Consider the following 228,409-nt stretch of genomic DNA (forward strand, 5'->3'; position numbering starts at 1 on the left):
CGTCGTGGGGCCGGATCTTGAAGTACTTGCGCACCGAGTGCCGGCAGTACGTTCCGCCGATCTCCTTCTTGAGTTCCTCGGGAAGCCTGTCGTATGCCCGACCCATGTCGATGAAATACGTGCCGCGGTTCTTCTCGGGAATGACCTGAGGGTAGATCAGGGTGATTCCGAAGGGGTCCGGCATGAACTGGTAGTCGGCGTGCCAGAACTTGCCGGTCTTCGGTACGCCTATCTGCTTGCCGTTCTCCGGCACGTTGGAGGAAACGAATATCTCGTTGACCTCCGGGTGGTGGTACATCGGCTCGTAGTAGGTCTCCGGACGGCCCAGCCGCTTGCCGAGTTCGAGGAACTCCTGGGGAGAGAGGTCCTGGCCCTTCAGAACGGCGATCTTCTTCGTGTAGACGGTGCTTTTGAGCACGTCGATGTCGGCGGCCGAAGCGGTGGCGTGGTCGAAGCCCTCGACCGTCGCGCCGATCACGGTGCCGGGCTGTTCATTGATCCGCATGGCTGCTGCCTTTCGTGGAGTGGGGGGAGAGCGGAGGAGGTCAGACGGCCGCTTGACGGGCGTCGACGAGTCCGGCGAGGTCGCCGAGGGTGAGGTCGGGCCGGAGTTCGTCGTCGCCGACGGCCACACCGAGGTCGCGCTCGATGCGGATGCTGATCTCGACCATCGTCAGCGAGTCGACGTCCAGTTCGGCGAAGGTCGCCTCGGGGCTGATCCGGCCGGCCGGGGTGTCGTGCAGCCTCGCGAGGATCTCGACCAGCTGGTCGTAGGTGGTGCTCATGACGTCGTCCGTTCTCCTTGGTCCTACGGATGGGCCGGCACGGGGAGCGTGGGCCAGGTCAGGAGGCAGGAGCCCCAGGTGAGGCCGCCTCCGAAGGCAGTGAGAAGAAGCCGGTCGCCGGGCCAGAGCGCCTGGCGGGCAGCCGCGTCGGCGAGAGCGAGCGGGATGGACGCGGCGCCCGTGTTGCCGACGGACTCGACCTGGGTCACGCACCGCTCGCGAGGGAGACCGAGGTCGTCGGCCACCGAGTGCAGGATCCGCAGATTGGCCTGGTGGGGTACGAAGTGGTCGACGTCGTCGATCTTCCAGCCGGCCCGGGCCAACGTGGCGCGCGCCGACTCGGCCATGCGCGTCACGGCGTGCCGGTAGACCTCCTTGCCCCGCATGGCGAAGTGCCGGTCCTGGCGGCTGGGTTCGCCCGGTCGGCAGCGCTGTCGGGAGCCGCCGGCCGCGACCATGATCAGGTCCTCGTGGGCGCCGTCGCTGCCGAGGTCGAAGTGGCCTACCGCGCCGGGCTCCTGGGGGTGCCCGGCGCGCAGGACGACGGCTCCCGCGCCGTCGCCGAAGAGGATCGCGTTGGCCCGGTCGAGGGGATCCACGATCGTGGAGTAGGTGTCCGCCCCGATGAGCAGGACCCGTTCGGCCACGCCGGCCGCGATGAGCCCGGCGGCCGAGGCGAGGCCGTAGACGAACCCGGTGCACACGGCACTGATGTCGAAGGCGGCCGCCCCTGTCAGACCGAGCCGTGCGGCGACCGCGGGCGCGGTGGCCGGACAGCTGTGGTCCGGGGTCGTCGTGGCGACGACGACGGCGTCGACCCTGTCCGACGCGGCGGCGGCGAGTGCCCGGCGGCCGGCTTCGACAGCCAGGTCGGACGTCGACTGTCCGGGGGCGACGACGTGCCGTCGGTGGATCCCGGTCCGGATGCGGATCCATGCGGAGTCGGTGTCGAGCCGTCGCGCGAGGTGCTCGTTGGTCACCACTCGGGACGGCACCCATCCGGCCAGCCCGCACAGGACGGCGGCCGGCGGAGGGGCATAAGAACCGGCGGCGGTAGGGGACATGGGGGTTTCTCCTGGCATGACGGAGGACGGGCCGCAAGGCCCGGACACGGAAGTGGGAGGCGAAGGGGGTGTCTAAGGACTGGTACTGGGGGCCTTGCGAAGGGCGAGGAGTGCGAGCGCGCCGCAGCCGATGCCGCCCGCTATCGCGAACACGGCGGTACGGATGCCGTCGAGGAGCCCTGGCCCGGAGGCGTTCTGCCCGACGCCACCGGCGACCGCGACCAGTACGGCGAGGCCGACCGCGCCGCCCACCTGCAGGGTTGTCGACGCCAGTCCCGAGGCGACGCCCTGGTCACCGGGGGCCACTCCGGCGGACGCGGCGATCCACATCCCCGTCCACGCGGCTCCCTGGCCGAGGCCCAGCAGCACGATTCCCGGCAGGAGGCTGGGATACGAGCCGTCCGAGGTGAGGGCCAGGCCGAGTGCCGCGGCTCCGGCGGCGCCCAGCGTCATGCCGCCCACCAGCATGCGGCGCATACCGAAGGCGGACACGGCCCGTTCGCCGGCCTGCGTACCGACGGCCACCACCACGGCGGGCACGAGAAACGCGATCCCGGTCTCGACCGCGCGGTACCCGTGGACCGTCTGGAAGTAGAGCGTCAGGAAGTACGGCACCGAGCTGAACGTCGCGCTGAACAGGGCGGTCACCCCCATCGCCACGAGCAGGCCGCGGTGGGCGAACAGCCGTGCCGGTACGAGCGGATCACGGGACCGCCTCTCCACGCCGGCGAAGAGCGTCAGCAGGCAGACCGACAGCACCGCGCTCGCGAGGGCCGCGGGCGTGTCCCAGCCCTCCGCGGGGGCCCGCACCAGCAGCGACACCAGGAGCGTGATCCCACCCGTGGCGGTCAGCGCACCCGCCACGTCGAAGTGCCGTGAGCGGTCCCACGGACCGTCCGCGGGGAAGAGCGACCTCCCGGCCACCGCGAGGGCGCCCGCCACGGGCACGTTGACGAAGAACACCGACGGCCAGCCGAACGCCTCCACCAGGACCCCGCCGAGAAGGGACCCGAAGCAGAGGCCGCCGGCTCCCGCGGCACCCCACACCGCCAGGGCCCGGTTCCGGTCGGGCCCTTCGTCGTACAGGGTGGTGATCAGGGACAGCGTCGCCGGGAACAGCAGAGAGCCGCCGATGCCCTGGACCGCCCTGACGGCGACCAGGACGCCCGGCGTCTGAGCCAGGCCGCCCACGAGGGACGATCCCGCGTACAGCAGCGCCGCGACGACGAACATCCGGCGTCGGCCGAGCAGGTCGGCGGCCCGGCCGCCCAGCAGCAGGAAGCCTCCGGTGGCCACGACGTAGGCGCTCACCACCCACTGCAGATCGTGGTCGGAGAAACCCAGCCCGGCGCCGATGTCGGGCAGGGCGACGTACACGATGTTGTAGTCGAGCGAGATGACGAGCTGCCCCGACGCCAGAACGAGCAGAGGGAGTCCGATTGACTTTCGGAGCGGAGCCTTTGCCGACTCTGTCGTGGACATCATCGATCACCCCCCTCGGGATCACGGTATTCGGAATTCCCACGGAATGAATTTCCGGCGGACCGACGGTTTTCCGTCACCGTAGCAGTCCGATTCGGACTTGGGAATGGAACACTTCTCGACACTCATTGCGCATTGATGGAACATCAGGGCAGCATGTGGAACCGGCAGTCGGAAACTGCCGGGTCGACGAGAACAGGGAATTCTCCAAAAGAATTCTTTACCCCCGTGTCAGTCCTCCCCCATGAGCCGACGGATCTCGGTGATGAGGGCGACCAGCGCTCGGCGCTCCGGAACGGTGGTCTCCGGATGCCAGAGGTCGATGAGCAGGCAGGTCCGCGGGCGGTTGCCCTCGTTGCGTGCCTCATGCTCGAAGGAGTAGTCGAAGAGCAGGCACTTGCCCTCTTCCCAGGAACGCCTCTCCCCGGCGACCGTGATGCTGCACCTGTCGGGGATGTCCACCGCGAGATGCAGGTTGATGCTGAAGTTCCACAGGTCGCAGTGGGGTTCGATGACTGCGCCCGGCAACAGAGTGGAGAAATGGCATTCCAGGAGAGGGCATATCTTGCCCGTGTCGACGGCTACGTCTTTCAGCACCCGATAAGCGGTGGGAGTCGTGGCGGCCGAATCTTCGACGAGACTTCCGTTGCGGAAGAGGTGGAGGGCCTGCCAGCTCTCCTGGCGCGCCAGATAGTGCTCGTAGTCCGAGAACACCTCCCGCCGCGCCGCCCATGCGGCGTTCAGCTCCTTCTTGATCGCCTGATGACTGGCCTCCAGTTCATGGACGACGGGGGCCAGTTCGGGGTAGGCGTACGGGTCGTGCCAGGGAGTAGGAGAGAGCCCCGGCATGATCCACTTGGCTGCTTTCCGCAGCGGATGCCGTTCGCTGCCGCCCGGCTCCAGCATCTGCTCGACCCGGGTGATCGATTCCGTACCGAACTCGGCTCTGATCGCGGCGAAGGCGTTCTCTATCCCTGGTGTCATGCGGTTCTCCGGAGTTCGGCGGCCGGGGCCGCAGGGCGGCGGTCGACGTCCGGAGCACCGTTCCCCGGCGCTCTGACTCCACGATCGCCTCCGCGTACGTGGCGGCAGCGCTGCCCAACTCGTCCGCGTTCCACGTGTGCCGCACCACCTTCGCCCGAAGTTCCGCGCTTCGACCTGCCGACCTCGCACGGTGGTCAGCGGGCGTTGAGCTGCGCTGTCGAACTAGTAGTCGGTCGCGAGTGGGCTGGAGTTCCCGCGTCCTCCGGGCCAATTTCCCCTGCCGTGGCGACACTTGGCGATACCTGGAGACACCTGGAGAGACTTGGGCCGATAGTCGCGCCGGGAGTCCGTGGAGTTCCCGCGATCGCGCGGTGTTGTGATCACCCGGGGCCGCGAAGGCGCCCACGGACCTCCGCGGTGCCGCGGCCTCCGCGGCGCGCCGGCCGTGGTCCCGAGACCGCCGAATCCACCAGCAGGTGGAGCAGCCCACTCAGTACCAGCCCCGCGGCACAGCCCACCAGGGCTCCGGGGACGCCCTCCACAACGAAACCCAGCCAGGCGTATCCGCCCGCCAGCACGGCCAGGGTGGCAACGCCCAGGGGCCAGGCCCCGCCGATCCTCGTCCAGCGGTGTTCGGGCCGGATGGTCTCTTGTTCCCACGGCCAACCCCGCGGTGCCCCCTCCCTCGGCTCTCGCGCGAGACCCCGCACGTGATCACCCCACCCCCCGCCGCGGTCCGCACCATTCCGCAACCACGTTCGATCCGGGCTCCGGAGGGGTCCTTCCCCACCGACACAGGGCGGAACCGGTCAGCTCGGCAGGAGCCGGGAACCAGCGGGGAGCGCGCCCCGACCTCTGGCGTATGGAGCCGAGAAGCCTGATGCGGGTGATGCGCCCGACGCGCAACACGCCGTTCGCCGACGTCTTACGGGCCGTCGCGCCGCCGTTGGGCGCCTCCTGCGGTGCGCTGGCCCTTCTGCTGGCGTACACCGCGACCGGCGCGGCAGGCGATCCGCCGCCCAGAATCACGGTCGTCGACGCGCACATCATCGCGGTACCGGCGGGCTCCGTCTCCACCGCCGCGTACTTCGAGATCCGCAACACCGGCCCGGCCAAGGACACCCTGCTGTTCGCGGACTCACCGAAACTGGGCGTCAGCGTCCTGCGCCGCACGGTGCGCCGGACCGGGACGGGGCGTACCGATCCCGTGTGGGCCGTCGACGTCCCGGCGGGCGGCACCGTACGGATGGCGCCCGGAGGACTCGGAGTCGTGATCCTGGATCCCCCCGTGCTGAAAGCAGGGCAGAAGGTGCCCTACCTCTTGTGGTTCCGTCGGAACGGGAAGGTCACCGTCCGGACCACCGTGACCGAGGGCGTGAGGTGAGCCTCGGCGGTCAGAACCGGCCGGATGCCGGGAAGGGTGGCGGTGTCCCCCGCTCGCGGTGGACACCGCCACCCTTTTCGTCACGCGGCGACGGCGGCAGGAACGCGCGGCTCCTCGGCCTCGACAAGGAGTTCGACGAGGGTCGCCCGGGCTCGGGCCACCCGCGAGCGGATCGTCCCGATGGGACAACCGCTGGCCTCGGCGGCCTCCTCGTAAGGGAGTCCCGTCAGCTGGGTGAGGACGAACGCCTCACGGCGCTCGGGGGGCAGCGCGTCCAGCAGGTCGAGCAGCGCCACACCGTCTTCGAAGCCGGGCAGACCGCTCGGCTGGGCCCGCTCGGCACACATCGTCCAGTCGTCCGTGTCGGCCAACCGGGGCCGCGTGGCGGCGTACCGCCAGCTGTCGACCACCGTGCGACGCGCGATGGACAGCAGCCACGTACGCGCCGACGAGCGCCCCTCGAACCGGTGCAGGCTGCCGAGCGCTCGCAGGAACGTGTCCTGCGTCAGATCGTCGGCGAGCTGACGGTCGCAGGAGAGGTACGTGATGTAGCGGACGACGTCGGGGTGCAGGGCCCGCACGAATCGGTCGACGGCGTCGGGGTCACCGGCGCGGGCGGCGAGGGCCCAGGCGGTGGCCGGATCGTCGGACGATGCCGTCGCGCCGGGCTGATCCGCCGTCTTGTGCCCCGCGTCGCGCTTCCCGCGCGACGCGGGGACGCCAGGAGTGATCACCTGATGTCCTTCTCGGTTGTCCGGGATCCGTCACCGCGGCACGGCGGCACGCGCGACCACGCGCTGGTACGCCGCCGGGCGTGAGTTCGCCACTGCGGAAAACGTCCCGGGACGGGAGGTGGGGATGGGGCCGTACGACGTGAACGGCCCGTGCCCGAAGCCCTGGCACCGACGACGCGGCGCCCATGGGGACGGCTTCGGGAAACCAGCTGTCTCAGGCGACAGCGATCCCGGCCGGAGGCCCCCGAGAAATGATCGTGTGCGCGAGCGGCAGCCGCGGCACCCGCTCCGAACGTTCGCGCGTCGGCCGCAGGCGCGGCCGGCGCGGCGGGGCGGGCAGCGCGAGCGACAGCCGCAGCGGAGCCGCCAGCCATCCCGCGAGGGCCCGCAGCACGCGGAACGCGGCCCTCTCGCCGTAGGCCAGCCACAGCCCACTCAGCACGGCGGCCAGGGCGTGGGCGGCAAGCATGCCGAACGACGACGTGCCGCCCATGCCGTGAGCCAACTGACCGAGGTGCCCCGCGTGCTCCGAACGCCCCATGGGCATGGACCCCATGGAGCCCGGAGACCCCATGTCCATCGCGTCCATGGGCGTGGAGCCCATGGACATGCCGCTCATGTCGTGCGCCACGGAGCCCGTGCCGGCGCCCGATGCCGCCGACTGGGCCAGCGAGAAGGCCGAGTGGAGCGCCCCTTGCGCGACGACCGCGGCGGACACCACCAGCGCGAGTCCGCGCTCGCGGCCCGCCAGACACCAGCCGACGCCGGTCGTGGCGGCGAACCCGGCGACCATCGTCCACCAGGGCACGGTGGAGCCCGACATCAGTACGTGACCCAGGGCGGCGAGCAGCACGCAGACGGCGGCGAACACCGCGGCCCGCATCGTGCGCGCACCCCACCCAGCAGTCATGACGGCCTCATCCTCGCATCCGGGCTTCGCTCGTCGCGGGTGGGTACGCACAGCACCCGGGCCCGCCACTCACCCTGAAGAGAGTGATACAGGACACAGCGCCCCGCCGGAACTCGACGGGCGGTCGGGCCGACCTCTAGGTGTGAGGGATCATGTGCCGTCCTGACCCGGACGGACCACCACGGCCAGGGTCTTCACGGCCCCGCTGCGTTCGAAACGCAAGGTGAACAAGACGAGGTCGCCGGCCTGCCAGCCCGCTTCGGCCGGGACCGTCACGTCGAGGCCGTACGGGGACATGGCAAGGCTGCCACCGGCCGGTACGGCGACCGACGCCACCGTCTGCGCGGAGGCCGACCGGGCGCCGGTCATGCGATGGCGGCTGAGGGTGCCGGCACCGTCGACCGCGCGCGACGTCACCTTCAGCAGCCGGTCCGCCGAGCCGCCGCTGTTGGTGATCCGGAAGAAGGCCGCCGTGTCCCGGGTGTCGCCGTAGGGCAGGTACACCTGTCCCCCGGTGACCGTGATCCGGGCCGGGCTGCCCGCGTTGCCGTACGCGGTCCACGTGCTCAGACCGCCGAGGGCCAGGCCGCACACGGCGACGGGCGCGAGCGCGGCGAGCAGGGTGTCGGTGAGCCGGCGGCGTGTCGGACGCCCAACCTGTTGTCCGGTCATCGGGTACGCCTCCCGGCGGGCGAGGGCTGCCGGCCGCGCAACCGCAGGCTGTTGCCGACCACCAGCACCGAGCTGGCGGACATGGCCGCCGCGGCGAGCATGGGGTTGAGCAGGCCGACCAGGGCGAGCGGCACGGTCACGACGTTGTAGCCGAAGGCCCAGACGAGGTTGACGCGGATGGTGCCCAGGGTGCGCCGGGCCAGCACGACGGCGTCCGCGAGGGCTTCGATGTCGCCGCGTACGAGGGTCACGTCGGCGGCCCCGATGGCCACGTCGGTACCGGTGCCCATGGCGATCCCGAGGTCGGCGCCGGCCAGCGCGGCGGCGTCGTTCACGCCGTCGCCGATCACCGCGACCCGGTGGCCCTGCTCCTGCAACTCGCGTACCAGCTCGGCCTTGTCCTCGGGCGTGCGGTGGGCGTGCACCTCGTCGATGCCCAGGGCCGCGGCAACGGCCCGGGCGGGCGCCTCGCGGTCACCGGTGACGAGCACGGGCCGCACGCCGAGCCGCCGCAGCCGGTCGACGGCCCGGTAGCTTCCGGGGCGCACGACGTCCCCGACCTCGATCAGCGCCTCGGCCACCCCGTCCACGCGGACCAGTACGGGCGTGTGCGCGGCTGCCTCCGCCGCCGACAGGGCAGCCGCGAGCGCGGCGGGCAACTCGTCGTCGGGGGCGAGGACTTCGATCAGCCGCCCCTCGACCCGGCCGCGCACTCCCCGCCCCGGCAGGGCGATGAACTCGCTCACGTCCGGCAGCCGCCGCTCGCGCAGCTCCCGCCGGGCGTAGGCGGAGACGGCCCGGCCGAGCGGGTGTTCCGAGCCCTGTTCGACTCCCCCAGCCAGCCGCAGTAGCGCGTCGCGGCCGAGCCCGCCTGGTACGGCGGTGACCCGGGCGACGCTCATGTGGCCGGTGGTGAGCGTGCCGGTCTTGTCGAGGACGACGGCGTCGAGGTGCTGAAGCCCCTCCAGCGCCTGTGGGCCGGTGACGAGGACGCCCAGCTGGGCACCCCGTCCGGTCGCGGCCATCAGCGCGGTCGGAGTCGCGAGGCCCAGCGCACAGGGGCAGGCCACGACCAGGACGGCCACGCTTGCGGTGATCGCCGCCTGTGGATCGGCCCCTGCACCCAGCCAGAACCCGAGCGCGGTGACGGCCAGCGCCAGTACGACCGGCACGAAGACACCGGCCACCGAGTCGGCCAGACGCTGGGCGCACGCCTTGCCGGCCTGTGCCTCGGTGACCAGACGGGTGATGCGGGCGAGCTGCGTGTCGGCACCGACGGCCGTGGCCCGTACGAGCAGCAGCCCGCCGGCGTTGACGGCCCCGCCGACCACGGGCGAGCCCGGCCCGACCTCGACCGGCTCGCTCTCCCCGGTGACCAGGGAGAGATCCACGGCCGAACTGCCCTCCCCCACCTGTCCGTCGGTGGCGACCCGCTCGCCCGGCCGTACGACGAAGACCTGACCGCCCTCCAACTCCTCGATGGGAACGAGCCGTTCGAAATCACCGTCTCGTACCGACACCTCCTTGGCGCCGAGTTCGGCCAGCGATCGCAGCGCCGCCCCGGTACCGCGCCGGGCGCGTGCCTCCAGGAACCGCCCCGCCAGTACGAACAGCGGTACGCCGACGGCCGCCTCGAGATAGATGTGCGCGACACCGTCCGAGGCGGAGGGTACGAGGCTGAACGGCATCCGCATCCCGGGATCACCGGCGCCCCCGAGGAAGAGCGCGTACGCCGACCACGAGAAGGACGCCACCACGCCCAGCGACACCAGCGTGTCCATGGTCGCCGCCGAGTGCCGCAGCCCTCGTAGCGCCCGCACATGGAAGGGCCGGGCGCCCCATACCGCGACCGGCGCGGCCAGCATGAAACACAGCCACTGCCAGTTGCGGAACTGCAGCGCGGGCACCATCGACAGCACGAGCACTGGCACCGCGAGCAACACGGTGACCAGCAGCCGGCCGCGCTCCTGCCGCGCTTCCTCGGTCTCCCGACCGCCCTCGCGCGGTCGCTTCTCGGGCGGCTCGGGGAGCGCGGCCGTGTAGCCGGCCCTTTCGACCGTCGCCACGAGTTGCCCGACGCCGACCTCCGTCGGATGGCTCACGCGAGCCCGCCCGGTGGCCAGGTTCACGGTCGCCGTCACTCCGTCGAGCTTGCCGAGCTTCTTCTCGACACGGGTCACGCACGCGGCGCAGGTCATGCCGCCGACGGTCAGATCGGTCGTCACCAGGGTGGTCACCGGTTCGGCGCCCATCAGCCGTGTCCTCCCCGCATGTTGCCCATGTCGTCCACGCCTCCGCCGCCGCCTCCGCCGCCGTCGCGGCTCGTGCCGCTGCCGTGCATACCGGGTGCGACAGGACCGGCGCCGGCACCCACGGCGTAGGACACCGTGAAGATCAGGGCCAGCAGCAGGAGGAAGCCGCAGAGCGCGGGCGGGGGCGCCGCCTTCCGCAGCGCCGCACCCGCGCCGGTCAAGGAGGATTGCCTCGACTCGTCCATCAACCGCGTCTCCAGATCACCTCGGACGGCGTCGGTCGGATCGCGCCGTACCGGTTCAGTAGTCGGACCGGCCACGGGCCGGGTTCCGGAGGAGACATGTGGCGCGCGTCACGCGAGGCCCGAGACACGGCTCGTGAGGTTCGGTGTGCGGCTGGTCGGCCCCCTCCCCCCGAGGACCTGATGCGAATGCCGGGGCGGCCGGCCGGCGTCCCGCGAGCGTCCCCGGCCGGGCACGGCTTCGCGAACCCGATGCTCACCTGCCCGACCGGCCGGCAGCGACAGCGACAGCGACAGCGACAGCGACAGCGACAGCGACAGCGAGGGGCATAGCACCCGCGGGAGTATGGCGTACAGGCGCGTGACGGACGTCATTTGACAAGCCGAATCCGCGAAGGTTGTCATGAACACATGCTGCGATGCCCTGGGACCTGCCGCGCTCGCCGAGCCGACGGCTCCGCCCTCGGCGCCGGTTGTAGCCCGTCACTGGGCGCAGCGTGCACGAAGACCGTGGGTGCCACCTCCAGGGCAAAGGGCGGGCGGCTGCCATGGGAATACGGTCATTGACCGGGCGCCGCGAGCTGCTCGACACCGCCCGGGCCGAGTTGACGGCCAGCCCCGGAGTGCTCTTCCACGGTCCTGCGGGGATCGGCAAGTCCATGCTGTTGGCCGCCCTCGCGGCGTCCTTGGCCGCGCATGACCGGTCGGCCGGCACGGTGCTGCACTGCTCGCCCGCAGAGGAGGACGCACGGCTCCCGTTCGTCGGCCTCATCGACCTGTTCGCGCGGGTACCGGAGAGCTGCCTGGAGGCCCTGCCGCCCGCGCCGAGCCGGGCACTGAGGGCGGTCCTGCTGCGCGGGCGGGAACCGGCCGACGACCAGAGCCGTCTCGCCGTACGCGTCGCCGTCCTCGAAGTGCTGCGAACCCTCGCCGCCACCGGCTCCGTTCTGCTGGTCATCGACGACCTCCAGTGGCTCGACGAGCCCAGCGCCGAAGTGCTCGCCTTCGCCGTACGGCGCGTCAGGGGCCTCGACATACGGGTGGTGGCCGCCGAGCGGGTGGCCGACGGCGAGCAGCCCGCACGGCTGCGCTGCTGCCCGCCGGGCACCGTCGAACTGCCCGTGCCGCCGCTGGCGGACGGCGAGGTGGCACACCTCGTGCGCACCGGCATCGGTGCCGACCTGCCACCGGCGGTGCTGCGGGCGATCCAGGACGCCGCTGCCGGAAACCCCTGGTACGCACTGGAGTTGGGGCGGGCGGCCATACGCGACGGAGGGCCCGTCGGCTTCGGCCGGACGCTGCCCGTACCCCGAAGGCTGCGTACCCTGCTGCTGGACCAGGCACGTACGCTGCCGGAAACAGTGCGGCGCACGCTCCTCGTCACGAGCGCCGCCGCCCGCCCCAGCCTCACTCTGCTGCGTGCCGCCGGACTCCATGACCCCGCGGCGGACCTCGCGGAGGCCGAACGACTCGGTGTCGCGACGGCCGACGCCGACGGAACCATACGGTTCCGGCATCCGCTGATCCGGGCCGCTGTCTATGCCGACGCCCCGGAGTACAGCCGCCGGCAGGCGCACGCCCTGCTGGCTCATTCGGTCACCGAGCCCGTGGAGCAGGCCCGCCACCTCGCTCTCGCCCACCCGCACGAGGACGAGACCACCGCCCGCACCCTGATGTCCGCGGCCGAGTCCGCACGCCGCCGCGGCGCTCCCGATGCCGCCTTCGAACTGGCCGGACTCGCTGTGCGACGCACCCCCGGCGACCGCTCCGCGGATCGCGCCGACCGGCTGCTGGCCGCGGCCGAGTACGCGTGCGACGCCGGACAACTCGACGAGGCGGGGCAGGCGGCCGAGACCGTCCTCGCCGAGTCGGGCTCCGCACGGCAGCGGGTACGGGCCCGGCTGGTCATGCTGCGCAACGCCGGGCAGGCGCTGGAAGGCGCCCATGAACTGATCGAGGAGGGCCTCCGGGACGCCGACGGCGACCCGGAGGCCGAGGCGTGGCTGCACCACTGGGCGGCGGTACGCGGCCTGCTGTGCGGGGAGTTGGAGGAGGCGGCCCGGCATGCCCGGCGCGCAGCCCGGCAGGCGGACCGGGCGGGCGCCACGGACACCCGGATCGGGGCGCTCGCCACCCTCGCCCGGGTGCGGTCCCTGGCCGGGGAACCGGTCGCCGCCGACGCCGCGCTCGAGGAGGCGCTCGCACTGGTCGGCGGCGCCGGCGCCGGCCCGGAGAGCTGGGGACTGATCCGGATGCGGGCGATCCTCGCCCTGGACTCCGACAGGGTGACCGAGGCCCGGGACCAGGTCACCGAACTCCTCGCGGAAATAGGCGAGTTCGCCGGCGTCGAGGAGGTCATGGCGACCCTGGTGGCGCTGACCCGTATTCAGGTGCGCTCCGGTCACTGCCGGGAGGCGCTGCGCACCGCCGCCCGCTGCTCGCGCGCCATGGCCGAGACGGGCGTACAGGCGGCTCCAGCGCTGTATGCGGCGGCGTTGGCGGCGACCGCGGGCGGCACCGCCGACGAGGCCCGGCACCTCGCCGAGCAGGCGGTACGGGCCTCGGAGGCGGACGGCGACCGGTTGTTCCTGCTGCGCGCACTGGCGGTGCTCGCGCAGGCCGAGTTGCTCGTCGGAGACCCACGGGGGGCGGCGGCCGCGGTCGAGGCGCTGCAACGTGTCAAGGAACTCGGCGAGGCGATGTCCGCCGCCGACCCGCCCTTGCTCCACTGGTACGGCGACTTCGCCGAGGCCCTGGTCGTCCTGGGCGAGACGGACGCGGCCGGGGGCGTGATCCGCGAGGCCCGCACGCGTGTGTCCGGCGATGCGCCCGGGAGCGTACTGGCGGCTCTGGAGCGGGCGGAGGGGCTGCGTGAGGCGGGACTCGGCCGGGCGAAGGAGGGGGCGGTACGACTGCGAGCGGCCGTGGACCGCCTACGTCAACTTCCCTTGCCCGTGGAGCTGGTGCGCACCCTGATCGCACTCGGCGCGGTCGAGCGCCGCGCGCGCCGCAGGAACGCGGCGCGAGCGGTCCTCGGCGAGGCCCTGGAGACCGCGACGCTGATCGGCGCCGCTCCGCTGGCGGCGCGGGCCAGGGACGAGCTGACGCGACTGGAAGCCGGAGAGCGGAGCGGTGAGGCCGGCGCGGGCAGGCCCGAACTCACCCCCACGGAAGCCAGGATCGCCGGACTGGTCGGCGGCGGGGCCACCAACCGGGAAGTCGCCGCCGAGCTGTTCATCAGCGTCAAAACGGTGGAAGGTGCCCTGTCGCGGGTCTACCGCAAGGTCGGGGTGCGCTCGCGCACCGCGCTCGCCCATGCGATGGCGGTCGCCGTCATCGCGTCCGGGGCGGCCGTGGATTCCGGCGACGACGACCAAGTGAAGCCTCCGACACAGGCCGTGATGACAAGTCAGCCCGGTCGTGTCCGCATTCCGCGTGCGCTCGGGACACGCCGTTGACGTGACATCCGCAGTTCACGTGACATCCGCAGTTAACACGTGACGCAAGGGTTCCCCCGCTTATGCGGGTGGGGCTGATGTTCCTACGGTGAAGCCGTTCCACTTCCGGGACACCACCCCCACTCTCCGGAGGACTTCAGTGAAGTCACGCCTGAAACTGGCCGGCCTGGTCGCCGTGCCGGCCCTGCTCGCCGCCGCCGTCCCCACCGCCTACGCCGCCGGCACCCCCCAGCCGCACTCAACCCGCGCGGCCATCACCGGAGATGTCCTGAAGGGCCTGAACCAGAACGCGACCCACACCGGCAGCGTCGCCGCCGGGAAGCGAATATCGGTGGCGATCAGCCTGGCCCCCAGAAACGACAAGGCGCTCGACACCTTCGTCGCCAAGGTCAGCAACCCGCGGTCGAGCTCCTACGGCCACTACCTGACGAAGCGTCAGTTCGCCGCCCGTTTCGGCCGGACCGACGCCGAGATCAAGCAGCTCAAGGACTACCTGCGCGCGCAGGGGCTCACCGTCGGCACCGTCCACTCGGGGAACCTGCTGGTCGACGCCAGCGGCACCGCCGCCCAGCTGCAGAAGGCCTTCGGCACCAAGCTGTCGACCTGGAAGGACGCCAAGTCGGGACGCTCGTTCTACGCCAACGACACCGCGCCGACCCTGCCGACCGCCATCGCCTCCCTCGTCAGCGACGTGGCCGGCCTCAACAACCGCACCCAGCTGCACCACCAGGCGCCCTCCACGGTGACCCCCCACAACGGGCCGGGCGGCGGCTACACCCCGGCCCAGCTCAAGGGCGGCTACAACGTCTCCGGTACGTACACCGGCAGCGGCCAGAAGATCGCGCTGCTGGAGTTCGACGGCTTCCAGCAGGCCAACATCACGAAGTACGACAACAACTACAGCCTGGGCTCGCCCACTCCGACCGTGTCGAAGGTGGACGGCGGCTCCGGCTCGCTCGGTGACGGGCAGGTCGAGGTCGAGCTGGACATCGAGGTCCTGCACGCGATCGCGCCGAAGGCGAACGTCACCGTCTTCGAGGGCCCGAACTCCGACGCCGGTGAGGTCGACACCTACCAGGCCATCGTCGACAGCGGCATCCCGACCACCTCGATCAGCTGGGGCGCCTCGGAGAGCCAGCGCACCACGTCCAACATCAACGCCGTGGACGCCGTCTTCAAGGCGGGCGCGGCCGAGGGTCTCGGCTTCTACGCGGCCTCCGGCGACGACGGCTCCGACGACGCGGGCGACGGCACGACCACCGTCGACTACCCGGCCAGCGACCCGTACGTCACCGGCGTCGGCGGCACCAAGCTGACCGTCACCTCCGCCAACGCCTGGAGCAAGGAAGTGGCCTGGTCCGGCGGTGGCGGCGGCAAGTCCTCCGTCTTCAAGATCCCCAGCTGGCAGACCGCGGTGCAGAAGAGCGCCGGCGGCGGCTACCGCCAGGTGCCGGACGTCTCGGCGCACGCCAACCCCAGCCCCGGTGTCTCGATCTACTCGCAGGGCTCCTGGTCCTCGGTCGGCGGCACCAGCGCCGCCGCGCCCGAGTGGGCGGCGTTCGGCGCGCTGTACAACCAGCAGGCCGCGGCGGCGGGCAAGGCCAACCTCGGCTTCGCCAACCCCGCTCTCTACACGGCGAACGGCACCGGCTTCCACGACATCACCAGTGGCAGCAACGGTGACTACTCCGCCGCCACCGGCTGGGACTTCACCACCGGATGGGGCTCGTACAACGCGGCGACCCTGTCGAGCAAGCTGCTCGGCTGACCCCCGGCCGCCGAAGGCCCACCACTGAGGCGCGGGCCGGGATCACTCCCGGCTCGCGCTGCGGTCTGTTCCCTTCCCTCCCGAAACATGACAGCGAGTTATGGGGGGGCGGCCCAGCGGCTCGGCGGGTGGTTGATCAGCAGGCCGTCGCGACCAGCCGCCGCACCGAGGCGCTCACCAGCGCGCCGCAGACCAACATCGCCTTGTCGACGGCAACCAGGCCCGGAAGAGGGCTGACGACTCGGCCTGGAAGTCCCGGGCGGCGGAGCGCGCCTTTCGTGTCGGCAGTCGGCCGCCGTCAGGGGCCGGGCGCTCCAGGCCGATGCCGGTCCACGAGGCCGACGACGGACAAGGCCAGGGGCCGGACCCATGAGACTGCTTCGCGGCGGAAGCGGACCCTGTCACAGCCGTGGCGGCTCGTCCGGAACGGGGTTCAACTCGCCATGTCACGCTGGTGCTTCATGACCATCTGTGGTTACCTGGCTGCATGACCGTGCTCGTGACCCGCCGCCACGTTGACTACGTGCGTGTCACCACCACGGGTTGTTCCGCCGTGAGCTGACGCCCCGCTCCGGCACCTGATCACTCCCCCTTCCCCGCACCGTGCTGTCCGCTGCCCCTGCCCGGGCGCGGCGCACAGCCCTGCGGTGCCTTCACCAACCCCCGCGCGCCTCCGCACCTCGCACGCCGCACAAGGGAGAAACATGAGCCAGCCCATCGACTCCGTCACCGCGGGTCACACCCCCGAGGACGAGCCCATCGGCCCCGACACCTCGGCCTGGTCGTTCGAGACCAAGCAGATCCATGCCGGTGCCACCCCTGACCCGACGACCGGGGCGCGGGCGGTGCCGATCTACCAGACCAGCTCGTTCGTCTTCCGCGACACCCAGCACGCCGCGGACCTGTTCTCGCTGGCCGAGCCCGGCAACATCTACACGCGCATCCACAACCCCACCCAGGACGTCTTCGAGCAGCGCGTCGCCGCACTGGAGGGCGGAGTCGCCGCGGTGGCACTCGCCTCCGGACAGGCCGCGGAAACGCTCGCCATCCTGACGCTGGCGTCCGCCGGCGACCACCTCGTGTCCAGCACCTCCCTGTACGGCGGCACGTACAACCTCTTCCGCCACACGCTTCCCAAGTTCGGCATCGAGGTGTCGTTCGTCGACGACCCGGACGACTTCGAGGCGTGGCGTGCGGCGATCCGGCCGAACACGAAGGCCCTGTTCGCCGAGACACTCGGCAATCCGCGCGGCAACGTACTCGACGTACGGGCGGTGGCGGACGTCGCGCACGAGGCGGGCGTCCCGCTGATCGTCGACAACACCGTGCCGACCCCTTTTCTGCTGCGGCCCATCGAGCACGGCGCGGACATCGTCGTCCACTCCGCGACGAAGTTCCTCGGCGGCCACGGCACCACCATCGCCGGCGTCGTCGTCGACGGCGGCACCTTCGACTTCGGCGCGCACGCCGAGCGCTTCCCCGACTTCAGCGAACCGGACCCCAGCTACCACGGCCTTCAGTACTGGGCCGCCCTCGGCCCGGGCGCCTTCGCCATCAAGCTGCGGGTGCAGCTGCTGCGTGACCTCGGCCCCGCCATCGCGCCCCACTCCGCCTTCCTGCTCCTGCAGGGCGTCGAGACGCTCAGTCTGCGCATCGAGCGGCACTCGGCCAACGCCCAGGCTCTGGCCGAGTGGCTGGAACAGCGCGCCGAGGTCGCCGCGGTCCACTATCCGGGGCTTGAGTCCAACCGGTGGTACGCGGCGGGGCAGCGCTATCTTCCGCGTGGCGCCGGGGCGGTGCTGGCCTTCGAGCTACGGGACGGGGTCGAGGCCGGCAAGCGGTTCGTGGACGCTGTCGAGCTCTTCAGCCACCTTGCCAACATCGGGGACGTACGCAGCCTCATCATCCACCCGGCGTCCACCACCCACAGCCAGCTGGACGAGGCGCAGTTGGCGGCGACCGGCACCACACCCGGTCTGGTGCGCCTGTCGGTCGGGATCGAGAACCTCGCCGACCTCAAGGCCGACCTGGAGGCCGGATTCCGCGCGGCCAAGGGCGCGTCCTGAACACCGTACCGACGCCGTCCGCGGTCCCCCTTCCGCCGCCCTCAGGGGCCTGGCGGGAGGGGGACCCGCCCGGGCGCCGCCAGTGGCACTCCCGAAAGAAGCCGCTTGCCCTGGAGGCGGGCGGTGAACTGCCCGGCGTGCGGCTGGCGTTCGAGACCTGGGGACGGCTCGCACCGGACCGTTCCAACGCCGTGCTGGTGCTGCACGCGCTCACCGGCGACAGCCATGCCGCCGGACCCGCCGGACCTGGCCACCCCACCCCCGGCTGGTGGGACGCGCTCGTCGGAGCCGGCCAGGCCCTGGACACGGACCGCTGGTTCGTCGTCGCCCCGAACGTGCTCGGCGGTTGCCAGGGCAGCACCGGGCCGTCCTCACCCCGCCCCGACGGGCGGCGCTGGGGCGGAGACTTCCCGTCCCTGACCCAGCGCGACCAGGTCGCCGTGGAAGCCGGTCTGGCCGAGGAACTGGGCATCGAACGCTGGGCGTTGGTGGTCGGAGGTTCCATGGGCGGGATGCGCGCGCTGGAATGGGCCGTGACGTATCCGGAACGCACGGACGCGCTCCTGCTGCTCGCCACCACCGCGGCGGCGAGCGCCGAGCAGATCGCCTGGGCGAGCATCCAGCTCCACGCCATCCGCTCCGACCCGCACTGGCGCGGCGGCGACTACCACGACGCCGGCCCCGGCCGCGGACCGCACGCGGGTCTCGGCCTGGCCCGTCGCCTCGCCCACGTCACCTACCGCAGCGAGCCGGAACTGGCGGTCCGCTTCGGCCGGACGCCACAGGACGCGGAGGACCCGTGGAACGGCGGCCGCTACCAGGTGGAGTCCTACCTCGACCACCACGCCGCCAAGCTGGTGCGCCGTTTCGACGCGGGCAGCTACGTGACGCTGACGGAGGCCATGAACAGCCACGACATCGGCCGCGACCGCGGTGACAGGCGCACCGCCCTGCGCCGGGTGACCGCGAGGACCCTCGTCGCCGGAGTCGACTCCGACCGCCTCTACCCACCGTCCCAGCAGGCGGAGCTGGCCGCCGCAATCCCTGCCGCGGACCGCCTCCGTCTGATCGAGTCCCCCTACGGCCACGACGGATTCCTGATCGAGACGGAGCAGGTCGCCGCGCTCGTCCGTGAACTCGTCGGCTAGCCGCTCGAACGGAGAGGTGCACGTGACCACCGGATACGTCACCGGCGAGAGGCTCCGCAGCCGCGGCCGTGCCCGACGCGGCCTGAGCCCCGGGCTCAGGTGCCTGTCGCGAGCGGCCGGGACGGATCCTGGGACCATTCCTCCAGCGAACCGTCGTACAGGGCGACGTCCTGACGGCCCAGCAGCGTGAGGGCGAGCGCGGTGCCGGCGGCGGAGATGCCACCGCCGCAGTAGAGAATCACCGGCGACTGGTCGTCCTTGAGGACCGTGCCAACGCGTTCGGCGAGCTCGGCGGCGGGCAGGAACCGGCCCGTGCCGTCGAGGAGGCCGCGCCCCGGCAGGCTGAGACTGCCGGGGATGTGGCCGCGCCGGCTGTAACGGGTGGGGGCGGAGCCGTCGAAGCCGCCGGGCGGCAGCGCGCACACCAGCGTGCCGGGACGTTCGCCGCGGCTGACGGCCCCCACCGTCTCGATGCCGGTCCACATGCCGGGACGGGGTACGGGGGTAAGGGGACCAGCGACCCGCGTGGCACTCGATTCACCGCCACTCGTCTCGCCGCCACCCGTCTCGTCGCCGCGGGCGATCGGGTGCCCGCCCGTCTCCCACGCCTGCCATCCACCGTCCAGTACCGCCACCGGCACGGAGATCGACCGCAGCATCCACCACAGCCGGGCCGACCAGATGCCACCGCCGCTGTCGTAGGCGACGACCTCCGAACCGTCGCGGACACCGAGCCGCTGGAGGGCGGCGGCCAGCGCCTCCGGTGCCGGGACCGCGAAGTGGCAGGCCGCCCCCTGGTCCGACAGTTCGCCCGTGAGGTCCGCGTGGCGCGAGCCGGGGATGTGGCGCTCGGCCCACTGGACGCGACCGCTGCCGGACCGGTGGTCGCCGTCGTGGCGGGGTGACGGCAGCAGCGCGGTGGCGTCGAGGACGATCAGCCGGGGGTCGCCGAGGCGGGCGGCGAGCCATGCGTCGTCGACCAGCGGTCCGGGGAGGAGGGGGTCGGGGAGCGGGGGGACGGTCATGGCGGGGATGCTAACCCGACCGCGCCCGGCGGGGATGGGCTTGATCTGCGAGGTCTCGTTCACTGGGCGAGCTCGTCCCACATCGTGGGATTCATTTGCACAGCATCGGCTGTCCGGGGTTATGGTTTCGGCCATCTACGCGGGAGCCCCTACCCGGTTGGGCTGAGAGGGCGTCTGGGAGCGGTGTCGGCATCTGCCGGCCCGGTCCCCATGGGAACGCCGACCGCATCACTTGAGCCACAGTGCCCGCGTAGGAGTACCGCATGTCTTCAGCAGTCGAGCAGCAGTGTCCCCCGGCGTTCGCCGCGGCGGCCCGCTCCTGTTGTTGACCCACCCGGTCTCCCCCTCCCCCTTCTCCTTCTTTTTCTCACCAGACGGCCGGTCACGGGCCCGCACATCTGAGTGCCGCCCGCATTCTGCCGTCTGCCGTCCACGGAGCCGTCTGCCCATGTCGCACGTCCGAGTCATGCTCGACTACTTCCACCCTTGGCCGAATTCCGCCGGTTTGTACGTGGCCCGGGAGAACGGCTGGTACCGCGAAGCGGGCCTGGACGTGGAACTCACCGTCCAGGATCCGGGACGCGGCGACACCCTGGAGTACCTGGCGCGGGGCGAGGTGGACTTCGGCCTCTTCCCGCCCAACCGGCTGCTCGCCCGCCGCGCCGCCCCCGGCCGGCCACTGCTCGCCGTGGCCGCCGTCAACCACCGTGCCCTGGAGGCGATCCAGACCGCCCGCCCCACCGGCATCACCCGCCCCCGCGACCTGGCCGGACGCCGCCTCGCCTACAACCCCACCCCGCGTGGACGCGCCATGGTCCGACACCTGGTCGCGGCCGACGGCGGCGATCCGGACGCCGTGATCACCATCGACGCCGGCTACCGCGAGCTGACGGTGGACGACATAGCCGCCGGTGAGGCGGACGCCACCTTCGGCACCTACTGGTCCTGGGACGCCCTGCGCGGCGACCTGCCCGAAGAGCAGCGCCTGACCTGGCCGGTCGACGAGATCGGCGCCCCGCGCTACCACAGCTACCTCCTCGGTACGAGCGAGAGCCTCGCCGACGCCCGCCCCGACCTGGTACGCGCCTTCCTGGCCGCCACCGCCCGTGGCTACGTCTCCGCAGCGGCCGACCAGATCGGCGCCCGCGCCCTGCTGGAACGCGTGATCCCCTACTTCTCGCGCCCCCTGATCGCCCGCTCCCTCAGCCTGGTCGCCCCGACCTGGACCGACGCGGACGGGAACTGGGGTGTCATCGACGAGACCCGCATGGGCCCCTACGCCGACTGGCTCGCGCGGCACAAGGCCGTCCCGCACGCCCGCGACTGGCGGTCGTCGTACACGAACGACCTGCTGGCCACCGCCCCGGCGGGCGCCGAATGACCTGCCAGGCGAGGGAACTGACGAGACGTATGGCCATCGACCTCATGCGGGTCGACAGCGCGCTGTGTCGGGCGTGAAGAGCACTCTCCCACGCCCGCAACACCACCGCGCCCATCCGAGGAAACCCCATGAGATCCCGTACGACCGCCCTGCTCTCCGTGGCCACCGCCGCCGTCCTCGCCACGACGGGCTGTGCCGCGCAGGACTCCACGTCCGCCGCCGCGAAGAACGGCACCACCCAGGTCACCCTCGCCCTGGACTGGACGCCCAACACCAACCACACCGGCATCTACGTCGCCCAGCGGAAGGGCTGGTTCAAGGACGCCGGGATCGACCTGAGGATCGTGCCGTACGGCTCGACCGCGCCGGAGACTCTGATCGCCGGCCACAAGGCGGACTTCGGGATCTCGTACCAGGAGGGCGTCACCACCGCGCGCGCCGCGGGCCAGGACATCACCTCCGTGTACGCCGTCACACAGAAGACGAACGTCACGGTCTCCGTGCGCGCCGACCGCGACGACATCACGTCCCCCAAGGAGCTGGACGGCAAGACGTACGCGGGCTTCGGCGCCCCCTACGAGAAGGCCCTGCTGCAGAAGGTCATCCAGGAGGGCGGCGGCAAGGGCACGTTCAAGCAGATCACGCTCAACACCTCGGCGTACGCGGCCCTTTACGCGGGCAAGGCGGACTTCGCGATGCCCATGCCCACCTGGGAGGGCCTGGAGGCGAAACTCACGGGCAAGCCTCTCAAGGACTTCCAGCTCGCCGACTACGGCGTCCCGGCCATCTACTCGACCCTCATCGCCTCCTCCAGGCAGTATCTGAAGCAGAACCCCGAGGTCGCCAAGAAGTTCCTGGCCGTGGTCGACAAGGGGTACGAGTACGCCGCCGACCACCCCGACCAGGCCGCCGATCTCCTCATCGCGGCCAACAAGAGCACGCTCACCAACACGGAACTGGTCAAGAAGAGCGAGACGTTGCTCGCCAAGGAGTACTACCGCGCCGCCGACGGCACGATCGGCACCCAGACGGCGAAGCGCTGGCAGGACTTCGCCGACTTCGAGTTCACGTCCGGCCTGCTGGTGGACAAGAACGGCAAGAAGCTCACCAAGGCGCCGGACGCCTCGACGTTCTTCACCGACGCCTACCTCCCGGACACCAAGTGAGGACGGCCCTGCGCGCGGTCTGGCCGCCGCTGCTCGTCCTCGCCGTGCTCGTGACCGGCTGGCAGGTGTACGTGACCGCCGCCGGCGTCGACCCGACGGTACTGCCCAGCCCCGGCCGCGTCCTGTCACAAGGGTGGGCTAATCGCGGCGACCTGTGGGACCAGACCGTGCCCACCCTCCAGGAGACCCTGCTCGGCTTCGCGCTCTCCTTCGCCGCCGCCTGGCTGGTGGCCGTCGTGCTGGACTTCTCGGCGGCGGCTCGCCGGGGCCTGTATCCGCTGCTGGTGGCCTCGCAGACGATCCCGATCGTGGCCGTCGCACCGCTGCTGATCATCTGGTTCGGCTTCGGTCTGCTGCCGAAGATGCTGGTGGTGACCCTGACGACGTTCTTCCCGCTCGCGGCGAACCTGGCGGCGGGCTTCGCCGCCACCGACCGCGACGCGATGCGGCTGCTGCGCTCCCTGGGCACGGGCCGCGTGCGCGCCTTCCGGCTGGTCCGGGTGCCGAGCGCACTGCCCCACTTCTTCACCGGGCTGCGGGTCAGCATCACGTACGCCGTGGTGGGCGCGGTCTTCGCGGAGTACGCCGGCGCCGAGAAGGGCCTCGGGATCTATATGCAGGCGCAGAAGAGCGCGTTCCGCACGGACCTGGTGTTCGCCGCGGTCGCGGTGACCGCCGCGCTGAGCATCGCCCTGTTCGGGGCGACCTATCTGCTGCAACGGCTCGTCCTGCCGTGGGAGCGGGCGCTGGTGAAGGAGGGCCGGTCATGAGTCTCGAAGTGCGGGGCGCGGGAAAGGCGTTCGGGTCACTCGCAGTGCTGCGCGACCTCGACCTCACCGTCGAGCCGGGTGAGTTCGCGGCCGTCATCGGTCCGAGCGGCAGCGGCAAGAGCACACTGTTCAACCTGATCTCCGGTCTGGACAGGCCCACTTCGGGCGAGATCCTGGTCGAGGGTGCCCCCGCGTCCGTGGCCTCGGGCAAGGTCGCCTACATGCCCCAGAAGGATCTGCTGTTCCCGTGGCGCACGGTCCTCGACAACACGGCGCTGGGACTTGAGGCCCAGGGAGTGCGGAGGAAGGAGGCGCGGCGCAGGGCCGGCGAACTCTTCGGCGCCTTCGGACTCGACGGCTTCCAGTCCTCGTATCCCTTCCAGCTCAGCGGGGGTATGCGGCAGCGCGCGGCCCTGCTGCGCACGGTCGTTCTGGACCGCCCGGTGCTGCTGCTCGACGAGCCGTTCGGCGCGCTGGACTCGCTCACCCGCACGGAGATGCAGCTGTGGCTGGCCGACATGTGGCAGCGCTACCGCTGGACCGTCGTCCTGGTCACGCACGACATTCGCGAGGCCGTCCTGCTCGCCGACACCGTGCATGTCCTTTCGCCCCGCCCGGCCACGGTCGTGGAGCGCATCGAGGTGCCGCGTTCCGGACCGCGCGGTCTCGACGCCCTCTCCGAGCCGGAGTTCGCGGCGACCGAGCGGCGGCTGCTGGACACCCTCAGCGGCCGGTCGAGCCGGGTGAACGAGGTGACGGCCTGATGAGCGGGCTCCTGGCCCACGGCATGGGTACGGAACCGGTGGCCCCCGACTGGCCTGCGCTCACCGAGGCGGAGCTCGAGGCCGTCGTCGGTCCTGTGCGTGTACTTTGGCGCAGCCCGCGCCCGCTGTCGGCGGCCGCCCTGGTCGAGCGGGGCGGGCGACGGCTCTTCGTGAAGCGGCACCACAGCGACGTACGCACCTTGGAAGGTCTGGCCGAGGAGCACGCCTTCCTGCGGCATCTGCGAGACCGGGGTGCGCCGGTCGTGGAGGTGCTGGGGGCCGAGGCGCGCGGGGAGTGGGTGTACGAGGTCCATACGGCCGGAACGGGGACGGATCTCTACCGGGACGCGCTGTCGTGGTCGCCGTTCGCGTCCGTGGCCCATGCCCGGGCCGCCGGTGCCGCGCTGGCCCAACTCCACCTGGCGGCGGAGGGGTTCGGCGCCCCGAGACGGCGCCCGCAGCCCCTCGTCTCGTCCTTCAGCATCTTCGCGGCGGTCGACCCCGCGGCCGCGCTGGAGGCATATGTGGCCGAGCGGCCGGCACTGGTAGCGGCCTTGGCGGGTCGTCCCTGGCGGGAGGACGTGCGGGCGGTCCATCTTCCCTTCCACCGGCGTCTGCTGCCCCATCTCGGCCACCTCGCACCGCTGTGGACGCACAACGACTGGCACGCCTCGAACCTGCTGTGGGACCCGGCGACCGGCACGGTCTCGACCGTCCTCGACTTCGGCCTCAGCGACCGCACGACCGCCGTCCACGACCTCGCGACGGCCATCGAGCGCAACACCGTCCAGTGGCTCGACCCTTCCCGTCCCGTCCGCACGGACGACGTGGACGCGCTCCTCGACGGGTACACCTCGGTACGCCCGCTGAGCCCCGTCGAGTCGGCCGCCCTGCCCGAGCTGCTGCCGCTCGTGCACGCGGAGTTCGCCCTGTCCGAGCTGGGCTACTTCCACGGCGTCACCGGATCGCGGGCCAACGCCGATCTGGCGTACCGGTACCTGGTGGACCACACCCGGTGGTTCACCACCGGCGACGGGCTCCGGCTCCTCGATCGAGTACGGCTGCGGACACCTCGATCCTGACACCGCAGCGGGCAGCGCCCGGCCCATCGGACGGCAACTAGACGGCGGTTGTACGCGCCCCCATGGTCACCGCGCCGCTCGGCTCACGTGATCACGCCGGAGCCCTCCCGGCGCCGTCAGGTTTTCCGCGGCCGTCGGGTGCCGTCGTGGACGCCGATGTCGGGTCCACCCGCACGCGTTGCCGTATACGCCGGTCCCGGTCGTGTCCGTGGTGCGTCCGGGGCTTCGTCTTCGACGTGGCGACCGGAAAGCTCAACGAAGTCGAGTGACAGCGAGCGGCGGCCCCGTACACATACCTGACAAGAAGCTGTCACACGCGGGCCGGAATGCCTGGTCGGGCGGCTGGGGTTTGCACTGGCATGACTGTAGGCGTGGCGCTCAACGCGTCCGAGGCGGAAAACCAGGTCGACACCGCGGTACAGCTGGCGCACGAGGCCGCGGCCCGCGGCCTGCGGTCGGCCTGGTTCGGGCAGACCTTCGGCGCGGATTCACCGCAGCTCGCGGCGATCGTCGGGCGTGAGGTGCCGGGGCTCCACGTGGGCACCTCCGCGATCCCCGTCTTCGGCCGCCATCCGCTGCTGGTCTCCAGCCAGGCCCAGACCGCGCAGGCCGCCACTCACGGCCGCTACCACCTCGGGCTGGCCCTCGGCACCAGACTCCTGACCGAGAGCGGTTTCGGTATCCCCTTCGAACGGCCCATCGCCCGTCTGCGTGAGTTCCTCACCGCTCTGCGGCAGTTGACGCAAAGCGGTGAGGCCGACTTCCACGGCGAGTTGCTCACCGCCGTCACACCGATCTCCGCGCGCGTACCGGGGGCCGAGGGCGGTGTTCCTCTGCTGGTCGCCGCGATGGGCCCGCAGGCCCTGCGGGCCAGCGGTGAGCTGGCGGACGGCATCCTCCCCTATCTGGCGGGCCCGCGGGCCCTGAGCGAACACATCGTTCCGGCCCTCACCGCGGCGGCGGCGGCCGCGGGGCGGCCCGCGCCCCGGATCGTGGCCCTGGTGTCCGGCGTCGTCACGGACGATGTCGACTCCGTACGTACGAAGGTCACCGAACAGCTCGCGTTCTACGAGGGGATCCCGTCCTACGCGCGGGTCATCGACCTCTCCGGCGGCCGACGGGCCTCCGATGTGGCCGTGATCGGCGACGAGGAGACAGTCGCGGCCGAAGTGCGGCGCTATCGGGACGCCGGGGCGACAGAGGTGGTGTTCTCGGGCACCGAGATCGCGGGAGAAGCGGACCGGCGGCGCACCTGGGCACTTCTCGGCGAACTGGCCGAGTGAGGGAACACCGGCGGCAGACACCTCGGCAGAAGTCCACACCGTTGCGAGGGCCGAACCTCGCGAGACGAAGGAGTACTCATGACGACTGAGGCCACGACCACGGACCTCCAGGCCTTCACCGAGGACTGGCTGGAGTGGTACCGCGGGCAGGAGGAACGGCTCGCCGCTCCGCACGGATTCCTGGCGATCACCGGTCTGCACTGGCTCGACGACCGGCCGCAGCGATTCCCCGACGCACCGGGCGCCTGGTGGACCGACGCCGCCGGGGTCGCCGTAGCCCTCGACGACGGCGAGGAACTCATCGTGGAGGGAACGCCGGTACGGGGCGAACACCGCTTCGGAGTGCTGCCCGAGCGTGGTGGCGTCGACGCGGTCTGGGGCGATGCCGTGATCGAGGTGGCCAAGCGTGGCGGGCACGACATCGTCCGGCCCCGGCACCCGGACGCGCCGCTGCGCACCGCCTTCGCCGGTACACCCGCCTACGCCCCGGATCCCCGCTGGGTGGTCACCGCTCGTTACAGCGCATTCGACAAGCCGCGTCCGACGACCGTGGGCGCCGCGGTCGAGGGCCTTGAGCACGTGTACGACGCACCGGGCCAAGTCGAGTTCGAACTGGAGGGACGCTCCTTGGCCCTGACCGCGTTCCCCGGACGTGGCCCGGGCCGGCTGCAGGTGCTCTTCACGGACACCACCTCCGGGGTGACCACCTATGCCGCCAACCGGACCCTGTCTCTCGAGCCGCCGGCCGCCGACGGCACGGTCGTCCTCGACTTCAATCGCGCGGCGAACCTGCCGTGCGCCTACACCGACCTGGCCACCTGCCCACTGCCGCCGGCGGAGAACCGGCTGCCGGTGGCCGTCGAGGCCGGGCAGAAGACGCCCCGTGAGCGGGGCGGGGCCTGATCGTCGCAACCATCTCCAGTCGGGCTTGGGCATGAGCGCGGCCATGCGGCCGTTCGCCCTGCCCTACGCCCCCCTCCGCTCGCCGGTTCGCACACGCTGCCCGAGCACGTAGCCGGCCTGGAGGCGTGTCCTGGCTCCCAGGGCGTCCATGAGATCCGCGATGCGCCGCTGGCAGGCTTCCAGCGGCGGTGGATGACACCGCCGTGGTCGGTGTGCTGCTCTGCCTGGCAGCGGCGGCGGGGCACGCGGTCGGCGTCATCTTCCAGAAGCCCGCGCTCTCCCACGCGTCGCCGTTGCAGGTCACCGCCTACGCCAGCACGATCGGTGCGATCGCCTGCCTGCCCTTCGCCGGACAGCTCGTCACGGATCTGGGCAACGCGTCGGCCGGGAGCTGGGCGGGAGTGGTGTACCTGGGACTGCTTCCGACGGCACTGGCCTTCTGGACGTGGTCGTACGCTCTGGCGCACATGCCCGCGGGTCGCCTGGGAGCGGTGACGTACGTCGTGCCGGCCATCACCGTGGTGCTGGCCTGGCCCACGCTGGGAGAGTTCCCGTCGGGCCTGGCGCTCGCCGGGGGTGCGCTGTGCCTTCTCGGTGTGGGGCTCTCGCGCCGTACGCCGCGGACCGTGCCCGGACCGACTACATCGCCGACCACATCGCCTTCCCCTGAGCCGGCGTTTGCAGAGTCCGGTGCGGTCGGCGAAGTGCGGGGGGGAGAGACAGCCGACGCCTCAGGACCGGCGCGGGCACAGGACTGACTGCCCCCAGGAAGAGGGCTTGATCGAGTCGGGCGCCGTAAGGACATGCTCGCGGCGCCCGAGGGGCCTCGCCCTGATGAGGTGGACCATCGCCTCCGGGGCGAAGCGGTCAGCCGGCCTGCCGCCGGTCGGTCGTGGAGCGGTGGGTGAGTGGTTCCCGCAGGCCCAGGTGCTCGCGCAGCGTCGTACCCGTGTACTCGGTGCGGTAGACACCGCGTTCCTGCAGTGCGGGGACGAGCAGGTCGACGATGTCGTCCAGGCCGTCGGGAATCAGGTACGGCGTGACGTTGAAGCCGTCGACGGCGCCGTGCCGGACGAAGTGGGCGAACTTGTCCGCCAGTCCCGCCGCAGTGCCGACGTGGCCGCGCTGGGGACCGAGCGCGATGACGGTCTCGCGCAGCGACCACCCGTGTGCCTCGGCCTTCTCCCGCCACTCGGCGACCACCTGGCGCGGGTCGGCGATACGCCGCGCACCGAAGGAACCGTCGTTCTCGGCAACGACCGGGTCCTCCTTGGGCAGCGGACCGTCGGCGTCGCGATCGGCGAGGTCCAGGCCCCACAGGAGTCCGGCGATGCCCAACGCGGTTGCCGGAGTGACCTGTTGGAGGCGGATCCAGCGCTTCTTCTCCAAGGCCTCCTCCTCCGTGGCCCCGATGATGATCTCCGTACCGGGGAGGATCCGCAGGTCGTCGTCGGGCCGGCCGACGGCCCGCAGGCGGTGCCGGAGGTCGTCGGCGAAGGCGAGCGCGTCGTCGAAGTCGTTGCCGTGCGCGGAGAAGATGACGTCGGCGTTGCGGGCGGCGAAGTCCCGGCCCTCGCCGGAGTCCCCGGCCTGGAAGATCACCGGGTGGCCCTGGGCGCTGCGCGGCAGCGTGGGCGCGAGGTCGACGTCGAACTGCGGCCCCCGGTGCCGGACTTGGTGTACGGCGCCGGGTGCCGCCCAGGCGGGGGCGCCCGGGGAGCCGGAGACGGCCCCGCTCTCCCAGCCGTCCCAGAGCGCGCGGGCCACGGTGAGGAACTCCTCGGCGCGCCGGTAGCGGTCGGCGTGGTCGAGGTAGCCGCCGCGGCGGAAGTTGGCGCCGGTCCAGGCGTTGTCGGTCGTCACCACGTTCCAGCCGGCGCGGCCCTCGGAGAGCAGGTCGAGACCGGACAGGCGGCGGGCGAGGTCGGCAGGCTCGTTGAAGGTGGTGTTGGAGGTGCTGACCAGGCCGATCCGGTCGGTGACGGCGGCCAGTGCGGCGAGCTGGGTGATGGCGTCCGGCCGCCCGGTGATGTCGAGGTCGTGGATCTGTCCGTCGACCTCGCGCAGCCGCAGCCCCTCCCCCAGGAAGAACGCGTCGAACAGGCCCCGTTCGGCGGTCTGGGCGACGCGCCGGAAGTTGGCGGGGTCGATCTGGGAGCCGCTGGCGGGGTCGGACCAGATGGTCCAGTGGTTGACGCCCTGGAAGAAGACGCCGAAGTGAAGCTGTGCGTCCGGGCGGGGGACGTCGAGGGGGTCGGTGCGGGTCATCGCGTCTCCTCAAGGGCCTCGAACGCCGCGCCGGCGGCGTAGCGGTTGGCGGGCCGCTCGAGGCCCAGGTGGGTGCGCAGGGACGCGCCGGGCAGCGGGCGGACGGCGTGCCGCCGCTCGAAGAGGTGGGGCAGGACGAGCCGGGACAGCTCCGGCAGGTCCTCGTCCAGCACCAGCGGGTGCAGGCGTACACCGTCCACGACGCCTCGCAACTGCTCCAGCAGGGTGGCGAGTCCGGCGGCGGAGCCGATGTGGCGCAGCCGTCCGCGGTTGGTCCAGGGCGCATGGCGCTCGAGGTCGGCGACGCGTTGGTCGGCCGTGGCGTCCACCGTGTCGAGGGCGACCTCGACCTCGGCGAAGGTGCGCGGCGTTCCGGCGGCGGCCGCGGCCGCAGTGACCGCGGCGACGTCGCGGCCCTCGACGAGGGCGACGTCGAGCTGCCCGGCGGACACGAGGCCGGGCCGGCCGAGGACGACGAGTTGGCCCTGCGGCGGACGCGGGACGATCGCCGGGCCCTTCACGGCGTAGGTGTCGCCGGTGAAGTCGACGTAGTGGAGCCGGTCGCGGTCGAGGTAGCGGCTGGTGGCCACGGAGCGGATGACCGCGTCGTCCTCCCAGGAGTCCCACAGGGCGCGGACGACGTCGATGCCGTCGCGGGACTCGCGGGCGCGGGCGGCTGCGCCGTCGACGAGGGGACGGTCCCAGGCGCGGGCCGCCTCAGGACGTGCCTCCTCGCTCACCACCCACCCGGCACGCCCGATCGAGATGTGGTCCAGGGACGCCAACTGGCTGGAGATGTGGAACGGTTCGGCATAGGTGACCGGGACGACCGGCGCGATGCCGATGGCGCTCGTCGACGCGGCGAGGAACGCGGCCCGCTCCACCGCGCCGATACGGCCGACCGCGTCGGGCGTGGCGCCGGGCGGCAGTGCGCCGTCCTCCAGGGTGAGCAGAGTGAACCCAGCGTTCTCCGCGGCGGCGGCGACGCGGGCCACCCGGCGCGGGGTCAGCAGGTGGTCGGGTGAGTGGGCGGCGCGGCGCCAGGCCGCGGGGTGGGCGCCGTCACCGTCGAGTTCGACGGCGAGCCGCAGGGCAGGGCCGGACATGGGGTTCCTTCCAAGGGCACGACGAGACGGCCGGCCCGGCGGGCCGACGGGGTCAGGGGCGTGCGGAAGGACAGACGGCGGAGGCGGTGCGGCAGTAGTCGACGTGCCGCCGGATGATCAGCCGCGTCCCCGTGCCGGCACCGTGCGGTGCGGCGCCACGTACGCGCATCGGGGCCTCCACCCGTCCGGGAGCGATCGCTTCAACCTACGTCGTCGACCCCGGAAGGTGTCAAGAACATTAGATGTACGCGCATGGACAAGTGCCACGCCCGACGGCTACTCGCCGCGTGAAGCAGCAGCAGTACGTCGTCGACCCCGCTTCCGAGGACACAGGCTTTCGCCGGGACAGGTGTCCGTCACACCACGCTCACCGGATGCCGCACCACCGCGTCGAACAGGTAGCCCTGTGTGTTGGGCACGGCGATGTCCGGCTGCCTACGGCCGGCCGTGTCCGTGGCGCGGGCCAGCAGGTGGGTGGTGCCAGGTGCGTCGGGCTTCCAACCGAGGGACCAGCGGGTCCAGGTGCCGGCGCGGGGCCGGTCGTGCAGGCGGGCGGCCCGCCAGTTCGCCCCTCCGTCGGTGCTGACGTCGACCCTGGCGACGGCGCCCGCGCCCGACCACGACCGTCCGTGCAGTACGTGCCTGTGGCCCGCCGTGAACGTGGCCTCGCTCGCCAGCTCGAAGGCGCTCTTCGTGACCTGCCGGGTGAGCGGCGCGCTGCCGCCCTCCGGGTAGGCGGCCGTCCTGCCACCCTGCGCACAGCTCTCCGCGTTGGAAGCAGATTGCCGCACTAGTACACGAACTCAGGTCCCGGCGAAGGACGTTCAGGTCCATCGCGGAGATCGTCTCGGATGGTGGCAGTCCGTTGACGCCTCCGAGTCACCCATGCTTGCATCGCCCCATGCCGCGCCAGTCGTTGACCTGCCGCCGCTGCGTCGACCTGGTACGTGTCGCAGCCGCGCTCTGTTGCGCCGCCATCCGCTGAGCATCCGTCAGTCCGGGCGCTGAACGTCTCGCGCCTCACGCCGAATCCCTGAACTCGCCCCCACCGGTGCGCCGTCGAAAACGCCTGCGACCGGAACCCTCCTGTCGACTGTACGAGGAGACACCCATGCCCCCGTCCTCGCCGGGGTCGATCGGCGCGCGTGTCGCGAGCGACAAGGGCTCGGTCGTCCGATCCCGCTGTGGTCCTACGGCACGGCGCGCGGCCGCGGGGCTGCTCCAACTCCCGCCGCCCGCAGACGTCCTGGACACCCAGCAATCTCTCGCCCGGGGCCTCGGCCACGCCGTACGCCGGTGGAGCTGGCGCCGCGGCGGGCGCACCCGAATCGCCACCAAAGAAAGACCATCACAGGAGGACACGTCATGCGCGCGATCGGTTTCGAAGAGAACGGCGGGCCCGAGGTCCTGCGCACGGTAGAGGTGCCGATCCCGGAAGCCGGTCCCGGAGAGGTACTGGTCCGGGTGGCCTACGCGGGAGTGAACTACGCCGAAGTGCAGCATCGACTCGGCGACTTCGGCCCGCCGAACCCACTCGACATCCCCGGCATGGAAGCCTCTGGGCATGTCGCCGCGCTCGGTGAGGACGTCAGCGGGTTCGCCGTCGGGGACCCTGTCGCCGTGTACCTGCCCGACGGTGGTGGCTACGCCGAGTACGCCGTCGCCCCGGCCCGCTTCGCCTTCCCGCTGCACACCCCGCTCGGCGAGATCGACCTGCGGACCGCCGGCGGGGCCGCACTCGTCCTGCCCACGGCCTATGGCGTCCTCGCCGGAGCGGCCCGGCTTCGCCCCGGCGACAGCGTCCTGATCCATGCGGCGGCCGGAGGCGTGGGCTCCGTCGCCGCCCAGATCGCCCGTGCGCTCGGCGCGGACACCGTGTACGGCACCGTCGGCAGCACCGACAAGGCCGAGTACGCCAAGCGTTTCGGATACGACGCGGTCTTCCCACGGGAGGACTTCCCCGGCGCGGTACGCGACGCGACCGGCGGCCGAGGCGTGGACGTGGTCCTCGACCCCGTGGGCGGCCCCACACGCCTCGCCAGTCTGGACCTGCTGGCCCCGTTCGGCCGTGTCGCCTTCTACGGCGAGGCCGCTCGCCACCCCGACCTCAGCCTGCCGCTCCTCACGCTGTGGAAGAACAATCGCGCGCTGATTGGCTACAACATCGGTGACGTCTCTCGACGTGCCCCCGACCTCCTGCGGACCCATGGTCTGGCAGCCCTGGAACTCGTCGCCTCGGGAAGCGTGCACATCGATGTCACCGACATCCTTCCGCTGGCTGCGGCGGCCCGGGCACATGAGCGGATGCAGGCGGGACGCAACAGGGGGAAGACCCTGCTGGCCGTATGAAGGAGGAACAACCGCGGTACGCGACGACGTCGGAGCCGTCAGGTACGCCGCGCCGTTCGGCGATCGTGCCCAGGAGCTGTTACCAACCAACTCACTCGACGACCGTCTGGACTCTATGTCTACACTCTGGACTTTTGGTACGGCATCGGGGTGTGCACCATCGATGATCTCGCGATGACAGTCGTCACCACGGTCATCGGACACCGCCCGGACAGGGGATGGATCGTCACCGACGGCGGATGGATGGCGACCTCGCGCGACCGCGGCACCTGCGTTCAGCGCGTGGACCAGGGATATGGTCTCGTCGTGGACCTCGACGGCGCCCTGTACGAAGACCTGGTGATGACTGACGCCAGCCAGGAACACGGCATTCTTTCGATGCGTCCGGGAAGTGGCGCCGAACTGCCCGATGTCCCGGTCGGCACTCGGCTGCGCATCCTGCCCATCCACGCCTGCGCAACCGCCGCACAGCACGACGTCTACTACGTGACCGCCCCTCGATCCCGGACTGTGCGCTCTCGGTGGCAGCGCGTCCGGGGCTGGTGAAGGAGGGACCATCGTGCGTTTCATCTCCGAGGCCGAGTCCGCCGCCCTCATCAGCGAAGAGCTCGCCTTCACCGCGGTGCGGGAGGCACTGATCGCCGCGGCCGCGGGAGCCGATTCCTTTCCCACCGTGCTGGGACACGGGTCGGATGCCGAGAACCGATTCACCGTCAAGTCGACCGCGTCGCGGGACCTCGACGGAGTGAAGATCGGCAGCTACTGGCCGGGCAAAGCGGACCGGGACATCCCCCGACACAACTCGTCCTGCTCTTCGACCAGACCGTTGGCCGGATCGCCGCCACGGTCGAGGCCGGAACCGTGAACGCCTACCGCACGGCCGCGGCCGACGCCGTCGCCGTCGACGCACTGGCGCGTGCCGACGCGTCGACGCTGACAATCTTCGGGACCGGGCACCAGGCACTGTACGAATGTGCCGCCGTGAGCAAGGTCCGTCCTATCGACACGATCCACGTCGCCCGGTCCGCCGAGCGCGGTGAGCGGTTCCTCGCGCTCGGTGACGTCCTGACCGGCAAAGCCGAGGGGCGACGCACACCCGAGGACATCACCGTGTTCGACAGTTCGGGCATCGCGCTGCAGGATCTCCGCGTAGCGACGGCGCTGCTGAACGCGGTCCCCAAAGCCCCAGGCTCGTACGCTGACAGCAACGGATGACACCTCGCAGCGTCTGAAGCTGTTCCGCAATCTCGCTGGCGCGGCATCTCCCGCGCCTCCGCAACTACCTCGCCAAGGCGAGAGCCAGGTCCACCGCGTCCGTTACGGACGGCATGCGGCCCGCCAACACCACCTCGGATGGAGCACAGGCATGACCAACACCCCGCCAGTGGCCCTGGATGACGTCCGCGACGCCGCCGCGCAGATCGAAGGCGTCGCCCACCGCACCCCTGTACTGCGCTCCCGCACCCTGGACGAGCTCGTCGGTGCGGAGGTCCACCTCAAGTGCGAGAACTTCCAGCGCGTCGGCGCGTTCAAGTTCCGCGGCGCCTACAACGCCGCCTCCCGACTCTCACCGGCGCAGCTGGCCAAGGGCATCGCTTCCTACTCGTCGGGCAACCACGCCCAGGCCGTCGCCCTCGCCGCCCGGGAACTGGGCACCAGGGCAGTGATCCTCATGCCGGAGGACGCCCCGCAGTCCAAGGTGGACGCCACTGCCGGCTACGGCGCGCAGATCGTCACCTATGACCGCTACACCGGTGACCGGGACGCCATCGGCCAGGCACTGGCCGCCGAACACGGCATGGCGCTCATCCCGCCTTACGATCACCCGCACGTCATCGCCGGGCAGGGTACCGCGGCGCTGGAACTGATCGAGGAGGCCGGTGAACTCGGCGCGCTGGTGGTCCCGGTCGGCGGTGGTGGCCTGATCGCCGGCAGCGCCACCGCCGCCAAAGGTCTCCACGGCGGGATCCGGGTGATCGGAGTCGAGCCGGTGGCCGGAGACGACACCAAGCGCTCCCTGGAGGCGGGCAAGCGCATCGCCATCCCCGTGCCGCGAACAATCGCCGACGGTCAGGCGGTTGAGATTCCCGGCGAGCTGACCTTCTCCGTCAACCAGCGACTCGTCGACGAGATCGCACTGGTCACCGACGATCAGATCCGCGACGCCATGCGGCTGGCCTTCGAACGCCTGAAGATCGTCATCGAGCCCAGCGGCGCCGCCGCGCTTGCTGCCCTGATCGCCGGCCACATCGACCAGCTTCCGCCCCGGGTCGGCCTGATCATCTCTGGCGGCAACATCAACGCACAACGCTTCGCCGAACTGTGCGCAGAATGATCAGGCCATCCACCCGCGAGCCGAGGCCGACGAGCACCCGTAACGCTGCCATCTGCGAGGGAATCGGCTCCACCGGCTGCCGTGTCGTGGCGTACGAGGTCGGGCGGGCCGACCACCACACCGGTCGCGCACCAGATCGCGCACCGACAGATGCGGTCCACCACGAGGCCGTCCCGAGTGTCCCGGCAGCTCGGCGGCTGTTCCATTCGGCAGGCCTCTCCTCAACCAGCTCTCCTCGATCACTCTGAGCGCGTCCGGCTCGACGTGCGCCCCGCGGTTCGGTCCCGAGGTGAGGGGCACCGCTCACCGTTCCCCTTAAAGGCGTTCCGGCGCCCGCCGCACCGCCCCCGCCGCCGCAAGAGATCCCGCAGCTGCCCTTGGCGCGAACTGACGGTAAATCATGGCAACATTCCTGGACATGCAAGTACATTTCCGGCTCCTGCTCCGAGATGTCACCGGCAGACGGGCCACAGGATGAGCACGGACGACCGCGTCGCGGTGACGACCGGGATCGCACGGCTGCACGCGTCGCCCGGACTTGCCGGGCCCGGCCGCCTCGGGCTGGTGACCAACCACACCGGGGTCCTCCCCGACCTGCGCCCGGCCGCGTCCGCACTGCTCGAGGCCGGCGCGCGGCTGGTCGCCCTGTTCGGTCCCGAGCACGGGCTGCACGGGACCGGCCAGGCCGACGAGAGCGAGGCCGCTCGGACGGACCCCACCACCGGCCTGCCGGTCCACGACACCTACCGGTGCAGCGGCGAGCGCCTCGACAAACTGCTGGTCGACAGCGGCGTCGACGCCCTCGTGTACGACCTGCAGGACATCGGGTCCAGGTTCTACACCTACGTGTGGACCATGTTTGACCTGATGGCCTCGGCGGCCCGTACGGGCGTACGATTCGTGGTCGCCGACCGGCCGAATCCCCTCGGCGGACTCGTCAGCGAGGGCCCGCTGCTCGACCCGGCGTGGGCCAGCTTCGTCGGGCGCGCCGCGGTACCCGTCCGCCACGGCCTCACCTGCGGCGAACTCGCCCGGCATCTCAACGCCTCGGCCGTGCCCCAAGTGACGGGCGCTGCCGCTGACTTGACGGTCATCAAGGCTGTCGGCTGGCAGCGCGCCATGGAGGCGGAGGCCACCGGCCTGCCGTGGGTCGCGCCCTCTCCGAACATTCCGACGCCGGCCACTGCCACGTTCTACCCCGGCACCTGCCTGTTCGAGGGGACGAATCTCTCGGAGGGTCGCGGTACCACGCAGCCCTTCGAGATCGTCGGGGCCCCGTACATCGACGCGCGGTTCGCGCCCTCACTCGCCGAGCTCGCCCTGCCTGGAGTGCACTTCCGTGATCTGCGGTACGTACCGACCTTCCACAAACACGCCGGACGGCCGCTGCGCGGGGTCCAGCTCCACATCACCGATCGCGAGGTGTTCGCCCCCGTACGTACCGCCGTCGCGATGCTCGCCACGCTGCGGCGGCTGTACCCGGACGACTTCGGCTGGCGCACCGCGGACGGCGGCGTGGAGGGGACCGGCCGCCGTCACTTCATCGACCTGCTGTGGGGATCCGACCGGTTGCGGCGCGCCGTCGACGCGGGCGACGATCCGCTGCCGCTGTGCGATCCGCCGGCGCCGCCCGGCCGGTGGGCCGGCCACGACGTGCTGCTCTACTCCTGAGACCTCCTGGCCCGCCGCCGCGGCGCGTTGCCCGCTGTCATCACCAACGCCACGCCCAGCCCCGTCGCCGACACCGCGGGCGACGTTCGACGCCGTCCGCGGTCTGCGTATGGAAGGACAACCCCATTGATGACGACAACCCCGTCGATGACCGATCGCACGACGACATCCCTGGCCGGGATTCGCGGCTTTCGCGCGGGCGACGGCCCGCGGCTGGTGGAGACATGGCGCCGGAGTGCGCCGGCCGACTCCATCGCCCCGGACCGCTTCCGCTCCCTGGTGCTGCTCGACGCCAACTTCGATCCGGAGGGGCTTCGGGTCGCCGTCGACGGCGACCGTGTCGTCGGCGCGGCCTACGCGGTGCGCCGTCTGACACCGATGACCGGGACCGACCTGGAGCCGGAGCAGGGCTGGATCCCGTTCTTCTTCGTCGACCCGGCCGTCCGCGGGCGCGGCCTCGGCCGCCGGCTGCTGACCGACGCCCTCGACTGGCTGCACGGCCACGGCCGCACCCGGGTGGACTTCTCCTCGTACACCCCGAACTACGTCCTCCCCGGCCTGGACGCCGAGGCGTACCCGGAAGCGGCCCGTCTCCTTGAGTCCCTGGGCTTTCGCACTCTGTACGAGGCGGCGGCGATGGACCGCGGCCTGGTCGGCTATCGCATCCCGGAAGATGTCGCGTGCCGCCTGGACGAACTGACGGCGCGGGGATACCGGTTCGCCACCCCGTGCGACGACGACCTGGTGGATCTGTTCGCGCTCGCCGGGAACCACTTCGGCCCGGACTGGGAGTGCACGATCCGGCAGTGTCTGGCCGCGGGCACGCCGCTCGACCGGATCGTCGTCGCCCGGGACCCGACGGGTCGCCTGGTCGGCTGGGCGATGCACGGCACGTTCGATTCGGTGGACGAGCGGTTCGGGCCGTTCGGCGTGCTGGAGGAGATGCGCGGCACCGGACTAGGCAAGGTCCTGCTCCACCTGGTCCTGGAGCGGATGCGGGCGCGCCGTGCGCACTCCGCGTGGTTCCTGTGGACCGGCGAGCAGTCCCCGGCGGGCCACCTGTACCGCAGGAGCGGTTTCACCACGACCCGGGTGTTTCGCGTGATGCGCCGTGAGGCCGCCGGATGACACCGTCACACCGCATCGGTGCCCTGAGCCGCCGTCACTTCGCCCTCGCGCTCCCCTCGTCGCTGCTCGCATCCGGAGCTTCCGGATGCGCCGCGCCGTACCAGGGCACCGGGCGGCCCGGGGATCCGATCGTCCTCACCCTGCTCTCCCACTACGCGAGCGGGGAGCTCAAGGAGGCCCTGCGGGGCCCGGTCGACGAATGGAACGCCACTCATGACCGGGTCAAGGTGCGGACGAAGGCCGTCGAGTTCACGGACCTGCTGACCACGTTCATGGTCCGGCAGGCCGCGGGCCAGGGCGCCGACATCCTCCACCCGTACTGCCTGTGGAACGGCCAGCTCGTGCGGGCCGGCGTCCTGCGGCCCGCTCCGTCCGAGCACGCCGAGGAGATCACCCGCGGCTACGGCGAGGCCGCGGTCGGCGCCTCGTCGGTGGGAGGCAAGGTCTACGGCTACCCCACCGAGGTGCAGACCTACGCCCTCTACTACAACAAGCGGCTGCTGCGCGAGGCCGGCATCGAGGGCCCTCCGCGCACCTGGCGTGAGTTGGAGGAGGCGGCCTACCGCACTGCCAAGCGGGACCGGTACGGCAACACGCTGGTCCAGGGGTTCGGGCTGTCGGCCTACGACGACTCCACCACCGTCGGCCAGACGCTCGCCCTGCTCAACGCCGCCGGCGGAACGTTCGTCTCCGCGGACGGCAGGAGCACCGCCATCGACTCGCCGGCCGGTCGGGCCGTGTTCGATCTGGAGCACCGCCTCGTCGTCAAAGGTGCGAGCGCCCCCGGCGTCAACGTCTACAAGGCGTTCCAGTCCGGGCAGGTGGCCATGGTGGTCAGCGCCGGCTGGTGGACCGGAAGCCTGAAGACCCAGATGGGCAAGGACTACCGCGACGTCGGCGTCGCGCCGCTGCCCGTCCCCGACGTGGGCGACAAGCTCGCCACGCTCTGCACCGGCTTCATGCTGGGGGTCAACGCGGCCAGTAACCACCCGCGAGAGGCCTGGGAGTTCCTGCGCTGGCTCAACACCGAGAAGGTGGGCGCGAAGAGTGTCAAGAAGGGCGCGACGGCGACCCGGATGAGCTCCCTGCAGGTGTCGGTCGGCTCCCTGACCGGCCGCGCCGACGACATGCGGACACTCCTGAGCGAAGGCAGCGATCCGAACCTGCGCCCGTTCCTGGACGCGCTGGCGTACGCGGTGCCGGAGCCGAACGTGCCGGGCGCGCAGCGGGCCAAGTCGCTGCTGCGCAAGAACATCGAGGCGTTGTGGACCGGTCAGCAGTCGGTCGACGAGTCACTGCGCACCATCCGCCGTCAGGTCGATCAGGAGGTGTCGCGCTCATGGTGAACACCCTGGCCCCGGAGACGACCGGGCGGGTGCACGGCCCGCGGGCCGCCGGGCCCGTCGTCGACGGTCGCAGCCGGACTCGGCCCCGTCGCCGCCAGGCCGTCGTCGCCTATCTCTTCCTGGCGCCGACGTTGCTGTTCTTCGCGGTCTTCCTGATCCTGCCGCTCGGCTTCGCGATACTGCTGTCGATGTCTCGTTGGGCCGGGTTCGACCTCGGCGACATCGATCCGGTCGGCCTGGACAACTTCACCGGCCTCTTCGTGGACGGATCGACGTTCCTGGCGCCGATCCTCACCAACACCCTGTTGTTCGCCCTGGGCACCGTTGCCCTCGCGCTCGCCGGCTCCGTGCTCGTCGCCACCTGCATCGACAAGCTGCGGTTCCAGGGGCTGTGGCGCACCCTGTACTTCCTGCCGATCGTCACGACGGTCGTCGCCATCGGCAACGTATGGAAGTACATGTACGAGCCGGGGGGCCTCGTCAACGGCGTCCTCAACGCCCTCGGGCTCGGCTCGGTGGCGTTCCTCCAGGACCCGGACATCGCGCTGCCCTCGGTCGTGGTCGTACAGGCCTGGGCCTCGGTCGGCACGGCGATCCTCATCCTGACCGCCGGGCTGAAGTCCATTCCCGAGTCGTACTACGAGGCCGCCGCGCTCGACGGCGCCGGGCCCGTCACCGTGTTCTGGAAGATCACACTGCCGCTGCTGCGGCCGTCCCTGCTGTTCGTGTGCATCACCCAGTTCATCACCGGCCTGCAGTCGTTCGCGCTGATCATCGTGATGACCAAGGGCGGCCCGGGTGACGCGACCAATGTGGCCGCGCTGGAGATGTACCGCCAGGCCTTCTCCTACGGCGACTGGGGCACTGCGAGCGCCGCCGCCTTCGTGCTGTTCGTGGTGGTCCTCGTGGTCACCCTGGTGCAGTTGTGGATCTTCCGGCGCAAGGGAGAGGACACATGATCCGCCGCCGTTTCCCGTGGTTCTCGTATCTGGTGGTCGTGACCGGCGCCGTGCTCACGGTGGTGCCGTTCCTCGACATGGTGATGACGTCCTTCAAGGGGCCAGGCGAGTCTGGCACACTGCCGTACCGGTTCCTGCCCGAGGCGTTCGACCTGTCCAACTACCGGGCGGCGATCGGCCAGCTCGATCTGCCGGTGCTCTTCCGCAACAGCGTCATCGCCACCGCCGTGATCACGGGATCGGTGCTGCTCACGTCGTCACTCGCCGGCTACGCGCTCGCCAAACTCCACTTCCCCGGCCGGAACTTCATCTTCCGCCTTGTGCTGTCGACGATGATGTTCCCCCCGTTCCTCTTCTTCATCCCGCACTTCCTGATCCTGGTGCACTGGCCGCTCGCGGGCGGCAACGACCTGTTCGGGCGCGGCGGCGCGGGCCTGACCGTCAGCATCACGGCGCTCGCCATGCCGTTCCTCGTCAACGGCTTCGGAATCTTCCTGATGCGCCAGTTCATGGTCTCGATCCCGGACGAGGTCCTCGAGGCCGCGCGCATCGACGGGGCCGGCGAGTTCGCCGTGTGGTGGCGGATCGTGGTGCCGCAGACCAGGCCGGTCATGGTGACGCTCGGGCTGCTGACCTTCGTCGACGCCTGGAACGAGTACATCTGGGCGCTGCTCGTCTCGACCGCCAACCCGGACGTGATGACCCTGCCCGTCGGCATCCAACTCTTGCAGGACTACGTCGACCCGACCCGCACGATGCCCATCGTCATGGCCGGTCTCGTCCTGAGCATCCTGCCGGTCCTGATCCTCTTCCTGCTGCTGCAGAAGTACTACATCCGCGGCGTCATGCTCAGTGGCCTCAAGTAGAAAGCGCATCGACGTCCGGCACGGGAACGACGACGACCGAGGGTCGTCACTTCCCGTTCCAGCAGGCCACCTCAGGCCTCCACACCTATCGTGGATGGGAGGAAGGGGCGACCGCGCATCGTCGACGTGTACGCCCAGGGCTGCAATGTCAAGGAGCGCGTCATGTCGCGCAGCAGCAACGCCGCCGTCCTGGAGGGCTTCGGATCAGCAGTGAACACTGACCACCTCGGCGAGCTCGAGGAATACGTGGCGCCCGACTCTGTGGACCACGACCCGGCCCCGGGACAGGTTCCGGGACCGGAAGGTTATGAGGAGATGTTCGCCACGATGAGGCGGGCCTTCCCCGATCTGCACATCGAGGTCGAGCACGTCATGGCCACCGACGACGAAGTCGCGTTCGCCTACACCATCACGGGCACACATCTCGGTGATCTGATGGGGCACAGCCCGACGGGAAAGACGGTCAGTTACCGAGGCATGCAGATCAGCCGGTTCGCCGACGGGAAGATGGTCGAGCGCTGGGGTAGCAGCGATGAACTCGGCATGCTCCGTCAGCTCGGTCTCGCCTGAATCAAGTACATACCGCCGGACCGTTGGGCGGTCGGCCTTCGACTCGGACCGAGTCGGCTCTTCCATCCGGTCGGCAGCTCCCAGGAGGGGGCGGGCGCATCGCGTGACGGTAGGCGGGCGGCGGCTGGACGGCGGGGGTCCAGGTGCCGCGGGTGGCAGCACCGGTTGCACGATCCCGCCGGGGCCGCCGCGTTCGCGCCGGTCACATCTTTCGGGTCCGGGCATGATCTGGGCGAAGTTGGCTTTGACGATCACGTGGGTTGCCGCCGCTGAGTCCTCGAAGGTGGCGTTGACGGCCGGCCGCGCCGTCGGTGGCGAACTGTTCACGACAGATCTCCCAGTTCTGTGCTCATGGGACAGCTCAGTTCTGACAGTCCAGTTCTGACGGCTCAGTGTTCTGACGACTCAGTTCTGAGGAGTGGCCCCTTGAGCGATGCGGAGTTCGGTGACGAAGGCGGTGATGTGCGAGGCGACCTGGCCGGGGACTTCCAGCGGCGAGAGGTGACCGGTGCCGTCCAGCTCCCTGAGATCGGCCGTAGGGATCTTCGGCAGCAGGTGTTCTCGCAGGACCTGCGGCGGGTCGACCTTGTCGCGACTGCCGGCCAGCACCAGAACGGGAACATCGATCGCGCCGACGACCTCGGCGAAGTCCTCCACCAGGCCCTGCCTCGGCCACGACAGGCGGGCCGTGTCGCCGGCACGGGAGCTGTCGTCGTGGACCTGGCGGCGCGCCTCCTCGCCGAGACCGCCGTTGGTCAGCACCAGGTCGATGCTCCGGTTGATGGTGTCGGGGGTGGCGTAGGCGTGGCACATCACCTCCTGGAGCTCGGGCGTCACCCCTACAGGGGCCGGCGGAGCGGGCGCGACCAGCACCAGGCCCTTCAGCCCGGCGGGACGGCGGGAGGCCAGCACCTGGGCGGCCTTGCCGCCCATGGAGTGGCCCACCACGACGTACTCGCCGTAGCCGAGCTCGTCGATGACGTGCTGGGCGTCGTCGGCGAGCCGCTCCATGCCGTACGGGCCCGGCACCGTGGTGGACTCGCCCCAGCCGCGGTGGTCGTGAGCGACGAACGCCTGCGCCGGGTCAAGACGTTCGACAACCGGACGCCAGGTGCGGTGGGAACCTCCCCAGTAGTGCAGGAAGACCAGGGCCGGGCCGCAACCCTGGCGAACGTGGGCGTAGAGCCGGCCGTCCTCGACGTCGAAGTACCGTCCAATGGGGGAACGCGTGATCTCGGGCATTCGTATCTCCTTGCGCGGGTAGGCGCGGAGCCGCTCTGCTGGGGCCGACGCCGACGTGAGTCCCGGCCCTCAGGCCGTTGCCGCTCACGTCCTCGATCCTCGCCGGAGGCACGGTGTTCAACGACGGTCTCCTGTGCCAGTGCTCGTAAGTTTCGGGACATCTGTACGAGCCGCGTCGCGGGTCATGACCGTGCGCCCCCGGGGAGTCCTCGCCACAGGTCCGCCACCGCCACCTGATGTGGGGACCGTCCGGGACCCGGAAGCGCCGCGAACCGACGATCGTAGGATTCGGGCCATGAGCGCTCATCGCGTCGCGGTCCTGGCACTGCCCCACGTGCTGCCTCTCGACCTGGGCATCCCGACGCAGATCTTCAACCCCAGGCCCAACACCCCCTATGAACTGACCGTGTGTGGAGCGACGCGCGGCAGCGTCACCACCAGCACCGGCTTCACCGTGGGCACCACCGCCGGGCTGGCAGCGCTCGCCCGCGCGGACACGATCATCGTGCCCGGATACTGGCACTATCAGCGGCCACCGGCGCCCGAGGTCACGGCGGCCCTGAAACTTGCCTTCAGCCGAGGGGCCCGCATCGCGTCCATCTGCACCGGAGCCTTCGCCCTGGCCGCGGCCGGCCTCCTCAACGACCGGACCGTCACCACCCACTGGGCCAGCGCGGACGAACTCGAGGAGCTCTACCCTCACGTGCGCGTCGACCGCAACGTGCTCTACATCGACGACGACCCGCTGCTGACGTCCGCCGGCGTGACCGCGGGCATAGACCTGTGCCTCTACCTCGTTCGCAAAGACCTCGGTGCGGCCGTCGCCAACGACATCGCCCGCGAACTGGTCGCCGCACCCCACCGCGACGGAGGACAGGCCCAGTACATCGCCCAGGCCCTGCCCGAACCCACCGCCCACACCCTGGCCTCCACCCGCGACTGGGCCCTGCGCCACCTCGAAGAGGCCCTCACCCTCGACACGCTCGCCCACCACGCCCGCGTCTCCACCCGGACCCTGGTCCGCATGTGGCGCCAGGAGACCGGCGTCACCCCCCACCAGTGGCTGCTCACCGCCCGCGTCAACCACGCCCGCGAGCTCCTCGAAGTCACCGACCTGGGAGTCGAACAGATCGCCACCCAAAGCGGTCTGGGCACCGGCACCAATCTCCGCGCCCGCTTCCGCGACGCCATCGGCACCACACCCACCGCCTACCGCCGGGCCTTCCAGCGGACAACCACGGCCTGACCCCGGCTGCGGCGACCCAGCTGTCCCGAAACTTACGAGGTGTGGCACAGGAGACGGTCGTTGGTCAACGTGTCTCCGACGAGGATCGACGGCGAACGGCACCTACTCACAGATTCGGACCGCCGCCATGCCGATGCTCGATGTGTACGCCCCCAAAGGGATCTTCAGCGACAAGCACGCCCTGGCCAAGGAGCTCGCCGAGACGATCATGCGCTGGGAGAAGGTGCCGCCGATTCCCTTCTTCACCGACAACACCGCCGCCTTCATCCACGAACTGGAGCCGGAGGCGTTCTCCACTGCCGGGGGCGGCAGCGACAGCGTGCGTGTCCATGTGACCACCAACGCGGGCGCCCTCGACCGCGAGCAGCAGCTCGGACTTGTGAAGGACATTTCCGCCCTCATCGCCGAGGCAGCCGCAGACGCCTCTCTCACGGGGCGCACCTGGGTGGCCCTGACCGAGGCGGTGCCGGGCGGCTGGGGGATCGGCGGGCACGCCTACACCAACGAGGAGATCGTGCAGACCGCGCGGAAGCTCCTCGGCAAGGAGTAGTCACCCGCCGGAAGGGGCCCCTTCCGAGGGGCCCCTTCCGGCGGTGGTGGTGCCCATCGCGTTCCAGGGTCCGCAGGGTTCGCGAGAACAATCCCGGGGTCGGTGGTGATGGGTGACCGCTCCCGAGAAGGCGGGAGCCGAGGTCGCACACATCCCGGTGGACGCGATCACCGACGAGGACTGGCGGCGGCTCGACGCCGCCGACGCCATCATCTTCGGCTCCCCCACCTACATGGGCGGCGCCTCCTCCGCCTTCCACGCCTTCGCCGAAGCCACCAGCGGCCGCTACCTCACTAGCGTGTGGGCCGACAAGATCGCCGCCGGTTTCACCAACTCCGCCTCCAAGAGCGGCGACAAGCTGTACGCCCTCAACTTCATGGCCGCTCTCGCCGCTCAGCACCACATGATCTGGGTGGGCCTGGGCCTTCCCCCCGGCTGGAACGCCCTGACCGCCTCCGAAGCCGACCTCAACCGCCTCGGCTTCTGGATCGGCGCCGGCGCCTCGACCCCCCAGGACGGCGGTACCGACACCGTCCACGCCTCCGATATCGCCACTGCCGAACACCTCGGGGCCCGAGTCGCCCGGCAGGCCGACATCCAGATCGCGGGCAGGAACTCCCTCGCCCACCGATAGCACCCAGGACGGCGCCCGCACGACGGCGCCAGGCTCGTCGAAAAGCTCGTGGAAGAGGGCCCGTTCTTCCATCACTACCGCTTCGACGACCCCGGGCCGGTCCCGGTGCGGGCCTTCACGGCTCGCCTCACGGTGGCCGCAGTGGGCGCGGACCATTCCGAGATCCACTGGGCCGCCCGGTTCGAGCCCGCGCCGGGAGTCACCGAAGAAGACGCCAGGAGCGCCTGGTGGGCTTCTACGAGTCATGCCTCGACAAGATCACGGCGGAACTCGGCGCGTAGGCGGCACCTGACGTCCGCTCGGTCGGGGATCCGCCTCTGCATCCGCTTCCGGCCCGGCGCCTCACCATGCGACGCCCGCGCGCGCCTACGGTTGAGTCGCCACAGGGTGCCCGCACCCATTTGCGCGCTGAGGTCCACTGCGGGTGAGCGCGGCGACAACTCCCGGCGCACCCCGTGTCAGCCTGGGTCGGCGGCCTTGCCCGCGGTACGGCGCCGCAGCCTCACCTGATCTGTTTGCGGCGCCCGCCGGGCTCCCGGGCGGGTTCGACCCGGGCGTGGCGAAGACCGCGACCGGCGCCGCGTTCCCGGGAGGCGGGGGTCGGGTGGGGCGGTTGCAGAGTTCGTCGACGTATGTGGGCGCGTCGGTCTCGGGCAGTGTCCAAGGCAGGAAGATGCTCGAGGATTCACTCCCGCACGCTCAGCGACCATCGGGATGGTGACAGCGTCACTGCCCCGCCTGGGTGCTTGTCAGGGCCACCCGGCCTGGCCGCAGTTCCGGCCCGCTTCACCCCTCCAGCAGTGGGTAGTCGGTGTAGCCGGCGGCATCCGGACCGTAGAAGAGGTCCTTCTTCGGTTCGGCGAGCGGTGCATGGGAGGCGATCCGGGCCGGCAGATCCGGATTGGCGATGAACGGCTGCCCGTAGGCGACCAGATCCGCCAGGCCGTCGCTCAGAATCACGTTTCCTCGATGCTGGTCGAACCCGACGTTCGCCATGACGGTGCCTTGATAGACCTTCCGGAAGTGCCGGAACATGCCATCGTCGGCCAGCTGCTCCAACGGTCCTCCGGTGGGGTCGACCATCATCCCCATGAGCAGGAGATGTGACAGTTCATAGTCGTTGAGCCGTCCGAGTACGTACTCGCTGTCAGCCAGCGCCTCGACCCCGGAGACGAATTCTCCCGTCTCGGACCAGGCGGGTCCGGCTTTCACACCGACACGCCGCAGGTCGACGAACTCGCCGACGGCCTCGATGACCTCGAAGAGGAAACGGGCGCGGTTCTCGATCGAGCCGCCGTAGCGGTCCGTGCGCAGATTGGTGCGGGGGTTCAGGAACTGACTGATCAGGTAGTTGAAGCCTGCCTGCAGCTGCACACCGTCGAATCCCGCCGCCGTGGCGTTGCGAGCCGCCGTCGCATAGTCGGCGACCGTCTGCCGGAGGTCGTACACCGACATTGCCCGGGGCTCCACGGTGGGCTTGCGACCAGTCGACGTCGGGGCCAGCAGCCCCGGGTTGACGGCCGAAGGCGCAAGGGGCGGGCGGCCGTCGAAGAAGTCGGGGTGAGAAGCGGACCCGGTGTGCCACAGCTGAGCGAAGATGACACCACCCGCGAGGTGGACCGCATCTGTCACCTGCTTCCAGTGGGCGACCTGCTCATCGGTGAACAGCCCTGGTACGTCATGCCATCCGACCGCGTCACGGCTGATCCACACACCCTCGGAGACGATCAGACCGGCTGATGCCCGCTGAGCGTAGTACTCGACGTGGAGATCAGTGGGCAGGAGATCGCGATTGCGCGCACGACTCCGCGTCAACGGGGCCATGACCACGCGGTTCGTCAGAGAGACGTCGCGCATCCGGTACGGCAGAAGCAAAGACTGTGTGGAACTCATACGTGACTCCTGATGTGAGAGCCGGGCCAGGAAGATCCCGGAAGGCGATCGGCGGCATCTCGTGCGACGCCACATCACTCCTTAAGGCGCGAAAATGTGCTTTAGCTCGACGGTAGCACTCATCCGCCCTAAAGCAAATATCTGTGCCCCAAGGTTGCCCCTGCCCCTCTCGTTACTTCAGGCCGCGGGAACGGATGAGCCCGCCCGACGGCTCCGGGCGGCGACACCGTGCGACAAACGGCACCCTCACGGTCAGGCCCGGGCGATGCGCCAGACAGTCGACTCCAAGGGTCGTTCCCGCGCGACGAATCCGTTCACGGAGGAAGCCGCCCCGCTGTGGCAAGCGGCTCAGGTGCCCACGAGCGAGGCACAACGGCGAGGACCGCGCCGGAGAACCGACTGTCAGACCTGGTCGGCGCCGGCCCGCTTGCGCGCACGATAGTTGCGCAGGTTGGCCGCGTTGCCGCAGACCTGGACGTCGTGCCAGACGCCGCTGTTGTTGCGGGAGCGGTCGTAGAAGGCGACCAGGCAGCGCGTGTTTCGGCAGGACTTCAGGCGGCGCAGGGTGTCGGTGCACTGCGCCTGGTAGACCTCGATGAGGGCGAGTGACGCCGCCTGCCGCCATCCCGTGCCCCGGGGTTCGGCGTGGATGGCCCCGTGCTCGTCGAGCCGCAGTGCGGTGGGCAGCGTCATCAGTGAGGCCGCCGGGCCTGCCTCCGTCGCCGGGTCACCGAGCTGGGCGTGGAGGCTCCGTCCCAGGTCATGACGGAAGTCGCGCAGGCCCTGCACGTCCTCGGCTGTCAGTTCGATGCCGGGCGCGGGCCGGTGGGACGCTCCACTCCAGCTCTTCAATGCCTGCTCAAGCCAAGCACGGGCACCCTCGACGGTCTGCAGAAGGTCGGGCTCCCGGGGCTTGCCGGCGGACAGCGTGTTGAGCAGGTCCTGCACGAAGGCCAGCCCGCCCGGGGCGGGCTCCAGGCCGTATCGGGCTGTCGCAGTCCAGGACATTCGCGGATCTCTTTCGGTGACGGCAGCTACAGCAACATGTCCATAGCCTATTTACTTATTACATTTGTGAGTGTAACTCTCCTAATCACGAGTGCCGGTTTCCCGCAGTTCCGCGTAGGGCCCCATGGGTTGGCCCGTGCAGGCCGTGTCGCTCAGCCCTTGGCGGACCTCGCCGAGCCCCACAGTGCGCCCCGGTTGACGCGGCCAGGATGCAGTTCCAACATGCCGCGATAGAGGTCGAAAGTGGAAGTCGTGCGCTCTGCGACCGCCTCGAAGTCGTGAATGTAGCGCCGGGTCTCGGCGATTGCCTTCGGGTCGTCAGGACGGTCGGGGTTCTTGTGTCCCGCGACCACCGCTTCTGGCTCCAGCGCGGCGATGGTGTCGAGCGCGTCCAGCCAGGCTCGGCAGCCCTCGGCGGGCGATTCGGCGAGGTAGAGGTGAACATCGTTGTAGACGGCGTCTCCGGCCACGACCAGGCCGATCGACGGCACATGCAGACACGTGGTGTCATCGGTGTCCGTGTGCCCGAGTCCCACGACGACGAGGTCATGGCCCTCCAGCTCCAGCCGATCGCCGGCCAGCGGCTCCGCGGCCACGAGTCTGCCAGGGATCTGGCCGGGGAAGCGCTTGTCCCAGAACGACGCGACGAACTCCGGCGCCATCTGTTTCTTCATCTGCTCGACCACCGCCGGCGTCGCCACTGCACGCGCCCCCGGGAAGCGTTCGAGAAGGGTGCCCAGCCCGAACCAGTGGTCACCGTGCCCGTGGGTCACGAAGACCGTGGTGAGGTTCATGCCGCCGGCGGCAACCCAGTCGGCCAGCCGGTCGGCCTGCTCGGCCGTCATCAGCGCGTCGACCAGCACCGCATCGCGCTCGCCCGTGATCAGTGTGGCCGTGATGGGCGACCACATGCGCCGGGGGACGTCGGGCGGCAGGTCCGCGATCTCGGTGGGGATCGACGGCGCTACGTGGACGCTCCAGTTCAGTTGCGCTCCGGGCATGATCGCTTCGCTTCCTTGGGACTCAGAGGCAGCCACGGGAGAGTCGTAACCGATCAGCCATGTCGATCCCTGTGAATGCTGCCTGGGCTGTCGCACTTCTCCAGCCGAAAGTAACTCGACTCGACGACATAGTCAATGCGTGTATGGTTATGTTGCCTGGTCGTCGTCGCGTAAGCGTTGAACTCCGCCGCGCAAGCGGTCCGCCGCCGCAGGCACGTGACCAGCCGACCGCGCGGGCCGCACGTTGCCGCTCAGGGAGGAGTCATCATGACCGCATCCGCGCCCGGCTCTCTGGAACAGATGCATGAGCTTCGCGGCCTGGTGGCCAGATCGAGCAGCGGAACGGTGAGACCGAGCCGGTGGGCGCGCAGGACCAGGTCTCCGTAGATGTGCTCGGCCTCGGCGCTGCGGTTGGCCGTCACATCGCGGCACAGGGACGAGGTGGACGCCGAGCCCGCCTCGGTCACGGTCGTCGGCGTCTGCCGCAGGGCCGGTGCGGGCACCAGGTGGCCGCCCTCGGCGGCGACGCTGGCGCACTCGTCGACCACTTGCCGAGCGAACGCCGTCCCGCCGGGAACGGCCGCGGCCTCGCCGACCGAGCCGCACATGCGGCAGGTCATCGCGCCGAGGGCGGCGAGGAAGACCTTCAACACGCCGACCAGGACGGCTTGATGGCCGAAACGTGCGGCAAGGATGTCGACGTGCCGGACTCCGTTGAGGACGGGGACGACGAGGGAGTGCGGGCCGACCTCGGCCGCCATGCCGTCGACGGCCTGCTCAAGCCTGGTGGCCTTGACCGCCGACAGGACGACGTCGTCGGGGGCGTCGATGCCCCCGGCCCGGCTCACGCGGGGACACAGGACGGTCTCCTCGCCCAGGCCGGCCATCCGCAGTCCACGCCACTCCAGAAACGGCGCGCACCCTACCCGCACCAGGAAAAGTCACGTCCCGGCCGGCCCGCGAGCCGGGCCCCGAACCATCCGCCCGTCGCGCCGAGGCCCACCACCAGGATCCGCAGCGGCCAACTCCTCTCTGGCCGTCACCACAGGGGGCACTGCCGCACTTCCGCCAGAGGCAACCATGACACATCTATGTCCTCATGCTCCCCCATTGCGGCAACGATGTGCCGTAATGCCGGACTTGTGCGACATACTCAAAAGGCATATGCTTATTACCAACGGGAGCTCGAGGTGCCGCGCCCCTCTCTCCGGCGCCACCCATGAGCGGCTCTCCCGGCAGTGGTCGTACGGCGTGCAGCGCTGTTCCCATGCCGCGTTCCCCCCCCCGATGGAGGTCTGACGATGATCATTGACGCTGCGGAACTCGACGCCGCCCACGCGTACAAACTGCTGATCGGAAGCATCATTCCGCGCGCCGTGGCCTGGGTCAGCACGGTGTCGACCGAGGGCGTGGCCAATCTCGCGCCCATCTCCTTCTTCACCGCCGTCGGCAGGAAGCCGCCCATGGTCTCGATCACCCTGCAGCCGCAGGCGGACGGCGTCACGCTGAAGGACACCTTCATCAACATCCGTGACACCGGCGAGTTCGTCACCAATCTGGTGACGCTGCCGCAGGCGGACGCCATGCACGGTTCGGCGTACGGGTTCGAGCCGGACGTGGACGAGTTCGAGGCGCTCGACCTGGGCAAGGAGCCGTCCGAGGTCGTGCGCGCACCCCGGGTCAAGGACGCGCCGATCTCCTTCGAATGCGTCGTCGACCGGATCATCCCCGTCGGGGACGACATGGTCGACCACGTGGTGTGGGGCCGGGTGGTGCGCTTCCACGTCCGGGACGACCTCTACCTGGAGCGGGGCCGGATCGACACCGCCGCCCTCCCGGCCGTGGGACGCCTGGCCGCCGAGTACACGCTGGTCGAGAACGTCTTCACCACCCCCCTGGACAAGGACCTGCTCGAAGCCCGGCACGACCAGCGGATGCAGCGTCTGGACGGACGGCCAGCCGACTGGTCCCCGATCAACACCAAGGAATGGTCCCCCTCGGGCGAGGTCAGGGTCGCCCCCGGAAAGTGAGCACGGCAATGAGGACAGAACGGATCGGAACGAGCGATGTGCGGTTCCGTCGGCAGGGCGAGGGAGACTTCGCCGTGGTGTTCGTCCACGGCTTCCTGGACGACCAGTACGTCTGGGACGGCCTGATCGGCGAACTCACCACCCCTGGCATCGAATGCGTCACCCTCGACCTGGCCGGAAGCGGGGACCGCACGCAGACGAGCGGTCCGTTCGCCTACGACCGGTTCGCCGACGAGGTGGGCGCCGTGGCCGACAACCTCGGCAAGCCCTTCGTGATCGTCGGGCAGAGCATGGGATCGGCGGTGGCCGAGCTGGTGGCCGCACAGCGCCCCGACCGGGCTCTCGGTCTGGTCCTGGTCACCCCGGTCCCGCTGGCCGGCACCCGGCAGCCCGACGAGGTGATGGACACCTTCCGTTCCCTGGGCGGCGACGACGACGCACAGCGCGCGGTCAGGACGCAACTGTCGGCCGCGCTGGCGGAGGCGGACCTCGACCGGCTGGTGGTCGGCGGCACGCGGATGCGTCCCGAGACCGTGCGGGAGGCCGCCGACTGCTGGAACGACGGGCACCCGGCGGGCGAGCAGCCCAGCCGGTACACGGGGCCCGTGCTCATCGTGCGCGGCGAGGACGACGACTTCGTCACGGACGAGATCGTCGCCCAGGGGGTCGCGCCGCGCTTCGCCGCGGCCGAGACGGTGGCGGTCGGCCAGGCCGGGCACTGGGCACACCTGGAGCAGCCGACCCGCGTCGCGGATCACCTCGATCGCTTCCTGGCCCGCGCGCTGCCCGCCGTACAGGTGTCGGCCTGGACCAACGCCTTCGAGGAGAAGTCGGCCAACGCGTTCAGCGACGCTTTCGCCGCCGACGTGACGCTGGAGGCGAGCGCCCTCACCCGCACGGTCGAGGGCCGCGGCCAGGTCAAGAACGTGATGGCAGCAGCGAGCACGATCTACGACTCGCTCGTCTTCACCCAGGAGACCGTCAGCGGGGAGCGTTCCTACCTGGAGTGGCAGGCCACCGCGTTCGGCGGCACGCACATCGACGGCGTGACGATCCTGACGAAGAACGCGGACGGGCAGATCGTCCGGGCCGCCATCCACCACCGGCCGCTCGGTGCCGTCCACCGGTTCTCCGCCGAACTGGGCCGCAGGCTCAACGGCGTGCTCGACGCCGAGTACTTCCACCGGGGCTGAGCCCCCGTTTCCGTCATTCCGGCCAGAGCCCGGCCCTGGTCGCACCGAGGAGGTTGTTCAATGGTCCAGCGCGAGGATGTCGCATTCGACGCCGACGGCGGGGTCACACTGCGCGGCTGGCTTTTCCTGCCGGACGGTCCCGGCCCCCACCCGGCGGTCACCATGGCCCACGGCTACGCCGGGGTCAGGGACCACGGCCTCGAGCCGTTCGCGCGGGCCTTCGCCGAGGCGGGCTTCGTCGTCCTGCTGCACGACCACCGCAACTTCGGCGCCAGCGACGGCCTTCCCCGGCAGGACATCGACCCCTGGCGGCAGATCGCCGACTGGCGCCGCGCCATCTCCTACCTGGAGAGCCGGCCCGAGGTCGACGCCGGCCGGATCGGCCTGTGGGGCACCAGCTACGCCGGCGGCCACGCGATCGTGCTGGGCGCCACCGACCGACGGCTGCGCGCCGTGGTCTCCCAGGTGCCGACCATCAGCGGCTTCGAGCAGGGGCGGCGGCGCATCGCGCCGGAAGCGGTCACGAAGCTGGAGGCGGCCTTCGACGAGGACGAGCGCGCCCAGGCCCGCGGCGAGGCCCCCCGCACCCAGGCCGTCGTCGGCGACGACCCGGCCGTGCCCGCCTCCTACCGAACGCAGGAAGCCATCGACTTCTACCTCCAGCCCGTACCGGAGGGTGTGTGGAGCAACGAGGTCACGGTCCGCTCCAACCGGCTGGCCCGCATGTACGAGCCCGGGACCTGGGTCACTCGGGTCTCCCCCACGCCGCTGCTCATGGTCGTCGCCGCGAACGACACCGTGACCCTCACCGACACGGGGCTCACGGCCTTCGAGCAGGCCCTGGAGCCCAAGCGGCTGCAACTGATCCCCGGCGGCCACTTCGACCCGTACACCACCGAGTTCGACCGGGCGAGCGCCGCCGCCCTCGACTGGTTCCGCCGGCACCTCTCCTGACCTACGCCCCCCCACAGAGTGCAAGGACGACCCTCATGCCCCATCTGACCTACTCCATCGACGATGGCCTCGCCACGCTGGTCCTGACCAACCCGCCGCAGAACCGCATCGACCCGCAGATGGCCACCGACCTCGCCGAAGCGCTGGAGGCGATCGGCCACAGCGACGCCCGCGCGGTACTGGTGCGCGCCGAGGGCCCGGACTTCAGCTTCGGCGGCGACATCGTCGACTGGCCGGATGCGGACGTACGTGAACTGCGGACCCTCTTCGAGCGCTACATGCAGGTCTTCAACCAGCTCGAGCGGCTCCCGCTGCCGGTGGTCGCCGCCGTCCACGGGCTGTGCTTCGGCGGCGGTCTGGAACTCGCGCTCCGCGCCGACGTGATCTTCGCCGGCGAGACGGCCCGCTTCGGCCACCCTGAGCAGACCCTGGGCATCGTCACCCTGCTCGGCGGGATCTACCGGGTCGCAGAGCGTGCGGGCCGGGCACGCGCCGCGGAGTGGGCACTCACCTCCGAGCAGGTGCCCGCCAGGGGCATGGCCGACGCCGGTGTCGTCAACCGGGTCGTCGCCGACGACACCCTGCTGGCCGAGGCGACCGCCTTCGCTCGCAAGGCGGCCAAGGGACCCACCCGCGCCTACGCCGCACACAAGGCGCTGCTGCGCGCCTGGGCCGTCGGCGGCGTCTCCGCCGCGGACGAGGCGATGTTCGACATCGCCATGCCGCTGTTCGAAACCGACGACGTCAACAAGGGCCTCGCCTCGGCCGTCAAGGCCTTCAAGGCAAAGCAGCCCCGGCCCGCCGTCGACTTCCAGGGCCGCTGACCGGCCCCGGGCCCACCCTCACCCCCACAGAAAACCGCAGGACCCCTCCCCCCAGGCACCACGCCCCCTGCCGCCGGCACCCGCCGATGAATGACGGATGCCCGGTACACGGCACCCACCGTGAACGGCCCCCCATGACCGGCACTGTGGCCCGGCAGGGCGGTCGCCCGCGAGTAGGCGCGCCATCCCGTACGGCGCCAGCCCGGGGGAACGGACCTCCACCGCAGCCCTCCCGTTTGCCTGCCCAGGGCGGGCAGGCGTGACGCGCACGAAGGAACAGCAGTCATGAACGTGGAAAGCGTCACGTCAGCCGGGCAGCGCGAAGCCGCCGACCGGGACAGCAAGCCGGTCTTCGCGCTGCACCGCCGCGGCAAGATGGCGATCAAGTCGACCATGCCGCCGCGCGACAGCGACGACCTGTCCCTCGCCCACACCCCCGGCGTCCCGGCATGAAACTCGACGCCGCCGATGACCTCGCCTCCGTGGTCGCCGACGAACTGCGCCCCGACCACATCATCCCCTCCCGCTTCGACCCGCGAGCGGCCCCCGCGGTCGCCGAGGCCGTCGCCACCGCCCCCCGGCTCGAGGGGTGAACCGGCGGTGAGCCACGCGGTGTCACCGCGAACGGTCCCACTGTCGTCGATCCACCACCAGTCATGGAGAAACCCGGAGTGCATCCTCACCCCCCGCATCACAGGCGCAGCCGTCCCATTCGCATCTGGCTGCAGCCGTTCCTGATCGGTCTGGTCATCGTCTCTGCGTTCGTCAGCTGCTACGTCGGTCTCATGCGCGACCCCCAGCCCCACCGGATCCCCGTGGCGGTCACGGGAGCGCAGCTGGCGAACAAGGTGCAGCAGGCCCTGGGCGATTCAATCGACGTCCGGCGCGCCGACTCCACCACCGAGGCACGCGATGCGCTGCGCCACCGCGACATCGTGGCCGTGCTCGGCAGCGGTCCCCACGGCAGAGACCTCAAACTCGACGTCGCCAGCGCGAACGGCCTGTCCACGACCACCGCGGTCACCAAGCTCGTCACGGCCTACGCACACGGCGCCGACCAGCACCTCAGCGTCTCCGACATCGTGCCGCTCGACCGGTATGACGCCCGCGGCCTGGCCGGGTTCTACGTCTCCTTCGGGGTGACCCTCTCCGGCTTCGCCCTCGCCCAGAACGTCGTGGGACTCAGCAGCCTGCTCCACCTGCGGCACCGCTTCACCCTGATGGCCGTCTTCGCCGCGGCGTCGGGCCTTGTGGCGGCCGCCATCGCCGGCCCCATCCTTGACGCCGTCCCCGCGCCGTATCTCCCCCTGGCCTTCGTCCTGGCCCTGCTGGCCGCCGCCGCAGCCTTCACCACGAAAATGCTGGCCACCTACGTCGGCCCCCTCGGTATTCCCCTCGCCACCCTGCTGCTGCTGACCGTCGGCAACTCCACCAGCGGCGCGACCGTCGGCACGGACCTGATGCCCAGCGGAGCCCGGACCGTGTCGGCACTGCTGCCCCCCGGCGCCGCCGTCCGCGCCATCGCCGACCTCAGCTACTTCCAGAGCTCCCACGTCCTCGCCCCGCTGGCGACACTCATCCTGTGGGCCGCGGGTTCCGCGGTCCTGCTGGCCTTCCGCACCACCAAACAACGCCCGGCCGCCCCCGCATCGCCCCAACCCCAGCCCCAGCCCCAGCCCCAGACCGCCCCGACCCCGCACCGGTCCGGAGAAGACCGCCCCACGCCACACCGGGCCACAGCCGACGACACACCCACGATCCACTGGGCCGACACCGACGAAAGACACCTCGCGCCAGGGAACGACACCGCACGGCACCCGGCGTTCACCGTGCCACCGAAAGAGCCCGACACGATACTGAAAGCTTCGTCCGACTGCGTCTGACCGATGTGACAACAACCAGGAGCCGCTATGCAGGCCGACGGCGAAGCTGCTGAGGCCGGGCGGATTGACCTCAGCGCCCTCGGTGCACCAGTCCGCGGGCGGGTGCCGCTCCTGTGTCGTGAGCATCCTCGCGATGAACTAGTCGGTTCCGCTGCAGCCGTCGACTCCGGGCAGCGGTCGAGGGCCGCGAAGCTGATCGCGCCGGCGCTCCAGGACCAGTTCGACGTCGCCGCGACGTACGGACGAGGATGGTGCCGACCTTGCCAGGCCGTGCACTGTGCTCCACGGCGTAGGCCGGCTCGCCGCGGCCCTTGGTGGCTGCCACCCCCGGACGGAGTCGCGCGACAAACGGGACCCTCGCGATCAGGCTCGTCGTCGGCACGCTCACTCGCCGGCCGCGGTAGTCCGTAGCGTGCGAATCTGGAATGCATCGAAACGTCCGACCTCTGTGCCGTCACAACACACTCTTCCTACCTCGCCGGACCCGCCGCATCAGGAAGTTCAAACCCCACCCACCGACACTTCGGTCCGATTGACAAAAGCAGGAGGATTCCGCATGAGAGTCGCGATTCTGGACGACTATCAAGGCGTTGCGCTGGGCCTGGCCGACTGGGATTCGCTCCACGCCGAAGTGGACGTCTTCACTGAAGCCTTCGAAAACGAGGGGGCGGTGGTGACGGCACTCGCCGAGTACGAGGTAGTGGTGGCCATGCGAGAGCGGACTCCCTTTCCGTCCTCAACCCTGAATAGATTGCCACGTCTGAAGTTGCTCGTCACCACCGGGCCGGTCAACGCGGCAATCGATCTGGATGCCGCGCACCGTTTGGGTATCACCGTGTGCGGTACGGGGTATTTCTCGTACCCGACGGTTGAACTCACCTGGGGGCTCATTCTTTCCGCAGCACGCCTGATCCCACAACAGGTGGACTCCGTTCGCCGAGGTGGATGGCAAGAGGGGCTGGGGGTGAGCCTCAGGGGGGCCACTCTGGGAGTTCTGGGCCTCGGGCGATTGGGGACTGCGGTAGCGGAGATCGGGCGCGCTTTCGGCATGGAGACCATTGCCTGGAGCAAGAACCTGACACCTGCGGACGCGCAGGCGAAAGGAACGACATACGTTTCGCGAGAGGAGTTGTTCACTCGCTCCGACGTCCTGAGTATTCACGTAGTACTCAGTGAGCGCACTCGAGGGCTCGTCGGTGGGCGCGAACTGGGCCTCATGAAGTCGACGGCGATTTTGGTCAATACCTCGCGCGGGCCTGTGGTGGACGAGGCGGCGCTGCTCAGGGCGTTGATCGAGAAGCGGATCGGTTCAGCGGCGCTGGATGTCTTCGATCGCGAGCCCCTGCCGGCCGATCATCCTCTGCGTTCACTGAGCAACGCTGTGGTGACACCTCACATCGGCTACGTAAGTCGGGATCTGTACGAGGTCTTCTATCGGGACGCGGTCGAGGACATCGCCGCATGGAATGCCGGAACCCCTGTTCGCATGCTGTCTTGACGGTCCACCGCAACGTGCTCCGGGTGCGCAATGTGCTCCCGGAAAGCACCGTCGCCCCCTATCCGATCCTCGCCATCACCAAGGCGCCGGAACCACGCGCCCCACGTGATGCGGTGCCGGCTCTGATGCGAAACCCTGGATTGAGTCCCCGGTTGCTCGTCGTCCCCGGTTGCTCGTCAGCTGGCGAACGGCGCCGGTGTTCGGGCCGTGTTGGCCGCGCGGCTGTTTCCTTGGAGAGGGCACTGTGGGCTAGCAGAGTTCAGAGACGAGCTGCAGACCGCCTGTCCGTCTATTGGCTGGGTGTTTCCAGATACGGGGCCCGCGGTTCTGTCGGCACGGAGGCAACTTGCGAAGACGAGGTGGCCGGTCATGGAGGTCAAAGGATCGATCGCGCTGGTGACCGGCGCGAACCGGGGTATCGGACTGGCGTTCACCCGCGCTCTGCTCGCCCGGGGCGCAGCCAAGGTGTATGCGGGCGCCCGCGACCCCGAGAGCGTCCGGGAGCCGGGGGTCGAGACGCTGCGTCTCGATGTCACCGACGAGGACCAGATCGCGGCTGCGGCGGTGGCGGCGGCCGACGCGACCATCGTGATCAACAACGCCGGCATCCAGGCCGGCCCGAGCCTGTTGGAGGGATCTCTGGAGGGCGCGCGGCGCGAGCTGGAGGTGAACTACCTGGGCACCTGGGCGGTCTCACGGGCCTTCGCTCCGGTGCTCGCGGCCAACGGCGGCGGAGCTCTGGTGAACATGCTGTCGGTGGCGTCGTGGCGGGTGAACAAGCGGTGGCCCAGTTATGCGGCGTCGAAGGCTGCTGAGTGGTCGCTGACCAATGCGTTGCGCGTTGGTCTGCGACAGCAGGGGACCCTGGTCGTCGGAGTGCATGTGGGCCCTGTGGACACCGACGCCACCGTGGGTCTCGACGTGCCGAAAGTGCCGGCGGCGGAGGTGGCGGCGCAGACCATCGACGCGATCAGCCGCGACGTGCCCGAGGTATTGGTCGATGAGGTCTCCCGCCGGGTGCGCGCGGCGTTGTCCGGCCCTGTGGAGCTCCTGGATCCGGCGCCGTGAACGGCGGCGGCGGGATGACCCAAGGCCATCGGACACCAATGGAGGGGGAAATGGACACTGACTTCGATGTCGTCGTCCTCGGTGCGGGCCCCGGCGGATATGTGGCCGCCATCCGCTCCGCGCAGCTGGGGCTTCGTACGGCCATCGTGGAGGGCCGTTTCTGGGGCGGGGTGTGCCTGAACATCGGCTGTATTCCGGCCAAGGCGCTGCTGCGCAACGCCGAGGTCGCACAGTTGATCCTGCACGACGCGGAGAAGTTCGGCGTAAAGGTCAGCGGGGACGTGAGCCTGGACTACCGCAGCGCCTACGACCGGAGCCGGGTGGTGGCCGACGGCCGCGCGAAGGGCGTCGGCTATCTCATGCGCAAGAACGGGATCGCCCAGTTCGAGGGCCAGGGCACCTTCATCGATCCGCACACGATGCAAGTGCGCCTGCGTGACGGCGAGGCGACGCTCTCCTTCCGTTCTTGCATCGTCGCCACCGGCGCGACCGTGAAGTTGTTGCCCGGCACGGCATTGGGCAAGCGCGTCGTGACGTTCGAAGAGCAGATCCTCTCCGACAGCCTTCCGTCGAGCCTGATCATCGCCGGAGCAGGCGCCATCGGCGTCGAGTTCGCCTATCTGCTGCGGTCCTACGGTGTCGAGGTGACGCTGGTCGAGTTCCTCGGCCGGATCGCACCGCTGGAGGACGAGGAGGTGTCGGCCGAGCTCACCAAACGGTTCAAGCGACAGGGAATCCGTGTCTTGACCTCCGCCCGCGTCGAGTCCATCGAAGAGGCCGCGGACCGTGTCCGACTACTGGTCCGGCAGGGCGACGAACAACGGGTCCTGGAGGCCGAGAGAGTCTTGCAAGCGACGGGTTTCCAGCCGCGTACGGCCGGCTATGGGCTGGCCTCCGCGGGGGTACGGCTGACCGACCGCGGTGCAATCGACGTGGACGGCCGTTGCCGCACCGGCCAACCGCACATCTACGCCATCGGCGATGTCACCGCGAGGTTGATGCTGGCTCACGCCGCCGAGGCGATGGGTGTCATCGCCGCGGAGAGCATCGCCGGTGTGGAGACGATGGAGCTCGACTACCGGATGGTTCCCCGCGCGACCTTCTGTCAGCCCCAGATCGCCAGCTTCGGCTGGACGGAGAGCGAGGCCCGTGCCGAGGGATTCGACGTCCGGGTGGCGAAGTTCCCGTTCACGGCCAACGCCAAGGCACACGGGTTCGGCGACACGGTCGGTTTCGTGAAACTGGTGAGTGACGCGCGCTACGGCGAACTGCTCGGCGCCCATCTGATCGGCCCGGACGTGACCGAACTGCTCCCGGAGCTGACCCTCGCTCAGAAATGGGACCTCACGGTGACCGAGCTCATCAGGAACGTCCACGCACATCCGACTCTGAGCGAGGCGGTCCAGGACGCCCTCCACGGCCTTGCCGGCCACATGATCAACCTTTGAACTTACGGGACTTGCCTGCCCGCCGGCCAAGGATGGCGACCACCCATGGTGTCGCTTTCCTGTGCCGCTGCTGAAGGTGGCGAGGACTTCGGTCCGGACATCGGCAATCGCCTGCATGCCGCCGACCAGAAAGCCGCCTGCCATACCGCCGCCGACCGTCGGCGCTTCGCCACGCTCGACTGACCGGCCCCACCCACGGCCGGTCGACCTCCCGGACGGGACCACTCGGCCTCGTCTGCGTCAACGCGCCCGAACACTGCGGCTGTGGTGACATCGTCGACTTTCGGCTCCGTGGCCCCCCAGTCGGCGCGAACCTGGCGGCGGGCGCGGCGGTACTGCGCGCAGTACGCGGCCGCGCCTTCGTAGGGCCGAAGTCAGTGCAGGTGGCTGTGAGCCTCGTGGACGGCGGCGCGCCCAGCTTCCAGTGCGGTTTCGAGGAGGTCGCCCTGGCGAGCCAGACGGCCGACCGGCGGTGTGCCCGGGGCGGGGCGGATCGAGACGATCGCCGGGTGATGGGCCAAGGAGGCGTCGTCTTCGGCCAGGCGCGCCTCGTGGTCGAGGATCACCCTGCGCAAGGCCGCAGACTCACGGCGCAGCAACGCCCTGGCGATGACCGGGGCGGAGCGCGAGGGGCGCGCCCCGTCGGTCGCACGCCGGGATCGCAGCACCATGACTCTCACGCGGTGGCCGCCTCCAACGGAGGCGCCGCCACACAGCCCGCGCGGTCCGGTCCCGGCCACTCACCGCCGGAGTCGGCTCACGCCCCCTGGTCGGAGGCGTGGCGCTTGTCGTACGCGACGCGGGCCTCGTGCACGCGTGCGGCCCGCTTCTCGGTCCAGGAACACAGGGCCCGGGTCTCCTCGGCGATCTCACTGCCGAGGTCGGTCAGCCCGTACAGCACCAAGGGTGGCAAGACCTCAGGGTCGACGCTGCGCAGGACCAGGCCGTCGCGTTCCAGCGTCCGCAGGGTCTGCGACAGCATCTTCCGGCTGATCCCACCCAGAGACCGCTGCAGTTCCGAGTACCGCTGGGCACCACGCTCCCGCAGGCTCGCCAGCATCAGCAGGGCCCACTTGTCGGCCAGGTCCACGAAGACATCACGACTGGGACAGGCCGCGTCGAGGATGTCCATCGGCCGGTCCGGGTCGATGGTCACTGAAGGCTCCTGCTCTACCATGACCACATTCTATACCAGGCAACCAAGGCTCCTCATACTCTCTTCTAGAGTCAAGGTCTCCAGTGAGCTCTCGCCGGATGGCGGCCTTCTCGGCCGGTTTGGACCGTGCGGCCGCCACCGTCGGGGATGTGCTCGGCCGAGCGCTCGCCTCCACGTGCCTCAGCCGGAATCTTCGGCATCCCACTCATTCGGATAGGTTTGTCTATAACTTTCCTTGCCGGATTACAGGTGGGAGACGATGTCAGGCAAGAGCAGGTGTACCCAGCAGCCGCAGGCGGCGGAGGGCGCCTCCTCCAGCGCCCCGGCGCAGGCTCTTCACTCCCCCTTGCCGCCCGCGCACAGTGCGGAATTGAACGCTTACGACGTGCTACGGCTCGGACTGGACCGCGCGGTGACAGTGGCTCAGGCCATGGGCGGAATGGTGCACCTCGGGCCCCCGGGGGGCAGCGGCCTGTACTTGGCGCTGGAGAGCAACGTCGAGGGGTCGGCAGCGCAACGCTGGGAAGAGGTCGACCGCCGTTCGCCGGAGGCTCCCGCATACGCGGTACGCACCAACGCCCCGGCATGGACGGCGCCTACGAGCTCCGCATTCGCCGCATGCTTGACCGGCGTGCCCTCAGGAGCCGGGCTGCTCTCGGTACCCGTACCGGCCTCGGGCGAGCCCCTCGGCGTACTGTCCGTCTTCACCCGGACGCCGGAGGAGCCGGCCCTGCACCAGCAACTGACGGCCGCGGCGAGCTGGATCGCCGACTGCCTGCGCGACAGTCCGGGACCTCCTCAACCTGAGGACGCGGGACGCCCGGCCGACTGCGACACCGCGGAACTCCCCGTCGGATTCTGGGGCTGGGATTTCGGTGCCGGCACGGTGATCTGGGATGATGCCGCGCTCGGCATCCTGGGGATCGACGCGAAGGGGTTCGACGGACAGATCCGTACCTGGCGGCGACTGGCCCACCCGCAGGATCTCCCGCAGGTGCTGGCCCGGGCCGACGAGGCCATCCGTACCCGCACGCCCTACCAGGCGGAATTTCGGGTTCGCCACCCGGATTCCGGCATGCGCCGGGTGGAGGTCCGGGGCCAGGCATCGAGTGCCGACGACGGCTCCGGCCCGCGCCTGGCCGGGATCGTACGTGACATCACGTCGGGCCACCTGACCAAGGAACCTGCGGAGCAAGCCTTGTGGCCTGTGCACAACGGATTCCTGGCCGTCGACGGCTCCTGGCGGATCATCTTTGCCAATCCGGACGCCGAGCGCCTGCTTGCCCCGTCACGGCAGTTGCTCGGGCAGGAGCTGTGGGATGCGGTTCCGGCGCTGTGCTCGCCCGGCATGGAGGCAGCCGGCAGGCAAGCGGCAGCCGAGGGCAGACCGACCGAGCTGGACATACGCACGCACACCGGCCGACGGCTGCATGTGCGACTGGCCCCGTTGTCGGGCGGCCTGACCCTGTGCGTCACCGACATCAGCAGCACCCGGCGCCTGCAAGCCGACCAGGCCTCCGCCGAGGGCGCTGCCGTCGAACGCACCATGCGCATCGTGGAACTGACCCGAGCCCTCGCCGGTGCGGTCACCGGACATGACGTGGCGGATGTGATGGCCACCCACATGAGGCCCCTGTTCGGGGCGAAAGGAGTCAGCGTCTGGACTCACGAAAACGGCCGAGCGTTTCTGATGGGCAGCGCCGGCCCCAACGAGAGCCTCCGCCGCTTCGAAGGCGCCCGTATCGCAGAGCTTCCGACGTCCAGCCAGGCGTTCATCGAGGGCAGCTTGGACTTCATCTGCTCCGCGGAGGAGTTCGTCAGCCGCTTCCCAGCGCTTGCCGACCTGCCCGCTGCGAGCAGGGCCCAGGCATGGGCGGTCCTGCCGCTGATCGCCTCCGGGCGCACCGTGGGCGCTTCCTGTGTCATCTATGAACATCCGCACGACTTCAGCCACGAGGAACGCACCCTGTTCACAGCTATGAGCGGCATGGTCGCCCAGGCCTTGGAGCGCGCCCGGCTGTACGACGCCGAGCACCGCCGGGCCCAGGAACTCCAGCGCGGTTTGCTCCCGCGGTGCCTGCCGGCCCTGCCCGCTGTGACCGCCTCCGCGCGTTACCAGCCCGCCGGTGACGGCACGAAGGCCGGCGGCGACTGGTACGACGTCATCCCGCTGTCGGCCGAGCAGGTTGCTCTGGTCATTGGAGACGTCATGGGGCACGGCGTGTCCGAGGCCGTCACCATGGGCCGACTGCGCACCGCGGGCCGTACGCTCGCTGATCTCGAGCAGCCTCTGGACGAGCTCTTCTTCCACCTCAACGAAATCGTCAGCGGCCTCGGGGACGGGTTTTACGCCACCTGCCTCTGCATCGTCTACGACCCGGTCAGCCGCATGTGCCAGGCCATCACCGCCGGCCATCCTCCGCCCGTCATCCTCCGGCCCGACGGAACCAGCTACTTCCCGGACCTGCCCGTCAACCCCCCGCTCGGCGCCGCCACCCCGCCCTTCGACACAGCCGAGTTCAGCCTCCCCGACGGCGCGATACTCGCGCTCTACACCGACGGCCTCGTCGAATCCGGCGGACTGGACATCGCCGAAGGCATGGGCCGCCTCGCCTGCCACCTTCGCCCCGCCCACGTTCAGGTGGCAGAGACCCTCGACGATCTGTGCGACCGCCTGATCACCACCCTGCTGCCCGACCAGCGCAGCCGCGATGACAGCGCACTGCTCGTCGCCCGCACCCAGGCGCTGGCTCCGGAGAACATCTCCTGCTTGCAGCTGCGAGACGACCCCACAGCCGCCGGCCAGGCCCGCGCCCATGTCCGAGCCCAGCTCGCCGCCTGGAACCTGGATGAACTGATCATGACTACCGAACTCGTCGCCAGCGAGCTCGTCGGCAATGTCGTCCGCCATGCGAGAGGACCGATCACCCTGCGGCTGCTGCGCGGCCGAACCCTCACCTGTGAAGTCGCGGACGCCAGCCCCGCGATGCCCAGAATCCGGCGAGCGGCTGACACCGACGAGAGCGGCCGCGGGCTCCAGCTGATCTCCGCTGTGACCAGCCGGTGGGGCGCCCGCTACACAGGGTCCGGCAAGTGCATCTGGACCGAGCAGGTCCTGTCCACCGACCCGCTTGGTGAGCGAATCTCGTACGAGTCCGTGTGAGGCGGGCTCCCGGTCCCGATACGGGACGTCGACCAGCCGCCCGCCTGCCGCCGGGCGTCCCGCCCCCGCCACCTGCGCGCTTGCCGGGTCAGCTGGGTGATTGGCGCGGTACTGCGCGACCAGGCCGACGGTTGCGGCGACGAGGACGGCGACACCGTAGCCGAGGACGGTGCCCTGCGGACCGACCGGAGCGATCAGGAGTCCTGCGATGATGGCCGGCACTCCGAAGCTCAGGTAGGCGACCAGGTAGATGGATGCGAAGAGCCCTGCCCTCTGGTCGGGCTCTACGAGCGGGGCGATGGTCCGGATGGCGCCGGAGAACGAGGCACCGAAGCCCACGCCGCCGATGATGCCTCCCACCCACAGCAGAGACAGCATTCCAGAGGCGACACCGGCCTCGATCACTGCGGTTCCCAGCAGTACGCCCGCTCCGCCGACGAAGATGGTGCGGCGTGCTGTCAGACGGCCGAGGAACAGGCCCGCCAAGGCGGCTGCCGCGGGCTCGACGAAAGCCGTCGCACCGTTCAGGAGACCACTGTGCAGGCCCAGCAGGTCCCGGATGATGGTGGGCACGAGCCCCATGAAGTGGCCGGCCAACATCCATGCGGCCATGTGAACGGGAACGCTCGCCAGGAACTCACCACGTGCGGCCCGTGGGATGGAGATGCGGGGAATGAGAGTGCGTGCCGCTTCGGGACGCCTGGAGACGGTCTCCGCGGAGAAGGCGGCGACGGCCGTGCCGACGACCATGATCACTGCGAGGGCCGGGAACACGATCGCAGTCGCGTGACTACTGAACTGGACCGCCGCGCCGGTGGCGATGCCCTGGATGGTGCGGGCTGCGACGACCCAGCCGATGTCCGGAGCGAAGACGAACATGAGCATCGCCCCGAGCTCCACCAGGAGCGAGCCGACCAGGACGGGCCGGCGTCCGATGTGGTCGGACAGCGATCGAAGACGACCAGCAGCGGGGTGGGCGCACCTGCTGCCACGTACAGCGTTGCGAAGACGGCAGCCGACCCGGCGAACGCGGCGGAGGGGGGAAGCAGCCTGCGGGACCGGCCGGGCTCAGGACCCGCGAGGCCGGGGCTGCGGTGATGCCTTGATTCGGTGAGGGACACCCCGGAGCCCCCTAAGGCCAATATTTATGCATTAGCGTCACCGTAAGCCCGGAGGAGTCTTAACGCCAAGCGGTGTGCGTTATAGTGATGGGATGGTTGCAGAATCGTCCCCGCGGCGGCGCACCGGCGGCCGCAGCGCCCTGGTGCTGACGTCCATCAGGAAGGCCGTCGAGGAACTGATCGCCGAGCGGGGCAGTGACGCTGTCACCATCCCGATGGTCGCGGAGCGTGCGGGAGTGAATCACTCGAGCATCTACCGGCGGTGGGGCGACGCCCGGACCATGATCAACGATCTGGCGACCTACCGGCTCGACCCGGACCGCGGCCTTCCGGACACCGGAGACCTGCGCGCCGATCTGACCACCTGGGCACAGGAGTTGATCAGCCACTACAGCGTCCCGGTGAACGCCGCCCTGCTGCGCGGCGGGGCCGCCGCGGCCGGCCAGGACGAGTCGGACTGCCTGCGCGAGCGCCGGACAGAAGCAGCCGGCTTCGCCGCACGCCCCGCCAGCACCTTCACCGGCGACCAGGTCATCGACCTGCTGGTGGCCCCCATCATCTACAGAGCTATCTTCCTGCCCTGGACACTGCTCGAGGCCGACGCGCGCACATACGTCGACGAACTCTGCAACCGCCCCACCTGACCCCCCGCCTCCCGGGAACGCGGCGCCGGTCGCGGTCCTCGCCACGCCCAGGTCGAACCCGCCCTGGAGCCCGGCGGGCGCCGCAACAGATCAGGTGGTCGGACGGCCCGGCCGAGCGTCTGGAACTGGGCGTCGGACAAAGCGACCTGCGCGGCCTGGACGTTCTCCTCCAGGTGAGCCACGCGGGAGGTCCCGGGAATGGGCAGCATCACCGGGGAGCGCCGCAGCAGCCAGGCCAGGGCCAGCCGTGAGGGGTTCGCGCCGAGCTCCTTGGCGAGAGCGTCCAGCGGGCCGCCCGGCCGAGCCAGTTCGCCGGTGGCCATCGGGAACCACGGGATGAAGCCCAGGTTTTCCCGCTCGGCATACTCCAGGACGTCCTCGGCACCACGATCGGCCAGGTTGTACAGGTTCTGCACGGAGACGATGTCCGCGATCTTCCGGGCTTCGTTGATCTGCTCCACGGCCACCTCGGGCAGGCCGATGTGGCGGATCTTGCCCTCCTGCTGCGGCAGGAGCAGCTCGCCGACCAGGTCGGCCGGCGGGACCTTGGGGTCGATCCGGTGCAGTTGGTAGAGGTCGATCCGCTCCACACCCAGGTGGCGCAGACTCAGTTCGGTCTGCTGCCGCAGGTACTCGGGGCGGCCGAGCGCGCGCCAGCCATCCGGGCCCGAACGGGACAGCCCGCCCTTGGTGGCGATCACCAAGCTCTCGGGGTACGGGTGCAGTGCCTTGCGGATGAGCCGCTCGCTGACGAACGGGCCGTAGGAATCTGCGGTGTCGATGAAGTTCACACCCAGCTCGGCGGCTCGGCGCTGCACCCGCACCGCCTCCTCGGGGTCCTTCGGCTCCCCCCACACTCCGGGCCCGTCAGCTGCATCGCACCGTAGCCGAGCCGGTTCACGGGCAGGTCGCCGCCGAGGCGGTAGACCCCGGAGCCGTCGGCGGGGCGTGCGGTTCCCTGTGCCATGGTCCGCACTCCCTCATTGAATGAATGCCCGGCAAGAGTGCTTGCGCGGGCCGGCAGGCAAGGGCGCGGTGGGCAGAGCGCTGACGCCGTTGAGTGCGGTAGGTCAGCAGTCAGGGCCGGCCGCTGCTGTGGCCCGGAGTCGGTGGTCTCTCGGATTCGATGGAAGAGCTCCTGCCGTCAGTCCGGCACGAAGCATGCGACATTCCCCTTCAGTACGGAGGCCAAGGAGAACCGACGGGCGGCCCGAGTCGCTCGCCGCCGAGACCATCCGGCCCGGCATGTGACCACGTGCCCTTCTCGTCGGGCACCGCTCAGTCCCCCGACCGGGGAACACATGCCAGGTTGGTGATGAATGGCTACCCGATTCGGCGACGCCGGAGCCGGGATTCACTCGCGCCCTGGTCAGGCAACCGAGATCTCGGTGAGATCGATGGTGACGAGGACGGGCTCTGCCAGGACCCGCCCCTCCTCCTGAATGGGCAGTACGTACCGGTGGGTTGGGAAAACCAGTCCCGATACGGTTACGTGCTTCTCGCACAGATGCGCGGCGGGCGCGCCGCCGAGTACGTCGGCTGCGTAGTCATGACGGCGCAGCAGCCCGGCGGTGTTGTAGTAGAAGATCTGTTCTCTGGCGTGTGTCGCGAGAGCGTCGGGGAAGGTCGCCCGCAGCCGTCGCCAGTTCTCGCCGGCCTCCTGCCAGGGCTCCAGTTCCTCCACCGCAACGCCGGGGCGCGTCAGCAGGTAGGGAGCCGTGAGGTAGTTCCACATGGCATAGCCCGCGAAGTACAGCACATGGAGCTGATCCCAGGGGGTGTCCGGGCCATGGCCGGCGAAGGCTTCCCGTGGGGAGGTCCGCTCGGTCACCACCTCGCCGTCCCGACTCTCGATCGCGACTCGGCCGGGCGTGAATACGCCGCGCAGTTCCGGGCCGGTGAAGCCCTCGAAAACCACGCGCTGCTGCTGCACGTCGACGGTCATGTCGGCCGTGGCAAGGATTCCCTGCTGGCCGCGGAGGGTCCACAGGAGCCCGCCGATGGACCCCTTGGCGTGGATGGTTCTTGCTTCTCGCCACCGCTGGAGGCCGCCATGGGCCTCAAGAACGAGATCCAACAAGTTCGTCATGGGCAGGCCTCCGTGGTGAGGGACGCTGTCTGCGTGCCGGGCGCCGACTCGGAGTGCGTACCCGAGCCCTCGCATCTCCGAGCCACGACTGCCGGTCGGCCAACTGGCCTGAGGGTTGGTGAACATGGGGTTGCCCGCGACGGTGTCCTGCGCGGCCACTTCATCCTGCGGGACGTCCCAGTGCTCCACCACCAGGCCGTCTTCGAAGCGGAAGATGTCGATGCCGAGGAGGGGCTTGTCGAATCCGCCGGAGTCTCGGCCGTGGACCGTGACCAGGTCTCCCTCGGCGACGATCGCTCCCGGTTCGTAGCCGGCGGCGCCGGGCAGGTCGGCGATGAACCCGCGCAGCCCTGCCTTGGCCGGCGGGATGAACGCGTTGTGCTGCACGTAGTCGGGTGCAGGCACCGGTCCAGCGCGGTGAAGTCCTTGGAGCTGAACGCGGTCGTCAGGATCTCGAGGATGGCGGCCTTGTCCCGCTCAGTCTCAGTCTCAGTCTGGTGCATCAGAATCCTCCACCAGGTTTGTGGACCGAATGGACCACTATCGAACATGATGTGGCCCAATCGGCCAGCAATCGACACACCGGATCCCAGCGCAAGCCGGTTTCAGGCAGCTTCCGGAAAAGCGAAGAATCCACATTCGGCATGCCCTCCGCCCTCGCCGAGTTCCAGTGCGAACCCATCGTGGCTGGACAGCCGTGCCGCAGCCCGAACCCGCGGCCGGTTCGGCGGCTGACGCCACTCGTCAGTGGCCTCACACGCGCGCTCCGCAGGCAGGGCGCGGAGCGGTCCATCCGGCGCCCGGCATCCCGGGAAACTCCCGATCAGACTCCCCCGGCAACGCAATTGGGCCGTCGCCATCAAGCTCCGTGAGGCGTCCGAGTGCCGGTCTGCTCGCCGATCCATGACGCGGCGAAGCGTGTCCATGTCGATGCCTCTCCAGCTCCATGAGCAAGGCCCAGACTGTGGGGGCCGTGGGGGAAGACGTGCACCGCGTGGGGCACATTGTCGGCGGCCAACGCCGTAGCAAGGCGATAGGTGTGCTCCGGCGGAACATAAGGGTCCTCCGCCGTGTGCCAGAGGAAGAACGGCGGAGCCGACGGAGTGACCAGCGCGTCGAGCGAGATCGAACGACGCAGCTCCGGGGACGCGTTCTCACCCAGCAGAATGAGCTGCGCAGGACGGTACGTCTCGGTCTCCATCGACGTGATCGCATAGCCGAGAACAGCGAACTGAACCGATGTCCGCTCATCGACGTCCGGTGCGAGGGCCGCCAGGCCCGCGAGGTGGCCACCGGCCGAGAAGCCCACGACCCCGATCGTGTCGGCTCCCTTGTCCCGCAGGCGCCGAATCTCGGCCTGAAGTGCCGCGAGCGGCGCTGGATGCCGCGAGTTGAGTGGATACCGGAAAACGCTCGCCTCCAAGCCCAACCCGCTCAGCCAATCGACGATCGGCTCGGCCTCGTGCGCGGCATGCACCTCATAACCGCCCCCTGGCAACACGATCACATGCACAGACATCTCATCGTCCTCTTTCATTGACCGAGCGAACCGCTCGGGCACACGAGCCGAGTGAGCTTGTCCACGGTATCCACGACTCAGGTCAAGCCTCGCTCGTAGCCCGTTTCTCTGCAGCATGATGGGCGCTGGTACCCGCACGGGGATTGATGTCCTCGGCCGCCCGGTGGAGATGCGGTGGCTATGGCGGAAACAGCCATTCCACCGCGGCAAGGCTCTTGTCGACGTACTTGCCCTGTTCCGTCTCGATGCCGTGTACCAGGTCCTCGAAGACACTGCACCTGGCATAGAACAGGGCGCGCTCGCTGAGAGCCGCGAGGTCGTTGGCGTCGATTCGATAGCTGCTGATGGCGGCGCGGGTAGCGGCGGGGCCGAGATCGCGGTAGAGCAGCCCGAAGTCGTAGGCCGGATCGACGACGGCTGCATCGCTCCAGTCGATGATGCCGGTCACCATCCATGCGACCGGGTCGATGAGAACGTGTTCGATCCCCAGGTCGTTGTGGGAGAACGTTGGGGTGCATCCATCGTGCGGTGGTGAGGCATCCAAGAACGCCTCGACGGGGCGGCGGTGCGCCGCCGGTACCTGCCCGGCTACCGTCACATAGTTCTCCGTGGCCTCATGTCGCCACTCGGCCAGCGGCTGGTGGTCCGCATCCACCAGATCGACCAGCTGATCGATCGGAACAGCATGCAGCGCAGTGAGCAGCTCGCCGAGCGTGGCGGCGATCGACGTGCCGTGGGCCGATCGCTGGTGCTGCGGCATATCCAACAGTGGCGCGCCGGGGAGCTTGCAGTAGGCCAGACATCCCTGCTCGGCGACTGTGAACGTCGGTTCGGGGACGGGCAGCGGCGAGATATCGGCGACGGCTGCAAGCACGCGGGCCTCGTGGCCCACCAGGGCGGTCCGCCGTGCCAGGTCGGGCTCCTTGCTGAAGCGCACGATCAGCTCACCGTTGACCTCGTACGTCAGGTTGTCCAGGCCCTCGCCAAGCGGCACAACGGAGTCGATCTGATAGTCGAGCATGTGCGTAACCACGACGCTGCGGACGTCTGCGACGCGGTCGCGGCTGCGACTGGTCATCTGCCGACCTTATCAACCGATCGCATGAGGCCGGCGGTGGTCATCGGGTGGCCGCGCGGCCGCCGGCCAGGCCCGCAACGGCGCGAATGGCCTCCCTTCAGGCACGGGAAAGGGCTGTGAACGCGGCTTGGTGCTCCACGTCAAGCCGTGTTCACCGACCATTGGATGACTCCGGGGAACCTGACCGGCCACACGAGACTGATCACCCCAGCCGGACGGACCGAGGGCGTCTTGTCCCGATGGGGACCGCCCCGGCACCGTAGGGCACCCATAGCCATCCTGCGTGAACGCAGGATTTTGAAGGCGTGGAGGTCGGCGAACAGGAACTCCGGCAGGCAGAGCTCCGGCAGGCAGAGCTCCGGCAGGCAGACCTCCGGGATGGCGATGTCCGGGCAGGGACTGCGGATGATCATCGGACGCTCCTCGGCTCTCGGCAGTCAGCGTGCGGCAGTGGGCGCCGATCGGGGCTCCTTCGGCAGGCCGAGCACCAGCTCCCCGACGATGCCGCGTTGTATCTGGGAGGAGCCGGCGTAGATCGTGCCGGCGCGGGCGTTGAGGTAAACGCTGGTCCAGGACGCGGACGAGTTCGGCGCGCCGGGGTCGTCGGTGTGGAACCAGTTCGGCGAGGGACGCCCGGTCGGGGTCAGCGCGTCCAGGCCGAGGACGTCCATGGCCAGCTCGGTGGCCCGCTGGTGGTACTCGCTCCAGAGCAGCTTGAACGCGGCAGCGGCGGGGCCGGGTTCCTCTCCGGCGATCAGTGCGGCGGCGGTGCGCAGCCCGTGGCAGCGCAGTTGCTCGACTTGGATATGGCACCAGGCGATCCGGCGGCGGATGTCGGAATCACTGTGCAGCCCGCGCTCGCGCACCAGCTCGATCAGCCGGTCCAGCTCGTTGCGGAAGCGGATCGGCGCCTTGAGCGCGGTCGCGCCGCGCTCGAAGCCCAGCAGCGTCATCGCAACCGGCCAGCCGCGGTCGACTTCTCCCACGACCAGGCCGAGTTCGGTCGTCGCGTTGTCGAAGAAGACCTCGTTGAAGTCCGCCTCGCCGGTGAGGTTGCGGATCGGGCGGATGTCGATGCCGGGTTGGTCCAAGGGGACGAGGAGCATGCTGATGCCGCGGTGCGCCGGGGCGTCGGGATTGGTCCGGGCCAGGACGAACGTCCAGTTCGCCTTGTGTGCGCCGGAAGACCACAGCTTCTGCCCGTTCAGTACCCACTGATCCCCGTACGGTTCGGCTCGCAGGGAGAGCGAGGCCAGGTCCGAGCCGGCGCCCGGCTCGGAGAAGCCCTGCGCGAAGACGTACTCACCGGAGACGATCCTCGGCAGAAACCGGTGCAACAGGGTCGGGTCGCTCCAGCGCAGCATGGTGTTGCCCAGCATGGTGATGCCGAACTCGTCGTTGTCCGAGCCGGATGGAATGCCGGCTGCGGTCAGCTCCTCGATGACGACGACGAGTTCCGCCGGTCCGAGGCCGGCGCCGCCGTACTCCCGCGGCCATGCCGGGGCAACCCAGCCGCGCTCGGCGAGCGCGGCCCGCGTCTTCTCCTGGAACGTCTCGCGCTCGATCGGGTCGAGGGCGCCGATGCCCCGCCAGCCCGGCGGGACCAGGTCCGCCACGAATGCCTGCACCGAAGCGCGGAAGCGCTCGGCCCGCTCGCTGCCCTGCGGTTCCACCACAACCTCCTGGTGTGTCTCCGGTGAGCGAATGACCAGAACAGTTGCGTAGATAGACTCACTAGTCAATGCTGGGCGCCGTGGATTTCCCCCGACGCGAGGAGGACCCCGATGCGCTTCGCGCCAACCGACGAACAGCTCGAACTGGGCCGAACCGCAGAGCGGTTGCTCGCCGCCCACGCCCGCAGGAACACCCTTCCTCCGCCTTGGGACGCCATCCCCCAGACCCTCGACCGTGAGCTGTGGGCCTCGCTCGCCGAGCTCGGACTGCTCGGCCTGGGCGTGCCCGAGAGGCTGGGCGGCTCGGGTGGCGGTGTTGCCGACCTGTGTGTCCTGGCCGAGCGGGTGGGATCGGCCCTGCCGACCCTCCCGTTCGCCGCCACCGCGACTGTCGCCGCAGTGCTGGCCGAGCACGCCGACAGTTCCGCCACGCGGGCCGCGCTGGCCGGCGTCATGGACGGCTCCACCATCGCCGTACCGGCCTGGGAGACCTTCCCTGCCGACATGGTGCCCGGCCGGCGGGCTGGCTCGCTGACGCTGAACGGCTCGGCGGCGGACGGCATGCTGGCAGCGGTGCCGTTCGGCCTCGACTCCGAACTCCTGCTGGCCTTCGCCGACGAGGGCGGCGCCCCGGCGCGGCCGGTCCTTGTGGAACTCGCCGAACCGACCACCGCACGGACCTCCGTGGAGTCGCTGGACGTCACCGAGCCGATGGCGAGCCTGCGGCTGACCGGCGCGCCCGCCATACCGCTCGGACCCCTCGGCGCACATACGGTCGCCCGCCTGCTCACCGTGCTCGCAGCCGAGCTCATCGGCACCGGGCGACGCGCGCTGGAGGGCGCCGTCGAGTATGCCGGGCAGCGTCGGCAGTTCGGCCGGCCGATCGGATCGTTCCAGGCCGTCAAGCACGTACTCGCCGACCGGTCCGTCCAGCTCGACGCCGCCTGGATGCTCGTCCGCGGGGCGGCCCACGCCATCGACGGCAAGCGTGCTGACGCCGACGTGGCGGCTCGTACCGCGCTCGCGGCGGCGGCCGACGCGGTCGAGGCAGTAACGGCCGACGCCCTGCAGACCCATGGGGGCATCGGCTTCACCTGGGAGCACCAGTCCCACGTACTGCTCAGGCGCGCCCGTGCGCGACGCTCACTACTCGGCTCGTCGGCCCACCGGCTCAACGTACTCGCCGACCGCCTCCTCGGATCGGGGGATCTGCCCTGACGTCGGCCTTACGGGCTGTCACATCGCGGCGGGCGGCTGCGCCTGCGCGGTTCGTGGGCTGCTGCCGTTACCCGGTAGCGCCGCGGCCCACGACTTACAAGTAAGTCCATCTACACAACTTCAATGCTCAGATCCCTACTTCACGGGGATCTTCACCACTAGATGAGGAGGCCGCCGGGCCATGGAATGGACGGGCGCGCGCTACGCGGACAAGCCGACGGTCGAGGTGCCGATCTGGATCGCCGCCCCGCCGGAACGGGTATGGGGGCTGGTGACCGACATCGAGCTGATGCCGAGCCTGAGCGCGGAGTTGCAGTCGGTGGAGTGGCTGGACGGGGCGACACAACCCGCGCCGGGGGTCCGCTTCGTGGGCCGGAGCAGCCACGAGGCGCTGGGTGAGTGGGCCACCACCTCACACGTTGTGGAGTACGAGCCGCCCAGGGTGTTCGCCTGGGCGGTCGAGGACCCCGAGCAGCCTTCGGCGATCTGGCGATTCACCGTCGACCCCAAGGACGGCGGCACTCTGCTGCGGCAGTGGATGCAGCTGGGACCGGGCCGCTCCGGGCTTTCGCTTGCCATCGACCGCATGCCGGAGAAGGAACAGAAGATCGTCTTCGTGCGGATGCGGGAGTTCGAGACCAACATCAGCGTCACCCTCACAGCGATCAAGAAGCTTGCGGAGAAGTCCGGAAAGGCGAGTGTGTGATGCGTACGTCGACCACGATCGAGGCATCCGGGGGCAGCTGGCCGGAGACGGTGGACTTCGTCATCGAGGTGGAGAAGCTGGGTCTGAACATCTGCTGGGTGGCGGAGGCATGGGGGTCCGAGGCACCGTCGCCGCTGGGGTATCTCGCCGCCCGGACGGAGCGCATGCTGCTCGGCTCCGGGATCATCCAGCTCGCCACCCGCACGCCGATGGCCATCGCCCGAGCGGCGATCACCCTGTCGCAGATCTCCCAGGGGCGCTTCCTGCTGGGACTCGGCCCATCAGGCCCGCAGGTGATCGAAGGACTGCACGGCGTACCCTTCGACCGGCCGTTGTCACGGATGCGCGAGACCGTCGAGATCGTGCGGCAGGCCGCCGCGGGCGAGAAGGTCTCCTACGCCGGGCGGGAGTTCCAGATCCCGCTGCCCGGTGGGGATGCCAGGCCCATGCGTCTGTCGATGCGCGCCGAGCACGACATCCCGATCTACCTGGCGACCCTCTCGCCCAAGATGCTGCAGCTGACTGGCGAGATCGCCGACGGCTGGCTCGGCACGAGCTTCGTGCCCGAGGGCGCCAAAGAGGCCTACTTCGACCACCTGGACGCGGGCCTCACCGCTTCCGGCCGCTCACGGGCGGACTTCGACATCTGCCAGGGCGCCGAGGTGGCCTTCGCCGAGGACGAGGACGCACTGCGGACGATGGTGGCCGGCCGAAGGAAGGAACTGGCCTTCAGCCTGGGCGGCATGGGCTCCGCGAGCACCAACTTCTACAACAACGCGTACAGCCGCCAGGGCTGGGCCGACGTCGCCGCCGAGGTCCGCGAGCGCTGGCAGGCCGGCGACCGGGACGGCGCGGCCGAACTGGTCACCGACGAGATGGTGCTGGGCACCACGCTCATCGGCACCGAGGACATGGTGCGGGACCGGCTGCGGGTGTGGCGCGACGCCGGCGTCGACACCGTTCGCTTCTACCCCGCCGGCGAGACGCTGGACGCCCGGCTCACCACCCTGGGCCGGGCCCTCGACCTGGTCCGCGCCATGGAGTGCGAGCCGGGCCGGTAACCCAAGCGCTCGATGACACCGCCCGTCAGGCCCGGCGGCGGCCGAGCCGGACGGGCGCGGCACGGCCGCGGCTGGGGCAGAGCAGACGGAAACCCACATCGCCGGGCGGCGCGGCGGCGTTGTCCGGATCAGCGGAGCGGACGACGCCACCGCGGCCGGCTCTGCCGACGCAGTGCCGGCTCACAGTGCCGTACGACGGCCATGCGGAGCCGGTCGCGTCGCTGCGCGCCCGACCGGGGGGCAAGGTGGTACTCGGCTACGTGGCCCCGCTCGGCTTCGACAAGCGCGGTCCCTACAGCCAGAACGTCGGTGACGGCAGTGCCGCCGGGACGACGCAATGAGGGTGCCCAGCGCCCGACCGGCGGGGGCGTCAACCACCTGTCCGCCGTCGGTCTACTCTCCCGCGGTGGCGACCGCCCCTGCGGCTGCCCCCCGCTCGGCTTGCGGATCCGCAGTCCGAAATGCTGAGTCCTATGGTGAGACCTATATGCTGAAGCCATGAGGCGGACCTCTTTCGCGAACTGGCCGTGCTCAGTCGCGCGCACCATGGACATGCTCGGGGACTGGTGGACGCCGCTCGTCCTGCGGGAGGCCTTCTACGGGATCAAGCGGTTCGACGCGTTCCAGCAGGAGCTCGGCATCGCTCGCAACACCTTGACCGACCGTCTCCGCCGACTGGTCGACGAGGGCCTCATGGAGAAGAAGGCCTACCAGCACGAGCCGGTGCGCTATGACTACGTACTCACGGAGAAGGGGCGCGACTTCTTCGGCGTGTTGGCTGCCATGAACGCCTGGGGCAACCGCTGGCTCAGCGGCGAGCAGGGACCGCCGGTGGTCTTCCACCACGACCGCTGCGGTCACCAGAGCGAAGCCGAGGTCGTTTGCGCCTCCTGCAAGGAACCGATGACGGCCGACGACACCCACCCGCGCCTCGGCCCCGGCTATCCCCCGCACCTCGCCGAGCGCCCGGACATCCAGAGCCGCTTCACCGCCTGAGCGGGGCCCGGGGCCTGTCCGGCGGACCGCTCAGGGCGAGATCGATCACGGAAAGTGCGGGCCGTCCACCCACGTACTCGCTGCTTGAGAGGTGCGGCACGACGGCGCCGCGGCTCTCATCGAGCCGTGCCGCAAGGCTGACACACAGGGACTGTCCGGCGAATTGTTACATGAACACCAAATCGGTCATGAATGTGGTGTTCCCCGCCCAGTGGCTATGTCCCTGCTCCCTCCTAGCGTCGTTCGTACTGACGCCATCGGATCCCCGATCTGAAGGAGCGGAACATGAAGGCGACACAGAGCTCAGCGGTCGACCCGAGCCAGACCGTGCCGAACGGCGCTTCCCCGAGCGGCAACGGACAGTCGTCCGGGGTGGAGCCGCCGGTACTGGGCGGACCGGAGCACTCCGACTACTACCTGCTGGACAACCTGCTCAGCGACGAGCAGCGGGCCCTTCGCGAGAAGGTCCGCGAGTTCATGGACCAGGAGGTCACCCCGATCATCAACCCGTATTGGGAGGGGGCGGAGTTCCCCTTCGAGCTGGTGCCCAAGCTGGCACGGCTCGACATCGCGGGCTTTCAGATTTCCGGCTACGGCTGCCCGGGGATGAGCAACCTGACGGCCGGCCTGGTGATCCTCGAACTGGCCCGGGGCGATCTGAGCATGTCGACGTTCATGGGGGTCCACTCGGCCCTGGCCATGACGTCGATCGCGCTGCTCGGCTCCGAGGAGCAGAAGCAGCGCTTCCTGCCGCCGATGGCACGTCTGGAGAAGATCGGCGCCTTCGGCCTGACCGAGCCCGCCCACGGCACGGACGTGGTCAAGCTGGAGACGACCGCGCGCCGGGACGGTGATTCCTACGTCCTCAACGGCTACAAGAGGTGGATCGGCAACGCATCCTTCGCCGACTACGTGATCGTCTGGGCCCGCGGCGACGACGGGCACGTGGGCGGCTACGTGGTCGAAAAGGGCACAACCGGCTTCGACGCGCAGGTCATCAAGGGCAAGACGGCTCTGCGCTGTGTCCAGAACGCGCAGATCTCCCTCACCGATGTCCGGGTGCCCGCCGAGAACCGGCTGGCGAACGTGAAAACCTTCCGCGACACTGAGAAAGTCCTGCTTGCTTCGCGCTTCTGCGTCGCCTGGGAGTCGATCGGCGCCGCCATCGCGGGCTACGAGACGGCTCTTGCCTATGCCAAGCAGCGCAAGCAGTTCGGGATGCCGCTGGCCACCTTCCAGCTCGTCCAGTACCGGCTCTCCCGCATGCTGGCGGACATCACCGACATGCTGTGCATGCAGTTCCGGCTCAGCCAGCTCCTGGACGAGGGCGAGTACTCGATGCCCCGGGTCGCGCTGGCCAAGATGCACTACACCGAACGAGCCCGGGCCATCCTCGCCGACGCTCGCGACATGCTCGGCGGCAACGGGATCCTGCTCGACTACCACGTCGCCCGGCACCTCTGCGACATCGAGGCGATCGACACGTACGAGGGCACCGACACCGTGCAGGCGCTGATCGTCGGCCGCGACATCACCGGCTACAGCGCCTTCGTGCCTGTGGCTCCGAGCCGCTGACCCCGGTGTGCATCGCGGCGCCCCGCCACAGCGGGTCGGCTCCGGGCACCGCGCGCGACCCCGCGGAAGACAAGGAGTAGTCATGAGCAACACGCCCCTCCTGGAGGGACTGCACGTCGTCGATCTCGCGAGCTTCATTGCCGGGCCCGCCGCGGCCACCGTCCTCGGTGACTTCGGCGCCGACGTCGTCAAGGTGGAACCACCACACGTGGGCGACGCATACCGTTCGCTCAGCCGCATACCTCCCAACCCCCAGGTCGAAGGGGTCAACTACCCCTGGCAGCTGGACAACCGCAACAAGCGCAGCATCGCGCTCAACCTCAAGTCACCCGGCGCCCGGCCCGTGCTGGAGAGTCTGGTGAGGTGGGCCGATGTGCTGGTGACCAACTTCCCGCCGCACACGCGCGAGAAGCTGGGCCTGGACTACGACGCTCTGGCCCCCCTCAATCCCCGGCTGATCTACGCCGATGTCACCGGCTTCGGCGAGGAGGGTCCGGATGCGCATCTGCCCGGCTTCGACGTGACGGCGTACTGGGCGCGCAGCGGCCTGATGGACCTCACACGCCAAAGGGACGTGCCGCCGGCCACGAACGCGTTCGGATCGGGCGATCACTCCACAGCGATCACCCTGTTCGCCGGGATCATGACCGCGCTGTACCGGCGGGAGAAGACGGGTCAGGGCGCACGCGTCACGGCCTCGCTGCTCGCCGAAGGCGCCTGGGCGGCGAGCATGTGGCTGCAAGCCGTACTGGTCGGGGCGAAGCCCCCCCGCCCCATCGACCGGTCCGACCCGCCCAACGCACTCGTGAACATGTACCGCACGGCGGACGACCGCTGGCTCGTCCTCGGCTTCGCCAACGAGGACAAGCAGGTCCCGCCCTTCCTCAGGGCCATCGGTCATCCCGAGGCGGCGGAGAACCCGCACTACGCCGACACCCCGAGCCGCCGCGCCCACGCCGCCGAGATCGTCGCCGTGCTGGACAGGACATTCGCGACTCGCTCCCTGGCCGAGTGGCGCGAGGTGCTCGACGCCGCGGGCCTCACGTACGGAGTCGTCCAGACGCTCGAAGAATGCGCCCAGGACCCCCAGCTCCTCGCCAACCGGGTGTTCGTCCCGATCGACGACGGCGGCGACGACCCGCACCTGACCATCGACAGTCCCGTCCAACTGGACCAGGAACAGAAGGTCCGTCCGGGCCCTGCCCCCGACCTGGGCGAACACACCGAGTCCGTGCTCCGCGACCTCGGCTTCGACGCCGCCGGAATCGAGGAGCTGCGCAAGGCCGAAGCCGTCGTCTGAACCCGCGGTTCAGCAACGCGACGGATGAAGGGAAACATCATCATGACTACGGCCAACGACACGCCGACCGTGCGAACTGAGGAAACCGACGGCATCTACGTGATCACGATCGACCGGCCGAGGGCCCGCAACGCCATCGACGGGGCCACCGCCAGGGCTCTGGCGGCTGCCGTCGATCGTCTGGAGTCCCGTGACGACCTCCTGGTCGGCATCCTCACGGGTGCCGGCGGCATCTTCAGTGCCGGAATGGACCTCAAGGCCTTCGCGGCCGGAGACAAGCCCATCGTCGAAGGACGGGGCTTCGCCGGCATCACCCGCGCCCGGATCAGGACCCCGCTCATCGCCGCCGTCGAGGGGTACGCGCTGGGCGGTGGGACCGAGATGGCGCTCGCCTGCGACATGATCGTGGCCGCGCGGAACGCCACTTTCGGTCAGACCGAGGTCCACTACGGCATCGTGCCCCCCGAAGGGGGCATGGTGCGCCTGCCCGAGCGCATCCCGCGCAACATCGCCCTGGAGCTTCTGCTGACCGGCGAGCCGTTGCCCGCCGAACGCGCCGAGCGGTTGGGCCTGGTCAACCACCTCACAGAACCGGGCCAGGCCCTGCAGCGGGCCCTCGAACTGGCCACCAGCATCGCGCGCAACGCGCCCCTGGCCGTGGCAGCCGTCAAACGCGTCGTCAACGAGCGGCGAGCGTTCAGCGACGAGGACGCGTTTGCCGAGCAGGACCAGATCGTCGCACCGGTTCTGGCGTCCCACGACGCGCAGGAGGGCGCCCACGCCTTCGCGGAAAGGCGCTCACCGCACTGGCAGGGCCGCTGACACCGGCTCCGCGCGACAGGTGCTCGCGGGCCTTCGCGCAGGTGCCCGATGTCGCCCTGCCCCTGGCCCGGACCCTCGCTGCGAAGTCTCCGACGCCGGTACGGCCTCCCGCACCGTGGGGCTGCCGCCGGACAGTGGTCGCAAGATCGTCCGGGCGGATGAGCGGATGAGCGGAACAAGATCCGCCCCCTGCTGTCGAGGGCGAGAGCGACGTCGGCATCCCTCCCGATCCCGCTGGGGCTGCGCGACCGAAAGACCCAGAAAGTCGAGGAGAGAAGCCGACATGAACCTCGCATCCCACTTGGTGAGCAGCGCCCGGACTCATCCGGATCGCGCCGCGCTCCGTCTCGAGGACGCCGCCGTGTCCTATCGCACGCTCGACCAGGGCAGCGCCCGGATGGCCGGACTGCTCCACGACCGGGGCGTGAAGCCCGGGGACCGCGTGGCGATCATGCTGCCCAACGTCCCCGAGTTCGCCCTCGCGTACTTCGGCGTACTCCGGGCCGGCGGCATCGTCGTCCCGATGAACCCCCTGCTCAAGTCCCGCGAGGTGGCCTACTACCTCGGCAACTCAGGCGCCCGGCTCCTGTTCGCCTGGGACGCCTTCGCCGACGAGGCACGGACCGGTGCGCGGCAGGCCGAGGCCGAGGTGGTCGTCGTCAGTCCCGGCGCGTTCGATTCTCTGCTTGCGTCCGCCCCATCCGTCGAGGACCTGGCCGACCGGCACGAGGACGACACCGCGGTGATTCTCTACACCTCGGGAACGACCGGTCAGCCGAAGGGCGCCGAACTGACCCACGCCAACCTCATCCGCAACTGCGACATCGTGGCCGGCGACCTGCTCCAGCTCACCGCCGACGACGTGATCTTCGGTGGGCTGCCACTGTTCCACGCGTTCGGACAGACGTGCACTCTCAACGCCGCCGTCGCCTCCGGCGCGTGCCTGACGCTGCTGCCCCGCTTCGACGCCGGGAAGGCACTGGGAATCCTCGGCGAGCACGGGGTGACCGTCTTCGCCGGGGTGCCGACGGTGTTCAGCAGGCTGGTGCGGCAGCCCGACCGGGACGCCTACCCCGCCCCCCGGCTGCGCCTGTCCCTCACGGGCGGCGCGGCGATGCCGGTCCAGGTGCTGCACGACTTCCAGGCCGCGTTCGGCTGTGTCCTGCTCGAAGGGTACGGGCTGTCGGAGACGTCGCCCGTCGCCTCGTTCAACACCTTGCGGGCCGGACCCAAGCCCGGTTCGGTCGGCACCCCGATCCGGGGCGTCGAGATGCGCGTGGTCGACAACGGCACGGAGGTACCGCACGGGGAAAGCGGCGAGATCGCGATCCGCGGGCACAACGTGATGAAGCGGTACTGGCAACGCCCCGAGGAGACCGCCGCCGCGATCCGTGGCGGTTGGTTGTACACCGGCGACATCGGCCGGGTCGACCAGGACGGGTACTTCTGGATCATCGGACGGACGAAAGACGTGATCATTCGCGGCGGGTACAACGTGTACCCCCGCGAAGTCGAAGATGTGCTGTACGAGCATCCGGCGGTCGCCGACGCCGCGGTCATCGGCCTCCCCAGCTCCGATCTCGGTGAGGAGGTCGGTGCGGCGGTCGTTCTCAAGCCGGGCGCCCGAACGACGGCCGAGGAACTGCGTGAATACGTCAAGCATCAGGTCGCCGCCTACAAGTATCCGCGGAAGGTATGGATCACGGACGCGCTCCCGAAGGGACCGACCGGCAAGATCCTCAAACGGCAGATCATCCCGCCGCCCGGGCTGGACAGGCGATGAGGCGACTGGGCCGGGGCGGGTCTCCCGGCGCAGGCCGACCGCGCGGGACCGGCGAGGTCGCGACTGCCGGCAGTACACAGCTCGCATGGGCGTGGGTCGGCAGAAATCGCCGAGGGCGAGGCACGTTCCGCATCGAGGGTGGGACCCTCCGTACGCCAGCCGTGCGTGCCCATGAGCACGCCGGCCATGCGTGCCCCTGACCGCTACTCGCCGGCGGCCTTCGGCTCGCTCATCCGGCGGGCGGCCTCGACGACCGCCGAGCGATGCAGGGCCAGCCGCTGCGGCGACCAGGACTGGGTGACCTCCTCGGGGCCGACGTCCTCGGCGGCCCAGAACCACGCCTGGGCCGCGGCGAGAACCATGGTCAGGAGATCGGCGGGCTCCATCCCCTGGGCGAGCTCGCCACGCTGCTGCGCGTCGGCCACTTCGGTGGCCTTGCGCCGGAAGGCGTCCGGTTCGAGTCCGGTGGCGGAGGGGCGCTCCAGCAGTTTCCATAGGCGTAGGCGCATCAGGTCCGGCCTGGCGACCAGGTGGTCGAAGATCGCGCCGGCGTAGCCGGGCAGGTCCTCGACGTCGAACGGCACCGACTCCGCTCCCGCTGTCATCGCCCGTCGCAACACCTCGTCGAACAACTGCTCTTTGTTGCCGAAGTAGGCGTAGATCAGCCGTTTGTTCGCTCCCGCGGCCTCCGCGATGCGGTCCACTCGGGCACCGGCGATGCCGTAGGCGGCGAATTCGGAGAAGGCGGCGTCGAGCAGCCGGGCCTTGGTGGCGCTGGAGTCCCGTGGCATACGCGCCACCCTAGCAAGTAACTATCTAGTTATTGACACGGGCGACACTGCGGGCCTACGGTAATGTATCTATCCAGTTAGTTACGGAGAGGAACCCTCATGGAACACCGCGCACTGGGCAGCCAAGGCCTGACCGTCGGAGCCCAAGGCCTCGGCTGCATGGGTATGAGCGCGTTCTACGGCGCCACCGACGAGACCGAGTCGCTGGCCACCATCGACCGCGCCCTGGAGCTCGGCGTCACCCTGCTGGACACCGCCGAGAGCTACGGCCCCTTCATCAACGAGCAGCTCCTCGGCAAGGCGCTGGCAGGGCGCCGGGATGTCGCCGTGGTCGCCACCAAGACCGGCGTCGAGATCACCGACGACGGCCGCGCGCTCGGCCTCAACGGCCGGCCCGAGTACGTCCGCCGGGCCCTCGACCGCTCGCTGCGGCACCTGGGCACCGACCACGTCGACCTGTACTACCTGCACCGCATCGACCCCAACGTGCCCATCGAGGAGACCGTAGGGGCGCTGGCCGAGCTGGTCGCCGAGGGCAAGGTCGGCCACATCGGCCTGAGCGAGGCCTCCGCGCAGACCATCCGGCGCGCCCACGCCGTCCACCCGCTGACCGCCGTCCAGACCGAGTACTCGCTCTTCGAGCGCGGCATCGAACAGGACGGGGTGCGCGACACGCTGCAGGAGCTGGGAATCGGCCTGGTCGCCTACTCCCCGCTGGGGCGCGGCTTCCTGTCCGGCGCGATCACCAGCCCCGACGACTTCGCCGAGGACGACTGGCGGCGGACCGACCCCCGGTTCCAGGGCGAGAACTTCGACCGCAACCTGGACGTCGTCCGCGAGGTCCGCCGCATCGCGTCCGACAAGAACGTCACACCCTCCCAGCTGGCGCTCGCCTGGGTCCTGCACCAGGGCGCCGTCGCCATCCCCGGCACCAAGCGCCGCCCCTACCTCGAGGAGAACGTCGCCGCGACCGAGGTGACTCTCACCGCCGACGACATCGCCGCGATCGAAGCGGTCGCCCCGCACGGCGTGGTCACGGGCGACCGCTACGCACCCGAGCTGATGGGCACGCTCAACGGCTGAGAGCCGGCCTGCGCCTCACACGATCCCATCGCGGGTCCAGAAGACCCCTGCCCCCCCACACACGCGGCCCCAAGCCCTCGCGTCTCGAAAGGCCCCCCATGCCCCAGCCGGCCGTACGGTCCCGCATCACCATCGGCGGAACGACGATCACCTATCTCCCCGACGGTTTCGGCGCACACAACCCAGACGTCCTGTTCCCGGGCGTGGACTGGACGACGCGCCCCGGGTCCCTCGAAGACGGGCAGCTCATCCTCTCGTTCGGATCCTTCCTGATATGCGCCGGGGACCAGAGGATTCTCGTGGATCTGGCCGTAGGGAAGATCGACGTGGACGTGCCCGGCGTCGCTCAGCTCAAGGGCGGTTCGCTGCTGCGGAACCTCGCCGAGGAAGGACTGTCCGCCGACGACATCGACACGGTGGTGTTCACTCATCTGCACCTCGATCACGTCGGCTGGACCAGCGATGTCGCGCCGCTCCCGAACGCGCCCACGACGGAGTCACCCACGGGCCTCACCTTCGCCCGGGCACGCCATCTCATGTCGGAAGACGAGTGGCAGTACTGGTCGACGAGGGCGGCGGCCATGGGCGGACCGGACGCCGAGGCAGTGCTCAAGCCGCTCGCCGGCGTCGTCGAGTTCGTCAGGAGCGGCGACAGCATCGCGCCCGGGGTGACCGTCGAGGCGACGCCCGGGCACACCCCCGGACATCTGGCGATCGTCGTACGGGATCCGTCGGGTGGCAACACCGAATCCGCCTACATCGTGGGAGACATCCTTCACTCCCCGGCTCAGGTGGGAGACCCCGCTCTGGTGTTCTCCTCCGACGTCGCTCCGGACCAGGCCCGAGCGGTGCGCGACCACGTGCTCCAGCGGCCGGACACCGTGATCGCCGCCGGGCACTTCACGGACGACGTGTTCGGCCGTGTCACGTCGGTGGGCAACGCGCACGCCTGGGCTCCCGTCGGCGGCTCGGCGTCTTCCCGGTAACCCGACCGGACCCGCCGTCCAGGTTGCGGCCCTCGGTTTTCTCAAATCACTCAAGTAACTCAAGTAACTCAATTCAGGAGACTCACCTCATGTCCGTGCCTCAGACGCCCCCCATGTTCGGGGCAAGCACAACCGCCGCCGAGGTAATCGACGGCATCGACCTGCACGGCCGCCGGGCCGTGGTGACCGGAGCCAGTTCCGGAATCGGGGTGGAGACGGCCCGGGCACTCGCATCGGCGGGCGCCGACGTCACCCTGGCCGTGCGGGACACCGACGCGGGTGCCCGCGTGGTGGCACGCCTGGAGGCTGAACTTCCGCCCACGTCAGGGCAGTTGACGGTCGGGCGGCTCGACCTGGCCGACCGGTCGACGGTCGCGGCGTTCGTGGCGGCCTGGCACGGCCCGTTGCACATCCTGGTCAACAACGCCGGAGTGATGGCCCCGCCGGACCTCATCCGCACACCTGACGGTCGGGAAACGCAGTTCGCCGTCAACCACTTGGGCCACTTCGCCCTCGCCGTCGGCCTCCACCCGGCGCTCGCGGCGGCGGACGGCGCGCGGATCGTCTCGGTCGCCTCGATCGGCCACCTCTTCTCGCCCGTCGTCTTCGACGACCTCGACTACCGCTACCGCCCCTACGACCCCTGGACCTCCTACGGGCAGTCGAAGACCGCCAACGTCCTGTTCGCCGTCGGTGCCGCCGAGCGATGGGCCGGCGACGGCATCACCGCCAACGCGCTGATGCCGGGCAACATCGCGGACACGTCCCTGGCCCGGCACATGGACATGCAGCAGGTGGCCGACTTCATCGCCTCGGGCGAACTCGCACTGCCGCCGCAGAAGACCGTGGAGCAGGGCGCCGCGACCTCGGTGCTGTTGGCCGCCTCGCCGTCGGTGGAGGGCATCACCGGGCGCTATTTCGAAGACTGTGCGCAGTCCGAGCCGGTCGCCGAGCGAGCCGGTGCCGTCGCCGGCGTCGCGCCGTACGCCCTGGACCCGGAGAACGCGGCCCGGCTGTGGTCCGTGTCCGAAGCTCTGGTCCGCTAGAGCTCTACGCTGCCGACATGACCTCACGACACGAGCAGTGGGCCCGGCTGCGCCGTCAGCTGTGGCAGCCTCCGCGCGCCCATGGCGAGCAGCCGCGCGAGCGCGTGGTCGGCCCGCTCGAACTGTTCTACGACCTGGTCGTGGTCGTGCTGGTCGCCCAGGCCGCCCACCACCTGGCCGGGGACCTCGACTGGCACGGTCTGGGTCTGTTCGCCGCGGTGTTCGCACTGGTGTGGATCGCCTGGTTCAACGGCACCCTGCACCACGAACTGCACGGGCACGAGGATGCCCGCGGCCGGAGCATGTTCCTGCTGCAGATCCTCGTGCTCGTCCCGCTGGGCGCGTTCATCCCCGAGGCAGGCGGTGCACGCGGCGTCGCGTTCGCCGTGACCGCGGGGGTGCTGTTCGCGGCGCTGGCGGTGCTGTGGCTGCTTGCCGCACGCGGTGACAGCCCCGAATTCCGCCGCCCCAGCAGGTTGTTCGTGACCGGGACGGCGGCCTGTGCGGTCGTCCTGGCCGCGAGCGCCGCCCTGCCCGCGGACGTCCGCGTGCTGACGTGGGGCCTTTTGGCCGTCGCCTACCTGGCGGGGTTCGCGGTCATGATCGGTACGGCCACCCCGGTTCAGGCGGTCGCGCTCAGCGTGACCGACGCGCTCACCGAACGGTTCGGGCTGTTCATCATCATCGTGCTCGGCGAGACCGTGACCGGCGTCGTCGACGGACTGGCCCACGAGCCGACCAACGCGCTCACCCTCGCCGTCGGGCTCGTCGCCGTCGTCATCGGCTTCGGTGCCTGGTGGACGTACTTCGACTTCGCCGGACACCGGCGGCCGAGGCCCACGCGCGCGAGCACCGTGCAGTGGATGCTGGTTCACATGCCGCTCACGGCCGCGGTGGCCGCCATGGGCGCCGCGATGGTCGGCCTCGTCGAGCACGCCCACGACAGCCGGACCCCCGCCGCCACGGCCTGGGTGCTCTGCGGGGGCGCGGCCGTCGTGCTCTGCGCGACGATGGTGCTCGCGAGCTCCCTGCGCGTCTGGCGCCTGGACCGCGGGCTCTACCGGCCGCTGGCCCGCACCTGCGTCGTCGTGGCCGTCATGTGCGCGGGAGTCGGTGCCGCACGCCCGGCTCCCCTCGTTCTGGGCCTCGCCCTCGTCCTCCTCTTCGGTGTCCCCTGGGGACTTGCCGTGGCATACCGCCTGTCCCACGAAGACGAGCTGTCCCGGGAAGAGGAATCCGCCACCGAGGAAGTGTCAGCGGCGGCGGAACATCAGGACGACAACCGACGCTGAGCCCTGCACTCGAAGCACCCCTGAAGGTCCCGTACGGAGGAATCAGTCGATCACGGCGGTCCGCCAGGTCTCCTCATCGGCGTCCAGGAGCACCGCGACGAGGGCGGGGTCCGGCAGCGGGCCGTGGTCGGCGGCGACCCTCAGGGCCGAGGCAGCGGTCAGATGGCCCAGCCGCAGGGCGCGGTCCAGGGGCAGTTGCCGCAGCAGGCCGCTGAGGAATCCGGCGGCGAAGGCGTCGCCGGCGCCGACCGGCTCGGCAACGCGCACGGTCAGAGCGGGCACGCTGTGGGCAGTGGCCCCCACGAAGGCGGTGGCGGCGCGGTCCCCGTCCTTCACGACGAGGACGCGCGGGCCGGACAGGAGGTCTCGGACCTGTTCGGCGTCGGTGATCCCGTCCCCCCACAGGGCCTGGGCCTCGTCGAGGCCGACGAGCACGATGTCGGCCCGGTCCGCGAGCGGCCGCAGCACGTCGGCGGCGGAGCGCCCGGTCCACAGCGCGGGGCGGTGGTTGACGTCGAAGCTGACGGGCCACGGGCGGTCGGGGCGCAGCGCGCGTTCGACGAGGGCGCGGCAGCCGGGTGACAGAGCGGGGGTGATGCCGCTGAGGTGGACGAGCGCGGCGCCCGCCACCGCCGGGTCGTCGAGCACGTCGGGGGTGAGGGCAGAGGCGGCGGATCCGGCGCGGTGGTAGTGGACGCGGGTGCCGTGCCCGCCGGGGCTCGGGTCCTTGAGCAGCAGTCCGGTGGGCCGCTGCGGGTCGGTGCGGACGCCGCTCACGTCGACGCCGCCCGCGGCGATCCGGGCGCGGACGCGGCGGCCGAAGGGGTCGTCGCCGACCGCGGAGAGCCAGCGGGCGGGGACGCCGTGGTCGGCGAGGTAGAGGGCGACGTTCGACTCGGCGCCGGCGATGTCGACGCGCAGCAGGTCGGCGCCGTCCAACGGCCCGAGGGGGTCGGGGGCGAGGGCGGCCATGGTCTCGCCGACGCAGACCACGGGGCCGGGGCGCAGTGGCCAGTGGGTGCTCATGGTGGGCTTCCTAGGGAGTGCCGGCGCGGTCCGCCGGGGCCGGGGCGGACGGGAGCGCAGGGCGGTACGGGGCGGCCGGGGCGCCGGGAACTTCCACTCGGACCGCGAAGACGGCGCCGTCGAGTGGTCCCGGGACGGGCAGGCCGATGTCCGCGCTGGTGACGAGGAGCGTACGGCCGTCGGCGCCGCCGAGGCAGAGACCTGCGGGCTGCCCGGCAGGCAGGTCGACGATCCGGTCGAGGGCCCCGTCGGGGCGATAACGGTGGACCTGCCCGGTGCCCCAGACGGCGGTCCACAGGCAGCCCTCGATGTCGGTGGTCATGCCGTCGGGGCTGCCGGAACCGAGGGTGACGAAGGGTTCGGGGGTGCCCGGATCGCCGCTCACGGGGTCGACCGGGTAGCGGCGGATGACGCCCCGGGCGCTGTCGGCGAGGTACATGACGGTGCCGTCGGCGTTGAAGGCCGGGCCGTTGGGGATCGTGACGTCCCGCAGGACACGGGTGACGCGGCCGTCGCGGTCCAGGCGGTAGAGGGAGCCCGCGTCCTCGGTGGCCTCGTACGCCATGCTGCCCGCCCAGAAGCGGCCGTGCGGGTCGGCGACGCCGTCGTTCATCCGCATCGGCACGGGGGCGCCCTCCTCGGGGCGCGCGATCCAGTCGACGCTGCCCTCGGGGTCGATGCGGCAGATGCCGGGGCCCGCCGCCGCGATCCAGTGGCCGGGGTGCCCCTCCACCGGTGCCACAGCGCCCAGCGGGCAGGGCAGTCGGGTGATCGGGGCGAGCGGCACGTCGGGTCCTTCGGGCACGGCGAGCAGCCGGCCGGTGAGGATGTCGGTCAGCACGGCGCGGCCGTCCGTCCAGCGGATGCCCTCGCCCAGTTCGAGGCGGTCGGTCCCCAGGACCGTGGGGACGGTCACGGGCGGGCCCCCGCGCGGACGACGTCAAGGAAGGCGCGGGCTCGCTCCCGCAGGGCGGTGAGATCGCCGCCCTCGGCGGCGTCGCCGATCAGGGGCGATCCGACGCCGACAGCCGTGGCTCCCTCGCGCAGGTAGTCGGCGGCCGCCGCCGCGTCCACTCCCCCGACGGGTACGAAGGGCAGCTCCGGGAAGGGGCCGCGCAGGTCCCGCAGATAGCCGGGGCCCCCGGCGCTGCGTGCCGGGAAGAGCTTGAGGGCGTCGGCGCCGAGCCGCTGTGCCTGGAGGACGTCGGTGGGCGTCATCACGCCGGCGAGCACGGGGAGTTCGAGTTCCCGCCCGGTGGCGATGCCGTCGCTGACCCCCGGGGTGACGAGGAAGGCGGCGCCGGCCTTGTGGGCGGCGAGGGCGTCGTCGGAGCTGAGCACCGTTCCGGCGCCGAGCGTCGCGTCGGGGCCGAGCGCGGCGCGGGCCCGCGCGATGACGTCGAGTGCGTCGCGCCCGGAGAGGGAGACCTCGATGAGGGTGACGCCCTCCTCGGCGAGGGTGAGCACGGTGGTCAGCGCGGCGTCCGGGTCGCTGCCGCGGACGATGGCGAGCAGCCGGTGGGCGCGCAGGGCGGCGAGCAGGTTCATCCGACATCCCTTCTGGTGACGGTGGTTCAGGGGCGGCGGGTCGCGGTGACGGTGAGCCGCCAGGTGGCCTCGCCGGTCGGCGGCACGACGGCGGTGTCGCCGTCGCCCGCCGCGGCGCGGTCGAAGACGCGGCCGAGCATCGGCTCGACACCGATCGAGCGGTACGGCGCGCCCTGGGGGAAGCCGCCGAGATTGCGCCAGAGGGCGACCGCGACGGGCTGCCCTTCGGCCTCGACGGAGAGGTGCAGCGTGTCGGCGCCGTCGTGCACGGACACCCGGGAGGTGAGGACGACCGCTCCGACGGCGCTCCCGTCGTCCGGGCCGAGCAGGTCCAGTGGTACGCCGTCGACGCTGGGCCAGTTGCCGGCGACCCAGCGGTCGTCCTCGTCCGGGTAGAGGCGGGTCTCCGCCGTTCCGACGACGCCGATCCGGGCGGCCGGGGAGAGGTCCAGCAGGGCGTGGGCGGCCCACACGAAGCGGTATCCGGGCTCGGCGGCGAGCGTGTAGTCGGCGACGACCGCGTCCCCTCGCTCGTCGATGCGCCGGGTCAGGCGGAAGTCGGGGCACTCCGCGACGTCCTCCTCCCCCGCCCTCCGCCAGGGCCGCGACCAGGCGTCCCCGTGGTCGGGCAGCCCACGCACGGTGGGCACGCACTCCTCCAGGCCGCCGGCGTCGGCGAAGGGGTCACCGGGCCGGACCACGCGGCGGCGGGGCTCGTCGCGGTGCCGCAGCCACTCGCGGCCGCCCGCGGTCAGCGACGTCCAGCGTCCGCCGTGGTCCGGGTCGGTGGCGACGCGGACGGGCAGCCGCGTGGCGCTCACCATTCGGCGAAGGAGCCGTCGGCGTGCCGCCAGACGGGGTTGCGCCAGGCGTGGCCGGAGCGGTCGGCGGCCCGGACCGCGTCCTCGTCGACGGCGATGCCGAGTCCGGGCAGTCCGGTGCGGTGCGCCCGGCCGTCGACGAAGCGGAAGGGCTCGGTGTCGACCAGGTAGGACAGCAGGTCGGCGTCCTTGTTGTAGTGGATGCCCCGACTCTGCTCCTGGATCAGGAAGTTGGGCGTGGCGAAGGCGACCTGGAGGCTGGCCGCCAGTGCGATGGGACCGAGCGGGCAGTGCGGCGCCAGGTGTGCCCCGAAGGTCTCGGCGAGCGAGGCGATCCGGGTGACCTCCGATATCCCTCCGGCGTGCGACAGGTCCGGCTGGGCGACGGCGACGCCCGCGGTCAGCACCGGGAGGAAGTCGGCCCGCCCGTACAGCCGTTCGCCGGTGGCCAGCGGCACGGGCGAGGAGGCGACCAGCCCGGGCAGCAGGTGTGCCTGCTCGGGCAGGACGGGTTCCTCGACGAACAGCGGGTGCAGCGGGGCCATCTCGTGGAGCACGCGCCGCGCGTTGGCGGCGCTGAAGCGGCCGTGGAAGTCGACGGCGACGTCGCGGTGCGGGCCCAGGGCCTCGCGGGCGGCCGCCACGCGCTCGACGACGGCAGCCGTCTCGGCGGGGCTGCCGATCGGCGGGGTGCGCCCGGCGGCGTTCATCTTGACGGCGGTGAAGCCGGCCTCGACCTGGGCGGTGACCTCCTCCTTGAGCCGCTCGGGTTCGTCGCCGCCGACCCAGGCGTAGACCCGGACGGTGTCGCGGACCGGGCCGCCGAGCAGGGTGTGCACCGGTACCCTGAGGGCGCGGCCGGCGATGTCCCACAGGGCCTGGTCGATGCCGGCGACGGCGCTGGAGAGGACCGGGCCGCCCCGGTAGAAGCCGCCCTTGCTCAGCACCTGCCAGTGGTCCTGGATGCGCAGCGGGTCCTGGCCCACCAGGTACTCCGCCAGCACCTCGACGGCCGACCGGACCACCTCGGCCCGGCCCTCCACCACCGGTTCGCCCCAGCCGACGACGCCGTCGTCGGTCTCGATGCGGCAGAACAGCCACCGGGGCGGGACGAGAAAGGTCTCGACGCGCGCGATCTTCACTGTGCCTGGCCGTCCTTCTCATCGGCGGAGCCGTTCGCGCCCTCGGGCGCGGACGGACCGCTGAGTTTGTCGAGGTCGCGCGTCGCCTGGTCGAGCAGGGCGCGCATGGCGTGTTCCGCGATGTCGGGGTCCCGTTCGCGCACGGCGTCGAGGACGGCTCGGTGGCTGGGAACCGGGTCCTCGCTGTGGGCGGCGCTGTGCACGAGCCGGTCGCGCTGGGCCAGGCCCGACTCGATGACCATCTCCATACGTTCCAGCAGTTCGTTGTGGGTGGCCGCGAGCAGCGCCCGGTGGAAGGCGAGGTCGGCCTCGACGGCGTCGCTCGCGCCGCCCTCCTGGCCCATCGCGGTCAGTGCCGCCTCCAACGCCTCGAGGTCGGCGTCGGTGCGGCGGGCCGCGGCCAGCCGCACGGCGGCGGGTTCGATGATGCCGCGGACCTCGCCGAGGTTGCGCAGCAGCGCGGGGTCGGCGCCGGCGGTGCTGCTCTCGGAGAACTGCCAGCGCAGCACGTCGGCGTCGAGCAGGTTCCAGTCGGAGCGGGGCCGCACGAACGTGCCCCGCTTCTGCCGGGCGTCGACCATGCCCTTGGCCGCGAGCACCTTCAGCGATTCGCGCAGGGCCGTCAGGCTGACGTCCAGTTCGCTCTGCAGGGCCGCCATGTCGAGCGTCGCTCCCTCGGGGATCTCGCCGCTGAGCACCCGGCGGGCAAGGGTCTCCACGGTCTGGCCGTGCACTCCGCGGCGCGCGTAGGGCGTCATGTGTTTGCCTTTCTGGCTTGTCGGTCGGTGGCTGGAGCGGTCGGTTCCGTCAGGCGGAGGCCTTGGTGACGCTCCAGCCGCCGTCCACGAGCAGGCTTGATCCGGTGATGTAGGAGGCCTCGTCGGCGGCGAGGAAGGCGACGGCGGCGGCGACCTCCTCGGGGGTGCCGAAGCGGCGGGCCGCGGTCTCGGCGACGCTGACCTCGCGCTCGGCCTGCGGGACCCGGTCCCAGGCGGCGGTCAGGATCGGTCCCGGCAGCACGGCGTTGACGCGGACCTCGGGGCCGTACTCGACGGCGAGCTGACCGCACAGCGACAACAGCGCTCCCTTGCTCGCCGCGTACGCCGGGTGGCCGGGGATCCCCCGGTGGGCGTGGACGGAGGAGACGAGCACCACGGCCCCCTGGCGCTCGCGCAGATCGGGCAGTGTCGCCCTGACGCCCAGGAAGGCGCCGGTGAGGTTGACCGAGAGCTGCCGTTCCCATGAGACGAGGCTGGTCTCGTGGGCCGGTGCGACCGCCACCGTGTACGCGTTGCTGACCAGGACGTCCACGGGCCCGAAGCCGTGGGCGGCGGTGATCACCCGCTGCCAGTCGTCCTCGCTCGCGACGTCGGCGGCGACGAACAGGGTCCGGGCCCCGTCCTTGCGCAGCCGCTCGGCGGCTTCCTCGCCGCGTTCGGCGGCGATGTCGACCAGGACGACGGCCGCGCCCTCCGCGGCGAGGCGTGCCGCGGTGGCCGCGCCGATGCCCGACGCGGCGCCGGTGACGACGGCGACGCGGTTGGTGAAGCGGGCGGCTGGGTTCATGAGGTGGGTCGTCTCCTGTTCGAGAGGGCGGTGCGGTGCAGACGCTCGAGAGGCGGTGCAGATTCTTCCGTCGTCGTCACTGCCGGGCCAGCACGGTCAGCTCCGCGTCGTGGCCGGCGGTCCAGGCGAACGGCAGTCCCGAGTGGAGCAGGTACGCGCCGCTGTAGCGGGTGCCGGTAGCGGTGTCGGTGTAGGCGGCGTCCGGCCTCAGGCCGCGCAGTCGGAGCCGGGCGGCCCTGCCGGGCACCAGGGGCGCGCCGTCGAGCGGGCCGGTGTTCCAGGCCGTCACGACCAGGCGGGCACCGCCCGGCTCCTCGTACTGGATGCCGCAGGTCGGGTCGGCGGGGCTGCCGAGCAGGCTCACCTCGCCGTGGTGGACGACGTCGCGGATCTCCTTGTAGCGAGCGATCCAGTCGGTGGCCTCGGCGCGCTGTGGCGGCGTCCAGTGGCGTATGTCGGCGCCGATGCCCAGGACTCCGGCGATGGAGTTGACGAACCGGAAGGCCAGGGAGCGGGGGCGCGGGTCGAAGACGCCGGGGGCGTCGGTGACCCAGGAGCTCATGGTGTGCGGGGCGTGCGCGTGGAGGTAGCCGTACTGGATGCGCAGCCGGTCCATGGGCGCGGTGTTGTCGCTGGGCCACATCACGTCGGTGCGGGCGAGGGCGGCGTGCTCGACGCGGGCGCCGCCGCCGGCGCAGCCCTCGACGGTGACGTGCGGGTGGGCGCTGCGCAGGTGGTCCAGGACGCGCAGGTAGCCGGCGACGTGGGCGGCGTCGAGGTCCTGGACCTCGGGGTCGGGACCGGCCGGGTGACCGGGGCGGCCGCGCTCGGTGGGCGGCCGGTTCATGTCCCACTTGAGGTAGCTGATGGCGTGGTCGCCGAGCAGCCGGTCGAGGGTGCTGATGACGAACTCCTGGACGTCCTCGCGGCCGAGGTCGAGCAGAAGCTGATTGCGTACGAGTGTCGCCGGCCGGCCTTCGATCCGGTACACCCACTCGGGGTGCTCGGCGTAGAGCCTGGAGCGGGGGCTGATGCCCTCGGGCTCCACCCAGAGACCGAAGTCCATGCCGAGGGCGCGGACGTCCTCGACGAACCGGTCGAACCCGCCGGGGAATTCGGCCGGGTCCGGGTCCCAGTCGCCGAGGCCGCCGGTGTCGTCGGGGCGTCCGGTGAACCAGCCGTCGTCGACGACGAAGAGTTCGGCGCCCAGGTCGGCGGCCGTCTTGGCGAGCTCCAGCTGCCCGGCGGCGTCGACGTCGAAGCCGGTCGCCTCCCACGAGTTGTAGAGGACCTTGCGCTGCCGGTGGATGCGCTCGCCGGTGAGGTGCCGCTCGTAGCGGTGCCACACGCGGGCCAGCCCGTCGAGCCCGTCCGGGCTGAAGGCGCAGGCCAGCCGGGGTGTGACGAGGGTGGAGCCGGGGGCGAGACGGACCGCGCCCTCGTGGGGCACGCGGCCGGCGCGCACCCGTACGGCGCCGCCGGGCTCGGCGTCGGCGGTGATCCGCCAGTTGCCGGACCACTCCAGGGCGATGCCGTACGTGGGGGTGGCGCCCTCGGCGGGGGCGACGGCGTCCTGGACCGCGAGCCAGGGGTGGTACGCGTGCCCGGCCGAGCCCTGGGTGCTCTCCATCTCGAAGCGGCCGCGCTCCAGCTCCATGTGCTTCAGCTGGAACTCCTGCGACCACTGTCCGGCCAGGTACGTCAGGCGCGCGCCGCCCTGGACGGGCACGTTGACGGCGGCGGAGTCGAAGCGCTCCAGGCGTACCTCGGTCTCGCCGGTGCAGGTCAGCTCCGTCCAGCGCAGGACGACGTCCGTGCCTGGCACCGTCTTGTAGCGGAGCGTCGTGCGCAGCCCGAGGACGTCGTCGGCGAACTCCAGGCGCAGCGCCCGGTCGCCGTCCTGCGTGGCGCCGGTGAATCGCCACCAGCTGCCGCGGTCGCCGCCGGGGCGGGAGGCGACCAGGTCGGCGCCGGTGAACGGCCGCAGCCCGTACGGGATGTACTCGGCCGGGGCGGCGTCGGCGGGGATGATGAAGTGGGTGCGCCGCGACCAGTCCATGGGCGACGGCCCGTCCTCGACGCCGTGCGGCCCCCAGGCGGCGAGTTCGGCCCAGCGGTCGTCGCCGCCGAGGGTGACCGCGTAGGTGGTGGTGTCGGTGCGCAGCAGCCACCGGTCGTGCACGGTCACTTGACGGCTCCGAGGTTCAGTCCGGCCACGAAGTGGCGCTGGAAGCGGAGGAAGACGGCCACCGTCGGGGCGGCGGCGATCACCGAGCCGGCCGCGATCACGTTCCACATGGACACGTACTGTCCCTGCAGCCCGATGAGGGAGGCGGTGATGGGCATCTGGGTGTCGGTGCGCAGCACCGTGATGGCCCACAGCAGGTCGTTGAAGATCCAGGTGAACGACAGGGCGGTCAGCGCGGCCAGCGCCGGGCGGGCCAGCGGCAGGATGACCCGCCAGTAGATCTGCCACGGGTTCGCGCCGTCGATGACGGCGGCCTGCTGGATCTCGCCGGGGATCGACCGCATGAAGCCGTGCAGGACGAAGACGTAGAAGCCGACGCCGAAGCCGACCTGCACGCCGATCAGGGCGTACAACTGGTCGTAGATGCCGAGGAGTTCGCTGAGCTTGGAGACCGGGATCAGCAGGATCTGCGGGGGCAGCAGATTGCCGCCGAGCATGAGCAGCAGCAGGACGCGCCGGAAGGGCAGGTCGTAGCGGCTGAGTGCGAAGGCCGCCATGGAGGCGAGGCCGAGCGAGAGCAGCACGGTGGGGATGGTGACCAGCATGCTGTTGATGAGGGCGCGCTGCTGGCCGCCGTCCACCCAGGCCTGCCGGAAGCTGTCGAAGGTGAACGAGTGCGGCCAGCTGCCGACGCCGTGCGCGGCGATGTCGTCGAACGTCCGGGTGCTGGTGACCAGGACGAGGGCGATCGGCAGCAGCCACAGCGCGGACAGCAGGCCCGCGGAGAGGTGGAAACCGGCGGTGCGCAGGGCACGGCCGCTCAGGGCGGGGCGGCGTGGCGCCGCGACCTTGGCGGGACGGGGCTCGCCGGCCGGACCCTCGGAGTCCTTGGCGTGCGCGGTGGCGTGGGTGGCGGTCATGAGTCGGCCTCCCGGAAGGCGCGCACGAGGTAGCTCGCGATGACGCCGAAGGCCAGCACGAAGATGACGACGGCGAGTGCGGAGCCGTATCCGAGGCGCAGGGACTGGAACGCGGTGGAGTACATGTAGGTGCTCAGCAGCTCCGAGGAGTGGTACGGGCCGCCGCGGGTGAGCGCCCACACCACGTCGAACGAGCGCAGCGAGTCGATGACGATCACCGACAGGACGACCGCGTTGACGCTGCGCAGCTGCGGCAGGGTGATGTGCCGGAACTGCTGCAGGCGGGTGGCGCCGTCGACCTTTGCCGCCTCGTACAGCACGGGGTCGATGCCCTTGAGGCCGGCCAGGTACAGCACCATCACGTAGCCGACCTGGCGCCACAGCGCGGGCACGATCACCGCGTAGAACGCGGTGTCCTGGTCGGCGAGCCAGGCATGCTTCCAGCCGCCCAGACCGACGCCTTGCAGCACGTTGTTGATCAGGCCGTCCGGCTGGTACATGGCCTGCCACACCAGCGCGGTCGCGACCAGTGAGAAGACCACCGGCAGGAAGAGCGCCGCCCGGTAGAACCCGATGCCGCGCCGCTCCTGCTGGAGCAGCAGCGCGGCACCGAGCCCGAGCGCGGCGGACAGCCCGCCGAAGAGCAGCAGCCACAGCACCGTGTTGATCGCGGCGGTGCGGAAGACCTCGTCGTGCACCATCTCGCTGAAGTTGCCGAGGCCGACGAACTTCGGGGCCGACAGACCGTCCCAAGAGGTCAGGGAGAGGTAGAAGCCCTGGAGGGCCGGCCAGAAGACCCAGAACGCCTCGGCGAGCAGCGGGACGAGGACGAAGGCCAGGACCACCGGGGGCACCCGCGTGGCCCTGGACCGTCGTGTGGAGCCGATCAGCGCCATTGTCACTGGCTCCAGATCTTCTGTGCGCTGCGCTGCCACGTGGTGAGGATGGAGCCGATCTCCTTGGGCTTGGCCAGGTAGTGCACGAGCGCCGTGTCGGCGGTCGGCTGGAGCGCGTCGCTGGAGTCCCGGTTGAAGAACTGCGTCACGTCGGTGGCGCTTTCGATGAGTTTGCGGCCCTTGAGGACCAGCGGGGTGCCGGCGTCCTTGGCGTCGGGGTGCGTGGGCAGCGCGGTGCCGGACGAGTTCTTGAGGTAAAGCTCCTGTGCCTCGGCGGAGGCCAGGTAGCGCAGCAGCTCCTTGACGCCGTCGGCGCGCTTGGTGCGGGCGCTGGCGAAGTAGCCGTCCGTGGGCGCCTCCTCGGCGACCGGCACCTTCGGGTCGATGATGGGGAACTGGAAGAAGTCCAGGTCGCCCAGGGCGTCCTTGGGGGCGGCGTCGGCGAAGAAGGTACCGATGAGCATCATGCCGGTGCGGCCCTGGAGGAGGGCGGTGGTGGCGTCCTGGAAGGGGATCGCCGTGCCGTTGGGGTCGAAGTACGGACGGGCCTGGTCCCATGTGTCGAAGACCTTGCGGACCTCGGGGTCGTCGAAGCGGTGCTTGCCCGCGAGGAGTTCGCGGTGGTACGCGGCGCCGTTGACGCGGATGTTGAGGTAGTCGAACCAGGTGGAGGCCACCCACGGGGTGTCACCGCCGGCGCCGAGGCCGATCGGGGCGACGCCCTTGCTCTTGAGCTTGTCGCACAGGCCGAGGAACTCGTCCCAGGTCTTGGGCTCCTTGACGCCCCACTTGGCGAAGTTCGACTTGCGGTAGAAGACGCCCCACCAGTAGTAGCTGGTCGGCACGAAGACCTTCTTGCCGCCGGAGGCCGAGGTGCACAGCTTCTTCAGCGCGTCGGAGTAGCCGCTGAGCTCGGGCTTCTCCCATATGTCGTCGAGACCGAGGAGCAGGTCCTTCTTGGCGTACGACTCGGCCACGGAGCCGGGGTACCAGGTGTAGGCGTCCGGCGGGTTGGCCGACGTGAGGTAGGTCGGCAGCTGGGTGCGGAAGGTCTCGGACGCGACGGTGTTGAGCTGCGCCTTGGAGTCGCCGCGCTTGTCGAAGGCGGCGACGACCGCCTGCATCGCGGTCTTGGCCTGCGGAGAGGAGAGGTTGGACTGCAGGGTCACCGGGCCGCCGGACTTTCCTCCGGAGGCGGACGGGCTCTGGGTGACGCAGCTGCTGAGCAGCGCGCCGGCGCCGACTGCGCCGGCTCCTACGAGGAATCTGCGGCGGTTGGCGTTGAAGGCGGTCATCTATGCACTCCCTAAGTGCCCACGGAACGGAGCTGAGGCCCCCTGACGGCCCGGCTCTGCCTGCGGCAGGCACAGCCTGTCGCAGGGGTCCTGGTACCGTCAAGATTAATTACTAATTTATTTCTCGGAGGGTGTGCCTCCGGGCCGAACAAGGCCCGGAGGCACACCTGTTGGTGCCGGGTGGTGATGCGGGGTGTGGCTTGGTTCTCGGTGGTGCGGGGTGGGGCGGAACGAGCGCGGAGCTCAGAGCCCGGTCTGGTGGACGCGGCCGTCCACCCCGCGGTAGGCGGCCAGCACGCCGCCCTCCGGCCCGGCGACGGCACCGAGCGCGCCGTCGAAGGCCCCGCTGACGAAGTCGGTGTTCTTGCTCCAGCCGGCCCAGCCGCCGTCGGCGGTCCAACTGCGCGTCCAGAGCGTGTAGTCCCCGGCCCGCGCGTACAGGTGAACAGTGCCGCCGGACGCCACCAAGGTCGGGCTGCCACTGGTCGTGCCGCCGAGGGACGTCCAGTCCGACCAGGTACCGGAGGTGTCGCGGGTCCGCGACCACACCGAGTCGTCGGGGGTGCGCACGGCCACGTGCAGCCGCCCGGCGTCGTCGACGACGGCCGACGGACGTCCGTAGAACGGGCGGCCCTGCGGGGCGCCGAGCGAGGTCCAGCCGGAGGCCGGGCCGCGCGACCACACACTGCCGTCCGCGCCGCGCGCGAACAGGGTCCAGTCGTCCGGTCCCGCGAAGGCCGCGGTCGGCGCGTCCGTCAGCGTCCCGCCGAGGCTCTGCCAGCGCCCCCAGTGCCCGTTCGCGTACACGCGCCGGTAGGCGGTGTCGTCGGTGCCGCGCACGAAGACGTCGATCCGTCCGCCGGCCGAGGCGTACGCCGCGGGCTGGCCCAGGACGCGGCCGCGCGTCGGGCCACCCAGATCGGTGGTCCGGGACGTGGCCCAGTCACCACCGCGCGCGGTCTGCGCGCGCAGCGCGCCGTCCGTGCCGCGGGTGAGGACGGTGAGCGTGTCGCCGTCGCGCACCAGGGCCGGGCTCGCCGAGGAGCGGCCGGGAAGCTGCGTACCGGGTGCCTCGTCGGTGCCGGTCAGCTTGAGGAAGGCCGTGCCGTGCGCGGGGACGCGCACCGTGTACGAGCCGGTGAAAGTGCCACGCGAGGCACGGGCCCGCAGGTCGCGCACCGCGACCTTGCCCGCGAGGCCGGCGTCCGCGAAGGTCACCGTGCGATCCTGCGCCTGGTCGGAACGGTTGAGCAGCACGACCGCCCGCTTGCCCGCGCCGTTCAGCACCTTGCTGTAGACGTCGCCGACCGAGTCGGTCGCCACGCGTGCGCCCTGGATGCCCAGCGGGTCCTGGTCGACGGCGATGATCTCGGGGTTGCGCAGGGTGTCGACCATCGACTGCGGCAGGGTGCGCGGGTCACTGCCGAGCACGAGCGGCGAGGCCATCTCGGCCCACATCACGAACTGCGTGGTGGACTCCTCCTCCGTCATCTCGTAGCCACCCTCGGCGAGCTTGCGCATCGGGATGAGGTAGTCGGGGTCGTTCCAGTGCCCGGGCCCCTGGGCCTCGGGGTGCCAGGCGTTGGCATCCATGTTGCGCAGGATGTTCGGCCACTCCCCCGCGGTCGGGGTGCCCCAGGCGATGTCGGTGCCGGTGCGCCAGGAGTCGGCTGCCGTCGGACCGTAGACGAAGGTGTTGTGCGCGTCCTGCTCCGGGGTGTGCGGCATGCCCCAGTCGTCGGTGAGCGGGTTGCAGAGGTTGAGCAGCATCTTCCGCCCGGACTTGGCGACGGCGTCGCTGAACTCCTTGAAGGCGGGGCCCGGATCGAGCCCCGCGCCGATGCCGCAGAGGAAGTCCACCTTGATGGCGTCGACCTTCCACCCGGCGAACTGGCGGGCGTCCTGCTCGTAGTGACCGCGGCTGCCCAGGCCGCACCACTTGCCGCCGTCGTACTCACCCGCGTCGGTGTAGATGCCGACCTTCAGGCCCCGCTTGTGAAGGTACGTCACCAGCGCGGGGATGCCGGAGGGAAAACGGGTGGGGTTGGCCACGAGCCGACCCGTCTGCGGATCGCGCGGCTGGTCCGCCTGCCAACCACCGTCCAGCCAGACGATGTTGTAGCCGCTGTCGCGCAGCCCGCTGCTGACGAGGTGGTCGGCGACCTTCCTGACCTGGTCCTCCGTCGGCGCGCCGAGCCCGTAGTAGGTGTTCCATCCCATGTACGGCGTGGAGGCGAGACCGCTGTCGTAGTACTGCGGCGCGCCCTGGTCGTCCGCGGCGTGTGCCGCCGGAACCGCCGAGCCGACCAGCACCACGGCACCGAGGACCACCGCGGTCCGCCGCGGTCGCGCCATCCCTGCACGATGCGAAGCCACTTGATTCTCCCGAGAGTTGGGGGTACGGGGCACCCCGCTCCGGTCGTGCCTGGGCGTCGGTGCCACGGCGGAAACTGTGCCCAGGCCCCTCAAGCCTGTCAATATTAATTGCTAATTAACTTAAAAACGGGATCTCGCGGTGACGTAGGCGGCGCCCCGGGACGGTTTCCGCAGGCTGCGGCGGTGCCCCACCCCCGGCTGATCGGCGGCGGGGCGGGCGGGCACGGAATTGTTTGGAACCCTCACGCGCTGATGAAGCCAGAGGGCATGGGCTGCCGCCGGTGTGCGAGCAGAGCGGCCCGAGTGACCGAGGCGACAGACATTGGAGGGGCCGAAATGGCAGCGCAGACGCAGAGGGCCGTACTGGCGGGCGGATGCTTCTGGGGGATGGAGGACCTGATCCGCCGGCTCCCGGGCGTGACAGCGACCCGGGTCGGATACACCGGGGGTGACGTGCCGAACGCGACGTACCGTAACCACGGCACCCACGCGGAGGCCATTGAGATCCTTTTCGACCCCGAGAAGACCGACTTCCGCACGATCTTGGAGTTCTTCTTCCAGATCCACGACCCGAGCACCAAGAACCGCCAAGGCAACGACATCGGTCTCAGCTACCGCTCGGCGATCTACTACGTGGATGACGAGCAGAAGCGGATCGCCGAGGACACCATCGCGGACGTGGACGCCTCCGGACTGTGGCCGGGCAAGGTCGTCACCGAGGTCGAGCCGGTCGGCCCCTTCTGGGAGGCCGAGCCCGAGCACCAGGACTACCTGGAGCGTTACCCCGACGGCTACACCTGCCACTTCCCGCGCCCGGGATGGCGGCTGCCCACCCGCGCGGAGGGCTGACCGCGCGGAGGCCTGACCGAGTGCAGAGCTGACCCCGCGGAGGGCTGACCCCGCGAGGCGGCCACCGGCACTCACGCAGCGTGACGAAGAACGGCGCGTGCGTCGGCGACCAGGCCGGTCACGGATGTCCGGAGACCATGTCAAGGCGTGGTGCGTCCGGGCGTTCGGGTCTCGTCGCCGGCGGCCCGTACACCGCCGACATGGTCAGGGGCGTTCATGCTGGCGAGCAGACGCAGGCGTTCCTCGGAGGCACTGCCCGGCTGTGCGTGGTAGGTGATCAGCGTCTGCCGGTCGGTGCCCGGGACCAGCAGCTTTTCGTAGTGCAGTTCCAGGGGGCCGGCCTGGGGGTGAAGAAGCAGGCTGGTGCCAGTGGTCTTGTGCTTGACGTCCTGCCGGGCCCAGAGAGTGCGGAAGCGCTCGCTGCGCAGGGAGAGTTCTCCGACGATCTCGACCAGGCGCGAGTCTTCGATGTCCGCACCAACGACCGAGCGCAGGTACGGGACGACCCGGGCGGTCATGTCCTCCCAGTCCTGGTGGAGTTCCCGCATCTCTGGTTCCAGGAACGCGGCCAGAATGCCGTTGTGTCCCGGCGCGTTGAACGGTGAGAGCGCGATGGCGAGGCTGTTGGCGGCCAGGACGTCCATGTATGTGCCGTGGATGTACGCCGGGGTGAGTGGCCAGGAGCCGATGAGCGTGCGCATGCCGTCACTGACCTGCTCCGGCCTGCGGGGCCGCTTGCGCCGCGGGTTCTTACGTGTGGCGATCTCCAGCAGGTAGGTCGTCGCCTCCTCGTCCAGTCGCAGGGCGCGGGCGATGCTGCGCAGGACCTGCTCCGAGGGGTTCCTGTCGCGGCCCTGCTCCAGGCGGTTGTAGTAATCGGAGCTGATCCCCGCGAGGAAGGCGACCTCCTCGCGGCGCAGCCCCGGGACACGCCGGTTGCCCTGGTCCCAGGCTTCATCGGGCTGGACCAGTTCCCTGCGGGCGCGCAGATACCGGCCCAGTGCGTTGGCGTCTCCTGCGGCTGTCATGTTTCCAGCGTACGAACGCGTTCCGGTTTCATGGATGGCCCTGTCAGTCCCAGTCTCAACCCGTCCTGGTTCGTCCCAGGGCGTTCGGCGCAGTCTGAGGGAGCAGTTCGAACGACCGGAGGAATGCATCACATGTCCCAGCTCTTCACGACCCCGCTCGGCCGCGACAGCACCGCCTCGGAGGTGATCGAGGGCGTCGACCTGTCAGGCAGGCGGGCCATCGTCACGGGCGCGGGCTCGGGCATCGGAGTCGAGACCGCCCGCGCTCTGGCGGCCAACGGCGCCGAGGTCACGCTCGCGGTCCGCCGTCCGGAAGCCGGCGAACAGGTCGCGGCCGACCTGCGCAAGGTCACCGGCAACGACGCGATCCACGTCGCCCGCCTGGACGTGGCCGACCTGGGATCGGTGCGGGCGCTCACCGCCGGCTGGCAGGGTCCGCTGCACATCCTGATCAACAACGCCGGCATCATGATGCCGCCGGAACTGGAGCGGGGCATCGGCGGCCACGAGCAGCAGTTCGCCACCAACTACCTGGGACACTTCGCCCTGGCCCTGGGGCTGCACCGCGCCCTCGCCGACGGCGACGGCGCGCGCCTGGTCTCGGTCTCCTCCAGCGGCCATCTCTTTTCTCCCGTCGTCTTCGACGACATCGACTTCCGCTTCCGCCCGTACGACGCGCTCGCCGCCTACGGCCAGTCCAAGACCGCCGCCATCCTCCTGGCCGTCGAGGCGCAGCGCCGCTGGTCCGGCGACGGCATCACGGCCAACTCCCTGCACCCCGGTGCGATCGCCACCAACCTCCAGCGGCACACCGGAGGCCTGCGGACCCCCGAGCCCTACCGCAAGACGATCGGGCAGGGCGCCGCGACGACCGTGTTCCTCGCCGCTTCCCCGCTGGTCGAAGGCGTCGGCGGCCGCTACTTCGAGGACGTCAACGAGGCGCCTCTCGTCCACACCCGTCCCACCCAGTGGGGCGTCCCCGGCGTGGCCCCCTACGCGCTGGACCCGGCGAACGCCGAGCGCCTGTGGGACCTGGCGAGCGACATCGTCCGCTGACCGGGGCCCGGTCGGCACGGGGCATGAAGAACGTCGAGGAGGTCCTCGGTCCGGCGGGGCCTAGGGGAGGATGGAATCGACGTACCCTCCGTCGACCCGCAGTGCGCCGCCCGTGGTGGCGGACGCCAGGTCGGAGCTCAGGTACACCACCATGTTGGCGATCTCCTCGGGTTCGATCAGGCGCTGCAACAGCGACTGCGGGCGGTGCTCTCGCATGAAGGCTCGCTGCGCCTCGTCCCACGGAAGGTCACGGTCGACGAGTTGGTAGACGAAATCCTCCACACCAGCGGTGTGGGTAGGGCCGGCGATGACGGAATTCACGGTGACGCCGGTCCCCGAGGCATGCTTGGCGAAGCCACGGCTGACCGCGAGCAGGGCGGTCTTCGACATGCCGTAGTGGATCATCTCGGCGGGGATCACGACTGCAGAGTCACTTGCGATGTACTGGACGCGGCCCCACCCCCGTTGGATCATCTGCGGCAGGTAGGTACGGGTGAGGCGGACGGCGGCCAGCACGTTCACTTCGAAGTAGCGACGCCATTCGTCGTCCGTGATCTCCAACGGGTCCTTGGCGCCGAAGATGCCGAGGTTGTTGATCAGGATGTCGACGTCCGGCAGGGCTTCTTGGGCACCGACGGCGCCCTCCTCGGACGCGACGTCGGCGGTGACCGGAACGAAATCGCCGTCCGGCACGTCGGCCTTGAGCTGTTTGACGGACTCCTCGACCCTGCCCCGGTCGCGCCCGTTGACTCCGACCCGGGCACCGGGCCGCGCGAGTCCGGCCGCGATCGCGGCACCGATGCCTTGGGTGGATCCCGTCACCAGCGCGGTCCGTCCCGTGAGGTCCAGACGCATGTCTTTCCCTTCCCGACGTAGGTTCGGCGGCTGTCAGCCGTCATGGCACTTCTTCTCCTCGGAGTGCCCGATCATGTCCGCAAACCCCGGGTTGGGGCAGTACGGGTGACTGCCTGGGGCTCGGCAGACAGACGATCAGGCCCGAGGCTTCACCGATGACCGGCGGTGAGGCCCACGGGCTGCCCCGGACATCGTCGGGATACCGCTCGACAAGTGCCTCGACGCAGGCCCCGTCCGATCGCCGAGCGGGTCTTCGCGCTCATACCGACGCGGGGAAGCCGAACCGCTTGACAAGCCCCGGATCCCCGAACGCGTTGATTCTCGCGATGCCCTCCGGGGTCACGGTGAGCAGGAGGATGCCGTAGGCCTGGCCATCGCGGTAGCCGACCGCCGCCGGCTGGCCGTTCGCGCTGGTCGGCAGCAGCTGCCACGTGCCCGGCGAGCCCAGGACCCGCTGCACGAGATACGGCACGCAGGTGGCGCGGCCGGAGAACCAGGTGCGCCAAGGCGTCGCCTCGACGCTGGCATCGACACGCAGCAGCTGTTCGAGCGCCGCGCCGTCGGCCTCCTCGACTGCGGCGATGTAGTGGGCGAGGACGGCACTCAGTTCGCCGGGCTCGACCGCTTCCTCGACGTCAGGTGGCGCCTGTTCCAGCCGCGCACGCGCGCGCTGCAGCATGCTCTTGACCGCTGCCGTGCTGGTGCCCATCACCTGCGCGACGTCCGCCGCCGACCACGCCAGGACGTCGCGCAAGATGAACACCGCCCGCTGACGGCCCGGCAACCGCTGGAGCGTGGCGATCAGCGCGATGCGCAGGCTGTCGCGCGCCGTGACGATCGCTGCCGGGTCGAGCATCGAGTCGGGAACGGGCTGAACCCACTGCGCTTCCGTAGCCATCGGCGGGTTCATTGGGTCGTCGGCGGGTCCGCCAAGGCCCGACGGCAGGAAACGCCTACTACGGTGCGACACCGCGGAGAGGCATGCGTTGGTGGCGATCTGGTGAAGCCAGGTGCGCACCGACGACCTGCCCTGGAACGCCTCATACGAACGCCAGGCACGCAGGTAGGTCTCCTGGACCACGTCCTCGGCGTCGTCCACCGATCCAAGCATGCGATAGCAGTGCGCCAGCAGCTCGCGCCGGTAGGGTTCCGTGTCCGTTGCGAAATCTCCCATCCCGATCGACATTACGGGGCGTAGGTGAGCGTGACGACTCCGGTCGCACTCGGCGTTGCGGCCACGAACCGCAGCGAGCCCGGCAGCGCACTGTCGAAGAGCCGCCTTCCCTCGCCGACGACAAGGGGGTGGACGCCGAGGTTCAGCTCGTCGATCAGGTTGTGCTGGAGCAGAGTTCGCATCAGCGTGGAGCTGCCGTACATGACGATGTCGCCGCCGGGCCCCTGCTTGAGCTTCGCGACCGTCTGCGCCGCCTCACCGGCGAGGGCGGTGGCGTTCCAGGGCAACGGGCCGAGCAGCGTCCTCGTCACGACGAGCTTGGGAATGTTGTTCATCGCCTCGGCATACGGCCCGGTGTTGCGCGACCAGGCCTTCTCGATGATCTCAAAGGTCGCCCGCCCCAGCAGAAAAGTGTCGCTCGCCAGGAGCGCGTCGGTGGCCCGCTGGCGCGAGGTGTCGTCGAAATAGTCCAGTGCCCAGCCGCCGCGTTCGATCTCGCTGAATCCGCCCGGATCCTGGACCACACCGTCAAGCGTGACGAATGCCCCCGCGATGAGCTTGCGCATGATGGTCTCCGTTCTCGGGGTCGGACGTTCCGGCCCTCGAATATGAAGACTCGGGTCAGCCCCGAAAGGAATCGGTCGGTGTGCCGGGACCGGTCGGGGATTCGCGGTAGCTGCCGTCGGGCTGCCCACTACCCCAGTTGAATACCGCGGCTTCATGACCGTGGGGCGGCCTGCCGGTGGTAGGCCATCGGCAGGATGGCGGGCGTGTTCGTCGGGCGGACGACGGCGAGGAAGGCGTGGGCGAACACGGCCAGGGTGCCCCGGCGACCCGCACCAGGGCCGTCAGGAGTACCGGTCGAGGTGCGTGGCAGCGGTAGTAGGCGAGTTCGCCGGTGGTGCGGTGGCGACGGATCAGCCGCTGGCGGCGGCCGAAGTCGGGGCCGGGCAGGTCGATGACGGCCCACTCGCGGCAGCGGTGCTCGGGTGATGACTTCGGCCGGGCAGCCCACGGCGAGCACGTAGCCGGTGTCTCGTTCCTCCAGGGCGGCCCGACGCTTCGGGTTGCCGCCGTAGAGCCCGTCGCCGGTGATCCACGGCACGTGGTGGCCGCCGCCGGGTCCGGCATCCCGGCAGCGGTGCGGGTCGGAGGTCCAGGAGCGCGGACATACAGTTCCCGGTCCACCACCGCGTGCCCACGTCGACCTGCGTCGCGAAGGCCCCGAACCGGCGGTCCGGGGCGTCATCCGGGGAGCAGTAGCCGTTCCTCCGCCAGCCGCGCTGGATCCGCCGCACGTCTTCCAGCGTCTGCTCCTGGACGCGACGGGCTGCGGCGCCGTGTCAGGCCTCGGCTGCCGCTGCGGCCAGGAGCCGGGCGAGTTCGATCGGCTTGCTGACCATCGGCCAGTGACCTGAGTCGATGTCGACGAAGTCGAGGTGCCTGGCCTTGGCGAGCTCGGGTACGTCACCGGCGCCGATCCACTCCTTGGCCTGGGCAGGGGTGAATTCGGGGCACACGACCACGACCGGTACGTCGAACCGTCGATCGTCCACCAGACGCACCATGCCCTTGGTCACCCCTTCCGGGACGGGGATCGCGGCAGACGCGAAGCTGCGCCTGGCCTCTTCATCAAGGTCAGCGGCGTCCGGCCCCTCGAATGGGCCCCAGCCGGGGAAGGGCATGACGCCGTCCTTCGGCTCGAAGAGGTCGGCGTAAGGCTCCCCGTCGGCGGACGGGAAGCCGCCGATGAGGGCGACTTTGGCCACCTTCTCCGGTCGCGCGTCGGCGGCCAGCCAAGCCAGGGTGCAGGCGGCGGAATGCCCCACCACCATGGGCTTTTCGGACGCCGAGTCCACGGCGGCGAGCACCGCCGCCACCTGGTCGTCGAGCGCGGCGGACGCAGATCCGTCGCCCTGACCGGGGAGGGTCAGCGGCACGGGGCGGTGGCCGAGCGCCTCGAGCGTGGGGACGACATCGTCCCATGCGGATCCGTCGAGCCACAGGCCGGCAATGAGGAGGATGTCCATGATCAGTTTTCTTTCTCGAGTGAGGTCAGATCACGTTCGGCATAGAGCCGGTGTTCCCATTCCTCGTTGATGACGATGCTGAGACATTCCTTGAAGGGGAAGCGCTCCATCCGTGGCCAGCCGGGCTCGGTGTGGGTCACCTCGGAGGCGAGTTGCTCGTCGGTGAGTGACTCCATGACGTGGCGGACCATCACCTGGCGTTCGCGTCGGACCGTCAGCACCTCGTCGAGCGAGGGTCGTGCCTCGCGGTCCCACGGGATACCGTCCCACCCGGGTGCCTCGTCCCACGGCAGGTCCAACTGGTGCCACGGCGAGGCATTGCCGAGGATCATCCGGCCGACCCAGGCAGCGCCGGCGAAGTTGAGGTGCCGCAGGGTCTGGATGAAGGACCACTCGTCAGCGACGCCGCGGTGGAGCGCCGCTTCGGGGAATGTCCTCGCACGCGCGACGGTTCCCTCCCACAGCCGCTCCAGGATTGCCCACGCCTCACGGAACCCATCGGTGTCGTCGGGGCGCATCCTCGCCCGCTCGGGCATGCGACGGTTCAGTTCGGCGTCGACGAGCGGTGCGATGTCGACGCCGTTCACGACGACGTTCTTCAACTCGCCGCTGATCTCGACGTCGACCAGCTCGACGCCGCGCATGCGGCTCTCGTTGAACAGGGCGCCACGGATCTGCGCCCCGGTGAAGTCAACTGCGCGCATGCGGACGGTATTGAGGGACACCTGGGTGAAGGCGGCGCCCCGAAGGCTCACGCGCTGGAAGAGTGCTCCCGTGAGGTCCTGCTCGCGGAACTCGGTCATGGCCATCACCCTAGGACCGGTTCCGGACAATCTACTTCCGGCTTGTCCCACGACCGCCTACCCTGCTCCCGTGCCGACCGATCCCAGCCCCACCGCACGAGCCCTGCGCGCCCTTGAGATCCTCCAGGCCCGTCCCGGCGTGACGGCCGACGGACTCGCCGCGTCTCTGGGTGTCACTGAGCGGGCCGCGCGCCGGTACGTCGCGATCCTCCGAGAGGCGGGCATCCCCGTCGAGTCGACCCGGGGTCCCTACGGCGGGTACCGGCTCGGGCGCGGGACCAGGCTGCCGCCGGTCGTCTTCACGGAGCCCGAGGCACTTGGCCTGGTCATGGCGGTGCTCGACGGCCGGCCGGCAGCAGCCGACGTCGACGATCTCGTCGGTTCTGCCCTGGGCAAGGTCATCCGGGCCCTGCCCGAGAGCGTCGGCCGGCAAGCAGCGGCGTTGCGAGAGCACGCGTCAGCCGCGCCCGACCGGCACTCGGCCCGGCCGGATCCCTCTACCACCAGCGCACTCGTCGCCGCCGTCGCAGCCCGACGTCGCGTGCTGGTCACGTACCGGAGCGAGTCCGGCAACGAATGGGAGGCCGAGGTGGACCCCTGGGCGGTCGTCGTCCGCCACGGGCGCTGGTACCTCTTGTGTCACTCCCATCGCGCGGCCGCGATCCGCACCTACCGGATCGACCGGGTCCGCGCCGTGCGGCAGACAGCCCACGAGTTCGAGCCGCCCGGCGGCCTCGACCCGGTGGCAGCAGTGGAAGAGAACCTGGGCACCGGGTGGGAGTTCCCCACCCGCGTCGTTTTCGACGCTCCACTGGCCGAGGTGGCGCCGTGGATCCGGCCTCCCATGGGACGGCTCGAACCATCGAAAGGCGGGTGCGTGCTCGTCGGCAGCACAAGCAATCCGGCGATGTACGCACAGGAATGGCTGGCGAGCGTGCCGTTCGCCTTCCGCGTCGAGGGCGGCCAGGAACTCCGTGCCGCGGTCGCGACGCTCGCGGCGCGTTTCGCCGCCGCCCTGGCGGACCAACCCTGACAGCGATAGCGAAGGACATGGCCGACTCATGCCCAAGTGGCGCCGGCTCTCACGAACATCGGCGCCCGGTACGCCGGCCAGGGGGCGCCCAAAGCATCGAGCGCGTGGTTCCCGTTCTCTTCGAAAATCCCCACCCGCTCTTTGAAAATCCCCACCCGGCGCTCAGCGCCAGGCCGAATGCGCTCAGTTGATCTCCTCGCCCTCTCTGCGATCAGGATCCGGCTGGTCGTGTGATGTGGTCCGGCGTGCCGATGGTGGCGGCCGGATCGTGGACTGGCTGCGGACGCCTGGCCCGCCCGCCCCGGACCCCACCGATGAGTTTCTGTCGGCTGCCGGGTCAGTACGGGCATGACTGCCACGAACAAGCCGCCGGTCGTCTCCCGCTCGGAGTGGCTGGCCGCGAACGACACCCTGCGCGCCCGGGAGAAGGCGCACACCCGGGAGGGCGACGCGATCGCCGCCGCACGGCGACGGCTGCCCATGACCGAGGTCGACCCCTCGACTCCGCTCGTCGGAGGCAACGGAAAAGTTCCCCTGATCGACGCCTTCGACGGCCGTACCCAGCTGTTCGCGTCGTATCACATGTGGCATGACGGCCGCCCCGCCGCCGACCAATGTGAGGGCTGCACCTTCTTCACCGGCCAGGTCCGCGAACTGTCCTATCTGCACCAGCGTGATGTCACCTTCGCCGCCTTCTGCAAGGGCCCCTACGAGGAGTCCGAACGCTACCGCCGCTTCATGGGCTGGGAGATGCCCTGGTACTCCGTACCCGCCGAGTCCCACGAACGGCTCCTGGCCGGCCGCCACTTCGGCATGAAGGCGTGCTACCTCCGCGACGGGGACGGCGTCTACGAGACGTACTGGACCACCGGCCGAGGGGTCGAGCCCATGACGCCCTCCTACGGCATCCTCGACATGACCGTCTACGGACGGCAGGAGGTCTGGGAGGACTCCCCGACGGGCTGGCCGCAGCCGTATGAGGCCAGCGGCCAGCAGTTCCGCAAGGACGGACGGCCGACCGCGCAATGGGCACGGATCGCTGCCGGGCACGACGACGACCTGCACGGCGGACAGCCCAGCACCGGCAGCTCGGGCTGCTGCGGCTGAGCCCTGACCCGACAGCCACAACGGAACCACCGTCCGAAGACCGCGGTGGGCACAGCACGTGTGCCCACCGCGCTCCGCCGGGCCTGCCGCTGTTGTGAAAGGCGTGCCTCTCCCGCATGCTCGACGAGGACGAGTTCCTCGGCCCGCACGGCATCCGCTCGCTGTCGCGGTACCACGCCGCGCACCCGTACACCTTCGAGGTGCACGGCGAGCCGTACGGGGTCGGCTATCTGCCCGCCGAGTCGGACTCCGGCATGTTCGGGGGCAATTCCAACTGGCCGGCTCACCGCCACCTTCCTGTGCGATGCCCAGGGCCGTCGCCCGGTGCACGGTGCCCAGCCGACGTTCACCAAGGACCCGCACTGGCGCGATCTGATCCTGTTCCACGAGTACTTCCACGCAGACACCGGCGCCGGCCTCGGCGCCTCCCACCAGACCGGCTGGACCGGCCTGGCCGCGGTCACCGCCACCCTGTTCCATCTCGTCGGCGACGGTGACTGGGGCGCCCTGAGGGAGGAACCCCTGTCATGACGGTGCCGTATGACTCCGCGATGCCTGCTAAGGCGACGGCGGTGTACCGGTCAGTCCCGGCAAGTGCTGCCATCACGTCGAACCAGGCATCGAGGGTGAAAAGCGTGGGATGAAATCCCCTCCGGGCGCACGTCCTGCCCGCCTGCCACGACCCTGCTCAGTCGGTGAGGCCCAGCGCCCCGGCCGCCTGAATCGCCAGCCAGACCTCGGCCAGGGCCCCCGTCGACGTCAGATCACGATCGGCGAGTGCGCCGAAGCGGCGCAGCCGGTAGGCGAGGGTGTTGGGGTGGATGTGGAGCGCCGCCGCAGCCGTCTCGGTACGGCGGTCGCGCTCCATCCAGGTGCGGGCGGAGACCAGCAGCTGCGAGTCATGGGCCTCGTCGTAGCGCAGGACCTCGCCGAGCACGTGCTCGACCAGTGCGGTCAGGACAGCGGGATCGTCGGGCAGCCACCGGCCCGTCGAGTCCTCGCCGTATCGGACGACCGGGCGCCCGGACTCCACGGCCTTGGAGACCGCCCAGAGTGCCTCGCGCTGGGCGACCTTCAGTGCGGCGCCCGGCAGGACGGGGCGGCTGATCCCGGCCGCGACGGCCGGCAGCTCGCCGACGGCCACTGCCAGCTCCGGTGCCCCCAGGACGTAGCGGTCCTCGCCTCGGGTGAGCAGCAGATGGGGTTGGTCCTCCAGACAGCGCAGCAGTGCCTCGTCGGTGGTGTGGCGCACGACGAGGAGTACGGTGTCGCCCTCGATCGCGTGCCGGGCCAGCCGACGGCGCGCCGCCTCCGGGTCGAGCACCTCCTGCAGCAGTTCGGCCAGCGTCTCCGCACCCTCGCGGCGCAGTGTCTCGCGCTCGTTGCGTACCATCGCCAGCCGCAGTGCCGCCACGGTGGCGATGTGCTGGACGACGGCGAGTCCCGCGGGCTGGGCGCCCTGACGCTCGTATGCGACGAGAAAGCCCGCCGGGCCCCCGGGCGCGGGCACCGGGAGGACGAATCCGCCGGGGATCGTCGGTGGAGCGTCGACGGAAGCGGGCAGGACAGCGGGATCCGGTACGGGAACGCCGGGCAGGAGGGGGCGGCCCTGCGGTGTGCAGAGGTAGACGTCGTAGCCCGACAGGCCTTCGAGACGGCGCAGAAGTGTGGGCGTGTCGAGGTCCTCGGCGACCAGCCAGCGCAGCGCTCCGAAGACCTGGAGCTGCGCGCCCAGCCGGTGCCGGGCGTCCTCCTGGGCCGCGGCCGCGATCTCCTGGGCGACAGCGATGAACGGAACGGCGAGCGGCACTTCGAGGACCGGGAAGCCCCGCTCCTCCGCCGCCTGGAAGAACGCGTCGTGCAGCGGGGGCATGTGCAACTGCGCGGAGAGCGCGAGAGCGGATACCCCGGCGTCGTCCAGCCGCTCCAGATAGGCGCGCTGTCCGGCCGCGTCACGGGGGATCGCCAGGCCCGCCGTCATGATCACCTCGGCGCCCAGGAGCCAGGGCGTCGGATCGGCGAGCTCGCTGGCGTGCGCCCAGGACACGGACCGGTTCAGACCGCCGCTGCCGGCCTTCACGGAGAGCTGGAGTGCCGGGAAGGAGAGCAGGTCCCCGACGGTGAGTTTGTTGCTGGCCACATAAAACAGCGTACGGCTCTGTGATGGACACAATTGTCGCTGGTCGTCCGCGGGCCACAGACTGTGAAACCGTCCCCCCTGCATGAACGGAAGGTGGAGCGCCCGTGACGACCTCGATCACCGAAATCGAGACCTACGGTGTCGAGCGGATCCCGGACTCGGACCGTACGGCCCGCCCGATCGATCTGTTCCGGCTCGCTTTCGGGGGTGCCAACACCTTCGCGACCTGTGTGCTGGGCGCCTTCCCGATCCTCTTCGGGCTCTCCTTCTGGCAGGGGCTCGCGGCGACCGTCCTCGGCCTCGTGGCGGGTGCGCTGATGCTGGCCCCGATGGCACTGTTCGGTCCTGCCAACGGCACGAACAACGCCGTTTCCTCCTCCGCGCACCTGGGCGTGCACGGCCGGGTCGTCGGCTCGTTCCTCTCCCTGCTCACCGCCATCGCGTTCTTCTCGATCTCGGTGTGGTCCTCGGGGGACGCGCTCGTCGGCGGCGCGCACCGGCTCGTCCACGTCCCCGAGTCGGACGTCACCTACGGCATCGCGTACGCGATCTTCGCCGGGCTCGTGCTCGTCGTCTGCATCTACGGTTTCCGGTTCATGCTGCTGGTCAACAAGATCGCGGTGCTGGCGGCATCGGCCCTCTTCGTGCTCGGTGCCTTCGCCTTCGCGGGCGACTTCGACCCCGGTTACGCGGGCACCTTCGCCTCCACCGCCGACCCGCTGTTCTGGCCGTCGTTCATCGGTGCCGCGCTGATCGTGCTCTCCAACCCGGTCTCCTTCGGCGCGTTCCTCGGTGACTGGTCCCGCTACATCCCGGCCGGGACTCCGCGCCGTCGGGTGATGGGGGCGGCGTTCCTCGCGCAGATCGCCACCCTGCTGCCGTTCCTCTTCGGCCTGGCCACCGCGTCGATCATCGCGTCGAAGGCCGCGAAGTACGTCGACCCGGCCGCCCCGAACTACGTGGGCGGGCTGCTCGCCATCTCACCCGGCTGGTACTTCCTGCCGCTCTGTCTGATCGCCCTGATCGGCGGCCTCTCCACCGGTACGACGTCCCTGTACGGCACGGGGCTCGACTTCTCCAGCGTCTTCACGCGCTTCAGCCGTGTCCAGGCCACCTTCTTCATCGGCGCCCTGTCCATCGCGTTCATCTTCGCCGGCCGCTTCGCGCTCAACCTCGCGCAGTCCATCTCCACCTTCGCCACGCTGATCATCACCTGCACGGCACCGTGGATGATCGTCATGACGCTCGGCTACGTCACCCGGCGCGGCTGGTACGACGCGGAGGCGCTGCAGGTCTTCAACCGCCGCCGGCGCGGTGGCCGCTACTGGTTCACGCACGGCTGGAACTGGCGCGGCATGTCCACCTGGCTCGTCTCCGCCGTCGTGGCGCTCCTCTTCACCAACCTGCCAGGCCAGTTCGTCGGCCCGCTGGGCAACCTCGGGGGCGGTACGGACATCTCGTTGCTCGTCGGCCTCGCTCTCGCGGTCGTGCTCTACCTCGCCCTGCTGACTCTGTTCCCCGAGCCGCGCGCCGTGTACGGACCGGCGGGACCTCGCTTCGTCCGGGCGTCGGATGCCCCGGTGCCGCCGATCACCGGCGGTAGCGAGGACACCGTCCCCGAACCCGCCGTGGCGCACTGAGGCGTTACCGTCACCCCCCGTAACCGACCGCCCGCCGTTCCGGCCCCGCCGCCGAACGCCCGTGACCAGGAGCCGTGCATGAGCACCACCACCGTCCAGGAAGTCCGGACCGCCGCGGACGCGCTTGTCGCCGCCTTCGCCGAGGGCCGCCTCGACGACTATTTCGGCGCCTTCGCCCCCGACGCGACCTTCATCTTCCACACCACCCCGCAGCGGCTCGGCTCCACGGCCGAGTACCGCGCGCTCTGGCAGCAGTGGGTGGAACAGGACGGCTTCCGCGTCCTCGGCTGCACCTCGTCCGCGCAGCTGATCCAGCACTTCGGCGACACCGCCGTCTTCAGTCACGACGTCGAAACCCGGGTCGCCACCAACGCGGGTGAGGAGACGGTCCACGAGCGGGAGACCATCGTCTTCACCCGCGCCGACGACGGCGGCTGGGTCGCCGTCCACGAGCACCTGTCCGCCCGTACCGCCGCCTGACCAGGAGAGACGTTCCATGAGCACCACCTTCCACAACTACATCGACGGTGCGTTCGCGGACGCCTCGGACGGCCGCACGCTCGATGTGGTGGACCCCACCACTGGTGACGTCTACGCGACCTCCCCGCTCTCGGGGGCGGCCGACGTCGACGCGGCGATGGCCGCCGCGGCCGCGGCGTTCCCTGTCTGGCGCGACACCACACCGTCCGTGCGGCAGCGCGCGCTGCTGAAGATCGCCGACGCGATGGAGGCACGGGCCGACGAACTGGTCGCCGCGGAGAGCCGGGACACCGGCAAGCCGCTCCACCTCACCCGCAGCGAGGAACTCGCCCCCGCCATCGACCAGGTCCGCTTCTTCGCGGGCGCGGCCCGCATGCTTGAGGGCCGCTCGGCCGGCGAGTACATGGAGGGGATGACGTCCATCATCCGCCGCGAGCCGGTCGGTGTGTGCGCACAGGTCGCGCCGTGGAACTACCCCCTGCTGATGGCGGTGTGGAAGTTCGCCCCGGCGCTCGCGGCGGGCAACGCGGTGGTCCTCAAGCCCTCGGACACCACCCCGGCCTCCACGGTGCTGATCGCCGAGATCATCGGCGGTGTCCTGGAGGAGCTGGCACTGCCCCGCGGAATCTTCAACGTGGTCTGCGGCGACCGTGAGACGGGCCGCCTGATGGTGGAGCACCCGACGCCCGCGATGGCCTCCATCACGGGCTCGGTACGCGCCGGCATCCAGGTCGCCCAGAGCGCGGCCAAGGACGTCAAGCGGGTCCACCTGGAGCTCGGAGGCAAGGCCCCGGCTGTGATCTTCGAGGACGCCGACCTGGCGAAGGCGGTCGAGGACCTGGTGGTCGGCGGCTTCTTCAACGCCGGCCAGGACTGCACGGCCGCGACCCGCGTCCTGGTTCACGAGTCGGTCCACGACGAGTTCGTCGCCGCCCTCGCCAAGGCCGCGGCCGACACCAGGACCGGGCTGCCGGACGACGAGGACGTGCTGTACGGACCGCTGAACAACGCGGGCCAGCTCGCCCAGGTCAGCGGCTTCATCGAGCGTCTCCCCGAGCACGCCAGGATCGAGGCGGGCGGCCACCGGGTCGGCGAGCAGGGCTACTTCTACGCCCCGACCGTGGTCTCCGGGCTCAAGCAGGACGACGAGATCATCCAGAACGAGGTCTTCGGCCCGGTCATGACCGTCCAGTCCTTCACGGACGAGGCCCAAGCCGTGCGGTACGCCAACGGTGTCGACTACGCACTGGCGTCCTCGGTGTGGACCAAGGACCACGCGCGGGCGATGCGGATGTCGAAGAACCTCGACTTCGGCTGTGTGTGGATCAACACCCATATGGCCCTCGTCGCCGAGATGCCGCACGGCGGGTTCAAGAAGTCCGGCTACGGCAAGGACCTCTCCGCGTACGGCTTCGAGGACTACACCCGCATCAAGCACGTCATGACGTCGCTCTGACATCCAGGAACTCGTCGGCCGCCCCGGGCCCGCCCCGGGGCGGCCGACAGCTCCCAGGGCCCGGTTCGCCGGTTGACGTCGAGTTCCAGCGCGGGTCCTGCGGGGGCACCCAGGTCGTCCGACCATGCAGAGGGCCGGTGGATCTACCCACCGGGTCCGATGCGATAGGTTCCCGGTGTCTGGCCCATGGTGCGGCTGAACGTGTCGATGAACGCACTGGTCGTGGCCCATCCGCACTGACGTCCCGTTGCGCTGACGCTTGCTCCTTCCGCCAGCAGCACCATGGCGTGAAAGACCCGGATGTTGGTCCTCCACTGCGGATACGTCATGCCGAACTCGGTCCTGAACAGGCGGGCCAGGGTGCGCTCGCTCACGCCGATACGCCGTGCGAGCCAGGCCGCGGTCCGCGGCTGCCGCAGATCCTCGGTCACCAGCGAACACGCCTGCCGCAGCAGGGAGTTGGTGGGGGTGGGCAGCGTCAACGGCTCGACGAGGGCCCGCCGCAGCCGGTCCCGCAGCACGGCACGCAGGCGCCGCGCTTCCTGCTCGGGCAGGGACGGTTCACTGCACGCGATGATCAGTTCACGGACCAGGGCGTCCACGGCTACGACGACCGGCGCCTCGGACCTCAACAGGATGTCGTGGGCGGCGAAGCCGAGCGTGTGCACAGAGCTGCGCCCGTGTACCCGGTGCCGGTGCCAGGTGCCTGCGGGAATCCACATGGCGCGGGCGCTGGACGCCACCCAGGACGCCTCGCCCGTCTGCACCGCCAACACACCGGCGCTGACGTAGAGAAGCTGGTGATAGCCGTGCTGGTGACGGCCGATGACCTCACCCGCGAGGTGGTCGTGGGTGCTGTCCCTGGGCTCCGCAGCCGCCTTCTCCGCCTGACTGTTTTCCGACATATGACGGCAGATTAACGGAAGCGGCGCACCGTGCGGTCCTGCCAGCGTAATGGCCATGCCCACGACGTCTCACGCCCCGCGTGATCTTCCTCCCGCCGCCCCGCCGACGCTGAAGGCCCGGCTGGCCTCCGGTCTGCGCGGCGTCGCCCTCGACACCCGCCCGCTGGCCCACCCCGTCTTCCGGCGCCTGTTGATCGGGCAGAGCGCGGCATACGTCGGGACCATGGTCACCAGCATCACCATCCCGGTACAGGTATACGCACTGTCGCAGTCGTCGCTGTCCGTGGGGCTGACGGGACTGGCCGCCCTCGTGCCGCTCGTGGTCTTCGGCCTGTACGGCGGCGCCATCGCCGACCGGTTCGACCGCCGCCTGCTGTACCTGGCGTCGGCATGCCTCACCTGGGCGACCACACTCGCCCTGCTGTTTCAGGCAGTCACCGATCTGCGCTCGGTCCCCCTCATCCTCGCCCTCGTCGCCGTCCAGGCCGGCGCCTTCGCAGTGTCGTCCGCCGCCCGGGGCGCGATCATTCCCCGCATCGTTCCCACACCCCTGGTACCTGCCGCGAACACGCTGTACTTCACCGCCGGCAATGTCGGGCAGGTCGTCGGGCCGCTCGTGGCGGGCGTCCTGATCTCGCTGCCGAACGGCTACTGCTGGGCATACGGCGCCGACGCCGTGCTGTTCTCTCTCCTGCTGTACTCGGCCGTTCAGCTGCCCCCGATCATGCCGACCGGACCGGGGACCCGCACCAACGGGCTGCGCTCGGTCTTCGACGGGCTGCGGTTCATCGCTGCCGCCCCCGTGCTCTGGATGTCCTTCGCGGTCGACATCGCGGCGATGACGTTGGCCATGCCCACCGCCCTGTTCCCGGAAGCGGCGCAGGTGCGCTTCGGCGGAGGAGTGGGGCTGCTGTACTCGGCCATCGCCATCGGGTCGGTCGTAGCCGGACTGTTCAGCGGATGGATCGGACGCGTGCGCCGCCAAGGCCGGGCGCTGGCCTTCGCCGTCATCGCCTGGGCGGCGGCCATCGCCCTCGCGGGCACCGTCCACCACCTCCCCGCCGCCGCAGCCCTACTGGCCGCGGCCGGAGCGGCGGACCTCGTCAGCGCGGTCTACCGCGAGACGATTCTGCAGACCTACGCACCTGACGCCATGCGCGGCCGTCTGCAAGGCGTCTTCACCGTCGTCGTCGCCGGCGGTCCCCGCCTCGGAGACCTGCGCGCCGGCGCCATGGCCTCCGCCACCGGCCTCGGCGTCGCGTGGACGGGCAGCTCGCTGCTCTGCATGATCGTCGTCATCGTCGGCGCACTGCTTGTACAACCGTTCTGGCGCTATGACGTCACCTCGGCACAGCGTCCGTCCTCACCGACGCACCCCGGAACCGCACACCAGCCATAGGACCGGCACATCGCGAAGCCGTGCCGTCCAGGAATCGCCATGCGATCGGGCAAAGCGGACGGCACGGGGCTCCGGCAACCGGACACGTTCGGCACACACGCGAGGGGCCCGAGGAATCCGCACAACAGCGCCACACGGACTGCACACAGGCTTTCGAAAGCCTCGTTAGCGTTGCTGGCTGCTCGATCCCACGTGCGAACGTGACCAGGCCCGGCGGGGCGACGGCATGTCAACTCAGGAAGACCGCAAATGGACTACTGCTCCTCGTGTCGCCGGCATCTCAACGGCGCCCTGGTGTGCCCCGGGTGTGGTGCCTACGCTCCGGACATCGCACCGGCCACCGCCGACGGTGGCGTCGCCCCGGTCTGGGCCGGCCTGACGACGACGAGCACAGCGGTGAGCGCATCGGTGCCGTGGGAGTACACGGCCTCGGACATGTGGCACGAGGGCCGTCTTCGTGACGAGACACCGGTCGATGCCGCCCTGGAGGAGGCCCCGCAGGCCGACCCGTACGGCGACTTCGAGGGCGCGGCACCCGCACCGCAAGGGCGGGCGGCGCGGCGTCGCCAGCTGGCCCGCTGGAAGAAGAACCAGCGCCGGGCCGTGGTCGCGACCGCCGTCGCACTCGTCGGAGGCGGCCTGACCGTCGCCGCCATGGGCCGGAACTCCGCCGACCAGGCACAGGCGGCCACGGCGCCGGACATCACGCCCATGGGCACCGCGGACGGACAGGCGGCCGAGCAGCCCGGCCCGTCGGCGACACACCCTCAAACTCGCCCGTCTTCGCACACTTCCCCCGCGCGGTCGTTCACGACCGACCTTCCGCGCCGCCAGTCCGCGACCGCCCCGCCCCGCGTCACGCCGACGAGCGCTCAGCCGTTCGCCGCTGCCTCTCCTCATCCGACGGCGACGTCGGCGATCCCGCTGCCTCGGACCGCCTCCCCGTCCTCCGTCGGAACGGTGCCCGACCGCACCAGTACGGCGGCGCGGGAGGCGTCCGCGCCTGCCGGCACCGATGACACGGCCCCGGGAACACCGCAGGCGAGCCCCGCGCCGGCAACGACGTCACCTTCGCAGATCTGCCTGCTCGTGGTGTGCCTCGGTTGATCGCGCCGAGCCGCGCCTCCCGCATGCCGAGGAACGGCTGTCTGCCCGTCCAACGGCCCCGAAGTCATTCCTCAGCCCCGGTCGTGTGCACTGACGACGCGCCGTCCGGGAGCTGTTCGGGGCGGGCCCTGTGCTGCCTGGCTGTCTGCGGCACGCGCTGCTGGAGGACAGCGAGGCGAGCTTCGCTGTCTTTGGGCAGCTGCTGAGCGGCGCCCGGGCCGAGGTGCAGCGGCTGTCCGCGGTCCACGGATGAGAGCGCGGTGGACTGGCAGTTTCGGCGCGGAACCTACGCTCGTGTCTCCCCTTCGACCACCGAACGGCCAGGGCTTCTCAGAGCTTCCCGCCGATCTCGCACGCACGGCACGGCGGCCGGCCGCAGGTGCACTGTGTGATGGCGTCGAGGACCTCGCGATCGTGGTAGAGGCACTCGTCCTTGCAGGTGTGGCGCGGGATGAATCCCGCCGGAATCTCACCGGGCCACGGCTCGTGACCGTCCCGGCAGCGGGCGAACCGCTCGGGGTCGGTGGAGTGCAGGTCGTGCATGCTCGACCGCGCCTCGTCCTCCAGCTCCCGCACTCGCTCCACCAGGCTCTTCAGTTCGGTGGCAATGCTGGAGTACCGGTCGGCGCCGGTCCTTACGTGGGCGGCCCGCAGCGCCATCGCCGCGTTGCCCAAAAACCGTCCGGCATCCTGAAGATCGGTCACGTGATGCAACTGAATGCCGTTCACGCCCCGTACCCACACGGCGTCCATGCTGCTCACTGATCCACCTTCCCGGCGTTCGCCTTGATTACCTTGCGAAACAGTATGCGTGGCGCTGGTGCCTCCACATAGAAAAAATCTGTCTATTCAGCAAGCTAAGGGTCTCGGCCGCGCCCCCGCCAGCAGATTCGGGGTGAGTCGGCTCACAGGAGGCATGGCTGCAACTGGCACGACACGGCCGAAGGTCCATTGCCCACTCATGTGGTGGATCTTCGGCCGCATCTTCGAACGGATCTTCCGCTGATTTCTGTCCACCGTCTGTTATTGAGCAGGAATTACCAGGCCGCCTGCCAGCAAGGCGCCCACCAGAGGCGTCGCCGTTACTTGGCGGCAACTGCGCCTTCCGGCTCAATATGCGTTATCCGGATGCGTTATCCGGCGACCGTGTAGGAGCGCGCTCCCGTCCCGGCAAGCCCACCGCCGTCGACGATCAGGTACTCCGGGCGAATGGGGCGCCCGTCGAACCAGCATTCCAGGATCTCCCGGGTACCGGCGGCGTAGCGGGCCTGCGCCGAGAGGGTCGAACCGGACACGTGCGGTGTCATCGCCTCGTACGGCATGGTGCGCCAGGGATGGTCGGGCGGTGGCGGCTGCGGATACCAGACGTCACCGGCGTAACCGGCCAGTTGGCCGCTGTTGAGGGCCCGCACCACGGCGTCCCGGTCGACGATGAGCGCGCGTGCGGTGTTGACGATGTACGAACCGCGCTTCATGGCCCCGAGCAGGTCGTCGTCGAAGAGGTTCTGCGTCTGCGGATGCAGCGGCGTGTGGATCGACAGCACGTCGACCGAGGAGGCCAGCGAACGAGCGTCGGGATGCCAGGTCAGCTCCAGTTCCTCTTCGACCTCCTTGGGCAGCCGGTGCACGTCGCTGTAGTGCAGCCTGACGTCAAACGGCTGGAGGCGGCGTAGTACCGCCTGGCCGATACGGCCGGAGCCGAGGACGCCGACGTCCATGCCTTCGAGGTCGTAGGCGCGCGAAACGCTGTCGGCGATGTTCCAGCCCTTCTTCGCGGTCACCCAGTCGTGGGCCGGCATGTAGTTGTGCACCAGAGTGAGGATCTGCATGACAGCGTGCTCGGACACGCTGATGCTATTGCTGTAGGTCACCTCCGCCACCGTCATGCCGTGGGCGATGGCGCTCGGCAGGTCGACGTGGTCCGACCCGATCCCCGCTGTGATCGCGAGCTTGAGCCGGGGAGCGGAGGCGATCCGCTCGGGGGTCAGATAAGCGGGCCAGAAGGGCTGCGAGATCACCACGTCGGCGTCGGGCAGCTCGCGGTCCAGGGTCGAGTCCGGTGCTTCCTTGTCGCTGGTGACGACATAGGTGTCACCCCGGTCCTCCAGGAACCGGCGTAGTCCCAGTTCTCCCGAGACGCAGCCGAGGAGCTGCCCCCGGGTGAAATCTATGGTTTGTGGGGTCGGGGTTGTCTGACCGCCCGGATATCCGGTGATGGCCGGAATCTCGTCGCGGGCGTAGTCGGGAGGATATCCGCCCACGGGGTCGGGATAGAGCACCGCAAGGATCTTTGCCATGACCGTCCTCCATCGGTGGGGCCGCCGCTCCGGCCGAACCGGTCGGGTACCGATGATCTTGAATTTTAGTTGAGCATGCGTCGGCGCTGCAATCCCCACGGATATTATGGAGGTGGGCCAGTGGATAAGGATGCGGATATTCGATGAGGCCTGCGGCAGGAGTTCGGGCGACAGTGTGTATCGATCCGTGTTCTGTACGGAGGCTTCTGATGCGGGCGAACGAATCCGGGCCCGAGAGGGAATCCCGAGAGCCTCCATACATCTCCGGCGCCGCGCCGGGAGGCGATCCCGCGCCGGGAGGGGTTCCCACGCCGGGAGGGGTTCCCGCGCCGCCGGGGGGCGACCCCGCGCCGTCACGTGAGCCGTTCCGCTCACGTCTGCGCAAGGGCGTTCTGGCGGCGGTCGCGCTCGGTGGCGTTCTGGGCGGGTGGGCGCGTTACGCACTGGGACTGACGTTTCCCACGCCTCCGGGGACGTTTCCGTTGACGACGTTCGCCATCAACGTGTCCGGCGCGTTCCTACTGGCGCTGCTGCTCGTGTATGTGCTCGAGATCTGGCCGCCGACCCGGTATGTGCGACCGTTCGCCGGCGTCGGGTTTCTCGGCGCCTACACCACTTTCTCGACGTGGATGGTCGACACCGACCGCCTTCTGGGTCACGGCAAGTACGCAGTCGCGGCGTTCAACGTCTTCGGCAGTCTGCTCGCCGGCCTGGTCGCCACCGGTCTGGGCCTGGCGATCGGCAGGATGGCCCTGGCCCGGCGGGAGCGGCTCGCGGCGCGACACGGCCGCGCCCGCCGGTACGGCTGGTGGGTCCGGTGATCACCCTGCTCGCCGTCGGTGCCGCGGCCGCGGTCGGGGCGGTCGCACGCTACGTGCTCGACCAGTACGTGCAGTACCGACGCCCGGGCCTCTTCCCGCGCGGCACGTGGCTGATCAACATCACCGGTTCGTACGTGCTGGGCATGGTGATGGGCCTCGGCGCACGGCACGGGCTGTCGGACCAGGCTGTACACATTGTCGGCGTCGGATTCTGCGGCGCCTATACAACGTTCTCCACATTCAGTTACGAGTTGGTCCATCTGCGCGAGAAGGGACAGGTCAGAAAGTCCTTGTTGTACGGCGCTTCGAGCCTCGTGGTGGGTCTGTTGGCGGCAGCGGCGGGGCTCGCCATCGGGTCGTTCTGAGAAAGGGAACGCCCAGCTGTACGGGACTTGACACGTGGATTTACGAGACGTCTCCTTGAACATAGGAAACATTCTGTGGCGTACGCCTATCCAGGCACGCCGCACACGCTCTGGTTGGCCAGCGTCCACCGACATCCGGAGGCTGCTGATGGCAACCTATGAATATCTATGCAACCGCTGCGGGTCCTTCGATGTGAAGTTGGAAATCGGGACGGCGCCCAAAGGATACGGTTGCCCTGTTTGCGCAGGCACTGCGAGGCGTGTGTATTCCTCGCCCGGTCTCTCGCTGACCTCGAACGCGGTCGCCGCCCTCCATGTCCGGGAGGAGCAGGCGCGTGAGGCCCCGGCCGTAGTCTCCCAGGTGCCGCCACGCAGAAGGGTGCCACGGCACCCGCACCCCGCACTCTCGCGGCTGCCGCGTCTCTGAGGGCGGTGGTCGACAAGGACGCAGAACGTCTCACGCGGGTTTCGACATCGGAACACGTCGTCGTTTCCCGTAGCGGTGTGCGGAATGCGGAATCACGCGACGCGGGCCGGGAACTGAGCCGTGTCCTCGGCAGCCAATCGGTGGCCCGGACGCCCAACGCGACCCCTCCCACGCGGACTTAGGAGGTGTGTCCCCGTGGCAAACGTGGGACTCCTCTTTGTCGGTGCGGTGCTCTTCATGAACGGGTTGCTGCTGCTCGGGAAGGTCGATGCCCAGGCAGGAGCGGTGTTCAACCTTTTCATAGGCGCACTGCAGGTATTGACGCCGACCTACCTCGTCTTCACCGCCAACGGTGACCCCATGAAGATCCTGGCGGCATCCGGCATCTACCTCTTCGGATTCACCTACCTCTATGTAGGCATCGGCCTGCTCACGGGTCTCGACAGCACCGGCGTCGGCTACTACTCGCTGTTTGTGGCAGTTGCCGCCCTGGGCTACTCGTTCGTCAATTTCCGGCTCTTCAAGGACTACCCCTTCGGGGTCATCTGGCTCTACTGGGCCTACCTGTGGTTCCTGTTCTTCCTGCTGCTCGGTCTCAAGAAGGACGGCCTCAAGATCTATACCGGTTGGGTCACGGCGATCGAAGGCTGGGTCACCGGTGTGATTCCCGCGGGGCTGCTGCTCTCCGGCTACTGGAAACACCCCACCGAGATCGCCATAGCCCTGGCGGTCTTCGGCGTGGTGGTGTTCGTCGGACTGTGGCCGCGCACCCATAGACCTCCCCGGCCGACCTCAGCCGCCCCGCGGGCCGGAGGCGTGGGCGCACCAACGTGACCGGATCAGAAACGAGGAGTTCTCATGCCTGAAAATCTCTTCAGCGTGGACCACAGCAAGTCGATGCGTGACCAGGCTGTGCCCGGCCACAACAGGTGGCACCCGGACGTCCCCACCGTCGCCATGGTGAAGCCAGGGGCGGAGTTCCGCATGGAGTGCCGTGACTGGACCGACTGTCAGGTCGGCAACAACGACACCGCCAACGACGTACGCGACATCGACCTGACCATCCCTCACATGCTCAGCGGCCCGATAGGCGTGGAGGGCGCCGAACCCGGCGACCTGCTAGTCGTCGACATCCTCGACCTCGGCCCCGTGCCGCAGCAGACCGGGGACGCGGCAGGACAGGGCTGGGGCTACACCGGCATCTTCGCCAAGGCCAACGGCGGAGGCTTCCTGACCGACTACTTCCCGGACGCCTACAAGGCGGTATGGGACTTCCACGGACAGCAGGCCGTCTCCCGCCACCTTCCCGGGATCCGCTTCACCGGAATCACCCACCCCGGGCTGTTCGGAACCGCCCCGTCCACCGAGATGCTCGCCCGCTGGAACGCCCGCGAGCAGGCGCTGATCGACACCGACCCGAACCGGGTCCCCCCGCTCGCCGTACCGCCGGACGCCACCAACGCACTCGCCGGCACGGCCACCGGAGACCTCGCACGGCGCATCGGTGAGGAAGGCGCACGCACGGTGCCGGCCCGCGAGAACGGAGGCAACCACGACATCAAGAACTTCACCCGGGGATCGAGGGTCTTCTATCCCGTACACGTCAAGGACGCGAAGCTCTCCGGAGGCGACCTGCACTTCAGCCAGGGCGACGGAGAGATCACCTTCTGCGGCGCCATCGAGATGGGCGGTTTCATCGACTTCCACGTCGACCTGATCAAGGGCGGCATGGAGACGTACGGCATCTCCACCAACCCGGTGTTCATTCCGGGCAACGTCGAGCCGAGGTACACGGAGTTCATGACCTTCATCGGGATCTCCGTCGACCACGACACGGACACGAACTACTACCTGGACGCGACGCTGGCCTACCGCCGCGCCTGCCTCAACGCCGTCGAGTACTTCAAGAAGTTCGGCTACAGCGGAGAGCAGGCCTACCTGCTGCTCGGCTCCTCCCCCATAGAGGGACGCATCAGCGGCATCGTGGACATCCCCAACGCCTGCTGCTCGCTGTACGTACCCACCGCCATGTTCGACTTCGACGTCCGGCCGACCGCCGCCGGCCCGATGAAGGCCGACCGCGGCAAGTGCGCGCTGGCCACGGCCTGAACCGGATGACGAGGGATGCCCGCCCTCACACATGAGCGACGGGCTTCCCTTCAGCCGGTGGGACAAGGCGCGGGACACGCGAAGGCAGTTCTGTCGATGGCAGTTCTGTCGATCGACACATCAGGGGCGTCACCGAGACCTTCGGTGACGCCCCTTTCCTGACGCTCCGAGTTTTCCCCGTCCGCTCATCGCCGGGCCTTTTCCGCGACCCCGCGGTGACCTCCAGGTCGCCGGAAGAACGCCCCCTCAGAACACGCGGATCGGGATCTCGGCGGGGTCGGCGAGCAGATCGGAGATCTCGTCGTCCAGCCGGACCAGTGTGATGGAGACGCCGGCCATGTCCAGCGAGGTGCAGTACTCGCCCACGTAGCTGCGTCCGATCTCGATGCCTCGCTCGGTCAGCTGCTTGTGGGCCCGTCCGTACACCAGGTAGAGCTCGCCGATCGGTGTGCCGCCGAGGCCGTTGACCATCAGTGCGACGCGGTCGCCAGAGGAGTACGGCAGGTCGTCCACGACCGCGCTGACGAGCTCGCTCACCATCGCGTCCGCCGACTGGAGCTTCTCCCGCTTCCGGCCCGGCTCGCCGTGGATGCCCACGCCCATCTCGACCGCGTCGTCGGGCAGGTCGAACAGCGGCGAGCCCTTCGCCGGCGGCGTGCACGCGGTGAGCGCCATGCCCATGGAGCGGGTGACGGAGTTGACCTTCTCTCCGATCCGGTGGACCTCGTCGAGGTCCGCACCCCGCTCGGCGGCGGCGCCGACGGCCTTCATCACGAAGAAGTTGCCGGCCACCCCGCGCCGGCCGACGGTGTACGTCGAGTCCTGCACGGCCACGTCGTCATCGATGAAGAGCGTACGTACGGTCACCCCGTCGGCCTGGGACAGCTCCTCGGCCATCTCGAAGGCCATCCGGTCCCCGGTGTAGTTGTTGACCAGCAGCAGAACGCCCTTCGGGGACGCGACCAGCTTGACCGTCTCGTAGACGAAGTCGGCCGGCGGCGCGGAGAACACATCGCCGGGACAGGCCGCGTCGAGCATCCCCTTGCCGACGGTCATCACATGCGCCGGCTCGTGACCGGACCCGGAGCCCTGCACGATGGAGACCTTGTTCTCCTGCGGGGTGTCGGCGCGCATGATCAGGTTGTACTCGGGGACGTACTTGAGCGTGTCGGGGTTGGCCAGGGCCAGCCCCTCCAGCATCTCCGCAACGTAGTCCTTCGGGTCGTTGACGAACTTCTTCATCCCGTCACTCCTTCGTGGTGCCGGTCCCGGATGCCGGGAGGCGGCCCCGGTCCAAAAGCCGGCTCCGTCGCCCACCGTCAGTCACGTGCGTCCCAGTCGGCGGCGACGCGCTCCGCCATGACCGCGACCGCCACCGCGCCCGGGTCCGGCGAGCCGATACTGCGCTCACCGGTGTAGCTCTGGCGGCCGCGTCGGGCCTGCATGGATGTCGTCGCGTCGGCTGCGGTGCGGGCCGTCGCGGCCGCCAGCCGGGCGAGTTCCGTCGCGTCGGCCCCCGGTCCGCCCTCGGCCAGCCGCTGCTCCAGGGCATCGGTCATCGGTATCAGCGCGTCCAGCAGCGTCTTGTCGCCGAGGTCGGACTTGCCCCGCGCCTTGATCCCCTCGGCCGCGGCCCGCAGCATGGCCACCGCATCCGCGGCGTCCGGCTCCGGCCGGTCCTTCACGGCCCCTGACGCCCGCAGAAAGGCCGTGCCCCAGAGCGGCCCCGACGTGCCGCCGACTCGCTTGGAGATCACCAGAGCGACCTTCTTCAGGAACTCGGCCGGCGAGTCCGCTGCGAGGTCGTCCCAGTCGGCGAGCACGATCTCGAAGCCGCGAGCGAGGGAGTACCCGAAGTCCCCGTCACCCGCGACGGCGTCGAGGTCGCCGAATGGCTTTTCGTTGTCGACCGCCGTCCGGGCCATGGTCCGGACGACGAAGGCGAGGTCTCCGACGGGTGTCGATGGCGATGACATGACTCTCCTGACTGCCGCGACGTCAGTGCGAACGAGGATCCGGGCCGGGCGGCGCGGAGCCGGGCGGCCCTGCCGCGGGCGGGCCTGCCGCGGGCGGGCCTGCCGCGGGCGGACCCGATGCGATCGAGCCCGCGTCGCCGTCGGCGGTGAGCAGGGCGGCCAGGTCCGCGAGAACCACCCATGGCCCCGGGTGGGCGCCGAGCGGATCGCGCAGCACCCGGGTGACGGTCTCCTCCGGCGGCGGATCGCCGAGCGAGGTGACCACCAGGGAGGCCCCGGTGAAGTCCTCCTCCTGGGTGTAGGCGCTGGTCGTGACGGCACAGGTCAGCCCGGCGCCGAGCGCGGACAGCAGCCCGTTGCGGCTGTCCTCGATCACGACGACGCGCGCCGGATCGAGGCCGAGCCGGTGCACGGCGAAGTCGTAGATGTCCGGGGCGGGCTTCTTCCGCTGGACCACGTCCCCGGCGAACACACTGAAGTGAGCGGCCAGTTCCGGGCCCACGGCGAGTTCGAGCACGGCGCGGACGGAGGCCTCCGCGGAGGTGGAGGCGACCGCGAGTGTCCACCCGGCCTCGTGCGCCTCCGCGGCGACCCGCCGCACGCCCGGCCGGGGCGGGATGTCTCCGCCGCGGATGATCCCCGTGTAGATCTCGGTCTTGCGCCGGTGCCAGGCCGCGACCTGCTCGTCAAGGGCGGCCTGGTCGGTGGGCAGACCGGCGGCGACGACGAAGTCGGGGGTCAGCAGTGTCCGCATCCGCTCCTTGCCGCCGCCGACCTTCACCTTCTCCGCGTACTCCTCGTCGCTCCACCGCACGGGCAGACCGAATTCCTCGAAGGTCCTGTTGAATGCGGGCAGGTGCCCGTCGCGTTCGGTGTCGGCGAGGACGCCGTCGCAGTCGAAGACGAGTGCGGGCATGGTCTCAGCCCGCCCGCCCGGCGCTGCCGAAGAGCCTCATCAGGGAACCGGCCAACTCGATGACATCCTGGCGGACGGCCCGGAAGAGCGACGGCGGATCCCACTTCTGCCGTTCCGCCGCCGTTTCCAGGAAGGCCAGATTCGACTTCATGAACGTCTCCTTGAGGGCGGTCGAGATATTGACCTTCGCGCACCCCCGGGAGATCAGGTCGCGGAACTGCTCGTCGGACAGTCCGCTGCCGCCGTGCAACGCGATCGGTACCGGATAGGCCGCCACGAGGTCGGACACGCGCTGAGCGTCGAGCACCGGAGCCTGCTTGTACGACCCGTGGGCGTTCCCGATCGCCGGTGCGAAGACGTCGACCTGTGTGGTCCGCAGGAACTCCAGCGCGACCGCCAGGTCCTGCTGCTCGGCGGCGACGTCGCTGCCGATGCCGTCCTCCACACCGGTGATCGACTCGATCTCGCCCTCGACCGCGGCCCCGTACGCGCGAGCCTCCGCGACGACCTCGACGGTCTGCCGCATGTTCTCCTCGACCGGCAGCTTGGAGGCGTCGAAGAGCACCGAGTTCCATCCCCGCCGCAGACACTCGGTGATGACCTCTCGTTCCGGGCAGTGATCCAGGTGCAGGGCGACAGGCACCTCGATGCCGGCGGTCATCGCGGTCCACATGGCATAGAGCACGTCGCTGCCGATGGACTTCACCGTCTTCACGGAGGTCTGAACGATCAGCGGCGACGCGTTCTCCACCGCGGCCGCCAGCACGGCCTCGAGCGTGAGGTCGTTGAACACGTTGATGGCCGGTACGGCGTAGCGCTCGTTGAAAGGTCCGGAGAGGATCTCGGTCAGCGATGTCACACCCACGGCGCCTCCACGTTTCCGCCCCCGCCCCCTCCATTCCACGCCCGCGGATCACACCCCGCCACTTGTAGCTGGATTCAGGCGGCCCCGGCGGCCTGTCGGGGCCGCCTGTGACGGGGCCCGGATGATCGTCGCGCCGGGCTCCCGCGAAGCAGATGCCCGCCAGGCGCCCCCGGGCAGAGCGGGCGGGTCGGCGTCCTGGATGAGGCGCGGCATCTCGCCGAGGCTGATCGGAACCTTCTATGAGCCGCACCCCGCCAAACTCGCGTGACCTGCGGAAACTGCCCTACGAGACAGGACGATCCCCGAGATACACCGCGACATCTGAACCGATACGCCAGCCGGCAAGGCGCCGCGGGCTCACACCATGAAGGTTGTCCATGTCCGGATCGGCACCGGCGTCGACCAGCAGCGACAACACCGCGCCATCACCTCGATACGTGAACACCGCCTGCCACAAAGGCGTATTGCCCTGCTCGTCGGGGGCATCCACTTCCGCGCCCGCCGCCAGGAGAGAGCCGACAGCCGCGGCATCCTGCTCATCCGACGCGAAGTGCAGCGGCGTCCAACCCCGGCGGCTCTCACGACCCAAGCCCTGAACCTCATCCGTCATGCCGGCCATCATCACGACAACTTGACGAAGGACATAGAGCCCCCCGGCACAGCCCGCTTCCCGACGACGCCGACGCACACCGCGGCCGACATCGCCGCAGGCTGGACGGGTGGACCGGCCCGTCTCCGTCGTCCTCGCACAGTCCGTACCGGCACTCCCCCCTCGTCGTCCCCGATCCGGCAGTGCCGGCGAGTCTTGAGACACTTTTTGCGCGACGCACGCAACTGCGGCCCACACCCTCGTTGTCTGACAGGGAGTCGGGCCCGTCAGGGCCGAAGAGCGAGAGAGCGGGGCCACGTCGTGGGACGGCGCAAGGGCGGCATAGGGATCGCACTCGTCACGGGTGTGCTGCTGGTGGGCACGAGTGCCTGCGGCGAGGGCGGCAGTGGCAAGGCGAGCGGGAACGACGCGAAGGCGCCGGGAAAGGCGAGCGCGAGCGCCTCTCCGTCACCGACGAAGCCCGCGGGCCCGCCGATGCTGCTGGATACGATCACCCCGCAGACGGGAACCACGGTCGGCGTGGCCATGCCGATCTCGGTGGTCTTCACGAACCCGGTGGCGGCAAAGGCACGGGCCACGGTGGAGAAGCACATGAAGGTGAGCGCCTCACAGCCGGTGGCAGGCGCCTGGCACTGGTTCGGCGACAAGCGCGCCGACTGGCGCCCGAAGACGTACTGGCCCTCCGGTACGACGGTGAAGATCGACGCTGACATGAACGGCGTCAGCAACGGCAACGGCCGCTACGGGGTGCACGACTACACGCACACCTTCAAGATCGGCGACGACGTACGCGCGGATGTCTCGGTGACCGGGCACACCATGAGGGTGACCCGGAACGGCAAGACGGTGCGCACCCTGTCGATCAATGCGGGCAGCGCCCAGTATCCGACGTGGAACGGCACGATGGCCGTCATCGACAAGCAGGAGAAGGTCCACATGACCTCCTGCAGCGTCGGCATCAGCTGCGACAAGGGCAGCCCCAACTACTACGACCTGACGCTGCCCTGGGACATCCACCTGACCCAGTCCGGCACGTACGTGCACTACTCGACCGGCGACCCGAATCCGGGCAGCGGCAGCGCCCGCGGCTCGCACGGCTGCGTCCACCTGTCCATGTCGGACGCCAAGTGGTTCTACGGCCAGGTCAAGCAGGGCGACCCCGTCACCATCACCGGCTCGCCCCGTGCCAAGGCCCCGGCCGACAACGGCTACGCCGACTTCAACCTGGGATGGGACCAGTGGCTCGCGGGCAGCGCGTCCGGGATGGGGACGACCGTGACGCTGTGATGTGCTGCGGTGGCGGCGCCGGTCATCACTACCGGGAACCGGCTCAAGCAGTCACGAGCGGTGGCCACCCGCTATGACTGGGAGGATGTCCGGGATCGGTCGGCAGCCGGATGACCTCGCCGCGGTCGCACCCGCCCACTCGGACGTCGATGGAGGAGCGAGCGCCGGCCTCGGTCAGCGTCACCCCGCCGCCTTGTCAGGCCGCGGGGTGACAGGGAGAGGCAGAGGCGGGCGGCGGCAGGCTCAGCCGTCAGCGCTCGGTCAGCTGCTGCTCCCCCGGCAGGCGCCGGCCGCGCAAGTGTCGAGCCAGGCGGCGAAGTCCGCGTCGTAACAGGTGCCGATGGCGGTGTGGTAGACCGCATAGGCTCCGGCGTAGTCGCCGGTGCGGAACTTGGTGAGCATGGCCTGCACGTCGTCCGGGTGGTTCTCCACCATGTACCGGACGGCCAGGTAGCCCCATGGGTAGGTGCGGGTCAGGTCGGAGTTCGCGTACGTGCTCTGCCACAGGGTGCTCAGGGCGTAGGTGTGCTTCCCGGCATCGGAGAGCGCCTCGGTGTCGGGCACGCCCCGGTAGCTGTACGAGACGTACTCGGCGAAGCCCTCGATCCACCAGATGTCCGGGACCGTCTGGCCCGCGGAGAAGTCGCCGTACGCGTCGTAGCGGCCGTCGAGGTAGTGGGTGTACTCGTGGTTCAGGTTCCAGATGTCCGCCGGGAAGCCGTCGCCCACGCTCTTCACGTAGGCGACGAAGCGGGCCTGATTGTCGGGGTCGGCGGGGTTGCCCTCCAGGTATTCGCCGCCGTTGTCGGTGCTGTTGCCGAAGATCCAGCCTGAGTACGTCCGGTAGTCCCTGGGGCTCGCGAAGACGACGATCTGGATGTTGGTGTTGTGGTCGTCGGCGACCGGGCCGCTGTCCTTGACAATGCCGTGGAAGTAGGCGTCCTGTCCCCGCACGCTCTCGCATGCCTCGGCGAGCGCCGAGTCGGTCAGGGACTGGGCCAGGAAAGTGTGCCCGTCATCGCACTTGTAGGTGATGGGGAGTGCCGCCGCGGTGAGCTTGGACGTCAGGTCGCAGGTGTCGTAGTACGAGCATTGCGCCGCGTCGTGCGCGGAGGTCATCTCGGCGGCACCGACCCACAGCGGAGCGGTCGGGCCGGTGATCGAGGAGGCGCCGAGCAGGCTCTTCACCATCGGCCGCACCTTGTCCTGGAGCCCGGCCGTGTCGAGAAAGCGCGCGGTCTCGGTTCCGGCGTTGGAGGCCATGAAGTACCAGGCCCCGCTCAGCATCGACATGTGGTTCAGGGTGAACGAGTTCAGCGTGTCGATGATGCTCGGGTCGGCGGTGACCGCGCTGATGAACGCGGGGTTGAAGTGGCCGCGGAAGAGCGGGGTGAAGACGTCGTTGACGGCCGTGTCCATGCTCCAGTAGGTGTCGTAGGAGCTGTCGTAGGCGTTCAGCACTCGCTTGTACGTGTCCAGGTAGCGAGCCTGCTCGTTGGCGCTGTCCGTCAGGATGATGACGTCGCCCAGGACGTTGCCGTGTTCCGAACTGACGTCCATGAAGTGGGAGTTGGCGGTGAACGCGTCCAGTCCGCCTTCGGTGGCCGCCGCCAGGGTCGGGCCGTAGTCGCCGACGTCGGCCGAGTCGTTGTACTGCACGTAGTACCCGGCGCGCAGGAACAGCACGAGCTGCCACACATGGGTGGAGTTGTCGCCGGGATACGTCTGCGACGCGCCCTGGAAGGCGCCTGCGACGGTCACCATCTGCGCCTCGCGGAACACGTTGCGCGCGTCCGTGCCGGTGATGCCGAACAGCGTATTGACGCAGTCGGTGGTCGAGTCCTTGATGTACGCGACCAGTTCGGACCCGGTACGGGCGCCGAAGTCGGCCGGGGTGCACGACGCGGCTGCCGCGTGTTTCGTGGCTTTGGGAGGCCGTACGGCCTTCGAGGCCGAAGAGGTCCGCGGCAACTGCGGGCTGAGCGGGCGGACATGGGCGGCGGCCAGTCGCCCGCTCCGGACATCCGCTTGATCGGACGCAGCGGTGTTCGCGCCGAGCGGCGACAGCGCACGCGGCTCGGGCTTGGTCACGGCGGTGGTCGTGGGAGCAGCCGTTGTGGCGGTCTTCGGTCCGGCTGCCGCGAGGACCGGCGCGGCCGGCACTCCTGCTGTCAGGGCGCTGACCGCCAGGCTGACGGCCAGGAATCCGGACGCGAATCTGGACGGACTTCCGGGACGGAACCCGGGCAGGGCAGGTCGACGACGCATCAATGCTCCTTCGTGAGTGGGGGTCGCTTCGAGCACGAGCGGCGAGCGTGGGGGGAACGTCCCACTCACCGTGACCAATGACAACGGACTGAGGGATACGACAATGGAGGGGCGGGCCATAACATCCGTTCCCGCAGGGGCGGTTGACGGCCAGGGCGGGACGCCGAGCAGACCTTCGCCTCGTGTTATGCTGCGGCGGGAAAACGGTATGGGGCGGGGCGGCCCCCCGCTCCCTACGATCCCGGTATGACGACGAAGAAGCCGCTCCACACTGGTTCGCACGACCTTCCGGTCTCCTCGGCGCTCGCCGAGTTCCTCATGGGGAACTGGGAGTCTTCGCCGCGAGCCGATCCGCCCCCGCAGTCGATCGCACCGTGGGCGGCCAAGCGGCGCGACCGGCTGTCCGCGCGCTTCCCCGGCGAACGGCTCGTCGTTCCCTCAGGCGTCCTCAAGGTGCGCAGCAACGACTGCGACTACCGGTTCCGGCCGCACACCGCGTTCTCGTACCTGACGGGTGGAACCGAGCCGGGCAGCGTCCTGATCCTCGAACCGACCGCCTCGGGTCACGAGGCGGTGCTGCACGTCCGTCCGCGATCCCCGCGCGACACCGGGGAGTTCTACCGCGACCGCCGCTACGGCGAGATCTGGGTCGGCCCTCGCGCCACCCTCGACGAGGCCTCCTCACTGCTCGGCGTGGCGACCCAGGGCCTCGACGACGTGCCCGCCCGGCTGAAGGACGCGCGGCCGACCCGCTTGCTGCGCGGCGTCGACCCGGAGGTCGACGCGCTCGTCGACAGCACCGGCCGCGAAGAGGCCGACCTCGAATTCGCCTCGTTCCTGTCCGAGATGCGCCTGGTCAAGGACGAGTGGGAGGTCGAGCAGCTGCAGATCGCGGTGGACGCCACGGCGGCCGGATTCACCGACGTCGTGCGCGCACTGCCCGAGGCCGTCCGTCATCCGCGCGGCGAACGCTGGGTCGAGGGCGTCTTCGGCCTGCGTGCCCGCCTCGAGGGCAACGGGCTCGGCTACGAGACGATCGCCGCCGCCGGAGCGCACGCGTGCGTTCTGCACTGGATCGCCAACGACGGTCCGGTGCATCCCGGTGACCTGCTGCTGCTCGACGCCGGCGTCGAGTCGGACACGCTCTACACCGCCGACATCACGCGCACCCTTCCGGTGAGCGGCACCTTCACCGCCGCGCAGCGCGACCTCTACGACCTCGTGCTCGCCGCGCAGGACGCCGGTATCGCGGCGGTCCGGCCGGGCGCGCGCTTCCGCGACTTCCACCTCGCTGCGATGCGGGTCATCGCCGAGGGGCTGCACTCCTGGGGCCTGCTCCCGGTGACGCCGGACGAGGCCCTTGAGCCCGAGAGCGGTCTGTTCCGCCGCTACACGTGGTGCAGCAGCGGGCACATGCTGGGCATGGACGTCCACGACTGCGCCGCGGCCCGTGCCGAGCAGTACCTGGACGGCGTTTTGGAGGCGGGCCACGTCCTGACCGTCGAGCCGGGCCTGTATCTCCAGCCGGACGACCTGACGCTGCCGCCGGAGCTGCGCGGCGTCGGCGTGCGCATCGAGGACGATCTGGTCGTCACGGAGGACGGCGCCCGCCTCATGTCGTCGGCGCTGCCGCGCACCGCGTCGTCGATCGAGACGTGGATGGGCGAGCTCCTGGCCTGACCCTGCGTCCCCAGGCGCGGGCGCCGCCGGACCTAGGAACGCGGCAGATGGAACGTCTGCGCCGCCCACGCCTGGAAGTGCGCCGACCGCGTGATGAGGTCGCGGTAGGACGCGTGCGCGGAGCTGAACAGTGTCTCCGTGATGTCCTCCGTGACCTGGTCGCGGCGCCATGCGAGCAGATAGCGGGTCCACAGCGGTGTGCCGGTCAGCGGTTTGACGATCACGCCCTGGTTCGGCCGGGTCGTAGCCTGCACGATGGAGACGCCGAGTCCCTCGGCGATCATGTCCTGGAGCTGGAGCCGGTCTCCGAGGTACTCATGGACGGCCGCGGGCGTGAACCCGGCTGCCGCGCAGGCCGCGTAGAACACGCCCGGCCAGCCGGCACCGTCGTCGGGGGTCAGGAACCAGGCCTCGTCGGCGAGTTCGGCGAGGGGGACCTCCATGCGGTGCTTGAGCCGGTGACCGGCGGGCAGGGCTACGAACGCGGGTTCGTTGACGATCTCGCGATGCGCCACGGCCGCGGAGTGCCGCAGCTCCATTCCGGGGTAGTCCGCGGCGATCGCGGCGTCCAGCTCGCCCTTCTCCAAGTGCTCGACTATCTCCGACGACGGGTAGACGCTGCTGACCGTCAGCGTGAGATCGGGCCTTCGGCTGCGTATGCGGACGACCATGCCGGACAGGACGGGCGAGTTGGTCGCCGCAAGGCGCAGGGCCCGGGGCGCTCCGACGCCGTCCCCCGCCGGACGGCGCCTGATGGCATCCGCACGGGCCAGAATGTCGCGCGCCTGAGTCAGGACCTCAAGACCGTACTGGGTCGGCTCGACTCCCGACGCCGTACGCACGAACAAGTCCTCACCGAAGAGCCGCTCGATCCGGCGCAGTTGAGTGCTCATCGCCGGCTGCGAGTACTTCAGGAGTGCCGCGGCCCGCCCCAGACTCCCGGCGTCGGCGATCGCACACAAGGTCCGTAGGTGCCGAAGCTCCAGGTCCATCGTCCGGGCTCCTCGTCTCGACGCTCCTGCCGTCCGCGGTCACCGGGCGACTCTAGCGGTGGTTCATCGCGGGGTCAGTAAGCGGAGGGTGGAGCTGGGCACGTCGACTGATGTCAGCTTGTGGGAGCGTCAGGGCAGCTCCGGCAGGGCGCCGCCGCCGTAGTGGCGACGGCACCGACCAGTGGCCCGCCAACCCGGCCAGGCCCGTCGCGGGTGATGCACGACTTCCCGGACGGGGGAGCGAGGGCCGGCCCGGCCGAGACAGCCGGAGCCGGTCGCGGTGGAGGGCCGGCCCGACGGTTCAGGGCTTGAGGATGAGCTTGCCCGTGGTCTGGCCGGTCTCCAGAAGACGGTGGGCCTCAACCGCCTCGGCGAGGGGCAGCGACTGAGTGGCCGGCGTGCGCACCTCGCCCGAGGCGACCCAGCCCACCAGGCGGTGCAGCGCCGCGCCCGCCTCCGGCAGCCGGTGCTCGAACCAGATACCCAGGTTGAAGCCGATCAGGGACTGGCTGGGAGCCGGGTCATACAGCAGCGGAGCCAGTGCGGCCGGGTCCAGGCCCTCGGTGGTTCCACTGACCGAGCCCAGGACGACCAGACGTCCGAACGGGGCCACGGCGCGCAGCGTCTGGGCCAGGCGGGCCGGGCCCGACATCTCCAGCGCGCCGTCCACCCCGACACCGCCCGTCAGTTCCCGCACCTCTTCCGGCCAGTCGTCCTGGGTGTAGTCGACGGCGTGGTCGGCCCCGAGGCCGAGTGCGATCCGACGCTTGGCCGGAGTGCTGGCGCCGGCGATCACCGTGTCGGCGCCCAGGAGCTTTGCGATCTGCACGGCGTACTGGCCGACACCCCCGGCCGCGGCGGGGATGAACACGCTCTGGCCCTTTCGGAGCCCGATGAGCTCGGTGAGAATGACGGTCGCCGCCAGTCCCGATACGACGATGCCCGCCGCGGCGTCGGAGTCGAGCCCTGCAGGGATCGGGATCACGCTGGGGGCGTAGGCGAGCGCCAGCTCCGCGTATCCGCCGGAGCCGTCGGCGCCGACGCTGCCGAACACCTTGGTACCGACCGCCGGGCCCTCCACGCCGGGCCCATGGGCGACGACGGTGCCCGCCACCTCGGCGCCCGGCACGAAGGGCGACGGCGTGGCCACCGGGTAGACGTCGCCGCGGCGGCGCATGACATCGGAGAAATTGACCGCAGCGGACTCCACGCGGATCAGTACCTGGCCGGGCCCCGGCTGCGGGTCAGGGAGCTCTACGAGCCGCAGCACCTCGGGGCCGCCCTGCTCGGTCATCTGGATTGCCTTCATCGCTGTACCTCACGTCGATTACGGATGATCTTGAACGGGATGAGAAACAGAGTCATGGGTCGCGGCACGGCACAGGTGGGCAGGAGGCCGAGTCCATTTGCTGTTCCGGACAGCATAATGCTCGACATCGCGGATCTATTCCATCGAGACGACGGGACCTGAGCGACTTAGACTGACATCCATGGGGTAACGATCCCACGGAGGCATCTACATGTCCTGGACAGTAAAATGGCCGACACGAGACCGAGAACCACGCGGCACGCCCCGGCGCGCGGCAGCGACTCACACCTGCCGGGGCGACACCGTTCCGTTCAGCCGCCCGGTCTCGAACCACTGACCGACGAGCAGTCGTCGGCTGCGCTGCGCAACGAGACGTCGGCCTGGCGAAATGGCAACGGCCGGCGCCGCTCGGTGACCGATTCGACTTGGAGACCAACGGATGCGTATGCCCACACCCCCCGCCAATCCGCCGCAGAGCACGTTCCGGCTGGGCGGCACACTTGCCGTCCCCCGCCTCGGTTTCGGGGCAATGCAACTCCCCGGCCGCTGGGGCGGCCCCGCGAGCGATCGTGCGACCGCGGTGGCGGTCGCACGTCTCGCCGTCGAACTCGGCGCGTGCCACATCGACACCGCGGCCTTCTACTTCACCGGCGACAACCACGCCAACGACATCCTGCGCGCGGCACTCCGCCCCTACCCCGCCGACCTTTCAATCGCCACCAAAGTGGGTCCGATGCGCCTGCCGAGCGGGAAGATGCACGGCGAGGCCGACCCCGCTCAGCTGCGAACCGAGGTCAAGCGCAACCTGACCGAGCTCGGCCTGGACATCCTCGACCTCGTCTACCTGCGGGTGCTCACCGCCGCTCCGCTCGGCGACCGCTTCGCCGTACTTGCCGAACTGCGCGACGAGGGACTGATCCGGCATCTGGGCGTCAGCAACGTCACCAGTGAACAACTCGCCGAGGCCCGTTCGATCGCACCGGTCGCCGCCGTTCAGAACCGCTTCGGCATCCTGGAGCAAAGCGACGCCGCGCTGGTCGACGAGTGTGCGCGAGCGGGCATCGCCTTCATGCCGTTCTTCGCGCTGGGGGGCGGCCACAGCCCACTGGACGATGGTGACCTGCTCGACGTCGCGAAACGTCACGGGGCCACCCCTTTCCAGGTGGCCATCGCCTGGGGGCTGGCGCGCTCGCCCTCGATCGTGCAGATCCCCGGCACCGCTTCTCTCAGCCACCTGCGGCAGAACATGGAGGCCGCGCGCATCACCCTCGACCAGCACGACATGGCGCTGCTCACCCGGCGGTGACCCCTCACCGCGCGGCGGTGCCCGCCGGCCGGCGCGAACCGGTCCGAAGCCGCAGCACAGTAAGATGATCCATGACTTCACGACAGCCCGGCCGGGGAGGCGCCCCCTCCGCCACCGCTGCCGGCAGCGGACCCATCAGCAACGCTCTGATCCGGGTAACACGGCTGCACGTCATGCAGGCAAGGCAGTTGTTCCGGGCCGTCGGACTGCATCCCGGCCACGAACTGCTCCTGATGCACCTGTGGGACACCGGACCCCAGCGGCAGGCGGACCTCGCCGTGGTCTTCGACACGGACTCGGCTGCCATGACCCGCACCGTGCAACGCCTCGAGCGGGCCGGGTTCGTCCGCCGCCGACCCGACCCGAACGACGGGCGAGCCACGCTGGTGGAGACCACCGCCGCCGGCAACGGACTGCGACGCTCGGTGGAGCAGCTGTGGGCACAACTCGAAGCGATCACGACCGCCCAGATGACACCCACGCAGCAAAGGGCACTATTGGAAGGACTCGAACAGGTCGAGCACAATCTGGCCACCGGTCACGGCCCCACAGGTCACGAGCCCGTCCGGTCCCAGGGCGATTGATCGTGCGGGTGGCATTTAATCAACTGGCCTGGCAGACCGGCATGTTGGTGCTTGTGGAGGGAACGTCGAGCGACTCGAGGAGTTCGGCTCCCCCGTTTTCGGGGGTGCCTGCCGCGTATGGAGGCTGCGGGTCGCATTTCACCCGCCCGCGGCCTCTTCCCGAACGGTGCGACGACGGCCGGTGACCTTGGACGCCGGCAGACGTCCGGCCTTGGAGGTGCCGGTGAGCGTGTCGCCGTCGACCGTCAGGACGAAGGCCAGGTTCAGGCGCATGGGCTTGGTGATGGCCTGCTTCCAGGTGAGCCGTTCGCCGTCGAGAGCGACGTCGTCGAGCGGGACCTGCTCTCCCGCCCCGTGGGCGGCCCCGGTCAGGACACCGTCCTGCCGACGGAGCTCGACCACGGAGTTGATCTTGCCAATGGGGGTGGAGATGGACAGGTCCCAGGTGCCTTCGATGGGCATGCCGTTGTTCTTCCTCACGGTGCGGAGCGGGTAGGACGTGTGCGAGAGGCCGGTCAGAGGGCGGTGGGCGCAGGGCCCTGGTGGCGCCAGACCGTGCCGCGGCGCTCGTGGGCGAACAACTCCTCGACCGCATGGGCGATCCGGGGGCCCACCTCGCGCTCCAGCAGATGCAGGCCCAGGTCGAGTCCGGAAGTGACACCGGCGCCGGTGACGAGATCGCCGTCGTCGACGACGCGGGCGTGGACGGCGTGGGCGCCGGTGGCGTCCAGCATGTCCAGGCCCATGTGATGGGTGGTGGCGTGGCGGCCCTCCAGCAGGCCGGCCATGGCCAGGACGAGCGAACCACCGCACACCGCGGCGACCGTCACCTCCGGATTCCCCATCGCCGCCTTCATGAGCGTGGGCAGCTCGGTGGTCAGGGTGCGGCCCAGCAGCACGGGGATGAACTCGTCCTGCCGCCACTCTCCGGCCCCCACCTCCTGGTCAGGGACCTCGCCGGGCTCTCCGACACGGCCCGAGGCGCCAGGAATCAGGATCAGGCCCGCACGCGCGGGGTCGAGTGTGGCAGCGGCGCGCAGTGCCAGGCCACCGGTACCGCTGACCACCTCACGTGCCCCCTCGGCGGAGACCAGTTCCACGGTCACCGCGCCGCCCGAGGCGGTGCCGCCGGCGTACAGCACCTCATAGGGGGCGATGACATCCAGCGGATCGAAGCCATCGAACAAGACGATCTGGACGTGCATGGAAGGTCCTTCAGGTGTGGCGGAGCCGGTCTTCGCGCCGGACGCTCCCGACGCTAACCGGCTGCCCGATCGCCTCCCAGTGGCATTTGTGACACCTCCCAACGGGATATCGCCACTGACCCACGGATAGGCTCTGAGCTGCGGGAACTACCGATATCGCCTCCATTTCCGCTGACGTCGGCGCCTGCGAGCATGTGTCCCGTGGTGTCGCCCCCACCGCTGTGGCCGACGACCTGGCCGCCCGGATCGCGGTCCCCACCCCGAGGTTCTTACTGCGGAGGTGGAGGGGCGTCCGCCTCCATCGCCCCGTTGAAGAACTCCCAGATGGCGGCCGGGGCATTGAGGGTGTGGTCGGTCCTGCCCATGAGCCGGGGGAAGCGGTAGTCGGGGTTGGGGATCGTGTGGCCGCCGCCGGAGACCGTGAACGCCACGACGGGGGCCTTGCCGTGCTGGCTGTAGCGGGTCTCGATCACCGACGGACCGTCCGCGTCGCCGGACCCGTCCAGGGGCAACTCCGTGGGCGGCCGGCTGATCGGGCGCCGGGTGATGCCGTTGACCTCGGCGAAGGCACGGGCGGTAGCCTCGGCGGACAGCACGGTGCCGCGCTTCTGGAAGCCGAAGATGCTTGCCTCGCCGCCTTCGTACGGCATGATCGGGTCGCTCGTTCCGGCGATGAGCAGGACGGGCAGCGGGTGCTTCGGCTCGGTGACGGCCCACTGGTCCGGGGTGGGCAGGCCCGCCCCGATCACGGCGATGGCGGCGATCCTCTCCGGCGTCCGGGCGGCGAGACGGAAGGCCATCTGCCCGCCGTTGGAGAAGCCGGTGACGAACACCCGGGCGGGATCGATGCCGTGCCGCCGGCCGAACCGCTCGACGAGCGCGGCGATCAGGCCCTCGTCGTCGACATCCTCTTTTCGGGCGGGGGTGACCGCGGAGGTCCGGCCGTCGTTCCAGCCTCGCTTGTAGCCGTCCGGATAGACCACGGCGAACTTGTGCCGCTCGGCCAGCTTGTCGAAGCCGTACCCGGTGGCCTTACGGATGGTCTTCCCGTCCTGCTGTGAGCCGTGCAGGACGAACAGCAGGGGTGAGCCGGGCGGCAGATCCGCGGGCACGAAGGCCCGGTAGGCACGCGTCCGGTCGCCCACGGTGATCGTGTCCACCGTCACCGGGGCGCTCAGCCGCGGCTCGGCGGGGCTGGGGCTGTGCAGGAAGTACCCGTACGCGGCGGCACCCGCCAGCACCACCACGCCGATCACGGCCGCCACCGTCAGTGCCGCGCTCACCGGCGTGCCCCGTGGGCCGTCGCGCAAGAGCCGCCGGTCACCCTGTGCTCGGCCACCACGCCGCCCACATGGTCATTCGCGCCCGTCCTCCGTACCCGCATGACCTTGTCCTCGCGTCGTTCCATGTGCTTTCCCTTGCTTCCACGTCGTTCTGCCTGCGCTTTCACCCTGCGGTGACGGCCCGGGCGGTATCCAGGGACCGAGAGTCCGTGGCTGGCCGGCGCGCCCCGCCGTACCGTGGTGACCATGGACAAGCACGCTCTCGCGGCCTTCCTGCGCGGCAAACGGGAACGCGTACGCCCCGAGGACGTCGGCCTGCCGCACGGACCCAGGCGTCGCACCCCCGGGCTGCGCCGCGAAGAGGTCGCCCAACTCGCGCACATCTCCGTGGACCACTACAGCCGCCTGGAACAGGCCCGAGGACGCCATCCCTCGCACGCCGTCCTGACCGGCATCGCCCGCGCGCTGCGCCTGTCCGACCAGGAACGCACCCACCTCTTCCGCCTCGCCGGAGAGGCGGCACCCGAGCCTGTCCAGGGGCCCTCCCGCGACGTGGACCCCGGCACACTGAATCTGCTGGAGCGCCTCACCGACGCCGGCGCCCTGGTGCTCGACAACACCTGTCGAGTTCTGGCCTGGAATCCCTTGGCGGCAGCCCTCTTCGAGGACTTCTCCGCCCTGACCGGCTCGGACCGCAACGTCATCCGCCGCTACTTCCTGCACCCCGACCCCGAGCACCGCGGCTACGGCATGACCCAGCCCCACCGTTTCGTGACCGCCGCCGTCAGCTATCTGCGCGTCGCCACCGCCCGTTACCCGGACAACGCCGAACTCCACGCCCTCGTCGACGAGTTGCTCGCCGGCAGCGAGGACTTCGCCCGGCTGTGGAATTCCCACGAGCTGCGCATCGAACACCACGACCACCAGGAGATCCGGCATCCCCAAGTCGGGCCGATCGAGCTGGACTTCGACGTCCTGACCGTGCCGGGCCAGGACCAGCAGCTGATCATCTTCACCGCCGAACCGGACTCCCGCGCCTACCGGACGCTGCAACTGCTCAAAGTCATCGGCACCCAGCGCATGGACATCGCCACCTGACCCACGTTCCGTCCAAGCCCTTCCCCACGGAAACGAACGGCACGAACGGCACGAACAGCCCGATGAACCCCTGCTCCTCGTCGGTGGACAGCCCCTAGAACGGCGTCAGCGTCAGGCGGATCCCCGTGGGGGCGGTGTCCTGGATGTAGGAGGCGAAGTCGGCGACATCGTCGAAGGCGAAGCCGTAGGCCTTCCCGTCCTCGGTGGCCGCGTGGACGGCTTTCGCGTAGTGGTTGGTGAGCTCGGCCCGGTAGAAGTCGCCTGCGGCGGTGCTCGGTTGGGCCGCGTTGCTGAGCAGTGTGGAGCGGTTGAAGCCGGCGCCGAGGACCGCGGCGACCGGGCCGGTCGTGCCGTCGTTGGGCGCGGCGAGGTTCCCGTCGCAGAAGAGGACGTCACGGGTGGAGGGCTTGCTGAAGGACACGGCGGCGGGTCCCTCGAAGGTGAACTTGTCGCCGCGCACCCGACCTGTGAACGTGCCTGCGTTCGTGGTGACGGTGAGGTCCTTGCCGGTGTAGGTGCTCCATACCTCGTCGATGTACGGGGCGAAGTAGTCCTTGGCGAACAGGCCGGCGTCGAGACCGTGACCGGGGGCGATGATGCGAACGTCGTCCACCACCAGCGGCGCGAACTCCTCGACCTGCTTCACGGCGCTGAAGGCGGCCGCACGGCCGCCGTCACGGACGGTACCGGTGGTCTGTTCCTTGTCCCCGTTCAGACGAATGCTCATCGGCACACTGAACATGTCGACCATCGTCGTGTTGCAGAACATGCCGGCGGAGTTGTACGTGAACTCGGCGCAGTCGTGCAGGACCGCGTAGTTGGGGTCCGAGGTGACCCAGCCGGCCGGGTACTGGAGAGCGGCGTTGCCGTTGCCGTCCGCGACGGCCTTGAACTTCAGCTTCTCGCCGAGTGCCACGTAGATGCGGCCGGACATGTAGGGGAGGGAGAGTTGCGTCTCTCCGCTGTCGGCCAGGGTGAGCGCGTAGTCGGTGAACCCGTCCGCGCCGTTGTCCGACAGGGAGATGGGAGCGAGGGTGCCGTCCTGCGTGACGCGGACCTGCTTCCCGTCCTGGTTGCCGACTATGTAGACATGCACCGACGTGTTGTCGAACGAGCCGTTGCTGTTGGCGATCGTCAGGGGGAGAGAACCGCCGGCGGCCTTGGCGGAGTTTTCGGTCGTACCGGCCAGGGCGTGCGGGGCGATCGTCGCGATCGCCGGAATGGCCACGGCCGCGCCGCCCAGGGCGAACAGAGTCCTGCGGCGGGTCAGACTGCGCTGGTGACGAGGCGTCATCTGTTCTGTGCTCCTTGGTGCCTGTGCCTGTACAAGGCCGTGGGGGGATGGGATGCGGGTGAGTAGGGGAAGATGGAGTGCGGCGGTCAGCCGAGGGTCCATTTCTGGTTGGCCGTGCCGCCACAGGTCCAGATCTGCAGACGGGTGCCGTCGGCCGAGGAGCTGTCCTTGGCGTCGAGGCACTTGTCGGCAACGGTGTTCGTCAGATCGCCGGCGGAGGTGAGGGTCCACTGCTGCGCCTTCGTGCCGTTGCAGCTGTAGAGCTGGACCGGGGCGCCGGCCTCGGTGGAGGCGGCGCGGACGTCGAGGCACTTGCCCAGGGCCCGCACAGTGCCGTCGCCGCCCACGGTCCACTTCTGGGCGTCGGCCCCGTTGCAGTCGTGGAGTTGGATGGGCGTCTCGTCGGCGCTTGACGCTCCGGCGACGTCGACGCACTTGCCTCCGATGCCCTTGATCGCGCCGGTGAACGCCGCACTGTTCGCGGAGCTGACGTGCACGTAGTCGACGGTCATGGTCTGTGGGAAGGACGTGCCGGCGTCGGGGCCGCCGGGCCAGTCGCCGCCGACCGCGAGGTTCAGGATGACGAAGAACGGATGGTCGTAGACCCACTTCTTGCCGTTCACGTCGGACGGGGTGCGGGTCTCGTAGGCCTGGCCGTCGACGGACCAGGTGATGGAGGTGGGGCTCCAGTCGACCGCGAAGACGTGGAAGTCGTCCGCGAAGGCTTTGCCGTTGGGCAGCGTGTACGCGGCGCCGATGCCGCCCGAGCCGGAGTAACCGGGACCGTGGATGGTCCCGTGTACGGTACCGGGTTCCTTGCCGACGTTCTCCATGACGTCGATCTCGCCGCTGTTCGGCCAGCCCGCGCTGCCCAGGTCGTCGCCCAGCATCCAGAAGGCAGGCCAGACGCCCTGCCCGCGCGGCACCTTGATGCGGGCCTCGAACCGGCCGTACGCCTGGGTGAAGGTGTGCGCGGTGTTGAGCCGGGCCGAGGTGTACTGGCAGGTGCCGTTCCAGCACTGGAGTCCCGAGTCGGCGTTCTTGCGCGCGGTGATCACCAGATGGCCGTTCCCGTCGAGGGAAACGTTGTCGGAGCTCTTGGAGTAGTACTGCAGTTCGTGGTTACCGTTGCCGGAACCGCCGGTCTCCAGGGACCACTTGGCCGCATCCGGCGCGCTGCCGGCGGCTCCGTCGAAATCGTCGGACCAGGTCTGCGCGGCCGGAGCCGCCTGGGCCCGGTTTACCGCGGGACTCGTCGTGGTGATGAGGACGCCTACGGCGAGGGCCGCGGCGAGCAGCAGCACCAGCCCGCCGAGTGACCATCGACGCGCGCGATGAGCAGCCATGGCTGAACACACCTTGTCTGTGGGGAGTTCCAACTCTTGCCCCCGGTCCGCGCCCGCCGCGCGAGCCGTCGGAGCGGACTCTTGAGAGCGCTCTCCTGCCTGCCGCGGACGCCACCGGTGGGCCCCGATGGTACGCATGACTCGTTGAGGGGCCAACCTGTCGGCGAGCTCCCCAAATCCCTCTGAACTGCGGTTACTTGCCAAAACGCGAACGGCCCAAGATTCCTTAAGCCGCGTTTAAGCCGCACTTAAGAAGGAGCGCTCCGCTTTTCGGCGCGCGACCCGCATGCCGGGTCGCATGTGCGGGGCGGGGATGCAGTCGATCGCCGAGCGTCGGCTGGTCATCCGGCTGAAGGTGGACCGGTTGTACGGAACGGCGCTCGCCATCAACGTCTGGGGTCCGCCGGGGAGGGCGCTGATCACGGCGATACACCGAGGAGTGCGAGCGGCATGGTTCCGGAGCCCGCAGACCAGGCCGGCATCCGAGAGCGACGCGGGAAGACCGGCGGGCGCGGTTCGGCAGCCCGACAGGTCAGTCCCTCCCTGTCACGGCATGTCGGGATCGGGCAGGGAAGAGAAGGCCGCGATCGTCCGCAGGCACAACGACGTCGGTCTCCTCGTGGCGCGGAGCGGACCACGTGTCCAGCGCTTCGTGCGGGCACCGAACCCTCTGACCTGCCGTTCGGGCGCGCTCGGCTGTCGCCGCGGTGACCTGGCCACGCCCGCACCTGACGCCGACAGGTCCGGCACAGTCCGTCGGCCGTCCACGCCGCACCGCCCCACTGCGTGAGCAGCCCGACGCGAGGCACGCCGTGCGAACGACTCTCCGAACACGGCCTACGCGGACTCCCGCAGCCTCAGCTCCGCCCCCACCACCAGTTCGTCCCGGCCGAGCGGATCCTCGCCGGACAGCAGCCGAGCCGTCTGTTCCACGACGAGAGCGCCGAGCGCCCGCGTGTCCAGGGCCACGGTGGACAGCGGCGGCTCGACGAGCGCCCCGAGTTGGAGGCCGTCGAAGCCGATCACCGCGAGGTCGCGAGGAACCTGACGTCCGAGCCGGCGCGCTCCGCGCAGCGCACCTATGGCGACGATGTCGTTGAAGGCGAACACGGCTGTCACGTCCGGGTGCTCGGCGAGCAGGTCCTTCAGCGCGCTCTCCCCGCCCTCCACGCTCTGGTCGGCGCGGCTCACCGGGCCGGCGTCGAGCCCGCAGGCGGCCATCGCGTCGGCGAACCAGGCGTGGCGGATGCTGGGCTCGGACCGGCCCGCGTGGTCGAGCATGCCGATGTGCCGGTGCCCGGACTCGACGAGGTGCGCGATGGCCGCGCGGACGCCCTTCTCGCCGTCGATCCGGATGGAACTGAACCGTTCGGTGCGGTGCTCCCGGTCGATGAGCACCACGGGCAGCCCGCGTGCCAGTTTGTCGATCTCGTCCTCGGGCTGGCTCAGATAGCCGACGACGGCGTCCACCTGGGAGGCGATCACCTGGAGCGTGCCGCGCTCCTCCTCGATGCGGTCACCGGTGTCGTACACGACGACATGCCACCCACGGGACCGCGCCGCGTCCAGAGCGGCCGCGGCGACCTCGGTGAAGAACGGGTTGAGCAGGTCGGGGATCACCAGCCCGACGCTGATGGTGTCCTGCCGCACGAGCCCTCTGGCGAACCTGCTGGGGCGGTACCCCAGCGCGAGCGCCGCGTCGAGGACGCGCTGCTTGGTGGTGACGTCGATCTCGCCCTTGTCGTTGAGCGCCCGAGACACCGTCTGCCGGGACACTCCGGCGGTCCGGGCCACATCGTGAATCGTCACTCTGCGGGATCCGGTCCCCGACGACGCCATCACTACCTCCGTACCTGTGTCGACGCAGGCGCGCCGTAGGGACACTGAGTATGCACCGGGCCGAAGCTATGGTGCGACCTTGTGCGCGGGCCCTCGACGATCATGGCCGTCGTTTGGCCCGCGCCGATCGCCAGGCCATCACCAGTGGTCAGCGGTGTCATGTGAGCTCTCCTTAACCTGCCGGACCCGTGGACGACTCGAGAGTCTTGACACTCGGCCGATCCTCGGCGCAAACTCCGAATCACTTCATAACACGCTCCCGTGAGCGCTCCCGTGAACGTTCACGTGAACGTTCACGAACCTTATCCCAACCAGAAGACATTCCCGCCTGAGCTGTCAACGTCGACCCGCCTAGCGCCGCCGCTAGTCGTTCTCTGGAACGGAAAACATGAGCAAGAGAGTCACGCGCACCCGTCTCGCCGCCGTCGCCGCGGCAGCCACTCTCGTCGTACTCGCCGGGTGCTCGTCACCCGCTCCGTCGGACAAGGCGTCCGCGGCCTCCTGCACCCCCGCCAAGGGGAAGGTCACCCTCCAGTACTGGAACACCGTTCCGGGCATGGACAAGGTCGTGGACCTGTGGAACAAGAAGAACCCGGACATCCAGGTCCAGACGAAGAACATCTCCAACGACCAGTACGGCACCCTCGGCAACGCCCTCAAGGCGGGCAAGGCCCCGGACCTCGCTCAGGTGGGCTACGACGAGCTCCCCGCCCTGCGCACCCAGAACGCCTTCGTGGACGCCTCGGCGTGCTCGGCGGCCACCGCGGCCAAGTCGAAGTTCGTGCCGTGGACCTGGTCCCAGACGAGCTTCGGCGGCACGGGCGTCTTCGCCCTCCCGCAGGACACCGGTCCGATGGCCCTGTACGTGCGCACCGACATCTTCAAGAAGCACGGCATTCCGATCCCCACCACCTGGGACGAGTACGCGGCGGCCGCGCAGAAGCTGCACAAGGCGGACCCCAACCTCGACATCACGTTCTTCGACCCGAACAACGCCGAGTGGTTCAACGGGCTCCTCTGGCAGAACAGCGCCCAGATGTACAGCTACTCCGGCGACAAGTGGCACGTCACCATCACGTCGGACCAGAGCAAGCAGGTCGCCGACTACTGGCAGAAGCTGATCTCCGGCAAGCTCGTGCGCACCGACCTCGCCAACGGTTCGACGCAGATGTACGCCGCGTACCAGAAGGACCAGATCGCCAGCTACGTCGGTGCCGCCTGGGGCTACAGCATGTTCCGCGACAACCTGCCCAAGCAGGCCGGCAAGTGGTCGATCGTGCCGATGCCGACGTGGGGCGCGAGCGGCGCCTCCGGTGACTGGGGCGGTTCGACCGTCGCGTTCATGAAGGGCAGCAAGCACCTCTACGAGTCGGTCAAGTTCAACACGTGGCTGAACTCCGACCCGGAGGCGCTGGCGCTGGAGAACCAGCTGGGTGGCCTCTACCCGGCGGCCGACGCGGGGCTCAAGCTGCCCGCGCTGTCGAAGGGCGTGCCGTACTACAACAACGAGAAGATCTTCGACGTCTTCGCCGACTCGTCCAGGAAGATCGACACCAACTTCGCCTGGGGCCCCACCCAGAAGACGGTGAACCTGGCCCTCCAGGACGCGATGGCCAAGGCCGCGGCCGGTGACGGCACGCTGGCCGACGCGCTCTCCGCCGCGCAGGCCGCCGCCCTGAAGTCGATGAAGGCCCAGGCGATCCCGGCCACGGCGGGCAAGTGACCACGGAATGACCGACATCGCACCCCGCGCGGTGACGTCAGGTGGCCGCCGCCGTCCAGGCGGCGGCGGCCCCCGGGCGGGCACCGTCATCGCGTTCCTCACCCCGTTCTTCCTGCCGTTCGTGCTGTTCTACCTGGTGCCCGTCGGCTACGCGCTCTGGCAGAGCTTCCGCGTCGTGCGCCGCACCGGAGGGCAGTACGGGACCTCGTACACGACCTTCGGCGGACTCGACCAGTACACGCAGGTGTTCCAGAACAGCGAGTTCTGGCACAGCATCGGCCGCATCGGACTGTTCGGCATCGTGCAGGTGCCCGTCATGCTGTTCGTCGCGCTGGTCATGGCGCTGCTGCTGGACACTCCCCTGCTGAAGCTCAAGGCGTTCTTCCGCATCACCGCGTTCATGCCGTACGCCGTGCCCGGCGTCATCGCCGCGATCATGTGGTCCTACCTGTACTCGCCGCAGCTCAGCCCGGTCGTCGACCTGTTCCAGCGCATCGGCCTGCACCCCGACTTCCTCGGTCCCGGCGCCGTGCTGTGGTCGGCGGCGAACGTCTCCACCTGGCTCTGGACCGGCTACAACATGCTGATCATGTACTCGGCGCTGCAGTCGATCCCGCAGGAACTCTACGAGGCCGCCAAGATCGACGGCGCGACCAACTGGACGATCGCATGGCGGATCAAGGTTCCGATCATCGCCCCGTCGATCGTCCTGACCACGGTGTTCTCGATCATCGGCACACTCCAGCTCTACGCCGAGCCGGCCGTGCTGCGCCAGATCTCCTCGAACATCTCCAGCACGTTCACCCCGAACATGCTGGCGTACGCGGTGGCCTCCGGGAACAACTACCAGCAGGCCGCGGCCATTTCGGTGGTCATCGCCGTCATCACCTTCGTCTTGAGCTTCGGGTTCATGCGACTCACCTCGAAGAAGGCGGGACTGTGAGCAACCCATCCACGATCCGCGAGAGCCGGGGCAGCCGTACCGCCGTCATGGCCCTGATGTTCCTCCTGGCCGTCTACTTCCTGCTGCCGGTCTACTTCCTGGTCGTCGCGGCGACGAAGCCGCAGGGTGACCTCGCCACCAGCAATGGGCTGGCGTTCTCGCACTTCAACCTGTTCGAGAACCTGCGCGTCCTGTTCACCCGCAGCGACGGCATCTTCGGGCGGTGGGCCGTCAACACCGTCATCTACGCGGTGCTGGGCGCGGCCGTGGGCACCCTGATCTCGGCCCTGTGCGGTTACGCGCTGGCCAAGTTCCGCTTCCGCGGCCGGGAGTTCCTCTTCTCCGTCGTCCTCGGCGGTGTCCTCGTACCGACCACCGCGCTCGCCCTGCCGCTGTTCCTGCTCTTCTCGGCGACCGGGATCGTCAACACCTACCTCGCGGTGTTCCTGCCCAGCATCGTCAGCCCGTTCGGTGTCTACCTGGCGCGCATCTTCGCCAACGCCGCCGTCCCGCAGGAGCTGATCGAGTCGGCGCGGCTGGACGGCGCGGGCGAGTTCCGCACGTTCTTCTCGGTGTCGTCCAGGCTGATGACGCCGGCCCTGGTGACCATCTTCCTGTTCCAGTTCGTGGCCATCTGGAACAACTTCTTCCTGCCGATGGTGATGCTCCAGAAGGAGTCGCTGTTCCCGATCACGCTCGGCCTGTACGAGTGGAACGGCCAGACCGCCCGGGCTCCCCTGCTCCAGGAGTCCGTGATCACCGGCTCGCTGGTTTCGATCGTGCCCGTGATCGTCGTGTTCATCCTGCTCCAGCGGTTCTGGCGCACCGGGCTCGCCGCCGGTTCCCTCAAGTGACCGCGCTCCCCCGCACGTCCGCACAGAAGGTCCCCCTCGCCATGCAGAACTCCGCCGTCTTCGTGCCCCATTTCCACTGGGACAGGGAGTGGTACGAGCCGTTCCAGGTGTTCCGGCACCGGCTCGTCACCGCCCTGGACACCGTGCTGGAGACCGCCGAGGCGAACCCGGACTTCCGGTTCACCGTCGACGGTCAGATGGCCGCGGTCGAGGACTACCTGGAGATGCGGCCGGAGAACCGCGACCGCCTCGTGGCGCTGGTGCGCGAGGGCCGGCTCGCCATCGGACCGTGGCTGATCCTGCTCGACGAGTTCCTCTGCTCGGGCGAGACGATCGTGCGCAACCTCCAGATGGGCTGGGCCGCGGCGGAGCGACTGGGCGGTGCGATGCCCGTCGGCTATCTGCCGGACATGTTCGGCCACATCGCGCAGATGCCGCAGATCCTCGCCCGCGCCGGGATCGAGCACGCGGCGCTGTGGCGCGGCGTGCCCGGTTCCGTCGAAGGCCACGCCTTCCGCTGGCGCGCGCCGGACGGCTCCGAGGTCCGCACCGAGTTCCTCTTCGACGGCTACGACAACGGTCTCGACGTCCTGCTGGTGCCCGACCGGATCGGCCGCGCACTCGGCGACTACGCGCGGATGACGGCCTCGCGGTGGGGCGGTGACCCGGTGCTGGCGATGGCCGGCACCGACCACAACGCGCCCGACCCGCGGCTCGCGGACTGGCTGCGGCGCGCTTCCGACGAGGAGCGCGGCATCACGATCGCGACACTCGACGAGTACATCCGCGAGCACGCGCGGGCCGAGGTGTCCGCCGTCGTCACCGGCGAGCTGCGCAGTCACGTCCGCGGCAACATCCTGCCCGGCGTACTGTCCGTGCGGCTCGGGCTCAAGCAGCGGATGGCCGTCGCCGAGCGCACCGTCGACCACGCCGAGCGCCTGAACGCCCTGTGGTCCCGGCGGGACGACGCGCCGTTCCTCTCACTCGCCTGGCACAAGATCATCGAGTCGACGGCGCACGACTCGGTCGTCGGCTCGGGCACCGACGAGACCTGCGACCAGGTCGACGCCCGCCTGGCCGAGGCCGCGCAGACCGCGCGTGCCGTGCGGGACGCCGCGCTCGCCGGGCCCGCCGCCCGGGTGCCGAGCGACGCTCATCTCGTCGCCAACCCGCTGCCGTTCGCCCGTACGGCGCTGGTCGAGGTGGACGTCGTGGCGCCACCGGCGGGAGCCGGTCTTGTCGCGACCGCCGCCGACGGCTCCGCGCACCCCGTGCAGCTGATCTCGCAGGCCCCGACCGTGCTGAGCGACGAGCGCATGGACGCCTCCCAGCTCGAACGCGTCCTGCGCCGCATCCACCGCCGCGAGCTGTTCGGGCGGCTGATCGACCACTACGAACTCACCCCGAACTCACTCGTCTTCCACCTCGCCGAGGTGCCCACCAGCGGACCGTTCGACCTGCTGATCCTGCGCCGCGAGGTCGCCGAGGCGGCCGCCGCGCACCCGGGCGAGTGGCGGGTGCTGACGCTGGAGGAGGCGCGGGCGACCGCGCTGGTGCCCGTGCACGTGCCGGCCTCCGGACTGGCGAGCTTCCGGGTCGCGCCGAGCGAGTGGCCCACCGCCCCGTCGACCACGCTCGCGAACGCCACGGCGACGCCCCGGGGCGTGTCCAACGGCCTGGTCGACGTCGAGGTCGCCGCCGACGGCACCCTGACCGTGACCGGGGCCGACGGCACCGTACTGAGCGGCGTCGGCCGCCTCGTCGACGGCGGTGACCGGGGCGACAGCTACAACTACGCGCCCCCGGCGCGGGACGTACTCGTGTCGGAGCCGGTGGAGACGACCGTAGACCTGCTCGAATCCGGACCGCTGCGTTCCCGGCTGCGGGTCACCCGGGTCTACGCGTGGCCCGCCGCGCTCTCCGCCGACCGCGATCTGCGCGCCGACCGGACCGTGGAGACTCCGGTGGAGACGCTCGTGGAGGTACGCGCGGGCGAGCCGTTCGTCCGGGTCTCCACGTCGTTCCTGAACCAGTCCGCCGACCACCGGCTGCGTTTCCACGTGCCGCTGCCCGAACCGGTGGCCGTCTCCGCGTCCGCCGGGCAGTTCGCCGTGACCGAGCGCGGGCTCACCGCCGAGGGCGGCTGGGGCGAGTACCCGCTCCCGACCTTCCCGGCGAGCTCGTTCGTGTCGGCCGGACCGGCGACCGTGCTGCTCGACCACTCCAGCGAGTACGAACTCGTCGACGGCGGCGCGGAACTGGCCGTCACCCTGCTGCGCGCGATCGGCTCGATCAGCGTCAACATCCACCCCCTGCGCGACGAGCCCGCGGCGAGCGAGATCCCCGCGCCGGGCGCGCAGGACCTCGGCATGCGGATCGCGAACCGCTTCGCCGTGCTGCCCTCCTCGACCGGCTGGCAGGGGGCCGACGCGGTAGCCCTCGCGGAGGAGTTCCGGGGCGACGTGCTCGTCACCCGCGGCACCGCGCCCGGCGGCGGCGACCTGCCGGACGACGCGACCGGACTCGGGATCGACGGCAGGGACGTCCTCGTCTCCAGCGTCCGCCGCGTCACCGACGACGAGCGCGGGTCCGGAACCGAGGTACGGCTGGCCGCGATGAGCGCCACCGGCTCGGTCGTCCGGGTGACGGGCGCGTTCACCGAGGCGACGACGGTCGACCTGCTCGGCCGACCGCTCTCCGCGCTAGCGGAACCGTCCGGCGACGGCCTCGAACTCGCCCTCGGCCCCTGGGAGATCCGCACCGTGGTCCTCCGCTAGGCCCTGTCGTCAAAGAATCCCCTCCGCTGCCACCGAGAAAGTTGTGACCTCTTGCCCTCCGAGCTTTCCGCCTACGTTTCGGACACCACACCCGGGCGCGGTGCGCTGCGCCCGGCACGCTCGTGGCTGCACTCCGACGCTCCCTCGCTCTCGCTGAACGGAGCCTGGCGTTTCCGGCTGTCGCCCACGGCGTCGGTGGCACAGGACTTCGCGGCCGAAGGATTCGACGACCACGGCTGGGAGAGCATCCCGGTGCCGTCCCACTGGGTGCTGGAGGGCGACGGAGCCCACGGCCGGCCGATCTACACCAACATCCAGTTCCCGTTCCCGATCGACCCGCCCCACGTCCCGGACGAGAACCCCACCGGCGACTACCGGCGTCATTTCGCCATGCCCGCCGGCTGGTCCGACGCCGAGCGGATCGTGCTGCGGTTCGACGGTGTCGAGTCGCTCTTCCGGGTCTGGGTCAACGGGGTCGAGATCGGCAGCGCCGCCGGGAGCCGGCTCGCCCACGAGTTCGACGTCACGCGGGCGGTGCGTCCGGGCGACAACGTCGTCGCCGTACGGGTGCATCAGTGGTCGGCGGCCAGTTACGTCGAGGACCAGGATCAGTGGTGGCTGCCGGGCATCTTCCGCGACGTCACCCTGACCGCCCGGCCGGCCGACGGCATCGAGGACGTCTGGCTGCGGACCGGATTCCGCGACGGCCGAGGGCGCGTCGAGGCGGAGATCACCGCCGAGGGGTCCGCGTTCCCGGTCACCCTGCGCATCCCCGAACTCGGCGTCGAGCAGGTCTGGGCGACCGCGGCCGACGTCACGCCGGTCGACGCCGGCGAGGTGGAGCCCTGGTCGGCCGAGCGGCCCCGCCTGTACGAGGCCACCGTGTCGACGGCGGCGGAGAGCATCGCGCTGCGCGTGGGCTTCCGGACGGTCGAGATCCGCGGTGACCGGTTCCTGGTCAACGGCCGTCGTGTCGTGTTCCACGGGGTCAACCGCCACGAGGCGCATCCCGTGCGGGGCCGGGTCTTCGACGAGGAGCACGCCCGCGAGGACCTGGCCCGGATGAAGCGGTTCAACGTGAACGCCATCCGTACCAGCCACTACCCGCCGCATCCGCGTCTGCTCGACCTCGCCGACGAACTCGGCTTCTGGGTCGTGCTCGAATGCGACCTGGAGACGCACGGCTTCGAAAAGGGCGGCTGGGCGGGCAACCCGAGCGACGACCCGGCATGGCGCGAGGCGTACCTCGACCGCATCCGGCGGACGGTCGAACGGGACAAGAACCACCCGAGCATCGTGATCTGGTCGCTCGGCAACGAGTCGGGTACCGGCAGCAACCTCGCCGCCATGTCGGCCTGGGTGCACGCACGGGACGCCGAACGCCCCGTGCACTACGAGGGCGACTACACCGGCGAGTACACCGACGTGTACTCCCGCATGTACGCGTCGGTGCCGGAGACCGAGCTCATCGGTACCGACGGCACGGACACGCGACTGCTGAACTGCACCCCCGCGCAGAGCGCCCGGCAGCGGGCCAAGCCGTTCCTGCTGTGCGAGTACGCCCACGCCATGGGCAACGGGCCGGGGGCGCTCGACCAGTACGAGGCGCTGGTGCACGAACATCCGCGGCTGCACGGCGGGTTCGTCTGGGAGTGGCGCGACCACGGGATCCTGGCCACGGCGCCGGACGGCACGCAGTACCACGCCTACGGAGGCGACTTCGGGGAGGTCGTGCACGACGGCAACTTCGTGATGGACGGCATGCTGCTGAGCGACGACGTCCCGACGCCCAGCCTGTACGAGTACAAGGCGGTCGTGCAGCCGGTCCGTTTCGTCTTCGACGGCGACAAGGTCGCGGTGACGAACCTGCGGCACTCGGCCGACACGTCCGACCTGCGCTTTCGCTGGCGCGTCGAGTATGACGGAACGCCTGTGGACGCCGGGGACCTGGAGGTCCCGGTGGTCGCGGCGGGCGAGTCGGGGTGGGCGTCCCTCCCGCCGGTCCCGGTGGCGCCCGAGGGCGAGACATGGCTGACGATCGACGCGGTCCTGGCGACCGCCGCCCCCTGGGCCCCCCAGGGCCATGTGGTGGCCACCGTCCAGTCGGACCGTTCGCCGGGCGTCCCCGTGCCCGCCGTCCGCCACCGGACGGGCTGGCGCGCCGATGGCGGAACGCTGACGCTCGGGACCGCCGAGTTCGTCGACGGCTCCCTCGTGAGCCTCGCCGGCCGCGCCGTGACAGGACCACGGCTGGAGTTGTTCCGCGCCCCGACCGACAACGACAAGAGCCCGTCGGACGGTGTGGAGGAGAGCGACGCGAGTGTCCCGGGAGTGTCCAACGCCGAGCTGTGGCGTCGCGACGGTCTCCACCGGCTGACCGCACGCCGGGTTTCGGCGGAGCGGACCGCGGACGCGCTGCGCACGCTCGACAAGGTCTCCGCGGCGAACTCCGCGCTGTTCGTGATGGTGGAGTCCGTCTGGTCGCTCGAAGCCGGGGAGCTGGAACTCCGCGTGGAGATCGAGCCGTCGAGGGGCTGGACCACGGTGTGGCCGCGGATCGGAATCCGCTTCGACCTGCCCGACGGCACGGCACCCGTCGACGGCGCCGAATGGTTCGGGCTCGGCCCGTCGGAGTCGTACCCCGACAGTCTGCGGGCGGCGCGCACCGGCCGTTTCTCCTCCGGGATCGACGACCTCTCGGTCGACTACGCACGTCCCCAGGAGACGGGACACCGGTCCGGCCTGCGCCGGCTGACCCTCACGAGCACGGGCGCGGAGGTGTTCCGTGTCGAGGCCCTGCCCGACACGCACGGACGGCGGCCCGGCTTCACGCTCAGCCGCCACACGCCCCAGGAGCTCGCACGGGCCAAACACCCGTATGAGCTCCCCGCCTCGACGACGAGCCGTCTGACCATCGACGCGGCGCAGCACGGACTCGGTTCGCGGGCGTGCGGCCCGGACGTGGGGCCCGAGTTCGCGCTGCGTCCCGAGGCCCGCACGATCAGACTGCGCATCACGGCGGGCTGACCTTCCCGACTCCTGACCGACGGAGCACCGAACCGCAAGGAGCACCCGTGTCGGCCGACCGCAGCACAGCGGCCGACCGACACGGGTCTCGTGTTTGACCCACCGATGGCGCGCTTCCCCTCGATCAGCGTCGTTCACTAAAACGAACGCAATGTTCACCGCCCGAGTCGTTCGGTATAGTGAACGCATGGTTCATTCAGTCGGGCTACTTGGGGCCGGCATCCGCGTCTCCTGCACCGCAACCCACAGGAGCCGCCGATGACGCCCCCTCCTTCCGGCCGCCAGCCGGTGAGCAGTACCGCAGCCGCGGTCGGCGCGAAGATCCGCCTGCGCCGCCAGCAGCGCGGCATGAGCGCCGCGGAGATGGCCCGGCGCGCCGGGCTGAGCAAAGCCACTCTGTCGCAGCTGGAGGCCGGCAACGGCAATCCGACGATCGACACCCTGGATGCGATCGCGATCGCCCTGCGCATTCCGATCGCCGACCTGCTGGCGCGTGACGCCGACACCGGGCCGGTCTTCCGGCCCGGCACGGACATCGAGCCCGGCGAGGTCTCCCGGGAGCTGCTGCGCCGCATCAGCAGCGGCAACAGCCTGGAGATCTGGCGGCTGCGCATCCCGCCCGAGACGGAGCTGCCCGGCGTCCCGCACGCCACCGGCACGATCGAGCACCTGCTCATCGCCACCGGGCACGTCACCGCCGGCCCCGTCGACGCCCCGCAGGATCTGGGCCCCGGCGACATGCTCGCCTTCGCCGGGGACGCCCCGCACTTCTACCGCACCGGCGCGGAGGAAGTGGACATCACCGTCGTCTTCGCCTCCCCCATCAGCACCTGAGACCAAGAAAGACGCCTCATGAGCACCACCATCGCCACCACCCCCTCCAGCCGCGCCTTCATCAGCGACAACATGGCCGGGGCATCCCCGCAGATAGCCCAGGCCGTCGCCGACGCGGCCGCCGGGCAGGTCCTCCCGTACGGCAACGACCCCTTCACCGACAGCGCGCGCCGCAGGCTCGGCGAGATCTTCGAGCGGGACGTCGATGTCTTCCCGGTCTCCACCGGGTCCGCCGCCAACGGCCTGAGCCTGGCCGCCCTCACCCCGCCGTGGGGCGGCGTGCTCTCCCACCCCGACAGCCACATCAACACCGACGAATGCGGCGCACCGGAGTTCTTCACCAACGGCGCCAAGCTCGTCGGCGTCCCCGGCTCCGACAGCAAGATCGACCCCGAAGCGCTGCGGACGGCGGTGCGCCGCCGGGCCGGTGACGTGCACAGCGTGCAGCCGTCCGCGCTGAGCATCAGCCAGGCCACCGAGAGCGGCAGCGTCTACACCCTGGAGGAGATACGCAGCCTGTCCGCCATCGCCAAGGAAGCGGGGCTGCGCGTCCACATGGACGGCGCGCGCTTCGCCAACGCCCTGGACCATCTCGGCGCCACCCCGGCCGAGATGACCTGGAAGGCCGGCGTCGACGTCCTGTCCTTCGGCGCCACCAAGAACGGCGCGATGACCGCCGACGCCATCGTCTCCTTCGACCCCGCACTCGCGACCGAACTCGCCTTCCGCGTCAAGCGCGCCGGCCAGCTCGCCTCCAAGATGCGCTTCCAGGCGGCCCAGATCGACGCGTATCTCACCGACGGCCTGTGGCTGCGCAACGCCCGCCAGGCCAACGAGATGGCCACCCGGCTCGGCGACGGGCTCAAGGCCATCCCCGGCACCGGCCTTCTGGCCACGCCACAGGCCAACATCCTCTTCTGCCGCCTGCCCCAGCAGGCCACCGAAGGACTCCTCGCCGAGGGCTACGCCTTCTACCACGACCGCTGGGAGCCGGGCATCGTCCGGTTCGTCACGGCCTTCTCCCACAGCGCCGACGACATCGACCAGCTACTCGACGCGGTCCGCCGCCACACCCGCTCACGATGAACCGGCTCAGAAAGTCGAGACGAAGAACTGCACTCGACGGTTCTCGGCTCGCTCGGCCTGACTCGACGGAGTGAGGTGGACCAGGTCGGCGGAGCCACATGCCGCAGTCAGCAAGGAAACCCTCTGCATGGAGGCGATGTCGGCCGGGACGACGCCTCCTGCCGCCAGCACGAGTTCGGCGATTTGGCCGAACAGCCAATCCTTGGTGCTCTGGGCACGGCTTGTGCTGGCGGTCAACTCGTCGGCGCGACGCTGCTCGGAAGTGAGCCCGGGGGTGTCCACACGGTCCGAGTGACCGAGGATCATGACCACGCAGAACTGGCCCGCTGTCTCTGCCTCCGCCGAGGCTGCCGGAATCACTACTTCGTCGAAGATCAAATTCTGGCGTCCCGAATCCAAGGTGTCGAACAGCGTCTTGAATTCCGTTTCGTGGTCGCCGTAGCCACCGATGGAGAACTCGACTCGATTCGTCATGGCTGAACCTTCCAGTAATCGCGGGTGCTGTCGCACATGGTGTGCTCCGTCAACGCTGTGTCAGCGATGGCGGAATCCGCCGCGCTGCGGACCGTGCCGGTCGTGGTCCTCACGGTCGTCGTCCGGGCCGTCGTGCCTGCCAGGCCGGTCATCGTCGTCGTGATGGCCGTCCGGTCCGGGCGGGAGATTGACGGCGTCGCAGTAGATGACCGGCCCCGGGAGCGTGAGTGGAGTGGGAGCGGAGCCGTCGGCCGGGATGCCCTCCGTCTCCATGACCAGCAGGCGCAGCGGTACCCCGCGCCGCACGGGCGGTACCGCGATCTGGCCCGTGTAGAACGGCGTGTTGGAGGATTCCGCGTCGACCGAGGTGAGTCGGGTGACGGTGTCCTCGAGGGTCACCCATCCGAGATCTTGGTCGTCGACGATGTCGTGCCGACGCTGCAGCGTGGCGGTGATCTGCGGCGGCAGGGAGCCGGTGGGGTCCCAGGAGGGACCGGTGAGACTGACCTCCAGCGGCTGGCCGGGCCTGACCGTGAGTTCCCTGTCGGGCAGAGTGCGGACCAGGTCGGCGAGGACGACCGACGAGATCTCGGCTCCGGGGATCGAATCGGGCTGATACCGGACCAGAGCGAGCCGGACGAAGGGCAGACAGGTCTCCCCGGTGTCCAGTTCCAGGTCGCAGAACCAGCGGCCGCCCTTCTCGCCCGCGTCGAACTGCGGGGCGAAGCCCACGACCGTCACGGTGAGCGGGCCGGAGGGCAGGGCCAGCGAGAGCTTCTTGGGCGGCCCCACCGCGTTGGTGAACACCTCCGGGGTCGGTGCCACGACGGCCGCGGAGCGGTGGATGGGATCGCGGCCCATGAGGGTGACCCAGGCGTCGCGTACGGACCTCGGATCGCCGCCGGGCGGCTCGCCGAGGACCACGCCGAGCAGTTCACCGTCTCCGGAGGAGAACCAGGGGCGGTCCAGGTACACCCGGATGCCTCCGCCGTGCCGACGCTGGACGATGGCGCCGGACGTCCCGTCGTCCTGCTCCAGGGCGAGAGTGGGTACGCAGTACAGGACCCGCGGTGCCGTGGGCGCCGCGCTGCTGAGCACCGAGTGTTCCTGCGGGGCGCCCTGTACGGTCAGCGCGCTCTCGCCGGGCTCGGCGAACCGCGGAGGGAAGTAGTCGCCGAACCGGCTGCCGGCCAACGGGCGATACCGCACCACGCGGTGTTTGGTGTCGCCGAACTCGTGCTTCTCGAGGAGGGGCGGGGAGTCGGTCGTGGCCTTGTCCTCGGCCGCCTTGGTGCTGAAGGCCAGGACGCCGTTCTGGAGGACGACAGGGTCCGTGCCGGGGAGCCCAGTCCGGCCGGCCCTCGCCGTCAGCAGCCCGAACACCGGGGCGGTCATCGTCCGGATCTCGCGCCCGGCGGGGCCCGCGTCCGTCACCTCGGTCCATTCCGCGACGAGATCGATCCGGCCCGTGCTGTCCTCGTCCAGCGCCACGGTACCGGCGAGGTGCTCGGCCGTGGCGCCGCCGGCGCGCGGAGTCGCCAGGGGGGACAGGTTCAGCACGGGCGCCTTCAGCGGCTGTTGCACCGCATGGACGAGAGTCAGCTCGTGCCAGGGAGTGAACATCCAGTGGCGACTGGCCGCGGCCAGTTCCAACACCCGGTCGGCCCTCTGCAGTTCTGCCCTTCTCCGCGCCTCGGCCTCCTCTTCCGACTCCGGCGCGAGGCCGGGTGCCGGCTCCGGGATCTCCCGGCACCATGAGGCCATGCCCATGAGGTGCGCGTCGAAGTCGATGCCGGAGCACACCCGGACGGTGGCCACGGCGCCCTTGGGCAGCGACACGGTCAGCACCCGGGACGCCTTGTCGAAGTGGGGCGGCGTGGTTCCTTCGACCAGCCTCAGCCTGAAGGACCTGGGGCGGTGCCAGACATCGCCGTCCCAGGAAATGAGGAAGGGCTGACCGGGGGGCATTCCCGGCAGGTCCAGCAGGGCGGCTCCCTGGGCCAGGGGATCGGGGAGGCCGCGCATGTCGACCTGTTCGCCGATGTGCCGGGCGATCACCGCAGGGTGGGCGGGGTCCGCCGCCGGTGAGTCGATGGGGTCCAGTCGTACGTCCGGCCCGGGGTCGTCCAGGGAGGCGCTTTCGCGTACGGCCAACTCGTGGACCGCGTTCTGTACGGCGTGGTCGGCGGAGCCGATGGCCTCGTCCAGCAGTCCGTGCCATTCCACGCATTGCACCGATGCCTTCGGCGCCACCACATGGCGTTCGTCGGCACCCTGGTAGGGGACGTGTCCTTCCTCGGTGACCAGCGATGACCGGTTGAACTCCGCGGCGTACTGCTCCGCTGTGCTGCCGGTCGCCGGGGCCGTCCCCGGGCCGGGGCCGCAGTCGACGGTGAAGCCGTTCTTGCGACCCAGCTCGGTCAGGGACTGGCAGCCGGGTGTGCCGTCGGCGTCGCGCCCGGAGAAACCCTGGTCTCGTTGTTCCTCGGCATAGGCGGCCCTCGTCCGGTCGCCGAAGTTGCCGTCCGCGCCGCCCGGGAGGCGGTGGCCCTCGGCCATGAGGGCCCTCTGGACGACACGGATGTCCTCGTTGGTCAGGTCGGGGTGGACATTGGCCAGGGAGACCCTCGTCGCGTCCCCCACGGGGCCGGAGGGACCAGCCGGTGGCGGACCGGCCCCTGGGCTGCTCCGGATCACCATCCGGAAGGTCGAGGCGCCTTCGGCGAGCGGCAGTCTGGGCACCACCGACGGCGCCGGGACGGCCTCGAACCGCTGGAAGACCAGCGGCGGGTCGGGGACCGCCACGCCGGGCAGGTGCATCAGGGCGTTGGCCTGCGGGAGGTCGAGGCCGTTGCCCGCCACGTCGACGGTGCGCAGCCGCACCCGGTACGCATGGCTGTAGCGCAGTGTCGGCAGCGAAGCACGCCCCGCCTTGACCGTGATCTCCAGCGGCAGCCCCGGCGGCACCTCGTTCTTGGGTGGCACCGGAGGGTTGGGAGCCGTGCGGGTGTCGGGGTCTCCCTCGTCGATGTCCAGTACGAGGCCGGGCAGGGACGCGGACAGGGACCACCCGCGCCAGACGGCCAGCGGCTCGGGCACGTAGAGCGCGGGATCGCTCGGTGGTGAGACCAGGTGGGCCTGGAAGAAGCCTTCGTCGGCGGCCGTCAGCAGGAGTGGCCCGTCGTGGGGCTGCCGGTACTCCACCACGCGCGCGTGCAGCGAGCACCAGCTCTTCCGATGCTCGTCCCAGATGTCCATCCGGTGGCCGCGGACCAGATCCTGGGCGACGAGCACGGGGGCGGTCGGCTGCCCCTGGATGTCCTGCGGGCCCGGTTCCGCGACATGCGGATTCCCCGCCTCGGCATCCGGCGGCCGCGCCTGGGCCCGCTCTCGCTGCCGCGCGACCGCCTCGGTGAAGGCCTTGTCGTGCTCGACCGCCCGGTCGAACTCTGTCTGCAGGCTGGCTTGACGCTCGTTCCTGATGAGCGAGATCCCATGGGTCCGCACCGGGGACAGTCCTGTGGCGCCCTCGGGGACCGACACCATCTTGAGTGCGGCGCCGTCCACGTCCGCCTGTTCCACGGAGAAGTTCGCCGCCAGGTCCACAAGACCGCGGGAGGGCGACGCCAGCGGGTCGCCGGCGGATGGCGGCTGCGCTGCGGGGAGAAAGAGGCGGCGGCCGGGCGTGGGCGGGTTCGAGGGGAGGGGATCCACGCCGAAGAAGTAGCGGGTAAGGCAGGGGACGTCGTACGAGTCGCCGCCCAGTGCGGAAGTCCAGTGGGGAATGACGGTCAGCAACCGCTCGCCTGCGGAATCGGGGAGCCCGGCCGGCAGGACGAAGTCCAGAACCAGTCCGAGGCGCCGGAGCAGCACGGGGTGGTCACCGAGCGAGGTGAGCATCGTGTGAAAGTCGGCAGGCGGCGGGGACGGCCGCGAGGGCTGCCCCTGACCGTTCGACGGCTGTCCATTACCGGGCGGCCCTCCGGCGGCCAACGGCTCCGCCCCGCGTGGCGACCCGCCGGCCGGGGACGTGGCTGCGCTCGAGGGCCTGTGGAACGCCTCCAGCGCCGCCAGCTGCGGAGGTACGGCGTCGCCCTGAGAGCCGTGGCCGAACCCTGTAACGGGTCCCTCGGGGACGGTCTCCTGCGACCTCAGTAGCTTCTTCGTCGGCGGCGGTGCCTCGGGCGAGTCCTTCGCCGCCTTGGCGTAGACGTCCTTGGTGAACTTGCGCACTCCTCGCGCCGAGTAGCTGCACATCTCCCGCTTGGGCGCATCACAGGAGTAGGGCTCCAACTGGGTTCCCCCGTGGAAGAGACTTGTCCACAGGTTCGTGTCAGGAGCCGGGCCCTGCGGCGCGAGCGGACCGGTGAAGGGTGTGGGCACGGGTGGCGTCACCGTGCCGTCCGCGGTGGCGAACTCGAAGGTGGCCGCGCCGACCTTCTCCGGCCATCTGAGGAAGTCGGGGAAGCTCGCCAGCGTCGCGTTCGTCCCGTCGGGCGGGTGCAGCCGGGGGGCCACGAACACCGACACCCGCGCCCGGGTGCCGTCGTCCGAGAGCCCGGCCGGGAGGACGGTCCAGTTGATCTGCTGTTCGAAGGGCATGGACATCACCCATGGGGTTCGGGGAGGTACGCCTCGCAGAACTCGCGCCAGTACGGTTCCAGCGGGACGCACTCGGCGAAGGACGGGTCGCCCGGAGCGCCGGAGAAGCTCCGTTCGAGTTCGAGCGTCACGGACTTGCTGAAGAAGGCGATCCGTACGCTGACCGTGAGCGTGCCCCTGCCGCGGACCACCGACTGGTGTCCGTGCTTCTCGTAAGTGAGTTCAAGGGAGAACTCGACGGACACCGTGACGATGCCCAGCACGCACAGAAAGCCGCTGCAGCGCAGATAGCCGGTGAGAGACACCTCTTTGTCCGCGAGCGTGAAACGGATACCCGCCATCACCGAGACCCCGCCGCTCGCAACCCCGAGGTCCAGCGCCGCGGCACCGCCGAACTCTATGGCGCCCTCGATCCGTTGGGGACCTGTCGTGTCGACCAGCATGGAGAAATAGCCGCCGCCACCGAACAGGGACACAGTGACGTTGAAGGGGTGTTCTCGCTCGGCGACCGAGAAACGGAACGAGACGGCGCCGCCGTCGAAGGGGATCGCCAGCTCGGCGGCGAGCGAGACGTTCGACAGGGTGAAGACACCGATTCCGAGGGCCGGGAGCGCGAACTTGTAGCCGGCCCGAACGCCTTGGTCATCGACGTCCACGTACGCGCCGGACCCGAAGACGTCGGCGGGCAGCGCACTACGGAGGGTGTTGATGAACTCCAGGTCCTTCTCGAACGTCAGCGCCAGGCCACTGGCCGTGATGTCGGGCTTCTTTCCCGGGCCGGCCTTGCATGTCAGCTCGGCGATGTCCACGCGGGCGATCTTGGCGAAGTCGAGCGTGAAGTTGGTCAGTTTGCCCTGCACCGTGGACTTGTCGACGGCGTCCTGCGAGCGGACGGTCCGGGCGTCCAGGATCAGTGTGGCATTTTCCAGATTCACGGGGAGCGTGGACGACTCGCCCTGCTGCGTTCCCGCCCCGATCTTGCCCAGCTTGGTCTTCCACACATAGCGCAGTTCCTTGCCCTGGCCGTCCGCCAAGTCGCGGACACGCAGCACCGGCGCGGGCAGCAAGCCGTCGTCGGCATCCAGGATGGCCGCAAGCTGCTCGTCGCTCAGCCGCTGGAGCGCGCCGCGGTGGTCCGTCGGGATGTCCTGCAGGAACCGGTTCAGGGGGATCACGCCGAGCAGGTTCGCTCCATCGAACGCCTTTTTCATGCCACCCAGGTCGAAGGCGTCGACGACTGCCCCGGTAGCGGCGTCCGTCTTGAAGAGGTCCGGCACGACACCCGCCTGTGCCGTGATCAGCTTGAGCGCCGTCTTGGGGCTGGCGACCCCACCGGCCTTCTCCGCGCCGAGCGCGAGCGGGATCGGGCTCTGGAGATCGAGGTAAGCGCCCGCCGGATGCTTCTCCATGGTCTGCTTGAGATAGGTGTCGTTGAACACGACCGCCCTGTCTCCGGCGTTCGCGACGAACTGCTCGACGGCGGGGACACGTACCTCCGCCGCTCGCACGTGGGGCAGGCCGACCACGTAGCGGTCCTCCTCCTGCGCGGTACGCCCGATGGTTCCGAGCCCGAAGGTCAGGGTGCCGACCGCGTGGCTGGTGCTGCCGGGAGCATCGGCCGGTGGTTGTGCCATGGCCATCACCTGACCGCCCATCGGGCAGTTCAGGCGGCTGGGGACTTCCAGGTACAGCGTCTTCAGCAGCGACTCGGTATCGATGTTCGACCGTGTGACGGGATCGACGAGTTGTCCGTCGGGCACGAACACCAGCGGCATGGTGAAGCTGACCCTTCTGCTCTCGCAGTCCGTACCGATCAGGGTGAACTTGTGGTCCTTTCCGGAGTCCAGGAGCTTCACCCAGAAGGCGACCTTGTCCCTGATCGGCTTCATGGGATCTTCCGGCTCGTCCGGGCGTGGATCCGGCGGTTGGATCAGGGGGGTGGCGCGGTCGGTGATACGCAGACTACGGAAGGGCATTTCGCGTCCCGCGTACGTGTAACGGGTGTCCTGCCCGTACTGGACCTCCGGCTGCTTGACGATGATGCGGTCCTCCCGCTGCAGGTAGGCGACGATTCCGTCGTTCGGGCGCGCGACGAACACCCGGCGGAACTCCTTCACGTGCGATGCCAGGTGACCGGTGCTCAGGCGGCCACGGGTGACCACGCGTATGTACTGGTCGCGTCCCAGGCCCGTGATGTGGTCGTACGCCTCCAGATTCGGGAAGGGGCGCCCGGCCTGGGGATACCGGTTCTCGTCGGTTACGAGCGCTGCCGCCCAGGCGCCGTGCAGGTGGGCCGATGCGCCCAGCGGCGTGACGATGAACTGCTCGGAGTGCAGCGGCGCGCTCGGCACCTCGATGGGGGGCCCGCCCGGGGGGACGAGTTCGGCCCGGCTGGTGAGGGTGACGAGGTCCTCCAGGTTCCCGGCGGTGAGCGGACCGTTCACGAGGAGCGGGCCCCGGTTCCGCACCGCCGCGAAGGCCCGCAGCAGTACGTCTCCGTCGTCCTGTGTGCCGCGCAGCCGCGCGTGCCACAACGCGGTGCGCTCGTCGGCCCGGTGGGGCTCCGGCCGGTTCAGCCAGTCCACCGGCTCGTCGTAGGTGATCAGCAGCCGGGTGGGAAATTCGAGGACGCTTCTGGGGACTCCCTGGAAGAGCGTCGACCCCGCTGTGTCCGGCGCCTGCACGCCGACCGGAACCGTCAACGGGACGAGTCGCTCCCAGTCGAGCAACGCTCCCAAGGACAGGTCCAGGCCGTTCAGGTCGGCCGGCACCGAGAAGGCCAGGGTTGTCGGGCCGGAGGTGAAGGCTCTGACAGGCGCGGGTGGGGGCGTGCTCCCCACCAGGAAGGACTGCTCCACGACATGCTGCGGCGGAAGTCCGGCCAGGACGAACGCCGGTGAACCCGGATCCCGCGGCACCAGGCGGCGGCCGTCGAAGCGCAGATTGACCAGGCTGAGGTCGACGACGAGCATGTCCGCCGGCCGCACCACGCGGAACGGCCCCTCGGCGACGTCCTCGACGTGCCCCGGACCGGGCTCCGCAGGACGCTCCGGGCCAGGGCCGTGCGGGCCGCCGGGCCGGTCTCCGTCGAAGGGCCCGCCCCCGCCGGGCCGATGCTCGCCGAAGCCCCCGTGGAAGCCACCATCCCCGTCGTCGCCGTGACCATCGTGGTGGCCCCCGCCGAAATGGTTGCGCAACTCGTCGAAGAGCATCAGGGCGGCAGGACGGACAAGGTGGAAAGCCATGGGAAACGCCTCGCTCGAGGTCGCGAGAGTCGTGAACAACGCACTACGGCGCCGCTCGCCTCTTCCCCATTTTCGCCCCGGTGCCGGATTCCCGCCACTGGAGCATGGCACAGGTTCTCGGGCTCACGCCATCAACTCGTGAATGCTTCAATCACATTTGACGGAGCGCCAGCTGTCATAGCCGCCATTGCATGGCGTCCGGCCCGGGAATAGCGTGGAATCAGCATCCGGTATCGCGCCTCTCCCTAAATCCGCTCAAGTCCTCCGGGAGCTGCCATGACGATGTTGCTCATCAAGGGATCATTCCAGGTGAAGGGAACGCAGCCGGACGGCGACACCATCCATTTCACGCCCGACGCCCCCGGCGAGTGGGACCTGCTGCGCAGCGGTGGCCATGCCGTCAAGCACGACGTGCTCGGACGCGCCACGCTCCGCCTCGACGCCATCGACGCGCTGGAGACCCACTACGGCGCGAAGCGCGTCCACCAGCCTCTGCGCTTCGCCCACGCCGCACGCGACGAGCTGATGGCTTGGCTCGGATTCACGAACGTCCAGCAAGGGCCGGACGAGACCGTGACCGCCGCGACGCCCGACGCCGTCCCCGGCTCCGTCCTTACCAGCGGCGCCGATGTCCACGGCCGGTGTGTCGCCCTGGTGGGGCGCGGTACCGACCGAAGCATCAGCGGCGTGGACGTCGCCGTCGACGTCGACATGCTCAGGAGTACGGCGAACCATCACCTGCTCACCGCGGGCCTGGTCTACCCCACGTTCTACCGCGGCCTGTTGCCGAGCCTGCGCACAGAGTTGACCGCCGCCACACTGCAGGCGCGGACGGCACCGGGACAGGGCCTGTGGCCGAGCGACGCGACGACGAGTGGGGCGAAGGTCACGGCATTGTCCTCGCTCACCGACGACGTGGTGATCCTTCCCAAGCTGTTCCGACGCCTGGTCGACTACCTCAAGCTCGACGACAACCCCTCACTGACGTGCTTCCCCGCCTATCTGGCCGGAGTCCAGGACCACTTCACCATCCTGTCCACCGGTCAGCGCTGCGCGGGCCTGCACTCCGTCGTGGAGATCAGCAACGGCCAGACCCTGCGGATGACGCAGCCGCCTGAGGACCTCGTCTTCGACGAGGCGTAGCTTGAGCGTGGTCGCGGCCGGCTTCGCGGCTGCCTCACCCGTCCGTAATTCCGAGTCTCGTCAATTCCGAGTCTCGTCGCCAATCCGCGGGTCCGCGAACGTGCCGCGGAGTTGCACGGCCTGGTCGCACCAGCCGAAACTGATGACGAGAGACTTTCTCGGAGCCTGCGAAACGCTCGCCCCCCATCGATGGTCGACGGCGGTACGCCGCCGAGCGAGGCGATCAAGGTGGTTTCCTCTCCTGAATTGCGGTTGCTCGGCCATTTCCGGCTGGAATGTGATGCCGAACCCGTCGAGCTGTGCCACAACGGTCAGCGCCTGCTGGCATTCGTCGCGCTGCGCAGACGCGTGTCCCGCACAGTGCTCGCCGGGACGCTGTGGCCCGAGGTCACCGAAGATCACGCCCGGGGCAGCCTGCGCACCACCCTGTGGAAGCTTCCGCGGGGTCGTCAGCCACTGATCCGGTGCTGCGGCGACTCGCTCGTGACCGCCGACACCCTGGACATCGACGTACACGTCTTCACCGAAACGGCCCTCAGCGTCGTCCAGGGCTGCGGCCCGCCGCCGACCACTCGGCTCCCGCAGGGGCTGCTGAGGGGAGAGGACCTGTTGCAGGGCTGGGGCGAGGAATGGGTGCTGCTGGAACGCGAACGCCTGCGGCAACTGCGGCTGCACGCCCTCGACGTGCTGGCCGAGACGTTCGTACAGGTGGGAAAACCAGCGCTCGCGCTCGAGGCGGCATGGGCGAGCGTGCGCACGGAGCCGCTTCGCGAGAGCGCGCACCGGGCCGCCGTCTCCGCGCATCTCGCGGAAGGCAATCTCATCGAAGCGGTCCGTCACTATCGCTCGTTCCAGCGGTTGCTGTGGGAGGAGCTGGGGGTCGAGCCCTCCCCGCAGTTCGCTCGGATGCTGGCCCGCCACGGGTGGCGGTCTTCCGGGCGGGTGACGCCGGATTGACGGCGGGCTGACGGCACGTCCGTAGCCTGGATCGCGTGCCTTCGAGGCAGAAGACGCAACACCCGACGGGGAAGACGCATGGCCCGACGCAGCGGACGCATCGCCTGACGCCGGTGCGGGCTCCAAGGCGCGGCGCAAACGCGTCCGTACGACCCGCGTCGGTGAATGCCGATCCTGGAGGACCGCATGGCACCAACCCCGAAACTGCCGATCGTCTACGTCCGGGGATACGCCGGCGGCACCGCCGGCATCGACCAGGCGGTGACGGACCCCTTCTACGGGTTCAACCAGGGCTCCACGCACATCCGTATCGGATCGGACGACGTGCCGTGCTTCTACGAGTTCGAAAGCCCCCTGCTTCGCCTTCACCTGGACGAGGGCTACCGGATCCTCGTCGACGGCGGTCAGGCTCGCTACCTCGCCACGCACGACAGGATCCCGCCGGAGACCATCTGGATCCACCGCTTCTACGACACGTCCGCGACCACCTGGGGCGGAAGTCCCCGTGAGTTCCGGCTGGAGACGGCCGCGGAAGACCTGCTGAAGCTGATCGACACGATCAAGGCGAAGTCCGGAGCACCAGGCGTCCATCTGATCGCCCACTCCATGGGCGGCCTGGTGTGCCGCTGTCTGATCCAGAAGATCCTCCCGGATCTGGGCCGCGACCCGACCGATTGCGTGGCCAAGCTCTTCACCTACGGCACCCCGCACGGCGGCATCGCGTTCGACGTCGGCTTCGGTGTGTTGGAGAGGCTGCGTGACGTCACCGGCATCAACGGCGCGGAGATCTTCGGGCGTGAGCGTATGTACGAGTACCTGACGCCGAAAACGGAGACCGACCCGGACGGCCCGCCACCGGCATGGGACGCCCGCGCGATGCCCGAGCGGGGGCGGTTCCCCTTCCCCCACGACCGCGTCTTCTGCCTGATCGGCACCGACCCGACGGACTACGACGTCGCGCACGGCCTGTCCGCCGCCACGGTCGGACCGCGCAGCGACGGTTTGGTGCAGATCGACAACGCGTACGTTCCTGAGGCGCACCAGGCGTATGTGCACCGCAGCCACAGCGGATGCTACGGACTCGTCAACTCCGAGGAGGCGTACCAGAATCTGCGGCGCTTCCTGTTCGGGGACCACGAAGCGGAGGCGGCGCTCGTCGGTGTCCGGCTGCCGCAGCGGGACGACACGGTCTGGCAGGCCGAGGTCCGGCTGTCGGTCCGCGGCCTCCAGATCGTCACGCACGAGCGGACGAGCGCCCACTGGTGCCCCATACAGCTGCCGGACGGCAGCGCGGACGACGGGGCGACGATCCCACTGGTGAACACCTTCCTGTGCAGCACCCTCCGGGCGGACGCCTTCGGAACCATGCGCTACGCGCTGCATCTGCGGATCCTGTCGCTGCGGCGGCGTGACGGGCTGCTGAACTTCAACGACCATCTGGAACAGACCGCCGACTTCGACGACATCCTGATCATCGACGCCCGCGCCGACCCCGCCGCTGCCGTGCCCGCCCTCTCGGCCACCTGGAACTCGGCCATCACCGGCCCGATAAGCGCCTTCCGGCCTGACGACCACGCCGTCCACGACGAGGATCCCGCCCCCGGCGTCTGGGCCTGCCAGGTCCGGCTGCCCGCCACCGCCGCCCCGATCCTCGGGGAGGACGCACGGATCCGGCTCACCGTGGCCCCCTGGGGCTGACGGCGCGTTCCTCAGGGCTTCCCTCGGCGAACTTCCGGACGTCCGCCGCCATCCCGAGAAAACGCGTCCGATTCCAGCTGTCGATCAGCGCTCCAGCCCGACGTCAACATGCGGGCGACCTCTACACGTCGTATGTTCGAAATTGGATTCTGCCGTGAGTCTTCGGATTCTTGGAGTGCGATATGAGCGTGCGGGACCTGTCGGAGACTGTCGGTGAAGGCGGCGTCAACGACCTCGACGACGTCTTTACCGTGCAGATGCTGCTCAACCAAGTGGATTCCGCGGCGGGCGGACCGAGTCCCCTACTGGACGTCGACGGTCTGGTCGGTCCCAAAACCATCGGTGCGATCCGCTGGTTCCAGAATGTGCAACTCGGATTCCAGGATGGACTCGTCGAGCCTGGCAAGGTCACCTTCAACCAGCTCAAGGGATTCTTCCGGTCCCCTGACGCGTTCCCGGATCCTCTGGTCGCGGGCGACGGCGCGGTCAAGCCGCACCGCCTCGTCTACCGGGACGTGCGACTGACGGGCAACCGGCCCGCGGGTGACACCGTCATCGAAGTCGACGTCAACACGCCGCTGCAATGGTTTCTGGACAGCTCCGCCGACACCGTCGCACACACAGCGGACCGGGTGCGGCTCAAGCTCATGGCCCATGGAGCGCCTGCCTTTGTGCAGTTCTGCAAGGAGAACCTCTTCACGGCCAATCTCCCTCTCCTGGCCGTCCTGAAGAACAAGTTCGCGGCCGGTGTCGACCTGTACTCCTGCTCGGCAGCCTTCATCGGACCGGGCAGCAGTGACGGCAACGTCTTCTGCTACAGCATGGCGAAGATACTCAACACCTACGTCCGAGCCTCTACGGCCAAGCAGCTGTACTCTCCCGGCGCTGCCGGTTCCGGCCTGGACTTCGGCCGCTGGGAAGGCACCGTGCTGACCTACGACCCGACCGGACGCGTCGTGAACGTCGAGAACTCGCCGCAGTTCTGAAGTACCACTCGCCGACGCAGGGAGCCTTGACCTCGGTGGGTGTGCACGCAGAACGCCCCTGGACGCACGATTTCCTGGACCGGCAGGGACCGGGCGAGGCGACGCAAGGACGGTTCCAGGAGCGAGGAGGCGCGCGCATCCGCGCTCACGACGCCGGGGCCGAGGACAAGCCGACCACCGCCGACAGAGTCCTGCCCACCGTGCGCTACCTGCGCCAATCCGGTGGAGGAGCGCAGGGCGCGGTGAGGCGGGGCGAGGACATCAGGTTGTCCATCCCTCGGGTGGCTGGAGGCGGCCCCAACGGACGCCGACACCGTTCAACTGCGCTGCATCGCAGGAGACGACGCCCCCGTTCAACTGGGCGCGGACGAAGGAAAGCATGCCGCCGTTGAACCTGGCGTGACCGAGGGCAACCGCGCCGCCACTGAACCGCGCATGATGGAACGTGACCGTGCTGCTGGTGAACTGTCCGTAGTCGAAGGTGACGGTTCCACCACTGAACCGCGCGGCGTAAAAGGTGACCGTACTGTCTGTGAACTCCGCATCGTCGAGGGCGAGCGCGCCGCCGATGAACTGTGCGTGGTCGAAGCTGACCGTGCCACCCGTGAACCGCGCACGGCGGAAGGCGAGCGAGCCACCGGTGCACCTCGCACGGTTGAAGGTGACCGTGCTGTCGCTGAACTTTCCGTAGTCGAAGCTAACCGTACCGCCGCTGAACTGCGCATCGTCAAGGGCGACCATCCCGCCGCTGAACCGTGCGTTGTGGAACGTGATGGTGCCGGATGGACCGAACACAGCACCGCGGAAGGCGACGGTGCTGCCGCCGAACCGCGCCTCGTCGAAGTTGACCGTACCGCCGCTGAATCGCGCGTCGTTGAACCTGACTGTGCCGGCGCCGAACCGTGCGCCGCGGAAGTCGACCGTGCCGTCGCTGAACCGCGCTTCGTCGAAGCTGACCGAATCGCCGATGAATTCGGCGTCAGCAAAGGAGACACTGCCGCGAAAGTCGCTACCGGAAAAGTCACCTCCGTCGAAGGTCGCGCGCGTGAAATCAAGTACGTACGCCGACCAGGACGTCCGCTCATGCGGCCCTTGAAGGTGGTCGCGGATGACTCGGATGACGGTGTGCCGGACCTCCCGTTCCCCCTTTCTGTACTTGTCGGACTCGGGGTCCCCTTCATAGGGCATGCGCAGGTAGGCGCACAGGACGTCAATGCAGACTTGGCGTTGTTCCCCCCAGTCGTCGGCCAGCCGGGCCATCGCGTATACGCCGGCAAGGCGTACGGCTGGTGTTTCATGACCGAGCTGGCCGGCTGCAGTGGTATAGCGCTCGGCGAATTGGGTTGCGTCCGCCCGATGGGCGTCCCCTTCGGCGATTCGCTGCTTGCGGTAGGCGTATACGCCTGCGAGCACCGCGCCGAACACCGTCAGGATGGCGATGGTCAGCCTGATGACGTCCGCGACGCTTACGGTTCCTGCGGGATTCGACGCGTTGGCCGAACCTTCCATGAGACGACGGACGAGCCAGTACCCCCCGGTTCCAGCGACGCAGACCACCACAACAGCAAGGCAGGCCACGACCCACACAGGCCATAGGTCTGGCGCGTACCGACCGCTTGGATTCCGCAATCGGCCCTGCCACCAGCGTCTACGGGTCACCTTTTCAGCATGCCCGATGTCCGGATCCTGGAGAGAGCTGCAACCCCAGCTTGTCGCGTGGGTCGCCCGAGCGGAGCATCACACGACTGCATCCGTATCCGCTGCTCGGATGCCGAGAAATTGCAACTCGGCCACGAACTCCCGGCACGAGCCGTACAGATCGGTCCGCGTACGCGCGGCGCCCCGCTCCGTGTGCAGGGCCGCAGCTCCTGTGAAACCATGCTGTTGTCGGCAAAAACGCCCGGCCACGCCGTGGGCCGCACGGAGAGCCGACCAGACCGGGGCCTTTCCCCGGTGACATTCCTTGAGGCACTCACTCTCGCCAGGTACGCGCGACCCGGCCGCTTCCACGCGCCGAGCAGCCGCACCGAGTGAGGAGTTCGTAATGGGGTACATCTTCGACACGGCACTCAATGATGAGCGTTCCCGCCCGGGCGGTGCCTGGTTCTTCCGAAACGACCGGTACCTGCGCTACGACTGGGCGCAGAACCTGGTGGATGCCGGCCCTTCACCCCTGACGGAGTGGGGCCTGCCTGCCCCTTTCGATTCCGGCGTGGATGCCGCGCTCAACAGCCGGGGATGGGGGATGAGGACCCACTTCTTCCGCGGCAGTCAGTACGCCTTCCACTCCGCACCCGACGACAAGGTCTACGGCCCGTATCCGCTGGGCGACTGGTTGCCGTCGAACTTCGCATCCGGAATCGACACGGCACTCAACGGGCAGGGCGACTCCATGGGGAAGGCCTACTTCTTCAAGGGCGACCAGTACATCACGTACGACTGGTTCAACGTCCAGATCGTCGGCGGCCCATCCCCGATAGCCGACTGGAACCTGACCGGGGCGTTCGCGAAAGGCGTGCACGCCACTTTGCAGGGGGACGGCCCGGCTGCGGGCTGGGCCTACTTCTTCCGCGGTCCTCAGTACGTCAAGTACTCGTGGTCCGACGGCCAGGTCGTAGGCCCGCTCCATCTCTCCGACTTCAACCTGACCGGGGGGATCGGATCCTCGGCCGTCTGACCGGGACGGCCGGACGAAGCGGCGAAGTTCCGCGGCGACGGAATCCTCGAGAGGCGGTGGTGGTCCTGTGACGGCCGACGGCGGGATCTCCGAAACCTATCCGACCGAGCTGCGCCGCGATGCCGGCACGGTCGTCAGACTCGATCCCACCCGCCTGCTCCTCAACTTCCGTGCGGCGACGGACCGCGGAGCGCTGGTGGCCCGGCTGCGGCAGCTGGACCTGGTACTCGAACCCGGCGACGCCGACACCAAGGCCGGACACCAGGCGGAGGCGGTCAACCACACCGATCGCCGCATCTGGGTCCGGACCTCCTTGGGACAGACCCTGACAGCCGGGGACCTCGCCGTCCTCGAAGCGGACCTCGGCGACCAACTCGAGTGGATCGGCCCGGTCTACCGCCACCCCGGCGTTCCCGGGCGTGCGGGCCTGCACTGCCCTCTGCCGGACGTCCTGGTGGTCAAGGATGGACTCGCCGAGGAGTGTCTGCCGGAGGGGGTCGAGCTGCGGGAGAACGGCGACAAGTCGCGCTACCTGCCCGGCTACCGTTACTGCACGATCGTCGAGCCCCGCAGGCACCCCGCCTACCGGGCGCGAACCCGGCTGACGGAGCGCGCGGAGTGCGACGACAACGACATCCTGTTCGAGAACATGCCGCTGCTCCTCCCGTACTGCTTCGAGCCAGCGGACACCTTCTATGCGCCGCAGCCCGGGTACGCGGGGCAGTGGAACATGGTCAAGATCCACGCCGGCGGACATGGCCAGTCGGCCTGGGATCTGACGTTCGGCTCGCATGCCACCACGATCGCGGTGATCGATTCGGGATGCGACCTGGCCCATTCCGACTTGCGCTTCGTCACCGGTGCGGGCGGTCCCAATTTCGACGGGTCCACCAATCCGGACACGGTCAACTTCGTCTTCGGCCACGGAACGATGGTCGCCGGAGTCGCGGCGGCCACCACCCACAACCTCAAGGGAGTCGCCGGCGTGGCGGGCGACTGTCCGGTTATGCCGATTGCCCTGGGAATGGCCACCGACGTGGAGGTCGCGGGAGCTGTCAACTATGCCGTGGCACATGGTGCACGCGTGATCAACATGAGCTTCGTGCTCGGCGGGGTCAGTACGGTGCTCACCGACCAGGCGCTCACGCGCGCCCACGACGGCAACGTCATCCTGTGTGCCGCGGCCGGGAACAACGGCGGAAGCGTCGGCTATCCCGCCCGTCACATACACGTCATCGCCTGTGGAGCGAGCGACCAGACCGACAACCAGGTACTCACCGCGACCTGGGCATCGAACTCCGGACCCGAGTTGTCGGTCATGGCGCCCGGCATCGGCGTACCGACCACGACAGTGCGCGGGAACGGGGACCTCTCGGACCTCGGCCGACGCGACTGGGCCTCCGGATTCTGGGGCACGTCCGCGGCCACCCCGCACGTCACCGGCCTCGCGGCTCTGCTCCTGAGCATGGATCCCACACTGACCAGCGACCAGGCGCGGGACATCATCGAGGGCACCGCGGACCGGGTGGGTGCCGTTTCCTACTCCACGAAGCGGGCGAACGGTCCCTGGGTCACCTTCGACGGACACGGACGCATCAACGCCCTGGACGCGGTGCTGGCAACACTGCCGCCGCGGCTGCGCCGCGGTAGCGGGACGTGAGCCGGGGACAGGGACGGAGAGGACGCCATGCCGATTTCCGCTGTGCAGCGCGACCGTCTCGAGAACGCCCTCCAGGGCCATGAGGCCGCGCTCAGTAACAGTGACGAGCGACCAAGCCCCCTGCGGGCGCGAGTGCACGCCACCATGGTCCAACTGGGCCGCAACGAGGACGTCCTCACCCTCGTGAGCGACTTCATGGACTCGCCGACTCTCGTCGATGAACTACGCGCCGACGGCGCCGCGGTGCTGCGCGACCGGGGCATCAGTTTGCCTGAGGGCGTGACGTTGCAGGTCGTGGACGGGTACGGCGGCGATCCGCCACCGATCCTGCGGTTGGTGCTCACGGTGCGAAGCCTCACCCTCTTCGCCGACTGGGATCCCAGGACAGGAGTCTCCGTCCGGGCCCGCGCCCCGTTTGAGTAGAGGAGGGCTGCGCGGCGCTCGCTGTACGGGCGGGGCCGGGCATCGCCGGCCGGATCGGGCCTGTAGGCGGACCCTGTCGTCGGGTCCGCCACATGACCGTTCTGTGGCCGTCGTCCGCCAGACCGAGCCATGTCTCATGAGGCATCTGTGCGTAGCTCGGCCCGCTGCGCCAAGAACCATGCGGGCAGGGGCGCCGTGGGCCTCGGCTCCTGCGTCGGGCGGAAGAGCTGACATGTACCGACGTCAGGATCCGGCAGTGGACACATGGTGAGCCAACTCGGTGGCCAGGCGTCGCATGACCGTGCGGTTGGCGCGTCGTATCGTGGCCCGGACGACGAGTGCCAGCAGGCGGTCGGCGAGCGGGGCGCGCGCCCAGGCGTACGTGAACGACACGTGACTCCCGCCGGTCGGCAGCGGCTCGATGGTGTAGGTGCCGTGGGCCAGGCGTTGGCCGGCCGCGCTGACGTTCCGTTCGACGATGCGCCGCGGCGGGTCGGCCTCGACGACCTCGATGGTGACGTCGGTCTTCGTGCCGCCCAGCGCGACTGTGACCGTGGCGCAGGATCCGACGCCACAGCCTGGGCCGCTGTAGCGCCAGTTGGTCAGATAGTGGTTGGTGAAGCGCTCGTGGTGAGCCATGACATCGAGGAAGTCGTAGACCTGCTCGGGCGTCTGCGGTACGTCGATCGACACGGTGACAGACTTCATGTACCACACGGTACAGAGGGCATGTACCAATTGGTACACTCCTGAGGTGGTGAATATGGACGGCTCGCATCCTGAGGGCGGGGCAGCGCCCGGCACGGACGGGGGCCGACGCGCTGAATTGGTGAATGCGGCCGTCGATCACGTCGCGGCACACGGCATCGCGGACCTGAGCCTGCGTGGCCTGGGCGCTGCGATCGGCGTCAGTCACCGCATGCTGATCCACTATTTCGGCTCCAAGGAACACCTGTTCGTCGAGATCGTCCGGACGTCGGAGCAGCGCCAGCGTGATCTGCTGTCCCGGCTGCGCCTGGAACCCGGTCTCTCGCCCGCGGATGCGGCGCGGCTCCTCTGGCAGCAGCTGACGGACCCTCGGCTGGCCGGTCAGGAGCGGCTCTTCTTCGAAATCTACGGGCACGCGCTGCGGGGCCGTCCCGAGGCTGCCCCATTCCTCGAAGGGCTCGTGAACGACTGGCTGGAGCCGCTCGTGGCCGCCGAGGTCGCCGCAGGGGTGGACCCAGCCGTGGCCCGGAACCGCGCGAGGCTGGGACTCGCCACCGTCCGCGGTCTGCTGCTCGATCTGCTCGCCACCGGTGACCGCGCCGGCGTCGACGCGGCGATGGAGGACTTCCTCCGGCTGTATTACGGCTCGAAGTGACGGAGTCGCCGATCAGGCCACGCGGCCGGGCCGGACGGCGACCACTGTCCGAACAACGGTCGCCGGGCCAGGCGTACGCCTCGACCTGCCGCGCAGACTTTCTGAGACACCATCGAAGCATCTGGAGAACCATCGAGTTTCCTCTCGTAGCTCCAGTCCGTTCCGGTGAGGACCAAGCCGGCCAGTCTCACGTCGCCCCGTGCGGCCGTAGTCGGACGAAGCTGCCCGGGCGCTTCAACCGAGTTGTGCCTCAGCGAAAGGCGGCGATGCTACGGGCGACCCAGTCGTTGAAGGGGCTCGGGGCGCGGCCGAGGACTCGTTCCACGTCCGAACTGATTCGCAGTTCGGCGGAGTTCGGGGCGGCGATGATGTCCAGGGTGTCGTCGGCGAGCTCCGGCGGCACGAACTGGGTCATGGCGGCCTTGGCCTCCTCGCGGGTGAGTTCGTGGAACCGCACCGGCGAGCCGAGCCTGGCCGCGATGGCTTCCGTCTGCTGACGCGGCGTGATCACCTCGGGCCCGGTCAGCTCGAAGACTCCGCCGGTGTGCCGGTCGTCCAGCAGGCAGGCCGCCGCGACCTCGGCGATGTCCGCCGGGTCGACGATCGGAACCCCGACGTCGCCAAAGGGAGCGGCGACCATCCCTTGCGTGCGGACGGACTCCGCCCAGGCCAAGGCGTTGGAGGCGAAGCCGCCCGGTCGCAGGACGGCCCAGTCCAGGCCGGACTCTCGCAACGCGTCCTCCACCGCGCGCATCGCGATCCGCGACGGGCCGAGCGGCCTGGTCGCCACGCCCTGCGAAGACAGCAGGACGACCCGGCGGACCCCGCTGGCCGCGGCCAGGTCGATGATCTCGGTCGGCCTGGCTTCGGGGGCGTGCAGCTCGCCGGACAGCAGGAGGAACAGCGCCGTCGCCCCGTCCAACGCGGGAGTGAGACCCTGCGGCTCGGCCAAGTCGGCCGGCACGTGCCGGACCCCGTCCGGCACCGCCGCCGCGTGCCGCGACACCGCTGTCACCTGCTCGCCCGCCTCGGCCAAGGTCTGCGTCAAAGGCCGGCCCACATTCCCGGTAGCCCCGGTCACCACGATCATGTTCAGCTCCTAGTCCGTTGTGCGCTGCGGCAACTGACGCTAGGAGTCGGGCTTACTTTCCGTAAGAACATACCCAGAGGTAAGCTCCGGACATGGGGGAAGGCGCGCAGCTGACGCAGGCCGAGGCGGGCAATCGGTATGAGGTGTTTCACACCGACTGCCCTGCGCGCGACGTGGTCGACCACGTGACCAGCAGGTGGGGTATCTGGGTGCTGATCTCCTTGCGGAGCAACGACCTTCGGTTTTACGAGCTGCGTGACAGCATCCAGGGCATCAGCGAGAAGATGCTCGCTCAGACACTGCGCGCACTGGTCCAGGACGGCCTGGTCTGGCGGGAGGTCGAGCCGACGACGCCGCCCCAAGTCACCTACGGGCTGACCGAGTTCGGTCAGGACATCGGCGAGCCGCTGACGGACTTGTTCGACCGGATCACACAGCGGCTACCACCCAGCGGAACCTCCGCCGCGGAGGGGCTGAGCACAACAGGTCAAGCGAAGCAGCCGACCACCCCGGGTCCTTGACAACTTCACCAACTCTCAGCTGCTCAGTCTCACGAACGTGCATTTCCCACTCCGCCGGCGCCCCGGAGGAAGCCTCCGAGGCACTGATGCGGTTGCCGGTCCGGGGTACCAGGCAGCTGGTCCAGGAGTCAGGTGGTGACGGACGTGTCATTTCCTCGTGAGTCCTCGAGTCGGCAACCAGGTGTCGATGACGGCTGCCAGCTCGTCGCGATCGGTGAAGACGTGTCCGCTCATACCCATGGCCTGCGCGGCGCGTACGTTCTCCTCGCGGTCGTCGACGAAGAGGAAGTCGGTCGGGGCGGCCCGCATGGCGACGACGCAGTGACGGAAGGCTGCCGGGGCCGGCTTCGCCGCTTTGATCTTCCCGGAGAAGGCGACGTGGTCCAGATGGTGCAGCCAGGGCTGCGCGGCGAGGAACGCGTCCGCGTGGTCCGAGGGGATGTTGGACAGCAGGGCGACCTCGGCGACGTCGCGGAGGGACTGGGCGTAGGCGACCATCCGGTCGTCGACGCGTGACCAGCTGTCGATGTCGGTGAGGCGCAGTTCCTCGATGGTGTCGGCGTCGACGGGGAGGGACAGCCGTCGCAGTACGGCGGTCCAGTACTCGGGCGCGGACTGCCGACCGGCGTCGTAGGGCGGGCGGCAGGCCCAGTAGGCCGCGGTGAAGGCGCCGATGGGGGTGTGACAGCGGGCGGCCATCTTTCCCAGGGCGCCCGGGCGTTGGTGGCGGGCGATGACCCCGAAGAGGTCGAACAGCACGATGCCGCGGTCGGTGGACATCAACGTGGGTTCCTCCGGGATCCCGAGGGGTGTTCAGCTGCTGCTTGCTGCCATCTCGCTCGTGCGATCGGATCCGGCGCGCAGGATCCCGGCCGCCACGGCGGTGGTCGCACACAGCAGGATCAGCAGGACGAAGGCGTGGTTCAGGGCGACGAGGTGGGTCAGCCAGCCGATGGCGGCGGGACCGGCGAGCATCCCGACGTAGCCGAGCCCGGCGACGCGGGAGACATTGGCCCCCGCAGCGGAGGGGTCCGCATGCCCTGCCGCGCTGAACAACTGCGGGACACAGCCGGACAGCCCCAGACCGAACAGCGCCCACCCCGCGAACGCGGCCCATATCCACGGGGAGACGGTCACGATCGTGATGCCGACGGCAGCCGTCGCCGCGCCGTACCTCAGGATCGCCATGGACCCGAACCTGGCGACGAGGCGGTCGGCGAGCAGCCTGCCGATGGTCATGGTCGCCGCGAAGGTGCCGTACGCGAACGCGGCAGTGCTCGCGGGTGCGCCGAGGACGTCCTTCAGGTGCAGCGCGCTCCAGTCGTTGGCGGCTCCCTCGCACAGCATGACCAGCAGAGCCAGGGCGGCGAGGATCCAGATACGCTTGCCGGTGCCGCGGCGCCCGGCGGCCGGCGGCTGCTCGGTCTCCCCCGCGGAGCCGGTGTCGGCAGCGGTGGGTGCGGTCGGCAGCAGGGCACGTGCCGACACCAGGGCGATCGCGATGCCCAGGGCTGCCATGGCGGCCATGCCCGCGGCCGGGCTCAGGCCGGCGCTCGCGGTAGCCGCTCCGACGAGCGCGGCGAGGACGCCGCCGACCGAGAACGTGGCGTGGAAGGCCGACATGACGGGCCGGCCGTACGCCTTCTCCACGTGCACGGCGTGGGCGTTCATGCTCACGTCCAGGCAGCCGTTGCAGAATCCGAAGACCAGTAGGGCAGCTGCCAGCGTCCACGGCTCCCGGGGAAGGCCGGGCAGCACCAGGGCCGCGCTGCACAGCACGCCGGTGGCGGGAACGACGATGCGCGCCCCGAGCCTGTCAGCCAGACGCCCGGCCACCTGCATACCGACGAAGGCTCCCAACCCGAGCAGCACCAGCAGTCCCCCGAGCGTCGCGTGGCTGATGCCCACGCGCTCCTCGATGGCGGGGATGTTCACCACCCAGGTGCCCATGAGAGTTCCACACAGGCTGAAGTAGACAAAGGTCGCTATTCGGGCGGCTCGCAGCGAATCGTTCATGGCAGTTACCGTAACGAACATATTGAGCGTTTGAACACTGGCACTTCGCACACATTGAATGTTCGTTTCGTGTGGTGTTCAATCGCGGTATGGGCAACGCAGACCGGCACGGGATGATCGCGCAGGCCGTCAGAGAGACGGGAAGGATCACGGTCCAGGAACTCGTCGAACTGACCGGCGCCTCCGAGATGACCATCCGGCGCGACCTCGACGCGCTGGCGGCGCAAGGCGTCCTCGAGCGCGTCCGCGGCGGGGCGCGCACCCTGCTGCTCAGGGGCGAGGAGCCGCCCTTCGCGCTGCGTGCTCACGAGGCCGTCGACGCCAAGCGCCGCATCGCGGCCGAGGTGTCCTCGCTCATCGCCGACGGCGAGACCGTACTCCTCGACAGCGGCACCACCTGCCTGGAGATCGCCCACCTGCTGCGCCGGCGGCCGGTCACTGTGATGCCCCTGTCCTTGCAGGCCATCCATGTATTCGGCGAGGGCCCGGGACCGGCCACGCTGATGGTGCCCGGCGGGCAGCCACGGGCCGCCGAGGGAGCCCTCACCGGCCCCCTCACCCTCGCGTCCCTGGCGGCGCTGCGCTTCGACACTGCCGTCATAGGCTGCTGCGGTCTCAGCGCGGCTCAGGGCCTGACCGCCTACGACCTCGACGACGCGGCCGTGAAGAAGGCCGGCATCGCCTCCACGCGCCGCGTCATCGTCGCCGCCGACGGCAGCAAGCTCGGCCACACCGCCTACGCCTACGTCAGTCCCTCCACACTCCTGCACACCCTCGTCACCGACACCGCAGCACCCGTCGACGAGGTCACCGCGCTCGAAGGCACTGGCACCGTCGTCAAGGCCGTCTGACGAGAGGCGGGCGGCTTCCCCAGGGGGGCGGCAACGCCGGAACTTTCACAGAACTCGTGGGTTCTTGCACATTCCTCTTGCCACTTCGCGATCACCGCGGCTTTTGTGCTGCAATCGCGGCTTGTCTCTGGACGAGCTTCGCGCCGTGATGGACCGGCATGCGCGTCCCGATCTGACCACGGCGATCGACGGTGTCCGGATCTGCAGGGTCGACCACGCCGCTGCACCGGAGTCCTCCATGTCCGGGACGGTACTGGCGGTGATCGCCCAAGGCGGCAACGGCCCACGCTCGGCTTCGGGATGACTCTCGAACCTGCCGTCATCGCGGACCTGCTGCTGCAGGCCGGTCCGGGGGATCTGCCGAGATCTCCCGGCCCCGCGCGGCCGGGGGTCGCGGTGAGTGACGCCCCGGGCGAACTGCTCGACGCCGTCGTGCGACTGCTGCGTCTGCTCGACCGTCCGCGGGACCGGGAGGTACTCGCCCCCAACTACACCCAGCCGTTCCGGGTCGAGGAGGTGGCGCAGCTCTCGGGGATGAGCGTCTCCGCCTTCCACCGGAACTTCCAGGCGGTGACGGCGATGAGCCCGATCCAGTTCCAGAAGAACATCCGGCCGCAAGCCGCGAGACTGCGTCTGGCCAACCATCCGGACGACGTCACCGGCGTCGGCCAGCGTGTCGGATACGACAGCCTGTCCCAGTTCAGCCGCGAGTACCGGCGCCAGTTCGGCGCCCCGCCCAGCGTCGATGCGGCGCGCTTGCGCGGCAAAGTGGAGCCCACCGCAGCGTTGCTGGGCGCGAGGATCTGTTCCGGGGCGTGCCTGCGCGCGAAGTGATGATGCCGAGTACCGGTGGTACCAGGTGCGCCATTGCCGTGCGCGGACGGAGGTGTACCGGGTGCGGGGAAACCGGGGTGGGCGACAGTCGACGGGGTGCTGGGAACAGCAGATGGATGACGTGAGCGGTGGTCGTCTTCAGGGTGCGTGCGAGCTCCATACACGGGCCGGCGTCTCGCCCCCAGGTTCGAGTGCGAAGGCGCCTGACCTGGGATTTTACCCGTCAGGCGCCTTTCACCCGCCGCAGTCTCAGCCGGTGTGCCGGAGTGCGGTTCACTCCTGCGTCGGCCCGCCACGGCGCAGCTCGATCTGCGCGCGGTCCGGGCTGCCTCGTCCCGGCGGGACCACGTCCGTGGTCCGGTGCAGGTGACGGACCGGCGGCAGGGTCACCTCGTGTGGCCGTCGGAGCGCCGGCGGTGGAGCGTGAAGGTCTCGAACACCGACAGATCGCCGTTCGGCTTGTTCACGTTGTAGTAGGTCACGTGCATGCGCGTGGTGTCACCGGCGTGGCGTCCGGGGTCGACGGTGAAGGCGGCGAAGCCGTAGGGGTGCTCGATGTCCCGGACTCCGGTCCAGACCGCCTCCTCCTTGGTGTAGGTGGAGGTGCGCTTGCCGTTGGAGCCGGGGGTCGCCGACACAGCGGTGATCACCTTGGCGGTGCCGTCCGTGAAGAACTTCTCGTTCGTCGTGCCCGAGACGCCTCCGCCACCGAGGATCATGTGCACGGTGCCAAGCCCGGTGTCGATGGAGTCGGTGGCCTGGGAGACCGGGCGAGGGGTCAGCGTCTCGCTGCCGGTGACGACGCCGCGGACGGCGAGCGAGCGCTCGTAGTTGTGCTCATGGCCGCACAGCACCAGGTCCACGCCGTACCTGTCGAACAGGGGACCGTACTTCTGGCGCAGGCCCAGGTCGGCGCCGTTCGCGTCCGAGGAGCTGATCATGACCTGGTGCATGGCCACGACCACCCAGTCGACGTCGCCGGAGGCGCGCGCCGCCTTCAGCTCCTTTTCCAGGAAGGCGAGTTGCCGTCCGCCGGAGTAGCCGCTGATGTAGACGTCGCCACCGTCCTGGAGGCAGTTGTCGTCGTTCTGCAGCACGATCACCCGGACGGAGCCGACCGTGAACGCGTACCACAGGCCCGCGAGTTCGGCGTCGGTCTCGGTGGAGGGGAGGGTGAAGTAGGTCTGGTAGGCACCGAGCCCGAGCGGGCCGTTGGCCTTCTCGATCTCGTGGTTGCCGGCCGCGGGCATCCAGGGGCGGAAGCGCGCGGAACGGGTGTTGTTGGTGAAGAAGTTGTTCCAGGTACGCACCCGGTCGACGTCCAGGTTCGCGTAGCACAGGTCGCCGTTGAGCAGATGGAAGAGCGGGGCTACCTGCTCGATGCCGGTGACGATGTCCTTCGTCGCGGGGGTGGAGTTCGCGTCGAGCGCCACCGTGCCGTCGGCCGCCCAGGTCACCTGCGGAGCGGACTGGTCACCGAAGCTGGTGAAGGTGAACGGCTTCCGTCCGCGCGGAGCGGTGCGGAACGTACCGCTGTCGGGCGTCGTCCCCTCGTGGGTGGCGAGGTAGACGTAGTCGGTGCCCGGTGTGAGCCGGTTCAGCGAGGCGTGGTGGACGTAGACGGTACGGCTGGAGGTGCCGTCCACGTAGGTGACGGTCCGGGCGTTGGCGCTGGATCCGAAGCCGTGCTCCAGCGTGCCGTAGTGCACAACGGGTCTGGTCACCGGTCTGTCGGTGATCCACGACACCGTCATCTGGGTGCGCGGGTCCGCCCCGAAGGTCAGGTGCAGCCCTTGGACCGGGGGCGCACCGGCCGAGTCCGCGGTGACGTGAAGGGCCGGGGCGGCAAGCGGAGCGGCCTGCGCCGTACCGGCTCCCAGCAACGGGGTGACGGCCGCGCCGGCCCCTGCCGTACCGAGGAGGCCCAGCGCGTGGCGCCGGCTGACCCCCTCGGAAGAATTCGCCGACTCGTCCGATGTCCCTGTCTGTGTGGCCATGGTGCCCTCTCTGGCGAGCGGTTGAGCTGACAACGACCGCACCCTGGCGCGCCCCAACGGCCCCTGAGTGAACGTTGCGTTGCCAGACGGTCATTGCGCCGCGAGTGGCGGGCCACGGAAGCGATTCTTGCCCCTGCCTTTGCCAGCGGCCGCCCCGCCGTTGACGCGACCGCCCCGCGCATCGGAGACGGCGGCGTTCGCTGCTACCGGCTCCCCCAGTACGCGATCGGCCCGCTCAGTGCCAGGTCGACGAGCGAGGGTCCCTTCAACCCGGTAGCCCTGCGTGATGGGGGCGTGACGGATCAGCCGAGGTCGAGCAGTTCCTCGTAGAAGCCGCCGAACTCGCGCCCCCGGTCGACGAGGTGGATCTCGAGGATCCAGTGGCAACGGCGCCCGGCCTTGTCGATGCGTCGCAGCGGGGTGTCGTTGCCCGGCGCGATGTACGACTCCACGTCCGCACCGTCGATCGTCTCGTGCGGGAACTCGCCCACGAGGTGTCCGGCGTGCCAGCCGCCGAGTTCCCAGCCCGCGTCGGTGGCAAGCCGCTCGACCTCGGCGTACAGCCGCTTGCCGGTGATGTCCGGGTCACTCTCGAAGAAGCGCCGCCCGGCCGCGAAGACTTCGGGCAGGTCGTCGCGCAGCCGCTGCTTGACCGGGTCGTCGCCGAGGACGAAGGTGCGCCCGAAGTCGGCCTCGTACTCCTCGAAGATGGGCCCGAAGTCGGCGAACACGATGTCGTCCGCGCCGATCACCCGGTCCGGCGGATTCTCCCGGTAGGGCTTCAGCGTGTTCGGGCCCGAGCGCACGATCCGCTTGTGCCAGTGGCGGGTCGTGCCGAACAGCTCGTTCGCCAGGTCCCGGATCCGGTCGCTGACCGCCCGCTCGCCCTCCCCCGGCGCGACCAGCCCGCGCTCCTCGATCTCCGCGAACAGCCGCTCGGCCTTGGCCTGGGCATCCAGCAGACGCGCGGCGCGCGTGGGTTCGTCATCCGCCATGGGGCCGACCGTAGGCATGTGAATCATGGTCCGGCAACCGGATTCGTCACGGCTGTAGTCGCTGCCAGGACCAGACCGGGCCCTGTTCGCGGTCGTGGCGGAGTCTGCGGTGCAATCGGTCGGGGCTGCGAGGAGTGGGGCAAGCAGGGTGTGGGCGGCGGTCAGGGCCGCGTACGGGATTCCGGGAAGGCCCACGATCCAGCGGCGGTCAGGGAGTTGGGCGAGCAGTTGATGATGACCGGGGCGGACGGCGTCCGCGTCCCGACAGGGTGGTCCGGCACGGGGCGTACGTCGGGACCTCGCCGCCGAGCGTGTGCACCAGCGGCCGGCAACGGGCCCAGCGCGTCGCGTACCTGACCGGGGGCGGGCCGCCCAGAACGGATCCCGGAACGGACAGGCGCGTCGACCGCGGCTGTTCGCCGACGCGTACGGGCCCGGTCGAACCGCCCGCCACGGGAAGGCGTACGTCGCAGCTCTGCCGCACTGAGCCGAGGAGCCGGAGCGGTCACCTGGGCCCGTTCACCCAGTGCCGGGGCGGGTTCGGGAAGGTGGTTGATGAGTCCGGCGCTGAAGATGCCGTCCACCGAGCCGGAGGTCAGGGGCAGGTGGCAGGCGTCGGCGAGCAGCAACGCCGCGAGCTCGTCGCGGCCGTGCCGGGCGGCTGCGTCGAGCATCGCCGCGGTGACGTCCACCCCGAGGACCACACCCTTGTCTCCGACTCCCGGCAGCCGCACTGCGTACCCGGCCACCTGTTCACGACCTCAACGGTCGCCCAGACCGGGTCGTCCCGTAGGAGTCGACGGGGCCGCAGCCGTGCGCAGGCATCTTCGCCCAGGTGCTGCGGCCGGGGCCGATCCGGCTCGGCGACCCGGTCCGCCGGGCCTGACACGAGAAGTCCCGTCGATTGCTCAGTGAGTCGCTACCACTGGTAAGGCAGGTACTTCCCATCAAGGGTGATGACGACCCGGTCGCCCGCGGGGTCGGGAACCCGCCGGACGTCGAGCCGGAAGTTGATCGCGCTCATGATGCCGTCGCCGCACTGCTCGTGGATCAGCTCCTTGATGGTCGGCCCGTAGACCTGGACGACCTCGTAGAGCCGGTAGATCGTGGGATCCACGGGGACGGCCGCGTCCAGGGCTCCCCGGGTCGGCTGGAGCTGGAAGGCAAGGGCGGCGTCGTCACCGAGTTCGAGCAGTGCCGCCGCTGTGGCCGCCTCATCCTTGCCCATCGGGTGCTGGCCGAGCAGGGCCGCCGTGGTCCAGGCCAGCGGCTTGCCGACCGCTTCGGCCAGCTGGGCCCACGTGACCCCGGTCTTCACCTTGGCCTGGCGTACGGCTTCGGCGGCTTCCTTCTTGGTGAGCATGTGCCTCTCCCTTGACGACGGTGGTCCTGGTCGCACGTCCCACCAGAGTAGGAGTCAAGTCGGGGCAGTGACCTGCTGGCCTGCACGAGGTACTGCCACTTGGTCATCCGGTCCTTCAGTTCGACGGTCGGCCCGTCCAGGGTGAAGGTCCCGTCTCCACGGTGGTGAAACAGCTGCGGTTCGGGCTGAGAGGGGTCGGTCCACGCCCTGACGGCCTCCAGCGGGTCGACCACGGTGGCAGCCATGTCCGCCGTCGGGACCGAGAAGACGCACTCGCCGGTTTCGACCAGAGCCCGGTAGCTGTGCGGCACTGTCTGTCGAATCGAGTGCCGGCAGAGGGGCACACCGCCATGAAGGCCGCGTCGTTCCTGGGTGCGGCAGGACCGGTCTCCACCGGGCACACATGCTCGCTTTCGACGCTACTGCTCCTTGGCGGCGAGGTCAGCCGCGGGCACAGCCGCCTTGGCCTGCTTCGGCTCGGCGGCCATGGTCCTCAGCGTCTCGAAGGCATCCGCGGTCGGGCTGGCCGGTTCAGCCTGATAGACCACCAGTTGCTGATGCGGGGCCCCATTGACCGTGAAAGCCGCGAACTTGATGTGCAAATCTCCGACCAGGGGGTGCTTGAGATGCTTTCCTTCCTGGGACTTTCCCTTGACCTCGTGCATCTGCCAGATCCCGGCGAACTCCTCGCTCTGGGCGGACAGCTCCGCCACGACCTCTGCGATGCGGTCCGATTCGGGATCGTGGCCGTAGGCTGCCCTGATCTCGGCGACACAGGAGTGCGCGGCGCGCTCCCATTCCTGGTAGAACTCGCGCCCTGCCGGGTCGACGAACACCATGCGGGCGAGGTTGTCGAACTGTTCGAACCCGCCGTGGAGAGCGGTGGCGAGGGAGTTGCCCGCCATGATGTCGAGGGCCGGCCCGACGACGAACGCCGGGGTGTGCTCCCATCCGTCCATCAGCTGCAACAACTGCTGGCTGACGTCCGCCGCGCCCCAGTCGTGCGGGCGCTGCGAGGAGGCCAGACAGAGGCGGTTGAGATGGTCGGCAGCCTCCGCATCCAGGTTCAGCGCTTGCGCCACGGCCTCGAGCACCTGCGGGGACGGACTGTTTTCACGTCCCTGTTCCAGCCTGATGTAGTAGTCGGAACTGACTCCGGCGAGCAGCGCGACTTCTTCTCTGCGCAGTCCCGGCACCCGACGTCGCCCGTGTTCGGGGAGACCGACATCGTGCGGCTTGAGTGCCTCTCGGCGGGCTCGGAGGAAATCACCCAAAGGTGTCCCATTGCTCATGCGGCAAGACTAGAGGGTTTCCAGCCGATGAGAAGTGCCGGTCGCGTACCATTGCACCAGGTCGCACACCCTGCACACAGAGTAATTCGCCGTCCTGACGCATCGGGGAGGCCTCTCTCCGTCCGTCAGCTCCTTGTGCCGCCCGGGAAACCGCAATCCTGGGTGTAATGCACCCACCGTGGACAGGGGTTTTCCGGGCGTTTTCCGCCTAGCCTCGGCAGCATGGACAACGACACGCGCCCTGACTCGGTTGAAGGGCTGGGTCAGTTCCTTCGCTGGCACAGGGAACGCCTCAGCCCCGTGGACGCAGGACTGCCCAGCGCCGGCCGGCGAAGAGTGCCCGGCTTGCGGCGTGACGAGGTCGCGACGCTCGCAGGCGTCAGTCCGAGCTACTACAGCCGCCTCGAGCAGGGCCGTGAACTCGGCCCCTCACTCCGGGTGCTGGAGGACATGGCCCGCGTGTTGCGACTCGGGGAAGAGGACAAGCGGGAACTCTTCCGGCTGGCCCAGCCGGCAACCCGCCGCACGAAGCGACCCTTCCGGGTAGAGCGTGTCCGCCCCCACCTGCGGCAACTGATCGAAAGCTGGACCAGGACGCCGGCCTTCATCGTCGGCCATGCCCAGGACCTGCTGGCCACCAACGCCTTGGCCGACGCCCTCTACCGCGATTTCGCGCAGCACGACAACGTGCTGCGCATGCTCTTTCTGGATCCCGCGGCGAAGACCTTCTACAGGAACGCGGAGCGGGCCAAGCACCGTGCGGTCGCCGACCTTCAGCAGTCCGCCGCAAGCACCCCCGAGGATCCCCGCATCCTGGAGCTCGTCGGTGAACTGTCGGTGCGCAGCGGGGATTTCCGGACCTTGTGGGCACGCGAGTACACCCGGGTCCCGCCCTACGACGTCAAGCAGATGTACCACTCCGGCGTGGGGGACCTGGAGTTGCGGCATGAGGCCCTCAGCATCCGCAGCGCTCCGGGACAGCAGCTCGTCATCCTGCAGGCCGAGCCGGGTTCTCCCTCCGCCGACGGCCTGGCCCTGCTGGGCTCCATCAGCGCATCTGAAGTACCTCACCAGCAGAATCCCGCACACGGCGCCTGAGCCGGGTGCCGTCGACGGCACCCTGAATTCGATCCAAGAAGTCACCGAAAACATCCACCGCGTCGGGTGTCGGCGGATCGCCCGGACATCGGCTCGGTAGGGCCGCCTCGTCTTCCTGGGTGTGAGACTCCCAGGAAAAGCGCAGCCTTCATACCGCCGTATCCGACGGGCACACTCGAATACGTCAACAGTAAATCCCCGAGAAGGGGAAGCGACGAAAGAGGTTTTCCCATGGCTACGTGGTTTGTCACCGGCGCCTCCCGTGGAATCGGCGCTGAAATCGCCCGTGCCGCTCTGGCAGGCGGTAACAATGTCGTGGTCGCCGTGCGAAACCCGGAACGCGTGCCGGCCGATCTGAAGAACTCCGAGAACGTCTTCGCGGTCGCCCTGGACGTTACGGACAACGACAGCATCCCGCGGGCCATCGAGGCGGCCGTGGACCGGTTCGGCGGCATCGACGTCCTGGTGAACAACGCCGGCCGCGGCCTGCTGGGCGCCTTGGAGGAGATCACCGACGCCGAAGCCCGCTCGCTCTTCGACCTCAACGTCTTCGGCCTGATCAACGTCACCCGTGCCGTCCTGCCTGTCATGCGCAAGCAGGGCTCCGGCAAGCTCGTGCACATCGGCTCCCGCTCCGGCTTCGAGGGCGAGCCCGGCGTCAGCCTGTACTCCGCGTCGAAGTTCGCGGTCGCCGGCATCAGCGAAGCGCTCTCCGTCGAGATGGCGCCGTTCGGGATCCAGTCGATGGTCGTCGAGCCGGGCGTCTTCCGCACCGACTTCCTCGACGCCAGCTCCCTGTCGGTCGCCGCGAACCGCATCACCGACTACGACGACACTCCCGCCCACGTGACGCTGGACTGGATCGACCAGGCCAACCACGCCCAGCTCGGCGACCCCGTCAAGGGCGCCGCCCTCATCGTCGAGGTCGCTTCCACCGAGAAGCTGCCCACGCACCTCTACCTCGGCCTCGACACCCTCGAGCGCCTCGAGGTCAAGTACCAGCAGGTACAGGACGACCTCGCCCCCTGGCGCGAGAAGTCCGCCGCCACCGCCCACGACGACGCCGCCTGACGCCACCGCGGTCTGGCACGCACAGCCCCCTCAAGCAGCCCGGCCAGGCAGGACGACCGGCCCTGCCTGGCACCACACCGAACCGGCGCTCCCCCTTCCGATCAGTCCGGCTCGCCCCTCCTTCCGATCAGTCCGGCACTCCCCCCTTCCGATCACAGAGACTGAGGTTTTGTGATGTCTGCTGCTCTGCTCACCGGCACTCCCCTGGCCGGCCGTGTCGCTGTCGTCTCCGGCGCTTCCAGCGGCATGGGTGCCGTCACCGCCGAACGCCTCGCCGAGCTCGGTGCCACCGTGGTCGTACTGGCCCGGCGCAAGGACAAACTGGAGGAGGTCGTCAAGAGCATCGAGACCGCCGGCGGCACGGCACTCGCTCTGGCCGTCGACGTCACGGACCGCGCCGCCGTCCAGACCGCCGCCGACCAGGTCGCCAACCGCTTCGGCAACGCCGACCTCGTGTTCAACAACGCCGGCGTCCAGCTCATCTCCGGCATCGAGGAACTCAAGGTCGACGACTGGCAGCGCCAGATCGACCTCAACATCACCGGCCTCATGAACGTCATCGCCGCCTTCCTCCCCCACCTGACGGACTCCGCCGCCCAGGGCAAGGCCGCCGACCTGATCAACACCTCGTCCATCGCGGCCACCCGCATCCTGGCGAAGTTCTCGATCTACTCCGGCACCAAGGCCTACATCAGCCACCTCACCCGACTGCTCCGCGTCGAACTCGGCCCCAAGATGGTCCGCGTCGCCACCATCGAACCCGGCATGGTCGACACCGAACTCCCCGACCACGTCACCGACCCCGACGCCTCCAAGCTGATGGCCGACCTCATCCACGACATCGACTGCCTCCAGAGTGCCGACATCGCCGAGACCATCGCCTTCATGGCCGCCGTCCCCCGGCACGTCAACCTCACCGAGATCACCATCATGCCCACCGCCCAGGCCATCTGATTTCGCCCCCCGTCATGGCGGGGGAGGAACAGCTCTCGGCTGTTCCTCCCCCGCCCCACGCATTGGTTGACGAGACAACATCCGTTCGCCACCGCGCCTCTCCCCCGCCCAGCCGGAGACCGCGGTAGCTCAGGGTGCCGACTGGATGTCCCCGCGCGTGGAGGACGCGATGGTGTCGCGGTGGGCGAAGTCGCCCGGGGGGATGCCGGGGTGGTGTCCGAGCTGGGCCGGCGGCACCGCGGCCGAGGGGCCGAGGGTGAGCCGGGAGACGATGCGATAGCGGTCTCCGCGGTAGATCGAGTGGACGTATTCGACGGGCTGCCCCGTGGTGTCCGAGGTGAGCCGCTCGAAGAGCAGCGCCGGGGACAACTCGGGCACGTCGAGCAGCTCGGCCTCCGCCCGGGTGACGACGGTCGGCTCGATCGCCTGTACGGCCTCCTGGACGTACACGCCATGCTGCTCGCGCAGGTGCTCGTACAGGTCGCCGGCTTCCAGTTCCTGGGCGGACAGGGTGGGGACCAGATCGGCCCTGATGTGCAGATGCTCGATGGCCATCGGGGAGCCGTCGACCTGGCGCAGCCGTGCCACGTACACGATCTCGACGGCGGGCGAGATGCGCAGCTTGCGGCCCACACGCGCGCCCGCTGGAATGGTGGTGAACTCCAGCAGGCGACTCGACCAGGTCCCGGAGGCCTGGGGCACCGTCATGGCCTGCTGACCCGAGACGAGTTCCTGGGTGATCTTCTCGGGTGCCACGAACATGCCGCGACCGTGCTCCCGTACCAGAAGGCCCGCGGCGACGAGTTCGTCGACCGCCGCGCGCAGGGTCGGGCGGGACACGCCCAGGAGGGCACACAGGGAACGCTCGGAGGGGATCGCGTCCCCCGGGCGGTGTGACTCGATGAGGTCGAGGATGAAGTCGCGAACTCGCTCCCGTTTGAGCACCGCACCTGGTGCGTCAGCCTTCATGGTGCCCTCCCTCATACGCGGAATATCCAGTTAACCAGTTGACCAGTGGTCACCCGCAACTGCCCCCTTGATCAAGCGAGTGTAGCCGCCACCGAGCGGAGACCGTCCAGATCCGGACCGGCCTGCGCCCCAAAACCCTTTGAAGTACAGGGGGTTGACGTCCTCGATTGGTCTATGCCACCTTCAACCCCACATCAAGAGGTGATCTGTCCAGTGGACTTCACTGGTCAGGTGGTCAGGTCATGTCCTCCAGAGGTGAACCGTGAAGCTCCGCTTGTTTGCCGGTGTGTCCGTGCTCGTGATGACGGCCGGGCTGAGTGCCTGCAGTAGCTCCTCCGATACCTCCGACGACAGCTCCGGCGGGAGCACCACCATCGACGTCTGGCTGATGCGCGACAGCGTCTCGGCCCAGTTCCAGAACGAGTTCGTCAAGGGCTTCGAGACCGCTCACCCGGACATCAAGGTCAAGGTGCAGATCCAGGAGTGGGACGGGATCGGCGAGAAGGTCACGGCCGCTCTCGCCAGCAACGACGCACCGGACGTCATCGAGACCGGCAACACCCAGGTCGCCCAGTTCGCGCAGAGCGGGGGGCTGCTCGACCTCAGCGACAAGGCCGACGACCTCGGGGGGAAGAACTGGCTCAAGGGTCTCGCGGAGCCGGGCGTCTATGAGGGCAAGCAGTACGGCGTTCCGTACTACGCCGCCAACCGCGTCGTCATCTACCGGACCGACCTCTTCAAGGAGGCGGGCATCGACGCGACCGCCGTCAAGACCCGCGACCAGTGGATCGCCGCCACCAAGAGGCTCAACACCGCTGACACGCAAGGCATCTATCTGCCCGGCCAGAACTGGTACACCCTCGCGGGCTTCGTCTGGGACGAGGGCGGCGACCTCGCCACCGAGTCCGGCGGCAGGTGGAAGGGCACGCTGGACTCCCCCGAGGCGATCCGCGGTATGGAGTTCTACGAGAAGCTCCAGGCCCTCGGCAAGGGCCCCAAGGACTCCGACGAGGCCAACCCCCCGCAGGCGGACGTCATGGCCAAGGGGAAGGTCGCCCAGGTCATCTCGACACCCGGCGGCGCCAACGTCGTCATCCAGAACAACCCGGCGCTGAAGGGAAAGCTCGGCTTCTTCCCGATCCCGGGGAAGGCCGCCGACAAGCCCGGCGCGGTCTTCACCGGCGGCTCCGACCTCGTCATCCCCACGGCGTCCACCAAGCAGGACGCGGCCTACACCTTCGTCAAGGAACTCACCGGCGACACCTGGCAGAAGAAGCTCGCCGTCGCCATGAGCTACGTCCCGAACAAGACCACCCTGGCCTCCGCGGTCGCGGCCGACCCCGGTGCCGCGGCCATGGCGGTCGGCGCCGCCCAGGGCCACGCCACACCCAACACTCCCGGCTGGGCCGCCGTGGAGGCCAAGAACCCGGTCAAGGACTACATGACGGCCGTCCTCACCGGAGGCGACATCCAGAAGAAGGCCGCCACCGCGTCCGAGGCCATCACCGCGGCCATGAACTCCGGCTCCTGAACCGTCCACGCACCGGAAGGAGGAGCGCCGTGCCGGCCGTCCGCGAGCAGACCGCCCCCCGCCCCCCAATCGGTACCGGGCCGCCCCGGCGCTCCACCGGTCCAGGGCCGCGCCGCCCGTCGAGGTCCACCGGCCGTGGGATCTGGCCGTACGTGCTGATCGCGCCCGCCGTCCTCGGCACGCTCTATCTGCTCGTCTATCCCCTGGTCCGCGCCGTGGTGATATCGCTGCAGGACTTCGGCCTGCGTCAACTCATCCTGGGCGGCGCGCGTTTCGTCGGATTCAAGAACTACGAAACGCTGCTGGGGGACGGCCGCTTCTGGGAGGTCGTGCGCCGCACCTTCCTCTTCATGGCGATCAACGTCGTCCTGATCATGGTGCTGTCCACGCTGGTCGCGCTCATGGTCGAGCGGCTCGGCCGGTTCGGCCGGACCGCGGTCCTCTGCGCGCTCGTGCTGACCTGGGCGATGCCCGTCGTCGCGGCGACCACCGTCTTCCAGTGGCTGTTCCACTCGGAGTTCGGCATCGTCAACGCCGTCCTGACCGACCTGGGGTTCGAGTCCTTCCACCGCTACCCCTGGTTCGCACACGGCCCGGCCGCCTTCGCCATCGTGGTCGTCCTCGTCGTATGGCAGTCCGTGCCCTTCGCCGCGATCACCCTGTACTCGGCCCTCACCACCGTCCCCACCGAGCTGTACGAGTCAGCGCGGCTCGACGGCGCGTCGGGGCCGCGGATCTTCCGCTCCATCACCTTCCCCATGGTCCGGCCGATCTTCATGCTGGTGTTCTCGCTCGAAGTGATCTGGACCTTCAAGGCGTTCGTCCAGATCTGGGTGATGACCAACGGCGGGCCCGGCGACGCGACCACGATCCTGCCCGTGTACGCGGTGCAGACCGCCCTGTCGAGCCAGCGCTACGACCTCGGTTCGGCGGCCTCCATGGTCACCGTCGTGCTGATGTCGGGCGTGCTCGTCTTCTACTTCCGCCAGATGTTCCGCCAGGAGGACGAGCTCGCATGAGCACGACCCGGCCCCGCATCCGCCGTCTGCCCCTGAACGCCGCCGCCGTCGTCACGGTCGTGGTCTGTCTCTTCCCGGTCTACTGGATGGTCGCCACCGCGTTCACCCCGACCCGCGACATCCAGTCCGACAACCCCCGGATCGTCCCTCGGACCTGGACACTCGACCACTTCCGCACCGCCGTCGGCGCCGCCGGCTTCGGCCTGTTCTGGCGCAACAGCGTCCTCGTCACGCTGAGCGCCGTCCTGCTCGCCCTCGTCATCGCGCTCGGCGCCGCCTACGCGGTCGCCCGGATGAAGTGGAAGGGGCGGCGGCAGTTCATGCTCATGGTCTTCATCGCGCAGATGGCGCCCTGGGAATCACTGATCATCCCGGTCTACATCATCTCCCGGGACACCGACATGCTCGACCGGCTGCCGACCCTGACCCTCGTCTACTTCATGATGACGCTCCCCTTCACCATCATCGTCCTGCGCGGCTTCATCGGCACGATCCCCCCGGAGCTGGAGGAGTCCGCCCAGGTCGACGGCTGCACCCGGCTCGGCGCGTTCCGGCGTGTGGCGTTCCCGCTGTTGGCACCGGGCCTGATGGCCACCTCGCTGTTCGGCTACATCACCGCCTGGAACGAGTTCGCCTACGCCAACTTCCTGATCATCAAGCAGCAGGACAACCGCACCCTGCCCGTGTGGCTGTCCTCGTTCCAGAACGTCTTCGGCACCGACTGGGGCGCCACGATGGCCGCCTCGACCCTCTTCGCCGCCCCGGCGCTCGTGGTGTTCCTGCTGCTCCAGCGCCATGTCACCTCCGGCTTCGCGGCCGGCGCAGTCAAGGGCTGACCTCACACCCCACCCCCACGCGAACCCGTCCCGGAGCTGATCCATGCCCGCACAGCGATCCGTGCTCACCCTCGTACCCCGCCCCACCAAGGCCGCACTCCGGCCGGGACACTTCACGCTCGACACCGGCACCGCGCTGCACATCGGCGCGGGCGCCGAACCGGCCGCGGACCTGCTGCGCACCCTGCTCGCCCCCGCCACCGGGCTGTCTCTGCGGCCGTCCCCGGACGGACAGTTCTCCCTGACGCTCGACCCCGGACTCACCGGCCTCGGTGAAGAGGGGTACGGGCTCACCGTCGCCCCGCATGCCGTGCTGCTGCGCGCCGCGCACCTGACCGGTCTGCTGCGCGGCATCCAGACGCTCCGTCAACTCCTGCCTCCTCAGGCCTTGTTGGGCACTCCGCAGCGCGGTACACGGTGGCTGCTGCCGTGCGCCGAGATCACCGACGTCCCCCGCCACCCCTGGCGCGGCGCGATGCTGGACGTGGCACGCCACTTCCAGCCCGTCTCCTACCTGCGCCGGTACGTCGACCTGCTGGCCCTGCACAAGATCAGCGTGTTCCATCTGCATCTGACCGACGACCAGGGCTGGCGCATGCCCATCGCCGCACTGCCCAAGCTCACCGAGGTCGGCGGCCAACGCGCCGAGTCCCAGAAGGGCCCGGCCGGCAGCGACACCTACGACGGCATCCCGCACGGCGGGGCGTACACACGGGACGAACTCGTCGGCCTGGTCCGGTACGCGGCCGCTCGCGGCGTCACCGTCATACCGGAGATAGAGATGCCCGGCCATGTACGCGCCGCCCTCGCCGCCTACCCCGGACTGGGCAACCATCCGGAGCGCATCCTCGACGTCTGGACCCGCTGGGGCGTGTGCGACACCGTCCTCGGTGTCCACGACGAGGTCCTCGACTTCTGCCGCACCGTCCTCGACGAGGTCATGGACGTCTTCCCCTCGCCGTACATCCATGTCGGCGGCGAGGAGTGCCCCACCACCGAGTGGACGCACAGTGTCGCCGCGCGGGAACGAGCGGTGGCGCAGGGCCTCCCGGGCCCCGCGGCCCTGCACGGCTGGTTCCTCGGGCAGATCGGCGACTTCCTTGTCCGGCACGGACGCCGCCCGGTCGGCTGGGCCGAGACCGGCGCCGAACTGCCCCTCGACTTCACCGTGATGACCTGGCGCGACTCGGCCCACACTCTGACGGCGGCCCGCCGCGGTCACCCCGTCGTCAGCGCCTATCACCGGGCCACCTACCTCGACTACGCCCGGTCCGGTGACCCGCGCGAGCCACTGGCCCAGCCCGGAGGCGTCGTCGATCTGCGCGCCGTCCACGCCCACGATCCCGTACCCGAGGACGCGGACCCCGACGTGGCCGGGCGGGTGCTCGGCACCCAGACCCAGCTGTGGACCGAGTTCGTCACGACGGCCGCCCACATCGAGTACCTGACCTACCCGCGGCTGTGTGCCCTCGCCGACCGCGCCTGGAGCGGCGCGACCGACTGGGCCGACTTCCGCTCCCGCCTCGACGAGCACACCATACGGCTCGACGCCCTCGACGTCCGGCAACACCCCTGACCCTGTCCCGTTCCGGGAATCACCCCACCTTTCTGGAGAGGAACAACCATGAGATTCGCGAAGAACCGGCTACGCGCCGCAGCGTCCGCCGCCGTCGCGGTGGCCATGGGCGCCGCCGCGCTCACCGCGCTCCCGGCCACCGCGAGCGCCGCCGGCGACGGGCTGAGCGTCCAGTACCGTACGAGCGCCACGGGAGCCACCGCCGACCAGTCCGAACCCTGGTTCAAGGTGAAGAACACCGGCAGCACGACCGTGCAACTGGCGAACGTCAAGATCCGCTACTACTTCAAGGCCGACTCGGCCGGCGCGTCCTATCGCTTCGCCTGTTCCTGGGCCGTCAAGGGCTGCGCCAACGTCACGGGCACCTTCGGCACGCTCGCCAACCCGACCGCCACGGCCGACCGTTACCTGGAGATCGGCTTCACCTCCGGCGCCGGCACGCTCGCGCCGGGCGCCGACACCGGCGACATGCAGCTGCGCTTCTACCAGTCGACGTGGCAGTCGCTGAACCAGAGTGACGACTACTCCTTCGGCGCCTCCCAGACGTCGTACGCCGACTGGTCCAAGGTCACCGCGCAGCTGTCCGGCACCACGCTGTGGGGCCAGGCCCCCGCGGGCAACGACCCGACGAACCCGCCCACCGACCCTCCGGCCACCGGCGCCACGCTGTTCGACGACTTCAACTACAGCGCCTACAACGACCCGAAGATCTCGGCGCACGGCTGGAGCGTGCGCTCCGCCTCCGGCGGCCCCGGCGTGTCCGGCGCCACCTGGGCGCCCGACAAGGTCACCTTCGCGACCACGAGCGGCAACTCCGTCATGAACCTGGAGACCTCCACGTCGGGCACCGGGGAGAGCACCAAGCAGACCGAGATCGTCACCAACGCGCGGAAGTTCGAGAACGGCACCTACGCGGCCCGGGTCAAGTTCAACGACGCGCCCAAGTACGGCCCGGACGGCGACCACCTCGTCCAGACGTTCTTCACCATCAACGACCTCACGGCACCGATGGCGGACGACTACTCCGAGTACGACTTCGAGTACCTGCCCAACGGCGGCTGGGGCGAGACCTCCGACATCCTCTACACGACGTCCTGGGAGACCTACCAGGCCGACCCCTGGGTGGCGGTCAACCAGCACACCGAGAGGCGTCAGAGCTACAACGGCTGGCACGACCTGGTGCTGACCATCGACAACAGCAGCATCAAGTACTACATCGACGGACAGCTCTTCGGCACCCATGACTCCGCGTACCTGCCGGAGCGGCCGATGTCGATCAACTTCAACCAGTGGCTGATCGACCTCGCGGGCCAGACCAGCACCACCGCGCGGGCGTACGACGAGCAGGTCGACTACGTCCTGCACGTCAAGGACCAGGTCCTCACGCCGGCGCAGGTCGCCGCCAAGGTGACGGCGTACCGCAGCGCGGGCACCACGTTCGAGGACACCGTCCCCAGCAGCTGATCCCATCGCCCGACGACGAAAGCGACCGCGCATCCGGCGCGCAGACACGCACCGGGTGCGCGGTCCGCCGCCCCGACCGCACAGGCCGACGGCGAGTGGCCGAGCCTCTGAGTCTCCTCAAGTCGCTTGGCACGCAGTGATCATGGCAGTCAGGCTGATCCCCATGACAGGAATCACGGGATTTAGCAAGAAGAACAACTTCGTGCTGGCCATCCGGGACGCGGACGTGGTCGCGGCGACCCTGCGCAAGGCACTGGCCGAGGCCACTCCGGAAGAGCGCCTCGGTCTGGAACGCGCCGCCGCGCTCGTCGAGTCCACCGCCTCCGCCACCGAGACCCAGCTGCGTGCCCGCTGGGTCCGCTCCCGGCTGACCGACGTCGGCTTCACCGGGGACATCACCTCGGTCGCGGCGGTGCGGGCGCTGCGCCAGGCGGAACCGAAACTGAGCCTGCTGGCGGCGGTGCAGCTGCAGAAGGAGGCAGTGGCCCATCCGGAGTGATCCGGCAGCCCCCTGACACGCGGGGAACGGAGGCTGCCGGAGGCGTTGCGCTGCTCAGGAGGTGAGGTAGCACGTCTTGCTCACGCCCGGCAGCGGATCGGTGCCGAATGCCGCCGTCGTGCAGCCGGTGCCGCCGGTGAACGCCTTGTAGAGGAAACGGCCCCGGGCGCCGTAGGCGACGGTCCGCTGTCCGCTGAAGGCGCATGTGCCGCCTTCGGCGGAGCAGGAGGCGGCGTAGCCGGCCGGGCCGCCGGTGGCCGTGTAGCAGGTCTTCGACTCGCCGGGAATCGGATCGCCGAAGGTGGCGTCGGTGCACGGGGTGTCGCCGGTGGCCGCGATCGTCGTGAACGCGCCGAAGGCGCCGTACGTCACCGGCTGCCCGGAGGCAGCCGGGCAGGAGCCGTTCTGGTCCGCACACTTGGTCCAGCCGCCGGCCGGGGCTCCGGCGGGCGGGAGGTAGCAGGACTTGGCCACTCCGTCGATGGGATCGCCGAAGTGGGCGTTGGTGCAGGCGACGGAGCCGTTGGTGACCTGGTGGACGAAGTTGCCGTTGGCGCCATAGGCCACGTCGCGGTTGTAGCCGGGCACGGCGCAGGTGCCCCCCTCGGCCGCACAGGCGGTGTAGCCGGGCGGACCCCCCGCGTCGGCGACGTAGCAGGACTTGACGAGATTCGGCGCCGGGTCGCCGCCGAAGGAGTCGTTGCTGCAGGCGGTGCTGCTGGTCACGGTCTTGTACGTGTACGTCCCGGCGCCGTAGGCCACCGATCGGGTGCCGCTGAAGGAGCAGGTGCCGCCCTCCCCCGCGCACCGGGTGAAGCCCGCCCGCAGCGCACCGGTACCGGGATCGGCGGGTGGCGCCGGGTTGCCCAGTCCGGTGGCGGACACGGTGTAGCTGCCCGGGGCGACGCCGGTGAGGTAGACGTAGGTGTCGTCCTGGCTCGCGCCGGTGATGCCGGAGGTGGGCGTGAAGCTTCCGTTGCTCCATACGACGGTGCCGTTCACGGACACCGAGATGTCGCCGCCGCCGAACTTCGGGACGCCGATGCGGCCGGTGGTGCCCGACGGGCTGTTCAGGTGCGCCGAATAGGTGCCGGCGGCGGGGTCGCGGGACCAGGACGCGTTGACGGCGCCCTGGGGCATGGTGATGCGGCCCTCGGCGCTGGTCAGATCACCGGGGTGCGGGACGAAGCGGTACGTGCCGGTCGCCGACTCCGGTGCGGTGCCGAGCACGTCGAAGGTGAGCGTGGAGGTGGGCGCGGTGGACCAGCCGTGGGCCAGACTCATGAAAGAACCGCCGTAGGCCAGGCCGCCGTCCGCCTTGATGCCCTCCCAGAAGGTGCTCTTGGTACCGATGTCACTGCTCAGCATGTGGCCCCAGGTGCGGCGGATCTGGTCCAGGGCCGTGTAGTCGTCGTTGGCGGTGAAGCGGGCGTTGAGCTCCATGCCGCCGGCGAAGGGCGACACGTTGCCGCCCCACTCGGGGGTGGTGGGTCCGTAGATGCCCCAGTTCTTCCCGAGCCCCGCGGTGACGCTCTTCGACTTGGCCGCGGAGTCGGTCAACCCGTACCAGACGGCGAGCGAGTTGCCGTCCTGCGGGTACAGGCCGCTGGTCGGGTTGTCCTTGTACATGCCCTTCGAGGCGTCCCACAGCAGGGAGTTGGCGGCGGTCTTGATGGCGGCCGCCTTGGCGTTCCAGCTCGCGGCGAGCGCGCTGTCGCCCTCGGCCGTGGCGAGGGTGGCGCCGCCCTTGAGCGCGGCGAACAACAGCGCGTTGGCGGAGATGTTCTCACCGCCCTGGCCGACCCGGGCCCAGTCCTGGGTGCGGGTCACGTTGAGCAGGTTGTTGCCGTCGATCTTGTTGGTGATGAAGGCCATCCCCCGCTTGTAGTTGGCCCATTCGGAGTCGAGCCACGCCCGGTCGGCGGTGTAGGTGTAGTACGTCGACGTCCCCAGCAGTGTCCAGGTGTGGTACGTGTCCGAGCCGGTGAGGTTGAACGGCGGGCCCGACCAGGGGATTTCGCCCGCCGCCGACTGCGCGTTGTACATCGTGGTGAGCGCGTTGCGGGTCGAGGCGAGGTCGTTGGAGTACGCGTACTGCGTGGGTACGGCGATGCCCATGTCGCCGGGCCACACCGTGCGGTCACGCTTGGCCCCGTCGACCAGGACGGAGTCACCCACGCCGACGGTGGCGCCGTTGTCCCATGCCGAGGCAGGCGGGGGCCAGGCGCGACCCTGGTTGGAGGCGATCGTGTTGAGCTGCACGGTGTACGCCCCGGCGTACCAGATGCTGTTGAGCAGGTCGTCGCTGGAGGAGAAGTAGTTGGCGTAGTCGGCCGGGTTGGCTTTCCCCGGAGCCGCGGTGAAGTTGAGGCTGACACCCTTGAGGTCCACCCAGCCCGAGGTGTCGAGGAAGACCGTCAAGTAGCGGAACCCGCCCCGCTGTTGGGCGGTCGGGACCGTGTAGGTGCCGCCCGCGGAGGCCGTCGCGTAGAGGGCCCCGTCCTCGCCGTCGCGTCCGCTGCTGCGGTCGCTGTTGTTGCCCACGTACAGGGACGACTCACTGAAGCCCAGGCCGACCCGCTGACCGCCGTCGCTTGCGCTGCCGAAGGACAACGTTGTCACACCGCCGACCTCTTTGCCGAAGTCGAGGGTGATGGCCGACTGCGAGCCGGAGATCCGCGTCGACTGCCCGTTGAGGACGTTCTGCGGGTTCGCGACGCTGCCGGACGTGCGGTAGATCGCGATCGGCTTGAGGGTGCGTGAGGTCGGCGAGTAGTTCAGGGCGTCAAGGGTCGCCTTGCCGACGCCCGTTGCGGCCGACGGGGTTGCCGCCGATGTGGCCGGCGCGGGAGTCATGAGCAGTGCGGCGGCCACCACCGTGGCGAGGCCAAGTAGGCGCCCTGGACCGGGCGTTCGGATCAGCGGGGGACGGCGGCGCCGCATGGGTACCTCCCGGGTCTGGATGCGGGAAAGAGGTGCTTGAATCGATTCAAAACAATCGCTGACGAAGGTCTGGGACTCATGAAGCAGTGGATGTGCGAGGCGCCTCGCCGGAGTTCCACCGATGATGTGCGCCCCACAACGGGGTGTCAACCCGTCACAGCCGGTGTGAACCAGCCCTGGAATCACTCCCGTTGGAGACATTGACAGCCCCCCACCGAACCGGTTCACTGCCTCCCTACAGGTATGGACCAGTACCCCTCCGCCTGGCTCAGTGAGACCCGACCGGCGTCCCCCCACTCTGAAATCGAGGCGAGTTCCGGTGCCCTCACGCAGATTCGACATCGTTGTCAGAATGCGGCTCCTGACCTTCCCGCTGACGGCCGCCCTCGCGTTCGCGGCCCTCGTCCCGGCCGCGTCACCCGCGTCCGCCGCAACCCAGGTGTGTGTACTGGCCTGCGACACGCTGGATCCTTCGCAGGCAAGACAGGAAACGTTTCCAGTACCGAACAAGGACCTCAACGGCCGTCGCCTCGAACTGCACGTTTCCGACGCCGACGACATGGCCTGGGCCAGCATCGACAACGGCGTGACCGGCGACTCGGTGTGGCTGGACCGCTCCTGGGACGGCGGCGCCACCTGGGAAGGACTCCTCGGCAAGGCGAGCATCCCGGGAACCTGGACCGGCACCAGGACGCTGATGTACAACATCACCGACCCGCGCAACCACCGACGCGGGTTGGTCCGGGTCTGCGGCGACGCGGCCGGCGTCGGCTGCACGAACTGGGCCTACCCCACCGTCTGCGACACCCTCTGCGACGGCACCAGCGCGGGCCAGGCGGCCGGTGACGACCAGCCGGTGCCGTCGACGAGCCTCTACGGCCGCACGATCCGGCTGCACGTCGACCAGAAGAACGCGATGGCCTGGGCGAGCATCGACACCGGTGGTGCCGGTGACGAGATCTGGCTCGACCGCTCCTGGGACGGCGGCTCGACCTGGCCGGACGGCTCCTCCCGCGGCCGTACCAGCACTCCGTCCGGCGCCACCGGCACCCGTACCGCCATGTACGCCACCCGCGACCCGCGCGGCCTCCTCTACGGCGGCGCGGTCCGGGCGTGCGGCCGGGAGGCGAGCCACAACGAGGGCAGTTGCACCGCGTGGGTCAGGCCCGTGCCGACCAGGGCGCGCGCCGCGGCGGACGCGCTGATGACCTCGTACGACCCCTACAACGGCTGGTGGCCCAGCAGCTGGTGGAACTCCGCCGCGACGCTCACCTCCCTCATCGACTTCGCGAAGACCACCGGCACGCACGACTACGACTGGGTCATCGCGCGCACCTTCAACCAGAACAAGGGTGCCTTCGCCGCCGGTGTGCGCAGTTCGGACGCGATCGAGGGTGACTTCATCAGCCGTTCCATCGACGACTCGGGCTGGTGGGCCATCGCCTGGATCGACGCGTACGACTACACCGGTGACTCCCGCTATCTGAACGAGGCGGTCACCATCGCCAACTACGTCCAGCAGTACTGGGACCCCGGCACCTGTGGGGGCGGCGTGTGGTGGGACCGCGAGCGCACCTACAAGAACGCCGTGACGAACGGACAGTATCTCTGGCTGACCACCGCGCTGCACCAGCGCATCCCGGGCGACACCGTATGGCTCCAGCGGGCGAGGACGTCCGCTGCCTGGTACAGGTCCAGCGGGTTGATCAACTCCTCGGGGCTGGTGAACGACGGGCTCACCTCGGCCTGCGCCAACAACGGCAGCACCGTGTGGAGTTACAACCAGGGACTGGCCATCGGCGGCTTCACCGAACTGTGGAAGGCGACCGGGGACGGCTCCCTGCTGACCACCGCACGCACCCTGGCCGACGCCGCCATCAGCAGCCCGACACTGACCCGGGACGGAGTGCTCACCGAGTCCTGCGACATCGGCTCCGCGTCCTGCGACGACAACCAGAAGCAGTTCAAGGGCATCTTCATGCGGAACTTCGCCGACCTCGCGAAGGCCACCGGTTCCAGCACCTACCAGAGTTACGTCCAGAAGCAGGCGGACACACTGTGGGCGCGGGACCGCAGCCCCCTCAACGCCCTGGGTGAGCGCTGGGCCGGCACCGGCCCCAACCAGACCGACTGGCGTACCCAGGCCGGCGCCCTCGAGGCGCTCACCGCCGCCGCGGGCTGACGACCGGTTCCGGAAGCTGGCCGCACGCGGGTCCCCGACCCGCGTGCGATCTCTCCAGACGGGCCTCCTCCACGTCGAGCGCTTCCTGAACGATGTCGTCGATGCGGCCGGCGTCGCGCAGGTCTGTGAGCGTGTCCCGCTTGACCTGAAGCAGGGCCAGTTCGAGGCTCCGCACGCGGCGCTGCTCATACGGCAGCGGGCGAGGATGAGTTCCGCGGTCTTGTCCTCGTCCTCGGGGAAGCGGGCCCGGCGGACCACGGTCGGCAGCGTGGGACCGAGAAAGGTCAGGGTGACGACGATGACGACAGCCGTGATGAACACGACGGCGTCGCGTTGCTCGACGACACCTCGGCGGTCGCGGCGGGCACGGTCAGCGCCGCGGCCGGCGAAATGGCTCCGCGCATCCCCGCCCACGCCAGCGGCAGGCGCTGAGAGGCGGTGATACGGCGCTCCCGCCGCTGATGACGTCGGTCCAGGACCTGACCAGATAGGGGACCGAGTAGAACCACAGCAGCCGTGTCCCGATCACAGCGACGCTCACGGCGCAGGCGGCGAGCGCCGCCTGCGCCAGGGAGACCGAGGTCAATGCCCTCACCGCGGCGGGCAGTTGGATGCCGACAAGGATGAACAGGGCGCCGTTGAGCAGGTAACTGGCCACTTCCCAGAAGGCGACGGCCTGGATGCGGGCGTCGGAACCGAGGACGCGAGGGCCGAACCGGGTGGTCACGAGGCCGCAGATGACGACGGCGAGGACACCGGACACGTGCAGGAGTTCCGGCGGGCAGGTAGGCGAGGAAAGGGGTGGCGACACTCAGCACGCTGTGGAGCAGGGGCTCGGGCAGCCGGCGCCGGACCTGGATCAGGAGCAGTGCGACCGCGGCACCGATCAGGATTCCGCCGGCGTAGGACACGACGAAGGCGAGCGCCGGACCGGACCACGAGAAGGGTTGCTCGTCGGTGACGACCTCGATGGTCACGGCCAGCAAGACCAGAGCGGTGCCGTCGTTCAGCAGGCTTTCGGCGCGCAGCACGGTCAGGATGCGGCGCGGCATGGCCTTGGCCACGGCGGCGACGGCGGTGGCCAGGACCGGCCCGGTGAACTGCAAGGGCGATGCTGCGGACGTTGTTGCGGATCTCGCGCACCGAGGAGGTCAGCGCCTCCCAGTACAGCAGGGCGGGGAGAACGAGGAACAGCGACGTCGGGAGACAGCGCGAACGCGGCGAAGGACGGGGTCAGTCCTACGAGGCAGCCTGCGCCGAGCAGCGGCAGTGGTTCACTCAGGCCCGTAGACGTGACAGCCGGCCCATCGTGAGTACCCCGACGGCGACGACGACGATCAGTTCCAGGCTTTCCATGTCGGTCACCTCTGCTGTGGTGCGTACGGCCGGACACGGGGCCCGTAGCCGTCTGGCGTCACCCGCATGCCGACGAAGGGATGTGGTGCTGCCTTCGTGTGTTCATGGCTCTACCGTGGCGCCTCGACGCATGTGTAACCAGGCCACGCCTTCTCAGGAGCTGCGTTCCTGGGAGTCCGGCGCCCACCCTCCGGAATTCGCGCCCCGATGGAACTGTCGCTGGTGGTCACGGCTGAGGTTGTGGGTTTCCACGATTCCGGCCGCCGTGGCCCTCGCCGTGGCCACGATGCTAAGCACTCGCTCAGGCCCGTTCGGCGTGGATGAGCCTTGCGAAATGGTGGCCGGGGTGGGTGTGCGCCCGGCGAATGGCGATGAGCGCGGCGTCGTCGCCGAGGCGTCCGCCGACGTGGGCGAGGAGGTCACGCCGGATGTGACGCAGGAGCGGTTCGGGGCCGCACTCGGTCCACTGGGCTGCTCGTTCGGCGAACGGATAGAAGTCACCGCTCTTATTGCGCGCCTCGATGACGCCGTCGGTGTAGAGCAGGAGGGTTTCCCCGGCTTCGAAGGTGAACACGTCCAGCGTGCGCAGCGACGGGCCCAAGAGGAATCCGACTCCCAGCGGGGGTGCGGGGTGCAGACTCAGTGCGGTGACGGAGTGTTCCGGGCTGAGCAGCAGCGGCGCGGGGTGCCCGCAGCTGGTCATCCGGACGATGGCGGCATCGTCGGGGATCTCCAGCAAGAGGGCCGTGACGAAGCGCTCCTCGGCCCCGGCCTCGTCCTCGGGCGCGGTGAATTCGCCGTGGTAGCGGCCGACGCTCTGTTCCAGCGCGTCCGTCAGCGCGGTGAGCTCGGCGTGCTGATGGGAGGCTTCGCGGAACGCGCCGAGCAGCACGGCGGCCTCGCCGATGGCTGCCAAGCCCTTGCCCCGGACATCTCCGATGAGCACGCGCGTGGTGTTGTCGGTACGCGTGACGGCGTAGAGGTCTCCACCGATCTCGGCCTCGTCCTCGGCGGCCAGATACACCGACGCCGTACGCAGGGGGCCGATCCCGCTGGGCAGTGGCCACAGCAGTACATGCTGTGCGGCCTCGGCGACCGATCTCACCTGGGCCAGCTCCCGTCCGTGCCGCTCGCGCACCACGGAGAAGCACACGATCAGAAGCGTCAGTACCGCGTGGGCGACGATCTGCACGACGATGTTGCGCGAGAACAGGATTCCGTCGTGCAGGCCGATGCCTGCCTGGGCCAGGAGGCCCAGGACACCGATCGCCCCGGTCAGCCGGGGACCGGCGAAGGAGGCGGTGATCGCGGGCGCGATCACCAGCAGCGGCCCCAGGTGGATGTCGGCCGGGGCCACGATGTCGACGAGCGTGATCATCACGATGAGCAGGACGGGAATCGCCAGCAGCGCATGATTCGACTGCCGCGGGCCGAAGCCGGCAAAGCGATTCCAGATCCCCACATGCTCCACAGTGCACCGCCCCAGGACGGCTTGCGAGCGCAGACGGGAACTATCGAATGTGCCGCCAAGGCTGCCGAGCGCGTCCCGCACGCGCCGGACCACGCGTCGACGGGACCGGCCCCGCGCCGGCGTCCGGCGCGGGGCTGTCGGGGCCGCCGCCCGGCGGCCAACCGCCTCGGGGCAGCGTGGCGAGAATGATCTTGCCCCGAGGCCGGGTCAGTCGAGGAGAAGGGGATCGGGCAGGGTGGCTGCGGGGTGCATGCGCAGGAGGGTGTGAAGGACTCCTGAGAGGCCGGACATGAGGCTGGGCGAGAACGCTTCGCGGGCCAGCCCGCCGACCGGGCCGCGTTGCTCGAGGCCGGTGAGGATTTCGGCGTCGAGGTCGGAGGGGTCTTCGAAGTGCATGGCCGTGAGGAATTCCCAGAGGCCGAGGTCGCCGTGGCACAGGGTATGGCTCCAGCCGAAGCCCTCGGCGGCGCAGGCGCGTGCGGCGCGTCGGGCCATGTCGAGGTGGGCGGGGTCGCCCGTGCGCTGGTGGAGGTCGAGCATGCCGATCCCGACCCCCGCGCTGCCGTGGCACCAGCTGGTGAAGAAGTCCTCCTCGGCCCCGACGCGGACGTCGAGCCAGTTGCCGTGCTCGGGGCGGTAGAGGGACTCCTGATAGGCGAAGGCCCGCTCGGCGAGATGGTTCCAGTCACGGCGTTCGGCCGCGGAACCCGCGTCGCTGAGAGCGAGCCGGGTCAGCGCCCAGCCGATACCGGTGGCGCCGTGGGCGAAGCCGCCGATGCCCTCGGGGTTGAGCCGGGTGGTCCAGCGGGCGCCGCTCGCGTCGAGGGCGGCCAGCCCGGTCAGCCGGCGGCCGATGTGCGCGGCGGCGCCGAGCCAGCGGTCCTGTCCGGTAGCCGCGGCCAGGTTGAGCAGGGGGACGACTCCACCGGCCGCCCCGTTGAGGAGGTCCACCTCGACGTCGTCCTCGACCAGTCGGCCCTCCGAGAGCAGCACGGCCCTCGCGGCGGCCCGCTCCAGCAGCCAGTCCTCACCGAGCACCCGGTGCAGCGCCAGCCACGTCCAGACCTGCGACGCCGCGCCGCTGAACGCCCCGGGTGACGGTGTCGGTGTCCGGTCCTCGGTGCCGACCAGGACGCGCAGCGCCCCCTCGAACGTCTCGTCGACCCCCGGCACCTCCTCCGCCCGCCCGGCCCGCACCTCGGTCAGGTACTCCGCGAGCGTCAGCGCCACCCCGCCCTGCCCGGTGTAGAGGTCGGCGGGCAGCACCCTGATGGACCACCCCGCGGGGGTGAAGACGGGGCTGATCCAGGTGACCGTACCGTCCTCACCTCGCACCGCCCCGTCACACAGCCGCCGTACCATCTGCGCGGCCAGGTCGCGGCGGCGGCGCTCCCGGTCCCGGGCGTGCGGGGCGCGGGCGGCGGCCTGGGTCCGCGTAGGCAGCGAACGCTCGTTGAGGTAGGCCCCGACCAGTGCGTCCTGGATCACCGCCTCCTCCAGCGCCAGGTCGGCGGTGCGCCAGTCCTCGACGGTGGTCCGTACGGCGGCCGGGTCCACGGTGAAGGTGAACATCGGCACGTCGCCGGCCAACAGGTCCGCGATCTCGCCGTCGATGGCCGCCCGCTCGGTCGGCGCGCCGGGGAGCACCTCGGCGTTGCGCCGCAGGATGTCCCGGGCCCGTTCGACCGCCGCCGCCTCGTCGTGCAGCGACGCCGGGTGCCAGAGCATCCGGCCGATGTCGACGTACGCCTGTGTCGGCCGCAGGATCCGCCGCGCCTGGGCGCCTTCGAAGCGGCGCAGCAGCCGGTACGGGTCGGTCCCGGGCCGGCGCAGGTGCGCGGTCATCTCTTCGAAGCCGGCCAGAATCCGGTCCCAGTACGCACTCAACACGGGAGTGGGGCTGGGGTGGTTGCCCGCGGTGGGCATCGCCACCAGGTCCACCTGGAAACGGGCCGCCGCGGTACCGGCGTCCGCGATCACCGGGTTCGGGATCAGCGGCTGCTGGCCGGGCAGCGACCCGACCCCGGAGATGTCCACCCCGCCGAGCGCGAAGCCGGTGCCGCGTACGGGCAGCAGTCCGGTTCGCAGCACGGTACGGCGGATGGCCGCCGCGGCCACGTCCACCGCGTCGCCGCGGCCGCTGGGCGGGAAGGGCGCGGGGGCGTCGAAGAGGGTCTCGGCGTCCACTATCACCGGCACCGGACCCGCGGCGATCATGTTCTCCGCGTGCATGTCGGTGCCGCCGGTGAAGCGGAGGACGGCCAGCCAGTGCCCTACGTTCCGGTAGAACGCGGCGAGTTCGGCCTCGCCCGCGCAGTAGCGGTGGCTGACGAACTCGGCCCAGCCGTAGCCCTCGCGTGCTCGTGTCCGCGGCACCCGGATGCGCTCGTCGGGCGACGGTGCGCCGGGGAAGTCCGCGTAGACCTCGTCCAGCAGCGCGCCCAGCGCCACGTCGGCTTCGGACGGCCGGGGCTTGTACATGACGCTCCCGCCGGCGAAGTCGACCCGGCTGACCGTCAGGCCGCCCCGGTGGGTGTCGCCCGCCCCGAACGCGACGGTTCGCATCTCCCCCGCTGAACCCGCCAGCAGCGGCCGCAGCACTTCACGGTCCGCGGCGAGCCGTTCGGCGAATCCGGCCGTCGCCGCCACCGACAACCGCGCCACCGACGCGATCCGCGGGCCGACGTTCGGGTACCGGCCGGCCAGCCGGTCGAGATAGCCCTCCTCCCCGGCCTGCTCCAGGAACGCGGTCCACGTCTGCGTGTCGGATCCCGCCGCCGCGTCCTCCGCGTGGCGTCCGCCGCCCGCTGTCATGCGCAGCGCGTGCAGTTCGATCAGGAACAGGCGGGACAGCTTGGCGTGCAAGGACCTGAGCAGGGCGGTGTGGCCGGCCTCCAGTACCGCTTCCTGTTCGTCCCGGCTCAGAGCGTCCACTGCGGCCAGCCGCCGGGCCAGCTCTTCCCGCCATGGGCGGCCGATGGTCCGTACGGGTCGGGCGAACCATTCCGCCTCGTCCCGCTTCCCCGGCTTTTCCGATCTTTCCGGCGCCGATCCGCTCACCGTCCACCTTCCCCATTCCGCCGTGAACTCGCTTCTTCCGGTCGTTCCGAGGGGGCGCGGGGAACTATGCGACCGGCCACGACCCATCCGCACCCGGCAGCAACCGGCCGAGCCGCAGACCGCCGCATCCCCGACGCGCGCGGGGGCGGGCGGCAACCGACTCGGCAGGGTGCGGCGCGTTCCCGGGTGCGGACGCGCCGTGGCTTGGCGCGCGGCCTCCCACGCTCCGGCTTTATGAACCGCACTCCGCAGGGGCGCTCCCGAAGAGGCGTACTCCGCAGGCGGTACGGTCAAAAAGCGCGCCCTGGAGAGGGCACTCAGCGGGCAGGGCCTTCACAAAGGGCCCTGGAGTCACCGCGGGCGATCAGCAACACCAGCTGCCGTGCGACCCACTCGGGCTGGAACAGAAGCCGTAGAGGGAGTCGCTCGGGTCGGTGAGCGCGGCCTCGGCGGCGGCACCGCCGACATAGAGGGGCCCGGCGGGGTTGGTCTGGCCGTACGCGCTCTCGGCGCCCGCCAGCCAGGCATCGAGCACGGCGGTGGTGGCAACGCTGGTCTGGGGCATGGGAGACCTCCGGTGGATGTGGGGATTGGGGCGGATTGCCCAGCCCTGAGTATCGCCGGGTTCGAACACCCGTCAGACGTCCAATCTGGCCAAAGCCATGTGGTGTTCATGGGGCCTGCCGCCTTCCGCGGGACGGGTGGGACGGCCGCACGGCCAGGCGATGCCGGGCGGGGCGCAGCGGACGCCGGGCCTCCGCCAAGGAGTCCTCCGTTCTTGGCGTGGTCGGGGATGGGGTCGGCGGGGACGATGGCGACGTTCTCGTACGCGGTGTGGATGAGGTCGCGGTAGCCCCGGCGGACGTTCACATCGCCAGCAAGTGGGCCGTGCGAGGCCTCACCCAAACGGCAGCACTCGAGCTCGGCCGCGACCACATCCGGGTGAACACCCTCCACCCCGGCGTGATCGCGACCTCCTTCATCCACGAACGAGCAGCTGGCGCAGTCGCGGCAATCGCCGACTTCTACTCACCCGAGCCGTTCGCCATCCCCCGGCTCGGGGAGCCGACCGACGTCAGCCGTCTTCTGCTGTTCCTCACGTCATCGGACGCGTCGTTCATCACGGGGTCGGAGCACGTCATCGACGGTGGACTCCTCCTCGGCCCCGCCCTTCAGGCCGAGACCGCATGAGCACTCCAGACACGACCGGGTCGAACGACTCCGCACGGGACGCGTCTTTATCCCACCTGCCCAACCACATCCGACGAGCCATCGAGATCACCCCGGCCGCGGGCACCAGAGAACGGATCATCGACATCACGACGCTGGGGCGCCGCACCAGCCGAGCACGCCGCATCGAGATCTTCCTTCTACCGAGCTGCGGGCACCACTTACCTGTGTAGCGGCGCCGGCGGTGCCGCGACCGACTGGCACGCGAACCTTCGCGCCAATCCCGACTTCACCTTCCACCTCAAGAACTTGGATCCGTGCAGATCTGCCTGCACGGGCTACGCCTGTCACCGACCCAGCTGAACGTCAGGCCGTGCTGGCGGAGATCGTGGCGGATCTCAATCAGCCCCACGACCCCGGCACCATCCGGCCGACTCGGCTCGAAGACTGGGCTGACAGTCGGCTGATGCGCATCAGCTTCCGCCATCGGCCGTGATCGCGGATCCCTCGACAGATGACCTACTCCCAAGGGACTGGGGTGTAGTCGCGGCTAGAGCGGCTCTTCGCCAGATGAGGGTGTAGCCGGCCCTGCCTCCCTGGGCGCCCAACGCGAACTCGGTCTCACGACATGAGCACGCGTCACGCCTGCCGCTTCGAGCGAGGCGAACCTGTTTCTCGAATTCGCGAACGGAAGGGCGTAGGCCCGCTACATGTAATTTCTCTGTAGCGGGCCTACGGTTTTCTACACCGACCTGTCCTGGCGATGTCCTCAGATCGACAGGCGCGCCGCGATGCCGTCGAGGACGGAGTCCAGACCGGCCTCGAACTGCCACTGCTGATCGTCCTTGCGCCGGGCCTCGCCGATGTAGCGCGCGTACATCGGGAAACGGCCGGTGCTCATGAGCCAGGCCATTTGCGAGGCCAGTCCCGCGCGGGCCTCCTCGCGGGTGGACCAGCCGCGGACGCGCAGCATCTGCGTCAGCGTGACCTCCGAGTCCACTGCGCCGTGCACATAGGCGGTGAGGGTGTTGTAGACCGCCATGGCGGTGTCCGCGTCGAGCCCGAGGCCGTCGAGCGCGGCCAGGACGGCCTCGGGCACGGCCAGCTGGTTCGGGGTCGGCGCGCACCACGTCGCCCGCGTCACCCACGCGTGCCGCAGCAGGACCTCCCTTGTCCGCAGGGCGACGGACCGCATGGTCGCGCGCCAGCCCTCCGTGCCGTCGGGCAGCTCCAGCTCCGCGTATACGAAGTCGACCATCAGCTCGAGGAGCTCGTCCTTGCCGGTGACGTAGCGGTACGCGGCCATGGGGGCGACGCCGAGTTCGGTGGCCAGGCGACGCATGGTGACCGCGTCGAGTCCCTCCGCGTCGGCGACGGCGACGGCGGCCTTGGCGATCCGCAGGGGGGTGAGGGTGGTGCGGGGGGCGGGCGTCGGCCGTTCGAGGCGTTCCCACACGCAGACGCGGTCCTTGTCCTCGCTCGCTGCTTGTCTCTCCTGGGCGGCCATCGCTTCGGTTCCTTCCGACGAACGGTGCTGTGTACAACGTACCAGGAGTAGACGGCGTACACCTTGCTGTGTACGTTGTACGCGAACGATACGGCGTACGCACTATCGAGGAGTCCTCCATGGCAGACGTGACTGACGACACCCTCCGGACCGCGGTGATCATCGGCAGCACCCGGGACGGACGGTTCGGTCCGGTCGTCGCGGACTGGATCGTCAGACACATCGCCCAGCGCGAGGACATGGAGGTCGACCTGATCGACCTCGTCGAGACGCCTCTGCCCACCGTCTTCCCGGCGTTCGGGCAGGCCCCCAGCGACGAGGTTGTGACCCAGCTGGGCGCGGTGTCGCCGCGGCTGGCCCGGGCCGACGCCTTCGTGATCGTCACGCCCGAGTACAACCACAGCTTCCCCGCGCCGCTGAAGAACGCCGTCGACTGGCACAACGAGCAGTGGCACGCCAAGCCGGTCGGCTTCGTCTCCTACGGCGGACTCGCGGGCGGCCTGCGTGCCGTCGAACAGCTCCGTGTCGTGCTGGCGGAGCTGCACGCGGTCACGATCCGCAACACCGTCAGCTTCCACAACTACGGCGAGGTCTTCGGTGCCGACGGCAGGCCGACCGACCCCGGGTGCGACGTTGCGGCCAAGGCCATGCTCGACCAGCTCACCTGGTGGGGGCAGGCCCTGCGCGAGGCCAGGCGCGTGCGCCCGTATGCCGTCTGACATCCCTCCGCTCGTGCCCTGGGGGCAGCGATGAACGACCGCCCTACCGCCACTCCCGCGCCCGACCGGCCTGGTCTGCCCCGGCTGGGCGTCTTCGGACTGATGCTCAGCATGTTCCTGGCGACGCTCGACGGACAGCTCGTCAGTACAGCGCTCCCCACGATCGTGGGCGACCTCGGCGGCCTCGACCACTTCTCGTGGGCGGTGACGGCGTACCTGCTCACCATGGCCGCGTCCACTCCCGTCTGGGGCAAGCTCGGGGACCTGTACGGCCGCAAGGGCGCCTGCATGAACTCCGTGGCGCTCTTCCTGGTCGGGACGGTGCTCTGCGGCATGGCGCAGAGCATGGAGCAGCTCATCGCGTTCCGCGGCCTCCAGGGCCTCGGCGCGGGCGGTCTGATGGTCGGCGCGCTCTCGGTCATCGGCGTGGTGGTGCCCGCGCAGGACCGCGGCCGCATCCAGTCGATGGTGGGCGTCATGATGCCGGTCGCGTTCGTCGGAGGCCCCCTGCTCGGCGGGTTCATCACCGACTCCATGAGTTGGCGCTGGGCCTTCTATGTCAACGTGCCTGTCGGCCTCGTCGCGCTGCTGGCGGTCGCCAAGGGCGTACGGCTGCCCGCCGGCCGCGTCACCGGGCGGATCGACTGGCTCGGCACGGCCCTGCTCACCACCGGCATTCTGGCCCTCACCCTGCTGGCCGGCTGGGCTGGCATCACCTACGCCTGGGCGTCCTGGCAGATCGCCGGACTCGCCGTGGTCGTCGTGCTGGCCCTGGCCTGGTTCGTGTGTGTGGAACTGCGCGCCGCCGAACCGGTCACGCCGCCCCGGCTCTTCGCCCGTCGGGACTTCACCCTCGCCCAGATCCTCAGCTTCCTGGTCGGCACCGTCCTCTTCTCCGTCGTCAACTACCTCCCGCAGTACATGCAGTTCGTCCAGGGCTCCTCGTCCACGGCCAGCGGCCTGCTCATCCTGCCACTGATGCTCGGCATGCTGACGGCGCAGCTGACCACCGGGCGGCTGATGGACGGCGGCGGTCTGGACCGCGTCGTGCCGCTCACCGGCGGCGCCGTCACGTTCGCCGGGGCGCTGCTGCTCCTCCTGCTCGGCACGGACACCCCACTCGCCGCGGCCTCCGCGCTCACCCTGGTCATCGGGGTGGGAGTCGGCGCCCTGATCCAGAGCACCCTGCTGGCCACCATGAACAACGCGGACCCGCGGGACATGGGCGCGGCCACGGGTACGGTCACCCTGGTGCGCACCATCGGCGGCTCCCTCGGGGTCGCCCTGCTCGGCGGCCTGCAGAGCAGCCGCATGAGCGAGGTACTGACCGAGCGGCTCGGCTCCGCCGAGCACGAGCGGCTGACCGCGGGCGGCGGACTGACCCCGGCGCTGCTGAAGGACATGCCGACCGCCATGCGCGACGCGGTCCGGGAAGCCGTCAGCAGCGGTCTGCACGGCGTCCTGGCCGGCGCGGCCGTCTTGTCCGCGATCGCATTCGGCACGGCGTGGTTCGTCCGTGCGGCGCCGGCCCCGATCCCGGCGGCCGCCGGGACGCCGACCGTCGGGGCCGACGCCGGGAAGGACTCCGCCCGCACCCCTCCGGGGGACTGAGCGCGGCCCCGCGCCGCCACCGGTCCCCGCATCCACCCAAGCTGCCGGCCGCACGGTCCGGATCCCCCGTCCCGTGCGGTCGGCCCCTGTCGAAGGCGAACACCGATGCCCACGAATTCCGTCGAACGTGTCAGGGACATCCTGGTCCGTCCGTTCTCCCTGGGAGGCCTCACGCTGCCCAACCGCGTCGTGATGGCGCCGATGACGCGCGAGTTCTCCCCCGGCGGCGTGCCGGTCGACGACGTGGCGCGGTACTACGCCCGACGGGCGGCCGCCGGGGTCGGTCTGATCATCACCGAGGGCACCTACGTCGGCCACGACTCGGCGGGCAACAGCGCCCGCGTCCCCCACTTCTACGGCGACGAGGCGCTCGCCGGCTGGTCGGCCGTGGCCGAGGCCGTCCATCAGGCGGGCGGCCGGATCATGCCGCAGCTGTGGCACGTCGGCATGGACCGCACCTCAGGCAATCCGCCGGTCCCCGACGCCCCGCAGATCGGTCCCTCGGGCATCGCCCTGGACGGCACGAAGTCGGGCAAGGAGATGACCCAGGCGGACATCGACAACGTGGTCGCCGCCTACGCCACGGCCGCGGCGTCCGCCGAGGCGCTGGGCTTCGACGGCGTCGAGATCCACGGCGGCCACGGCTATCTCATCGACCAGTTCCTCTGGGGGCACACCAACCGGCGCACCGACGCCTACGGTGGCGACATCGTCGGCCGCACCCGTTTCGCCGCCCAGATCGTGGTCGCCTGCCGGGCGAGCGTCTCCGACGACTTCCCGATCTCCTTCCGGTTCTCCCAGTGGAAGATGAACCACTACCAAGCACGGATCGCCGAGACGCCGCAGGAACTGCAGACCATGCTCGGCCTCTTGGCCGACGCGGGCGCCGACGCCTTCCACTGCTCCACCCGGCGGTTTCACCTCCCCGCGTTCGAGGGGTCCGACCTCAATCTTGCGGGCTGGGCGAAGAAGCTCTCCGGCAAACCCGCCATCAGCGTCGGCTCGGTGGGCCTCAGCAACGAGTTCCTCCAGGTGTTCCAGGGCGAGCAGGCCACGGTCACGGACATCGGCGAGCTGCTCGACCGCATGGAGCGCGACGAGTTCGACCTCGTGGCGGTCGGCCGGGCCCTGCTCGGGGACCCCGAGTGGCTGCAGAAGGTCCTCGCCGGACGCGTCGACGAACTCACCCCGTTCCACCGGGGCCTCGTCAGCAGCCTCCACTGAGCCGTACGGCCGCCTGCCCGACCGCAGACCGCTGATCCCGTCGCTCCGGACGGCCCCCGGAGCGACGGCCGCGCGGGCGGCGCGGATGTATACGTAAGTCCAGTACCACCGCGGCCGTCCGCGTGCTTGCATGTCCGGAAATTCGGAGGATCCAGGCGACTCACGCTTGCTCGTTCTGCGTCTGCGACGTTCACCGTCGGCACCGACGGTTTCCTCATCGCGGGGATCCTGCCCGGCGCGGCGGGTGCCGCGTTCGCGTTCGTCGGCGCCGGTTTTGACGAGGCCGCTGATCTCGAACTGGCCCGTTCCTGCCGGACCGCATCGGCAAGGAGCCTTCCGCGTAACGCGAGCGATCCCACTCAGCGAGGCGCAACTCCGCCGGGGTCACCTTGATGTCCGGACGGGCAGTCGCCGCGAGCCCGGTGCCACTGTGCCCCGGCGGTCGGAAGAGCGCCGGGGCACAGTGGGAATGGAGGCACCTGGATGCCGATCGGGTGAGGCCGGCGCGATCAGACCGCCGGGGCCGGGTAGGTCGGGTACTCCACGCCGGAGACGTGCTGGACGACGCGGACGACCTGGCAGGAGTAGCCGAACTCGTTGTCGTACCAGAGGTAGAGGATCGCGTTGTCGCCTTCGACCTTGGTCGCGCCGGCGTCGACGATCGAGGCGTGACGTGAGCCGATGAAGTCGCTCGACACCGCGTCGGGGGCGGTGGTGAAGTCGATCTGACGCTTGAGCGGCGAGGTCAGCGACACCTCGCGGAGGTGGTCGAGGACCTCCTCGCGGGTGGTCTCGCGCCCGAGCCGCAGGCTGAGGATCGCGATCGAGACGTCCGGCACCGGGACACGGATCGAGCTGCCGGTGATCGGGGCCTTGAGGTCGGGCAGCGCCTTGGCGACGGCGGAGGCGGCGCCGGTCTCGGTGATGACCATGTTGAGCGGCGCGGAGCGGCCCCGGCGGTCGGAGCTGTGGTAATTGTCCAGCAGGTTCTGGTCGTTGGTGAACGAGTGGACGGTCTCCACATGGCCGCGCAGAACGCCGTACTCGTCCGCCATCGCCTTCAGCGGCGGGACGATCGCGTTGGTGGTGCAGGAGGCGCAGGACATGATCTGCTCGTCCGGCTTGATCGTGTCGTGGTTGACGCCGTGGACGATGTTGGGGACGTCGCCCTTGCCCGGTGCGGTCAGGACGACCTTGGCGATGCCGGGGCGAAGGTGCTGGGACAGGCCCTCGCGGTCACGCCACCTGCCGGTGTTGTCGATGAGGATGGCGTCCTTGATGCCGTACGCCGTGTAGTCCACCGACAGCGGGTCGTCGGAGTAGATCACCTTGATCTCGTTGCCGTTGGCGACGATCTTGCTGTTCGCCTCGTCGACGGTGATCGTGCCCCGGAACTGGCCGTGAATGGAGTCGCGCCGCAGCAGCGAGGCGCGCTTGACGATGTCCTGGCCGGCACCCTTGCGGACGACGACGGCACGCAGCCGCAGCCCGTTGCCGGAGCCGGCCTTCTCGATGAGAAGGCGGGCGACGAGGCGGCCGATGCGGCCGAACCCGTAGAGGACGACGTCGCGCGGCTCCTGGCGCTCGATCTTGTTGACGCCCGTGGCGCCGGCCACGGCCTCGGCGGTGAACTCCGCCACCGACAGACCACGGTCGTCGGACTTGTAGGTCGCGGCGAGCATGCCGATGTCGATCTGCGACGGGCCGAGATCGAGCGTGGTGAGCGCCTGCAGGAACGGCAGCGTCTGGATGACCGAGAGTTCCTCGCCGGCGATCTGCCGGGCGAACCGGTGGGTCTTGAGGATGCTCACCACTGACTTGTTCACCAGGGAACGGCTGTGCAGCAGGACCGTGACGTCCCGCTCCCGGTGCAGCTTCCCGATGATCGGGATCATCGACTCCGCGATCTCCTCGCGGTTGTTCCAGTTGGTGAGCGAGTCGTCATTGACAGTCACAGATTCATCTTTCGAGCTAGGTGGCGCTCAGATGGTAGCCCGACGCCGTTTTGACCACTCCAGCGGGGCCACCTGATCGAGATGTCGTGACCTTGCTCCATGGCCTTGGGGCTGAAGCCCGGTTGGAGGCGAGGCCCGGTGAGGAACGCGCAGCTGAGACGCTCGTACGCCCTCGCGCCGGTGGCACGGGGACCCGGCGACCGGCGTGAGAGCGCGCCCTCATGGCCGGTCTGCCTCGCGCGTTGAATGCCCACTTCGAGGGCACGAATGCGCCCCGTTCACGCGGTTCCGACCGCCACTGGTGACTGTTTCGCTTGACATGGGGCGCGCGCTGCCCAACTGCCCGGACCGTCACGCGATTGCTGTCCTGGCGTCCACCTCCCCGGAATCCGTCTTCGACCTCCACCGCCTCCGTGAACCCACACCGCACGGTTTCTGACACGTCACCGAGGCGGCCCTTTGACGCGGGTTCAGGTCAGGCGCCGTCCGCGGCACTAGGAGCCCTCGCCCGAGGCGCACGGCGTCGACGCCCCGCCTTGTTCGCTGATGTTCGTGCGTATCCGCCCACGCCCGCTCACGTATCGGGAGGACATGTGACAGTCCCGGAAAGCTCCCCAGAAAGCGCCGCCGGGCCCACCGACGACGGACAACGGTCCACCAGTCTCAGCACCCACGCGGCACGTCAGCTGGCCACCACCACCAAGTCCGAACCTCAGATGCAGGCCATCACCTCGCGATGGCTGATCAAGATGCTGCCTTGGGTGGACGTCAAGGGCGGCACCTACCGGGTGAACCGGCGACTCCAACTCCGCGTCGGCCGGGGCCGGGTGCAGTTCGAGCAGAACGGCGCGGACGACATCAGGGTCATCCCCGAGACGCTGACCGAGCTGCCCGCCCTGCGCGGCTACGCCGACACCGCGGCCCTGCAGGAGATCTCCTCACGGTTCAGGGTGCGTGAGGTGCGTACGGGCCAGGTCCTCTTCGACGCCGGGCAGCCCGTCACCGAGGCATACCTCGTCGTCCACGGCCGGTTCACCCGCTACACCACCGGCAAGTACGGCGAACAGGAGGTCACCGGGGTCATCACGGACGGCGACGGGATGGGAGACGAGGCCATCGGCCAGGCCGACCCGCTGTGGTTCGGCTCGGTGCGGGCCGAGACTCCGGGTGTCGTGCTGGCGCTCAACTGGGACACGCTCATGGCGTTCGTGGAGCGCACCCCGTCGCTCGCCGCCCAGCTGGACACCTTCGCGCAGCAGCAGAGCAAGCCCATGAACCGCAAGGGCGAGGCCGACGTACCCGTGCAGGCCGGGCACGTGGGCGAACCCATCCTCGCCGGCGGCTTCGTCGACTACGACCTCGCCCCGCGCGAATACGAGCTGTCCCTGACCCAGACCGTCCTGCGCGTCCACACCCGGGTCGCCGACCTCTACAACCATCCGATGAACCAGACCGAACAGCAACTGCGCCTGACCATCGAGGAGATCCGCGAGCGCCAGGAGTGGGAGCTGGTCAACAACCGCGAGTTCGGGCTGCTGCACAACGTCGACTACGGCCAGCGCGTCAGCACCTTCTCCGGTCCCCCCACGCCCGACGACCTCGACGAACTGTTGTCGATGCGCCGCAAGACCCGACTGTTCCTGGCCCACCCGAAGGCGATAGCGGCCTTCTTCCGGCAGTGCAACCGGCGCGGGCTGGTGCCCGGCACCGTGAACCTCGAGGGCCACGAAGTACCCGCGTGGCGCGGCGTTCCGCTCTTTCCGTGCAGCAAGATCCCGATCAGCCCCCAACACACCAGCAGCATCCTCGCGCTGCGCACGGGAGAGAAGGACCAAGGGGTCGTAGGCCTGCACCAGACCGGCATTCCGGAGGAGTACGAGCCCGGCCTGAACGTGCGGTTCATGGGCATCGACAGCACCGCGATCATGAGCTACCTGGTCACCGCCTACTACGCGATGGCCATCCTCGTACCCGACGCCGCGGGGATCCTGGAGAACGTCCAGGTCGGACGGACCGCGGAATGAGCACACCCTCCGCTTCCGGATCGCCGCCGCGACTGCCCGGGCCGCCCCGCCTCGTCCCCGTCACGCCAGCCCGGCGGAGCGGGGCGATCCCCGGGCTGCGCTACCGGCCCGCCGCCCCCGCGGACCCGGGGAAGGCAGCGGAGGTCGACCGCAGACTGGAGGCCTGGGTCCGTCGGCTCGACGCGTTCCCCAAGGCGTGGACGGGGGACTTCGCGGGGTTCCAGTTCGGCCGGGCCGTCGTACTCCAGCATCCGGGCGCGGCCGACCTCGAACGCCTCACCGCGGCAGGCAAGTTGCTGCTGGCCGAGAATCTCGTCGACAACTGCTACTGCGAGGAGGACGAGGACAAAGGCGGCTCGTCGCGCGGACTCGGCGGCAGGCTGATCAGGGCCCAGTCCGCGCTCGACCCCTTCCACTCCACTCCCGAACTGGAAGCGCGGTGGCGGCGCGGTGTACAGGCCGACGGGCCGCTGCGCTCGTACCACGGGGCCCTCAAGGACTACGCCGTCTTCGCCACTCCCAGCCAGACCGACCGGCTGGTGCACGATCTCGCCCGGCTGCATCTGGGCTATCTCGGTGAGGCCGCCTGGGCCGAGATCCGGTATGTGCCCCCGGTCTGGGAGTACCTGATGATGCGGCAGTTCAACAATTTCCGCCCCTGCCTGTCGATCGTCGACGCCGTGGACGGCTACGAGCTGCCCGAGGCCCTCTACGTCCGGCACGAGATCCAGCGGATCACCGCGCTCGCAGGCAACGCCACCACGATCGTCAATGACCTGTACTCCTTCACCAAGGAACTGGCCAACGATCCCAGCCATCTCAATCTGCCTCAGGTCATCGCCGCGAACGAACGGTGCGGGCTGAAGGCCGCCTATCTGAAGGCCGTCGAGATCCACAACCAGGTCATGGAGGCGTTCGAGGAGGAGGCGGCGGCCCTGTCCGCCACCTCGCCTCTCGTCGAGCGCTACGCCAGGAGCCTGGCCGCCTGGGTGTCCGGCAACCACGAATGGCACGCCACCAACACCCACCGCTACCACCTGCCGAACTACTGGTGACGCACCGCCGCCCGGCCCGTCGCCCACCGCGCCACAAGGAGTCACCTTTGCCCATCACCGATGCCGGCTCCGCGGCCGCACCGATGCCGACCCAGGCCACCTGCCAGTCGACGTACCAGACCCGCGTCGCGGACTACTGGAACGCCGAGGAGAACCCGGTCAACCTCGAACTCGGAAAGATCGACGACCTCTACCACCACCACTACGGCATCGGGGACGTCGACTGGTCGGTACTCGACGAGGACCGGGACGGGGGCCGGGACGACGCTGCCGAGCGCCGTGACCGGATCACCGCCGAACTGCACCGCCTGGAACAGGCACAGGCCGACCTCCTCGCCTCCCGTCTCGGCCCCCTCTCCCCCGCCGACCGCGTCTTCGACGCCGGCTGCGGGCGCGGCGGCGGAAGCGTGGTGGCCCATCTGCGGTACGGATGCCACACGGACGGCGTCACGATCTCAAGGAAACAGGCCGACTTCGCCAATGCCCAGGCACGCAAACGGGCCATCGGCGACAAGGTCCGCTACCACCACCGGAACATGCTCGACACCGGCCTTCTCTCCGGCGCGTATGCGGCTTCCTGGAACAACGAGTCCACGATGTACGTGGAACTGGACCTGCTGTTCGCCGAGCACGCACGGCTGCTGCGCCGCGGCGGACGCTACGTGACGATCACCGGCTGCTACAACGACGCCTACGGGCGGGCCTCCCGGGAGGTGTCTCTCATCAACGCCCACTACATCTGCGACATCCATCCACGGTCGGATTACTTCCGCGCCATGGCCCGCAACCGCCTCGTACCCGTCCACGTCCAGGACCTGACCGCCGACGCCATCCCCTACTGGGAACTCCGCAAGCGGGCCGACCACCTGGTCACCGGCATCGAGGAAACGTTCCTGAGCGCCTACGAGAACGGCAGCTTCCAGTACCTGCTCATCGCGGCTGACCGCGTCTGACGGTCTGCCGCCGTGTCGACGGACGCGTGGTCGCTCGCGCGGATCACCCGGATCTGGTCCGCGTTGGCCGTTCCCGGAACCGCCGGACTGCCGAGGAGTGCGCCCGCGCCGCGGACCGGGACGGATCGGATCGTCCAGGGCACGGAGGGGCCTGCGGGACGGATGCCTCCACGCGAAGGGGTGACCACCGAGGCCCGTCGGGCTCAGTCCTTGGGTCCGACGGAGTCTTCGATGCGGGCGAGCTGGTGGTCGATGGCGGTCAACCACACTTCGAGATCGATGAGTGTGGGCAGGGCCGGGTGGCGCTCCGGCAGCGGTGGGCCAGGGGGACGCCGGCCGGGCGCGGGGCGTTCGTTGGTGGTGAAGTACGTGGCGATGCGGTCGGCGTCCGTCGTCAGCTCAGCGGCCGTCGTGCGAAACCATGCGCGCGCGTCCGGCGGCACCTCGGTCAGGGGCACTTCGAAGCGAGGAAGCCGCTGGGCACCGAGCACCGTGTGGTACGCCACGATGAGCACCCCGTGCCAGTCGGCCTGGGCGGCGCCCTCCCAGGCGGTGGGTGGCTCGCTGCGGTACTGCGCATAGGCGGCCTCCGCCAGACGCAGACGACGCAGGGTCGGCAACGTCGCGGGCGGGGACGGAGCGGCCACGGACGGGGCCAGCAGCGCTTCGACAGTGGCGGGTACCAGCGTCCCGCACGAACGCAGCAGGCCCGCCATGGTGCGGCGGACCTCCCTCCGTGCCCCCGCCGGCCAGGCCAGCAGCCCGCACAGCAGGCCGATGACACTGCCGGTGACGACATCGACGATGCGGGCTTCCGACAGCCGCCAGGAGGTCGGGGTGATCTGGGCGAAGGCGAGGGAGACCACCAGCGTGAACAGCCCCTGCGCGTAGGCGACTCCGAGCCGTGGGCCCAGAGCGAAGGCGATGAGCATGCCGGGCACGAGCAGGGCGGCGTAGGCGTCCAGATGCCGGCCGAGGGCGATGAGCAGCGCACCTGCCGCGACAGCCCCCACCAGGTTGCCGACCATGGCCTGGCGCACGGCCCGCCAGGTGGCGCCGACCGTGGTGCGCCCCAGCGTGAGGACCGCGAGGAGGACCCAGAACCCATGCGCGAGGTCGAGGGTGCCCGCGACAAGACGGGCGATGGCGAGGCCGCACGCGACCCGTACGGCGTTCTGGAACCACACCGAGTGATGCGTCGCGTTGCCTACGATGCGACGCGCCCACAGTCGCGTCGTGGGCAGGTCGGCGTACCAGAACAGCTCGTGGGGCGCGAGAGGTGAGGTTCTGCGCCCGGCGGCAGAGACACCCAGGGCGGTCACCGCGATCCACGCCGACTCGGCCAGAGTCAGTTCCGCGGCCTGTCGCCGCAGGACGGCGGTGTCCGCGCCCGGTTCCTCCGGGTCGGCCGCACGGCGGATCCGTTCCGCCTGGAACTGGCGGATCGCCCTGTCGAGCGCGTCGGCCGTCGGTGGACGCTCACCGGCGCGCAGGGCCGCACCCGTGTCCTCGCAGGTCCGCGCGACGCGTTCGCGGAGCGCGGCGGACGTTCGATCCATGCGCGGCACCGCGCCAGGGGGCACGGACGTCGCTCTCCGCGACGCCATCTGGTCCACGACCCGGCGGACCGCGGCTCCCGCCTGTGCCAGGGCCCGGTCCCGGCGCCCCGGGCCGGTCGGGCGCTCACCTGGGGGAACCTGCGACAGCCGCATCCCCTCACTGAGATCACGCAGCCTCGCCTCGGAGACGCGGGCCGGATCGGCCGCTGCCGCGGCGGCCGTCTCCAGCGCGTCGGCGAGCAGGATCCGGAAGCCGGTGGCAGGTGGACCGGACAGCACGAACACCTGGCACAGGGTGAGGAGTACGACGCCCACGGCCACGCCCGTCAGCCGGGCGCCCAGCGTCTGAGGAGCGTACGGCGGGAAGCAGGCCAGGATGTAGAGGAGTTGGAGGCCGGGGGATGGACCCGCCGTACGAGGTCCGGCCACCACAGCGAAAGTCAAAAGGAATCCGACGATCAGCATGCCGGCCACGGCGGCCCACGTACTCACCGCGAGTGCCGTGCCCAGCGCGACGAGAACCACTCCGAACGGCAGGGTCCGCAACGTGATCCATGCCTGCTGCCGGCCGGTCCCGGGAATGGTGGACAGCAGGCCGAGCGCGATCGGTGTGAACAGTGAGTACAGCGCCGCCACGGGTTGCTGAAGGCCGTAGAGGAACACGTAGAAGCCGACGCTTGCCGAGCAGGTGACCTGAATCGACCGTCGCAGGATCGCGGCACCGCCCGGCACCGGCGTCATGCGTGCTCGCCGCCCGCGCCGGTACGTGCACCGCGAACGGCCCCTGACGGCGATGGCGGCTGTCCGCGCATGGCGACGTTCCTCTCGGCAGGCGCCGCGTGTCCTCGACGACCGGGTCTCTGCCCATTTTCGACCCTCTGAAGGGCAGGCGCACGTGGTGGCGGCCCTTCTGAGCGCCCGGACGCGGACCCCGCGCCGGTGGGCGAGGCACCTCAAGGGCCCCGCCGAACCGGTCCGGCAAACCGTCAGGCGGTCAGGTCGTCAGGCGGTCAGGTCGTCAGCAGGCGCCCTCGTCCTGCCAGACGCCCCACTCGGAGGCGACAGGGGTCTCGTTCTGAGTCCACCACTTGGCCTTCCAGTTGTGGTTGTTGTAGGACACCTCGTTGCCGACGGTGTAGACCGCGGCCGAGCTCCAGGCCGGTTTGCACCCGGTGCTCGGGGGCGTGGGCGTCGGCGTCGGGGTGGGCGTCGAGGAGGGCGGCGTAACCCCGGCGAACTTCACCGAGTACTTGGCGAAGTCCCAGGAGTTCTGCGCCACACTGGAGCAGGTGCCCGAGGTCCGGCCGCCGTTGTCGGCCGGGGTGCACTGACGGTCGCGGTTGAGGGACCAGAACGTGAAGCGGTCCATGTTGTGGCTGGTGGCGTAGTCCAGCACGGTCTGGAAGTCGGTCTGCGAGAAGAACTCGCCGGTGTCGCTGCGCCCGTTCATTCCGGAGAAGCCCTCATGGGCGTAGGCGGTCGCCTGGTCCCATCCGAAGGTGGACTGCAGGATCTGGTTGAAGTTGGTCAGCGCGCTGGTCTGCGAGGCCGCCCCGTTGAAGCCGCCGTCGAACGGCATGATGGAGAAGTTGTTCGGGGTGAAACCCTGTGACTTGGCCTCCAGCAGCATCTGCTTGCCGAACCAGCCGGTGCCGTCAGCGGTGCCGGCGGTGGTGACGGAGACGTAGAGTCCGGGGTTGTTCTGCTGGAGGATCTTTGCGGCGCCGATCTCGTTCTTGATGGCCGCCGTGTTCTCGTACTCCGGCTCTTCGAGGTCGAAGTCGATGGCGTGCAGTCCGTACTTGGTGATGACCTGCTGGTACGCCGCCGCCGTGGCAGCCGCGTCCGAGCACACCTGGCCGAGCTTGGTACCGCCGTAACCGCCGATGGAGACGGAGACGTCGCCGCCCTTGGCACGGATGGTGTTGACGACCGACTGCACGGCGGTGTCCGAGGAGACCGCGGCCGTTCCGCCCCATGTGGGGCTGCAGCCGCCGCCGTTGGGGGCGAGGACGAAGGCGAGCTGGAACGCCTTGAGGCCGGTGGCGTCCATGATGGCGGCCGGGTCCGGCGGGTCGTTGTCGAGCGGCATCAGGTAGGGAGCCGCGGCGTACCAGCGGTTGCTGAGTGCGGAGGTCGCACCGGAAGCGCTGCCCGCGACCAGTGCGGTCGTGCCCGCTGCGGCGAGTCCAACGGCGGCCGCCGCGCCCAGACATGCGCGAAGACGTCTCACTGCGTGCCTCCAGGAGGTGGGGGAGAGTCGCCCCAGCTTCCTGTAGGTGTTGCGTCCATGCCAATGGATTGGCCTAGACCAGATAAGTCTTGGACTAGACCATACGATTGCTTTACCTCTCCCCCGCTACCGGAGGAACCGACCACGGTGAGACGTCACGGTCGACGGACGTGAACTGCGGAGCGTGGTCTCCGCCGGGTCAGCCCCGCGCCTGCGCCCTGACATGTGCCGGGTACCACTTCGTGAAGCGGATCGCCGCGACCAGCAAGGCGATCGGGATGACCCAGTTGAGCCAGTCCGACCCCGACCTCACGTGCAGTGCGAGCAGCCCCAGCAGGGCCGTGACCAGGAATACCCCGCCCCACACCGCCGTCAGGATCCGGTTGGTGCGCCGGAACAACGGTGAGTCCCAGTACCGGCGGGGCACCGTCTCGCGTGCGTACTGCTCGGTGAATGGTGTGAAGGCGAGGGAGCCGAGTGCCACGACGGCGATCACCCCGTTGGACAACGTCTGCGCGTAGGTTTCCAACCACATCAGGTCCTGACGGTCCACCGCGAGCCCGAGCACGAAGATGACGGCGAAGAACACCAGACTCGCCGCCTCCAGGATCTTGAAGCTCCCGCGCCGCAGGTCGGGCACATTGAGTACGAGGGCCGCGATGAGCGCGGCGAGTGCGGCGTACTTCCACGTACTGGGGCTCGCCACCACGTCGAAGATGATCCAAGG

Annotated in this window: 194 protein-coding genes and 7 pseudogenes (2 of these 201 only partly in view); 110 read left to right on the top strand and 91 right to left on the bottom strand. The window is 69.8% G+C overall.

Going from position 1 to position 228,409, the window contains the following annotated elements:
• The 5 genes from ACIQTP_RS10430 to ACIQTP_RS10450 all read right to left on the bottom strand — a co-directional run.
• A protein-coding gene (locus ACIQTP_RS10430; RefSeq protein WP_403398275.1) for a TauD/TfdA dioxygenase family protein crosses the window boundary here: on the bottom strand, positions 1-505 show its 5' portion. It extends 386 nt beyond the left edge of the window; 505 of the gene's 891 nt are visible here — the first part of the coding sequence; the start codon lies at positions 503-505; its stop codon lies off the left edge, out of view.
• A gap of 40 nt (positions 506-545) precedes the next feature.
• Entirely contained in the window at positions 546-785 is a 240-nt protein-coding gene (locus tag ACIQTP_RS10435) for an acyl carrier protein (RefSeq protein WP_403398277.1), read from the bottom strand.
• A gap of 23 nt (positions 786-808) precedes the next feature.
• Complete coding sequence (locus ACIQTP_RS10440) at positions 809-1,849, bottom strand: beta-ketoacyl-ACP synthase III (RefSeq protein ID WP_403398279.1); 1,041 nt, start codon at positions 1,847-1,849, stop codon at positions 809-811.
• A 72-nt stretch (positions 1,850-1,921) separates the two neighbouring features.
• Positions 1,922-3,334 carry an MFS transporter gene (locus tag ACIQTP_RS10445; RefSeq protein WP_403398282.1) on the bottom strand — a complete coding sequence of 471 codons (1,413 nt, stop codon included), beginning with the start codon at positions 3,332-3,334 and terminating at the stop codon, positions 1,922-1,924.
• Between the two features lie 228 nt (positions 3,335-3,562).
• On the bottom strand, positions 3,563-4,315 hold the full coding sequence (locus ACIQTP_RS10450; protein WP_403398284.1) for an aspartyl/asparaginyl beta-hydroxylase domain-containing protein: 753 nt from the start codon (positions 4,313-4,315) through the stop codon (positions 3,563-3,565).
• An 862-nt stretch (positions 4,316-5,177) separates the two neighbouring features.
• On the opposite strand from ACIQTP_RS10450, the gene ACIQTP_RS10455 reads away from it, so the two are divergent.
• A complete protein-coding gene (locus ACIQTP_RS10455) occupies positions 5,178-5,699 on the top strand; it encodes a copper chaperone PCu(A)C (protein ID WP_403398287.1) in 522 nt (173 codons plus the stop codon).
• Positions 5,700-5,779: 80 nt separating this feature from the next.
• On the opposite strand, the gene ACIQTP_RS10460 is transcribed toward ACIQTP_RS10455, so the two are convergent.
• From ACIQTP_RS10460 to ACIQTP_RS10480, 5 genes are all read right to left on the bottom strand, one after another.
• A complete protein-coding gene (locus ACIQTP_RS10460) occupies positions 5,780-6,433 on the bottom strand; it encodes a sigma-70 family RNA polymerase sigma factor (protein WP_403398290.1) in 654 nt (217 codons plus the stop codon).
• A 214-nt stretch (positions 6,434-6,647) separates the two neighbouring features.
• Positions 6,648-7,343 carry a hypothetical protein gene (locus tag ACIQTP_RS10465; RefSeq protein ID WP_403398292.1) on the bottom strand — a complete coding sequence of 232 codons (696 nt, stop codon included), beginning with the start codon at positions 7,341-7,343 and terminating at the stop codon, positions 6,648-6,650.
• A gap of 150 nt (positions 7,344-7,493) precedes the next feature.
• Positions 7,494-8,015, bottom strand: coding sequence for a copper chaperone PCu(A)C (locus ACIQTP_RS10470; RefSeq protein ID WP_403398295.1), 522 nt, complete (start codon positions 8,013-8,015; stop codon positions 7,494-7,496).
• Positions 8,012-10,267 carry a heavy metal translocating P-type ATPase gene (locus ACIQTP_RS10475; protein WP_403398298.1) on the bottom strand — a complete coding sequence of 752 codons (2,256 nt, stop codon included), beginning with the start codon at positions 10,265-10,267 and terminating at the stop codon, positions 8,012-8,014. Before ACIQTP_RS10475 ends, ACIQTP_RS10470 begins: the two co-directional genes overlap by 4 nt.
• The gene (locus tag ACIQTP_RS10480) at positions 10,267-10,512 is read right to left on the bottom strand and encodes a hypothetical protein (protein WP_403398301.1); all 246 of its coding nucleotides are present in this window, start codon (positions 10,510-10,512) and stop codon (positions 10,267-10,269) included. The genes ACIQTP_RS10475 and ACIQTP_RS10480 overlap by 1 nt, the downstream gene beginning before the upstream one ends.
• A 560-nt stretch (positions 10,513-11,072) precedes the next feature.
• Between ACIQTP_RS10480 and ACIQTP_RS10485 the strand changes: the two genes are divergently transcribed.
• The 4 genes from ACIQTP_RS10485 to ACIQTP_RS10500 all read left to right on the top strand — a co-directional run bounded on the left by ACIQTP_RS10485 (position 11,073) and on the right by ACIQTP_RS10500 (position 18,949).
• Positions 11,073-13,967, top strand: a complete 2,895-nt coding sequence (locus tag ACIQTP_RS10485) for an AAA family ATPase (RefSeq protein ID WP_403398304.1) — start codon at positions 11,073-11,075, stop codon at positions 13,965-13,967.
• Positions 13,968-14,106: 139 nt separating this feature from the next.
• Positions 14,107-15,735 (top strand): protease pro-enzyme activation domain-containing protein, encoded by a 1,629-nt coding sequence (locus ACIQTP_RS10490; protein ID WP_403398307.1) that lies wholly within the window; start codon positions 14,107-14,109, stop codon positions 15,733-15,735.
• 704 nt (positions 15,736-16,439) lie between these two features.
• Positions 16,440-17,801, top strand: coding sequence for a bifunctional o-acetylhomoserine/o-acetylserine sulfhydrylase (locus tag ACIQTP_RS10495; RefSeq protein WP_403398310.1), 1,362 nt, complete (start codon positions 16,440-16,442; stop codon positions 17,799-17,801).
• On the top strand, positions 17,798-18,949 hold the full coding sequence (locus tag ACIQTP_RS10500) for a homoserine O-acetyltransferase (RefSeq protein ID WP_403399083.1): 1,152 nt from the start codon (positions 17,798-17,800) through the stop codon (positions 18,947-18,949). The genes ACIQTP_RS10495 and ACIQTP_RS10500 overlap by 4 nt, the downstream gene beginning before the upstream one ends.
• Before the next feature lie 95 nt (positions 18,950-19,044).
• On the opposite strand, the gene ACIQTP_RS10505 is transcribed toward ACIQTP_RS10500, so the two are convergent.
• Positions 19,045-19,974, bottom strand: a complete 930-nt coding sequence (locus ACIQTP_RS10505; RefSeq protein WP_403398313.1) for a sulfurtransferase — start codon at positions 19,972-19,974, stop codon at positions 19,045-19,047.
• Between the two features lie 448 nt (positions 19,975-20,422).
• On the opposite strand from ACIQTP_RS10505, the gene ACIQTP_RS10510 reads away from it, so the two are divergent.
• From ACIQTP_RS10510 to ACIQTP_RS10545, 8 genes are all read left to right on the top strand, one after another.
• Complete coding sequence (locus tag ACIQTP_RS10510; protein ID WP_402048957.1) at positions 20,423-21,355, top strand: ABC transporter substrate-binding protein; 933 nt, start codon at positions 20,423-20,425, stop codon at positions 21,353-21,355.
• Positions 21,356-21,483: 128 nt separating this feature from the next.
• Positions 21,484-22,521 (top strand): ABC transporter substrate-binding protein, encoded by a 1,038-nt coding sequence (locus tag ACIQTP_RS10515; RefSeq protein ID WP_403398316.1) that lies wholly within the window; start codon positions 21,484-21,486, stop codon positions 22,519-22,521.
• Positions 22,518-23,291 (top strand): ABC transporter permease, encoded by a 774-nt coding sequence (locus ACIQTP_RS10520; protein WP_403398319.1) that lies wholly within the window; start codon positions 22,518-22,520, stop codon positions 23,289-23,291. The genes ACIQTP_RS10515 and ACIQTP_RS10520 overlap by 4 nt, the downstream gene beginning before the upstream one ends.
• On the top strand, positions 23,288-24,055 hold the full coding sequence (locus ACIQTP_RS10525) for an ABC transporter ATP-binding protein (RefSeq protein ID WP_403398322.1): 768 nt from the start codon (positions 23,288-23,290) through the stop codon (positions 24,053-24,055). Before ACIQTP_RS10520 ends, ACIQTP_RS10525 begins: the two co-directional genes overlap by 4 nt.
• Positions 24,055-25,137 (top strand): phosphotransferase enzyme family protein, encoded by a 1,083-nt coding sequence (locus ACIQTP_RS10530; protein WP_403398325.1) that lies wholly within the window; start codon positions 24,055-24,057, stop codon positions 25,135-25,137. The genes ACIQTP_RS10525 and ACIQTP_RS10530 overlap by 1 nt, the downstream gene beginning before the upstream one ends.
• Positions 25,138-25,496: 359 nt before the next feature.
• Entirely contained in the window at positions 25,497-26,420 is a 924-nt protein-coding gene (locus ACIQTP_RS10535; RefSeq protein WP_403398328.1) for an LLM class F420-dependent oxidoreductase, read from the top strand.
• 78 nt (positions 26,421-26,498) lie between these two features.
• Positions 26,499-27,323: a DUF1684 domain-containing protein gene (locus tag ACIQTP_RS10540; protein WP_403398331.1), complete on the top strand. Its 825-nt coding sequence runs from the start codon at positions 26,499-26,501 to the stop codon at positions 27,321-27,323.
• Between the two features lie 188 nt (positions 27,324-27,511).
• Positions 27,512-28,081 (top strand): DMT family transporter, encoded by a 570-nt coding sequence (locus ACIQTP_RS10545; protein ID WP_403398334.1) that lies wholly within the window; start codon positions 27,512-27,514, stop codon positions 28,079-28,081.
• 109 nt (positions 28,082-28,190) lie between these two features.
• Here ACIQTP_RS10545 and ACIQTP_RS10550 read toward each other — a convergent pair whose 3' ends face one another.
• From ACIQTP_RS10550 to ACIQTP_RS10560, 3 genes and pseudogenes are all read right to left on the bottom strand, one after another.
• On the bottom strand, positions 28,191-29,591 hold the full coding sequence (locus tag ACIQTP_RS10550) for an NtaA/DmoA family FMN-dependent monooxygenase (protein WP_403398337.1): 1,401 nt from the start codon (positions 29,589-29,591) through the stop codon (positions 28,191-28,193).
• Positions 29,588-30,697, bottom strand: a complete 1,110-nt coding sequence (locus tag ACIQTP_RS10555) for an LLM class flavin-dependent oxidoreductase (RefSeq protein ID WP_403398340.1) — start codon at positions 30,695-30,697, stop codon at positions 29,588-29,590. Before ACIQTP_RS10555 ends, ACIQTP_RS10550 begins: the two co-directional genes overlap by 4 nt.
• A gap of 356 nt (positions 30,698-31,053) precedes the next feature.
• Positions 31,054-31,434 (bottom strand): annotated as a pseudogene (locus tag ACIQTP_RS10560) (sulfite oxidase); the annotation flags it as partial.
• Positions 31,435-32,062: 628 nt separating this feature from the next.
• On the opposite strand from ACIQTP_RS10560, the gene ACIQTP_RS10565 reads away from it, so the two are divergent.
• The 11 genes from ACIQTP_RS10565 to ACIQTP_RS10615 all read left to right on the top strand — a co-directional run bounded on the left by ACIQTP_RS10565 (position 32,063) and on the right by ACIQTP_RS10615 (position 41,921).
• Entirely contained in the window at positions 32,063-33,046 is a 984-nt protein-coding gene (locus tag ACIQTP_RS10565) for a zinc-binding alcohol dehydrogenase family protein (protein WP_403398343.1), read from the top strand.
• A 174-nt stretch (positions 33,047-33,220) separates the two neighbouring features.
• Entirely contained in the window at positions 33,221-33,592 is a 372-nt protein-coding gene (locus tag ACIQTP_RS10570; RefSeq protein ID WP_403398346.1) for a hypothetical protein, read from the top strand.
• 13 nt (positions 33,593-33,605) lie between these two features.
• A complete protein-coding gene (locus ACIQTP_RS10575; protein ID WP_403398349.1) occupies positions 33,606-33,911 on the top strand; it encodes a hypothetical protein in 306 nt (101 codons plus the stop codon).
• Positions 33,881-34,261 carry a hypothetical protein gene (locus tag ACIQTP_RS10580; protein ID WP_403399085.1) on the top strand — a complete coding sequence of 127 codons (381 nt, stop codon included), beginning with the start codon at positions 33,881-33,883 and terminating at the stop codon, positions 34,259-34,261. Before ACIQTP_RS10575 ends, ACIQTP_RS10580 begins: the two co-directional genes overlap by 31 nt.
• Positions 34,262-34,412: 151 nt before the next feature.
• Complete coding sequence (locus tag ACIQTP_RS10585; protein WP_403398352.1) at positions 34,413-35,381, top strand: pyridoxal-phosphate dependent enzyme; 969 nt, start codon at positions 34,413-34,415, stop codon at positions 35,379-35,381.
• A gap of 474 nt (positions 35,382-35,855) precedes the next feature.
• Positions 35,856-37,052, top strand: a complete 1,197-nt coding sequence (locus ACIQTP_RS10590) for an exo-beta-N-acetylmuramidase NamZ domain-containing protein (protein ID WP_403398355.1) — start codon at positions 35,856-35,858, stop codon at positions 37,050-37,052.
• Positions 37,053-37,199: 147 nt separating this feature from the next.
• Positions 37,200-38,180 (top strand): GNAT family N-acetyltransferase, encoded by a 981-nt coding sequence (locus ACIQTP_RS10595; RefSeq protein ID WP_403398358.1) that lies wholly within the window; start codon positions 37,200-37,202, stop codon positions 38,178-38,180.
• On the top strand, positions 38,177-39,526 hold the full coding sequence (locus tag ACIQTP_RS10600; RefSeq protein WP_403398360.1) for an ABC transporter substrate-binding protein: 1,350 nt from the start codon (positions 38,177-38,179) through the stop codon (positions 39,524-39,526). Before ACIQTP_RS10595 ends, ACIQTP_RS10600 begins: the two co-directional genes overlap by 4 nt.
• Positions 39,520-40,485, top strand: coding sequence for a carbohydrate ABC transporter permease (locus ACIQTP_RS10605; protein WP_403398363.1), 966 nt, complete (start codon positions 39,520-39,522; stop codon positions 40,483-40,485). Before ACIQTP_RS10600 ends, ACIQTP_RS10605 begins: the two co-directional genes overlap by 7 nt.
• Entirely contained in the window at positions 40,482-41,351 is an 870-nt protein-coding gene (locus ACIQTP_RS10610) for a carbohydrate ABC transporter permease (RefSeq protein WP_403398365.1), read from the top strand. Before ACIQTP_RS10605 ends, ACIQTP_RS10610 begins: the two co-directional genes overlap by 4 nt.
• 162 nt (positions 41,352-41,513) lie before the next feature.
• Complete coding sequence (locus ACIQTP_RS10615) at positions 41,514-41,921, top strand: ester cyclase (protein ID WP_403398367.1); 408 nt, start codon at positions 41,514-41,516, stop codon at positions 41,919-41,921.
• A gap of 405 nt (positions 41,922-42,326) precedes the next feature.
• Here ACIQTP_RS10615 and ACIQTP_RS10620 read toward each other — a convergent pair whose 3' ends face one another.
• Entirely contained in the window at positions 42,327-43,163 is an 837-nt protein-coding gene (locus tag ACIQTP_RS10620) for an alpha/beta fold hydrolase (RefSeq protein ID WP_403398370.1), read from the bottom strand.
• Between the two features lie 295 nt (positions 43,164-43,458).
• Here ACIQTP_RS10620 and ACIQTP_RS10625 point away from each other — a divergent pair, with 295 nt between their 5' ends.
• The 3 genes from ACIQTP_RS10625 to ACIQTP_RS10635 all read left to right on the top strand — a co-directional run bounded on the left by ACIQTP_RS10625 (position 43,459) and on the right by ACIQTP_RS10635 (position 45,593).
• The gene (locus ACIQTP_RS10625; protein WP_403398372.1) at positions 43,459-44,409 is read left to right on the top strand and encodes a GlxA family transcriptional regulator; all 951 of its coding nucleotides are present in this window, start codon (positions 43,459-43,461) and stop codon (positions 44,407-44,409) included.
• 127 nt (positions 44,410-44,536) lie between these two features.
• Positions 44,537-44,959 (top strand): 4-oxalocrotonate tautomerase family protein, encoded by a 423-nt coding sequence (locus ACIQTP_RS10630; protein ID WP_403398375.1) that lies wholly within the window; start codon positions 44,537-44,539, stop codon positions 44,957-44,959.
• A 112-nt stretch (positions 44,960-45,071) separates the two neighbouring features.
• Positions 45,072-45,593 (top strand): flavodoxin family protein, encoded by a 522-nt coding sequence (locus ACIQTP_RS10635; protein ID WP_403398378.1) that lies wholly within the window; start codon positions 45,072-45,074, stop codon positions 45,591-45,593.
• 786 nt (positions 45,594-46,379) lie between these two features.
• Here ACIQTP_RS10635 and ACIQTP_RS10640 read toward each other — a convergent pair.
• The 4 genes from ACIQTP_RS10640 to ACIQTP_RS10655 form a co-directional block, all read right to left on the bottom strand.
• Positions 46,380-47,486 carry an alkene reductase gene (locus ACIQTP_RS10640; protein WP_403398381.1) on the bottom strand — a complete coding sequence of 369 codons (1,107 nt, stop codon included), beginning with the start codon at positions 47,484-47,486 and terminating at the stop codon, positions 46,380-46,382.
• A 402-nt stretch (positions 47,487-47,888) separates the two neighbouring features.
• Positions 47,889-48,494: a CGNR zinc finger domain-containing protein gene (locus tag ACIQTP_RS10645; protein WP_403398383.1), complete on the bottom strand. Its 606-nt coding sequence runs from the start codon at positions 48,492-48,494 to the stop codon at positions 47,889-47,891.
• A gap of 152 nt (positions 48,495-48,646) precedes the next feature.
• Positions 48,647-49,591, bottom strand: coding sequence for an MBL fold metallo-hydrolase (locus tag ACIQTP_RS10650; protein WP_403398386.1), 945 nt, complete (start codon positions 49,589-49,591; stop codon positions 48,647-48,649).
• A gap of 155 nt (positions 49,592-49,746) precedes the next feature.
• Positions 49,747-50,382: a ketopantoate reductase family protein gene (locus ACIQTP_RS10655; protein ID WP_403398388.1), complete on the bottom strand. Its 636-nt coding sequence runs from the start codon at positions 50,380-50,382 to the stop codon at positions 49,747-49,749.
• A 414-nt stretch (positions 50,383-50,796) separates the two neighbouring features.
• Here ACIQTP_RS10655 and ACIQTP_RS10660 point away from each other — a divergent pair, with 414 nt between their 5' ends.
• The 11 genes and pseudogenes from ACIQTP_RS10660 to ACIQTP_RS10710 all read left to right on the top strand — a co-directional run bounded on the left by ACIQTP_RS10660 (position 50,797) and on the right by ACIQTP_RS10710 (position 60,576).
• Positions 50,797-51,525, top strand: coding sequence for a flavin reductase family protein (locus ACIQTP_RS10660; RefSeq protein ID WP_403398391.1), 729 nt, complete (start codon positions 50,797-50,799; stop codon positions 51,523-51,525).
• A gap of 8 nt (positions 51,526-51,533) precedes the next feature.
• Complete coding sequence (locus tag ACIQTP_RS10665; RefSeq protein WP_403398394.1) at positions 51,534-52,718, top strand: alpha/beta fold hydrolase; 1,185 nt, start codon at positions 51,534-51,536, stop codon at positions 52,716-52,718.
• Between the two features lie 60 nt (positions 52,719-52,778).
• A complete protein-coding gene (locus ACIQTP_RS10670) occupies positions 52,779-53,672 on the top strand; it encodes an alpha/beta hydrolase (RefSeq protein WP_403398396.1) in 894 nt (297 codons plus the stop codon).
• Between the two features lie 35 nt (positions 53,673-53,707).
• The gene (locus tag ACIQTP_RS10675) at positions 53,708-54,496 is read left to right on the top strand and encodes an enoyl-CoA hydratase/isomerase family protein (RefSeq protein WP_403398398.1); all 789 of its coding nucleotides are present in this window, start codon (positions 53,708-53,710) and stop codon (positions 54,494-54,496) included.
• Positions 54,497-54,781: 285 nt separating this feature from the next.
• Positions 54,782-54,940: pseudogene (locus tag ACIQTP_RS10680) on the top strand (NAD-dependent malic enzyme); the annotation flags it as partial.
• Between the two features lie 5 nt (positions 54,941-54,945).
• Complete coding sequence (locus ACIQTP_RS10685; RefSeq protein ID WP_403398400.1) at positions 54,946-55,089, top strand: hypothetical protein; 144 nt, start codon at positions 54,946-54,948, stop codon at positions 55,087-55,089.
• Between the two features lie 192 nt (positions 55,090-55,281).
• A complete protein-coding gene (locus ACIQTP_RS10690; protein WP_403398403.1) occupies positions 55,282-56,379 on the top strand; it encodes a hypothetical protein in 1,098 nt (365 codons plus the stop codon).
• 556 nt (positions 56,380-56,935) lie between these two features.
• The gene (locus ACIQTP_RS10695) at positions 56,936-57,877 is read left to right on the top strand and encodes a D-2-hydroxyacid dehydrogenase family protein (RefSeq protein WP_403398405.1); all 942 of its coding nucleotides are present in this window, start codon (positions 56,936-56,938) and stop codon (positions 57,875-57,877) included.
• Between the two features lie 369 nt (positions 57,878-58,246).
• Positions 58,247-58,945 carry an SDR family oxidoreductase gene (locus tag ACIQTP_RS10700; RefSeq protein WP_403398407.1) on the top strand — a complete coding sequence of 233 codons (699 nt, stop codon included), beginning with the start codon at positions 58,247-58,249 and terminating at the stop codon, positions 58,943-58,945.
• A 50-nt stretch (positions 58,946-58,995) separates the two neighbouring features.
• Complete coding sequence (gene lpdA / locus ACIQTP_RS10705; RefSeq protein ID WP_403398409.1) at positions 58,996-60,393, top strand: dihydrolipoyl dehydrogenase; 1,398 nt, start codon at positions 58,996-58,998, stop codon at positions 60,391-60,393.
• A gap of 45 nt (positions 60,394-60,438) precedes the next feature.
• Complete coding sequence (locus ACIQTP_RS10710) at positions 60,439-60,576, top strand: hypothetical protein (protein WP_403398412.1); 138 nt, start codon at positions 60,439-60,441, stop codon at positions 60,574-60,576.
• 191 nt (positions 60,577-60,767) lie between these two features.
• Here ACIQTP_RS10710 and ACIQTP_RS10715 read toward each other — a convergent pair whose 3' ends face one another.
• The gene (locus ACIQTP_RS10715) at positions 60,768-61,064 is read right to left on the bottom strand and encodes a hypothetical protein (RefSeq protein WP_403398414.1); all 297 of its coding nucleotides are present in this window, start codon (positions 61,062-61,064) and stop codon (positions 60,768-60,770) included.
• Positions 61,065-61,150: 86 nt separating this feature from the next.
• A complete protein-coding gene (locus tag ACIQTP_RS10720; protein ID WP_403398417.1) occupies positions 61,151-61,570 on the bottom strand; it encodes a winged helix-turn-helix transcriptional regulator in 420 nt (139 codons plus the stop codon).
• Between the two features lie 349 nt (positions 61,571-61,919).
• Here ACIQTP_RS10720 and ACIQTP_RS10725 point away from each other — a divergent pair, with 349 nt between their 5' ends.
• Positions 61,920-64,712 carry a SpoIIE family protein phosphatase gene (locus ACIQTP_RS10725; RefSeq protein ID WP_403398420.1) on the top strand — a complete coding sequence of 931 codons (2,793 nt, stop codon included), beginning with the start codon at positions 61,920-61,922 and terminating at the stop codon, positions 64,710-64,712.
• A 144-nt stretch (positions 64,713-64,856) separates the two neighbouring features.
• Here ACIQTP_RS10725 and ACIQTP_RS10730 read toward each other — a convergent pair.
• Positions 64,857-65,324: pseudogene (locus ACIQTP_RS10730) on the bottom strand (MFS transporter); the annotation flags it as partial.
• Between the two features lie 601 nt (positions 65,325-65,925).
• On the opposite strand from ACIQTP_RS10730, the gene ACIQTP_RS10735 reads away from it, so the two are divergent.
• Positions 65,926-66,477, top strand: coding sequence for a TetR/AcrR family transcriptional regulator (locus ACIQTP_RS10735; protein ID WP_403398422.1), 552 nt, complete (start codon positions 65,926-65,928; stop codon positions 66,475-66,477).
• 101 nt (positions 66,478-66,578) lie between these two features.
• Here the strand turns inward: ACIQTP_RS10735 and ACIQTP_RS10740 are convergent.
• From ACIQTP_RS10740 to ACIQTP_RS10760, 5 genes and pseudogenes are all read right to left on the bottom strand, one after another.
• Positions 66,579-67,444, bottom strand: a pseudogene (locus tag ACIQTP_RS10740) (aldo/keto reductase); the annotation flags it as partial.
• A gap of 402 nt (positions 67,445-67,846) precedes the next feature.
• A complete protein-coding gene (locus ACIQTP_RS10745; RefSeq protein ID WP_403398425.1) occupies positions 67,847-68,971 on the bottom strand; it encodes a nuclear transport factor 2 family protein in 1,125 nt (374 codons plus the stop codon).
• A 454-nt stretch (positions 68,972-69,425) separates the two neighbouring features.
• Positions 69,426-70,103, bottom strand: coding sequence for an alpha/beta hydrolase (locus ACIQTP_RS10750; RefSeq protein ID WP_403398428.1), 678 nt, complete (start codon positions 70,101-70,103; stop codon positions 69,426-69,428).
• A gap of 160 nt (positions 70,104-70,263) precedes the next feature.
• Complete coding sequence (locus ACIQTP_RS10755) at positions 70,264-71,163, bottom strand: phosphotransferase family protein (RefSeq protein ID WP_403398430.1); 900 nt, start codon at positions 71,161-71,163, stop codon at positions 70,264-70,266.
• 437 nt (positions 71,164-71,600) lie between these two features.
• The gene (locus ACIQTP_RS10760; RefSeq protein WP_403398432.1) at positions 71,601-72,836 is read right to left on the bottom strand and encodes an acyl-CoA dehydrogenase family protein; all 1,236 of its coding nucleotides are present in this window, start codon (positions 72,834-72,836) and stop codon (positions 71,601-71,603) included.
• A 111-nt stretch (positions 72,837-72,947) separates the two neighbouring features.
• Here ACIQTP_RS10760 and ACIQTP_RS10765 point away from each other — a divergent pair, with 111 nt between their 5' ends.
• The 8 genes from ACIQTP_RS10765 to ACIQTP_RS10800 all read left to right on the top strand — a co-directional run bounded on the left by ACIQTP_RS10765 (position 72,948) and on the right by ACIQTP_RS10800 (position 82,297).
• A complete protein-coding gene (locus ACIQTP_RS10765; protein ID WP_403398434.1) occupies positions 72,948-74,054 on the top strand; it encodes an acyl-CoA dehydrogenase family protein in 1,107 nt (368 codons plus the stop codon).
• A 181-nt stretch (positions 74,055-74,235) separates the two neighbouring features.
• Positions 74,236-74,760: an SRPBCC family protein gene (locus ACIQTP_RS10770; protein WP_403398437.1), complete on the top strand. Its 525-nt coding sequence runs from the start codon at positions 74,236-74,238 to the stop codon at positions 74,758-74,760.
• Positions 74,760-75,821 (top strand): LLM class flavin-dependent oxidoreductase, encoded by a 1,062-nt coding sequence (locus ACIQTP_RS10775; protein WP_403398439.1) that lies wholly within the window; start codon positions 74,760-74,762, stop codon positions 75,819-75,821. Before ACIQTP_RS10770 ends, ACIQTP_RS10775 begins: the two co-directional genes overlap by 1 nt.
• 498 nt (positions 75,822-76,319) lie before the next feature.
• Positions 76,320-76,817, top strand: coding sequence for a winged helix-turn-helix transcriptional regulator (locus ACIQTP_RS10780; protein WP_403398441.1), 498 nt, complete (start codon positions 76,320-76,322; stop codon positions 76,815-76,817).
• 285 nt (positions 76,818-77,102) lie between these two features.
• Positions 77,103-78,392 (top strand): acyl-CoA dehydrogenase family protein, encoded by a 1,290-nt coding sequence (locus ACIQTP_RS10785; RefSeq protein ID WP_403398443.1) that lies wholly within the window; start codon positions 77,103-77,105, stop codon positions 78,390-78,392.
• Positions 78,393-78,474: 82 nt separating this feature from the next.
• Complete coding sequence (locus ACIQTP_RS10790) at positions 78,475-79,692, top strand: CaiB/BaiF CoA transferase family protein (RefSeq protein WP_403398446.1); 1,218 nt, start codon at positions 78,475-78,477, stop codon at positions 79,690-79,692.
• Between the two features lie 42 nt (positions 79,693-79,734).
• Positions 79,735-80,514 carry a crotonase/enoyl-CoA hydratase family protein gene (locus ACIQTP_RS10795; RefSeq protein ID WP_403398448.1) on the top strand — a complete coding sequence of 260 codons (780 nt, stop codon included), beginning with the start codon at positions 79,735-79,737 and terminating at the stop codon, positions 80,512-80,514.
• 283 nt (positions 80,515-80,797) lie between these two features.
• Entirely contained in the window at positions 80,798-82,297 is a 1,500-nt protein-coding gene (locus tag ACIQTP_RS10800; RefSeq protein ID WP_403398450.1) for a long-chain fatty acid--CoA ligase, read from the top strand.
• Between the two features lie 203 nt (positions 82,298-82,500).
• Here the strand turns inward: ACIQTP_RS10800 and ACIQTP_RS10805 are convergent, their stop codons facing one another.
• Positions 82,501-83,088 carry a TetR family transcriptional regulator gene (locus tag ACIQTP_RS10805; RefSeq protein WP_402049123.1) on the bottom strand — a complete coding sequence of 196 codons (588 nt, stop codon included), beginning with the start codon at positions 83,086-83,088 and terminating at the stop codon, positions 82,501-82,503.
• Between the two features lie 99 nt (positions 83,089-83,187).
• Between ACIQTP_RS10805 and ACIQTP_RS10810 the strand changes: the two genes are divergently transcribed.
• The 4 genes from ACIQTP_RS10810 to ACIQTP_RS10825 all read left to right on the top strand — a co-directional run bounded on the left by ACIQTP_RS10810 (position 83,188) and on the right by ACIQTP_RS10825 (position 87,495).
• The gene (locus ACIQTP_RS10810) at positions 83,188-84,171 is read left to right on the top strand and encodes an aldo/keto reductase (RefSeq protein ID WP_403398452.1); all 984 of its coding nucleotides are present in this window, start codon (positions 83,188-83,190) and stop codon (positions 84,169-84,171) included.
• Positions 84,172-84,269: 98 nt separating this feature from the next.
• Positions 84,270-85,157 (top strand): MBL fold metallo-hydrolase, encoded by an 888-nt coding sequence (locus ACIQTP_RS10815; protein WP_403398454.1) that lies wholly within the window; start codon positions 84,270-84,272, stop codon positions 85,155-85,157.
• An 89-nt stretch (positions 85,158-85,246) separates the two neighbouring features.
• Positions 85,247-86,203, top strand: coding sequence for an SDR family NAD(P)-dependent oxidoreductase (locus tag ACIQTP_RS10820; RefSeq protein ID WP_403398457.1), 957 nt, complete (start codon positions 85,247-85,249; stop codon positions 86,201-86,203).
• Positions 86,204-86,220: 17 nt separating this feature from the next.
• Positions 86,221-87,495 carry a low temperature requirement protein A gene (locus ACIQTP_RS10825; RefSeq protein ID WP_403398459.1) on the top strand — a complete coding sequence of 425 codons (1,275 nt, stop codon included), beginning with the start codon at positions 86,221-86,223 and terminating at the stop codon, positions 87,493-87,495.
• 42 nt (positions 87,496-87,537) lie between these two features.
• On the opposite strand, the gene ACIQTP_RS10830 is transcribed toward ACIQTP_RS10825, so the two are convergent.
• From ACIQTP_RS10830 to ACIQTP_RS10885, 12 genes are all read right to left on the bottom strand, one after another.
• Positions 87,538-88,521, bottom strand: coding sequence for a sugar kinase (locus tag ACIQTP_RS10830; protein ID WP_403398462.1), 984 nt, complete (start codon positions 88,519-88,521; stop codon positions 87,538-87,540).
• 10 nt (positions 88,522-88,531) lie between these two features.
• Positions 88,532-89,437 (bottom strand): SMP-30/gluconolactonase/LRE family protein, encoded by a 906-nt coding sequence (locus ACIQTP_RS10835; RefSeq protein ID WP_403398464.1) that lies wholly within the window; start codon positions 89,435-89,437, stop codon positions 88,532-88,534.
• The gene (locus ACIQTP_RS10840) at positions 89,434-90,069 is read right to left on the bottom strand and encodes a bifunctional 4-hydroxy-2-oxoglutarate aldolase/2-dehydro-3-deoxy-phosphogluconate aldolase (RefSeq protein WP_403398467.1); all 636 of its coding nucleotides are present in this window, start codon (positions 90,067-90,069) and stop codon (positions 89,434-89,436) included. Before ACIQTP_RS10840 ends, ACIQTP_RS10835 begins: the two co-directional genes overlap by 4 nt.
• Positions 90,070-90,095: 26 nt before the next feature.
• Entirely contained in the window at positions 90,096-90,893 is a 798-nt protein-coding gene (locus tag ACIQTP_RS10845) for a hypothetical protein (protein ID WP_403398469.1), read from the bottom strand.
• The gene (gene dgoD, locus ACIQTP_RS10850) at positions 90,887-92,032 is read right to left on the bottom strand and encodes a galactonate dehydratase (protein WP_403398471.1); all 1,146 of its coding nucleotides are present in this window, start codon (positions 92,030-92,032) and stop codon (positions 90,887-90,889) included. Before dgoD ends, ACIQTP_RS10845 begins: the two co-directional genes overlap by 7 nt.
• Positions 92,029-92,790, bottom strand: coding sequence for a FadR/GntR family transcriptional regulator (locus ACIQTP_RS10855; RefSeq protein ID WP_403398474.1), 762 nt, complete (start codon positions 92,788-92,790; stop codon positions 92,029-92,031). Before ACIQTP_RS10855 ends, dgoD begins: the two co-directional genes overlap by 4 nt.
• A 49-nt stretch (positions 92,791-92,839) precedes the next feature.
• Positions 92,840-93,598, bottom strand: coding sequence for an SDR family NAD(P)-dependent oxidoreductase (locus tag ACIQTP_RS10860; protein ID WP_403398476.1), 759 nt, complete (start codon positions 93,596-93,598; stop codon positions 92,840-92,842).
• Positions 93,599-93,674: 76 nt separating this feature from the next.
• The gene (locus tag ACIQTP_RS10865; RefSeq protein WP_403398477.1) at positions 93,675-95,786 is read right to left on the bottom strand and encodes an alpha-galactosidase; all 2,112 of its coding nucleotides are present in this window, start codon (positions 95,784-95,786) and stop codon (positions 93,675-93,677) included.
• Positions 95,783-96,706, bottom strand: a complete 924-nt coding sequence (locus ACIQTP_RS10870; RefSeq protein WP_403398479.1) for a carbohydrate ABC transporter permease — start codon at positions 96,704-96,706, stop codon at positions 95,783-95,785. Before ACIQTP_RS10870 ends, ACIQTP_RS10865 begins: the two co-directional genes overlap by 4 nt.
• Complete coding sequence (locus ACIQTP_RS10875) at positions 96,703-97,602, bottom strand: carbohydrate ABC transporter permease (protein ID WP_403398481.1); 900 nt, start codon at positions 97,600-97,602, stop codon at positions 96,703-96,705. The genes ACIQTP_RS10870 and ACIQTP_RS10875 overlap by 4 nt, the downstream gene beginning before the upstream one ends.
• A gap of 2 nt (positions 97,603-97,604) precedes the next feature.
• On the bottom strand, positions 97,605-98,897 hold the full coding sequence (locus tag ACIQTP_RS10880) for an ABC transporter substrate-binding protein (protein WP_403398483.1): 1,293 nt from the start codon (positions 98,895-98,897) through the stop codon (positions 97,605-97,607).
• 243 nt (positions 98,898-99,140) lie between these two features.
• Positions 99,141-101,252, bottom strand: a complete 2,112-nt coding sequence (locus ACIQTP_RS10885) for a glycoside hydrolase family 27 protein (RefSeq protein WP_403398484.1) — start codon at positions 101,250-101,252, stop codon at positions 99,141-99,143.
• A 357-nt stretch (positions 101,253-101,609) separates the two neighbouring features.
• Here ACIQTP_RS10885 and msrA point away from each other — a divergent pair, with 357 nt between their 5' ends.
• A complete protein-coding gene (gene msrA / locus ACIQTP_RS10890) occupies positions 101,610-102,122 on the top strand; it encodes a peptide-methionine (S)-S-oxide reductase MsrA (RefSeq protein ID WP_351297335.1) in 513 nt (170 codons plus the stop codon).
• 140 nt (positions 102,123-102,262) lie between these two features.
• Here msrA and ACIQTP_RS10895 read toward each other — a convergent pair whose 3' ends face one another.
• On the bottom strand, positions 102,263-103,150 hold the full coding sequence (locus ACIQTP_RS10895) for a helix-turn-helix transcriptional regulator (RefSeq protein WP_403398486.1): 888 nt from the start codon (positions 103,148-103,150) through the stop codon (positions 102,263-102,265).
• 132 nt (positions 103,151-103,282) lie between these two features.
• On the opposite strand from ACIQTP_RS10895, the gene ACIQTP_RS10900 reads away from it, so the two are divergent.
• Positions 103,283-104,206: an SDR family NAD(P)-dependent oxidoreductase gene (locus ACIQTP_RS10900; RefSeq protein WP_403398489.1), complete on the top strand. Its 924-nt coding sequence runs from the start codon at positions 103,283-103,285 to the stop codon at positions 104,204-104,206.
• 60 nt (positions 104,207-104,266) lie between these two features.
• Here the strand turns inward: ACIQTP_RS10900 and ACIQTP_RS10905 are convergent, their stop codons facing one another.
• The 6 genes and pseudogenes from ACIQTP_RS10905 to ACIQTP_RS10930 form a co-directional block, all read right to left on the bottom strand.
• Positions 104,267-105,061, bottom strand: coding sequence for an SDR family NAD(P)-dependent oxidoreductase (locus ACIQTP_RS10905; protein WP_403398491.1), 795 nt, complete (start codon positions 105,059-105,061; stop codon positions 104,267-104,269).
• A gap of 259 nt (positions 105,062-105,320) precedes the next feature.
• Positions 105,321-106,235: an RNA polymerase subunit sigma-70 gene (locus ACIQTP_RS10910; RefSeq protein WP_403398494.1), complete on the bottom strand. Its 915-nt coding sequence runs from the start codon at positions 106,233-106,235 to the stop codon at positions 105,321-105,323.
• A gap of 11 nt (positions 106,236-106,246) precedes the next feature.
• Entirely contained in the window at positions 106,247-106,801 is a 555-nt protein-coding gene (locus ACIQTP_RS10915; RefSeq protein ID WP_403398496.1) for a dihydrofolate reductase family protein, read from the bottom strand.
• Positions 106,802-107,051: 250 nt separating this feature from the next.
• A pseudogene (locus ACIQTP_RS10920) lies at positions 107,052-107,447 on the bottom strand (IS701 family transposase); the annotation flags it as partial.
• A 131-nt stretch (positions 107,448-107,578) separates the two neighbouring features.
• A complete protein-coding gene (locus tag ACIQTP_RS10925) occupies positions 107,579-108,265 on the bottom strand; it encodes an alpha/beta fold hydrolase (RefSeq protein WP_403398498.1) in 687 nt (228 codons plus the stop codon).
• Between the two features lie 2 nt (positions 108,266-108,267).
• Positions 108,268-109,119, bottom strand: coding sequence for a DinB family protein (locus tag ACIQTP_RS10930; protein ID WP_403398499.1), 852 nt, complete (start codon positions 109,117-109,119; stop codon positions 108,268-108,270).
• A 19-nt stretch (positions 109,120-109,138) separates the two neighbouring features.
• Here ACIQTP_RS10930 and ACIQTP_RS10935 point away from each other — a divergent pair, with 19 nt between their 5' ends.
• The 3 genes from ACIQTP_RS10935 to ACIQTP_RS10945 all read left to right on the top strand — a co-directional run bounded on the left by ACIQTP_RS10935 (position 109,139) and on the right by ACIQTP_RS10945 (position 111,739).
• A complete protein-coding gene (locus tag ACIQTP_RS10935) occupies positions 109,139-110,101 on the top strand; it encodes a helix-turn-helix transcriptional regulator (protein ID WP_403398501.1) in 963 nt (320 codons plus the stop codon).
• Positions 110,102-110,449: 348 nt separating this feature from the next.
• A complete protein-coding gene (locus ACIQTP_RS10940; RefSeq protein WP_403398504.1) occupies positions 110,450-111,208 on the top strand; it encodes a DUF899 family protein in 759 nt (252 codons plus the stop codon).
• Between the two features lie 324 nt (positions 111,209-111,532).
• Positions 111,533-111,739 (top strand): hypothetical protein, encoded by a 207-nt coding sequence (locus ACIQTP_RS10945; RefSeq protein WP_403398506.1) that lies wholly within the window; start codon positions 111,533-111,535, stop codon positions 111,737-111,739.
• Between the two features lie 157 nt (positions 111,740-111,896).
• On the opposite strand, the gene ACIQTP_RS10950 is transcribed toward ACIQTP_RS10945, so the two are convergent.
• Entirely contained in the window at positions 111,897-113,348 is a 1,452-nt protein-coding gene (locus tag ACIQTP_RS10950) for a PucR family transcriptional regulator (protein ID WP_403398508.1), read from the bottom strand.
• A gap of 104 nt (positions 113,349-113,452) precedes the next feature.
• On the opposite strand from ACIQTP_RS10950, the gene ACIQTP_RS10955 reads away from it, so the two are divergent.
• The 3 genes from ACIQTP_RS10955 (at position 113,453) to ACIQTP_RS10965 (ending at position 116,924) form a co-directional block, all read left to right on the top strand.
• Complete coding sequence (locus ACIQTP_RS10955; protein WP_403398510.1) at positions 113,453-114,988, top strand: purine-cytosine permease family protein; 1,536 nt, start codon at positions 113,453-113,455, stop codon at positions 114,986-114,988.
• A 78-nt stretch (positions 114,989-115,066) separates the two neighbouring features.
• A complete protein-coding gene (locus tag ACIQTP_RS10960; RefSeq protein WP_388152526.1) occupies positions 115,067-115,468 on the top strand; it encodes a YybH family protein in 402 nt (133 codons plus the stop codon).
• A 16-nt stretch (positions 115,469-115,484) separates the two neighbouring features.
• Positions 115,485-116,924 (top strand): gamma-aminobutyraldehyde dehydrogenase, encoded by a 1,440-nt coding sequence (locus tag ACIQTP_RS10965; RefSeq protein WP_403398512.1) that lies wholly within the window; start codon positions 115,485-115,487, stop codon positions 116,922-116,924.
• Between the two features lie 143 nt (positions 116,925-117,067).
• Here the strand turns inward: ACIQTP_RS10965 and ACIQTP_RS10970 are convergent, their stop codons facing one another.
• Complete coding sequence (locus ACIQTP_RS10970; RefSeq protein WP_403398514.1) at positions 117,068-117,829, bottom strand: AraC family transcriptional regulator; 762 nt, start codon at positions 117,827-117,829, stop codon at positions 117,068-117,070.
• 55 nt (positions 117,830-117,884) lie between these two features.
• On the opposite strand from ACIQTP_RS10970, the gene ACIQTP_RS10975 reads away from it, so the two are divergent.
• From ACIQTP_RS10975 to ACIQTP_RS10985, 3 genes are all read left to right on the top strand, one after another.
• Positions 117,885-119,228, top strand: coding sequence for an MFS transporter (locus ACIQTP_RS10975; protein ID WP_403398516.1), 1,344 nt, complete (start codon positions 117,885-117,887; stop codon positions 119,226-119,228).
• Between the two features lie 249 nt (positions 119,229-119,477).
• Positions 119,478-120,335: a hypothetical protein gene (locus ACIQTP_RS10980; protein WP_403398518.1), complete on the top strand. Its 858-nt coding sequence runs from the start codon at positions 119,478-119,480 to the stop codon at positions 120,333-120,335.
• A 130-nt stretch (positions 120,336-120,465) separates the two neighbouring features.
• Complete coding sequence (locus ACIQTP_RS10985; RefSeq protein ID WP_403398521.1) at positions 120,466-120,588, top strand: hypothetical protein; 123 nt, start codon at positions 120,466-120,468, stop codon at positions 120,586-120,588.
• A gap of 77 nt (positions 120,589-120,665) precedes the next feature.
• Here ACIQTP_RS10985 and ACIQTP_RS10990 read toward each other — a convergent pair whose 3' ends face one another.
• On the bottom strand, positions 120,666-121,088 hold the full coding sequence (locus ACIQTP_RS10990; protein WP_402050623.1) for a hypothetical protein: 423 nt from the start codon (positions 121,086-121,088) through the stop codon (positions 120,666-120,668).
• Positions 121,089-121,468: 380 nt separating this feature from the next.
• Positions 121,469-122,632, bottom strand: coding sequence for an NAD-dependent formate dehydrogenase (locus tag ACIQTP_RS10995; protein WP_403398523.1), 1,164 nt, complete (start codon positions 122,630-122,632; stop codon positions 121,469-121,471).
• Between the two features lie 209 nt (positions 122,633-122,841).
• Between ACIQTP_RS10995 and ACIQTP_RS11000 the strand changes: the two genes are divergently transcribed.
• The 5 genes from ACIQTP_RS11000 to fmdA all read left to right on the top strand — a co-directional run bounded on the left by ACIQTP_RS11000 (position 122,842) and on the right by fmdA (position 126,354).
• Positions 122,842-123,453, top strand: a complete 612-nt coding sequence (locus tag ACIQTP_RS11000; RefSeq protein WP_403398526.1) for a fluoride efflux transporter FluC — start codon at positions 122,842-122,844, stop codon at positions 123,451-123,453.
• The gene (gene crcB / locus ACIQTP_RS11005) at positions 123,450-123,818 is read left to right on the top strand and encodes a fluoride efflux transporter CrcB (RefSeq protein ID WP_403398528.1); all 369 of its coding nucleotides are present in this window, start codon (positions 123,450-123,452) and stop codon (positions 123,816-123,818) included. The genes ACIQTP_RS11000 and crcB overlap by 4 nt, the downstream gene beginning before the upstream one ends.
• A 148-nt stretch (positions 123,819-123,966) precedes the next feature.
• Complete coding sequence (locus ACIQTP_RS11010; RefSeq protein WP_403398530.1) at positions 123,967-124,245, top strand: FmdB family zinc ribbon protein; 279 nt, start codon at positions 123,967-123,969, stop codon at positions 124,243-124,245.
• A gap of 195 nt (positions 124,246-124,440) precedes the next feature.
• Entirely contained in the window at positions 124,441-125,079 is a 639-nt protein-coding gene (locus ACIQTP_RS11015; protein ID WP_403398532.1) for an AmiS/UreI family transporter, read from the top strand.
• Between the two features lie 24 nt (positions 125,080-125,103).
• Positions 125,104-126,354 (top strand): formamidase, encoded by a 1,251-nt coding sequence (gene fmdA / locus ACIQTP_RS11020; RefSeq protein ID WP_403398534.1) that lies wholly within the window; start codon positions 125,104-125,106, stop codon positions 126,352-126,354.
• 246 nt (positions 126,355-126,600) lie between these two features.
• Here the strand turns inward: fmdA and dhaK are convergent, their stop codons facing one another.
• The 5 genes from dhaK to ACIQTP_RS11045 all read right to left on the bottom strand — a co-directional run bounded on the left by dhaK (position 126,601) and on the right by ACIQTP_RS11045 (position 130,721).
• The gene (gene dhaK / locus ACIQTP_RS11025; RefSeq protein ID WP_402050575.1) at positions 126,601-127,596 is read right to left on the bottom strand and encodes a dihydroxyacetone kinase subunit DhaK; all 996 of its coding nucleotides are present in this window, start codon (positions 127,594-127,596) and stop codon (positions 126,601-126,603) included.
• 77 nt (positions 127,597-127,673) lie between these two features.
• The gene (gene dhaL / locus ACIQTP_RS11030; RefSeq protein WP_403398537.1) at positions 127,674-128,330 is read right to left on the bottom strand and encodes a dihydroxyacetone kinase subunit DhaL; all 657 of its coding nucleotides are present in this window, start codon (positions 128,328-128,330) and stop codon (positions 127,674-127,676) included.
• Between the two features lie 22 nt (positions 128,331-128,352).
• Complete coding sequence (locus ACIQTP_RS11035) at positions 128,353-129,246, bottom strand: HAD-IA family hydrolase (protein WP_403398539.1); 894 nt, start codon at positions 129,244-129,246, stop codon at positions 128,353-128,355.
• Between the two features lie 4 nt (positions 129,247-129,250).
• Entirely contained in the window at positions 129,251-130,111 is an 861-nt protein-coding gene (locus ACIQTP_RS11040) for a ketose-bisphosphate aldolase (protein WP_402050566.1), read from the bottom strand.
• Between the two features lie 283 nt (positions 130,112-130,394).
• Positions 130,395-130,721, bottom strand: coding sequence for an ankyrin repeat domain-containing protein (locus tag ACIQTP_RS11045; protein ID WP_403398542.1), 327 nt, complete (start codon positions 130,719-130,721; stop codon positions 130,395-130,397).
• 300 nt (positions 130,722-131,021) lie between these two features.
• Between ACIQTP_RS11045 and ACIQTP_RS11050 the strand changes: the two genes are divergently transcribed.
• Positions 131,022-132,008: an Ig-like domain-containing protein gene (locus tag ACIQTP_RS11050; RefSeq protein ID WP_403398545.1), complete on the top strand. Its 987-nt coding sequence runs from the start codon at positions 131,022-131,024 to the stop codon at positions 132,006-132,008.
• A 261-nt stretch (positions 132,009-132,269) separates the two neighbouring features.
• Here ACIQTP_RS11050 and ACIQTP_RS11055 read toward each other — a convergent pair whose 3' ends face one another.
• The gene (locus tag ACIQTP_RS11055) at positions 132,270-134,276 is read right to left on the bottom strand and encodes a collagenase (RefSeq protein ID WP_403398547.1); all 2,007 of its coding nucleotides are present in this window, start codon (positions 134,274-134,276) and stop codon (positions 132,270-132,272) included.
• Positions 134,277-134,522: 246 nt separating this feature from the next.
• Between ACIQTP_RS11055 and ACIQTP_RS11060 the strand changes: the two genes are divergently transcribed.
• On the top strand, positions 134,523-135,956 hold the full coding sequence (locus ACIQTP_RS11060; RefSeq protein ID WP_403398549.1) for an aminopeptidase P family protein: 1,434 nt from the start codon (positions 134,523-134,525) through the stop codon (positions 135,954-135,956).
• A 32-nt stretch (positions 135,957-135,988) separates the two neighbouring features.
• Here the strand turns inward: ACIQTP_RS11060 and ACIQTP_RS11065 are convergent, their stop codons facing one another.
• Both ACIQTP_RS11065 and ACIQTP_RS11070 read right to left on the bottom strand, forming a co-directional pair.
• Positions 135,989-136,948 carry a LysR family transcriptional regulator gene (locus ACIQTP_RS11065; protein ID WP_402050551.1) on the bottom strand — a complete coding sequence of 320 codons (960 nt, stop codon included), beginning with the start codon at positions 136,946-136,948 and terminating at the stop codon, positions 135,989-135,991.
• Positions 136,949-137,249: 301 nt separating this feature from the next.
• Complete coding sequence (locus ACIQTP_RS11070) at positions 137,250-138,257, bottom strand: zinc-binding alcohol dehydrogenase family protein (protein WP_403398551.1); 1,008 nt, start codon at positions 138,255-138,257, stop codon at positions 137,250-137,252.
• A 445-nt stretch (positions 138,258-138,702) separates the two neighbouring features.
• Between ACIQTP_RS11070 and ACIQTP_RS11075 the strand changes: the two genes are divergently transcribed.
• Positions 138,703-139,563: an oxidoreductase gene (locus tag ACIQTP_RS11075; protein ID WP_403398552.1), complete on the top strand. Its 861-nt coding sequence runs from the start codon at positions 138,703-138,705 to the stop codon at positions 139,561-139,563.
• 71 nt (positions 139,564-139,634) lie between these two features.
• Positions 139,635-140,147, top strand: a complete 513-nt coding sequence (locus ACIQTP_RS11080; protein WP_403398554.1) for a MarR family winged helix-turn-helix transcriptional regulator — start codon at positions 139,635-139,637, stop codon at positions 140,145-140,147.
• Positions 140,148-140,285: 138 nt separating this feature from the next.
• Here ACIQTP_RS11080 and ACIQTP_RS11085 read toward each other — a convergent pair whose 3' ends face one another.
• From ACIQTP_RS11085 to ACIQTP_RS11095, 3 genes are all read right to left on the bottom strand, one after another.
• Positions 140,286-140,609, bottom strand: coding sequence for a hypothetical protein (locus tag ACIQTP_RS11085; RefSeq protein ID WP_403398555.1), 324 nt, complete (start codon positions 140,607-140,609; stop codon positions 140,286-140,288).
• A gap of 53 nt (positions 140,610-140,662) precedes the next feature.
• Positions 140,663-141,352 carry a DJ-1/PfpI family protein gene (locus ACIQTP_RS11090; RefSeq protein WP_403398557.1) on the bottom strand — a complete coding sequence of 230 codons (690 nt, stop codon included), beginning with the start codon at positions 141,350-141,352 and terminating at the stop codon, positions 140,663-140,665.
• A 269-nt stretch (positions 141,353-141,621) separates the two neighbouring features.
• Positions 141,622-142,635, bottom strand: a complete 1,014-nt coding sequence (locus tag ACIQTP_RS11095; protein ID WP_403398559.1) for an alpha/beta hydrolase family esterase — start codon at positions 142,633-142,635, stop codon at positions 141,622-141,624.
• A 246-nt stretch (positions 142,636-142,881) separates the two neighbouring features.
• On the opposite strand from ACIQTP_RS11095, the gene ACIQTP_RS11100 reads away from it, so the two are divergent.
• Positions 142,882-143,733, top strand: a complete 852-nt coding sequence (locus ACIQTP_RS11100) for a helix-turn-helix transcriptional regulator (protein ID WP_403398561.1) — start codon at positions 142,882-142,884, stop codon at positions 143,731-143,733.
• Between the two features lie 94 nt (positions 143,734-143,827).
• Here ACIQTP_RS11100 and ACIQTP_RS11105 read toward each other — a convergent pair whose 3' ends face one another.
• The 3 genes from ACIQTP_RS11105 to ACIQTP_RS11115 all read right to left on the bottom strand — a co-directional run bounded on the left by ACIQTP_RS11105 (position 143,828) and on the right by ACIQTP_RS11115 (position 148,212).
• Positions 143,828-145,027: a beta-1,3-glucanase family protein gene (locus tag ACIQTP_RS11105; RefSeq protein ID WP_403398563.1), complete on the bottom strand. Its 1,200-nt coding sequence runs from the start codon at positions 145,025-145,027 to the stop codon at positions 143,828-143,830.
• A gap of 86 nt (positions 145,028-145,113) precedes the next feature.
• Complete coding sequence (locus ACIQTP_RS11110; RefSeq protein ID WP_403398564.1) at positions 145,114-146,373, bottom strand: family 16 glycosylhydrolase; 1,260 nt, start codon at positions 146,371-146,373, stop codon at positions 145,114-145,116.
• 837 nt (positions 146,374-147,210) lie between these two features.
• Positions 147,211-148,212 (bottom strand): LacI family DNA-binding transcriptional regulator, encoded by a 1,002-nt coding sequence (locus tag ACIQTP_RS11115; protein ID WP_402050518.1) that lies wholly within the window; start codon positions 148,210-148,212, stop codon positions 147,211-147,213.
• Positions 148,213-148,600: 388 nt separating this feature from the next.
• Here ACIQTP_RS11115 and ACIQTP_RS11120 point away from each other — a divergent pair, with 388 nt between their 5' ends.
• The 7 genes from ACIQTP_RS11120 (at position 148,601) to ACIQTP_RS11150 (ending at position 159,456) form a co-directional block, all read left to right on the top strand.
• On the top strand, positions 148,601-149,935 hold the full coding sequence (locus tag ACIQTP_RS11120; protein WP_403398567.1) for an ABC transporter substrate-binding protein: 1,335 nt from the start codon (positions 148,601-148,603) through the stop codon (positions 149,933-149,935).
• Positions 149,936-149,942: 7 nt separating this feature from the next.
• The gene (locus ACIQTP_RS11125) at positions 149,943-150,878 is read left to right on the top strand and encodes a carbohydrate ABC transporter permease (RefSeq protein ID WP_403398569.1); all 936 of its coding nucleotides are present in this window, start codon (positions 149,943-149,945) and stop codon (positions 150,876-150,878) included.
• 47 nt (positions 150,879-150,925) lie between these two features.
• Complete coding sequence (locus ACIQTP_RS11130) at positions 150,926-151,732, top strand: carbohydrate ABC transporter permease (RefSeq protein WP_403399087.1); 807 nt, start codon at positions 150,926-150,928, stop codon at positions 151,730-151,732.
• Between the two features lie 41 nt (positions 151,733-151,773).
• Positions 151,774-154,509, top strand: coding sequence for an alpha-mannosidase (locus ACIQTP_RS11135; RefSeq protein ID WP_403399088.1), 2,736 nt, complete (start codon positions 151,774-151,776; stop codon positions 154,507-154,509).
• A 51-nt stretch (positions 154,510-154,560) separates the two neighbouring features.
• On the top strand, positions 154,561-157,536 hold the full coding sequence (locus ACIQTP_RS11140) for a glycoside hydrolase family 2 TIM barrel-domain containing protein (protein ID WP_403398571.1): 2,976 nt from the start codon (positions 154,561-154,563) through the stop codon (positions 157,534-157,536).
• Between the two features lie 258 nt (positions 157,537-157,794).
• A complete protein-coding gene (locus ACIQTP_RS11145; protein WP_095856990.1) occupies positions 157,795-158,370 on the top strand; it encodes a helix-turn-helix domain-containing protein in 576 nt (191 codons plus the stop codon).
• A gap of 18 nt (positions 158,371-158,388) precedes the next feature.
• Positions 158,389-159,456: a threonine aldolase family protein gene (locus tag ACIQTP_RS11150; RefSeq protein WP_403398573.1), complete on the top strand. Its 1,068-nt coding sequence runs from the start codon at positions 158,389-158,391 to the stop codon at positions 159,454-159,456.
• Between the two features lie 6 nt (positions 159,457-159,462).
• Here the strand turns inward: ACIQTP_RS11150 and ACIQTP_RS11155 are convergent, their stop codons facing one another.
• Genes ACIQTP_RS11155 through ACIQTP_RS11165 form a run of 3 tightly spaced genes read right to left on the bottom strand, consistent with a single transcriptional unit; the run spans position 159,463 to position 167,777 of the window.
• Positions 159,463-159,930 (bottom strand): hypothetical protein, encoded by a 468-nt coding sequence (locus ACIQTP_RS11155; RefSeq protein WP_403398574.1) that lies wholly within the window; start codon positions 159,928-159,930, stop codon positions 159,463-159,465.
• 60 nt (positions 159,931-159,990) lie between these two features.
• Positions 159,991-164,532 carry a hypothetical protein gene (locus ACIQTP_RS11160; protein WP_403398576.1) on the bottom strand — a complete coding sequence of 1,514 codons (4,542 nt, stop codon included), beginning with the start codon at positions 164,530-164,532 and terminating at the stop codon, positions 159,991-159,993.
• 5 nt (positions 164,533-164,537) lie between these two features.
• Positions 164,538-167,777: a hypothetical protein gene (locus tag ACIQTP_RS11165; RefSeq protein WP_403398578.1), complete on the bottom strand. Its 3,240-nt coding sequence runs from the start codon at positions 167,775-167,777 to the stop codon at positions 164,538-164,540.
• Between the two features lie 276 nt (positions 167,778-168,053).
• On the opposite strand from ACIQTP_RS11165, the gene ACIQTP_RS11170 reads away from it, so the two are divergent.
• The 4 genes from ACIQTP_RS11170 (at position 168,054) to ACIQTP_RS11185 (ending at position 172,561) form a co-directional block, all read left to right on the top strand.
• A complete protein-coding gene (locus ACIQTP_RS11170) occupies positions 168,054-168,920 on the top strand; it encodes a nuclease (RefSeq protein ID WP_403398579.1) in 867 nt (288 codons plus the stop codon).
• A gap of 189 nt (positions 168,921-169,109) precedes the next feature.
• Positions 169,110-169,877 (top strand): BTAD domain-containing putative transcriptional regulator, encoded by a 768-nt coding sequence (locus tag ACIQTP_RS11175; protein ID WP_403398582.1) that lies wholly within the window; start codon positions 169,110-169,112, stop codon positions 169,875-169,877.
• Positions 169,878-170,063: 186 nt separating this feature from the next.
• On the top strand, positions 170,064-171,575 hold the full coding sequence (locus ACIQTP_RS11180; protein WP_403398584.1) for an esterase/lipase family protein: 1,512 nt from the start codon (positions 170,064-170,066) through the stop codon (positions 171,573-171,575).
• Positions 171,576-171,757: 182 nt separating this feature from the next.
• A complete protein-coding gene (locus tag ACIQTP_RS11185; protein WP_403398585.1) occupies positions 171,758-172,561 on the top strand; it encodes a peptidoglycan-binding protein in 804 nt (267 codons plus the stop codon).
• Positions 172,562-172,822: 261 nt separating this feature from the next.
• Here ACIQTP_RS11185 and ACIQTP_RS11190 read toward each other — a convergent pair whose 3' ends face one another.
• Positions 172,823-174,070 (bottom strand): pentapeptide repeat-containing protein, encoded by a 1,248-nt coding sequence (locus tag ACIQTP_RS11190; RefSeq protein ID WP_403398587.1) that lies wholly within the window; start codon positions 174,068-174,070, stop codon positions 172,823-172,825.
• A 535-nt stretch (positions 174,071-174,605) separates the two neighbouring features.
• On the opposite strand from ACIQTP_RS11190, the gene ACIQTP_RS11195 reads away from it, so the two are divergent.
• From ACIQTP_RS11195 to ACIQTP_RS11205, 3 genes are all read left to right on the top strand, one after another.
• Positions 174,606-175,238 (top strand): hypothetical protein, encoded by a 633-nt coding sequence (locus tag ACIQTP_RS11195; RefSeq protein WP_403398589.1) that lies wholly within the window; start codon positions 174,606-174,608, stop codon positions 175,236-175,238.
• Between the two features lie 67 nt (positions 175,239-175,305).
• Positions 175,306-176,898 (top strand): S8 family serine peptidase, encoded by a 1,593-nt coding sequence (locus ACIQTP_RS11200; protein ID WP_403398590.1) that lies wholly within the window; start codon positions 175,306-175,308, stop codon positions 176,896-176,898.
• Between the two features lie 27 nt (positions 176,899-176,925).
• Positions 176,926-177,321, top strand: coding sequence for a hypothetical protein (locus tag ACIQTP_RS11205; protein ID WP_403398592.1), 396 nt, complete (start codon positions 176,926-176,928; stop codon positions 177,319-177,321).
• Positions 177,322-177,564: 243 nt separating this feature from the next.
• Here ACIQTP_RS11205 and ACIQTP_RS11210 read toward each other — a convergent pair whose 3' ends face one another.
• Positions 177,565-178,029: an SRPBCC family protein gene (locus tag ACIQTP_RS11210; RefSeq protein ID WP_403398595.1), complete on the bottom strand. Its 465-nt coding sequence runs from the start codon at positions 178,027-178,029 to the stop codon at positions 177,565-177,567.
• A 55-nt stretch (positions 178,030-178,084) separates the two neighbouring features.
• Here ACIQTP_RS11210 and ACIQTP_RS11215 point away from each other — a divergent pair, with 55 nt between their 5' ends.
• Positions 178,085-178,684, top strand: a complete 600-nt coding sequence (locus tag ACIQTP_RS11215) for a TetR/AcrR family transcriptional regulator (RefSeq protein ID WP_403399091.1) — start codon at positions 178,085-178,087, stop codon at positions 178,682-178,684.
• A 250-nt stretch (positions 178,685-178,934) separates the two neighbouring features.
• Here ACIQTP_RS11215 and ACIQTP_RS11220 read toward each other — a convergent pair whose 3' ends face one another.
• Positions 178,935-179,774: an SDR family oxidoreductase gene (locus ACIQTP_RS11220; RefSeq protein ID WP_403398597.1), complete on the bottom strand. Its 840-nt coding sequence runs from the start codon at positions 179,772-179,774 to the stop codon at positions 178,935-178,937.
• A 92-nt stretch (positions 179,775-179,866) separates the two neighbouring features.
• Between ACIQTP_RS11220 and ACIQTP_RS11225 the strand changes: the two genes are divergently transcribed.
• Complete coding sequence (locus ACIQTP_RS11225) at positions 179,867-180,295, top strand: winged helix-turn-helix transcriptional regulator (protein WP_403398600.1); 429 nt, start codon at positions 179,867-179,869, stop codon at positions 180,293-180,295.
• A gap of 147 nt (positions 180,296-180,442) precedes the next feature.
• On the opposite strand, the gene ACIQTP_RS11230 is transcribed toward ACIQTP_RS11225, so the two are convergent.
• Both ACIQTP_RS11230 and ACIQTP_RS11235 read right to left on the bottom strand, forming a co-directional pair.
• Entirely contained in the window at positions 180,443-181,075 is a 633-nt protein-coding gene (locus tag ACIQTP_RS11230) for an HAD-IA family hydrolase (RefSeq protein WP_403398602.1), read from the bottom strand.
• 33 nt (positions 181,076-181,108) lie between these two features.
• Positions 181,109-182,311 carry an MFS transporter gene (locus tag ACIQTP_RS11235; protein WP_403398605.1) on the bottom strand — a complete coding sequence of 401 codons (1,203 nt, stop codon included), beginning with the start codon at positions 182,309-182,311 and terminating at the stop codon, positions 181,109-181,111.
• 89 nt (positions 182,312-182,400) lie between these two features.
• Here ACIQTP_RS11235 and ACIQTP_RS11240 point away from each other — a divergent pair, with 89 nt between their 5' ends.
• The gene (locus ACIQTP_RS11240) at positions 182,401-183,162 is read left to right on the top strand and encodes a DeoR/GlpR family DNA-binding transcription regulator (RefSeq protein WP_403398607.1); all 762 of its coding nucleotides are present in this window, start codon (positions 182,401-182,403) and stop codon (positions 183,160-183,162) included.
• A gap of 121 nt (positions 183,163-183,283) precedes the next feature.
• Positions 183,284-183,996: pseudogene (locus tag ACIQTP_RS11245) on the top strand (AraC family transcriptional regulator N-terminal domain-containing protein).
• A gap of 386 nt (positions 183,997-184,382) precedes the next feature.
• Here ACIQTP_RS11245 and ACIQTP_RS11250 read toward each other — a convergent pair.
• The 5 genes from ACIQTP_RS11250 to ACIQTP_RS11270 all read right to left on the bottom strand — a co-directional run bounded on the left by ACIQTP_RS11250 (position 184,383) and on the right by ACIQTP_RS11270 (position 189,643).
• Positions 184,383-185,993, bottom strand: coding sequence for a purple acid phosphatase family protein (locus ACIQTP_RS11250; RefSeq protein WP_403398609.1), 1,611 nt, complete (start codon positions 185,991-185,993; stop codon positions 184,383-184,385).
• A 302-nt stretch (positions 185,994-186,295) separates the two neighbouring features.
• A complete protein-coding gene (locus ACIQTP_RS11255; protein WP_403398612.1) occupies positions 186,296-186,988 on the bottom strand; it encodes a M24 family metallopeptidase in 693 nt (230 codons plus the stop codon).
• Between the two features lie 161 nt (positions 186,989-187,149).
• Entirely contained in the window at positions 187,150-187,737 is a 588-nt protein-coding gene (locus ACIQTP_RS11260; RefSeq protein WP_403398614.1) for a methyltransferase domain-containing protein, read from the bottom strand.
• 170 nt (positions 187,738-187,907) lie between these two features.
• The gene (cynS, locus tag ACIQTP_RS11265; RefSeq protein WP_403398617.1) at positions 187,908-188,351 is read right to left on the bottom strand and encodes a cyanase; all 444 of its coding nucleotides are present in this window, start codon (positions 188,349-188,351) and stop codon (positions 187,908-187,910) included.
• 419 nt (positions 188,352-188,770) lie between these two features.
• Complete coding sequence (locus ACIQTP_RS11270) at positions 188,771-189,643, bottom strand: helix-turn-helix transcriptional regulator (RefSeq protein ID WP_403398619.1); 873 nt, start codon at positions 189,641-189,643, stop codon at positions 188,771-188,773.
• 222 nt (positions 189,644-189,865) lie between these two features.
• Here ACIQTP_RS11270 and ACIQTP_RS11275 point away from each other — a divergent pair, with 222 nt between their 5' ends.
• The 3 genes from ACIQTP_RS11275 (at position 189,866) to ACIQTP_RS11285 (ending at position 192,766) form a co-directional block, all read left to right on the top strand.
• The gene (locus ACIQTP_RS11275; RefSeq protein WP_403398621.1) at positions 189,866-190,741 is read left to right on the top strand and encodes a helix-turn-helix transcriptional regulator; all 876 of its coding nucleotides are present in this window, start codon (positions 189,866-189,868) and stop codon (positions 190,739-190,741) included.
• A 231-nt stretch (positions 190,742-190,972) separates the two neighbouring features.
• Entirely contained in the window at positions 190,973-191,812 is an 840-nt protein-coding gene (locus ACIQTP_RS11280) for an SDR family NAD(P)-dependent oxidoreductase (RefSeq protein WP_403398623.1), read from the top strand.
• Positions 191,813-191,983: 171 nt separating this feature from the next.
• Positions 191,984-192,766: an SDR family oxidoreductase gene (locus tag ACIQTP_RS11285; protein ID WP_403398626.1), complete on the top strand. Its 783-nt coding sequence runs from the start codon at positions 191,984-191,986 to the stop codon at positions 192,764-192,766.
• 129 nt (positions 192,767-192,895) lie between these two features.
• Here the strand turns inward: ACIQTP_RS11285 and ACIQTP_RS11290 are convergent, their stop codons facing one another.
• Complete coding sequence (locus ACIQTP_RS11290) at positions 192,896-193,735, bottom strand: GntR family transcriptional regulator (RefSeq protein ID WP_403398628.1); 840 nt, start codon at positions 193,733-193,735, stop codon at positions 192,896-192,898.
• 301 nt (positions 193,736-194,036) lie between these two features.
• On the opposite strand from ACIQTP_RS11290, the gene ACIQTP_RS11295 reads away from it, so the two are divergent.
• From ACIQTP_RS11295 to ACIQTP_RS11320, 6 genes are all read left to right on the top strand, one after another.
• Positions 194,037-195,266 carry an extracellular solute-binding protein gene (locus ACIQTP_RS11295; protein ID WP_403399094.1) on the top strand — a complete coding sequence of 410 codons (1,230 nt, stop codon included), beginning with the start codon at positions 194,037-194,039 and terminating at the stop codon, positions 195,264-195,266.
• A gap of 29 nt (positions 195,267-195,295) precedes the next feature.
• Entirely contained in the window at positions 195,296-196,285 is a 990-nt protein-coding gene (locus ACIQTP_RS11300; RefSeq protein ID WP_403398630.1) for a carbohydrate ABC transporter permease, read from the top strand.
• Positions 196,282-197,121, top strand: coding sequence for a carbohydrate ABC transporter permease (locus ACIQTP_RS11305; RefSeq protein ID WP_403398632.1), 840 nt, complete (start codon positions 196,282-196,284; stop codon positions 197,119-197,121). The genes ACIQTP_RS11300 and ACIQTP_RS11305 overlap by 4 nt, the downstream gene beginning before the upstream one ends.
• 43 nt (positions 197,122-197,164) lie before the next feature.
• Positions 197,165-198,697 (top strand): beta-N-acetylhexosaminidase, encoded by a 1,533-nt coding sequence (locus tag ACIQTP_RS11310; protein WP_403398634.1) that lies wholly within the window; start codon positions 197,165-197,167, stop codon positions 198,695-198,697.
• A gap of 48 nt (positions 198,698-198,745) precedes the next feature.
• On the top strand, positions 198,746-200,161 hold the full coding sequence (locus ACIQTP_RS11315; RefSeq protein WP_403398636.1) for a cellulose binding domain-containing protein: 1,416 nt from the start codon (positions 198,746-198,748) through the stop codon (positions 200,159-200,161).
• Between the two features lie 163 nt (positions 200,162-200,324).
• Positions 200,325-200,660 (top strand): hypothetical protein, encoded by a 336-nt coding sequence (locus ACIQTP_RS11320; RefSeq protein ID WP_403398639.1) that lies wholly within the window; start codon positions 200,325-200,327, stop codon positions 200,658-200,660.
• 54 nt (positions 200,661-200,714) lie between these two features.
• Here ACIQTP_RS11320 and ACIQTP_RS11325 read toward each other — a convergent pair whose 3' ends face one another.
• Positions 200,715-203,537 carry an MGH1-like glycoside hydrolase domain-containing protein gene (locus ACIQTP_RS11325; RefSeq protein WP_403398641.1) on the bottom strand — a complete coding sequence of 941 codons (2,823 nt, stop codon included), beginning with the start codon at positions 203,535-203,537 and terminating at the stop codon, positions 200,715-200,717.
• A 418-nt stretch (positions 203,538-203,955) separates the two neighbouring features.
• Here ACIQTP_RS11325 and ACIQTP_RS11330 point away from each other — a divergent pair, with 418 nt between their 5' ends.
• Positions 203,956-205,785 carry a glycoside hydrolase family 76 protein gene (locus tag ACIQTP_RS11330; protein ID WP_403398643.1) on the top strand — a complete coding sequence of 610 codons (1,830 nt, stop codon included), beginning with the start codon at positions 203,956-203,958 and terminating at the stop codon, positions 205,783-205,785.
• On the opposite strand, the gene ACIQTP_RS11335 is transcribed toward ACIQTP_RS11330, so the two are convergent.
• From ACIQTP_RS11335 to ACIQTP_RS11360, 6 genes and pseudogenes are all read right to left on the bottom strand, one after another.
• Positions 205,766-205,960, bottom strand: coding sequence for a hypothetical protein (locus tag ACIQTP_RS11335; protein WP_403398645.1), 195 nt, complete (start codon positions 205,958-205,960; stop codon positions 205,766-205,768). The two genes, ACIQTP_RS11330 and ACIQTP_RS11335, sit on opposite strands and share 20 nt — an antisense overlap.
• Before the next feature lie 195 nt (positions 205,961-206,155).
• Entirely contained in the window at positions 206,156-206,596 is a 441-nt protein-coding gene (locus tag ACIQTP_RS11340; protein ID WP_403398647.1) for a cation:proton antiporter, read from the bottom strand.
• A 25-nt stretch (positions 206,597-206,621) separates the two neighbouring features.
• Positions 206,622-206,849: pseudogene (locus ACIQTP_RS11345) on the bottom strand (cation:proton antiporter); the annotation flags it as partial.
• A 593-nt stretch (positions 206,850-207,442) separates the two neighbouring features.
• Positions 207,443-208,519 carry a PP2C family protein-serine/threonine phosphatase gene (locus tag ACIQTP_RS11350; protein ID WP_403399096.1) on the bottom strand — a complete coding sequence of 359 codons (1,077 nt, stop codon included), beginning with the start codon at positions 208,517-208,519 and terminating at the stop codon, positions 207,443-207,445.
• Positions 208,520-208,819: 300 nt separating this feature from the next.
• On the bottom strand, positions 208,820-211,672 hold the full coding sequence (locus ACIQTP_RS11355) for a type 2 lanthipeptide synthetase LanM family protein (RefSeq protein ID WP_403398649.1): 2,853 nt from the start codon (positions 211,670-211,672) through the stop codon (positions 208,820-208,822).
• 364 nt (positions 211,673-212,036) lie between these two features.
• Positions 212,037-212,237 carry a DUF6229 family protein gene (locus ACIQTP_RS11360; protein ID WP_095858363.1) on the bottom strand — a complete coding sequence of 67 codons (201 nt, stop codon included), beginning with the start codon at positions 212,235-212,237 and terminating at the stop codon, positions 212,037-212,039.
• A 269-nt stretch (positions 212,238-212,506) separates the two neighbouring features.
• On the opposite strand from ACIQTP_RS11360, the gene ACIQTP_RS11365 reads away from it, so the two are divergent.
• The 3 genes from ACIQTP_RS11365 to ACIQTP_RS11375 all read left to right on the top strand — a co-directional run bounded on the left by ACIQTP_RS11365 (position 212,507) and on the right by ACIQTP_RS11375 (position 213,338).
• The gene (locus ACIQTP_RS11365; RefSeq protein WP_403398651.1) at positions 212,507-212,863 is read left to right on the top strand and encodes an SDR family NAD(P)-dependent oxidoreductase; all 357 of its coding nucleotides are present in this window, start codon (positions 212,507-212,509) and stop codon (positions 212,861-212,863) included.
• The gene (locus ACIQTP_RS11370) at positions 212,860-213,075 is read left to right on the top strand and encodes a hypothetical protein (RefSeq protein ID WP_403398653.1); all 216 of its coding nucleotides are present in this window, start codon (positions 212,860-212,862) and stop codon (positions 213,073-213,075) included. Before ACIQTP_RS11365 ends, ACIQTP_RS11370 begins: the two co-directional genes overlap by 4 nt.
• A 140-nt stretch (positions 213,076-213,215) precedes the next feature.
• Positions 213,216-213,338 carry a hypothetical protein gene (locus ACIQTP_RS11375; RefSeq protein WP_285788128.1) on the top strand — a complete coding sequence of 41 codons (123 nt, stop codon included), beginning with the start codon at positions 213,216-213,218 and terminating at the stop codon, positions 213,336-213,338.
• Positions 213,339-213,611: 273 nt separating this feature from the next.
• Here the strand turns inward: ACIQTP_RS11375 and ACIQTP_RS11380 are convergent, their stop codons facing one another.
• On the bottom strand, positions 213,612-214,349 hold the full coding sequence (locus ACIQTP_RS11380; protein WP_403398657.1) for a TetR/AcrR family transcriptional regulator: 738 nt from the start codon (positions 214,347-214,349) through the stop codon (positions 213,612-213,614).
• A 119-nt stretch (positions 214,350-214,468) separates the two neighbouring features.
• On the opposite strand from ACIQTP_RS11380, the gene ACIQTP_RS11385 reads away from it, so the two are divergent.
• The 3 genes from ACIQTP_RS11385 (at position 214,469) to ACIQTP_RS11395 (ending at position 217,903) form a co-directional block, all read left to right on the top strand.
• Entirely contained in the window at positions 214,469-215,068 is a 600-nt protein-coding gene (locus ACIQTP_RS11385) for an NADPH-dependent FMN reductase (protein ID WP_403398660.1), read from the top strand.
• A 30-nt stretch (positions 215,069-215,098) separates the two neighbouring features.
• The gene (locus ACIQTP_RS11390) at positions 215,099-216,679 is read left to right on the top strand and encodes an MDR family MFS transporter (RefSeq protein ID WP_403398662.1); all 1,581 of its coding nucleotides are present in this window, start codon (positions 215,099-215,101) and stop codon (positions 216,677-216,679) included.
• A gap of 105 nt (positions 216,680-216,784) precedes the next feature.
• A complete protein-coding gene (locus tag ACIQTP_RS11395) occupies positions 216,785-217,903 on the top strand; it encodes an NADH:flavin oxidoreductase (protein WP_403398663.1) in 1,119 nt (372 codons plus the stop codon).
• Positions 217,904-218,412: 509 nt separating this feature from the next.
• Here the strand turns inward: ACIQTP_RS11395 and ACIQTP_RS11400 are convergent.
• On the bottom strand, positions 218,413-219,858 hold the full coding sequence (locus tag ACIQTP_RS11400) for a glyceraldehyde-3-phosphate dehydrogenase (RefSeq protein ID WP_402050381.1): 1,446 nt from the start codon (positions 219,856-219,858) through the stop codon (positions 218,413-218,415).
• A 593-nt stretch (positions 219,859-220,451) separates the two neighbouring features.
• Here ACIQTP_RS11400 and ACIQTP_RS11405 point away from each other — a divergent pair.
• From ACIQTP_RS11405 to ACIQTP_RS11415, 3 genes are all read left to right on the top strand, one after another.
• Positions 220,452-221,882 carry a family 2B encapsulin nanocompartment shell protein gene (locus tag ACIQTP_RS11405; protein WP_403398665.1) on the top strand — a complete coding sequence of 477 codons (1,431 nt, stop codon included), beginning with the start codon at positions 220,452-220,454 and terminating at the stop codon, positions 221,880-221,882.
• Positions 221,879-222,937, top strand: coding sequence for a family 2 encapsulin nanocompartment cargo protein terpene cyclase (locus ACIQTP_RS11410; protein ID WP_403398667.1), 1,059 nt, complete (start codon positions 221,879-221,881; stop codon positions 222,935-222,937). The genes ACIQTP_RS11405 and ACIQTP_RS11410 overlap by 4 nt, the downstream gene beginning before the upstream one ends.
• Before the next feature lie 83 nt (positions 222,938-223,020).
• Positions 223,021-223,890 carry a geranyl diphosphate 2-C-methyltransferase gene (locus tag ACIQTP_RS11415; protein WP_403399098.1) on the top strand — a complete coding sequence of 290 codons (870 nt, stop codon included), beginning with the start codon at positions 223,021-223,023 and terminating at the stop codon, positions 223,888-223,890.
• 203 nt (positions 223,891-224,093) lie between these two features.
• Here ACIQTP_RS11415 and ACIQTP_RS11420 read toward each other — a convergent pair whose 3' ends face one another.
• The 3 genes from ACIQTP_RS11420 to ACIQTP_RS11430 form a co-directional block, all read right to left on the bottom strand.
• Entirely contained in the window at positions 224,094-226,190 is a 2,097-nt protein-coding gene (locus ACIQTP_RS11420; protein ID WP_403398669.1) for an FUSC family protein, read from the bottom strand.
• A gap of 277 nt (positions 226,191-226,467) precedes the next feature.
• Entirely contained in the window at positions 226,468-227,682 is a 1,215-nt protein-coding gene (locus ACIQTP_RS11425; RefSeq protein WP_403398671.1) for a carbohydrate-binding protein, read from the bottom strand.
• A 199-nt stretch (positions 227,683-227,881) separates the two neighbouring features.
• On the bottom strand, positions 227,882-228,409 hold the 3' portion of the coding sequence (locus ACIQTP_RS11430) for a hypothetical protein (RefSeq protein ID WP_403398673.1). The gene runs 93 nt beyond the window's last position; only the last 528 of its 621 coding nucleotides appear in the window; the start codon falls outside the window, past its right edge; its stop codon occupies positions 227,882-227,884.

It is taken from the genome of Streptomyces sp. NPDC090798, from assembly GCF_044768965.1.
Lineage (GTDB): Bacteria > Actinomycetota > Actinomycetes > Streptomycetales > Streptomycetaceae > Streptomyces.

What these genes read in the sequence shown, in the direction of transcription:
- ACIQTP_RS10435 (WP_403398277.1), bottom strand. Translation starts at nt 785, where the DNA reads ATGAGCACCACCTACGACCAGCTGGTCGAGATCCTCGCGAGGCTGCAC.
- ACIQTP_RS10440 (WP_403398279.1), bottom strand. Translation starts at nt 1,849, where the DNA reads ATGTCCCCTACCGCCGCCGGTTCTTATGCCCCTCCGCCGGCCGCCGTC.
- ACIQTP_RS10445 (WP_403398282.1), bottom strand. Translation starts at nt 3,334, where the DNA reads ATGATGTCCACGACAGAGTCGGCAAAGGCTCCGCTCCGAAAGTCAATC.
- ACIQTP_RS10450 (WP_403398284.1), bottom strand. Translation starts at nt 4,315, where the DNA reads ATGACACCAGGGATAGAGAACGCCTTCGCCGCGATCAGAGCCGAGTTC.
- ACIQTP_RS10455 (WP_403398287.1), top strand. Translation starts at nt 5,178, where the DNA reads ATGGAGCCGAGAAGCCTGATGCGGGTGATGCGCCCGACGCGCAACACG.
- ACIQTP_RS10465 (WP_403398292.1), bottom strand. Translation starts at nt 7,343, where the DNA reads ATGACTGCTGGGTGGGGTGCGCGCACGATGCGGGCCGCGGTGTTCGCC.
- ACIQTP_RS10470 (WP_403398295.1), bottom strand. Translation starts at nt 8,015, where the DNA reads ATGACCGGACAACAGGTTGGGCGTCCGACACGCCGCCGGCTCACCGAC.
- ACIQTP_RS10475 (WP_403398298.1), bottom strand. Translation starts at nt 10,267, where the DNA reads ATGGGCGCCGAACCGGTGACCACCCTGGTGACGACCGATCTGACCGTC.
- ACIQTP_RS10480 (WP_403398301.1), bottom strand. Translation starts at nt 10,512, where the DNA reads ATGGACGAGTCGAGGCAATCCTCCTTGACCGGCGCGGGTGCGGCGCTG.
- ACIQTP_RS10495 (WP_403398310.1), top strand. Translation starts at nt 16,440, where the DNA reads ATGAGCCAGCCCATCGACTCCGTCACCGCGGGTCACACCCCCGAGGAC.
- ACIQTP_RS10505 (WP_403398313.1), bottom strand. Translation starts at nt 19,974, where the DNA reads ATGACCGTCCCCCCGCTCCCCGACCCCCTCCTCCCCGGACCGCTGGTC.
- ACIQTP_RS10510 (WP_402048957.1), top strand. Translation starts at nt 20,423, where the DNA reads ATGTCGCACGTCCGAGTCATGCTCGACTACTTCCACCCTTGGCCGAAT.
- ACIQTP_RS10515 (WP_403398316.1), top strand. Translation starts at nt 21,484, where the DNA reads ATGAGATCCCGTACGACCGCCCTGCTCTCCGTGGCCACCGCCGCCGTC.
- ACIQTP_RS10525 (WP_403398322.1), top strand. Translation starts at nt 23,288, where the DNA reads ATGAGTCTCGAAGTGCGGGGCGCGGGAAAGGCGTTCGGGTCACTCGCA.
- ACIQTP_RS10530 (WP_403398325.1), top strand. Translation starts at nt 24,055, where the DNA reads ATGAGCGGGCTCCTGGCCCACGGCATGGGTACGGAACCGGTGGCCCCC.
- ACIQTP_RS10535 (WP_403398328.1), top strand. Translation starts at nt 25,497, where the DNA reads ATGACTGTAGGCGTGGCGCTCAACGCGTCCGAGGCGGAAAACCAGGTC.
- ACIQTP_RS10540 (WP_403398331.1), top strand. Translation starts at nt 26,499, where the DNA reads ATGACGACTGAGGCCACGACCACGGACCTCCAGGCCTTCACCGAGGAC.
- ACIQTP_RS10550 (WP_403398337.1), bottom strand. Translation starts at nt 29,591, where the DNA reads ATGACCCGCACCGACCCCCTCGACGTCCCCCGCCCGGACGCACAGCTT.
- ACIQTP_RS10555 (WP_403398340.1), bottom strand. Translation starts at nt 30,697, where the DNA reads ATGTCCGGCCCTGCCCTGCGGCTCGCCGTCGAACTCGACGGTGACGGC.
- ACIQTP_RS10565 (WP_403398343.1), top strand. Translation starts at nt 32,063, where the DNA reads ATGCGCGCGATCGGTTTCGAAGAGAACGGCGGGCCCGAGGTCCTGCGC.
- ACIQTP_RS10570 (WP_403398346.1), top strand. Translation starts at nt 33,221, where the DNA reads ATGACAGTCGTCACCACGGTCATCGGACACCGCCCGGACAGGGGATGG.
- ACIQTP_RS10585 (WP_403398352.1), top strand. Translation starts at nt 34,413, where the DNA reads ATGACCAACACCCCGCCAGTGGCCCTGGATGACGTCCGCGACGCCGCC.
- ACIQTP_RS10590 (WP_403398355.1), top strand. Translation starts at nt 35,856, where the DNA reads ATGAGCACGGACGACCGCGTCGCGGTGACGACCGGGATCGCACGGCTG.
- ACIQTP_RS10595 (WP_403398358.1), top strand. Translation starts at nt 37,200, where the DNA reads ATGACCGATCGCACGACGACATCCCTGGCCGGGATTCGCGGCTTTCGC.
- ACIQTP_RS10600 (WP_403398360.1), top strand. Translation starts at nt 38,177, where the DNA reads ATGACACCGTCACACCGCATCGGTGCCCTGAGCCGCCGTCACTTCGCC.
- ACIQTP_RS10605 (WP_403398363.1), top strand. Translation starts at nt 39,520, where the DNA reads ATGGTGAACACCCTGGCCCCGGAGACGACCGGGCGGGTGCACGGCCCG.
- ACIQTP_RS10610 (WP_403398365.1), top strand. Translation starts at nt 40,482, where the DNA reads ATGATCCGCCGCCGTTTCCCGTGGTTCTCGTATCTGGTGGTCGTGACC.
- ACIQTP_RS10615 (WP_403398367.1), top strand. Translation starts at nt 41,514, where the DNA reads ATGTCGCGCAGCAGCAACGCCGCCGTCCTGGAGGGCTTCGGATCAGCA.
- ACIQTP_RS10620 (WP_403398370.1), bottom strand. Translation starts at nt 43,163, where the DNA reads ATGCCCGAGATCACGCGTTCCCCCATTGGACGGTACTTCGACGTCGAG.
- ACIQTP_RS10625 (WP_403398372.1), top strand. Translation starts at nt 43,459, where the DNA reads ATGAGCGCTCATCGCGTCGCGGTCCTGGCACTGCCCCACGTGCTGCCT.
- ACIQTP_RS10630 (WP_403398375.1), top strand. Translation starts at nt 44,537, where the DNA reads ATGCCGATGCTCGATGTGTACGCCCCCAAAGGGATCTTCAGCGACAAG.
- ACIQTP_RS10640 (WP_403398381.1), bottom strand. Translation starts at nt 47,486, where the DNA reads ATGAGTTCCACACAGTCTTTGCTTCTGCCGTACCGGATGCGCGACGTC.
- ACIQTP_RS10645 (WP_403398383.1), bottom strand. Translation starts at nt 48,494, where the DNA reads ATGTCCTGGACTGCGACAGCCCGATACGGCCTGGAGCCCGCCCCGGGC.
- ACIQTP_RS10655 (WP_403398388.1), bottom strand. Translation starts at nt 50,382, where the DNA reads ATGGCCGGCCTGGGCGAGGAGACCGTCCTGTGTCCCCGCGTGAGCCGG.
- ACIQTP_RS10660 (WP_403398391.1), top strand. Translation starts at nt 50,797, where the DNA reads ATGATCATTGACGCTGCGGAACTCGACGCCGCCCACGCGTACAAACTG.
- ACIQTP_RS10665 (WP_403398394.1), top strand. Translation starts at nt 51,534, where the DNA reads ATGAGGACAGAACGGATCGGAACGAGCGATGTGCGGTTCCGTCGGCAG.
- ACIQTP_RS10670 (WP_403398396.1), top strand. Translation starts at nt 52,779, where the DNA reads ATGGTCCAGCGCGAGGATGTCGCATTCGACGCCGACGGCGGGGTCACA.
- ACIQTP_RS10675 (WP_403398398.1), top strand. Translation starts at nt 53,708, where the DNA reads ATGCCCCATCTGACCTACTCCATCGACGATGGCCTCGCCACGCTGGTC.
- ACIQTP_RS10685 (WP_403398400.1), top strand. Translation starts at nt 54,946, where the DNA reads ATGAAACTCGACGCCGCCGATGACCTCGCCTCCGTGGTCGCCGACGAA.
- ACIQTP_RS10690 (WP_403398403.1), top strand. Translation starts at nt 55,282, where the DNA reads ATGCGCGACCCCCAGCCCCACCGGATCCCCGTGGCGGTCACGGGAGCG.
- ACIQTP_RS10695 (WP_403398405.1), top strand. Translation starts at nt 56,936, where the DNA reads ATGAGAGTCGCGATTCTGGACGACTATCAAGGCGTTGCGCTGGGCCTG.
- ACIQTP_RS10700 (WP_403398407.1), top strand. Translation starts at nt 58,247, where the DNA reads ATGGAGGTCAAAGGATCGATCGCGCTGGTGACCGGCGCGAACCGGGGT.
- lpdA (WP_403398409.1), top strand. Translation starts at nt 58,996, where the DNA reads ATGGACACTGACTTCGATGTCGTCGTCCTCGGTGCGGGCCCCGGCGGA.
- ACIQTP_RS10710 (WP_403398412.1), top strand. Translation starts at nt 60,439, where the DNA reads ATGGTGTCGCTTTCCTGTGCCGCTGCTGAAGGTGGCGAGGACTTCGGT.
- ACIQTP_RS10715 (WP_403398414.1), bottom strand. Translation starts at nt 61,064, where the DNA reads ATGGTGCTGCGATCCCGGCGTGCGACCGACGGGGCGCGCCCCTCGCGC.
- ACIQTP_RS10720 (WP_403398417.1), bottom strand. Translation starts at nt 61,570, where the DNA reads ATGGTAGAGCAGGAGCCTTCAGTGACCATCGACCCGGACCGGCCGATG.
- ACIQTP_RS10735 (WP_403398422.1), top strand. Translation starts at nt 65,926, where the DNA reads ATGGTTGCAGAATCGTCCCCGCGGCGGCGCACCGGCGGCCGCAGCGCC.
- ACIQTP_RS10750 (WP_403398428.1), bottom strand. Translation starts at nt 70,103, where the DNA reads ATGAAAGAGGACGATGAGATGTCTGTGCATGTGATCGTGTTGCCAGGG.
- ACIQTP_RS10755 (WP_403398430.1), bottom strand. Translation starts at nt 71,163, where the DNA reads ATGACCAGTCGCAGCCGCGACCGCGTCGCAGACGTCCGCAGCGTCGTG.
- ACIQTP_RS10765 (WP_403398434.1), top strand. Translation starts at nt 72,948, where the DNA reads ATGCGCTTCGCGCCAACCGACGAACAGCTCGAACTGGGCCGAACCGCA.
- ACIQTP_RS10770 (WP_403398437.1), top strand. Translation starts at nt 74,236, where the DNA reads ATGGAATGGACGGGCGCGCGCTACGCGGACAAGCCGACGGTCGAGGTG.
- ACIQTP_RS10775 (WP_403398439.1), top strand. Translation starts at nt 74,760, where the DNA reads ATGCGTACGTCGACCACGATCGAGGCATCCGGGGGCAGCTGGCCGGAG.
- ACIQTP_RS10780 (WP_403398441.1), top strand. Translation starts at nt 76,320, where the DNA reads ATGAGGCGGACCTCTTTCGCGAACTGGCCGTGCTCAGTCGCGCGCACC.
- ACIQTP_RS10785 (WP_403398443.1), top strand. Translation starts at nt 77,103, where the DNA reads ATGAAGGCGACACAGAGCTCAGCGGTCGACCCGAGCCAGACCGTGCCG.
- ACIQTP_RS10790 (WP_403398446.1), top strand. Translation starts at nt 78,475, where the DNA reads ATGAGCAACACGCCCCTCCTGGAGGGACTGCACGTCGTCGATCTCGCG.
- ACIQTP_RS10795 (WP_403398448.1), top strand. Translation starts at nt 79,735, where the DNA reads ATGACTACGGCCAACGACACGCCGACCGTGCGAACTGAGGAAACCGAC.
- ACIQTP_RS10800 (WP_403398450.1), top strand. Translation starts at nt 80,798, where the DNA reads ATGAACCTCGCATCCCACTTGGTGAGCAGCGCCCGGACTCATCCGGAT.
- ACIQTP_RS10805 (WP_402049123.1), bottom strand. Translation starts at nt 83,088, where the DNA reads ATGCCACGGGACTCCAGCGCCACCAAGGCCCGGCTGCTCGACGCCGCC.
- ACIQTP_RS10810 (WP_403398452.1), top strand. Translation starts at nt 83,188, where the DNA reads ATGGAACACCGCGCACTGGGCAGCCAAGGCCTGACCGTCGGAGCCCAA.
- ACIQTP_RS10815 (WP_403398454.1), top strand. Translation starts at nt 84,270, where the DNA reads ATGCCCCAGCCGGCCGTACGGTCCCGCATCACCATCGGCGGAACGACG.
- ACIQTP_RS10820 (WP_403398457.1), top strand. Translation starts at nt 85,247, where the DNA reads ATGTCCGTGCCTCAGACGCCCCCCATGTTCGGGGCAAGCACAACCGCC.
- ACIQTP_RS10825 (WP_403398459.1), top strand. Translation starts at nt 86,221, where the DNA reads ATGACCTCACGACACGAGCAGTGGGCCCGGCTGCGCCGTCAGCTGTGG.
- ACIQTP_RS10830 (WP_403398462.1), bottom strand. Translation starts at nt 88,521, where the DNA reads ATGAGCACCCACTGGCCACTGCGCCCCGGCCCCGTGGTCTGCGTCGGC.
- ACIQTP_RS10840 (WP_403398467.1), bottom strand. Translation starts at nt 90,069, where the DNA reads ATGAACCTGCTCGCCGCCCTGCGCGCCCACCGGCTGCTCGCCATCGTC.
- ACIQTP_RS10845 (WP_403398469.1), bottom strand. Translation starts at nt 90,893, where the DNA reads ATGGTGAGCGCCACGCGGCTGCCCGTCCGCGTCGCCACCGACCCGGAC.
- ACIQTP_RS10855 (WP_403398474.1), bottom strand. Translation starts at nt 92,790, where the DNA reads ATGACGCCCTACGCGCGCCGCGGAGTGCACGGCCAGACCGTGGAGACC.
- ACIQTP_RS10860 (WP_403398476.1), bottom strand. Translation starts at nt 93,598, where the DNA reads ATGAACCCAGCCGCCCGCTTCACCAACCGCGTCGCCGTCGTCACCGGC.
- ACIQTP_RS10870 (WP_403398479.1), bottom strand. Translation starts at nt 96,706, where the DNA reads ATGACCGCCACCCACGCCACCGCGCACGCCAAGGACTCCGAGGGTCCG.
- ACIQTP_RS10875 (WP_403398481.1), bottom strand. Translation starts at nt 97,602, where the DNA reads ATGGCGCTGATCGGCTCCACACGACGGTCCAGGGCCACGCGGGTGCCC.
- ACIQTP_RS10880 (WP_403398483.1), bottom strand. Translation starts at nt 98,897, where the DNA reads ATGACCGCCTTCAACGCCAACCGCCGCAGATTCCTCGTAGGAGCCGGC.
- ACIQTP_RS10885 (WP_403398484.1), bottom strand. Translation starts at nt 101,252, where the DNA reads ATGGCGCGACCGCGGCGGACCGCGGTGGTCCTCGGTGCCGTGGTGCTG.
- msrA (WP_351297335.1), top strand. Translation starts at nt 101,610, where the DNA reads ATGGCAGCGCAGACGCAGAGGGCCGTACTGGCGGGCGGATGCTTCTGG.
- ACIQTP_RS10895 (WP_403398486.1), bottom strand. Translation starts at nt 103,150, where the DNA reads ATGACAGCCGCAGGAGACGCCAACGCACTGGGCCGGTATCTGCGCGCC.
- ACIQTP_RS10900 (WP_403398489.1), top strand. Translation starts at nt 103,283, where the DNA reads ATGTCCCAGCTCTTCACGACCCCGCTCGGCCGCGACAGCACCGCCTCG.
- ACIQTP_RS10905 (WP_403398491.1), bottom strand. Translation starts at nt 105,061, where the DNA reads ATGCGTCTGGACCTCACGGGACGGACCGCGCTGGTGACGGGATCCACC.
- ACIQTP_RS10910 (WP_403398494.1), bottom strand. Translation starts at nt 106,235, where the DNA reads ATGGGAGATTTCGCAACGGACACGGAACCCTACCGGCGCGAGCTGCTG.
- ACIQTP_RS10915 (WP_403398496.1), bottom strand. Translation starts at nt 106,801, where the DNA reads ATGCGCAAGCTCATCGCGGGGGCATTCGTCACGCTTGACGGTGTGGTC.
- ACIQTP_RS10925 (WP_403398498.1), bottom strand. Translation starts at nt 108,265, where the DNA reads ATGGACATCCTCCTCATTGCCGGCCTGTGGCTCGACGGATCCGCATGG.
- ACIQTP_RS10940 (WP_403398504.1), top strand. Translation starts at nt 110,450, where the DNA reads ATGACTGCCACGAACAAGCCGCCGGTCGTCTCCCGCTCGGAGTGGCTG.
- ACIQTP_RS10960 (WP_388152526.1), top strand. Translation starts at nt 115,067, where the DNA reads ATGAGCACCACCACCGTCCAGGAAGTCCGGACCGCCGCGGACGCGCTT.
- ACIQTP_RS10965 (WP_403398512.1), top strand. Translation starts at nt 115,485, where the DNA reads ATGAGCACCACCTTCCACAACTACATCGACGGTGCGTTCGCGGACGCC.
- ACIQTP_RS10970 (WP_403398514.1), bottom strand. Translation starts at nt 117,829, where the DNA reads ATGTCGGAAAACAGTCAGGCGGAGAAGGCGGCTGCGGAGCCCAGGGAC.
- ACIQTP_RS10975 (WP_403398516.1), top strand. Translation starts at nt 117,885, where the DNA reads ATGCCCACGACGTCTCACGCCCCGCGTGATCTTCCTCCCGCCGCCCCG.
- ACIQTP_RS10980 (WP_403398518.1), top strand. Translation starts at nt 119,478, where the DNA reads ATGGACTACTGCTCCTCGTGTCGCCGGCATCTCAACGGCGCCCTGGTG.
- ACIQTP_RS10990 (WP_402050623.1), bottom strand. Translation starts at nt 121,088, where the DNA reads ATGGACGCCGTGTGGGTACGGGGCGTGAACGGCATTCAGTTGCATCAC.
- ACIQTP_RS10995 (WP_403398523.1), bottom strand. Translation starts at nt 122,632, where the DNA reads ATGGCAAAGATCCTTGCGGTGCTCTATCCCGACCCCGTGGGCGGATAT.
- ACIQTP_RS11000 (WP_403398526.1), top strand. Translation starts at nt 122,842, where the DNA reads ATGCGGGCGAACGAATCCGGGCCCGAGAGGGAATCCCGAGAGCCTCCA.
- ACIQTP_RS11010 (WP_403398530.1), top strand. Translation starts at nt 123,967, where the DNA reads ATGGCAACCTATGAATATCTATGCAACCGCTGCGGGTCCTTCGATGTG.
- fmdA (WP_403398534.1), top strand. Translation starts at nt 125,104, where the DNA reads ATGCCTGAAAATCTCTTCAGCGTGGACCACAGCAAGTCGATGCGTGAC.
- dhaK (WP_402050575.1), bottom strand. Translation starts at nt 127,596, where the DNA reads ATGAAGAAGTTCGTCAACGACCCGAAGGACTACGTTGCGGAGATGCTG.
- dhaL (WP_403398537.1), bottom strand. Translation starts at nt 128,330, where the DNA reads ATGTCATCGCCATCGACACCCGTCGGAGACCTCGCCTTCGTCGTCCGG.
- ACIQTP_RS11035 (WP_403398539.1), bottom strand. Translation starts at nt 129,246, where the DNA reads ATGCCCGCACTCGTCTTCGACTGCGACGGCGTCCTCGCCGACACCGAA.
- ACIQTP_RS11045 (WP_403398542.1), bottom strand. Translation starts at nt 130,721, where the DNA reads ATGACGGATGAGGTTCAGGGCTTGGGTCGTGAGAGCCGCCGGGGTTGG.
- ACIQTP_RS11055 (WP_403398547.1), bottom strand. Translation starts at nt 134,276, where the DNA reads ATGCGTCGTCGACCTGCCCTGCCCGGGTTCCGTCCCGGAAGTCCGTCC.
- ACIQTP_RS11060 (WP_403398549.1), top strand. Translation starts at nt 134,523, where the DNA reads ATGACGACGAAGAAGCCGCTCCACACTGGTTCGCACGACCTTCCGGTC.
- ACIQTP_RS11065 (WP_402050551.1), bottom strand. Translation starts at nt 136,948, where the DNA reads ATGGACCTGGAGCTTCGGCACCTACGGACCTTGTGTGCGATCGCCGAC.
- ACIQTP_RS11070 (WP_403398551.1), bottom strand. Translation starts at nt 138,257, where the DNA reads ATGAAGGCAATCCAGATGACCGAGCAGGGCGGCCCCGAGGTGCTGCGG.
- ACIQTP_RS11075 (WP_403398552.1), top strand. Translation starts at nt 138,703, where the DNA reads ATGCCCACACCCCCCGCCAATCCGCCGCAGAGCACGTTCCGGCTGGGC.
- ACIQTP_RS11080 (WP_403398554.1), top strand. Translation starts at nt 139,635, where the DNA reads ATGACTTCACGACAGCCCGGCCGGGGAGGCGCCCCCTCCGCCACCGCT.
- ACIQTP_RS11085 (WP_403398555.1), bottom strand. Translation starts at nt 140,609, where the DNA reads ATGCCCATCGAAGGCACCTGGGACCTGTCCATCTCCACCCCCATTGGC.
- ACIQTP_RS11090 (WP_403398557.1), bottom strand. Translation starts at nt 141,352, where the DNA reads ATGCACGTCCAGATCGTCTTGTTCGATGGCTTCGATCCGCTGGATGTC.
- ACIQTP_RS11100 (WP_403398561.1), top strand. Translation starts at nt 142,882, where the DNA reads ATGGACAAGCACGCTCTCGCGGCCTTCCTGCGCGGCAAACGGGAACGC.
- ACIQTP_RS11105 (WP_403398563.1), bottom strand. Translation starts at nt 145,027, where the DNA reads ATGACGCCTCGTCACCAGCGCAGTCTGACCCGCCGCAGGACTCTGTTC.
- ACIQTP_RS11110 (WP_403398564.1), bottom strand. Translation starts at nt 146,373, where the DNA reads ATGGCTGCTCATCGCGCGCGTCGATGGTCACTCGGCGGGCTGGTGCTG.
- ACIQTP_RS11115 (WP_402050518.1), bottom strand. Translation starts at nt 148,212, where the DNA reads ATGGCGTCGTCGGGGACCGGATCCCGCAGAGTGACGATTCACGATGTG.
- ACIQTP_RS11120 (WP_403398567.1), top strand. Translation starts at nt 148,601, where the DNA reads ATGAGCAAGAGAGTCACGCGCACCCGTCTCGCCGCCGTCGCCGCGGCA.
- ACIQTP_RS11125 (WP_403398569.1), top strand. Translation starts at nt 149,943, where the DNA reads ATGACCGACATCGCACCCCGCGCGGTGACGTCAGGTGGCCGCCGCCGT.
- ACIQTP_RS11130 (WP_403399087.1), top strand. Translation starts at nt 150,926, where the DNA reads ATGGCCCTGATGTTCCTCCTGGCCGTCTACTTCCTGCTGCCGGTCTAC.
- ACIQTP_RS11135 (WP_403399088.1), top strand. Translation starts at nt 151,774, where the DNA reads ATGCAGAACTCCGCCGTCTTCGTGCCCCATTTCCACTGGGACAGGGAG.
- ACIQTP_RS11145 (WP_095856990.1), top strand. Translation starts at nt 157,795, where the DNA reads ATGACGCCCCCTCCTTCCGGCCGCCAGCCGGTGAGCAGTACCGCAGCC.
- ACIQTP_RS11150 (WP_403398573.1), top strand. Translation starts at nt 158,389, where the DNA reads ATGAGCACCACCATCGCCACCACCCCCTCCAGCCGCGCCTTCATCAGC.
- ACIQTP_RS11155 (WP_403398574.1), bottom strand. Translation starts at nt 159,930, where the DNA reads ATGACGAATCGAGTCGAGTTCTCCATCGGTGGCTACGGCGACCACGAA.
- ACIQTP_RS11160 (WP_403398576.1), bottom strand. Translation starts at nt 164,532, where the DNA reads ATGCCCTTCGAACAGCAGATCAACTGGACCGTCCTCCCGGCCGGGCTC.
- ACIQTP_RS11165 (WP_403398578.1), bottom strand. Translation starts at nt 167,777, where the DNA reads ATGGCTTTCCACCTTGTCCGTCCTGCCGCCCTGATGCTCTTCGACGAG.
- ACIQTP_RS11170 (WP_403398579.1), top strand. Translation starts at nt 168,054, where the DNA reads ATGACGATGTTGCTCATCAAGGGATCATTCCAGGTGAAGGGAACGCAG.
- ACIQTP_RS11175 (WP_403398582.1), top strand. Translation starts at nt 169,110, where the DNA reads ATGGTCGACGGCGGTACGCCGCCGAGCGAGGCGATCAAGGTGGTTTCC.
- ACIQTP_RS11180 (WP_403398584.1), top strand. Translation starts at nt 170,064, where the DNA reads ATGGCACCAACCCCGAAACTGCCGATCGTCTACGTCCGGGGATACGCC.
- ACIQTP_RS11185 (WP_403398585.1), top strand. Translation starts at nt 171,758, where the DNA reads ATGAGCGTGCGGGACCTGTCGGAGACTGTCGGTGAAGGCGGCGTCAAC.
- ACIQTP_RS11190 (WP_403398587.1), bottom strand. Translation starts at nt 174,070, where the DNA reads ATGGAAGGTTCGGCCAACGCGTCGAATCCCGCAGGAACCGTAAGCGTC.
- ACIQTP_RS11195 (WP_403398589.1), top strand. Translation starts at nt 174,606, where the DNA reads ATGGGGTACATCTTCGACACGGCACTCAATGATGAGCGTTCCCGCCCG.
- ACIQTP_RS11205 (WP_403398592.1), top strand. Translation starts at nt 176,926, where the DNA reads ATGCCGATTTCCGCTGTGCAGCGCGACCGTCTCGAGAACGCCCTCCAG.
- ACIQTP_RS11210 (WP_403398595.1), bottom strand. Translation starts at nt 178,029, where the DNA reads ATGAAGTCTGTCACCGTGTCGATCGACGTACCGCAGACGCCCGAGCAG.
- ACIQTP_RS11215 (WP_403399091.1), top strand. Translation starts at nt 178,085, where the DNA reads ATGGACGGCTCGCATCCTGAGGGCGGGGCAGCGCCCGGCACGGACGGG.
- ACIQTP_RS11220 (WP_403398597.1), bottom strand. Translation starts at nt 179,774, where the DNA reads ATGATCGTGGTGACCGGGGCTACCGGGAATGTGGGCCGGCCTTTGACG.
- ACIQTP_RS11225 (WP_403398600.1), top strand. Translation starts at nt 179,867, where the DNA reads ATGGGGGAAGGCGCGCAGCTGACGCAGGCCGAGGCGGGCAATCGGTAT.
- ACIQTP_RS11230 (WP_403398602.1), bottom strand. Translation starts at nt 181,075, where the DNA reads ATGTCCACCGACCGCGGCATCGTGCTGTTCGACCTCTTCGGGGTCATC.
- ACIQTP_RS11235 (WP_403398605.1), bottom strand. Translation starts at nt 182,311, where the DNA reads ATGAACGATTCGCTGCGAGCCGCCCGAATAGCGACCTTTGTCTACTTC.
- ACIQTP_RS11240 (WP_403398607.1), top strand. Translation starts at nt 182,401, where the DNA reads ATGGGCAACGCAGACCGGCACGGGATGATCGCGCAGGCCGTCAGAGAG.
- ACIQTP_RS11250 (WP_403398609.1), bottom strand. Translation starts at nt 185,993, where the DNA reads ATGGCCACACAGACAGGGACATCGGACGAGTCGGCGAATTCTTCCGAG.
- ACIQTP_RS11255 (WP_403398612.1), bottom strand. Translation starts at nt 186,988, where the DNA reads ATGGCGGATGACGAACCCACGCGCGCCGCGCGTCTGCTGGATGCCCAG.
- cynS (WP_403398617.1), bottom strand. Translation starts at nt 188,351, where the DNA reads ATGCTCACCAAGAAGGAAGCCGCCGAAGCCGTACGCCAGGCCAAGGTG.
- ACIQTP_RS11270 (WP_403398619.1), bottom strand. Translation starts at nt 189,643, where the DNA reads ATGAGCAATGGGACACCTTTGGGTGATTTCCTCCGAGCCCGCCGAGAG.
- ACIQTP_RS11275 (WP_403398621.1), top strand. Translation starts at nt 189,866, where the DNA reads ATGGACAACGACACGCGCCCTGACTCGGTTGAAGGGCTGGGTCAGTTC.
- ACIQTP_RS11280 (WP_403398623.1), top strand. Translation starts at nt 190,973, where the DNA reads ATGGCTACGTGGTTTGTCACCGGCGCCTCCCGTGGAATCGGCGCTGAA.
- ACIQTP_RS11290 (WP_403398628.1), bottom strand. Translation starts at nt 193,735, where the DNA reads ATGAAGGCTGACGCACCAGGTGCGGTGCTCAAACGGGAGCGAGTTCGC.
- ACIQTP_RS11295 (WP_403399094.1), top strand. Translation starts at nt 194,037, where the DNA reads ATGACGGCCGGGCTGAGTGCCTGCAGTAGCTCCTCCGATACCTCCGAC.
- ACIQTP_RS11305 (WP_403398632.1), top strand. Translation starts at nt 196,282, where the DNA reads ATGAGCACGACCCGGCCCCGCATCCGCCGTCTGCCCCTGAACGCCGCC.
- ACIQTP_RS11310 (WP_403398634.1), top strand. Translation starts at nt 197,165, where the DNA reads ATGCCCGCACAGCGATCCGTGCTCACCCTCGTACCCCGCCCCACCAAG.
- ACIQTP_RS11315 (WP_403398636.1), top strand. Translation starts at nt 198,746, where the DNA reads ATGAGATTCGCGAAGAACCGGCTACGCGCCGCAGCGTCCGCCGCCGTC.
- ACIQTP_RS11320 (WP_403398639.1), top strand. Translation starts at nt 200,325, where the DNA reads ATGACAGGAATCACGGGATTTAGCAAGAAGAACAACTTCGTGCTGGCC.
- ACIQTP_RS11330 (WP_403398643.1), top strand. Translation starts at nt 203,956, where the DNA reads ATGCGGCTCCTGACCTTCCCGCTGACGGCCGCCCTCGCGTTCGCGGCC.
- ACIQTP_RS11350 (WP_403399096.1), bottom strand. Translation starts at nt 208,519, where the DNA reads ATGATCACGCTCGTCGACATCGTGGCCCCGGCCGACATCCACCTGGGG.
- ACIQTP_RS11360 (WP_095858363.1), bottom strand. Translation starts at nt 212,237, where the DNA reads ATGCCCCAGACCAGCGTTGCCACCACCGCCGTGCTCGATGCCTGGCTG.
- ACIQTP_RS11370 (WP_403398653.1), top strand. Translation starts at nt 212,860, where the DNA reads ATGAGCACTCCAGACACGACCGGGTCGAACGACTCCGCACGGGACGCG.
- ACIQTP_RS11380 (WP_403398657.1), bottom strand. Translation starts at nt 214,349, where the DNA reads ATGGCCGCCCAGGAGAGACAAGCAGCGAGCGAGGACAAGGACCGCGTC.
- ACIQTP_RS11385 (WP_403398660.1), top strand. Translation starts at nt 214,469, where the DNA reads ATGGCAGACGTGACTGACGACACCCTCCGGACCGCGGTGATCATCGGC.
- ACIQTP_RS11390 (WP_403398662.1), top strand. Translation starts at nt 215,099, where the DNA reads ATGAACGACCGCCCTACCGCCACTCCCGCGCCCGACCGGCCTGGTCTG.
- ACIQTP_RS11395 (WP_403398663.1), top strand. Translation starts at nt 216,785, where the DNA reads ATGCCCACGAATTCCGTCGAACGTGTCAGGGACATCCTGGTCCGTCCG.
- ACIQTP_RS11410 (WP_403398667.1), top strand. Translation starts at nt 221,879, where the DNA reads ATGAGCACACCCTCCGCTTCCGGATCGCCGCCGCGACTGCCCGGGCCG.
- ACIQTP_RS11415 (WP_403399098.1), top strand. Translation starts at nt 223,021, where the DNA reads ATGCCGACCCAGGCCACCTGCCAGTCGACGTACCAGACCCGCGTCGCG.
- ACIQTP_RS11420 (WP_403398669.1), bottom strand. Translation starts at nt 226,190, where the DNA reads ATGACGCCGGTGCCGGGCGGTGCCGCGATCCTGCGACGGTCGATTCAG.